Annotated in this window: 157 protein-coding genes and 1 pseudogene (1 of these 158 cut by a window edge); 75 read left to right on the forward strand and 83 right to left on the reverse strand. The window is 60.1% G+C overall.

What is annotated here, in order from left to right:
* Window positions 1–2287, reverse strand: the 5' portion of a protein-coding gene (locus HYX42_RS20150; protein WP_293406490.1) for a DNA internalization-related competence protein ComEC/Rec2. The gene continues 224 nt to the left of window position 1, outside the view; only the first 2287 of its 2511 coding nucleotides appear in the window; its start codon is at window positions 2285–2287; its stop codon lies beyond the left edge, outside the window.
* A 256-nt stretch (window positions 2288–2543) separates the two neighbouring features.
* Between HYX42_RS20150 and HYX42_RS20155 the strand changes: the two genes are divergently transcribed.
* From HYX42_RS20155 to HYX42_RS20170, 4 genes are all read left to right on the forward strand, one after another.
* Complete coding sequence (locus tag HYX42_RS20155; protein ID WP_293406492.1) at window positions 2544–6086, forward strand: DUF2126 domain-containing protein; 3543 nt, start codon at window positions 2544–2546, stop codon at window positions 6084–6086.
* Between the two features lie 171 nt (window positions 6087–6257).
* Window positions 6258–9122, forward strand: coding sequence for a circularly permuted type 2 ATP-grasp protein (locus HYX42_RS20160; RefSeq protein WP_293406494.1), 2865 nt, complete (start codon window positions 6258–6260; stop codon window positions 9120–9122).
* A gap of 15 nt (window positions 9123–9137) precedes the next feature.
* Window positions 9138–10133: a transglutaminase family protein gene (locus HYX42_RS20165; protein WP_293406496.1), complete on the forward strand. Its 996-nt coding sequence runs from the start codon at window positions 9138–9140 to the stop codon at window positions 10131–10133.
* Between the two features lie 32 nt (window positions 10134–10165).
* Window positions 10166–10627 (forward strand): RidA family protein, encoded by a 462-nt coding sequence (locus tag HYX42_RS20170; RefSeq protein WP_293406498.1) that lies wholly within the window; start codon window positions 10166–10168, stop codon window positions 10625–10627.
* Window positions 10628–10886: 259 nt separating this feature from the next.
* Here HYX42_RS20170 and parC read toward each other — a convergent pair whose 3' ends face one another.
* From parC to HYX42_RS20190, 4 genes are all read right to left on the reverse strand, one after another.
* Window positions 10887–13229, reverse strand: a complete 2343-nt coding sequence (parC, locus tag HYX42_RS20175; protein ID WP_293406500.1) for a DNA topoisomerase IV subunit A — start codon at window positions 13227–13229, stop codon at window positions 10887–10889.
* 77 nt (window positions 13230–13306) lie between these two features.
* Window positions 13307–14515, reverse strand: coding sequence for a diguanylate cyclase (locus HYX42_RS20180; RefSeq protein WP_293406502.1), 1209 nt, complete (start codon window positions 14513–14515; stop codon window positions 13307–13309).
* A gap of 21 nt (window positions 14516–14536) precedes the next feature.
* A complete protein-coding gene (locus tag HYX42_RS20185) occupies window positions 14537–15370 on the reverse strand; it encodes a transglycosylase SLT domain-containing protein (RefSeq protein ID WP_293406824.1) in 834 nt (277 codons plus the stop codon).
* 105 nt (window positions 15371–15475) lie between these two features.
* Window positions 15476–17455, reverse strand: a complete 1980-nt coding sequence (locus HYX42_RS20190) for a DNA topoisomerase IV subunit B (RefSeq protein WP_293406505.1) — start codon at window positions 17453–17455, stop codon at window positions 15476–15478.
* 126 nt (window positions 17456–17581) lie between these two features.
* On the opposite strand from HYX42_RS20190, the gene HYX42_RS20195 reads away from it, so the two are divergent.
* From HYX42_RS20195 to HYX42_RS20220, 6 genes are all read left to right on the forward strand, one after another.
* Window positions 17582–18823 carry an MFS transporter gene (locus HYX42_RS20195; RefSeq protein ID WP_293406506.1) on the forward strand — a complete coding sequence of 414 codons (1242 nt, stop codon included), beginning with the start codon at window positions 17582–17584 and terminating at the stop codon, window positions 18821–18823.
* Between the two features lies 1 nt (window position 18824).
* Window positions 18825–18956 carry a hypothetical protein gene (locus tag HYX42_RS20200; RefSeq protein ID WP_293406840.1) on the forward strand — a complete coding sequence of 44 codons (132 nt, stop codon included), beginning with the start codon at window positions 18825–18827 and terminating at the stop codon, window positions 18954–18956.
* Window positions 18957–19125: 169 nt separating this feature from the next.
* On the forward strand, window positions 19126–19710 hold the full coding sequence (locus HYX42_RS20205; protein WP_293406508.1) for a bifunctional 2-polyprenyl-6-hydroxyphenol methylase/3-demethylubiquinol 3-O-methyltransferase UbiG: 585 nt from the start codon (window positions 19126–19128) through the stop codon (window positions 19708–19710).
* Window positions 19711–19819: 109 nt separating this feature from the next.
* Window positions 19820–20704 (forward strand): 4-hydroxy-tetrahydrodipicolinate synthase, encoded by an 885-nt coding sequence (gene dapA, locus HYX42_RS20210; protein ID WP_293406510.1) that lies wholly within the window; start codon window positions 19820–19822, stop codon window positions 20702–20704.
* Between the two features lie 93 nt (window positions 20705–20797).
* Window positions 20798–21877: an outer membrane protein assembly factor BamC gene (gene bamC / locus HYX42_RS20215; protein ID WP_293406827.1), complete on the forward strand. Its 1080-nt coding sequence runs from the start codon at window positions 20798–20800 to the stop codon at window positions 21875–21877.
* Window positions 21878–21928: 51 nt separating this feature from the next.
* Complete coding sequence (locus HYX42_RS20220) at window positions 21929–22702, forward strand: MBL fold metallo-hydrolase (RefSeq protein WP_293406512.1); 774 nt, start codon at window positions 21929–21931, stop codon at window positions 22700–22702.
* 83 nt (window positions 22703–22785) lie between these two features.
* On the opposite strand, the gene HYX42_RS20225 is transcribed toward HYX42_RS20220, so the two are convergent.
* From HYX42_RS20225 to HYX42_RS20235, 3 genes are all read right to left on the reverse strand, one after another.
* Window positions 22786–23046, reverse strand: coding sequence for a hypothetical protein (locus HYX42_RS20225; protein ID WP_293406514.1), 261 nt, complete (start codon window positions 23044–23046; stop codon window positions 22786–22788).
* 231 nt (window positions 23047–23277) lie between these two features.
* Window positions 23278–23787, reverse strand: a complete 510-nt coding sequence (locus HYX42_RS20230) for a hypothetical protein (RefSeq protein ID WP_293406516.1) — start codon at window positions 23785–23787, stop codon at window positions 23278–23280.
* 32 nt (window positions 23788–23819) lie between these two features.
* Window positions 23820–25013, reverse strand: coding sequence for a cupin domain-containing protein (locus HYX42_RS20235; RefSeq protein WP_293406518.1), 1194 nt, complete (start codon window positions 25011–25013; stop codon window positions 23820–23822).
* A gap of 14 nt (window positions 25014–25027) precedes the next feature.
* Between HYX42_RS20235 and HYX42_RS20240 the strand changes: the two genes are divergently transcribed.
* Window positions 25028–25552, forward strand: coding sequence for a peptidylprolyl isomerase (locus HYX42_RS20240; RefSeq protein WP_293406520.1), 525 nt, complete (start codon window positions 25028–25030; stop codon window positions 25550–25552).
* Window positions 25553–25604: 52 nt separating this feature from the next.
* On the opposite strand, the gene HYX42_RS20245 is transcribed toward HYX42_RS20240, so the two are convergent.
* The 3 genes from HYX42_RS20245 to coaBC form a co-directional block, all read right to left on the reverse strand.
* Window positions 25605–26144: a glycine zipper 2TM domain-containing protein gene (locus HYX42_RS20245; protein WP_293406522.1), complete on the reverse strand. Its 540-nt coding sequence runs from the start codon at window positions 26142–26144 to the stop codon at window positions 25605–25607.
* Between the two features lie 167 nt (window positions 26145–26311).
* Window positions 26312–26758 carry a dUTP diphosphatase gene (gene dut, locus HYX42_RS20250; protein WP_293406524.1) on the reverse strand — a complete coding sequence of 149 codons (447 nt, stop codon included), beginning with the start codon at window positions 26756–26758 and terminating at the stop codon, window positions 26312–26314.
* A 41-nt stretch (window positions 26759–26799) separates the two neighbouring features.
* Window positions 26800–28071 carry a bifunctional phosphopantothenoylcysteine decarboxylase/phosphopantothenate--cysteine ligase CoaBC gene (gene coaBC / locus HYX42_RS20255; RefSeq protein WP_293406526.1) on the reverse strand — a complete coding sequence of 424 codons (1272 nt, stop codon included), beginning with the start codon at window positions 28069–28071 and terminating at the stop codon, window positions 26800–26802.
* A 102-nt stretch (window positions 28072–28173) separates the two neighbouring features.
* Between coaBC and HYX42_RS20260 the strand changes: the two genes are divergently transcribed.
* From HYX42_RS20260 to HYX42_RS20280, 5 genes are read left to right on the forward strand one after another with little or no spacing between them, the layout of a single operon-like run.
* Window positions 28174–29841, forward strand: a complete 1668-nt coding sequence (locus HYX42_RS20260; RefSeq protein ID WP_293406528.1) for a CTP synthase — start codon at window positions 28174–28176, stop codon at window positions 29839–29841.
* On the forward strand, window positions 29838–30695 hold the full coding sequence (gene kdsA, locus HYX42_RS20265; protein WP_293406530.1) for a 3-deoxy-8-phosphooctulonate synthase: 858 nt from the start codon (window positions 29838–29840) through the stop codon (window positions 30693–30695). Before HYX42_RS20260 ends, kdsA begins: the two co-directional genes overlap by 4 nt.
* An 11-nt stretch (window positions 30696–30706) precedes the next feature.
* Entirely contained in the window at window positions 30707–30997 is a 291-nt protein-coding gene (locus HYX42_RS20270) for a DUF1330 domain-containing protein (protein ID WP_293406532.1), read from the forward strand.
* A gap of 44 nt (window positions 30998–31041) precedes the next feature.
* Entirely contained in the window at window positions 31042–32328 is a 1287-nt protein-coding gene (gene eno / locus HYX42_RS20275) for a phosphopyruvate hydratase (protein WP_293406534.1), read from the forward strand.
* 14 nt (window positions 32329–32342) lie between these two features.
* A complete protein-coding gene (locus HYX42_RS20280; protein ID WP_293406536.1) occupies window positions 32343–32618 on the forward strand; it encodes a septum formation initiator family protein in 276 nt (91 codons plus the stop codon).
* Between the two features lie 461 nt (window positions 32619–33079).
* Here HYX42_RS20280 and HYX42_RS20285 read toward each other — a convergent pair whose 3' ends face one another.
* Both HYX42_RS20285 and HYX42_RS20290 read right to left on the reverse strand, forming a co-directional pair.
* On the reverse strand, window positions 33080–34048 hold the full coding sequence (locus HYX42_RS20285; protein WP_293406538.1) for an Hsp33 family molecular chaperone HslO: 969 nt from the start codon (window positions 34046–34048) through the stop codon (window positions 33080–33082).
* Between the two features lie 24 nt (window positions 34049–34072).
* Window positions 34073–34597: a gamma carbonic anhydrase family protein gene (locus HYX42_RS20290; RefSeq protein WP_293406540.1), complete on the reverse strand. Its 525-nt coding sequence runs from the start codon at window positions 34595–34597 to the stop codon at window positions 34073–34075.
* A 111-nt stretch (window positions 34598–34708) separates the two neighbouring features.
* Between HYX42_RS20290 and HYX42_RS20295 the strand changes: the two genes are divergently transcribed.
* Complete coding sequence (locus HYX42_RS20295; protein ID WP_293406542.1) at window positions 34709–35581, forward strand: ferritin-like domain-containing protein; 873 nt, start codon at window positions 34709–34711, stop codon at window positions 35579–35581.
* A gap of 52 nt (window positions 35582–35633) precedes the next feature.
* Window positions 35634–36905, forward strand: a complete 1272-nt coding sequence (locus tag HYX42_RS20300; protein ID WP_293406544.1) for a class I SAM-dependent methyltransferase — start codon at window positions 35634–35636, stop codon at window positions 36903–36905.
* A 99-nt stretch (window positions 36906–37004) separates the two neighbouring features.
* On the opposite strand, the gene xerD is transcribed toward HYX42_RS20300, so the two are convergent.
* Both xerD and HYX42_RS20310 read right to left on the reverse strand, forming a co-directional pair.
* On the reverse strand, window positions 37005–37907 hold the full coding sequence (xerD, locus tag HYX42_RS20305; RefSeq protein WP_293406546.1) for a site-specific tyrosine recombinase XerD: 903 nt from the start codon (window positions 37905–37907) through the stop codon (window positions 37005–37007).
* An 86-nt stretch (window positions 37908–37993) separates the two neighbouring features.
* Window positions 37994–38974, reverse strand: a complete 981-nt coding sequence (locus tag HYX42_RS20310) for a tripartite tricarboxylate transporter substrate binding protein BugE (protein WP_293406548.1) — start codon at window positions 38972–38974, stop codon at window positions 37994–37996.
* Window positions 38975–39095: 121 nt separating this feature from the next.
* On the opposite strand from HYX42_RS20310, the gene HYX42_RS20315 reads away from it, so the two are divergent.
* A complete protein-coding gene (locus HYX42_RS20315) occupies window positions 39096–40001 on the forward strand; it encodes an AEC family transporter (RefSeq protein ID WP_293406550.1) in 906 nt (301 codons plus the stop codon).
* 21 nt (window positions 40002–40022) lie between these two features.
* Here HYX42_RS20315 and HYX42_RS20320 read toward each other — a convergent pair whose 3' ends face one another.
* Together HYX42_RS20320 and queG are read right to left on the reverse strand one after the other, a co-directional pair.
* Complete coding sequence (locus tag HYX42_RS20320) at window positions 40023–40211, reverse strand: type II toxin-antitoxin system Phd/YefM family antitoxin (RefSeq protein ID WP_293406552.1); 189 nt, start codon at window positions 40209–40211, stop codon at window positions 40023–40025.
* A 193-nt stretch (window positions 40212–40404) separates the two neighbouring features.
* Complete coding sequence (queG, locus tag HYX42_RS20325; RefSeq protein ID WP_293406554.1) at window positions 40405–41544, reverse strand: tRNA epoxyqueuosine(34) reductase QueG; 1140 nt, start codon at window positions 41542–41544, stop codon at window positions 40405–40407.
* On the opposite strand from queG, the gene tsaE reads away from it, so the two are divergent.
* From tsaE to HYX42_RS20345, 4 genes are all read left to right on the forward strand, one after another.
* Window positions 41527–42021 carry a tRNA (adenosine(37)-N6)-threonylcarbamoyltransferase complex ATPase subunit type 1 TsaE gene (gene tsaE / locus HYX42_RS20330; RefSeq protein ID WP_293406556.1) on the forward strand — a complete coding sequence of 165 codons (495 nt, stop codon included), beginning with the start codon at window positions 41527–41529 and terminating at the stop codon, window positions 42019–42021. The two genes, queG and tsaE, sit on opposite strands and share 18 nt — an antisense overlap.
* Complete coding sequence (locus HYX42_RS20335; protein ID WP_293406558.1) at window positions 42018–43430, forward strand: N-acetylmuramoyl-L-alanine amidase; 1413 nt, start codon at window positions 42018–42020, stop codon at window positions 43428–43430. Before tsaE ends, HYX42_RS20335 begins: the two co-directional genes overlap by 4 nt.
* A 213-nt stretch (window positions 43431–43643) precedes the next feature.
* Window positions 43644–43862, forward strand: a complete 219-nt coding sequence (locus HYX42_RS20340; RefSeq protein WP_293406560.1) for a glycine zipper 2TM domain-containing protein — start codon at window positions 43644–43646, stop codon at window positions 43860–43862.
* A 133-nt stretch (window positions 43863–43995) separates the two neighbouring features.
* The gene (locus tag HYX42_RS20345; protein ID WP_293406562.1) at window positions 43996–44214 is read left to right on the forward strand and encodes a glycine zipper 2TM domain-containing protein; all 219 of its coding nucleotides are present in this window, start codon (window positions 43996–43998) and stop codon (window positions 44212–44214) included.
* A 97-nt stretch (window positions 44215–44311) separates the two neighbouring features.
* Here the strand turns inward: HYX42_RS20345 and HYX42_RS20350 are convergent, their stop codons facing one another.
* A complete protein-coding gene (locus HYX42_RS20350; protein ID WP_293406564.1) occupies window positions 44312–44965 on the reverse strand; it encodes a DedA family protein in 654 nt (217 codons plus the stop codon).
* Window positions 44966–45016: 51 nt separating this feature from the next.
* Between HYX42_RS20350 and mutL the strand changes: the two genes are divergently transcribed.
* From mutL to HYX42_RS20400, 10 genes are all read left to right on the forward strand, one after another.
* On the forward strand, window positions 45017–46924 hold the full coding sequence (gene mutL, locus HYX42_RS20355; protein ID WP_293406566.1) for a DNA mismatch repair endonuclease MutL: 1908 nt from the start codon (window positions 45017–45019) through the stop codon (window positions 46922–46924).
* A 181-nt stretch (window positions 46925–47105) separates the two neighbouring features.
* The gene (locus HYX42_RS20360) at window positions 47106–47975 is read left to right on the forward strand and encodes an alpha/beta fold hydrolase (protein ID WP_293406568.1); all 870 of its coding nucleotides are present in this window, start codon (window positions 47106–47108) and stop codon (window positions 47973–47975) included.
* Window positions 47976–48112: 137 nt separating this feature from the next.
* The gene (locus HYX42_RS20365) at window positions 48113–49315 is read left to right on the forward strand and encodes a multidrug effflux MFS transporter (protein ID WP_293406570.1); all 1203 of its coding nucleotides are present in this window, start codon (window positions 48113–48115) and stop codon (window positions 49313–49315) included.
* Entirely contained in the window at window positions 49296–50258 is a 963-nt protein-coding gene (miaA, locus tag HYX42_RS20370; RefSeq protein WP_293406572.1) for a tRNA (adenosine(37)-N6)-dimethylallyltransferase MiaA, read from the forward strand. Before HYX42_RS20365 ends, miaA begins: the two co-directional genes overlap by 20 nt.
* Before the next feature lie 10 nt (window positions 50259–50268).
* Window positions 50269–50916 carry an ABC transporter ATP-binding protein gene (locus HYX42_RS20375; RefSeq protein WP_293406574.1) on the forward strand — a complete coding sequence of 216 codons (648 nt, stop codon included), beginning with the start codon at window positions 50269–50271 and terminating at the stop codon, window positions 50914–50916.
* A gap of 10 nt (window positions 50917–50926) precedes the next feature.
* Window positions 50927–53494, forward strand: a complete 2568-nt coding sequence (locus HYX42_RS20380) for an ABC transporter permease (protein WP_293406576.1) — start codon at window positions 50927–50929, stop codon at window positions 53492–53494.
* A 144-nt stretch (window positions 53495–53638) separates the two neighbouring features.
* The gene (locus HYX42_RS20385; protein ID WP_293406578.1) at window positions 53639–53854 is read left to right on the forward strand and encodes a hypothetical protein; all 216 of its coding nucleotides are present in this window, start codon (window positions 53639–53641) and stop codon (window positions 53852–53854) included.
* Window positions 53855–53999: 145 nt separating this feature from the next.
* Window positions 54000–54239, forward strand: coding sequence for a hypothetical protein (locus tag HYX42_RS20390; protein ID WP_293406580.1), 240 nt, complete (start codon window positions 54000–54002; stop codon window positions 54237–54239).
* Between the two features lie 48 nt (window positions 54240–54287).
* Window positions 54288–55391, forward strand: coding sequence for a PLP-dependent cysteine synthase family protein (locus tag HYX42_RS20395; RefSeq protein ID WP_293406582.1), 1104 nt, complete (start codon window positions 54288–54290; stop codon window positions 55389–55391).
* A complete protein-coding gene (locus tag HYX42_RS20400; RefSeq protein WP_293406584.1) occupies window positions 55391–56452 on the forward strand; it encodes a carotenoid 1,2-hydratase in 1062 nt (353 codons plus the stop codon). The genes HYX42_RS20395 and HYX42_RS20400 overlap by 1 nt, the downstream gene beginning before the upstream one ends.
* A gap of 226 nt (window positions 56453–56678) precedes the next feature.
* On the opposite strand, the gene murJ is transcribed toward HYX42_RS20400, so the two are convergent.
* The gene (gene murJ / locus HYX42_RS20405; protein ID WP_293406586.1) at window positions 56679–58244 is read right to left on the reverse strand and encodes a murein biosynthesis integral membrane protein MurJ; all 1566 of its coding nucleotides are present in this window, start codon (window positions 58242–58244) and stop codon (window positions 56679–56681) included.
* Between the two features lie 295 nt (window positions 58245–58539).
* On the opposite strand from murJ, the gene rpsT reads away from it, so the two are divergent.
* On the forward strand, window positions 58540–58851 hold the full coding sequence (gene rpsT / locus HYX42_RS20410) for a 30S ribosomal protein S20 (RefSeq protein WP_007864125.1): 312 nt from the start codon (window positions 58540–58542) through the stop codon (window positions 58849–58851).
* A 137-nt stretch (window positions 58852–58988) separates the two neighbouring features.
* On the opposite strand, the gene HYX42_RS20415 is transcribed toward rpsT, so the two are convergent.
* Window positions 58989–59306 carry a DUF3579 domain-containing protein gene (locus tag HYX42_RS20415; RefSeq protein ID WP_293406590.1) on the reverse strand — a complete coding sequence of 106 codons (318 nt, stop codon included), beginning with the start codon at window positions 59304–59306 and terminating at the stop codon, window positions 58989–58991.
* Between the two features lie 237 nt (window positions 59307–59543).
* Between HYX42_RS20415 and HYX42_RS20420 the strand changes: the two genes are divergently transcribed.
* The 6 genes from HYX42_RS20420 to HYX42_RS20445 all read left to right on the forward strand — a co-directional run bounded on the left by HYX42_RS20420 (window position 59544) and on the right by HYX42_RS20445 (window position 66516).
* Window positions 59544–60758 (forward strand): aspartate aminotransferase family protein, encoded by a 1215-nt coding sequence (locus HYX42_RS20420; RefSeq protein WP_293406592.1) that lies wholly within the window; start codon window positions 59544–59546, stop codon window positions 60756–60758.
* Window positions 60755–61687 carry an ornithine carbamoyltransferase gene (argF, locus tag HYX42_RS20425; RefSeq protein ID WP_293406594.1) on the forward strand — a complete coding sequence of 311 codons (933 nt, stop codon included), beginning with the start codon at window positions 60755–60757 and terminating at the stop codon, window positions 61685–61687. Before HYX42_RS20420 ends, argF begins: the two co-directional genes overlap by 4 nt.
* A gap of 200 nt (window positions 61688–61887) precedes the next feature.
* Window positions 61888–62805 carry a LysR family transcriptional regulator gene (locus HYX42_RS20430; RefSeq protein ID WP_293406596.1) on the forward strand — a complete coding sequence of 306 codons (918 nt, stop codon included), beginning with the start codon at window positions 61888–61890 and terminating at the stop codon, window positions 62803–62805.
* Window positions 62806–62996: 191 nt separating this feature from the next.
* Window positions 62997–63920, forward strand: coding sequence for a tripartite tricarboxylate transporter substrate-binding protein (locus HYX42_RS20435; protein ID WP_293406598.1), 924 nt, complete (start codon window positions 62997–62999; stop codon window positions 63918–63920).
* A 91-nt stretch (window positions 63921–64011) separates the two neighbouring features.
* Complete coding sequence (locus HYX42_RS20440) at window positions 64012–65514, forward strand: aldehyde dehydrogenase family protein (protein WP_293406600.1); 1503 nt, start codon at window positions 64012–64014, stop codon at window positions 65512–65514.
* Between the two features lie 24 nt (window positions 65515–65538).
* Window positions 65539–66516 carry a tripartite tricarboxylate transporter substrate-binding protein gene (locus HYX42_RS20445; RefSeq protein WP_293406602.1) on the forward strand — a complete coding sequence of 326 codons (978 nt, stop codon included), beginning with the start codon at window positions 65539–65541 and terminating at the stop codon, window positions 66514–66516.
* Window positions 66517–66539: 23 nt separating this feature from the next.
* Here the strand turns inward: HYX42_RS20445 and rraA are convergent, their stop codons facing one another.
* From rraA to HYX42_RS20470, 5 genes are all read right to left on the reverse strand, one after another.
* A complete protein-coding gene (gene rraA / locus HYX42_RS20450) occupies window positions 66540–67022 on the reverse strand; it encodes a ribonuclease E activity regulator RraA (RefSeq protein ID WP_293406604.1) in 483 nt (160 codons plus the stop codon).
* A gap of 2 nt (window positions 67023–67024) precedes the next feature.
* The gene (locus HYX42_RS20455) at window positions 67025–67789 is read right to left on the reverse strand and encodes an SDR family oxidoreductase (protein ID WP_293406606.1); all 765 of its coding nucleotides are present in this window, start codon (window positions 67787–67789) and stop codon (window positions 67025–67027) included.
* 318 nt (window positions 67790–68107) lie between these two features.
* A complete protein-coding gene (locus HYX42_RS20460) occupies window positions 68108–69325 on the reverse strand; it encodes an FAD-dependent monooxygenase (protein ID WP_293406608.1) in 1218 nt (405 codons plus the stop codon).
* Between the two features lie 69 nt (window positions 69326–69394).
* Complete coding sequence (locus HYX42_RS20465; protein ID WP_293406610.1) at window positions 69395–72310, reverse strand: aconitate hydratase; 2916 nt, start codon at window positions 72308–72310, stop codon at window positions 69395–69397.
* 124 nt (window positions 72311–72434) lie between these two features.
* Window positions 72435–72848 (reverse strand): hypothetical protein, encoded by a 414-nt coding sequence (locus tag HYX42_RS20470; protein WP_293406612.1) that lies wholly within the window; start codon window positions 72846–72848, stop codon window positions 72435–72437.
* 158 nt (window positions 72849–73006) lie between these two features.
* On the opposite strand from HYX42_RS20470, the gene HYX42_RS20475 reads away from it, so the two are divergent.
* From HYX42_RS20475 to HYX42_RS20500, 6 genes are all read left to right on the forward strand, one after another.
* On the forward strand, window positions 73007–73828 hold the full coding sequence (locus HYX42_RS20475) for a helix-turn-helix transcriptional regulator (protein ID WP_293406615.1): 822 nt from the start codon (window positions 73007–73009) through the stop codon (window positions 73826–73828).
* 123 nt (window positions 73829–73951) lie between these two features.
* Window positions 73952–74452 (forward strand): pyridoxamine 5'-phosphate oxidase family protein, encoded by a 501-nt coding sequence (locus HYX42_RS20480; protein WP_293406617.1) that lies wholly within the window; start codon window positions 73952–73954, stop codon window positions 74450–74452.
* Window positions 74453–74478: 26 nt separating this feature from the next.
* Window positions 74479–74880 (forward strand): hypothetical protein, encoded by a 402-nt coding sequence (locus tag HYX42_RS20485; RefSeq protein WP_293406620.1) that lies wholly within the window; start codon window positions 74479–74481, stop codon window positions 74878–74880.
* 153 nt (window positions 74881–75033) lie between these two features.
* The gene (locus tag HYX42_RS20490) at window positions 75034–75327 is read left to right on the forward strand and encodes a type II toxin-antitoxin system HigB family toxin (RefSeq protein WP_293406622.1); all 294 of its coding nucleotides are present in this window, start codon (window positions 75034–75036) and stop codon (window positions 75325–75327) included.
* 7 nt (window positions 75328–75334) lie between these two features.
* Window positions 75335–75709 carry a transcriptional regulator gene (locus HYX42_RS20495; RefSeq protein ID WP_293406624.1) on the forward strand — a complete coding sequence of 125 codons (375 nt, stop codon included), beginning with the start codon at window positions 75335–75337 and terminating at the stop codon, window positions 75707–75709.
* A gap of 53 nt (window positions 75710–75762) precedes the next feature.
* The gene (locus tag HYX42_RS20500) at window positions 75763–76425 is read left to right on the forward strand and encodes an HNH endonuclease (RefSeq protein ID WP_293406626.1); all 663 of its coding nucleotides are present in this window, start codon (window positions 75763–75765) and stop codon (window positions 76423–76425) included.
* Between the two features lie 130 nt (window positions 76426–76555).
* Here HYX42_RS20500 and acnB read toward each other — a convergent pair whose 3' ends face one another.
* The 4 genes from acnB to HYX42_RS20520 form a co-directional block, all read right to left on the reverse strand.
* A complete protein-coding gene (acnB, locus tag HYX42_RS20505) occupies window positions 76556–79183 on the reverse strand; it encodes a bifunctional aconitate hydratase 2/2-methylisocitrate dehydratase (RefSeq protein WP_293406628.1) in 2628 nt (875 codons plus the stop codon).
* A gap of 43 nt (window positions 79184–79226) precedes the next feature.
* On the reverse strand, window positions 79227–79817 hold the full coding sequence (locus HYX42_RS20510) for a hypothetical protein (protein ID WP_293406629.1): 591 nt from the start codon (window positions 79815–79817) through the stop codon (window positions 79227–79229).
* A 47-nt stretch (window positions 79818–79864) separates the two neighbouring features.
* Window positions 79865–80839 carry an aldolase/citrate lyase family protein gene (locus HYX42_RS20515; protein ID WP_293406631.1) on the reverse strand — a complete coding sequence of 325 codons (975 nt, stop codon included), beginning with the start codon at window positions 80837–80839 and terminating at the stop codon, window positions 79865–79867.
* Between the two features lie 118 nt (window positions 80840–80957).
* Window positions 80958–81944 carry a malate dehydrogenase gene (locus tag HYX42_RS20520; protein WP_293406633.1) on the reverse strand — a complete coding sequence of 329 codons (987 nt, stop codon included), beginning with the start codon at window positions 81942–81944 and terminating at the stop codon, window positions 80958–80960.
* A 192-nt stretch (window positions 81945–82136) separates the two neighbouring features.
* Between HYX42_RS20520 and HYX42_RS20525 the strand changes: the two genes are divergently transcribed.
* The 21 genes from HYX42_RS20525 (at window position 82137) to HYX42_RS20625 (ending at window position 104876) form a co-directional block, all read left to right on the forward strand.
* The gene (locus HYX42_RS20525) at window positions 82137–82919 is read left to right on the forward strand and encodes a GntR family transcriptional regulator (RefSeq protein ID WP_293406635.1); all 783 of its coding nucleotides are present in this window, start codon (window positions 82137–82139) and stop codon (window positions 82917–82919) included.
* A 10-nt stretch (window positions 82920–82929) separates the two neighbouring features.
* Window positions 82930–83109, forward strand: coding sequence for a DUF2256 domain-containing protein (locus HYX42_RS20530; RefSeq protein WP_293406637.1), 180 nt, complete (start codon window positions 82930–82932; stop codon window positions 83107–83109).
* Between the two features lie 64 nt (window positions 83110–83173).
* Window positions 83174–84739: a cryptochrome/photolyase family protein gene (locus HYX42_RS20535; RefSeq protein ID WP_293406639.1), complete on the forward strand. Its 1566-nt coding sequence runs from the start codon at window positions 83174–83176 to the stop codon at window positions 84737–84739.
* A gap of 170 nt (window positions 84740–84909) precedes the next feature.
* Window positions 84910–85356, forward strand: coding sequence for a succinate dehydrogenase, cytochrome b556 subunit (gene sdhC / locus HYX42_RS20540; RefSeq protein WP_293406641.1), 447 nt, complete (start codon window positions 84910–84912; stop codon window positions 85354–85356).
* 21 nt (window positions 85357–85377) lie between these two features.
* Window positions 85378–85743, forward strand: coding sequence for a succinate dehydrogenase, hydrophobic membrane anchor protein (gene sdhD, locus HYX42_RS20545; RefSeq protein WP_293406642.1), 366 nt, complete (start codon window positions 85378–85380; stop codon window positions 85741–85743).
* Between the two features lie 43 nt (window positions 85744–85786).
* Complete coding sequence (gene sdhA / locus HYX42_RS20550) at window positions 85787–87580, forward strand: succinate dehydrogenase flavoprotein subunit (protein ID WP_293406643.1); 1794 nt, start codon at window positions 85787–85789, stop codon at window positions 87578–87580.
* Window positions 87581–87639: 59 nt separating this feature from the next.
* On the forward strand, window positions 87640–88344 hold the full coding sequence (locus HYX42_RS20555) for a succinate dehydrogenase iron-sulfur subunit (protein ID WP_293406645.1): 705 nt from the start codon (window positions 87640–87642) through the stop codon (window positions 88342–88344).
* A gap of 11 nt (window positions 88345–88355) precedes the next feature.
* The gene (locus tag HYX42_RS20560; RefSeq protein ID WP_293406647.1) at window positions 88356–88679 is read left to right on the forward strand and encodes a succinate dehydrogenase assembly factor 2; all 324 of its coding nucleotides are present in this window, start codon (window positions 88356–88358) and stop codon (window positions 88677–88679) included.
* Between the two features lie 22 nt (window positions 88680–88701).
* Window positions 88702–90012: a citrate synthase gene (gene gltA, locus HYX42_RS20565; RefSeq protein WP_293406649.1), complete on the forward strand. Its 1311-nt coding sequence runs from the start codon at window positions 88702–88704 to the stop codon at window positions 90010–90012.
* Between the two features lie 693 nt (window positions 90013–90705).
* Window positions 90706–91695 (forward strand): LysR family transcriptional regulator, encoded by a 990-nt coding sequence (locus tag HYX42_RS20570; RefSeq protein ID WP_293406651.1) that lies wholly within the window; start codon window positions 90706–90708, stop codon window positions 91693–91695.
* A gap of 57 nt (window positions 91696–91752) precedes the next feature.
* On the forward strand, window positions 91753–93174 hold the full coding sequence (gene leuC / locus HYX42_RS20575; RefSeq protein WP_293406653.1) for a 3-isopropylmalate dehydratase large subunit: 1422 nt from the start codon (window positions 91753–91755) through the stop codon (window positions 93172–93174).
* 9 nt (window positions 93175–93183) lie between these two features.
* Window positions 93184–93846, forward strand: a complete 663-nt coding sequence (leuD, locus tag HYX42_RS20580; protein WP_293406655.1) for a 3-isopropylmalate dehydratase small subunit — start codon at window positions 93184–93186, stop codon at window positions 93844–93846.
* Between the two features lie 60 nt (window positions 93847–93906).
* Entirely contained in the window at window positions 93907–94977 is a 1071-nt protein-coding gene (leuB, locus tag HYX42_RS20585; protein ID WP_293406657.1) for a 3-isopropylmalate dehydrogenase, read from the forward strand.
* Window positions 94978–95292: 315 nt separating this feature from the next.
* The gene (gene asd / locus HYX42_RS20590; protein WP_293406659.1) at window positions 95293–96432 is read left to right on the forward strand and encodes an aspartate-semialdehyde dehydrogenase; all 1140 of its coding nucleotides are present in this window, start codon (window positions 95293–95295) and stop codon (window positions 96430–96432) included.
* Window positions 96433–96693: 261 nt separating this feature from the next.
* Window positions 96694–99423: a FimV/HubP family polar landmark protein gene (locus tag HYX42_RS20595; RefSeq protein ID WP_293406661.1), complete on the forward strand. Its 2730-nt coding sequence runs from the start codon at window positions 96694–96696 to the stop codon at window positions 99421–99423.
* A 60-nt stretch (window positions 99424–99483) separates the two neighbouring features.
* Complete coding sequence (truA, locus tag HYX42_RS20600) at window positions 99484–100278, forward strand: tRNA pseudouridine(38-40) synthase TruA (protein WP_293406663.1); 795 nt, start codon at window positions 99484–99486, stop codon at window positions 100276–100278.
* Window positions 100279–100299: 21 nt separating this feature from the next.
* Window positions 100300–100998 carry a phosphoribosylanthranilate isomerase gene (locus HYX42_RS20605; protein ID WP_293406665.1) on the forward strand — a complete coding sequence of 233 codons (699 nt, stop codon included), beginning with the start codon at window positions 100300–100302 and terminating at the stop codon, window positions 100996–100998.
* Window positions 100976–102229, forward strand: a complete 1254-nt coding sequence (gene trpB, locus HYX42_RS20610) for a tryptophan synthase subunit beta (protein ID WP_293406667.1) — start codon at window positions 100976–100978, stop codon at window positions 102227–102229. The genes HYX42_RS20605 and trpB overlap by 23 nt, the downstream gene beginning before the upstream one ends.
* Window positions 102226–103047, forward strand: a complete 822-nt coding sequence (trpA, locus tag HYX42_RS20615; RefSeq protein WP_293406669.1) for a tryptophan synthase subunit alpha — start codon at window positions 102226–102228, stop codon at window positions 103045–103047. The genes trpB and trpA overlap by 4 nt, the downstream gene beginning before the upstream one ends.
* A 106-nt stretch (window positions 103048–103153) precedes the next feature.
* Window positions 103154–104026, forward strand: a complete 873-nt coding sequence (accD, locus tag HYX42_RS20620) for an acetyl-CoA carboxylase, carboxyltransferase subunit beta (RefSeq protein ID WP_293406671.1) — start codon at window positions 103154–103156, stop codon at window positions 104024–104026.
* A 193-nt stretch (window positions 104027–104219) separates the two neighbouring features.
* The gene (locus tag HYX42_RS20625; RefSeq protein WP_293406673.1) at window positions 104220–104876 is read left to right on the forward strand and encodes an LON peptidase substrate-binding domain-containing protein; all 657 of its coding nucleotides are present in this window, start codon (window positions 104220–104222) and stop codon (window positions 104874–104876) included.
* 33 nt (window positions 104877–104909) lie between these two features.
* Here the strand turns inward: HYX42_RS20625 and HYX42_RS20630 are convergent, their stop codons facing one another.
* The 19 genes from HYX42_RS20630 to HYX42_RS20720 form a co-directional block, all read right to left on the reverse strand.
* The gene (locus HYX42_RS20630; protein ID WP_293406675.1) at window positions 104910–106718 is read right to left on the reverse strand and encodes a nucleoside-diphosphate sugar epimerase/dehydratase; all 1809 of its coding nucleotides are present in this window, start codon (window positions 106716–106718) and stop codon (window positions 104910–104912) included.
* Window positions 106705–108210, reverse strand: coding sequence for a DegT/DnrJ/EryC1/StrS family aminotransferase (locus HYX42_RS20635; protein ID WP_293406677.1), 1506 nt, complete (start codon window positions 108208–108210; stop codon window positions 106705–106707). Before HYX42_RS20635 ends, HYX42_RS20630 begins: the two co-directional genes overlap by 14 nt.
* The gene (locus tag HYX42_RS20640) at window positions 108207–108845 is read right to left on the reverse strand and encodes an acetyltransferase (protein WP_293406679.1); all 639 of its coding nucleotides are present in this window, start codon (window positions 108843–108845) and stop codon (window positions 108207–108209) included. The genes HYX42_RS20635 and HYX42_RS20640 overlap by 4 nt, the downstream gene beginning before the upstream one ends.
* Window positions 108846–108868: 23 nt before the next feature.
* Complete coding sequence (gene neuC, locus HYX42_RS20645; RefSeq protein WP_293406681.1) at window positions 108869–110005, reverse strand: UDP-N-acetylglucosamine 2-epimerase; 1137 nt, start codon at window positions 110003–110005, stop codon at window positions 108869–108871.
* Between the two features lie 5 nt (window positions 110006–110010).
* Entirely contained in the window at window positions 110011–111045 is a 1035-nt protein-coding gene (gene neuB / locus HYX42_RS20650; RefSeq protein ID WP_293406683.1) for an N-acetylneuraminate synthase, read from the reverse strand.
* Window positions 111042–111830 (reverse strand): SDR family oxidoreductase, encoded by a 789-nt coding sequence (locus HYX42_RS20655; RefSeq protein WP_293406685.1) that lies wholly within the window; start codon window positions 111828–111830, stop codon window positions 111042–111044. Before HYX42_RS20655 ends, neuB begins: the two co-directional genes overlap by 4 nt.
* Entirely contained in the window at window positions 111827–112516 is a 690-nt protein-coding gene (locus HYX42_RS20660) for an acylneuraminate cytidylyltransferase family protein (protein ID WP_293406687.1), read from the reverse strand. Before HYX42_RS20660 ends, HYX42_RS20655 begins: the two co-directional genes overlap by 4 nt.
* Entirely contained in the window at window positions 112513–113481 is a 969-nt protein-coding gene (locus HYX42_RS20665; RefSeq protein ID WP_293406689.1) for a Gfo/Idh/MocA family oxidoreductase, read from the reverse strand. The genes HYX42_RS20660 and HYX42_RS20665 overlap by 4 nt, the downstream gene beginning before the upstream one ends.
* Before the next feature lie 5 nt (window positions 113482–113486).
* Entirely contained in the window at window positions 113487–114146 is a 660-nt protein-coding gene (gene hisH / locus HYX42_RS20670) for an imidazole glycerol phosphate synthase subunit HisH (protein ID WP_293406691.1), read from the reverse strand.
* Window positions 114143–114898, reverse strand: a complete 756-nt coding sequence (locus HYX42_RS20675) for an imidazole glycerol phosphate synthase subunit HisF (protein ID WP_293406693.1) — start codon at window positions 114896–114898, stop codon at window positions 114143–114145. Before HYX42_RS20675 ends, hisH begins: the two co-directional genes overlap by 4 nt.
* A gap of 6 nt (window positions 114899–114904) precedes the next feature.
* Complete coding sequence (locus HYX42_RS20680; RefSeq protein WP_293406695.1) at window positions 114905–116224, reverse strand: N-acetyl sugar amidotransferase; 1320 nt, start codon at window positions 116222–116224, stop codon at window positions 114905–114907.
* 57 nt (window positions 116225–116281) lie between these two features.
* Window positions 116282–117484, reverse strand: a complete 1203-nt coding sequence (locus HYX42_RS20685) for a UDP-glycosyltransferase (RefSeq protein ID WP_293406697.1) — start codon at window positions 117482–117484, stop codon at window positions 116282–116284.
* A gap of 47 nt (window positions 117485–117531) precedes the next feature.
* Window positions 117532–118836, reverse strand: a complete 1305-nt coding sequence (gene glnT / locus HYX42_RS20690) for a type III glutamate--ammonia ligase (RefSeq protein WP_293406699.1) — start codon at window positions 118834–118836, stop codon at window positions 117532–117534.
* A 17-nt stretch (window positions 118837–118853) separates the two neighbouring features.
* Entirely contained in the window at window positions 118854–120608 is a 1755-nt protein-coding gene (asnB, locus tag HYX42_RS20695; RefSeq protein ID WP_293406701.1) for an asparagine synthase (glutamine-hydrolyzing), read from the reverse strand.
* 10 nt (window positions 120609–120618) lie between these two features.
* On the reverse strand, window positions 120619–122046 hold the full coding sequence (gcvPB, locus tag HYX42_RS20700; protein ID WP_293406703.1) for an aminomethyl-transferring glycine dehydrogenase subunit GcvPB: 1428 nt from the start codon (window positions 122044–122046) through the stop codon (window positions 120619–120621).
* A 1-nt stretch (window position 122047) separates the two neighbouring features.
* On the reverse strand, window positions 122048–123448 hold the full coding sequence (gcvPA, locus tag HYX42_RS20705; RefSeq protein WP_293406705.1) for an aminomethyl-transferring glycine dehydrogenase subunit GcvPA: 1401 nt from the start codon (window positions 123446–123448) through the stop codon (window positions 122048–122050).
* Between the two features lie 100 nt (window positions 123449–123548).
* Window positions 123549–124103: a sugar transferase gene (locus HYX42_RS20710; RefSeq protein ID WP_293406707.1), complete on the reverse strand. Its 555-nt coding sequence runs from the start codon at window positions 124101–124103 to the stop codon at window positions 123549–123551.
* Window positions 124100–124918, reverse strand: a complete 819-nt coding sequence (locus HYX42_RS20715; protein ID WP_293406709.1) for an aldolase/citrate lyase family protein — start codon at window positions 124916–124918, stop codon at window positions 124100–124102. Before HYX42_RS20715 ends, HYX42_RS20710 begins: the two co-directional genes overlap by 4 nt.
* 28 nt (window positions 124919–124946) lie before the next feature.
* Window positions 124947–126446: a lipid II flippase MurJ gene (locus tag HYX42_RS20720; RefSeq protein WP_293406711.1), complete on the reverse strand. Its 1500-nt coding sequence runs from the start codon at window positions 126444–126446 to the stop codon at window positions 124947–124949.
* A 216-nt stretch (window positions 126447–126662) separates the two neighbouring features.
* Here HYX42_RS20720 and lysS point away from each other — a divergent pair, with 216 nt between their 5' ends.
* On the forward strand, window positions 126663–128216 hold the full coding sequence (gene lysS / locus HYX42_RS20725; RefSeq protein ID WP_293406713.1) for a lysine--tRNA ligase: 1554 nt from the start codon (window positions 126663–126665) through the stop codon (window positions 128214–128216).
* 109 nt (window positions 128217–128325) lie between these two features.
* A complete protein-coding gene (locus HYX42_RS20730; protein WP_293406715.1) occupies window positions 128326–128841 on the forward strand; it encodes a YgjP-like metallopeptidase domain-containing protein in 516 nt (171 codons plus the stop codon).
* Between the two features lie 263 nt (window positions 128842–129104).
* Here HYX42_RS20730 and nagZ read toward each other — a convergent pair whose 3' ends face one another.
* The 24 genes from nagZ to HYX42_RS20850 form a co-directional block, all read right to left on the reverse strand.
* Entirely contained in the window at window positions 129105–130163 is a 1059-nt protein-coding gene (gene nagZ, locus HYX42_RS20735) for a beta-N-acetylhexosaminidase (protein WP_293406717.1), read from the reverse strand.
* Between the two features lie 35 nt (window positions 130164–130198).
* Window positions 130199–130597, reverse strand: a complete 399-nt coding sequence (acpS, locus tag HYX42_RS20740; RefSeq protein WP_293406829.1) for a holo-ACP synthase — start codon at window positions 130595–130597, stop codon at window positions 130199–130201.
* Window positions 130598–130808: 211 nt separating this feature from the next.
* A complete protein-coding gene (locus HYX42_RS20745) occupies window positions 130809–131603 on the reverse strand; it encodes a pyridoxine 5'-phosphate synthase (RefSeq protein ID WP_293406719.1) in 795 nt (264 codons plus the stop codon).
* 11 nt (window positions 131604–131614) lie between these two features.
* Complete coding sequence (recO, locus tag HYX42_RS20750) at window positions 131615–132364, reverse strand: DNA repair protein RecO (protein ID WP_293406721.1); 750 nt, start codon at window positions 132362–132364, stop codon at window positions 131615–131617.
* 130 nt (window positions 132365–132494) lie between these two features.
* On the reverse strand, window positions 132495–133439 hold the full coding sequence (gene era, locus HYX42_RS20755) for a GTPase Era (protein ID WP_293406832.1): 945 nt from the start codon (window positions 133437–133439) through the stop codon (window positions 132495–132497).
* Window positions 133440–133594: 155 nt separating this feature from the next.
* Window positions 133595–134278, reverse strand: a complete 684-nt coding sequence (gene rnc, locus HYX42_RS20760) for a ribonuclease III (RefSeq protein ID WP_293406834.1) — start codon at window positions 134276–134278, stop codon at window positions 133595–133597.
* An 18-nt stretch (window positions 134279–134296) separates the two neighbouring features.
* A complete protein-coding gene (locus HYX42_RS20765) occupies window positions 134297–134641 on the reverse strand; it encodes a DUF4845 domain-containing protein (protein WP_293406723.1) in 345 nt (114 codons plus the stop codon).
* A 75-nt stretch (window positions 134642–134716) separates the two neighbouring features.
* Window positions 134717–135682, reverse strand: a complete 966-nt coding sequence (gene lepB, locus HYX42_RS20770) for a signal peptidase I (RefSeq protein WP_293406725.1) — start codon at window positions 135680–135682, stop codon at window positions 134717–134719.
* 11 nt (window positions 135683–135693) lie between these two features.
* A complete protein-coding gene (gene lepA / locus HYX42_RS20775) occupies window positions 135694–137505 on the reverse strand; it encodes a translation elongation factor 4 (RefSeq protein ID WP_293406727.1) in 1812 nt (603 codons plus the stop codon).
* A 549-nt stretch (window positions 137506–138054) separates the two neighbouring features.
* Complete coding sequence (locus HYX42_RS20780) at window positions 138055–139515, reverse strand: DegQ family serine endoprotease (protein ID WP_293406729.1); 1461 nt, start codon at window positions 139513–139515, stop codon at window positions 138055–138057.
* 120 nt (window positions 139516–139635) lie between these two features.
* On the reverse strand, window positions 139636–140715 hold the full coding sequence (locus tag HYX42_RS20785) for a MucB/RseB C-terminal domain-containing protein (RefSeq protein WP_293406731.1): 1080 nt from the start codon (window positions 140713–140715) through the stop codon (window positions 139636–139638).
* Window positions 140702–141313, reverse strand: a complete 612-nt coding sequence (locus HYX42_RS20790) for a sigma-E factor negative regulatory protein (RefSeq protein WP_293406733.1) — start codon at window positions 141311–141313, stop codon at window positions 140702–140704. The genes HYX42_RS20785 and HYX42_RS20790 overlap by 14 nt, the downstream gene beginning before the upstream one ends.
* A gap of 100 nt (window positions 141314–141413) precedes the next feature.
* Window positions 141414–142058, reverse strand: a complete 645-nt coding sequence (gene rpoE, locus HYX42_RS20795; RefSeq protein WP_293406735.1) for an RNA polymerase sigma factor RpoE — start codon at window positions 142056–142058, stop codon at window positions 141414–141416.
* The gene (locus tag HYX42_RS20800) at window positions 142055–142558 is read right to left on the reverse strand and encodes a hypothetical protein (protein ID WP_293406737.1); all 504 of its coding nucleotides are present in this window, start codon (window positions 142556–142558) and stop codon (window positions 142055–142057) included. Before HYX42_RS20800 ends, rpoE begins: the two co-directional genes overlap by 4 nt.
* A 51-nt stretch (window positions 142559–142609) precedes the next feature.
* The gene (gene fabF / locus HYX42_RS20805) at window positions 142610–143854 is read right to left on the reverse strand and encodes a beta-ketoacyl-ACP synthase II (protein ID WP_293406739.1); all 1245 of its coding nucleotides are present in this window, start codon (window positions 143852–143854) and stop codon (window positions 142610–142612) included.
* An 88-nt stretch (window positions 143855–143942) separates the two neighbouring features.
* Window positions 143943–144182 carry an acyl carrier protein gene (acpP, locus tag HYX42_RS20810; protein ID WP_007873885.1) on the reverse strand — a complete coding sequence of 80 codons (240 nt, stop codon included), beginning with the start codon at window positions 144180–144182 and terminating at the stop codon, window positions 143943–143945.
* A 158-nt stretch (window positions 144183–144340) separates the two neighbouring features.
* On the reverse strand, window positions 144341–145087 hold the full coding sequence (fabG, locus tag HYX42_RS20815) for a 3-oxoacyl-ACP reductase FabG (RefSeq protein WP_293406752.1): 747 nt from the start codon (window positions 145085–145087) through the stop codon (window positions 144341–144343).
* Window positions 145084–146034 carry an ACP S-malonyltransferase gene (fabD, locus tag HYX42_RS20820; protein ID WP_293406754.1) on the reverse strand — a complete coding sequence of 317 codons (951 nt, stop codon included), beginning with the start codon at window positions 146032–146034 and terminating at the stop codon, window positions 145084–145086. The genes fabG and fabD overlap by 4 nt, the downstream gene beginning before the upstream one ends.
* Before the next feature lie 50 nt (window positions 146035–146084).
* Window positions 146085–146729, reverse strand: a complete 645-nt coding sequence (locus tag HYX42_RS20825; RefSeq protein WP_293406756.1) for a hypothetical protein — start codon at window positions 146727–146729, stop codon at window positions 146085–146087.
* 11 nt (window positions 146730–146740) lie between these two features.
* Window positions 146741–147829, reverse strand: a complete 1089-nt coding sequence (locus HYX42_RS20830) for an exo-alpha-sialidase (RefSeq protein WP_293406758.1) — start codon at window positions 147827–147829, stop codon at window positions 146741–146743.
* A gap of 270 nt (window positions 147830–148099) precedes the next feature.
* The gene (locus tag HYX42_RS20835) at window positions 148100–149077 is read right to left on the reverse strand and encodes a beta-ketoacyl-ACP synthase III (protein ID WP_293406760.1); all 978 of its coding nucleotides are present in this window, start codon (window positions 149075–149077) and stop codon (window positions 148100–148102) included.
* Window positions 149078–149088: 11 nt separating this feature from the next.
* Window positions 149089–150201, reverse strand: coding sequence for a phosphate acyltransferase PlsX (gene plsX, locus HYX42_RS20840; protein WP_293406762.1), 1113 nt, complete (start codon window positions 150199–150201; stop codon window positions 149089–149091).
* An 87-nt stretch (window positions 150202–150288) separates the two neighbouring features.
* Window positions 150289–150471, reverse strand: coding sequence for a 50S ribosomal protein L32 (gene rpmF / locus HYX42_RS20845; RefSeq protein WP_007873878.1), 183 nt, complete (start codon window positions 150469–150471; stop codon window positions 150289–150291).
* Window positions 150472–150678: 207 nt separating this feature from the next.
* Window positions 150679–151230 (reverse strand): YceD family protein, encoded by a 552-nt coding sequence (locus HYX42_RS20850; RefSeq protein ID WP_293406767.1) that lies wholly within the window; start codon window positions 151228–151230, stop codon window positions 150679–150681.
* 26 nt (window positions 151231–151256) lie between these two features.
* Between HYX42_RS20850 and HYX42_RS20855 the strand changes: the two genes are divergently transcribed.
* Both HYX42_RS20855 and HYX42_RS20860 read left to right on the forward strand, forming a co-directional pair.
* A complete protein-coding gene (locus HYX42_RS20855; RefSeq protein WP_293406769.1) occupies window positions 151257–151892 on the forward strand; it encodes a Maf family nucleotide pyrophosphatase in 636 nt (211 codons plus the stop codon).
* On the forward strand, window positions 151889–152650 hold the full coding sequence (locus HYX42_RS20860; RefSeq protein WP_293406771.1) for an SAM-dependent methyltransferase: 762 nt from the start codon (window positions 151889–151891) through the stop codon (window positions 152648–152650). The genes HYX42_RS20855 and HYX42_RS20860 overlap by 4 nt, the downstream gene beginning before the upstream one ends.
* Before the next feature lie 174 nt (window positions 152651–152824).
* Here the strand turns inward: HYX42_RS20860 and HYX42_RS20865 are convergent, their stop codons facing one another.
* Genes HYX42_RS20865 through HYX42_RS20880 form a run of 4 tightly spaced genes read right to left on the reverse strand, consistent with a single transcriptional unit; the run spans window position 152825 to window position 156008 of the window.
* Window positions 152825–153853, reverse strand: coding sequence for a S49 family peptidase (locus HYX42_RS20865; protein WP_293406773.1), 1029 nt, complete (start codon window positions 153851–153853; stop codon window positions 152825–152827).
* 21 nt (window positions 153854–153874) lie between these two features.
* A complete protein-coding gene (locus HYX42_RS20870) occupies window positions 153875–154240 on the reverse strand; it encodes a Rieske 2Fe-2S domain-containing protein (protein WP_293406776.1) in 366 nt (121 codons plus the stop codon).
* Window positions 154241–154256: 16 nt separating this feature from the next.
* The gene (locus tag HYX42_RS20875; protein ID WP_293406778.1) at window positions 154257–154916 is read right to left on the reverse strand and encodes an HAD-IA family hydrolase; all 660 of its coding nucleotides are present in this window, start codon (window positions 154914–154916) and stop codon (window positions 154257–154259) included.
* A gap of 45 nt (window positions 154917–154961) precedes the next feature.
* On the reverse strand, window positions 154962–156008 hold the full coding sequence (locus tag HYX42_RS20880; RefSeq protein WP_293406836.1) for an RluA family pseudouridine synthase: 1047 nt from the start codon (window positions 156006–156008) through the stop codon (window positions 154962–154964).
* A gap of 764 nt (window positions 156009–156772) precedes the next feature.
* Here HYX42_RS20880 and HYX42_RS20885 point away from each other — a divergent pair.
* On the forward strand, window positions 156773–159787 hold the full coding sequence (locus HYX42_RS20885) for an Rne/Rng family ribonuclease (protein ID WP_293406780.1): 3015 nt from the start codon (window positions 156773–156775) through the stop codon (window positions 159785–159787).
* Between the two features lie 109 nt (window positions 159788–159896).
* On the opposite strand, the gene HYX42_RS20890 is transcribed toward HYX42_RS20885, so the two are convergent.
* Genes HYX42_RS20890 through hemC form a run of 4 tightly spaced genes read right to left on the reverse strand, consistent with a single transcriptional unit; the run spans window position 159897 to window position 164099 of the window.
* Window positions 159897–161186, reverse strand: coding sequence for a heme biosynthesis HemY N-terminal domain-containing protein (locus tag HYX42_RS20890; protein WP_293406782.1), 1290 nt, complete (start codon window positions 161184–161186; stop codon window positions 159897–159899).
* 9 nt (window positions 161187–161195) lie between these two features.
* Window positions 161196–162323 (reverse strand): uroporphyrinogen-III C-methyltransferase, encoded by a 1128-nt coding sequence (locus HYX42_RS20895; protein ID WP_293406784.1) that lies wholly within the window; start codon window positions 162321–162323, stop codon window positions 161196–161198.
* Window positions 162316–163131, reverse strand: coding sequence for a uroporphyrinogen-III synthase (locus HYX42_RS20900; RefSeq protein WP_293406786.1), 816 nt, complete (start codon window positions 163129–163131; stop codon window positions 162316–162318). The genes HYX42_RS20895 and HYX42_RS20900 overlap by 8 nt, the downstream gene beginning before the upstream one ends.
* Window positions 163131–164099: a hydroxymethylbilane synthase gene (gene hemC, locus HYX42_RS20905; RefSeq protein WP_293406838.1), complete on the reverse strand. Its 969-nt coding sequence runs from the start codon at window positions 164097–164099 to the stop codon at window positions 163131–163133. Before hemC ends, HYX42_RS20900 begins: the two co-directional genes overlap by 1 nt.
* 89 nt (window positions 164100–164188) lie before the next feature.
* On the opposite strand from hemC, the gene ppc reads away from it, so the two are divergent.
* The 3 genes from ppc to HYX42_RS20920 all read left to right on the forward strand — a co-directional run bounded on the left by ppc (window position 164189) and on the right by HYX42_RS20920 (window position 175789).
* The gene (ppc, locus tag HYX42_RS20910; RefSeq protein WP_293406788.1) at window positions 164189–167074 is read left to right on the forward strand and encodes a phosphoenolpyruvate carboxylase; all 2886 of its coding nucleotides are present in this window, start codon (window positions 164189–164191) and stop codon (window positions 167072–167074) included.
* A gap of 161 nt (window positions 167075–167235) precedes the next feature.
* A complete protein-coding gene (locus tag HYX42_RS20915; RefSeq protein ID WP_293406790.1) occupies window positions 167236–167475 on the forward strand; it encodes a hypothetical protein in 240 nt (79 codons plus the stop codon).
* A 4-nt stretch (window positions 167476–167479) separates the two neighbouring features.
* Window positions 167480–175789, forward strand: a complete 8310-nt coding sequence (locus HYX42_RS20920) for a glucoamylase family protein (protein WP_293406792.1) — start codon at window positions 167480–167482, stop codon at window positions 175787–175789.
* Between the two features lie 7 nt (window positions 175790–175796).
* Here HYX42_RS20920 and HYX42_RS20925 read toward each other — a convergent pair whose 3' ends face one another.
* The 3 genes and pseudogenes from HYX42_RS20925 to HYX42_RS20935 form a co-directional block, all read right to left on the reverse strand.
* On the reverse strand, window positions 175797–176993 hold the full coding sequence (locus tag HYX42_RS20925) for an amidohydrolase family protein (protein WP_293406794.1): 1197 nt from the start codon (window positions 176991–176993) through the stop codon (window positions 175797–175799).
* A 26-nt stretch (window positions 176994–177019) separates the two neighbouring features.
* Complete coding sequence (locus HYX42_RS20930) at window positions 177020–177724, reverse strand: TetR/AcrR family transcriptional regulator (RefSeq protein WP_293406796.1); 705 nt, start codon at window positions 177722–177724, stop codon at window positions 177020–177022.
* A gap of 65 nt (window positions 177725–177789) precedes the next feature.
* Window positions 177790–178225: pseudogene (locus tag HYX42_RS20935) on the reverse strand (ferredoxin--NADP reductase); the annotation flags it as partial.

A 178225-nucleotide genomic window follows, 5' to 3' on the forward strand; every position in this document is an offset into this window, starting at 1 on the left:
AGACGCCGCTTGAGGACGTTTTGCTGCCGTGGTGCGGCACCAGCAAAAAGTCAGCTTTCAGTTTGGCCTTCATGGTGTCGTCATTGACCAGCTTTAACTCCTGCGGCGCTTCAATATCACCCACCAGCAGCGCCGTTTGCCGGCCATTGGAAATCCGCAACACACAGCTCATGGCATTAGACTTGTTGACGCCTTCGTAATCGCTTGCTGCAGGTTGCAGCACTTCAAAATCAACGCCATCCCACAACCAGCGCTGCCCGGCCACGCAGCGGTTTGATTTGCGAACTGCCTGCAGTTCGTGGCTGTCTTCGATGGAACTGAGCAGTTGCGCCTGTGGCTGCATGCCCAGCACGGCCTGCGCCCCGCCAATGTGGTCGACATCGCGGTGGCTAAGCATCAAGAGGTCAATGCGTTCACCCATGGCGCGCAGCAGCGGCACCAGCACCCGATGCCCGGCATCACTTTCACGCGAGAACTTCGGTCCCGTGTCATAGACCAGCCCATGGCTGGCTGTGCGCACGATCACTGCATTGCCCTGGCCAATATCGGCACCCAGTATCTCGAACTGGCCCATTACCGGCCGAACCGGCTGCCAGAGCAGCACGGGCAATATCAGCGGCAGGCCCAAGGCACGCCAGTGCCATGGCAAACGCATGGCCAGCAGGCCGCCGCCCAGCACACCTGCGATGGCAAACCACAGGGGGGCGGCAGCGACGCTGATGGATGCGAACGACCAGCCTGAGAGCCATTGCAAAAAGACTGTCAGGACACTGACAGACAGTGCCGCAGCATCCCACACCGGCGACCAGAACACGCCCAGCATGGCCAAAGGCGTGACCAGCAGCGTCACCCAGGGAATCGCCACTGCGTTGGCCAGCAGCCCGACCAGCGACACCTGGTTGAACAGCAGCAAGGACAGCGGCGTGAGCGCGAGCGTGACGACCCATTGTTCGCGCGCGGCCTTCATCATGCCCGCAGCCGGTTTTGCCAGCCAGTGACGGGATGTTTTCTGGCCGTCCGCCACGTCCTCTTTTATCGAGCCGGAATCGGCCGCAAACAGAACGCCCACCGCCACAAAAGACAACCAGAACCCGGCCTGCATCAGGGCCCACGGGTCCAGCACCACGACAACAGCCATGGCCAGCAGCCAGACCATGGGCCAGGGCCACTGCCTGCCGCTCTGGCGCAACAGGACCACCGTTGCAAGCATCCAGATGGTTCGCTGGGCGGGCACGCCCCATCCCGAAAAAAGCGCATACAACGCGGCGAGAAGCAGGCCGCCCAGCGCGCCAGCACTAGCCGCCGGCACCCACAGGCAGAGCCGTGGCGTCAGCCTGACGGAACGCCGCCACAACCACGCCAGCACCAGCGACGCCACCCACGCAAACATGGTGATGTGAAGGCCTGAAATCGACATGAGATGCGCCACGCCCGTCGCCCTGAACACATCCCAGTCCGCGCGTTCAATCGCATTCTGGTCGCCCACAACAAGCGCCGCGATAACGCCGGCCAGCTGGCGGTTGTCCACACGCGCATAAATCGCCTCGCGCACCGCCTGCCGGGCGCGCTCCACCGGGTGCCACCAGGTATCGCCGATCTTTCGGGGTGGCTCATCACGCACACCGGTGCGCACATAGCCGGTCGCCTGCACGCCCTGCTCCCATAGCCAGAGTTCATAGTCAAAGCCATGCGGGTTGCTGTTGCCGTGCGGCGCTTTCAGGCGCACCGTCATCTGCCAGCGTTCGCCCGCACGCAGGTTTTGCGGCAGGCGCTGGTCAGGCGCAAATTCGGGCGGCTCGGTGCTGTCGTTGTCTGCGGGCTTGGGTGGCGCGGCCTTGACCGGTCTGGGGCCGAAACCGGCGTACCAGCCCAGGTAAATTTGTGGGGGCAAGACCACGGTTTGCCCTTCAAGACTGGCCGATTCAAGCTTGAAACGAAATCGGATGCCGTCTTCGCCGGTCTGCGGCATGGCCTGTATCTGGCCGATGATGGCAATATCTTTACCCTCAAGCGCCGGGCTGAGGGCGGTCTGCTGAAAAGCCACGGCCCGCAGGCCTGTCGCGCCAAACCCCGCCGCCACGGCAGTCAGCACCAGCAAAATCGCAAACAGGCTGCGCCGTGGCCTTGCACTGGCCCGTACATCAATGACCAGTGTGCAGACAGACGCAAAACCGGCGACCAGCGCGGCGTAAAACCACCCATTCCAGAGGGCGGCCTGCTGCAATTGCAGGGCTACCCCGGCAATAAACCCGGCCAGCAGGCCGGTCAGGACCGATGCCAGTGGCAACCCGCCGGCCTTACGGTCCTGATCGGCCTCGCCGGATGTTTTGAATGAAATACCGTCCCCCTGAGCTTTTTATGTTTTTTGTCATGCGGCACGCGCATGGCTGCATGTTCAACGAACAAGCAGCCAAATCAGCCGACAGGCGCCCGTTTGGCTCGTCTCTTGCTAGCATTGGGGCTGTCAGCAAATTCCGGCAAGCCCCAGAGTAAGCTAGAACCAACTGCAACCAGTGCATAACTGCAAATAAGCGAGACCGCCCTTGTCCATCCACGTTGCCCTCAGCCACATCACCCACTACAAATACGACCGGCTGGTCACCCTGGGGCCGCAAATTGTGCGCCTGCGCCCTGCCCCGCACAGCCGCACCCAGGTGCTGTCGTATTCGCTGAGGATCGAGCCCACCGAGCATTTCATCAACTGGCAGCAGGACCCGTTCGCCAATTACCAGGCGCGGCTGGTCTTTCCCAAGCCCACACGTGAATTCAAGGTCACGGTGGACATGGTGGTCGACATGGTCACGCTCAACCCGTTTGACTTTTTCCTTGAGCCTGAAGCCGAAGAGTTTCCGTTCAAATACGCCAAATCCATGGCGCACGAACTCGCGCCCTACCTGCTGGCCGAACCTGCCACGCCACTGGTGCAGGCCTACCTCGACAGGATAGACAAAACACCCAGGCGCACCAACGATTTCCTGGTCAGCGTCAACCAGCAACTGCAAAAAGACATCAAGTACGCCATCCGCATGGAGCCCGGCGTGCAAACGCCTGAAGAAACCCTCAGGCTGGCCGTAGGCTCATGCCGCGACACCGGCTGGCTGCTGGTCCAGTTGCTGCGCCACATGGGTCTCGCCGCGCGTTTTGTATCGGGTTACCTGATACAGCTCAAGGCCGACGTCAAATCGCTCGACGGCCCCAGCGGCACCGAGGTCGATTTCACCGACCTGCATGCCTGGTGTGAAGTATTTTTGCCGGGCGCGGGCTGGGTTGGGCTGGACCCCACCTCAGGCCTGATGGCAGGCGAAGGCCACATTCCACTCGCCTGCACCCCCGAACCCTCCAGCGCAGCCCCCATTGAGGGCGGCGTTGATGAATCGGAAGTCGAATTCAGCCACCACATGGGTGTGCAGCGTATTTACGAATCACCACGCGTCACCAAGCCCTACACAGAAGACCAGTGGACGCAGGTGCTGGCCCTCGGCGAAGCGGTAGACCGTGATCTCGTCAAGGGCGACGTGCGCCTGACCATGGGCGGCGAGCCGACCTTTGTCGCCACCAATGACCGCGACGCAGCCGAGTGGAACATCGACGCCCTCGGCCCGACCAAACGCGGCTACGCGACTGAACTTGTGCAAAAGCTGCGCGAGGAATACGGACAGGGCGGTTTTCTGCATTTCGGCCAGGGCAAGTGGTACCCGGGCGAGCAGTTGCCGCGCTGGGCACTGAGCATCTTCTGGCGCAAGGACGGCCAGCCGGTCTGGAAGAACCCGGCCCTGTTTGCCAATGAGAGCGAACCCTGCAACTACACGGCAGAAGACGCCGCACGTTTTACTGCCACGCTGGCCGACAAACTCGGCCTGGCGCCCGACTTCATCACGCCCGGTTTTGAAGATGTCTGGTACTACCTCTGGCGCGAACGCCGTCTGCCCGTCAACGTGGACCCGTTCGACTCAAAGCTCGACGACGCCATGGAGCGTGAGCGCCTGCGCCGCATCTTCATGCAGGGGCTTGATTCGGTGGTCGGCTATGTGCTGCCGCTGAAAGCGCGCGAAGTCATTCCCGGTTCTTCCGCACCTCTGGCCGGCCCCGCCTGGACCACTGGCCCCTGGTTCTTCCGCGACGAGCGCATGTACCTGATGCCGGGTGATTCGCCCATGGGTTACCGCCTGCCGCTGGATTCAGTGCCATGGGTGTCCAGGACCGACTATCCCTACATGATCGAGTCCGACCCGTTTGCGCCGCGCGATGCATTGCCATCAACGGCTGCCTTTGCCGGCCGTTATGCGGTCGGCGCGGGCACAGAAAGCCCGGCGCAGCGCACAGAACGCATAGAGCAATACCTCGCACGGTTCACGAAGAACGTTCCACCTCGCTACGAAGCACGCCGTGTCATGCAGAGCCCCCTGGGCGAACAGGGCATCACACCTGCCCAGGCACAAACACAGGCGCCGACGGCACGCGTCCCCAACGCTTTCGAATCGGCCGCATGGCTGACACGCACGGCGCTCTGCGTCGAGGTGCGTGACCCGCAACGCGCCAATGGCCCCAAGGCCAAAAAAGAGGCCGATGCCAAGGCATCCGGCCAGACCACTGTGGGCGGCGGTGAAAAAGGCGCGATCTACATCTTCATGCCGCCCATGGAGCGACTTGAAGACTACCTCGACCTGCTCGCGGCAGTGGAATCCACAGCGCAAACACTGAACATCAAAATCGTCATTGAAGGTTATCCACCACCACGCGACCCGCGCCTGAAGATGCTGGCCGTCACACCTGACCCCGGCGTGATCGAGGTCAACATCCACCCCGCCTACAACTGGGGCGAACTGGTCGAGCACACCGAATTCCTGTACGACGTTGCCCACAAAACCCGCCTGTCCGCAGAAAAGTTCATGACCGACGGCCGGCACACCGGCACCGGCGGCGGCAACCACTTTGTGCTGGGCGGCGCCACGCCTGCCGACAGCCCCTTCCTGCGCAAGCCGGAAGTGCTGGCCAGCCTGATTGCCTACTGGCACAACCACCCGTCGCTGAGCTACCTGTTCTCGGGCATGTTCATTGGCCCGACCAGCCAGGCGCCGCGTATCGACGAAGCGCGCAACGACCAACTCTACGAGCTTGAAATCGCCCTGCGCGAGATCGCCATCAACCGCGAAAAATACGGCCAGGACATGCCGCCGTGGATTGTTGACCGCACCTTGCGCAACATCCTGGTTGATGTCACCGGCAACACGCACCGCAGCGAGTTCTGCATCGACAAGCTGTATTCGCCCGATTCATCCACCGGCCGCCTCGGCCTGCTTGAACTGCGTGCATTCGAGATGCCGCCGCACGCGCGCATGAGCATTGCCCAGCAGCTGCTGCTGCGCGCACTGGTCGCGCGCTTCTGGACCAAGCCGTACCACGGCCGCGTCACGCGCTGGGGCACCGAGCTGCATGACCGCTTCCTGCTGCCCAGCTTTGTGCGCATGGATTTCAAGGATGTGCTGATCGAGTTGAACGAAGCGGGTTACCCCTTCGACATGGCCTGGTTCGAACCGCACTTCGAGTTCCGCTTCCCGATGATCGGCCAGGTCAAGGCCAACAGCATTGAGCTCACCCTGCGCAGCGCGCTTGAGCCCTGGCATGTGATGGGTGAAGAAGGTTCTTCAACCGGCACCGCGCGGTATGTCGACTCGTCGCTTGAGCGTATTGAAGTACGTGTGACTGGCCTGAACGACAACCGCTATGTCGTCACCGTCAATGGCCGTGCCTTGCCACTGCAAAGCACCGGCACCGTCGGTGAATACGTGGCCGGCGTGCGCTACAAGGCCTGGAATCCGCCCTCATCGCTGCACCCGTCAATTGGCGTGCATGCACCCTTGACCTTTGATGTGGTTGACACCTGGATGGAACGCTCGCTGGGCGGTTGCCAGTATCACGTCGCGCACCCGGGCGGCCTGAGTTATGCCAGCCTGCCCGTCAACTCCTATGAGGCCGAAAGCCGGCGCCTGACACGTTTCCTGCAGTTGGGCCACACACCGGGCCGCATGGTGGTGACAGCTGCACAACCCAGCCGCGAATTCCCCTTCACGCTGGATTTGCGTTAACACAACAGGCGCAGGCACATTGCCCGGCCCCAAGGCTCAAGGGCAGTCAGGCTGAGGTGTAAGCAATTAGAATCAAGGCCAGGTTCCGCAAGGGGCCCGGCTTTTTCAATTGCCCTCAATTGCCTGCAATTGACCCGCTAGTCCCAGCATATTTGCCACTCCTTGGGCCACGTGGAAAACAACAACAAGTCACTTTTTGCAGTCGATTCGCCAGAAGACCCCGCGGAACTGGCGTCGGCCCTGGCGCCTCAAGCGCCTGCAGGTCACTTTGACGAACTGCGCGGGCGCACGGTGGCAAAACCGCCGCTCATCACGTCCCAACAGGCATCGCCAGGCCAGTCGCAATCACAGTCTCAAGGGCAGTCACCAGGTGCCGGTCTTTTTCTGGCCGGTACCGAGCCTCCCGCCCTCACGGCCAGTGCGCCCAAACCTGCGCAAGGTCAGCAGGCCGATACACCCGCCGCGCCGCTGGCCCAGACCTGGACCACCTTTTTCAATTTCCTCGGCAGCGATGGCTTTCATGACCTGAGCCGCCGCACCGCCAACCTGCAGCGCCAGATTCGCGACAACGGCGTCACCTACAACGTCTATGCCGACGCCGATGGCCCGCAGCGCCCATGGTCGCTTGATCTTTTTCCGCTCATCATCTCGCCGCAGGACTGGCAGCAGATAGACACCGGCATACGCCAGCGCGCACGCCTGCTCAACCACGTGATGGCCGATGTCTATGGTCCGCAAAACCTCCTGTCAAAGGGCCTGCTGCCCTCTGCACTGGTGCAGGGCCACCCCGGTTACCTGCGCGCCATGCAGGGCATCACGCCGGCAGGCGGCACCTACCTGCACATCGCGGCCTTTGACCTTGCACGCGGTCCCGATGGTCGATGGTGGGTGGTCTCGCAGCGCACGCAGGCGCCCTCGGGCCTGGGCTACCTGCTTGAGAACCGGCTGACGATTTCGCTGCTCTTTCCCGAAGCCTTCCGCGAGATGAAAGTCCAGCGGCTGGCAGCCACCTACAAGGCGCTGGTTGACGGCATGAAGTCCGCCAGCCCGGCCAGCAACCCGCGCATCGTGCTGCTCACGCCCGGCCCCTACAACGAAACCTATTTTGAACACGCCTACCTTGCCCGCTACCTCGGCCTGACGCTGGTTGAAGGCAGTGACTTGATGGTGCGCGGCGAAAAGCTCTACCTCAAGACGCTGCAGGGCCTTGAACCCGTGCACGGTCTGCTCAAGCGCCTTGATGACGAGTTTCTTGACCCGCTCGAATTGCGTTCCGACTCCACCCTCGGTGTCCCCGGCCTGCTGCAGGTGATACGCGCCGGCAATGTGCTGGTGGCCAACGCACCGGGTTCGGCCTTTCTTGAGTCAAGTGCGCTGCTGGGCTTTTTGCCCGCACTTTCGCGGCACTTGCTGGGCGAGACATTGAGCATTCCTTCGCTGCCCACCTGGTGGTGCGGCGAGCAGGCCGTCATGCAGGAGGTCTTGCCCCAGCTCAAGGATTGCGTCATCAAACCGACCTACCCCGGCTCGCGGCTCCAATCCGTCATAGGCCAGAGCCTGTCGCGTCGCTCGCTCGATGAATGGGCGGGCCGCATTGTGCGCCAGGGTGAGGATTACACCGTTCAGGCCTACCTCCCGCTGTCGCAAACCCCCACCTGGCAGGGCGAGCGCATTGCACCGCGCTCGGCCATGCTGCGCGTGTTTGCAGTGGCCGACGGCAAGGGCGGCTGGCAGGTACTGCCTGGCGGCCTGGCACGGCTGGCAGGCAAGAACCAGAATATCGCCTCGATGCAGCACGGCGGCAGCAGCGCCGATGTCTGGGTGCTGGACGACAGTGGCAGTGACGTGACCCTGGCCGGCACCCCGGCCCGCACCTTGCGTGAAGCGCTGGCTCCCCTTGAGGCAGCCCCGAAACAGGCTGAAACCAGCGAAGAACTTGCCGAGCCGGCCACCACACTGGCGCCTGAAGAAGTGCTGGCCTCGACCTTCAGCCGCTACAAACCGCCCGTCACCAGCCGCGCTGCAGAAAACCTGTTCTGGCTGGGCCGCTACACAGAGCGCGCCGAAAACTCCATACGCCTGGCGCAACTCACACTGCACAGCCTGGGCGGTGAAGACCAGTCATCACAACCGCTGCTGCAATGGCTGACCGAGATGGCCGTCAACAACGCGCTAGTGCTCGACACCGTGCCGCCCGCCACGCAGGCACGCCGCGTGTTTGAACGATCGCTGATTGCCGGGCTGGCACAAACATCACAGCCAGCCAGCGTCGGCTTCAACCTGCGCGCGCTCAAAAGCGCGGCATCAGCCGTGCGTGAGCGCCTGTCGCAGGAGCAGTGGCACATCATCGTGCGCGCCGAAGCTGATTTTTTTACCCGCTGCGAAGCCTTCAACAAGGCCAGCCAGTTGGGCGCGCACGGGCTTGAATATTCATCTGTTGAAGCCCTGCGCACGCTTGAGCATGCCAGCGGTTTCATGGCCGCCATGACAGGCGCGCAGACCGACCGCATGATGCGTGACGACGGCTGGCGCCTGCTCAGTACAGGCCGGCACATCGAACGCCTGAGCATGCTGTCGGCAGCACTCATCGAAGGTTTCCGCACCGAAGCCGTGTTTGACGAAGGCGGCTTCGGCGCCATGATCGAACTGTTCGACAGCACCATCACCTTCCACGCCCAGTACCAGCAGCGCCGGGACATCCCCGCCCTGCTCGACCTGCTGGTGCTCGACCGCGACAACCCGCGCTCACTCGGCTGGGTGGTGCAAACGCTCAAGGGCAGGCTCGCCAAACTGGCGCAGAGTACGCGCGGTGAACTGGGTGAAGTGCCCGACCTGGCAGGCCACCTGCCCGACCCCGGCAGCTGGGTGCTGGCCGACCTGGTAGAAAAACCTTCGGCAGAACCCGAAACCAGCCACTACGAACGCCTGATCCAGCTGCTCGACGAATGCAATGACGCCGCGTTTGAACTGTCCGACAACATCAGCCGCCAGTACTTCAGCCACGCGGCCTCAGGCAATCATAGCCTGGGCGCCTGAGCCAGGCCTTTACCCATGCTGCTCCACGTCGTTCACGAAACCCATTACCTCTACACCCCTGCGGTCGAGAATGCGCACCACGTCGTTCACCTCAAACCGATTGACCACGCCAGCCAGGTGCTGCAAAGCCACAACCTGCGCATCAGCCCCGCACCCGCGCAGCAGCGCGATGTGCCCGATGTGTACGGCAACTACCGCACCTTCTTTTCACTGCAGACCAGCCACGACAGCCTGAGCGTGATCTCTGACAGCGTCGTGGCCACCAGCCCGGTGCAGCCGCCAGACTTCGGCGAAGCTGCCCCTTCATGGGAGCAGGTGCGTGACCAGTTCCGCTACAGCGCGGGCGCAGCGTACAACGCCGCATCTGAATTTTTGTTCGCCTCGCCCTATGTGCCGCGCGACGATGCTTTTGTGCAGTTTGCGCGCCCCAGCTTCACGCCGGGCCGACCGCTGCCCGAAGCCGCACACGATTTGATGGAGCGCATACACCGCGCCATGGTGTACGAAAGCAACAGCACCGAGGTCAGCACACCTGCGCTGGTCGCGCTGCGCCAGGGCAAGGGCGTGTGCCAGGACTTTGCACACATCATGGTCGCCTGCTGCAGGGCCATGGGCCTGCCTGCGCGTTATGTCAGCGGCTACATGCTGACGAAACCGCCGCCCGGCCAGCCACGCCTGATTGGCAGTGATGCATCACACGCCTGGGCATCCGTTTACTGCCCCAGCCCTGCAGGCGTCAGCACAGCCGGACAGTGGCTTGACTTTGACCCGACCAACGACAGGCCGCCCGGCGAAGACTATGTGACGCTTGCCACAGGCCGCGACTTTCTGGATGTGTCACCCATGCGCGGTGTGATTCGCGGCGGCGCACGCCACGTGCTTGACGTGGCCGTCACGGTTGAGCCGGTCGATGAACCCGCCATCATCCCGAACAGCGAACCCGTGCAAAGCCATCAAAACAACATGCAGGAACAGGGCTGGATGCCCTGGACCAACCAGCAGCAAGGCTGATTCCTTTATTTTTATTTCCGCAGGAGAAACCCATGAGCACCGGACCGATTTACGACAAGCTGAAAGCACTCAACATCACCCTGCCCCCGCTGGCCATTCCGCTGGCCGCCTATGTGCCTTTTGTGCAGACCGGCAACCTGGTGTTCCTCAGCGGCCATCTCGCCAAAAAAGACGGCAAGGTCATCGTCGGTCAGCTCGGTAAAAACATCAGCACCGAAGAAGCCAAAGCCGCCGCACGGGCCGTGGCCATCGACCTCATGGGCACGCTTGAAGCAGCTGTCGGCCTGGGCAAGGTCAAGCGCATCGTCAAGCTCATGAGCCTGGTCAACTCGACCCCCGACTTCACCGACCACCACCTGGTCACCAACGGCGCCAGCGAATTGCTGGCTGAAGTCTTTGGCGACGCCGGCAAACACGCCCGCAGCGCTTTCGGCGTGGCGCAGATCCCCATGGGCGCCTGCGTCGAGATTGAGTTGATTGCTGAAGTGGGTTGAGCCGGTTTCAATCGCATAAAACGCTATTAATTCAGTAGCTGCTCACGCGCGTATCTATTGGCCCGCAGCCGATTTAATGTCCTAAAAAGGCCATTTTTTGGTGTTTTCGAGGCATTTGGGCGACCTGAACCGGGCCAAAAACCCAAAAAGTTAATATGGAAGTTAACTTTTTATCAATTTTTGCCGTATACGTTAAATTATTAACGTGTACGGCAAAATTCCTCTGAAACTGCCCGGGCGCTTCGCTGAACGCCTGGAACTACTCAACCCGCTCCACCGAATTCGGCTTGAAGCCCAGATCAGCCGCCTTGCCCTTGCGGCCGCGTGCGGCCCTGGCGTTGTTCAGGCTGCGGATCTCCAGGGTTTCTTCACGCGCCTTGCCGCCACGGCCTATACCGCTGATCTTCACGCTGCGGGTGTAGGCGGCGGCGCCTGCGAGGGTGTCTTTGGCTTCGAGGTCTATCAGCATCAGGCCGCGGCCGCCGTTGGCCATGGGTTTGAGTTCGGCGATCTCGAAGGTCAGGATGCGGCCGCCGGTTGATGCGCAGGCGACGTGGGTAGCCGGTGCGCCTGGCGGCACGTTCGCTGGCGATGGACGGCAAACGGTTTCACCTTCGCCGCAGTTGATGAAGGCCTTGCCGGCCTTCTGGCGCGACAGCATGTTCTCTACCGTAGCCAGGAAGCCGTAACCACCCGAGCCGCTGAGCAGCAGCCAGGCGCTGGCGGCCCCGGCGAAGTAATGCAGGATCTGAGTGCCGGTTTCCAGCTCGATCATGGTGGTGATGGGCTGGCCGTCACCGCGTGCGCCGGGCAGCGCCGATACCGGGATGGAGTAGACGCGGCCATTGCTGCCGAAGGCGAGCAGGCTGTCGACTGTGCGGCATTCAAAGGTGGCGTAAAGGCCGTCGCCGGCCTTGAAGGCGAAGCTGGCCGCATCGTGGCCGTGACCGGTACGTGCGCGCAGCCAGCCCTTGCTGCTGATGACGACGGTAACGGGCTCGTCGATGACCTTGACCTCGAACACGGCTTTTTTCTCGGCCTGTATGAGGGTGCGGCGGGCGTCGGCAAACTGTTTGGCGTCGGCCTCGATCTCTTTCACCATGAGGCGCTTGAGTGCGGCCGGGCTGCCGAGGATTTCTTCCAGCCTGCCCTGCTCTTCACGCAGGTTCTTGAGCTCCTGCTCGATCTTGATGGCTTCAAGCCGTGCGAGCTGGCGCAGGCGGATTTCAAGGATGTCTTCAGCCTGGGTTTCACTGAGCCTGAAGCGCGCAATCAGCGCGGCCTTGGGCTCGTCTGACTGGCGGATGATGGCGATCACTTCATCGATGTTGAGCAGCACCAGCTGCCGGCCTTCGAGGATGTGGATGCGGGCCAGCACCTTGTCGAGCCTGTGCTGCGAGCGGCGCTGGATGACCGTCTGGCGGAACTCTATCCACTCGGCCAGCATCTGCCGCAACGACTTCTGCGCGGGCTTGCCGTCGATGCCGACCATGGTCAGATTGATGGGCGATGAGCTTTCGAGGCTGGTGTGCGCCAGCAGCGTGGTGATGAGTTCTGACTGCTCGATACGGCTGGTCTTGGGCTCGAACACCAGGCGGACTGAGGCTTCCTTGCCCGATTCGTCGCGCACCACGTCAAGCACAGACAACACGGTTTGCTTGAGCTGCACCTGGTCGGCGCTGAGCGCTTTCTTGCCGGCCTTGATCTTGGGGTTGGTGAGCTCTTCAATTTCTTCAAGCACACGCTGGGTGCTGACGCCGGGCGGCAGCTCGGTGACCACCAGTTGCCACTGACCGCGCGCGAGGTCTTCAATCTTCCAGCGCGCACGCACCTTGAGCGAGCCGCGGCCGGTGCTGTAAGCGGCAGCAATTTCAGAAGCGCTGGATATGATCTGCCCGCCGCCCGGGTAGTCAGGGCCGGGTATGAGGGCAGAGAGTTCCTCGTCCGTGAGTTTTGGCGACTTGATCAGCGCGATGCAGGCGTCTGCGATCTCGCGCAGGTTGTGGCTGGGGATCTCGGTCGCCAGGCCGACAGCAATACCGCTGGCGCCGTTGAGCAGCGTGAAGGGCAAACGCGCTGGCAACTGGCGGGGCTCTTCAAACGAGCCGTCGTAGTTGGGCACAAAGTCGACTGTGCCTTCATCGAGCTCATCGAGCAGCAGGCTGGTGATGCGGGCCAGGCGCGCCTCGGTGTAGCGCATGGCGGCAGCGCCGTCGCCGTCGCGCGAGCCGAAATTGCCCTGCCCATCGACCAGCGGGTAGCGCTGCGAAAAATCCTGCGCCATGCGCACCATGGCGTCATAGGCTGCCTGGTCGCCATGCGGGTGGTATTTACCCAGAACGTCGCCCACAACACGTGCGCTCTTGACCGGCTTGGCACCGCTGGCGCCGTTGGCCCCGCCAAAGCCCAGGCCCATGCGCGCCATGCTGTACAGAATGCGCCGCTGAACTGGTTTCTGGCCGTCACAGACATCGGGCAAGGCCCGGCCCTTGACGACGCTCAGGGCGTATTCAAGGTAGGCGCGCTGGGCATAGGCGGCAAGAGAGTCCTGGTCGGCTGGCTCGGGAGTGCTTGCTTGCGGGTCGGCGGTGAAAAGATCCATGGGTCAGTGCGAATGTGAAATAAACAATCAGATAAAGAACTGCGCCGGCGCAGGCTGCAGCGTGCACCTGGCGGGCATCAGGCCACCGTGGGTTTGCTGGCGTCGCCTTCGACGACCAGTATGCTGCGCGCACGGTGGCTGCGCGGCCAGTCTTCAAAATGCGAGGCGAGGCTGGCAAGCCAGTCCTTGACGGCGGGCATGGACATGGGTTTTGCAAACGTCAGCGGGCGCAGGATAACCCTGAACTGGAGCTCGACCCCAGGCAATTGCGGGCTGTCTATGCGCAGGCCGCTGACCACCAGCCGGGTGGCCATGGAAGATATTTCAGCGGGGTCAGTCAGGCCCTGGGCCACGACCGCAAAACGGCCACTGCTGATACGCGCCACAAGGTCGTTGTCGCCAATCGACCGGCGTAAGCGCAGGGCAGCTTCGAGCAGGAGTTTTTCGTTGAATTCAGCACCCAGCTCGTTGATGAGGCCAACCCAGTTCTGCACCTGGATGATGAAGAGCGCGCTGCTCGACTGGCCCTGTTTTGACTGGTTGGCGCGTGAGGTGATGCGCATCAGGCGCTCAACCAGAACCGGCGTGGTGGCCAGCCCGGTCAGCGGGTCGGTGACATCGGCAGCAACACTGCGCAGGCGGCTTTCATTGAGCAGCCGGCTGCGCCATACCAGAGACAGGTAAATGGCGGGCACCTGCAGCACCAGCATCAGGACCACTGGCCAGTAAGGCTTCTGGGCATCGACAAGATCGCCCAGAAACACCACGGCCACAGCAATGCCGAACACATCTCCCAAAACAAGCCACCACTTCCACGGGCCGGCGCTTTCCCAGGACTCCCTGCCCAGGTAAATGGAGGACCCCACGAGCAGCGCAAACCACACAAGCGTCAGGCCCAGCGAAACCCGGCCCGCGTCAGTGCCCGCATTGGGTGACACGCCGCCCAGCGCATAAAAAACCATCAACGCCGTGGTCGCCAGGCCGATCGCCACCATGGCAGCTTTGTCGAACATTGAGTTGTGGCGATTGCGCAGCAGCCAAATCACCAGTATGGTGACCAGCGCGGGGCCGGCAATCAGCAACTCCAGTTGCATGAGCTCACGCCCCCTGAGCCACGCTTCACCAGCAAAAACCAGCCCCACCATCACGGCGATATACGCGGCCAGGAAGAGCAGCGTGCGCTCTTCATAGGCATAGGCAATGATCAGGCTGAGCAGCAGCACCAGCCCCAGCACACCAACAGCCAGCCCCAGCGCAAAAATATCGGGATTAAAAATAAGACTCATCGGCACGGCCAGGCTGCCGGACTACTCTGAAAGGCCGTCAGCGGACTGGCGCGCATCAACCGCCTGCGCAGATGCGACCGGAGGCATGTTGGTGCGCCCTCGATTGCCACCCATCATCTCCATGCGCACCCGGCCCGGCGTGCGGCGCACATCCGCGAGTACACCGGCAGGCTTGAGGTGGCCGTAGAGCTGCATGACGGTCTTGACGTAATTTTTGGTTTCGGGGTAATTCGGGATCTTGTTGCCCGCGCGCTGCACAGCGCCCTCGCCTGCGTTGTAAGCGGCTATGGCCAGTTCCAGCTGACCCGGGAACATGGCTATCAGGTCGCGCAGGTAGCGGGAGCCGGCCTTGATGTTGGTTTGGGGGTCAGTCAGCTTTTGGGAAATGGCCGAATTTTTGTCTGCCCGCACGCCGTAACGCTCGGCCGTCGGCGGTATCAGCTGCATCAGCCCGACAGCACCTTTGGGCGACACGGCGTTGGTGTCGAAACCCGACTCGGTGGCAATCAGGGCCTGCAGCAATTCGTAGTCGATGCCGTGCGTGGCCGCAGCCTCGCGCAGCAGGTGTTTGACGGCCTTGTAATTGGGCGATACGTCGAAATACGCGAGCAGCTTCGGTGGGGCATATGCGCTTCCAGATCCGCTCCCGCTCACGGTGCGGGGTGTACTGGCTTTGTCGCCCAAGCCCTGCGCGCCTTTCTGGCCGCCGACAGAAAAACTCTCATTGCCACGAAAAAACAGCTCATAGCGCTCGTCGAGCTTTTCGGCAGAAAAATGCGCCACACCTCTGGCATCGACATAACCCCAGACATCGGCACGGGCGGGCGCTGCAAACAGGAAACCCAAGGCCAGCATGACCACCAGCTGCTTCACCGCTGTGTGCGACAGGCAGCCGCGCAACACCCTCAGGGCTTGAAGCCATCGCGTGGTCAAAACTTGTAAGGGAGCTTGCATCAATATCTAGATATCTATTTCCACGGCATCACCGTGCAGTTCCATGAGTTCACGGCGTGCCGCAGCTTCTCCCTTGCCCATCAATCTGGTGATGAGTTCTTCTGTTTGCAAGAAGCTCTGGTTGCCCAACTGGACCGGCAACAAGCGGCGGGTATCAGGATTGAGTGTCGTTTCCCACAATTGTTCCGCACTCATTTCACCCAGTCCCTTGAAGCGGCTGATGCTCCAAGAGCCCTCCTTGACGCCTTCCTTGCGTAATTTATCAAGAATTGCCGTCAATTCACCTTCATCCAGCGCATAAACCTTGGAAGCGGGCTTTTTGCCGCGTGCTGGCGCGTCGACCCGGAACAGCGGCGGCCGGGCCACATAAACATGTCCGGCTTCTATCAATTTGGGGAAATGCCTGAAAAACAGCGTCAGCAGCAGCACCTGGATATGGGAACCATCCACGTCGGCATCGCTGAGGATGCAGACCTTGCCATAGCGCAGGCCGCCAAGATCAGGCGTGTCGTCAGGCCCGTGCGGGTCGACGCCAATGGCGACGGCAATATCGTGAATCTCGGTGTTGGCAAACAGGCGGTCGCGCTCGACCTCCCAGGTATTGAGCACCTTGCCGCGCAGGGGCAGGATGGCCTGGCTTTCCTTGTCGCGACCCATCTTGGCGCTGCCGCCCGCGGAATCGCCCTCGACCAGAAACACTTCGTTATGCGCCAGGTCGCGGCTTTCACAATCAGTCAGCTTGCCGGGCAGCACGGCGACGCCCGAGCCCTTGCGTTTTTCGACCTTCTGGCCGGCCTTTTGCCGGGACTGGGCGGCGCGAATGGCCAGTTCTGCCAGCTTTTTGCCGTAATCGACATGGTGGTTGAGCCAGAGCTCCAGTGCCGGACGCACATAGCTGGACACCAGCCGCACCGCGTCGCGTGAATTGAGGCGTTCCTTGATCTGGCCCTGAAACTGCGGGTCCAGCACCTTGGCGCTGAGTACATAGCTGGCGCGGGCAAACACGTCTTCAGGCAAAAGCTTGACGCCCTTGGGCAACAGCGAATGCAGCTCGATAAAACTCTTGACCGCCGTGAACAGGCCGTCGCGCAGGCCGCTTTCATGCGTGCCGCCAGCGCTGGTGGGAATCAGGTTGACGTAGCTCTCACGGACTGGCTGGCCGTCTTCGGTGAAGGCGACGCACCATTCAGCGCCCTCGCCTTCGGCAAAGCTGTCGTGCGCGGCATCAGCATATCCATCACCCTCGAACATGGGGATGACCGGGTCGGCAGTGAGTGTCTGCATCAGATAGTCTCGCAGGCCGCCCTTGTAGAGCCAGGTCTGGGTTTCCTTTGTCTTTTCTACGGTCAGCGTGACCGTCACGCCAGGCATCAATACGGCCTTGCTGCGCAGCAGGTGCGTCAGCTCGGCCATGGGCAGGGCCGACGACTCGAAATATTTGGCGTCCGGCCAGGCGCGCACCGTGGTGCCCAGCTTGCGGTCACCCTCGCCGCTCTTGCGCAGATGAAGCTTTTCGATGACGTCGCCGCCGGAAAAGACCAGTTTGGCGACCATGCCTTCACGGTAAGAGGTGACTTCCAGGCGTTTGGACAGCGCGTTGGTCACGCTGACGCCCACGCCATGCAGGCCGCCCGAGAAGCTGTAGGCACCGCCCTTGCCCTTGTCGAACTTGCCGCCTGCATGCAGGCGCGTGAAGACAATTTCCACCACAGGCACCTTCTCTTCAGGATGCATGCCGAACGGAATGCCCCGGCCGTCGTCCTCAATGCTCACCGAGTTGTCGGTATGCAGGGTGACCTTGATCTTTTTACCGTGGCCAGCCAGCGCTTCGTCTGCCGAGTTGTCCAGCACTTCCTGAATGATGTGCAGCGGGTTGTCTGTGCGCGTGTACATACCCGGCCGCTGCTTGACGGGCTCAAGCCCCTTGAGAACACGAATGGAACTCTCGGAATATTCAGGGGGGGCGGAGGGTAATTTGACGGCCATGGATGAATCAGGATGTTGCCGGGATTGTAGACCTGCTATGAAAAATACTGTATAAATATACAGTAAACCGGTTTCACTGCCGCGGGGGTGGCGGCAGCCCAAACGTATTTTCGTTAAAGTCGCTGCATGTCATCAAGCCCCCCTGCCTCAGGCAAAAACCTCTCCACCGTGCAGGTCCTGGCCTGCGGCGCCGCCATCCTGACGCTCTCCATGGGCATACGCCACGGCTTCGGCCTGTGGCTGCAACCCATCACCCAGGCACAGGGCTGGACGCGTGAGACTTTTGCGTTCGCCATCGCCATACAGAACCTGTCCTGGGGCGTCTTCGGCATTCTGGCGGGCATGTTTTCTGACCGTTTTGGCGCCTTTCGCATTCTGGTAGCAGGCACCATCGCCTACGCGCTGGGTCTGGCCGGCATGGCCCTGTCGCCGACCGGCCTGATGTTCACGCTGACAACCGGCGTTTTGATTGGTGCGGCCCAGGCCGGCACCACCTATGCAGTGATTTACGGCGTGATCGGGCGCAACGTATCGGCTGAAAAGCGCTCCTGGGCCATGGGTGTGGCGGCTGCGGCGGGCTCGTTCGGGCAGTTCCTGATGGTGCCCACCGAAAGCTTCCTGATCAGCCACATGGGCTGGAAAGAGGCGCTGCTGCTGCTCAGCGGCGCTGTGCTGCTGATCGTGCCGCTGTCGCTGGGTCTTCGCGAAGCCGGTTTCGGTGGCGCCCATACACCGAAACGTGAACAGACCATTGGTCAGGCGCTGCGCGAGGCCTTCAAATACCCGAGCTTCCGCCTGCTGATGGCGGGCTATTTTGTGTGCGGCTTCCAGGTGGTCTTTATCGGCGTGCACATGCCGAGTTACCTGAAAGACAAGGGCCTGTCACCACAGGTCGCGGGTTATGCGCTGGCCCTGATAGGCCTCTTCAATGTGTTCGGCACCTATGCGGCCGGGGCGCTGGGCCAGAGGATGCAAAAGAAAAACATCCTGGCCGCCAACTACTTCCTGCGCGCCCTGTTTATCAGCGTCTTCCTGCTGGTGCCGCTCAGCCCCATGAGTGTGTATATCTTCGCCGCCATGATGGGTGTGTTGTGGCTGTCCACCGTACCGCCTACCAATGCCGTGGTGGCCCAGATCTTTGGCGTGCAGCATTTGTCGATGCTCGCCGGGTTCATTTTTTTCAGCCACCAGATAGGCTCATTCCTCGGCGTGTGGCTGGGCGGCTACCTGTACGACAAGACGGGCAGCTACGACGTCGTCTGGTACATCACCATCGGCTTGGGCATCTTTGCCGGGTTGATCAACCTGCCCATCAGGGAAGCGCCCATACAGCGCAAGGTGGCCGCGCCGCTGGGCCAGGGAGCCTGATTTGCCACGGCCCATGCTGCTCAAGCTGACAGCCTGGACAGGCGCTGTGCTGGCCTGCCTGGGCGTGTTTGCCCTGTACACGCAGCCGGATTTTCTTGTAACACTTGCCAACCAGGTCTGGGCCTGTTTTTAGGTCCTGCTGACTTCAAAGGTTGCACGGCCCGGCGCTGGAAGCAAGTACACGGTCAATGTCCAACACTCCAACACGCGCAAGCGCAAGCAGCTATGAAAATTAAAGTAATCACGGGCGCTTCGGACGGTATGGACGCGGAGATGGCAAACCACTTGAAGTACCTACACTGATGCAGAGCAATTTGCACGGAACAGAGCCTGCTTCACCATGGGTTCAGCGCTGGTCGCACCTGGTCAAACCGGGAGGCAGGGTTCTTGATGTCGCCTGCGGCCGTGGACGCCATGCGAAATGGTTCCACGGACGGCAACACCCTGTCACCCTTGTAGACAGGTCGCAGGAGGCGGTTGATTCGATCGCCCTGCCCACTGAGTCCTGCGAAGCGGTAGTGGCAGATATTGAAAACGGGCCGTGGCCGTTTACCGGGAGGCACTTTGAAGGCGTGATCGTCACCAACTACCTGTGGCGGCCACTGATGCCCACACTGCTGGCCAGTCTGGCAAACGGTGGCGTACTGATTTACGAAACGTTTACCCAGGGCAACGAAACTGTGGGCAAGCCTTCGAGGTCAGACTTCCTTCTCGGACACGGCGAATTGCTGGAAGTTTGTAAAGCCTTGCGCATCGTGGCATACGAAGATGGTTTTATGGCGGCCCCCAATGGAGAGTCGCCCCGTTTTATCCAGCGAATTGTGGCAGTCCGGGAGGCCGCGGGCGATGTTGCAAGGCCGGCACCCGCGCGTTATGACCTGGCTTAGAGCCTGTTACAGATCATCAACAGGCTCCTGGCTCTGGGTAGAATGCTGAATTGGCCTTCCGGCCCTTACAAGAGACCGACTGGTTGACTCCAGGACACTACCAAAAGACATGAAAACCATTACTGGCAGCATCGTTGCACTGGCTACTCCCTTGCTTGAGGACGGCAAGGTTGATTACCCCAGCCTGCGAAAGCTGGTGGACTGGCATATTGCCGAAGGCACCGATTGCGTGGGCGTGGTCGGCACGACCGGTGAGTCGCCCACAGTCAATGTTGAAGAGCACTGTGAAATCATCCGGGTTGCGGTGGAGCAGGCCAACAAGCGCGTGCCCATCATGGCGGGCTGCGGTGCCAACTCAACCGCAGAGGCTATTGAACTTGCCAGATTTGCCCGCGGCGTAGGTGCTGATTGCCAGTTGCAGGTGGTGCCTTACTACAACAAGCCCACCCAGGAAGGCCAGTACCAGCACTTCAAGGCGATTGCAGAAGCCACCGGCGACCTCCCCGTGGTGCTGTACAACGTGCCGGGCCGGACAGTGGCCGATATGGCGCATGCCACCGTGCTGCGACTGGCGCAGGTGCCCGGCATCATCGGCATCAAGGAAGCCACCGGCAATATCGAACGCGCCCAGTGGCTGATCAAGGAAGTGCCCAAGGGCTTTGCCGTGTATTCGGGTGACGATCCGACCGCCGTTGCCCTCATGCTGTGTGGCGGCCAGGGCAATATCAGCGTCACGGCCAATGTCGCGCCGCGCCTGATGCATGAACTTTGCAAGGCAGCTGTCGCCGGGGATTCGAAACGCGCCATGGAACTGCAGATGAAGCTGCTGCCCTTGCACAAGCACCTCTTCGTGGAAGCGAACCCCATACCTGTCAAATGGGCCATGGCGCGCATGGGACTGTGCGGCCCAACCCTGCGCCTGCCCATGACCCCCCTGGAAACATCGAATGAAGCAACCGTGGAAGGCGCATTGCGCCTTTGCGGCCTGATCTGAATTTTAAGGAAAACCCAAGTGAAGACTTTGCAAAAACACAGCGGCCTGCGGACAGCACAACACCTGGCAGGCCTGTCCCTGCTGGCAGCAGCCATGCTGTTGGCCGGTTGCTCCACCGTCAGCGATCTGATGGCAGGCGACAAGATTGATTACAAATCCAATGGCAAGGCCGGACCTTCTCTGGATGTACCGCCCGACCTGACACAGCTTTCGAGGGAAACCCGTTACGTCGTGCCCGGTACCACCGTCAGCGCAAATGCCTTCCAGATTGGCCAGGCGTCTTCACAAAATGCGCCAGTAGCCGCTACAACCTTGGGCGATGTGCGCATCGAACGTGCAGGCAACCAGCGCTGGCTTGTCGTCAATCGCCCGGCTGACCAGCTGTGGAGCCCGGTGCGCGACTTCTGGCTGGAAGGCGGGTTCCTGCTGGCGCTTGACCAGCAAAACATCGGGATCATGGAAACCGACTACGCCGAAAATCGCGCAAAAATTCCGCAGGATTTCATCCGGGCCACCATAGGCAAGGTTTTTGATGGCCTGTACTCCACCGGTGAGCGCGACAAGTTCCGCACCCGGCTTGAACGCAATGCAGCCGGAGGAACCGAGATTTACATCAGCCACCGCGGCATGATTGAAACAGTTCGCTCAAAGAACACCAATGCCGGGCAGTCTGGTGATAACACCGTCTGGGAGCCGCGCCCGGCCGACCCTGAACTGGAAGCAGAATTCCTGCGCCGCCTGATGGTCAAACTTGGCGTCACCCAGGAGCAGTCGAGGGCACTGGTGGCCTCTGCGGGTCCTGTACGCCCGAGTTCGCGCGTAGGGAACGTGAATGGCGTTCCTGTGGTGCAGATAGATGAGGATTTTGACCGCGCCTGGCGTCGCGTCGGCCTGGCGCTTGACCGGACCGGCTTCACCGTTGAAGACCGCGACCGCGCCCAGGGCACCTACTTTGTTCGTTATGTTGAACCGACGGCGGACAAAAAAGAGCCGGGTTTCTTCGGCAAGCTGTTCAGCAGATCCGAAGCTTCGGTTCCACCCCTGAAGTACCGTATCACCGTAAAAAGCCAGGGAAGCGCCACCATCGTTTCAGTGCTGAATGCCCAGGGTGCCGCCGAGGCATCCGCCAATGCAGAGCGCATCGTGAAAGTGATTTCAGACGATCTCAAATAAGGGGCGGGCTCTCCCGTCTCACGAAACAGGTTTACAAAGTTACTGAAACGGGTGTTGCGATTCAAAAGCCTGGGTAGTGGCAGCTCGGGCAACGCCACAGTCATCGAATCGGGCGGCTTGACACCACTCAGGCTGCTGGTTGACTGCGGACTGGGCATCAGGCAACTTCAGTACCGACTCGCAGAGGCTGGCCTGCAGGCAGAAGACATTCATGCGGTATTTATCACCCATGAACACGGTGACCATATAGGGTGCGCCAGGGCGCTGTCATTGCGCTACAGGCTTCCCGTATGGATGAGCCGGGGTACACATGCGGCCATCGGATCTCCCGATTTTGAAGGGCGCCTGCATTTCGCGCGCGACGGCGGCAGGATTGACCTCGGCGGAATGGAGGTGACGCCCTTCGCCGTTCCCCATGATGCACGCGAACCCCTGCAGATCACCTGCACAGACGGATCGGCAAAGCTTGCAGTGGTGACAGACCTGGGCCACGCGACGCCCCATGTACTTCATCATCTTTCGGCATGTGACGCGCTGGTGCTGGAGTGCAACCACGACAGCGACATGCTCGCCCGATCGGCCTATCCCTATTTCCTGAAACGCCGCGTGGGCGGAGATCTCGGGCATCTGTCCAACGAAGCCGCCGCAGTGATTGCAGCCGCTGTCTGTCACCCCAAACTCAAGCACCTGGTCGCCGCACACCTGAGCAAACAGAACAATCTTCCCGCACTGGCCCGAACATCCATGGCAACAGCTTTGGGGTGCGCTGAACGGGAGATCGTTATCGCAGACGCTGGCGGGGGCACGCCCTGGCTGCACGCCTGATGGACCGCACCGGCAGATAAAACCGGGGCATAAAAAAAGCCACCTTGCGGTGGCTTTTTCACTGCGCCTGGGCGCGGTGTGTATTACTTTGCAGCAGCTGGGCCACCGGAGGTAGCGGAAGCAGCAGCGGAAGCAGCTTGTGCAGCAACAGCAGCACCGGAAGAAGGGCTGGTAGCAGCAGAAGCGACAGCGGCAGCAGCGTCAGCAACTGGCGAGGAAGCCGCTGGTGCTGGAGCTGGAGCAGCCACAGGAGCTGGCGCTGGTGCTGGAGCTTCTTCTTTCTTGCCGCAAGCAGCGAGAGCAACAGCAGCAACCACGGCTGCCAGGATGAGGGACTTATTCATTTTTACTATCCTTGATGATTAAAGAAAACAATTTCCGGAAATTGTCAGTCCATGCCTGACACAGGCATGAATGACCGGGCAAAAGGACTCGAGCTCTTTTACCCAACTTCGGATTATAGCCAGTATTCACAGGATGAAGGACTACACCAATCCCGGTTTAAGCCCTGTAGCCGCCTTCGATGGTGCACAGCAGACCCGATTCACGGGCACGCATGCACCCCATTCAGTGCTTCAGATTCCCAGCGTCGTAGCAGGGAAGGCCGCGGAACTGCGACGCAGACACTCGTCAAGGCGCTCGCGCAGGAGCACGCGCCGGGCAGGTTCGACGCCCGAAATACCGGTACAACGGTCCAGGTCCAGACGCTGGCACACCCACGCCGGACTCCAGAGCGCGCTGGGAAAATCGTCTGCCGACATGGAGGTATTGCTGCGGCAATCAATGATGTGCGCCCATGTTCGCCGCCATGTGACGAAGCGGGCATGACGGCGTATCAGTTCGTCATAGTTTTTCGCCAGTACGGTCAACTTCCGACCTGATCGCGACCACGCATGGAGAGACTGGGACACTGCGCGCTCTCCGAGAGGCCAGTCTTCAAAACTCCGGTCACTGAGAATGATCTCCCGCCATCCCTCGCTCGCCGCGACCTCAAAAGCCCGGCGAATCAAATCTGCAAACTCCATCGGTCCATCAAAGCGGCCCAGGGGCAGTGCGGGTACACCAGAGAGATCTAACACTTCCATTTTTATCGCTCCGCGTTATCACTTCGTGCAGCTCAATTTGACTGCAGGTCAGTCCTCACCCAGCCGGCGTCATGCCAGTCGGCCAGCAGTTCCCTGGCTGGAAGGCTGGCTTTCGCCATTTCCGCCGCAGACAGGGCTCTCCGGTCAGCCAGCCGCCGCATGAGGCGGGCATCCACCCCTCCCGCACGATAACTTTCACCATTCAAAAACACATGGTGCGCGTCGTACATCATCCGGCTCTTGGCATCAAGACAAACCCCGCAACCGGAGGATGGCCAGGCCTCATCTGGCTCGTCAAACCATACCGAAGGTTTCAGTTCGGTCATGTACTCACCCAAAGCACATGCCAGCGCCAATGGGTCTTTCAGTGCGCTGCGCAAGGCATTTTCGGCGAATCCCGCGAGAGCCTGCGGTATTTCAGCCGGCGTGGAAGTGGCGGCCTGGTCAGGGTCACGGTACAAAAGCGGCATTGCGGAACGGCGTCCTGTTGCAGGGTCGCCATCTGCAGCGTCCTCAGCAAAATCAGCGATGCGGTGCAGCAATGCCGAACCCAGTTCCTGCAGCGCGGGCGCGCGAAAACCAATCGAATAGGTCATGCAGCCGCCGTCCTTATCGCCGGGGTCTGCCGACTCGGCAATACCGTCGTGGGCGTAACGCGGAGGCAGGTAGAGCATGTCCCCCGCCTCCAGGACAAACTCCTGCTCGGGCTCGAAGTTCTGCAATATCTTCAGGGGGACCCCGCTCTGCAGCGTGAAGTCCTTTTGCCGTCCGATTTTCCAGCGGCGGCGGCCACTGGCCTGCAGCAAAAATACGTCATAACTGTCAAAGTGCGGACCCACACCGCCATCAGGCGTGGCAAAGGAAATCATCAGGTCATCCAGCCGCGCATCCGGTACAAACCTGAACTGCTGCAACAGTTCGTGGGCTTTCCGCACATGGAGATCAACGCCCTGCACAAGCAAAGACCAGCCGGGCTGCTTGAGTGCCGGCAAAGCACGGGGCCCAAAAGGACCCTGTTTCATACGCCAGCCGGATTTTCCCTGCACGACAAGACGGGACTCCACGCCCTCGCGGGAAGCAAGACCAAACAGCTCGCTGCGGTCAAGGATGGGCTTGAATCCCGGGATGGCACCCCGGACCAAAAGCGGCTTTTTTTGCCAATGACGGCGCATGAATTGGGCGGGGCTGAGTCCAGCCAGAAGGGGCAATGCCTGATTTACATCCATGGGACAATTGTCCGATGAAAATCACCCCTCAATGCGTTGTTGCCCTGACGTGGACGCTGAAAGATACCTTGGGCGAAGTACTCGACGAACTCGATGAGCCGGTCGAGTTCCTGCTTGGGGGCAATGACCTGCTTGCAAAAATTGAAGAAGCGCTGCAGGGCCACGAGGCCGGCGACAAGGTCGATCTGCATCTTGAGCCCGAAGAAGCCTTCGGCGATTACGATGAAAACCTGGTATTTCTTGAGGCGCGCAAGATATTTCCGGCAGAACTGGAAGAAGGCATGACTTTCGACGGATTCGCCCTGCCGCAGGGCTCCAGCCCTGACACACCGCAAAACAATATCTATACGGTGACGGAAATCTATCCCGAACACGTGGTGCTGGATGGCAACCATCCACTCGCGGGCATTGCGTTGCGCCTGTCGTTAAAGGTGGAGTCTGTACGGGAAGCGACTGAAACCGAAATAGGTCAGGGCTCTCTGGGGACCGGATTCTTCAGGCTGGAATCCAGCCTTCCCGGAAACGGCACCCTGCACTAACTTCAACAATAAAAAAAGCGCCATGTCGGCGCTTTTTTTTGACTTCGGAGGGTCAGATCCTCTGGATCTGTCCATTCTCAATCCGCACCCGATCACCCGCACGAAGGTCGCCTGGATTGGACAGGTCGTATGCGCGATATGCGCCGCTATCCACCTGTACAGATACACGATAGACGTCAGTTACAGCACCTCCGCCATTGGCGTTACGCTGAATGGCATTTCCTGCCACCGCGCCGCCCACACCACCGGCAATAGTGGCAAGATCCCTGCCCCTGCCCTGACCAATCTGGTGACCGATAACTGCACCGGCGATACCGCCAATGATGGTACCGGCGGCGTTGCTGCCTGCAGGTGCCTGCGTACGAACAACTTCAACATTCGTGATGCGGCCATACTCCACGGAGGCTGTTGGCGCGGTTGAGGTCGGGTAGGCAGTTCCTGCGGGATAAACAGTGCCGGATGGGTACGCTGATCCGGACGGATACGCGTTTCCTACGGGATAGGTGGGGCCCGGGGGAGCGGCACAAGCTGCCAATCCGGCCACCATGACCACGGAAACAATAGCTGAACCAAAACGATGTGCTGAGCGCATGAGATTTCTCCTTTGAAAAGATATCAACACGGCCGAAACCGCTGATGTGCCTATTCAAATGGACTGTGGTCGCTATGCGCATCGGTCAATAGAGGGTGGAGGCCTAGGATAGCCCTCAGCGTGCATGTAGGCGAAAGTCCACCTCACATGGCCGGCAGGTAAAGCGTTTACCTTTTACCTGTAGAGCCGTAGCCGCCCTCACCCCTTTCGCTCGCCGGGAAGTCAGTCACTATATTGAACTGGGCCTGCACCACCGGCACGATCATCAGTTGCGCAATGCGCTCTAAAGGCTCTATGGTGAAAGGCACATCGCTGCGATTCCAGGCACTGACCATCAACTGGCCCTGGTAATCACTGTCAATAAGGCCCACAAGATTACCGAGAACGATGCCATGTTTATGCCCAAGGCCCGATCTGGGAAGGATCAGTGCAGCATAGGACGGGTCATGAAGGTAAATGGCAATGCCCGTGGGCACCAGTTGCCACGCATTTGCAGCCAGGGTTAGCGGCGCGTCCAGACAGGCGCGCAAATCAAGGCCCGCACTGCCCGGCGTGGCGTACTGCGGAAGATTGCCCTGAAGGCGAGGATCGATGATCTTGACGTCAATTTTCATGAATACCTGTGTGTTTCCAGATGGTTAAAAAGCTGTGCGGATCAGGACGGGAATGCGGCCAAGCGAGCAGCTATCTCGCGCACAAGCTGGCGTGCCAGCGCGAGTTTGGAAGCGTGTGGCAATTGCCTGCTGCCCTTTTCATCCACAAGCAACAAGGCGTTGTGGTCCTGTCCGAAAGTATCGGGGCCGATATTGCCCACAAGCAGCGGGACTTTTTTCCGCAGCCTTTTGGCCTCCGCGTTTTCAACAAGATTGTGACTCTCCGCCGCGAACCCCACACAATACAATTTGCCGGCTTGTGCCTGGGGCAAACTGGCCACCGTAGCGAGAATGTCCGTATTTTCCTCAAAGACAAGCTGCGGCGCCTGGCCCGACGCGTCCTTCTTTATTTTCTGCCCTGATGGTTTTGCCACGCGCCAGTCGGCGACAGCTGCAGCTGCGACCAGAACGGTCGCAGCTTGAACATGCGCCATCACGGCGTCAAACATGTTTTGTGCGGACTTGACATCAACCCTGTTGACCCCACGAGGGGTGGCCAGGGCAACCGGCCCGGCCACAAGGGTGACGTGCGCGCCAGCCTCGTGGGCGGCCCGCGCTAGCGCAAAACCCATCTTGCCGCTTGAGAGGTTGGTGATGCCGCGCACGGGGTCTATCGCTTCATATGTTGGTCCGGCGGTAATCAGTACATGCTGCCCAGCGAGAACCTTGGGAGCAAAAAAACTGATGACGTCCTCAAGTATCTGGTCGGGCTCCAGCATGCGCCCATCGCCCGTTTCGCCACAAGCCTGAAACCCTGTACCCACGCCCAGCACGGTTGCGCCATCCGCCTCCAGCTGCACAAAGTTGCGCTGCGTCGCGGGATGCGCATACATTTCGCGGTTCATGGCGGGTGCTACCAGCAAGGGCACCTTGTCGATAGGCCTTGCAAGACACATCAGGCTGAGCAGATCGTCAGCCCTTCCATGCAACAGCTTTGCCATGAAGTCAGCGCTCATGGGTGCAATCAGGATGGCATCCGCTTCACGCGACAGATTGATGTGAGCCATGTTGTTGGACTCCCGGCTGTCCCACTGGCTTGTATAGACAGTCCTGCCGCTTAATGCCTGCATGGTGACGGGCGTGATGAATTGCTCTGCGGCTTCGGTCATCACTATCTGCACCGTCGCGCCTGCCTTGATCAATGCCCGGCATAACTCGGCGGCCTTGTAGCAGGCGATGCCGCCTGACAGTCCCAGAAGGATGTGTCTTCCCGCCAGATCAAGGGGCTCATCCGGATTCACGCTGCCTGTGGCTGCATTTGCTTGATTCGTCATGCCCCGCAATGTATCAGTTTGTCCGCGTAAGGGTCGCGGATAAAACCGACCCTCTATAATCAGCATTTCCCACCTCTGCGAGCTTATCGGCTCGTACCTGACATGACCAAATTTGTCTTCGTCACCGGCGGTGTGGTGTCTTCCCTGGGCAAGGGAATCGCCTCAGCCTCCCTCGCTGCGCTACTCGAATCGCGAGGCCTCAAAGTCACCCTGATCAAGCTGGACCCCTACCTCAACGTAGACCCCGGCACCATGTCGCCGTTCCAGCACGGCGAAGTTTTCGTGACCGATGACGGCGCAGAGACTGATCTTGACCTCGGCCACTATGAGCGTTTTATCGAAACGCGCATGAAAAAGGCCAACAATTTCACCACCGGGCAGATCTACAAAAGCGTGCTTGAAAAAGAACGCCGAGGCGACTACCTCGGCAAGACTGTGCAGGTCATCCCGCACGTCACCAATGAAATCCAGGAGTTCGTCAAGCGCGGCGCCGGATACGAAACGCCGGACGCAGTGGATGTTGCCATTGTTGAAATCGGCGGTACGGTCGGCGATATTGAATCCCTGCCCTTCCTGGAAGCCGTGCGACAGATGAGCCTGCGACTGGGCGCAAACAATACGGCATTTGTCCATCTGAGCTATGTGCCATGGATTGCAGCTGCAGGCGAACTCAAGACCAAGCCCACGCAGCACACCGCCAAGCAACTGCGTGAAATCGGTATTCAGGCCGATGTACTGCTCTGCCGTGCGGACAGGCGCATCCCCCAGGAAGAACGCAGCAAGATCTCGTTGTTCTCCAATGTCCCTGAATGGGGCGTCATTTCAATGTGGGACGTGGACACCATCTACAAGGTACCGCGCATGCTGCATGAGCAGGGTCTTGACGGACTGATCTGCGACAAGCTGCGCCTCAATACACCGCCCGCCAACCTCAAGCGCTGGGATGACCTTGTATACGAGACCGAGCATCCCAAAAAGGAAGTCAACATCGCCATGGTGGGCAAATATGTGGACCTCAGCGACAGTTACAAGTCCCTGAACGAAGCCCTGCGCCACGCCGGCATGAAAAACCACGCCAAGGTGGTGATTGAATACGTGGACTCCGAAACCATCACGCCTGACAACGTCTCGCGGCTGGCCAAATTTGACGGCATCCTGGTGCCTGGCGGCTTTGGCGTCCGCGGTGTTGAAGGCAAGATCTGCGCGGCGCGATATGCACGTGAGAACAAGGTACCTTACCTCGGCATCTGCCTGGGCATGCAGGTGGCGACCATTGAATTTGCGCGGCATGTCGCGGGACTGAAAGACGCCAACAGCACCGAGTTCGATGCCGGCACGCCCAACCCTGTCATTGCGCTCATCACCGAATGGAAAGACCATGACGGCACGATCAAGACACGCGATGCGCAGTCGGATCTGGGCGACACCATGCGTCTGGGTGCGCAGAGTTCAGACGTTGCCAAAGGTACGCTTGCACACAGGATCTACGGTGATGTCGTGACCGAGCGTCACCGCCACCGTTATGAAGCCAATGTGAATTACCTTGACCAGCTTCGCGAGTCCGGTCTTGTCATTTCCGCGCTGACGCAACGGGAGCAACTAACGGAAATCGTGGAGTTGCCGCAAGCCACGCACCCCTGGTATGTAGGCGTGCAGTTCCACCCGGAGTTCAAATCCACACCGTGGGCGGGCCACCCCCTGTTCAATGCCTACATCAAGGCCACGCTTGACCACCAGGTAGAAGGCAAGTCGCTGAAAGTGGTGGCATGAAGCTGTGTGGCTTTGATATCGGCCTTGACAAGCCGTTCTTCCTGATTGCAGGCCCCTGCGTCATTGAGTCTGAACAGCTGCAGATGGACACCGCCGGCGCCCTGAAAGAGATCACGTCCTCGCTGGGTATTCCCTTCATTTTCAAGTCAAGTTACGACAAGGCGAATCGCTCCAGCGGCACCAGCTTTCGTGGCCCGGGCATGGTCAAAGGGCTGGACATCCTGGCCAAGGTGAAACGCGAGCTGGGCGTACCGGTACTGACGGATGTGCATTCTGAAGCAGACATAGCGACAGTAGCCAGCGTGGTCGATGTACTGCAGACACCCGCCTTTCTTTGCCGCCAGACAGATTTCATTCACGCCGTGGCGCAATCGGGCAAGCCCGTCAACATCAAGAAAGGCCAGTTCCTCGCACCGGGTGACATGAAAAACGTCATCGACAAGGCGCGTGCTGCAGCGCGTGAAAAAGGCCTTGACGAAGACAGCTTCATGGCCTGCGAACGCGGCGCCAGTTTTGGCTACAACAACCTGGTGTCCGACATGCGCAGCCTGGCCATCATGCGAGAGACCAAAGCGCCTGTAGTGTTTGATGCCACACACTCTGTGCAATTGCCGGGCGGCAATGGCACCAGTAGTGGTGGCCAACGCGAAATGGTGCCGGTTCTGGCCCGCGCCGCAGTTGCGGTCGGCGTTGCGGGCCTCTTCATGGAAACACATCCTGACCCAGCAAAAGCCATGAGCGACGGGCCCAATGCCGTTCCCCTCAAACACATGAAAGCCCTGCTTGAAACGTTGCTGGCGCTGGACCAAGTGACCAAGAAAAACGGCTTTCTTGAAAACAACTTCAACGCCTGAGACAACATTCGATGCCATCCGCCTACATCATTGCCAATGTCACGGTGAATAACGCCGAGGCGTACGAAGAATACAAAAAACTCTCTGGCATTGCCATGCAAAAGCATGGCGCGGAAGTCTGCATACGTGGCGGCAAGGTTGAGGTACTTGAAGGCGACTGGACACCCAGCAGGGTGGTGCTGCTCAAGTTCCAGGACGCCCCGCAAGCCAGGGCTTTCTACAACTCCACCGAATACGCAGCGGCCATCAAGGCCCGTAGAGACATCTCCGTGATGCGAATGGTGCTTGTTGAAGGCGTGTGATTTGTTCCAGTTTTTCCCTTTTTTGATTGAACTGAAAGAGCTAAATGAGCGCAATTGTTGATATCGTCGGCCGCGAAATTCTCGACAGCCGTGGCAACCCAACCGTCGAATGCGACGTCCTGCTGGAATCCGGCGTCATGGGCCGTGCGGCTGTGCCGTCAGGTGCATCCACCGGTTCGCGTGAAGCCATTGAGCTGCGCGATGGCGACAAGTCGCGGTACCTCGGCAAAGGTGTACTGAAGGCAGTCGAGCATATCAACACCGAAATTTCCGAAGCTGTTCTGGGCCTCGATGCGAGCGAACAGGCTTTCCTGGACCGTACCCTGATTGACCTGGACGGCACAGAAAACAAGTCCCGCCTGGGCGCCAACGCCATGCTGGCAGTCAGCATGGCCGTTGCACGCGCAGCGGCCGAAGAAGCCGGCCTGCCGCTTTACCGCTACTTCGGCGGCAGCGGCGGCATGCAGATGCCCGTACCCATGATGAATGTGGTCAACGGCGGCGCCCACGCCAACAACAACCTGGACCTGCAGGAGCTGATGATCATTCCGGTCGGCGCGCCCAGCTTTCGCGAAGCCGTGCGTTACGGTGCAGAAGTTTTCCATGCGCTCAAGAAAATCCTGCATGACAAGGGCATGAGTGTTGCCGTGGGTGATGAAGGCGGTTTTGCGCCAAATGTGCCCAGCCATGAAGCCGCCATCCAGATGATTCTGGAAGCCATCGACAAAGCCGGCTTCGTGGCTGGTGAGCAAATCGCCCTCGGCCTCGATTGCGCCGCCTCCGAGTTCTACAAGGACGGCAAGTACGTGCTGGCCGGCGAAGGCAGCCTGAGCCTGGATGCCACCCAATGGACCGACATGCTGGCCACCTGGGTCGACAAATACCCCATCATCAGCATTGAAGACGGCATGGCCGAAGGTGACTGGGATGGCTGGAAGATACTCACCGAGCGCCTGGGCAGCAAGGTGCAACTGGTCGGTGACGACCTGTTTGTGACCAACACCAAAATCCTCAAGGAAGGCATCGACAAAAAGATTGCCAACTCCATCCTGATCAAGATCAACCAGATCGGCACGCTGACCGAAACCTTTGCCGCCATCGAAATGGCCAAACGCGCCGGCTACACCGCCGTGATTTCGCATCGTTCAGGTGAAACCGAAGACACCACCATTGCAGACATCGCTGTCGGCACGAACGCAGGGCAGATCAAGACCGGGTCCCTGTCGCGCTCTGACCGCATGGCCAAGTACAACCAGCTTCTGCGCATAGAAGAAGATCTGGGCGATGTGGCGTCGTATCCCGGCCGTGCTGCCTTTTATAACCTGCGCTGACTGAAAAGGCAGCCTTGGGAAACCGCTTCGTCCCTGCCATCCTGATTGCGCTGCTGGCCCTGTTCCATGCGCAACTGTGGCTGGGCCGGGGCAGCATACCCACTGTTCGCAGCATGCAGCAGCGCCTTGATGAGCAAAATGCGAAGAACGTCAAGGCCCAGGCAGCCAATGAGCAGCTCGCAGCCGAGGTACGGGACCTCAAGGAAGGGCTTGAAATGGTCGAGGAAAAAGCGCGCAGCGAACTGGGCATGGTCAAGCCCAACGAGATTTTTGTCCAGGTCAACAAATAGCGCCACGCCCGCCCTGCGGGTGACGCTTCTCGGCGGCTCAACCCTGAGCAGGACAAAGCTGTCTGGGCAACTGCTATCCCAGGATCAAACCCTTGAGATTTTCACCCCACAAACCGCAGTAGAAGCGGCCGGAAACGAAGGTCTGACATTCCTCCTGGGCCCGGACAGTTCGCATGCCCATGATGTCCAGACAGACCGGCTGTTGAGGTCAGACCTTGAACGTCACAACATTTCATACCAGGTGCTTTACGGCACAAGCGAAGAATGCCTGGCCCAGGCCCTGCAGGCCATTCAGCGCAGACTGCCAGCGCAAACTATTCCTGCAGCTTCAGCGCAGAAAGCATTTGCAGACCAAACCAGTTTGCAAAGCCCCCGGTGGGTCTGGACATGCGACAAATGCAGCGACCCGGCATGCGAGCATCAGTTGTTGACTGGTCTGCTCGCCAGTCGCAAAAATCGGACTACTGAACCGTTGCCGTAGGCGGTTGCTGCCTGTCGGGGTTGGTAAACAGCTGCGCAGCATCCACCGGATCAAAGTCGTATTGCGCACCGCAAAACTCGCAGGTGACCCCCACATTGCCGCGTTCTGCAATCACGCTTTCGATTTCTTCCGCACCCAGCGTGCGCAGCATGTTGCTCACACGCTCACGCGAGCAGCTGCACGAAAAACTCGGCTGCAGAACCTCAAATCGGGTAATGGGTTCTTCCCAGAACAGCCGGCGCAAAATCGTGTCGGCATCCAGCGTCAACAACTCTTCACGCTTGAGGGTGGCCGCCAGCATGGCAATGCGGTTGTAGTCTTCGTTGATGCCGATCTGGTCCTCGTTGGCATCCCGGTCAACCTGCCCCTCAAGGTTGCCCTCACCCTTCACGGGCAAACGCTGGATCAGCAAGCCGGCCGCGATGTTGCCATCCGCAGCCAGAATGAGTTTGGTGTCCAGCTGCTCACTTTGCAGCATGTAGTGCTCCAGCACCTCGCCCAGATTTTCAATTTTTTCGTGCTGGTCGCCAAACAGTGGCACCACGCCTTGATAGGCCTGCTGGCCGGGCATCTTGTCTTTGGGGTCGAGCGTGATGGCACATCGCCCTTCGTTATTGACATTCACCAGATCGCTCAGCGTGGCTCCGGCATCCACTGTGCCGGTGATGGTCGCCGTGGCACGCACCGTCAGGTCCGGCTGAACTTCAGCGACTGCAATCTTGACCGGCCCGTCGCCAAATATCTGCAGGATCAGCGCACCATTGAACTTGATGTTGCCCTGCATCAGGGTGGCTGCCGCAGTCATTTCGCCCAGCAGGTGCATCACCTCCACAGGGTAGCCACCGGCAGCCTTGCGGCGCCGAAGTATTTCCTGCCATGAGTCCGTAAGGCGCACCAGCATGCCGCGTACCGGCAGTCCGTCGAAAATGAATTTGTGGAGTTCTGACATAAGTATTAAAAAGATTCGGGCAGCTCAATCGAGCTTCTTCAGTCCCGATTTGTATCGCGCCGCATTCTCTACATAGTGCTCCGCGCTCTGTTTTAAACCCTCAATCTGCTCCGGGCTCAATTGCCGGACCACCTTGGCTGGCGTGCCCATGATCATGGACCCATCCGGGAACTCCTTGCCTTCCGTCACCAGGGACCCTGCACCCACGAGGCTGTTTTTGCCAATCTTTGCCCCATTGAGCACGATGGCGCCTATGCCGATCAGCGAGTTGTCGCCAATCGTGCAGCCATGCAGCATGACCTGGTGGCCGACCGTCACGTTCTCACCCACCGTCAGGGGCTTGCCTTCGTCGGCATGCATGACGCTGTTGTCCTGGATGTTCGATCCCTTGCCGACACTGATGGTCGATGTATCGCCACGAATCACGACTCCGAACCAGACGCTGACATCCTGTCCGAGGGTCACATGACCCATGACCTGTGCATTCCCGGCAACCCACGCTGAGGGGTGAACGGACGGAACGAGATTTTCAAGTTGGTAGATGGCCATGTCTGTTTTCGCTGTAGGGGTGTGGGAGTGATGCCGAACCATTGTAAAGACCGCACCCGGGGCCTGCCTGTTCCGGACTGTGCAACAAGGGGTTTAAAGCACAATTGAGCCATGACAGACCAGTCGCCAGCAATGGAGTTGCGCCAGATGGCGATGCAGGCCCTCATCGAAAAGGATCCCGACGCGAAGGTGCGCCTGACCCAATCCCTGCAGACCCAACTCAGCACACTTTTAATCGCCCCCGATACCATACTGGAGGAGCCCCGGGGCGTGCCTGGCTGCCCCGACAGCCCGGAGCTCAGGTCCCATCTGGACGTACCCAAACGCTCACCTTTCACAGCTGAGGGTCTGGCAGCCCTGCTTCACTCTGTCACGCATATTGAATTCAACGCCATCAACCTCGCACTCGATGCGATCTGGCGATTTGATGGCATGCCCCAAGCCTACTACCGGGACTGGCTAAAGGTAGCCTCGGAAGAAGCCCTGCATTTCAGCCTGCTGCGCACGCATCTGCAAGGCATGGGGCATGACTATGGCGACTTCCCGGCACATACCGGTCTTTGGGACATGACGGAGAAGACCAGCGGCGACATCCTCGCGCGCATGGCGCTGGTGCCCCGTACCCTTGAAGCCCGGGGGCTGGATGCCACGCCCCCCATGCAGGCCAAATTGCGCAGGGTCGGCACACCACAGGCGCTTCGCGCCGTGGACATCCTCGACATCATCCTGCGCGATGAAATTGGGCATGTTGCCATAGGCAACCACTGGTACCGCTACCTTTGCCAGAAACGCGGCATGGACCCTTTAACCACCTATGCAAAACTGGCCGGCCAATATGGCGCGCCGAGCATGAAAGGCCCTCTCAATCTGGAGGCCCGCCGCTACGCGGGTTTCAGCGAAGAAGAGTTGATGCTTTTGACTACACAGGGCCAGGCAGGCCCGACAGCTGATCCTGAATGCGCCAATCTACCCAAAATTCGATAAACTTTTGGAAATCCAAATGACTGGCTGTTGAAGCCCTGACAAGGAATTACCCATGTTCCAGCGCCTGATTCCCGAGATCGAATCCCGTTTGACCCGACTCTCCCCTCCTGTAGCCCTGCAATTGCCTGAGGGCAATGTGGTGGGGGCAACGGATGCCCCGGTCAAACTGGACTTTTCAAGCTGGACCAGCCTGGCACGACTCAAGGCCGGTGAAATTGGCGCCCTTGGTGAAGAGTATGTCGAGGGCAAGCTCAATATCCACGGACGCATGCGTGATGTCATGAGTGTCGTGTCGCACCTGCTTCCCGGCAACCCGGTTGAAAGCGATATGGGGTGGTTCTCGCAATTGCTGCGCAGGGCCAGATCCCTTGCGGCGCATACCCAGGCCAGGGACGCCGCCCAGATCCAGTTTCACTATGACGTGTCGGATGCGTTTTATGAACTGTGGCTGGATGCACGCCGGGTCTACTCCTGCGCCTACTATCGGGATGCAGACATGACCCTGGCGCAAGCGCAGGAGGCCAAGCTCGACCATATCTGCCGCAAGCTGATGCTCAAGCCGGGCGAGCGCTACCTGGACATCGGCTCAGGCTGGGGCGCACTCCTCATGTGGGCAGCCGAGCACTACGGCGTTGATGCCACCGGCATCACGCTTTCAAAAAACCAGCACGCGCATGTGCAAAAGCTTATAGACGAGAAAGGCCTGGGCGGCCGTGTCCGTGTTGAGTTGCGCGACTATCGCGACCTGCAGGAGGAGCAGCCTTTTGAGAAGATTTCTTCAGTGGGCATGTTTGAACACGTGGGTCACGCCAACATGACGGCCTACTTCTCGAAAATTTTCAGGCTGCTTGTTCCCGGAGGTCTGGTGATGAACCACGGCATCACGGCCGGTGGGCTGGAGAACAGCCAGCTGGGTGCCGGCATGGGGGAGTTCATCGAGAAGTACATATTTCCCGGTGGCGAGTTGATGCACGTCAGCGCGGTGCTTGAACACATGGCACGCGCGGGGCTGGAGATGGTGGACACGGAAAACCTGCGGCCGCACTATGCCCGAACGCTCTGGGACTGGTCAGACACGCTTGAGACAAAACTGGATGTGGCGCGCGAGGTGCTGGCCAGGGATGGCGGCGATGACCGCGCCGAAAAAACGCTGCGCGCCTATCGCCTGTACCTTGCAGGCAGCGCCATGAGTTTTGAGCAGGGCTGGATTTCACTCCACCAGATGCTGGCGACGCGGCCATCAGGCGACCTGGCTGGCGGCAGGCTCAAGGGTGCGCAGTCGGTTTATCCTTTCAGCCGCGACTATATATATCGCCAGCCATAAACTTTCTGTCATCCCGGACCCGATCCGGGATCCATCCCCGCTTCGTCTGGCATGGATTGCGGATCAAGTCCGCAACGACAGAGGGCAGCGCTTCATTCTTCAACCCCTGGGGTGATGTTGTGCGTGCAGGTTTTTCAGCCGCTCACGCGCTACGTGCGTGTAGATGGTAGTGGTTGAAATATCGGCGTGACCCAACAACATCTGCACCGCGCGCAGGTCTGCACCGTGGTTCAGCAAATGGGTGGCAAATGCATGGCGCAGGGTGTGCGGCGACAGCGGTGAATGGATGCCCGCCAGCTGCGCGTATTTTTTAACCAGCATCCAGAACATCACGCGGGTCATGCCGCTGCCGCGTGCGGTGACGAACAGGTCGTCTGTCTGCTGGCCGCCAAGAATGGCCGGCCGCCCTTGCGCCATGTAAAGCACCACAGCATCGCGCGCAACCTGGCCGAAAGGTACGAGCCTTTCCTTGTTCCCCTTGCCCATCACACGCAACACGCCTTCATTCAGGCCGAGATGAAAGGTCTTGAGGCCGACGAGTTCACTGACGCGCAGGCCGCTGGCGTACATCAATTCCAGCATGGCCCGATCACGCAGGCCCAGTGGCGTGTCTTCCGACGGTGCAGCGAGCAGCGCCTCCACCTGCGACTCACTCATGACCTTGGGCACGCGCAGGGCCTGTTTGGCGGACTGAAGTTTCAGGGTCGGGTCGGCACTGAGCAGCCGCTCACGCAATGCCCAGCGGAAGTAGCGTTTGAACACAGTCAGGCGGCGATTGGCCGAGGTCGCTTTTGTCGCGGCATGCCTGGCAGCGAAATAGCGGTTCAGGTCGATTTCTACCGTGTCGTCAATCCTGCGCCCTCGCTGCTCTTTCGCACCCAGCCAGTCCGCATACAGCGACAGGTCCCGCCTGTAAGCCGCCAGTGTGTTCTTCGACAAACCGTCCTCCAGCCACAGGGCATCTATGAAGGCGTCAATGCTGGACTGGCTGGCGGAATGCATGCTGCCGACCTTACCAAAAATCCGGGCGAAAAAAAGCCGCCGGGCAAAACCTGCTCGGCGGCTTATCGAGATGAATGGTCTGGCGGTCAGTCGAGCTTGAGCTTGGCGGAGTCCACCACCTTTTTGTAGACCTCAAACTCGGCCTTGATCTGCGCCGTGAACTGCTCTGGCGTGTTGGCGACGATGAGCGAACCGGTGTCCTCGATGCGCTTGCGCACTGTCGGATCTTCCAGTGACTTCTTCACGCCTGCGCTGACCTTGTCAACGACTTCTTTCGGCAGGCCCTTGGGTCCAAGAATGCCGTAATAAGCCATGCGGTTCACCGGCTCCAGGCCCAACTCCTTAAAGGTCGGCACATCAGGCAGCACCGCAAGGCGCTGGGGCGCGGCTACCACAATGGGGATCAGGCGCTTTTGCTGGATGAAGGGCAAGGCCGACGGCAGGTTGTCAAAAATCATGTTGACCTGTCCCGCAACGGTGTCGTTCAGCGCAGGGCCCGCGCCACGGTAGGGAATGTGCGTTACGAATGCACCGCTCAGGCTTTTATACAGTTCCATCTGCAGGTGGCCGATGCCGCCCGTGCCGGACGACGAATAGGAATACTTGCCGGGGTTCTTCTTGATCTCGGCGATGAACTCCTTGTAGTTCTTCGCCGGAAAGCTCGGGTGCACCGCAATGATGTTGGGCGTCGCAGCAATGTTGATGATGGGCGTGAAGTCAGTCAACGTGTTGTAGGTGATCTTGGGGTTGATGGCCGGGTTGGCCGCCGTGGTGGAGACGGTCGCCACACCCAGCGTGTAGCCGTCCGGCGCAGAACGTGCGATTTCTGTCGCGCCGATCACGCCGCCGCCGCCAGCCTTGTTTTCAACGATGACGTTCTGGCCAAGCACCTTGCCCAGCGGGTCAGCGATGACGCGGGCCACGATGTCGGTAGTGCCACCGGGTGCAAAAGGCACCTGCAGCTTGATGACCTTGTTGGGGTAGCTCTGGGCCAGCACGGAAGCAGCGGATGTCGCCAGCACAAGGGCGGAGAGGGTTGACAGGGCGAATAGGCGGCGACGTTGCATGATCTGGTCCTTCAAGTAAAAACAGCCTGCATGTTACGTGCAAGAAGTACGCCCCGCAGTTGTGGATTACGCATAAGGGCAAACCCCGATTCGCCAGATTTTTCAAGGTTATTCTTCAGCAGTGAATTACGCGCAACTCCTCTTTCCCGACTTCTCGCTCATCATCTGCGGCTACCTGGTCTGCAGGTACACCGCGCTCAATCGTTCGGTCTGGGAGAAGGTCGAAAGCCTGGTGTACTTCTTCCTGTTTCCCGTGCTGCTGTTCCAGTCCATCGTCAAAAGCCCGCTGGACCTTCGCGCCACCTCCGGCCTGATCAGCGCAGGCCTTTTGCTGGGCCTGTGCGGCATCGCGCTGGCCTACAGCCTGCCCCACCTGCCCTGGCTGGGCAAACACATGGACAGGCGGGAACATGCGGCCAGCGCGCAGATTGCGTTTCGTTTCAACTCGTTCATCGCGCTGGCGCTGGCCGACAAGCTCGCCGGCAGCCAGGGCCTGCAACTGATTGCCGTTCTGATCGGCGTATGCGTGCCGCTGTTCAACGTCGCTGCGGTATGGCCCATGGCCCGACATGCGCAGCGCAACCTTGCGGCTGAACTGCTGCGCAACCCGCTCATCATCGCCACCGTGTCGGGGCTGGCAGCCAACCTGCTGGGCTTTACGATTCCGTTCTGGCTGGAGCCCACCATCACGCGAATTGGCGCTGCATCCCTTGCACTTGGCCTGATGGCTGCTGGCGCGGGCCTGCAGTTCGCCCATCTCGCCCAATCAAGAACCCTGACGGTGGCGCTGCTGTCCATCAAGCACCTGATGTTGCCGCTGCTGGCGTGGGGACTGTCACGGCTGTTCGGGCTGTCGCCGGTGCAAACCACCATGCTGCTGGCTTTCTCTGCGCTGCCCACGTCGTCAAGCGCCTATGTGCTGGCAGCGCGCATGGGCTACAACGGCGCCTATGTGGCGGGCCTGGTCACACTGTCGACCATGCTGGGCGTGGTCAGCCTGCCGTTTGCGCTGGGAATTCTTCGCTAGCAGCGGCGCAGGTTTTTTGCGTCAAAGCGCGGGCGGCTTCTGCAAACGAAGGAATGTCGAGGTCCCAGCCAGCAAGGCCTCGTATTCCTGAACTGCCAGCACCACAACCGCCGGCCGGCCATGGCGGGTGATGGTGACGGGCTCGCGCTGGGCAGTGTCAATGATCTGGCCCAGACGATTTTTGGCTTCGAGTGCAGAGAAAGTGCTCATGAGTTGCCCCTGGTTAAAACGGCTATTTTAGCTATTTTAGCTATTTTAGCTATTACAGCTGTTTTCAGCCATCAACAGGTCATTCAAATCGATTGCTGGAGGCTCAAAAAGCCCGAAAAATGCCACTTTTAAGTATCAAAAATGGCTGCAAGCCAATGAATACGCACGTGAGAAGCTATTAAAAACGTAGCATTTATCGAATCACGGCATCCAGGGAAACCGGTTCAAGCGCCCATTCGATGTGCTCACGCACCAGTGCGGTTGCTCCATCCAGCCGCGCCAAGAGGGCTGTGCGAATGGACGCGAGTTCTTTCTCATTCGCGTCAGCCTGCGCATCAGCGCGCCGCAAGGCGTTACCCATAGCGACTGCGATGTTGCGCAGCCATCGCTCGTGGCCTATGCGGCGTATGGCGCTGCCTTCGGTAAAACCCAGGAACTCCGCTTCGGTCCAGGCAAACAGCGTCACCAGTTGCTGGCCGGTGAGCCCCTGCCGCTCGTCAAAGTCGGGCAAGGCGCTGCGCTGCGCGAACTTGTTCCACGGGCACACCAGTTGGCAATCGTCACAGCCGTAAATGCGGTTGCCCATGAGCGGGCGCAACTCCAGCGGAATCGGGCCATCGTGCTCTATGGTCAGGTAAGAGATGCATCGCCGGGCATCCAGCTTGTGTGGCGCGATGATGGCCTGCGTGGGGCAGACATCGATGCACGACGTGCAACTGCCGCAGTGCGGCGTGACCGGCTCGCTGTGCGGCAGCGCGAGGTCTACATAAATCTCGCCCAGAAAAAACATGGACCCGGCTTCGCGGTTCAGTAGCAGCGTGTGTTTGCCGCGCCAGCCCTGGCCGGATCGCGCGGCCAGTTCGGCTTCGAGCACCGGCGCCGAATCGGTGAAGGCGCGGTGCCCGAAGCTGCCGACATGGGCGGAGATGCGCTCACCCAGCTTTTGCAGCCGGTTGCGCATGACCTTGTGGTAATCGCGCCCCCTGGCGTACACCGATACAACAGCTTCGGTCGGCCGGCCAAGCCGGCTGAACTCAAGCGCCTGCCATTGCCCGGACTCCACCGGTGTAGCCGCCGGCAGATAGTCCATGCGCGCGGTGATGACACTGACGGTGCCCGGAATCAGCTCTGCAGGTCTTGCCCGCTTCAGCCCGTGCGAGGCCATGTAATGCATGTCACCATGAAAGCCGGCTGCGAGCCAGGCTGATAATCCAGGTTCGGCAGACGAGAGATCAACGTCTGCAATGCCGATTTGCGAGAATCCAAGCTCGCGCGCCCAGCCCCCAATCTGATTGACGAGTTCCTGACTACCCTGATGACTGTTGACACTCACTTGCCGATTGTAAAAAGGATCGCCTGGCCGGATGAAACGGCCACGCAGGCGTTCGCATCGGCACTGGCAAAGCAGCCTGCCATCGCCAATGCGCTGATCGAGCTGCATGGCGACCTGGGTGCAGGCAAAACCACCTTTGCGCGCCACCTGCTGGCCGCCCTGGGGGTGCAGGGTCGCATCAAGAGCCCGACCTACGCTGTGGTGGAGTCCTACGCGCTCGAAACCTCACCGCTGAATCAGCCTCTGGACATCTGGCACTTTGACTTCTACCGCTTCAACGACCCTGACGAATGGGAAGAAGCCGGTTTTCGCGACATCTTTGGCGCACCCGGCCTCAAGCTGGTCGAGTGGCCCGAGAAAGCCGCCGGGCACCTGCCCAGGCCAGACCTGCTGCTCGCCATCGAACTGCAGGCAGACGATTCGCGCACAGTGACGATGACGGCAAATACCCCCAGAGGTGCGGAGCTGATCACATGAACAAGCCCCAGCCCGCCCCCATCACCCGCCGCAAGGCGCTGCAACTCGGCAGCGTGGTGCTGGCGCTGGGCGCGCATCACATTGCACGCGGCGCATCGATTGTGGCGGTGCGTGTCTGGCCGTCCAAAGACTACACGCGCCTGACGATTGAATCGGATGGCGAGATCAAGACGAAGCAGTTTTTTGTGTCAGAGCCGCCACGCCTGGCCGTGGATATTGAAGGCATAGACCTGATACCGGCCCTGCGCGAACTGGTGGCCAAGGTCAAGTCGGATGACCCCAACATCCAGGGCATACGGGTTGGGCAGAACGCACCGGGCGTGGTGCGCCTGGTGATTGACCTGAAGCAGCCCATACTGCCGCAGGTCTTCACCCTGGCACCCGTGGCCGCCTACAAATACCGGCTGGTGCTGGACCTTTACCCCACCCAGACGGCCGACCCGCTGGAAGCACTGATTGCCGAAAAGCTGGCCGATAGAAATGCGCCGCCCGCGCGAACTGCAGGCAATGAAGGCACCGCGCCAGCCGCACCGGCACATGACCCGCTGGGTGACCTGATTGCACAACAGGCTGGCAGGCCTGCACCACCACCACGATCGTCAGGCTCTGCCGCCGCACGGCCGGCAGACAGGGCAACGCCCCCCGCCGCGGCCAGCATTCCCCCTGCAGCCGTGGCGGCAACCCCTGGTGCAAAAACTGACCGCCTCGTCATCGTGGCGCTGGACCCCGGCCACGGCGGCGAAGACCCCGGCGCCATCGGCCCCGGCGGCACGCGGGAGAAAGACGTGGTGCTGCAGATTGCACATCGCCTGCGTGACCGCATCAACCAGCAGCCCAATATGCGCGCTTACCTCACGCGCGATGCAGATTTTTTTGTGCCGCTGCATATACGCGTGCAAAAGGCGCGGCGTGTACAGGCCGACCTGTTCATCAGCATTCATGCCGACGCCTTCTTCACGCCGCGGCCGCAGGGCGCGAGTGTGTTTGCGCTCAGCGACAAGGGCGCTTCAAGCAGCGCCGCACGCTGGATGGCCGACAAGGAAAATTCAGCCGACCTGGTGGGTGGCGTCAATGTGAAGGCCAAAGACGCGCAGGTGCAGAAGGCACTGCTCGACATGAGCACAACCGCGCAGATCAACGACAGCCTCAAGCTCGGTACCGCCATGCTCGGCGAGATAGGCGCCGTCGGCAAACTGCACAAGGCCAGGGTTGAGCAGGCAGGGTTTGCAGTGCTCAAGGCACCCGACATTCCCAGCGTGCTGGTTGAAACCGCCTTCATCAGCAATCCCGATGAAGAAGCCAAACTGCGCAGCGACGAATACCAGGTGCAACTGGCCGATGCGCTGATGCGCGGCATTGGCCGCTACTTTGCACGCAACCCACCCCTCGCACGTAACCGCCAGATATAGCGCGCTGCATCTTCCGCACCTCAAGGTGTGACAGAGCGCACAGGATGTTGCACTTCAACACACGGGACCGACAGTTTGCGGCGGTATTCTCCTACAGGTCAGGGCCTGCTCCACATCTACAGTGGATTCACAGGCAGAGCCCACACATCAACGCGTCACTGGACCTGATGTCAGCAGTGAAAGAGCCTGAAACTCTTAACAAAGGTGAACCAAATGAAATCGAAAATCATCATGTCAGCAGCAGCCTCCGCACTTGCACTCGCCCTGGTGGGTTGCGGAACCAATCCAACCAATGCACAGATCGGTACCGGCGTAGGCGCCGTGGTCGGTGGTGTCGCAGGTAGCGCATTGACCGGTGGTAGCGCCATCGGTACCGTAGGCGGTGCAGCCGCTGGCGCCCTGATTGGTAACGAAGTCGGTAAAAAACGCTAAATGACTAAACGGTTGTTGGCATCGTGGCTCAGGCCATGACGCCAGCAGCCTGATAGACAGGTCATCGGTTTGAGGGTGATCGTGAACAGTTAAAAGCAACGAGCCGAAAGCTCATATAAAGAGGAACCACACAATGAACACGAAACTTTTGATGGCAACCGCCGCTTCCGTCCTTGCCCTGACCAGCATGGTCGGCTGTGCGAGCAACCCCACCAACGCACAGATCGGTACCGCTGTCGGCGCTGTGGCTGGTGGTGTGGCCGGTAACGTCCTGCTGGGCGGCCCGCTGGCCACCATTGGCGGCGCCGCTGTAGGTGCGGTCGTCGGCAATGAAGTCGGCAAAAAACGCTGACACCCTGCGCAACCATCAAGGTTAAAAATTAAAAAAAGCGGCTCCTGATTCAGGAGCCGCTTTTTTGTTTGCGCTGCAGATTGAACGCGCTTGTGTATCAGGCTACCGGCGGCGAAACCTTACGCCCTGCTTTCCAGGCACCATAAATCACCAATAGCCCCGGGATCAGAATCATCGCCCAGATGATCTTGTCGAGGTTGGCCTTGACCCAGGGCACGTTGCCGAAGAAATATCCTGCCGTCACGATGCCGCCCACCCACAACACCGCGCCCATGACGTTGTAGGCCGTGAATTTGCTGCGTGTCATTTCAGACACCCCGCCCACGAAGGGAGCGAAGGTACGCAGGAAAGGCATGAAGCGCGCAGCGATGATGGTGATGCCGCCGTAACGCTCATAAAAAGCATGGGCCTGGTTAAAGGCCTTTTTGTTGAAGTAGCGCGACTGCTCCCACTGGAATACCCTGGGGCCGAAATAACGGCCAATGCTGTAATTGCACTGGTCGCCCAATACAGCCGCCACAAACAGCAGCCCGACGGCCAGCGGATAGCTCATCAACCCGATGCCGCACATGGCACCCACCACAAAGAGCAGTGAGTCGCCTGGCAGGAAGGGCATGACGACCACGCCGGTCTCCACAAAGATGATCAGAAACAGCAGGGCATAAACCCATGCGCCGTAGCTGGTGACAAAGGTTTCCAGGTGCTTGTCGACGTGGAGGATGAAGTCAATGAGGTAGGTCACAATTTCCATGGCCGTGATTTTGACAGGTCATTCACGCTCCCGGCCTAAAATCCCTTTCCAATGACAGCCCTTCTTGCGGCACGCCGCCCGATTCTTGAACTCCCTGACGAACTGATCAGCCAGATTGCGGCCGGTGAAGTCGTTGAGCGCCCCGCATCGGTGGTGCGCGAGCTGGTCGACAACGCGCTGGATGCTGGCGCGCGCAGCGTCACGGTGCGGCTGATGGCCGGCGGTGTGCGGCTGATACTGGTTGAAGACGATGGCCAGGGCATACCGCGCGAGGAGTTGCCGATAGCCCTCAGGCGCCATGCCACCAGCAAGATCGCCTCGCTGCAGGACCTTGAAGCCGTAGGCACCATGGGTTTCAGGGGCGAAGCGCTGGCCGCCATCAATTCGATTGCCGACATGAGCCTGCTCTCGCGCACTGAAGATGCAGAGCACGCCTGGCAACTCGACGGCCGTACCGGCGAGATCAAACCCGCCGCGCGCAGCCGCGGCACCAGCGTTGAAGTGCGCGAGCTGTTCTACGCCACGCCGGCCCGCCGCAAGTTCCTCAAAACCGACGCCACCGAATTAGCCCACTGTGTGGAGGCCGTGCGCCGCCACGCGCTGGTCAGGCCTGACGTGGCCTTTGCCATCTGGCATGAGGGCAAGCTGGTCGAGCAGTGGCGTGCCTGCACAGGTGAGACGGCCCATGAACAACGCCTGGCCGATGTGCTGGGCAGCGACTTTGTAGAGCAGTCTGTCGCCGTCAACTATGAAAGCAGCGCACGACGCCCCGACGGGCAGCCCGCAGTACGCATCTGGGGCCGCGCTGGCATTCCCGATGCCGCACGCTCCCGTGCCGACCAGCAGTTTGCGTACGTCAATGGCCGCTATGTACGTGACAAGGTGCTTACGCATGCCGCACGCAGCGCCTATGAAGACGTGCTGCACGGCCACCGCCAGCCCGTGTATGCCCTTTACGTCGAGATGGACCCCGCCAAAGTGGATGTGAATGTGCACCCGACCAAGATAGAAGTGCGCTTTCGGGACAGCCGCGAGGTGCACCAGGCCGTACGTCACGGCACCGAGAACGCACTGGCTATACCCCGCTCTGGTACGCAGGCAATGACTGATGGCGCAACGGGAGCAACATCAGCCGCCTTTGGCGCACCCGCATCACCGGCTTCATATTCATGGGCACAACCCACCATGAATTTCTCGTCACCAGCCGTGTACGGCAACGGAAATGGAAACCGGAATGGAGGCGTTTCGGATTTCGAAGCCATGTGGCCCGCCGCGACACCAGCCCAGTCCAACGGCATTGCCAGCCAGGTCTACGCTCCGCAAGTAGTGACGCAGCAGGAATCCACCCTGCCCCCCGGCGAGTGGCCGCTGGGCCGCGCGATAGCCCAGTTGCAGGGCATCTACGTGCTGGCCGAAAACACCCAGGGCCTGGTGATTGTGGACATGCATGCTGCCCATGAACGCATTGTTTATGAGCGCCTGAAATCCCAGATGGATGGCGTTGGCGGCGCGGGCGCAGGCATCGCCAGCCAGCCGCTGCTGATTCCGGCCACCTTTGCCGCCAGTCCTCAGGAAGTCGCCGCTGCCGAGGCCAGCCATGAAGTGCTGGCCACACTGGGGCTGGAGATCACGCCCTTTTCACCCAAAACCCTGGCCGTACGCGCCGTACCGACCAGCCTTGCGCAGGGTGATGCGGTCGAGCTTGCCCGCAGTGTGCTGGCAGAACTGGCCCAGCACGACGCCAGCACGGTCATACAGCGGGCGCAGAACGAGCTGCTGTCAACCATGGCCTGCCACGGTGCCGTGCGCGCCAACCGAAAGCTGACGATTGACGAGATGAACGCCCTGCTGCGCCAGATGGAAGCCACCGAGCGCTCCGACCAGTGCAACCATGGCAGGCCGACCTGGCGCCAGGTCAGCATTCGCGAGCTGGATGCGCTCTTCATGCGCGGGCGCTGAAGCAGACAGCTCTCAGGGTTTTCCGCCAATTTGTAACGGCGGCCATCCGGTTTGTCTGCCGGTGCGGTTCATGCTTCGTTGATTTCAGAGGACACAGTCAGGGGTGCGACTTTTCAAAACTTCACACGCCACCTAACCGCCGCCGCGAACTTTTTGGACCCGCTCCAGTCTGTTACACAGCATGAAAAAATTGCACCTCCGTATTTTTCTGGCATTTCTCGTCACATTCGCACTGCTGACCGGCTGCGCCACACTCGATGAAAAACAGCGCGCCTGGATATTCCAGCCCAGCGACCGCACCTGGAGCGGCGGCCTGATGGCAGCTGAGGGCATGGAGGATGTCTGGATTGACTACAAAGCCAAAAAAGGCGCGCTGACGGGCGGCGATGACTACCCTGTTCGCCTGCACGGCCTGTGGCTGGAGGCCGACAAGCCGCAGGCCTCCAAGGCCCCCGTGATGCTCTACCTGCATGGCGCGCGCTACAACGTGACAGGTTCCGCCCCACGCATACGCCGCATGCAGGAGCTCGGTTTTTCGGTACTCGCGATCGACTACCGCGGTTTTGGCAAAAGCACAAACGAGCTGCCTTCTGAAGCATCAGCCTATGAAGATGCCCGCGCTGCATGGAGCTGGCTGGCACAGAAATACCCAGACCGCCCCCGCTACATCTTCGGCCACTCGCTGGGCGGCCCGATTGCCATCGACCTGGCAACTGAGGTCAAGGACGAAAGCGGCACCATTGTTGAAGGCACATTCACCTCCATTGCCGATGTGGTGGCCAGCTCACGCTGGGGCTGGATGCCAGTCTCACTTCTGATCACGCAGCGTTTTGAGGCCGTTAACAAGGTAGGCAAGATAGGCTCGCCATTGCTGGTGGTGCACGGCGGCCAAGACCAGCTCATATTGCCCGACCTGGGGCGCAAGCTCTATGAAGCAGCAGTTGAACCCAAGCTGTTTGTCCTGGTTGAAGGCGGCTCCCACCACAATACCAACCAGATCGGACAGCCGCAGTACCGCGAGGCGCTGGCGCGGCTTTTCGCACTGAAGTAAATCCGTTCCGGCACGGCAGGGCTTGGCGCCCGCCGGCTTTACCGCACTGTCAATCTGCTAACCTCAGGCAGATGCCTGCGACGCGACCGGAAAACACTGCTGAAAACACCGTCAATTTCCCACTGACACAGGCGCCGATGTCGCCTGCCCTGATCGCACTGCTGCTGTCCATGATGCTGGGCATACAGCCCATCACCACCGATCTTTACCTGCCAGCCCTGCCCGCCCTGACAGAAAGTTTTGCGGCACCCATGTCGCAGGCGCAGCTCACGCTCAGCGCGCTGCTGCTGGCCTTTGGCATCTCTCAACTGGTCTGGGGCCCGCTGTCAGACCGCTTTGGCCGGCGCCCGATTCTTTTGTGGGGGCTGTCCGCCTATACGCTGGCGTCCATCGCCAGCACCTTCACCCCCACCATGAGCCAGCTCATCAGCTGGCGTATCGTGCAGGGCGCAGCCATGGGTGCGGTGGTGATGTGCGCACGGGCCATTGTGCGCGACCTCTACAAACCTACCGAAGGCGCGCGCATCATGTCCAGGGCGCTCACGGGGCTGGGCATCATTGCAGGCATCTGCGCGCCGCTGGGCGGGGTACTGGCCGGGCTACTGGGCTGGCGCACAGCCCTGGCGTCCATGGCGGTTTTCAGTGCTGGCAGCCTGCTGCTGATCACCCTTCGTTTTCAGGAGTCGCTGACAAATAAAAATCCGCAAGCGCTCAACCCACCGGGCCTGGTGCGTAACTGGCTCATGATTGTGCGCAACCCGGTCTTCCTCACTTGGTCTGCCCTGTCGATTGCATCCTATGGCGCAATGTTCACATTTCTCGCAGGTTCTTCCTTCGTATTCATCAAGGTTCTGGGCCTGAGTACCACCCAGTATGGGCTTCTGCTGTTCGTGGCTTCGATGTTTTACATCCTGGGCACCATGCTGTGCAGGCGGCTGCTCGTACGTTTTGGCATACGCAAGGCCATTGCCATTGCAGGCAGCATGAGCATCACTGCGGGCACTTCGATGGGACTGCTGGCGTGGGCCGGCGTCAGCAATGTATGGGCTGTCGCCATACCCCATTTCATTTTCATGATCGGCCACGGCATACACCAGCCCTGCAGCCAGAGCGGGGTCGTCGGCCCCTTTCCTCAAGCAGCTGGCACTGCATCGGCCCTCAATGGGTTCATGATGATGGCGATGGCCTTCATCATGGGCGGGTGGATGGGCAGGCACATGGATGGCACCGTTTTGCCCATGACCAACGGCATGTGGTTCTGGAGCGTGCTGATCGCCGGCATGGCATGGACTGCCGTACAGAAATATGGTGAACCCGCGCATGAAACTGCAAAGCCCTGAAAAACTGCCCGCGTACATCGCGCTGGCCGGGCCCACCGCCTCTGGCAAGACGGCTGCTGCACTGGCCATTGCACTTCAGTACCCGGTTGAAATCATCAGCGTCGATTCAGCCCTGGTGTACCGGGGCATGGACATAGGCACAGCCAAACCCACCGCAGCTGAACTTGCCGCCGTACCCCACCACCTCATCAACATACGCGACCCGCTTTATGCCTACAGTGCCGCAGAATTTGTGGCCGATGCCCGGCAGCTGGTTGTCGACATCACTGCGCGCGGCAAACTGCCCCTGCTGGTCGGCGGCACCATGCTTTATTTCAAGGCCCTGTTTGACGGCCTGGATGACATGCCCAAGGCCGACCCCGGTGTGCGCGCCGCCATCGCAGCAGAAGCACTGGCGAAAGGCTGGCCGGCACTGCACGCAGAACTGGCCACCGTTGACCCTGTTACGGCGGCGCGGCTGGCGCCGCAGGACTCGCAACGCATCTCGCGCGCGCTGGAGGTGTGGCGCGTGTCAGGCCAGTCGCTGTCCTTCTTTCATCAGCGGACTGCAAACGCCCCGGCGCCCGCATCAAGGCACCCCGCATCAACGCTTATCTCGCTGGAACCACAAGACCGCAGCTGGCTGCATGAACGTATTGCCCAGCGCTTCGACACCATGCTGGCCGCTGGTTTTCTCGATGAAGTCAAAGCCTTGCGCGCACGCGGCGACCTGCACGCAGACCTGCCCTCCATGCGTTGCGTCGGCTACCGCCAGGCCTGGGAAGCGCTGGACGGCACTTCGCCCATGAATGAGTTGCGCGACAAGGGTATTTTTGCAACGCGCCAGCTCGCCAAACGGCAGATCACATGGCTACGCTCGATGCCGGGGCGCCAGGTCATTGCCTGCGATGCGCCTGATGCGCTGGCGCAGGTACTGGCGACCGTCAAGGCCCTTTACCCATAAGCACGACCCCATGACACTCGCCATACGCAATCTCGGCAAACGTTACGGCGAAGCCACGGTCTTCAGCCACGTCTCGCTCGATGTGGCGCCCGGCGAGTTCGTCGCCATCGTCGGCGATTCAGGCGTGGGCAAATCCACCCTGCTCAACTGCATGGCCGGGCTGGACACATGGGACGAAGGGGGTGTGACGCTGCAGGGCACAGACCTGGCAACACTGACAGACGACCAGCGCGCCTTGCTGCGGCGCAGGCATGTGGGTTTTGTGTTCCAGGCCTTTCATGTGTTGCCGCATCTGGACGTCGCACAAAACGTGGCGCTGCCACTGTTGCTGCTGGGCCAGCCCGATGAAGACCGTGTACAGGCCATGCTTGATGCGGTAGGCCTCGCCGGCCTGGGTACAAGATTGCCCCAGCAACTCAGCGGCGGGCAATTACAGCGCGTGGCGATTGCGCGTGCGCTGGTACACCGCCCTTCGCTGCTGCTGGCCGATGAACCCACCGGCAACCTTGATCCGGCCACGGCAGGCAAAGTCATGGACGCATTGATGCTTCAAACCCGTGAGCACGGCGCATCGCTGGTGCTGGTCACGCATTCGGAAGCGGCAGCGGCGCGTGCAGACCGCGTTCTTTATTTGCGCAGCGATGGCATCAGCAGCTAAAGCCAGCGGGATGCCGCAAGATGCCGGCACACTGACCGCCCTGTTGCGCAGCTTCTCGTGGCGCGAACTGCTGCACCACCCGTGGCGCACAGTGGCCGCCGCTGCAGCTGTCATGCTGGGTGTAGCGCTGGCGTTTTCTGTGCACCTGATCAATGCCTCTGCACTCAGCGAGTTCTCACAGGCGGTGCGTTCGGTCAATGGCCAGCCTGATCTTGAGCTGCGCGCGGTGCAGGGCAGTTTTGACGAAGCGATTTTCGGGAAGGTAGCCACTCACCCGCAGGTTGAAGTCGCCAGCCCGGTGCTGGAGCTTGCCAGCTACGCAAGAGCCGGCACCGACAGGCGCATCGCCCTGCGCGTGCTTGGGCTTGACGCACTGGTGGTGGCGCGGCTGGCGCCTGCCCTCATGCCTGTGCCTTCTGCCGATGCAGACAGGTTTGCCCTCTTCACCCCGGGCTCGGTTTTCCTCAATCCTGCTGCGCGACAAAGCCTGCCAGCAGACACCTTCCAGCTGCAAAGCGGCCTGCAATTGATCAGGGTCAGCGTGGCGGGCAGCGTCAGCGCACGCGGTGCTGCCATGGCGGTGATGGATATTGCGGCCGCGCAGGAGCTGTTTGGCAAACAGGGGCAGTTGTCGCGCATTGATATCCAGCTCAAACCCGGTACAGACCGCGCGTCTTTTCTGGCATCACTGCAATTGCCGTCCAACATCAAGGGTGCAGAACCTGGCGATGCCGCACAACGCGTCAGCAACCTGTCACGGGCGTACCGCGTCAACCTCACAGTGCTGGCGCTGGTGGCGTTGTTCACAGGCGCATTTCTGGTGTTCTCTGTGCTCTCACTCAGCGTAGCCAAGCGGGCGCAGCAGTTTGCACTCCTTGGCGTGTTGGGCCTCACCGGCCGGCAGCGCTTGGCGCTGGTACTGGCTGAATCCGGTTTGCTCGGCCTGGTCGGCAGTGCAGCCGGCGTTGCACTGGGCACAGGCCTGGCTGCGCTGGCGTTGCGCCTATTGGGTGGCGATCTGGGCGGCGGTTATTTTTCAGGCGTTGCGCCGCCTCTGCAGTGGAGCGGCCAGGCCGCCGTGGCCTATGGCTTGCTGGGCACAGCAGCGGCATTGGTCGGTGGCTGGTGGCCGGCCCGCGCGGCGCAAAAACTGCCGCCCGCGCAAACACTCAAGGGCCTGGGCTCGGCCGCAAGCGAGGGGCGCGGCCACTGGCTGAGCCTGCTGCTGATTGCGCTGGGCGCAGGCGTGGCCTTGCTGCCGCCTGTGCTGGGCATTCCGCTGGGCGCGTATGTCTCAGTGGCCCTGCTGCTCATAGGTGGTATCACCGCCCTGCCCTGGCTGATTGCGCTGCTGTACAACCGGCTCAGCCCCTGGGTGGCAAACCGCTTGCTGCCCATGCTGGCGGTGGAGCGAGCGCGCCGGGTTCGTGAAAGTGCGGCTGTTGCCGTGAGCGGCGTGGTCGCGTCACTAAGCCTTGCAGTGGCGCTGACGGTCATGGTTGCCAGCTTCAGGGACTCGGTCACGCACTGGCTGGACACCGTATTGCCTGCAGACCTCTATGTACGTACCGCGCCGCCCTCATCCACATCGGGTGCCGGTGACACGGTGTACTTCACGCCGGAATTCACCACCGCCGTTGCCGGCATCAAGGGCGTGAACCGCATCAGCACGCTGCGCACCACCGCGCTGTCACTTGATGCAGCACAACCGAATGTCGCGCTGATTGCGCGTGAAATCGGCGATGCCGCGCAAACCCTGCCCCTGGTCGGCAACCCGCTGAAAGCCGCAGAAGGTCAGGTGCCGGTCTATATCAGTGAGGCCATGGTGGACCTCTATGGGGCGCGACCTGGCACTGTCTTCAAGCCGCTGTCGGCATCTTTTCCGGGTGTCTCCGGTGCCCCTACGCCGCCGGTATTTTTTGTGGCCGGCGTGTGGCGTGATTACGCGCGGCAGTTCGGCGCAGTTGCGATAGAGCGCCGCGACTTCGAGCGCCTGACAGGTGATACCCGCGTGAACGACCTCGCCATCTGGCTTGAGCCGAACGCAGTTGCAGCGGACGTTGAGCAGGCCGTGCGCGCATTGGCCGACCGCCAGTCAAACGCCGGTGGGCTGATCGAATTTGCATCGACACAGCAGATACGCGCGATCTCACTGAAAATTTTTGACCGCAGTTTTGCCGTCACCTACTGGCTGCAGGGGGTGGCGATTGCGATTGGCCTATTTGGCGTGGCGGCGAGCTTCAGCGCACAGGTGCTGGCGCGGCGCAAGGAGTTCGGCCTGCTGGCGCACCTGGGATTGAGAAGGAGTCAGATCCTGGCCGTGGTGGCCGGCGAAGGCGCAGCGTGGACGCTGATCGGCTCCATCGCAGGCCTGGCGCTGGGCCTGGCGGTTGCCGTGGTGCTGGTGTACGTGGTCAACCCGCAGAGCTTTCACTGGACCATGGACCTGGTGCTGCCCTGGCTGCGGCTCCTGGGCCTGTGCGCGGCTGTGGTGCTGGCCGGTACCGTGACGGCCTGGCTGGCGGGCCGCGCTGCAGCTGGCAAGGATGCGGTGCTCGCGGTCAAGGAAGACTGGTAAGGCCAAAGCAAACGCTATCGCAGCGGCAGGGCCGATGGCCGTTTTCGTTTGCTTACCAAAAATGGCCGGGCGTGCAACGGCTTTGTCATGACAGGGGGGCGGCTCATCACTACGATGAACATTCACCACAAAGGAGTCGCAATCATGGCATCCCCTCAGTACCGCATCGAGAGTCGTGACCCGTTGCAGGCCAGCAGGTTGCCACCGACTGATTTCAACCACCTGTTTGCAGACTGCTCGCTGGCCGTTGCAGTCGCCGTCAAAAGCGTGACAGACCCGACAAGGCAGCAGGTGCGTGTGGTGCACATCCCCAGCGGCGAAGTGATGTTTGAAACTTCTGCGCCCGCACCGCTCAACTAGCAGCTTTTGCCGCTTGATTGCCGCTTGTGGCGAACGCAAGCATCCTTTCGTTTTATTACCTCGTTCACCGGGCTTTTGCAGCTTGATACGGTCAGCCCGCCCTCATGCGCCTACGATAAAAGCTCACATCAACAAGGAGCTCTTCATGGCATTTCCCGGCGATCCGCCACATGACTTCCGCATTGAAAGCAGTGCGTCAACAGACGACAGCCTGCTGCCGGAATCCGACATCAAGCATCTCTACGCCGACGCATCACTCGCAGTGGCGGTGGCCGTCAAGATGGTGGCCGACCCCAGCTGCGAGGAAGTGCGCGTGGTGCACGTACCGACGGGTGAGGTGGTTTTCAAAACACCCGCAGTTGACGGTGAAGCGTCCACAGACTGAGCGCGCGGACATTTCCCATGCAGCAACCTTGCTGCGAGAATCGTGCGCATGGCATTTAACCGCACCCCCGCGCAGGAAGGCAGCACTGAAGTCAATTGGCTCACCACGGCCATCGCTCGCATAGAGGCCGACTTCCAGCGCAGCGCAGACACCCACCTGATCGCGCTGCCGCTGCCCGGGTTTGCGGCGCATGGCATTGACTTCTACCTCAAGGACGAATCAACCCACCCCACCGGCAGCCTCAAGCACCGGCTGGCGCGTTCGCTCTTTTTGTATGCGCTCTGCAACGGGCTGATTGGCGAAGGCTCTACCGTCGTCGAGGCATCGAGCGGCTCCACTGCCGTCAGCGAGGCCTACTTTGCACGGCTGCTGGGCCTGCCCTTCATTGCAGTGATGCCGAGATCCACCTCGCCTGAAAAGATTGCGCAGATCGAGCATTACGGCGGCCGCTGCCACTGGGTTGACAGTGCCGCCCAGGTCTACGACGAGGCGCGCAGGCTGGCGCTTGAAACCGGTGGCCACTATATGGACCAGTTCACCTATGCCGAGCGCGCGACCGACTGGCGCGGGAACAACAACATTGCCGAAAGCATGTTCAGCCAGATGGCGCGTGAACGCCACCCCGTTCCGCGCTGGATCGTCGTCGGTGCAGGCACAGGCGGCACCAGCGCCACGATAGGCCGCTATATGCGTTACCAGCGCCATCACGGTGATGATTGCCAGCTGTGTGTGGCCGACCCTGCAGGTTCGGTGTTCAGTGCCTACCACCGGAGCGGCGATGCCAGCCTGACTGCATCAGGCTCACGCATAGAGGGCATAGGCCGGCCGCGCGTTGAGGCGAGCTTTATACGCACAGTCATAGACCGCATGATCGAAGCGGCTGATACAGAATCCATCGCCGCCATGCAGGCGCTCTCAAGCGTGCTGGGCCGCAAGGTCGGGCCATCCACCGGCACCAATTTCGTGGCCATGCTGACCCTTGCACACGAAATGCTGGCGCGCGGCGAAAGCGGTGCCATCCTGTCGCTGCTTTGTGATTCGGGCGAGCGTTATCTGCCGACTTACTACGATACGGCCTGGGTTCAGGAACGCTTCGGTGACTGCACAGCAGCGCGGCAACGCATGGCAGAGGCCATGAAGGCCGAAGCCTGATGCTAAGGCGCCGGCTCCTGCTGGGCAGTGCGGCTTCACTGCCGCTGTCTGCATTGATGCAGCAGGCGCATGCCCTGCCCCTGAAAACCCTCGCCTTCCCGCGCGACCGCGGCGCACACCCCGACTTTCGCACCGAGTGGTGGTACATCACCGGGCAGGCGACATCGGGCAAGCGGGTGTTCGGTTTTCAGCTGACGTTTTTCAGATCGCGCGTGGACAGCACACAGGCCATGACATCAAAATTCGCCGCGAAACAGCTGCTGTTCGCGCATGCGGCGGTGACCGATGTAGACGGCAAAAAGCTCTGGCACGACCAGCGCATCTCACGCGATGGTTTTGGTGTCGCATCAAGCAGTGAGGCCGACATGAACATCAGGCTGCGCGACTGGTCGCTCGAGAGCAAAGGCAGCCGCTACACCGCCAGCCTGGCGTCCAGTGACTTCGCCATACGGCTGCAGTTCTCTGAAACCCAGCCGGTGCTGCTGCAGGGCAGGCAGGGCCTGTCGCGCAAGGGGCCGGAAGAAAAACAGGCCAGCTATTACTACAGCCAGCCGCAACTCGCCACCTCCGGCACGTTGCAGGTCAAGGGCCAGAATTTTGAAGTCACCGGCAAGGCCTGGCTTGACCATGAATGGAGCCAGGAGTTGCTGCACCCTGCCGCCACCGGCTGGGACTGGATAGGCATGAACCTGGATGACGGCAGCGCCCTCACCGCCTTCCGCCTGCGCGACAAGGCCGGCGACGCGCTGTGGGATGGCGGCTCATTCCGAGCCGCCAAAGGCGATGTGTATGTGTTCACGCGCGGCGAGGTGATCTTCAAACCCACCCGCCTCTGGAAAAGCCCGTTGACCCAGACGACCTACCCGGTCGAATGGATGGTGCGTACCCCGGCAGACTTCTACACCGTCAGGGCCGTCATAGACAACCAGGAACTCGACAGCCGCCAGTCCACAGGCTCCATCTACTGGGAAGGCCTGAGCGAACTGATTGACAGCAACGGCAGGTGCGTGGGCAGCGGCTACCTGGAGATGACGGGCTATGCGGCGCCGCTGCGGATGTGATTCAGCCGGACATCGAAGATTTGACGTATACAGCAAATTTTTAACGTAAACGTTAAAATAAAGGCAAATGTTAACTTGCAACTTAACATTTGATTGCTTGCGGGCCGGGGAAACGGAAAATCATGCCAAAAATGGTTTTTAAATGGTCATTTTCAGGCATAAAAACGGCTGCAGGCCAATAAATACGCACGTGAGCAGCTATTAATAAAATAGCAAAAAAGTGCGCTCAGCGCTTCAGCAGCTTGCGCACCTTGAGCCCCGCAATCCACAGGGCTGAAAAATACAGCACCGCTGAACACACCAGCACCGCTGCCAGCAGGCCTATGCGCTGCAGGGCGGCGCTTTTCAGGCCCGTCCAGTTCACATAGCCGGCAGACCAGACCAAAAACACGGCCAGCAAGGCACTGGCAGCGACTACCTGCAGCACAAACTTCACCCAGCCCGGCGCAGGGGTGTAGCTGCCCCGGCGGATCAGACCGACCAGCAGCAGCAGCGCATTGATCAGCGCGCCAATGCCTATGGCCAGCGCCAGCCCGGCGTGGGCAAACAGCGGCACAAAGGCCATATTCAGCAACTGCGTGATGACCAGCACCAGCACGGCAATCTTCACCGGCGTGCGGATGTCCTGGCTGGCGTAAAAGCCCGGTGCCAGCACCTTGATGGCGACCAGCCCCAGCAGGCCGGCACCGTAGCCCATCAGGGCCGTCGTCGTCTGCTGCACGTCGCGGTCGCTGAAGGCGCCATAGTGATACAGCGTGGCGACCAGCGGCTGCGAAAACGTCAGCAGCGCCACGGCGCAGGGCACGGCCAGCAGCACGACGATGCGCAGGCCCCAGTCGAGCATGGCCGAGTAGCGTTCGGCATCGTTGGCCGCCTTGGCGGCAGCCAGTTGCGGCATCAGCACCACGCCTATGGCCACGCCCAGCATGGCAGTCGGGAACTCCATCAGCCGGTCAGCATAGGTCAGCCAGCTCACGCTGCCGGGTGTCAGGTGCGATGCAATCTGGGTGTTGATGAGCAGTGAGATCTGCGCCACGCTGACGCCCAACAGGGCCGGCACCATCAGGCGGGCGATGCTTCGTGTGGCCGGGTCGGCCCAGGCGGCGCGCATCACCGCCCAGCTGAACGAGATTTTCGGCAACAGCCCGAGGCGCAGCAGCGCCGGCACCTGCACCGCCAGCTGCAGCACGCCGCCCAACATCACCCCGGCGCCCAGCGCGTAAACCGGCTCCATGCCATGGGCCTTGAACCAGGGCGCGCCCAGCCAGGCGGCCACGATCATCGACAAATTAAGCAGCACAGGCGTCGCCGCCGGCACCGCAAACCGCCGCCAGGTGTTGAGCACGCCCGACGACAGCGCCACCAGCGACATGAAGCCGATGTAGGGGAACATCCAGCGTGTCATGAACACGGCCGCCTCAAAACCGCGCGGGTCCTGCTTGAGGCCGCTGGCCATGGCCCAGACCAGTACCGGGGCGGCGGCAACACCTGCCACACAGGTCAGCAACAAGGCCCAGGTCAGCAAGGTGGCAACCCGGTCAATCAGCAGTTTGGTCGCTTCTTCCCCGTTTTGCGCCTTGCTGGCCGCCAGAACCGGCACAAACGCCTGGCTGAACGCCCCTTCGGCAAACAGCCGCCGGAATAGGTTGGGGATGCGAAAAGCCACATTGAAGGCGTCGGTCATGGCGCTGGCGCCAAAAGCCGAGGCAATCAGCAGTTCGCGCATCAACCCCGTAATGCGTGAAACCAGGGTCAGGAGGGAAACTGTGGAGGCGGCTTTGAATAAGGACACCGGGGGAGTTTAGCGGGGGGCGGCTTCCTCGCCGGAGTGAACCTCAAACGAAGCCGGGTTTTCGCAAGCTCGAGCCGTGGAACCGGCTTTGCCGGGCCGCAGGCGGACGGCCCCCTCGGGGGGGAGGGGTTATTGGGGTCAGACACCAATTTCGCTGCGGTGCGCGCACCGCCCTCGAAGGGCAGCCGGAGGCTGGCGAATTTGGGCTCTGACCCCAAAAACCCCGGGGCGCTATAATCATGGGCTTCGCTTTTATTCATCCACAGACTCCTCCCAGGATCAAAGGAAACTATTTATGGCAACCGCCAAACCCAAGAAAAAGAACCCGCGCCTTGCGTCGGGCCGCAAACGCGTCCGCCAGGACGTCAAACTCAACGCCGCGAACACCTCGCTGCGCTCCAAATACCGCACCGCTGTGAAGAACGTTGAAAAAGCCGTTGCAGCCGGTGACAAGGACAAGGCCAAAGACCTGTTCGCCAAGGCCCAGAGCATTGTGGACACCGTTGCCGACAAGGGCATCTTCCACAAGAACAAGGCAGCGCGCGACAAGTCCCGCCTGTCGGCCAAGGTGAAAGCCCTGGCACTGGCCCCAGCAAAGGCCGCCTAAGCAATTAGGCAAAACAGCCCGGAAGGCTTCTCTTAAAAAGAATCTTCCGCCGTTTTGTAGGGTGCGCTGAAAGCGAAGTCAAAAAAGCCGTCGAAAGACGGCTTTTTTGTTTTCGCTTCCAAGTGATGGATAGCGGCTCAGGCCTTAGGTACGTCTGGGATGAGGCAAGCCTCGGCCACCTGCAACTCATTGTCTTTGGCAAAGTTGATGACAAAGTCCCAGGCCATGGGCTCGGCATCGCGCAGTTCGGCATTAACGACCACGCACTTCACGCCATTGACGACTGTGGGCACGCACCATGGCGAGTAAGTGAGGTGACTGCCCGGCTGGGGGCCGCCGGGGCGGAAATGGCTCATCACGCCACACAACCTGTCGGCCCAGTCGCTGGGCCTGAAGGTTTTGCCGTCTAGGGTAACGCCCTGGATAAAGACTTCTTTGGCGGAGTTGGAGACCATCTGATGGAGGGTTTTTGCGTGCCGTGGGGGTGGGATACCGCCCCTTGTTGCAGCGCACAACGATTGTATCTTATATAAGACTGACTACTGGTTTATGCAAGCGGTACCGACCAATGTTCGCTTCATTGCTGTGATGAGTAATCGTCACAAATGCACTGTATCTATGCGCCTAAAATCAAAGCCAGCCCGCGCTTTGTTGCGGGTTTGCTTTTTCACCGAACAGCACCGGAGTTTTGAATGACCGCAGCACCGTCCAAGCACATAGAAGCCGCCTCCCCCCACGTGATGAACACCTATGGCCGCCTGCCCATCGCGTTGTCGCACGGCCAGGGCTGCCGCGTCTGGGACGTCAACGGCAAGGAATACATCGATGCGCTGGGCGGCATTGCCGTCAACACCGTGGGCCACAACCATCCCAGGCTGGTGCCGGCGCTGCAGGACCAGATCGGCAAGCTCATACACACCTCCAACTACTACCACGTGCCCCTGCAGGAAGCACTGGCCAAAAAGCTGGTCGAGCTCTCAGGCATGGAGAACGTGTTTTTCTGCTCCACCGGGCTGGAGGCCAATGAAGCCGCCCTGAAGCTGGCGCGCAAGTTCGGCCATGACAAGGGCATAGACCGGCCTGAAGTGGTCGTCTATGAAAAAGCCTTTCATGGCCGCAGCATCGCCACACTGAGCGCCACCGGCAACCCAAAAGTACAGGCCGGCTTCGGCCCGCTGGTTGAGGGTTTTATCCGCGTGCCGCTCAACGATGTGGATGCGCTCAAGAAGGCGACAGCTGGCAACAGGAATGTCGTGGCCGTGTTTTTTGAAGCCATCCAGGGCGAAGGCGGCATCCACAGCATGACCGACGACTACCTGCGCGATGTACGCAAGCTGTGCGACGAGAACGACTGGCTGCTGATGATCGATGAAGTGCAATGCGGCATGGGCCGCACCGGCAAATGGTTTGCGCACCAGTGGGCCGGCATCAAGCCCGATGTCATGCCGCTGGCCAAGGGCCTGGGCTCCGGCGTGCCGGTGGGCGCGGTGGTCGCAGGCCCCAAGGCCGCCAAAATTTTCCAGCCCGGCAATCATGGCTCCACCTTCGGCGGCAACCCGCTGGCCATGCGCGCCGGGCTTGAAACGATTGCCATCATGGAAGAAGAAGGCCTGCTGGCCAATGCGGTCAAGGTCGGTGAGCACATGCGCGCCACACTGGGCCATGCACTCGAAGGCGAAACGGGCCTGAAGGAAATCCGCGGCCGCGGCCTGATGCTGGGGATTGAACTCAAGGTGCCCTGCGGCGAGATCCTGTCACGCGCGGCAGAAAAAGGCCTGCTACTCAGCGTGACTGCAGACACCGTGATCCGCATGGTGCCGTCGCTGACCATGACAACCGCCGAGGCCGATGAGGTCGTGGCCATCCTGGTGCCGCTGATCAAGCAGTTTTTGAAAGAAAAAGCATGAACGCGCCTGCAAAACCCATCAAGCATTACCTTCAGTTCAGCGACCTGACTGCGGACGAATACGCTTACCTGTTCGAACGCGCCGCGCTGATCAAGAAAAAATTCAAGGCCTACGAAAAACACCAGCCGCTGGTGGATCGCACCATGGTCATGATTTTCGAGAAGGCGTCCACGCGCACCCGCGTGAGTTTTGAAGCCGGCATGTACCAGCTCGGCGGCACCGTGGTCAACCTGACCACGGAAGGCAGCCAGCTGGGCCGTGCCGAACCGATTGAAGACAGCGCCAGGGTCATCAGCCGCATGGTCGACATCGTGATGATCCGCACCTACGAGCAGGACAAGATAGACCGCTTTGCCGAGCATTCGCGGGTGCCCGTCATCAACGGCCTGACCAACGAGTTTCACCCCTGCCAGATCCTGGCCGACATCTTCACCTACATCGAGCACCGTGGATCCATCAAGGGCAAGACGGTCGCGTGGATAGGCGACGGCAACAACATGGCCAACACCTGGCTGCAGGCCAGCGAAATCCTGGGCTTCAAGGTGCACCTGAGCACGCCGGGAGGCTATGAAGTCGACCAGTCGCTGGCGGGCATACGCTCGGCGGAAAGCTACAAGGTCTTCAAGGACCCCATGGAAGCCTGCGCCGGCGCCGACCTTGTCACCACCGATGTCTGGACCAGCATGGGTTACGAGGCTGAAAACGAAGCGCGCAAGAAGGCTTTTGAAGACTGGTGTGTGGACACCGAGATGATGAAGGCCGCCAAACCGGATGCGCTCTTCATGCACTGCCTGCCCGCGCATCGCGGCGAAGAAGTGGAGGCTGACGTCATTGACGGACCGCAGTCTGTGGTGTGGGATGAGGCTGAAAACAGGATGCACGTGCAAAAGGCACTCATGGAGTACCTTTTGCTCGGGCGGCTCGCATGAAATGCGGGACGACGGCGCGCCAGCGCCGGCATCATGTTTCGGTGCGGGCTCATGTGCGCAACGCGCACGTTAAGCAGCCAACGGCTGCGTGCCGGAACCAAAATCGCATGCACGTGCAGAAGGCACTGATGGAGTATTTGCTGCCGGGCAAGCTTGCCTGAACACTGCGTTCAAATGACGGTCCAGGCAGCGGCGCACCCATGAACTTCAACACCCTGGACCTCAACCTGCTGCAGGTGTTTGACGCCTTGATGCGCACGCGCAGCGTGACGCTGGCGGGTGAAAAAATCGGGCTGTCGCAATCGGCTACCAGCAACTCGCTGCAGCGCCTGCGCGATGCCCTGGGCGACCCGCTTTTCGTACGTACGCCCAAAGGCATGGAGCCCTCGCCCCTGGCCATGGAACTCGAGATCCCCATCCGCAACACGCTGGACCAGTTGCGCGACACCCTGCAGCGCACCCGCGTTTTTGAACCTTCAACGGCCACACACACCTTCAGGCTGCTCCTCAGCGACATCGCGCAGCAGCAGCACATGCCGCTGATGGTGTCTGAAATGCGCAGGCAGGCGCCGGGGGTCACGCTGGAGACCATGGCGCTGCCCCTGCGCGAAGCCAAACAGGCGATGGTGGACGGTGAACTGGACCTGGCCATGGGCTTCCTGCCGGACCTGGGGGCGGACTTTCACCGCCAGTCCCTGTTTGCAGAAACCTGGACCTGCGTGGTCAGCAAGGACCACCCTACCATAGGCGAGACGCTGACCGAGGCCGAATACATCGCCGCGTCGCACATCTCCTATCACCCCGCGGTGTCCATTCATTCGGTGCTGGACCAGTTGCTGGTAGCCCAGTTCTCGTCCAAAGGCATCAAGCGCAAGATCGGGCTGTCCGTGCCCTACTGGATAGGCCTGGCATCGACCATCGCCGCCTGCGACCTGATATTGACGGCGCCGGTCGGTCCCGCGCTGTCCATGACCCGGCTGGCCAACGTGCGCATCGTCCCCCTGCCCTTCGACCTGCCGAAGATCGATCTCTGCATGCAGTGGCACGCGCGCATGCACCGCGACCCGGCCAACCAGTGGTTTCGCAACCTCTGCTCTACAAGCTACCGCGTTCGCTAGCCGCCACCTTCCCTTTGCCGCCACCGCCTCGCTGGCGTCTGTCACAGCCGCAAATCGGGCGCGTCGATTTGTACTATGGACCCAATCCATTTGATTCCGTGGCTCGCCCATCCTACGATCACGCCTCGACACGTCAGGCTGGTCCATCAGCCGCGGCACGATCAATACAACAAGCGGACTGGAGACAAAACATGCGACCGAATTTTTACGGACTGGCGTTGGCAATGCTTGCAGGCCTTGCCAGCACCCTTGCAGCCCCGGTGCTTGCGCAACAAGCGGCCTATCCCGCCAGGCCGATAAAACTGGTCGTCGCTTTCGCCGCGGGCGGCATCGCCGATTCAGTGGCGCGGCAGATCGGCGTCAAGCTCAGCGCCCGGCTGGGCCAGCCTGTGGTAGTTGAAAACCGCGGCGGCGCAGGCGGCAATATCGGCGCAAAGACGGTGTCAGGCGCCGAGCCCGATGGCCATACGCTGCTGGTGACCACAGCCGCGCTTGCCGTCAATGCCAGCCTTTACAAAAGCCCGGGGTACACCGTGACGGACTTTGTGCCCATCGCGCTGGCTGCCTCGACCCCTAACCTCTTCGCCACCAATGCAGCCAACCCGGCCACCAGCCTGAAAGACCTGGCGCGTGATTACAAGGGTCGCCAGTTCACGTACTCGACGGCAGGGATTGGCAGTTCATCGCACCTGACGGCCCACTACGTCTTCAGGAACCTGCTGGGCATGGATGCCGTGCATGTGCCCTACCAGGGCGGTGCACCTGCGGTCAATGCAGCCGTCGCTGGCCATGTCGATCTGGTGAGCGTCTCCATGCCGACGGCGATGACCAACGTCAAGGCCGGCCGCCTCAAGGGCATTGCAGTTGCCAGCCTCAAGCGCGTCGACGCATTGCCCGGTGTTGCCACCGTCGCTGAATCAGGCTTTCGTGACTTTGAAGACAGGTCCTGGGTGGGCGTGCTGGCACCGGCAAAAACCAGTCCCGACATCGCGCGCCGCCTGAATGCAGAAATCAACGACATCATCCGCCAGCCCGACATGCGCGAGCAACTCGCCGCCGTCGGCTTTGAGCCCTCAACCGGATCGACCACCGAATTTGCGGACTACCTGAAATAGGAAGTCGCGAAATGGTCAGACATCGTCAAGACCACCGGCTTCACCATCAACGACTGAATCCCCTCATCCCAACTACTGACTGAAAGCACGCATGCAGGAACTCCAGGAACGGCAAGCCGCCGCCACAACCCCCACACTTACACCGGCCACACCGGCAGCCTTGCCCCAGCACCGTGACCTCTACTACGCAGGCGCATGGCACAAGCCCCGGGGCGGTTACCTCGATACATTGAACCCCGGCACCGGCGAATCGCTGGGCCCCTGCGCAGAAGCCAACACCGCCGACATCAACGCGGCCGTGGCTGCAGCGCACAAGGCCTTCCCCCAGTGGAGCCGTACCAAACCCGCCGACAGAGCCGTCATGCTGCGCAAGGTCGCTGCCATCCTGCGCGACAACGCGACAGAGCTGGCCATGCTGGACGCCGTCAACTGTGGCAACCCGGTAGCCGAGATGACGCGTGATGTGCTCAATGCCGCTGCACAGTTCGATTTTTTTGCCGGCCTAGTCACCGAACTGAAAGGCGACACCATGCCCATGGGCGAAGGCGTCGTGAACCTGTCGGTGCGTGAACCCTTCGGCGTCGTCGGCCGCATCGTGGCCTACAACCACCCGCTGATGTTCACCGCAGCCAAGAGCGCCGCGCCGCTGGCTGCCGGCAACACCGTCATCATGAAGCCGCCCTACCAGGCGCCCCTTTCGGCCTACCGCTTCATGGAGCTGATAGACGGCATATTCCCGCCCGGCGTGATCAGCATCATGAGCGGCGGCACCGAGTGCGGCAGCGCACTGACGGCGCACCCCGATGTGCCCTATGTGTCACTGATCGGCAGCGTGCCGACCGGCCGCGCAGTGGCCAGATCCGCCGCTGAAAAACTCAAGCATGTCTCACTGGAACTGGGCGGCAAGAACCCCTGCATCGTTTATGGCGATGCGGACATCGAGCGCGCCATCAAGGGCGCGATTGCGGGCATGAACTTCACCTGGTGCGGCCAGTCATGCGGTTCGACCTCGCGGCTCTTTCTGCACGAATCCATTCATGACGAAGTGGTGGCGGGCATCCTTAAAAAGATAGGCCACTACAAACCCGGCATCCCGACCGATCACGCCACCACCATGGGCGCCATCGTCTCGCGCGCGCAGCAGCAAAAAATCATGGGTTACATCGAGCTCGCCCAGAAGGAAGGCGCGACGCTGGCCTATGGCGGAAAAATACCTTCAGCCCCGGAACTGCAGGGCGGCTTTTACGTCGAGCCCACTGTTTTCACCGGCGTGTCGCAGGATATGAGAATTGCCAATGAAGAGGTTTTTGGCCCGGTACTGTCGGTGATTAAATGGAGCGATGAAGAAGCCATGTTCGAGCAGGTCAACCGTGTCGAGTACGGCCTGACCGCCGCCATCTTCACCAAAGACCTGGCAAAAGCGCACCGCACCGCATCACGCGTGCAGTCGGGTTTTATCTGGGTCAACAACGCAGGACCACATTTTCTCGGCACCGGTTATGGCGGCTACAAACAGTCGGGCATAGGCCGTGAAGAATCGATTGAAGAACTGCTGTCGTTCACGCAAAGCAAGAACATCAACATCACGCTGTAATTTTTTAAACAAGAAGGAGACACCATGAAACATTTCATCAAGCACGTCATTGCCATCGCTGCTGTGGCCCTGCTGCCCGTGGCGGCATCGGCACAGGCCTGGGCGCCGACCAAAGCCATCACCTTTGTGGTGCCGGTTGCACCCGGCTCCAGCAATGACCTGATCGCCCGCATGCTGTCCGAAAAGCTGCCAGCGCGGCTCGGCCAGCCTGTGATTGTGGACAACCGCCCGGGCGCCAGCGGGCTGGTGGGTGCGTCCAGCGTGGCGCGCTCGCCTGCTGACGGTCACACCATCGTCATCGTGCCAAGTGACGTGTACATGGCGCCCATCCTGTCGCCCAGGGCAGGCGGCGCCAATTTTGATGTGATCAAGGATTTCACGCCCATACTCACCGCGGGCAGCGCGCCGGTGCTCATCGTGGCGAGCCCGTCCATCAACGTCAAGACGCCGCAGGAGCTGGTCGCCTACCTGAAGAAAAACGGCGCCACCAGCTATGGCAGCCCCGGCACCGGCTCACCAATGAACATCGCCGGTGAAATGCTCAAGCGTTCTACCGGCACACAACTCAACCATGTGCCTTACCGCGGTGTGTTGCCGGCCGTCAATGCCGTGCTGGCCGGCGAACTGCCGATCTCCATTGTGGCGCTGGCAGGTGCCGCACCACACATCGCGGCGGGCAAGCTGGTGCCTGTCGGTCTGGTGGAAAACAAACGGTCAGAGCTGATCCCCACGCTGCCGACCATGACGGAATCCGGTGTGCCCGGCGTCGAGACCGCAGTGTTCTTCCAGATCCTCGCACCTTCCGGTACACCAGCACCTGTCATCCAGCGCCTGAACACTGAAATCAATGCCATCCTGGCGACACCGGACTTCAAGGACAAGCTGCGCGGCATGGGCGTGCAGATCGCCGGTGGCAGCTCTGCCGATGCGGCAAAGCTGGCACGCGACACCTACGCACGCAACCAGCAGTTGGTCAGGGAACTGAAGATCACGGCCGAGTAAGGCCTGGCCCGGCAAGCGACCGCTTAGCCGGTTTTCAGGTCCAGCCTGACCTTGCTGACCAGGACGGCATCCTGGTCGCAGTAGACCCAGTCACCGGCCTCAAAGCGCACGTCGCCAAACTCAAGCGGTTCGCCTTTCACTGATGGTCTGGGCTCGCGGCTCCTGAGCGCCGTGACGCCCAGCGCCTTCACACCCAGGTCCAGTTCCCTGAGCTTGACGGTGTCGCGGACGGCACCGTTGACAATCACACCGGCCCAGCCATTGCGCACCGCAATCGCAGCCAGCCTGTCGCCGAAGACGCCGATGCGCAACGAGCCACTGCAGTCCACGACAAGCACGCGGCCTTCACCGGCCGTGCTGACAACTTCGTCTATGGGCCTGTGGTCCTCGGCCTGCAGTGGATAACACGGGCCAAAGAAACAATCACGCCCGCCGAAGTTGCGCCACTGCAGGTTGACGACCTGCGCGTCGAGGTTGGCGTCTGAGAGATTGGCAGTAGAAAACACGTTTAGCCGCGCCCCACAAACGGCATCTTCGTCGCCATGATGGTCATGAACTGAACATTGGTCGACAGTGGCAGCGAGGCCATGTGCACCACGGCATCGGCCACTTCGGTGGCGTCCATCATGGGTTCGATGGCAATCTCGCCATTGGCCTGCGGCACGCCCTTGGCCATGCGTGCAGACAGCTCCGTCAGCGCGTTGCCGATGTCGATCTGCCCGCAGGCGATGTTGTACTTGCGGCCGTCAAGAGAGATTGATTTGGTCAGCCCCGTGATGGCATGTTTGGTGGAGGTGTAGGGGGCAGAGTTGGGCCGGGGCGCATGCGCCGAGATGGAGCCGTTGTTGATGATGCGCCCACCTTGGGGCTGCTGGTCTTTCATCATTTTGAAAGCGCCCTGCGCACAGAGGAACGAGCCGGTCAGGTTGACATTGACGATGTTCTGCCAGTGCTCGAAGTCAATGTCTTCAAAACCCTTGCCTATACCGCTGACGCCGGCGTTGTTGAACAGCACGTCGATGCGGCCAAACTTTTCGCCAATCCGGGCGAACAGCGCGTTTACCGATTCCGGATTGCCCACATCGGTGGCAACGGCCAGTGCGCGGGCCGAACCCGACTCTTTGGCAACCGATTCCAGCAACTCCATGCGCCGGCCTGCCAGCACTACGCTGTAGCCTTCGCGTAAAAAGGCCAGCGCCACCGCCCTGCCTATGCCGGTGCCGGCACCCGTGACGAGTGCGACCTTGTTGCTGTTCCTGTCTGGTGAAGCCATTGCAACCTTGTCTTTTTGGGGATGACGAATTGTGCCCCAGCGCTGTTTCCCACTGGCCCGGCCCGCTACCTTCCCTGCACACCTGAAAGGTGCACACCAGTTTGCCGAATCGGCAGAACCGGAATTTGAGGATTGCTACAACCAATTTGCTATAAATTCAATAGCTGCTCACGTGCGTATTTATTGGCCTGGAGGCCGATTTGATGCCTGAAAACAGGTATTTTTGGCTGTTTTTCAGCTTCCAGCGAGCGAAATCCAGGCCAAAAAGGCAAAAAGTTAATACAGGAGTTAACTTTTTGATATTTTTTAACGTATACGTTAAAAATTGCCCGCCTTAGGCGCCGCGCCGTACAGCCAGGGCATGTCCAGCAGCTTTTCACCCAGCAGCTTCATCGACAGGTCACGCCCCCAGCGCAGCAGGCCGCTGGCGTGAAAGATGCGCGCGTTGCGCAGGGCTCTGGCCTGCACCAGGCGGTTGCGCTGCCAGCGGTTGAGTGCGTAGCGCTGCAGCATGGTCGGCACTTCAAAAGCCGGGTCGCGCGCGACGGCAAGCACATGGCCCAGTTCGGCCGCATCTTCAATTGCCATGCCTGCGCCCTGGGCCAGGTAGGGCAGCATGGGGTGCGCGGCATCACCGAGCAGCGCCACACGGCCCAGCGCCTGTTGCCAGGCGCCCTGCATGGGCTGGCGGTCGCAAAGCTGCCAGACGCGCCAGCCCTGCAGGGTGGCTACCAGGTCCTGCAGCGGGGCGCAGGCACCTGCGGTGGCGGCGCTGACGTCGGCGGCGTTGGCTTCATGGTCCCAGGGGTCGGTGCCGTCGGTGACTTCACCTTCAAGCAGCGCCACCACATTGAGCCAGTCGCCGCCGCGCACCGGGTACTGCACTATGTGCATGCGCGGGCCCAGCCAGGCAGTGACGTTGTTTGATCGCAGAGCTTCGGGCAGATCGGACTGCTTCATCAGCGTGCGGTAGGCCAGGTGGCCGGTACGGCGCGGCGCGCCATCGCCCAGCAATTGCTGCCGCACCGCACTCCACAAGCCATCGGCGCCTATCAACACATCGCCTTCCACATCCAGCGCGTCAGCGGTTTGTGCAGACACGGCCTGCGGCGTCTGGCTGAAGCCCTGCAACGCACGGTCGGTGTGCAGGCGGGTATCGGTCTGGTGGACAGCATCGAGCAGCACGCCGTGCAGGTCGGCGCGGTGCACGGTGGCGTAGGGCGCGCCGTAGCGGGCAGCGATGGTCTGGCCGAGGGGCAGTTCACCCAGCAGTTCGCCGGTGATGGCACTGCAGACCTGCAGTTTCTCCGGAAAGGCGGCGACTTCAGCCAACGCAGAAGCGAGGCCCCAGCCATGCAGCACTTTCGTCACGTTCGGCCCCAGCTGAATGCCCGCGCCGACCTCGCTGAATTCAGGCGCTTTTTCAAACAGGCGAACGTCCCAGCCGCCGGCACGCGATATTGCCAATGCCGAAGCCAGCCCCCCGATGCCGCCGCCGGCAATCAGGGCTGACTGATGACCCCCACGGTCACGCACTGCGTGTCGCTCCCTGCCCCCCAAGGGGGCTAATTTTTCTCGGGGCGGCCCAGCGAAAAATGGACCCTCTCATGCCGCCAGAAGCTGGCGCAGGACGTAAGGCAGGATGCCGCCGTTGCGGTAATAGTCGACCTCGATGGGTGTGTCGATACGCAGCGTCACCACCACCTCCTGGCGTGAGCCGTCGGCGCGGGTGATGATGACTTTTGCGTCGCTCTGCGGCGTGAGCTTCTGGTCGGGAATGACGTCAATCGTTTCAGTGCCGTCCAGCTTGAGGTGCTGCCACGATTCGCCATGCTTGAACTGCAGCGGCAGCACGCCCATGCCGACCAGGTTGCTGCGGTGTATGCGCTCAAAGCTGCGCGCCACCACAGCCTTGATGCCGAGCAGCTGCGTGCCTTTGGCAGCCCAGTCGCGTGACGAACCGGTGCCGTATTCTTCGCCCGCAAAAATCACGGTGGGTGTGCCTTCGGCGATGTACTTCATGGCCGCGTCATAGATGAACATTTTTTCACCCGACGGCTGGAACAGCGTCACGCCGCCCTCTTCACGCGAACCGCTGGCATCCGGCGGGATCATCAGGTTCTTGATGCGCACATTGGCGAAGGTGCCGCGCATCATCACGTCGTGGTTGCCGCGCCTTGCGCCATAGCTGTTGAAGTCGGCTTTCATAACGCCGTGCGCCTGCAGCCACTGGCCTGCAGGCGACGACGCCTTGATGGAGCCGGCCGGCGAAATGTGGTCGGTGGTGATGGAATCGCCAAACAGCGCCATCACGCGCGCGCCATTGACGGCCACGCTGCTTTCCGCACCCACAGCCATGGTGAAGTCTGCAAAAAACGGCGGCTCGGCGATGTAAGTGCTTTTTGGCCAGGTGTAGGCATTGCCCTTGACGCCCTTGATCTTTTCCCAGAGCTTGCCCGGCTCGGACTTGACCTTGGCGTAATTCTCGCGGAAGGCCTTGCCGTTCATGGCGAACTTCAGCAGCTTCTGGATTTCTTCAGTGGTCGGCCAGATGTCGCCAAGGTAAACATCCTTGCCGCCTTTGCCCTTGCCAACTGGCTCGGTCATCAGGTCGCGCATCACCGTGCCGGCAATCGCATAAGCCACCACCAGCGGAGGGCTGGCCAGAAAGTTGGCCTTCAGGTTGGGATGGATGCGCGCCTCGAAATTGCGGTTACCCGACAGCACGGCCGCGCACACCAGGTCGCTCTTGGTGATGGCTTCATTCAGTTCGGGCGTCAGGTCGCCGGCATTGCCTATGCAGGTGGTGCAGCCGTACCCCGCCAGCGCAAAGCCCAGCTTTTCAAGGTAAGGCAACAGGCCGGTTTCGGTCAGGTATTCGGTCACGATGCGTGAGCCGGGCGCCAGCGAAGTCTTGATGTGCGGCTGCACCTTGAGCCCCGCCTCGACCGCCTTCTTGGCCAGCAGGCCGGCCGCCAGCAGCACGCTGGGGTTGGAGGTGTTGGTGCAACTGGTGATGGCGGCGATCAGCACATCGCCATTGCCCACGGTGATGCCTTCTGCCGATTGCGACGCCGGTGCTGCGGGTGCGACCGCAGTCGCGTTGCTCGTGGAGTGTGCATGCGCCATGGTCGGCCGGTTGCCCTCCATCTCGACCACTGTTCTTGCCGCGCCCACGGGCGTGGGCGGCGCGGAAGGCAGCGTGTCAAGCCGTCCATCGTCGCTGTGGCGCACCTGATGGCGAGTCTTGAGCATGCCTTCAGGCTGGTTGAAACCGTTTTCCGAAATGGGCTTGCTGTAGAGCGACGAGAACTGCGTGGCCACGTTGCCCAGTTCAATGCGGTCCTGCGGGCGCTTGGGGCCGGCCAGGCTGGGCGTCACATCACCGAGGTTGAGCCTGACCACCTGCGAGTAGTCGATGTCGCCGGCCTTGGCCACACCAAACAGGCCCTGCGCCTTGAAGTAGGCCTCGAAGGCCTCGATCTCGGCCTTGGTGCGGCCGGTGCCGACAAAGTAGTCGATGGTTTTTTCATCGACGGGGAAGAAGCCCATGGTGGCGCCGTACTCGGGCGCCATGTTGCCAATCGTGGCGCGGTCGGGTAGTGACAGCGTACGTGTGCCTTCGCCAAAAAACTCGACAAACTTGCCGACCACTTTTTCCTTGCGCAACTGCTCGGTCACGCGCAGCACCAGGTCAGTGGCCGTCACGCCTTCGCGCAGGCGGCCGGTCAGCTCAAAGCCGACCACGTCAGGCGTGAGGAAATAAACCGGCTGGCCCAGCATGGCGGCTTCGGCCTCAATGCCGCCGCAACCCCAGGCCACGACACCAATGCCGTTGATCATGGTGGTATGGCTGTCGGTGCCGACCAGTGAGTCGGGGTAATAGACGTTGTCTGCCGTCCTGTGCACGCCGCGCGCCAGGTACTCAAGATTGACCTGGTGCACGATGCCAAAGCCCGGCGGCACGACGCCAAAGGTGTCGAAGGCCTGCATGCCCCATTTCATGAATTCGTAACGCTCGTTGTTGCGCTGGAACTCCAGCTTCATGTTCAGGTCAAGCGAATTCTTTTTGCCGTAGTAGTCGACCATGATGGAATGGTCCACCACCAGGTCGACCGGCACCAGCGGCTCGATCTGCTTGGGGTTCTTGCCCAGCTTGACAGCCACGCTGCGCATGGCCGCCAGGTCAGCCAGCAGCGGCACGCCGGTGAAATCCTGCAGCACGACACGCGAGACGACAAAGGGGATCTCCTGGGTGCGGGCGGCGTTGGGCTTCCAGTTGGCGAGCTCGGCCACATGCTCTGCCGTCACGCGTTTGCCGTCGCAATTGCGCAGCACCGACTCCAGCACGATGCGCATGGACACCGGCAGGCGGGACACGTTGGGAAACTGTTTGGCCAGCGCCGGCAGCGAGAAAAGGTTGCCGGTCTTGCCGGATGCCGTCTTGAAGGACTTGAAGGTCGATTTGAAAGCGTGACCGGCGGGGGCGGAGGATTTGGGTGGGGTGGGGGACTTGGCCAAGGCAGACTCCTTTTTATTGAACCACAACCCCCATTCTGTCATTGGGCGCCCATCAGGGCGATATCAACCGCGCTTAACCCAACCACCACGTGCGTTATTCGCTTTCACAGGTAGCCCTGGGGACCTACCAGGCAGGCTGCAAGGCGGTGCGCCTGAGGCCGAAATACTGCAGTTCTGCCAGCACGGCCACCGTCAGCGCCTGCATGATCACATAGGCCGCACCAAACACTGTGGGCTGCACACTGCTGCTGACCAACAGCAATACACCGGCAGCGGCCCAGCCCACATTGCCAGCCACCAGCAACCAGACCACATTGCGCGGCGTGGGCTTGCGGGTGGACACAAAGGCCACAGCGGCCGCATAGACCAGCAAAAACTCGCCGGTCCAGGCCAGCAGCGATGCAGGCAGGCGAAGCAATTCCGCCATCTGCGCCGGAAATGCCACCTGCAGCAGGCCGCAGGCGACGCAAGACAGCGCATCAACCCGCAAGACATTGCGCATGAAGTTGGGATGTGAAAAGACAGAGCTGGAAGACATTTAAAACTCCTTGAAATGATGACAGCCGGTGGGAGGAGGTGTGGCGCATCGGGCCGTCAGGCGCTGCGTCATGGCGCAAATCATGGATGCCATGCACGCCAAAAGCCATGACGCGGGAGGTAATGGAAGGCATGCCGAAGCGGCCTTACCATGTCGGTATGAGTGCATCCACCCACCACAGCCGCCCTGCCGCGCGCAGCACACCACAGGCCTTTGGCGACCACCTGCGTCACTGGCGGCAGCACCGGCGCCTGAGCCAGCTTGACCTGGCGCAGGAGGCCGATATCTCTACCCGCCACCTGAGCTTTGTAGAGACCGGCAGGTCGGTGCCCAGCCGCGAGATGGTGATGCGCCTGACAGAGCGCCTGGACATTCCGCTGCGCGAGCGTAATGCGCTGCTGGTGGCTGCAGGCTATGCGCCCATGTACCGCGAACGCCCGCTGGCCGACCCGGCGCTGGACGCAGCACGGCAGGCGGTGGAACTCATACTCAAAAGCCACGAGCCCTACCCTGCTCTGGCAGTTGACCGGCACTGGAACCTCATCGCCGCCAACCGCATGGTGGCACCATTGATGGCAGGTGCCGACGCATCACTTCTGCAGGCGCCCATGAACGTGCTGCGGATGAGCCTGCACCCCAAAGGCATTGCAGGCAACATCGTCAACATCGTGCAGTGGCGCACCCATCTTTTCGAGCGCCCGCGGCAGCAGATTGCCGCAACGGCAGACCCAGTGCTGATTGAACTTCTGGCAGAACTCAAGGCTTACCCTGTGCCAGCAAGCGCCAGCGCTGATACGCTGGATGGCGAACACGCGGGCGTGGTGATGCCTTTGAGATTCCGCACACCGCATGGCGTGCTGTCACTGATCAGCACCACCACCATCTTCGGCTCACCCGTTGACGTGACCCTGCAGGAACTGGCGCTGGAAACCTTTTTTCCAGCCGACGATTTCACACGGCAGGTTTTGCAGTCGCTGTGAGGACTATGTGAGTGATGCCGCTGTCGGTCATGACTGACAGCCTGCGCCGTCCACCGCTGATGCAGGGGCACTGGAGCGCATCCTAGAGTGAAACATCAACCACTCAATCAATGGAGCAAACCAATGAGCAGCAAGACCGACCAGCACACCCTGTGGGACCTCATCAAGGACATCAAGTTCGGGATGCTGACGCACCGCCACGCCAACGGCGAACTGCACAGCCACCCGCTGACGACGCAAAACAAGTCGGACGACGAAGGTGCGAACCTCTACTTTTTCATTTCCCGCAAGAGCGAGCTGGGCCAGCGCATCCTGCAGGACGGCAATGTCAATGTCTCTTATGCAGACCCCGGTGACGACAGCTATGTGTCGGTTTCAGGCACGGCCACGATTCTGGAAGACCAGGCCAAGAAGGAAGCTCTTTTCAACGCGATAGCGAAAGCATGGTTTCCAGGCGGCGCGACCGACCCTGATCTGGCACTGTTGCAGGTAGCCATAGGCCATGCCGAGTACTGGGACGTCAGCGACAGCAAGATGGTGCAACTGGCCAAAATGGCCAAGGCGGCCATCACGGGCGAGCCGCCGAAAAAACTCGGTGAACACAAGGAACTCAGTGTTTCCTGAAACCCTGAAGTAAGAGAAAACAGTCCATGACTTTTCTCACCTTCAACAAGGCAACTGACCCCACAGCCCCGGACGATCTGCGCATCAACCCGGAGGCTGTGCTGTTTGTGGAAGCTTCCCGCGCCGACCTGCTCGGCCAAACCACCATTCAACTGCTGGGTCAGGGTACTGTGGTCAATGCGGTCACCGAATCTGTGGGTACGGTAGTGAGTTCAATTGCCGCTGGGTTGAAAAGCCCAGGTTTGGTAGGTGCGATGCGGCACTACCTTGCAACGACACCCGAGGATGGGGCCAGCACTGTCTATATCGCGCCGGGCAACGTGAGTTATGTGCGCCCGAATGTGCCCGAGACGCACGACTTCTGGTATGTACGTTTTGTAGACGGGTCGGAATTGCGGATTGTCGATCCGTTGCCTGCGGGTTTGTAGCCCACGCCGGCCGAAAAAAGGCCTTGCGACAATCGCGAGGCCTTTTTTGCATCTGTGATTCGCGCTCTGAAACTGAAGTTGGCCCGAGTGCGCGAATGACGCATTAGAACTACAACTATTGATCCCCAAATGGGAACATGATAGAGTTCACCGATGCGGGTTATTGCTTTAAGCACACTTCGTGACTTCTGGGTAAAACATCCAGACGCATTGGAGCCACTGAGTGCGTGGTACGCCATTGTCAGCCGCGTCCATTGGGCATCACCCTCAGAGGTGAAAGCAGCCTATCGCAACGCCAGTTTTGTAGCAGGGAATCGCGTAGTTTTTAACATCAAGGGGAACGACTATCGGCTGGTGGTGGCGATGCACTACAACCGCCAGATCGCTTACATCCGCTTTGTAGGAACCCATCGTCAATATGACCAGATCAACGCCGTTACCGTGTGAGGACATCATGAATATTCACCCCATCCGTACCAAAGCAGATTACCGCGCCGCCATGCAACGCATAGATGCAGTGTGGGACGCAAAACCAAAATCGCCTGAAGCTGACGAGTTGGAGGTACTCAGCCTGCTGGTCGAAGAGTATGAAAAAAAGCACATCACAGTCCCGAAAGTAGATCCGGTCAGCCTGTTGCTGCATGTAATGGAAGCGCGCCAACTAAGCCGCAAAGACCTGGAGCCCTACATAGGCTCACGCGCCCGCGTCGCCGAAGTTCTTAACCGTGTGCGTCCCTTGTCACTGGAAATGATTCGGCGTTTGTCAGCGGGGCTTGGTTTGCCTGCAGATTTGTTGATTGCTGGGTATGAGTTACGGCAGGTGGCTTGAAACTGCTCAGTATTGCGACAGCCATCCATTGAAGCCTCACTCTTTCTATACGTATGCAATTCGAACTAGAGCCACATCATCGGGATTTAACAAACGAACAACTACTCGACGAGTTAAGGCGTGTGGCCGTGTTCTTGAAACGAAGCACCGTAACGATTGACCAATTCAACGAACATGCAAAATTTCACAGTACAACGCTCGCCCGACGCTTTGGATCTTGGTTCAAGGCTCTTGAAGCGGCAGGTCTAGAGAAGTCCCGGAATTTACACCTAACAAATGAGCAGTTGTTCGAAAATCTCGTTACGGTCTGGCTTAAGCTTGGCCGTCAGCCCAAATATCAAGACCTTACAAAGAACACTTCGTCGTTCTCCGCTGGAACTTACGAGAAACGATTTGCTACTTGGCGAAGAGCGCTAGAGGCATTTGTTGCGTGGGCCAATGAAGGAGCTTCTCCTGAGATGGCCTCGAAAAGCGTCATCCAATCGCAGAATCACCGTACCCCACGAAATATCAACTGGCGGTTACGCGCCTTAGTGCTGATGCGAGATGGTGCACGATGCCAGCTATGCGGTGTTGAGGCGCGAAATGGTGCCACGCTTCACGTGGATCACATAAGGCCATGGAGTGAGGGCGGTGAAACGGTTTGTGAAAATCTACAAATTCTTTGTCACGTTTGCAATATCGGGAAAAGCAATCTTTTTCCTTCAAAAACTTAACTCCGATATAAAAATGAGTATCGAACACGTCTGTGTCGCGTGACAGATAGCGTACGAATTTTCTAAATCGTTAGTAATGAAAAAGCGGCCCGAAGGCCGCATTTTCATTTGTGTGGTGTTGATATAAAAATCAAGCCGCCACACCATCCTTGACTGTATCTGCCATATCGGTGTAATCCTTGACCTGGTCGAAGTTCAGGTACTGATAGATCTGGTCGCTGGATGCGGTCAGCACGCCCATGTCGCTCATGTACTCGGCCTTGGTCGGGATGCGGCCAAGCTTGGAGCAGATCGCAGCCAGTTCGGCAGAACCGAGATACACATTGGAGTTTTTGCCAAGGCGGTTGGGGAAGTTGCGGGTCGAGGTAGAGAACACCGTGGCGCCCTCTTTCACCTGCGCCTGGTTGCCCATGCACAGGCTGCAGCCCGGCATTTCCATACGCGCACCGGCAGAACCCAGAACGCCGTAATGGCCTTCCTCGGTCAGCTGCCTGGCATCCATCTTGGTGGGCGGCGCCATCCAGAGCTTGACGGGAATGTCGCGCTTGTTTTCGAGCAGCTTGGACGCTGCGCGGAAATGGCCGATATTGGTCATGCAGCTGCCGATGAACACTTCGTCGATCACGGCGCCGGCGACATCGGACAGCGTCTTCACGTCATCAGGGTCGTTCGGGCAGGCCACGATGGGTTCGTGGATGTCGGCGAGGTCGATCTCGATGACGGCTGCGTATTCGGCATCTGCGTCGCCCTTGAGCAACTTCGGGTCTGCCAGCCAGGCTTCCATGGCGGCGATGCGGCGGTTGATGGTGCGAACATCGGAGTAACCCGAAGCAATCATCCACTTGAGCATGGTGATGTTGCTGGTGATGTACTCAATGATGGGTTCCTTGTTCAGGTGAACCGTGCAGCCGCCGGCAGAGCGTTCTGCGGATGCATCGCTGAGTTCAAACGCCTGCTCGACCTTGAGGTCTGGCAAGCCTTCGATTTCAAGAATGCGGCCCGAGAAGATGTTCTTCTTGCCCTGTTTGGCCACCGTCAGCAGGCCTGCCTTGATGGCGTAGAGCGGAATGGCGTTGACGAGGTCACGCAGGGTGATGCCGGGCTGCATTTCGCCCTTGAAGCGCACCAGCACCGATTCTGGCATGTCCAGCGGCATGACGCCGGTGGCTGCGCCAAAAGCCACCAGGCCGGAGCCCGCAGGAAAGCTAATGCCGATGGGGAAACGTGTGTGGCTGTCGCCGCCGGTGCCGACGGTGTCGGGCAGCAGCATGCGGTTAAGCCAGCTGTGGATGATGCCGTCACCCGGGCGCAGCGGAATGCCGCCACGGTCGCTCATGAACTCGGGCAGTTCGTGGTGCATCTTCACGTCGACAGGCTTGGGGTAAGCCGCCGTGTGGCAGAAGGACTGCATAACGAGGTCTGCGCTGAAACCGAGACAGGCCAGGTCTTTCAACTCGTCGCGCGTCATCGGGCCAGTGGTATCTTGCGAACCCACAGACGTCATTTTTGGTTCGCAATAGGTACCGGGGCGAACGCCCTGGCCTTCTGGCAGGCCAACAGCACGGCCAACCATCTTCTGCGCCAGCGTGAAGCCGCGGCCGTTGTCTTCCGGTGCCACAGGCAAACGGAACTGTGTGGACACAGGCAGGCCCAGCGCAAAACGCGCCTTGGCGGTCAGGCCACGGCCAACGATCAGGGGAATACGACCGCCAGCACGCACTTCATCAAGCAGCACGTCGCTTTTCAGCTTGAACTCGGCAATCACCTTACCGTCTTTCAGGGCCTTGCCCTCGTAGGGGCGCAGCTCGATCACGTCACCCATGGCCATCTGGCTCACGTCGAGCTCGATGGGCAGTGCGCCGGAGTCTTCCATGGTGTTGTAGAAAATCGGGGCGATTTTCGAACCCAGGCAGACGCCACCGAAACGCTTGTTAGGCACAAAAGGAATGTCTTCGCCGGTGAACCACAACACGGAGTTGGTGGCTGACTTGCGTGAAGACCCGGTACCGACCACATCGCCCACATAGGCGACAAGATTGCCCTTGGCCTTGAGTTCTTCAATGAACTTGACCGGGCCGCGTTTGCCGTCTTCCTCAGGCGTGATACCGGGGCGGGCATTCTTGTGCATGGCCAGTGCGTGCAGCGGGATGTCGGGGCGGCTCCAGGCATCAGGTGCGGGCGAGAGGTCATCGGTGTTGATCTCGCCGGCGACCTTGAAGACCGTCAGCTTGATGGATTCAGGCACCTCAGGGCGGCTGGTAAACCACTCGGCATCGGCCCAGCTTTGCAGCACGGCCTTGGCGTATTTGTTGCCCTTGGCGGCTTTTTCCTGCACATCATGGAACTGGTCGAACATCAGCAGGGTGTTCTTCAGGCCGCTGGCGGCCTGCGTGGCCACACTGTCTTCAGCGTCGTCAAGCAATTCGATCATCGGGCTGATGTTGTAGCCGCCCAGCATGGTGCCCAGCAGCTGCGTGGCTTTTTCACGCGAGATCAGCGCGCACTTTTCAGTGCCGTGCGCCACCGCAGCCAGGTAGCTGGCCTTGACCTTGGCAGCCGCATCAACACCGGCAGGCACGCGGTGCGTGATCAGTTCAACCAGAAATGCTTCTTCACCCTTGGGCGGGTTCTTGAGCAGTTCGATGACTTCACCGGTCTGCTTTGCGGACAGTGGCAACGGCGGGATGCCGAGCACCGAACGTTCGGCGACGTGGTTGCGGTAGGTTTGCAGAAAACTGCTGGTTGTTTCGGCTGACATGCGGGCTTCTCCTGTAATCAAAATCGTGAGGGCAATGCTTTTTTTATTTGGCGGCAGTGGCAGTGGCAGCAGAAGCGGGCTTCACCGGCCAATCGAGCAGGCCTGGAACCGGGTTTTTCCTGAGGTCTTCCGCCATCGTCATCTGGACCGGGCTCATGCATTCGTCAGCAAGACGCGTGCCGAGTTTCTGGCTCATCAGCATGGACTTGTTGCCCAGCTGGATCCAGAGCGCGCCGCGACGCGGGTCTTCAAGACGGACGGCACCGGTACGGGCTTCAACCGGGTGCATGCTGAAACGCGCGCCCTTGGTCTGCACGACGAAAAAGCCGGGACGCTTTTCGCTTGCGGTGATGGTGACGCTGGCGCCCAGTTCACAGGGGATGACACCCACATACACGCGCTTGGCAATTTCCAGGTCGGCTTCGGTGAGCTTGACGTTCGGGTCATCGTCAATCGGCGTCACCTCTTCAACCGCCTTCAAGGCGGAGCGCCTGACTTCGGCGGGGCTTTTCTTTGCGGCTGGCTTGGCAGCCGGTTTGGCGGCGGCTTTGGCAGGAGCGGCAGGTGCCGCAGTTTGCGCCAGAACCACGGCAGGGGCAGCAAGAATCATTGCAGCGGTGAGAAAATTTTTCATGGGTGTCCTTGAAATGATCGGCATGTGTGGAAAGGTTGGTGAATGCCTCAGGCGAAATATGCCTGAGCCTCCTCCGGTAATGCCCGGCCCGTCTGGTGTGCACGTTCAAGCACCTGCCAGAAAAAACGGTAGCTGGCACGGTCGTGCAGCGTTCCGTCAAAACTGGTGGGCGCCCAATCGGCACGTACGGCAGCAGCTATTATTTTTGTAGCGGTATCAATCTCGCCTTCGCCCGGGGCAAAGGCTTCGAGAATCGGTCGGATCTGGTCCGGATGGATGCTCCACATGCGGGTGTACCCCAGTTCACGCGACGCACGGCGGGCGGCGCTGGCCATGGCGGCAGTGTCCTTGAACTCGGTGACAACACAATGTGACGGCACCTTGCCGTAAGCATGACAGGCAGACGCAATTTCAAGCTTGGCGCGTACCACCAGCGGATGTGTGAACTGGCCCTGCCCGCTCATCCCGTCCGCAGGAATCGCGCCGCCGTGGCTGGAAACAAAATCCATCAGCCCAAAGCTGATGGACTGCACACGCGGATGCGCGGCAATGTCAAACGCATTGCGCACTGCCAGGGGGGACTCGACCAGCACGTGAAGCGGAAGGTCTGGCGCCGAAGCCGCCAGAAGCGCTTTTTCAGCCCTCACCACGTCATCCACCGACTCGACCTTGGGCACCATGATGTGGCACAGGTGGCGCGACAGCTTGCCCGCAATCACCGCGATGTCGGATTCAAATGCCGGGTGATCTACCGCATGCACGCGCACAGCCACGCGCGCCTTGTCTGCAGCCAGTGCCGCCAGCGCCACCACCATGGCCGCGTGCTCGGCCTCGCCGCCAACAGGCGCGCCGTCTTCGCAATCGAGCGTGACGTCAAAAACGCAGGCGCCGAACTCTTCCATCATTTCTGCCTGCAACTGCAGGCTCTTGCGCATGCGCGCCTCAACACCGCTGTAGTGGTCGCAGACCGGCAGCATGGTCGAGGCGGCCTGCGCACCAAGAAGTACCTGGCGCGGATTCATTGCGACAGGCCCTTCAGGCAGAGGCAGCAGAAACAGCTGTAGAGCGATGGATGCCAGCCGCTCATGAGCACAGTGGGTACAAGTTCTAGGCTCAGGTCAGGTCTGTTGCCGGGGCTTATCAGAGCAGGTGCTTGACGCCGTCCTGTTCGCCCTTGAGCTCGTCCAGGGTCTTGTTGATGCGTTCACGGCTGAAAGCGTCGATCTCGAGGCCTTCGACCAGCTTGTATTCGCCACCTTCACAGGTCACGGGGAAACCGAACATGACGTCCTTGGGAATGTCGTACTGGCCATCCGAAGGAATGCCCATGGTGACCCACTTGCCGTTGGTACCCAGCGCCCAGTCACGCATGTGGTCAATGGCGGCGTTGGCAGCAGAAGCAGCTGAAGACAGGCCACGCGCTTCAATGATGGCAGCGCCGCGCTTGCCCACGGTCGGCAGGAAGGTGTTGGCGTTCCATTCCTGGTCGTTGATCATCTTGGCAACGCTCTCGCCATTGATGGTGGCGAAGCGGTAGTCGGCGTACATCGTGGGCGAATGGTTGCCCCAGACGGTGAGTTTTTCGATATCGGCCACGGCCTTGCCGGTCTTGGCAGCGATCTGGCTGGCCGCACGGTTGTGGTCCAGGCGCAGCATGGCGGTGAAGTTCTTGCGTGGCAGGTCAGGCGCGCTCTTCATGGCGATGTAGGCATTGGTGTTGGCGGGGTTGCCGACGACCAGCACCTTGACATTGCGGCTGGCAACCGCGTTGAGGGCCTTGCCCTGCGCCGTAAAGATGGCACCGTTGACGGCGAGCAGCTCTGCGCGCTCCATGCCCGGGCCGCGGGGACGCGAACCGACCAGCAGTGCGTAATCAGCGTCCTTGAATGCGGTCATCGGGTCGCTGTGGGCTTCCATGCCGACCAGCAGCGGGAAAGCGCAGTCGTCGAGTTCCATCATGACGCCCTTGAGCGCTTTTTGCGGGCCTTCAACCGGCACTTCGAGCAATTGAAGGATCACGGGCTGGTCCTTGCCCAGCATTTCGCCGGATGCAATGCGGAACAGCAGTGCGTAACCGATTTGGCCAGCTGCACCGGTAACTGCAACGCGGACGGGTTTCTTGCTCATGATTGAAGGACTTTCAAGTTGGTTAGATTGGAAATCTGGAAGATCGGGATGTGAAATGCGGCGTTTGGCATGTAGCAACACGCCAGCCGGAGCGCTGGTTCAGCCGAAGATTTTACGCCCGAAAAAGGGTAAACGTCAATTTGTCTTATGTCTTATATAAGATATGATTGACAAACATTTTCATACAAAACCATGGCCGCCGTTCCACCCTTCCCGACCGCGCCTTCTGCTGATGATTTTGCAGGGGCAACGCCTGCTTTCAGCCCGCTGTACCAGCAGATCAAGGGCCTGATATTGCAAAGCCTGCAGTCCGGCGAGTGGAAGCCCGGCGAAGCCATCCCCTCGGAGATGGATCTCGCTGCGCGCTACCGCGTCAGCCAGGGCACGGTGCGCAAGGCGATTGATGAACTTGCCACCGACAACCTTGTGGTGCGCCGCCAGGGCAAGGGCACGTTTGTCGCCACACATGCCGAGCAGACCGTCCAGTTCCGTTTTCTCAAGCTGGTGCCCGACAGCGGGTCACCCGGCAGTGAAGGCCCTGCGCAGCGGGAGATTATTGACTGCCGCCGCCTGCGTGCCCCTGCCGACATTGCGCGCGCACTGGCCCTGCGCAGCGGTGACTCTGTTCTTCAGGCACGCCGCGTCCTCAGCTTTGCGGGAACGCCCACCATTCTTGAAGACATCTGGCTGCCGGCTGCACCGTTCAAGGGTTTGACTGCAGAGCGCCTGGCCAACTACCACGGCCCCATGTATGCACTCTTTGAAACCGAGTTCAACGTACGCATGGTCAGGGCTGAGGAAAAAATTCGCGCAGAACCCGCAATTGACGGTCGTGAGTTGCTGCTCAAAGTACCGCACGGCGCGCCGCTTCTCAGCGTTGAGCGCATTGCCTACACCTATCAGGATGTACCGATGGAACTGCGCCGCGGTTACTACCGCACCGATACGCACCACTATCACAACACGCTGAACTGAGCGCCGGTCCATGGCAGGCTTCAAGGGCAACAAGGCAGCCTTGCCCAGCAAGACCTGCATCGCCTGCGGGCGGGAGATGGTGTGGCGCAAGAGCTGGGCCAAAAACTGGGATGACGTCAAATACTGCTCGGACGCGTGCCGTGCGGGCAAACACAGACCCTCCAGACCGGTAAATCCGCTGGCATCCTGAAAGCCCGCCTTGACGACCCGGTCAACCTGAAACCCGGATAAATACCAACAAGTCACAAATTAGAATGATCGGTATGAAGCTGGAGTCATGTCGTAACCTCGTCTTTGTTCTGGGCGACCAGCTGGATGAGGAATCGTCGGCCTTTGACGGCATTGATACAGATCAGGACGTCGTGCTGATGGTTGAAGCCGCTGAAGAATCGACTCATGTCTGGTCGCACAAGGCACGCACCACCCTGTTTCTTTCAGCCATGCGCCACTTTGCGCAGGACCTCGCGCAGCGGCCGGCCCCATTACGGGTTGAATACCGCTCGCTGCACGTCGAACGGGATGCGACGCTTGCCGAGGGCCTGGGCGCAGCCCTCCTGAAGTACCACCCACAACGCCTCATCTGCGTGGAGCCCGGAGACCTTCGGGTCAGGCAGATGATTGAAGCAGAGATGGCCTCTGCTTCTACAACAAAGCTGGAATGGCGCGAAGACAGACATTTTTTATGCAGCGTTTCGCAGTTTCGGGCCTGGGCAGGCCAATCCGCCAGCCTTCGCATGGAGTTTTTCTACCGCACCATGCGCAAACAATACCGGGTGTTGATGGACGGCGACAAACCCGTCGGTGGCAAGTGGAACTACGACGCTGAAAATCGCAAGGGCTTTGGCCGCGCCGGCCCTCAGGATGTCCCACGGCTTCCAGTATTTGAACCTGACACCGTGACCCGCGAGGTGATGGCGCTGGTTGAAAAGGACTTTGCCGATCACCCGGGCAAGCTGGAACACTTCAACTGGCCGGTAACGCGCAAGGATGCCTTGCTCGCCCTGGATGATTTCATTGAGCACCGATTGCCCCTCTTTGGCGCGCATCAGGACGCCATGTGGACGCATCTTGATTTCGGTTGGCATTCGTTGTTGTCGAGTTCGCTCAACCTGAAGCTGCTCAATCCGCTGGAGGTGGTACTCGCTGCCGGGAAGGCATGGCGTGAGCGGGATCTGGACCTGGCCAGCGTCGAGGGCTTCATTCGCCAGATACTGGGCTGGCGTGAATTCATCCGGGGTGTGTACTTTCTCGACATGCCCGGGCTGAAGACCGCCAACCACTTTGGCCATAAAAATGCCCTGCCCGCCTGGTACTGGACCGGCGATACGCATATGAACTGCATGCGCCAGTGCATTGGCCAGACCCTGGAAAATGGCTATTCACACCATATACAGCGGCTGATGGTGACCGGCATGTTCGGGGTGATGGCCCAAATCACGCCACAACAACTGTGCGACTGGTATCTTGCCGTCTATGTGGATGCGGTCGAATGGGTGGAACTGCCCAACACGGCCGGCATGGCCCTCTTCGCAAATGGCGGGCGCTTTACGTCCAAGCCCTACATCGCAAGCGGCGCGTACGTGAAACGCATGAGTAACTATTGCAGCAGTTGTAAGTACGACCCCGAAACCCGGACCGGACCCGCGGCCTGCCCCATGACCACGCTGTACTGGAATTTCCTTGACACGCGTGAGGCAGCGCTGGCAAATAACCAGCGCACTGCCCTGATGGTCAAAAACCTGCAGCGCATGACAACAGCGCAACGCGAGGAAGTTGGCCTGCGCGCATCTGAAATGCTCGGAAACCTCGACTCACTCTAGGCCCGGATCAAGGCAAGCTGCATGCAAACAATAGTAAAACTACCTAACCCGACCAAAAATTCAAGTCATGCGCGCCATGCACATAAGCTCATGCTGCATTGCAATAGAATCCTGAGTTGAGCAAATCTTGCCGGTTACCAAGCAGTTACTCAAAATATAGAAAGCCACGTATGTCCGAATCAGCGACAACCGCAGTGAAGAAGCGGCCCGAGTTCCGCAACATCAACGCCATCACCGATCTCCCCACCTACCGCTTGCCCGCTGCCGGCATCGTCTCCATCCTCCACCGCATCAGCGGGGCCATCATGTTTTTGCTGATGCCCTTCATCATCTGGATGTTTGACACCTCGATTTCTTCTGAAATCTCCTTCGCACGATTTACCTCCGCTTTCAACGTCGGCATGCTGTATTTGCCAGGCTTTATCTGGAAGCTGGTGGCACTGGCCCTGATCTGGGCCTACTTGCATCATTTCATCGCCGGCCTGCGCCACCTCTGGATGGACACCAGCCACGATGCCGTGAGCAAGGAATTCGGCAAGACTTCAGCTGTGGTGACGCTGGTCCTGAGCATCGGCCTCACGCTGGTGCTGGGCGCCAAGCTGTTCGGCCTGTACTAATACAACAAGGAGCATCAGAAAATGGCAGTTAATTACGGCTCCAAGCGCATCGTTGTCGGCGCCCATTACGGTCTGCGCGACTGGCTGGCACAGCGTGTCACCGCCGCCCTGATGGCCCTGTTCACCCTCATCGTCCTGGCGCAGGTCATCTTCAGCAAAGGCCCTATCGGTTACGACAAGTGGTCCGGCATCTTCTCGTCACAATGGATGAAGACCCTCACCTTTGTGGTCATCATTGCCCTGCTGTATCACGTCTGGGTCGGCATGCGCGACATCTGGATGGACTACATAAAGCCGGTCTGGCTCAAGCTGGTCCTCAATGTCTTCACGATTGCATGGCTGGTGGGTTGCGCCGGCTGGGCGATCCAGGTTCTGTGGCGCGTCTGACCAGATACCGCCCGCAAGACAATAAATACCCCACATAAAAATCATGACCGCAACTTCCAAACTCCCCAAGCGCAAATTTGACGTCGTCATCGTCGGTGCCGGCGGCTCCGGCATGCGCGCATCCCTGCAGCTGGCGCGTGCCGGCCTCAATGTCGCAGTGCTTTCCAAAGTTTTCCCGACCCGCTCGCACACTGTCGCGGCCCAGGGCGGCATTGGTGCCTCCCTCGGCAACATGAGTGAAGACAACTGGCACTACCATTTCTATGACACCGTCAAGGGTTCCGACTGGCTCGGCGACCAGGACGCGATCGAATTCATGTGCCGTGAAGCACCCAAGGTCGTCTATGACCTCGAACACATGGGCATGCCGTTTGACCGCAATCCCGATGGCACGATTTACCAGCGCCCCTTCGGCGGCCACACCGCCAACTACGGTGAAAAGCCTGTTCAGCGCGCCTGCGCGGCGGCCGACCGTACGGGCCACGCCATGCTGCACACGCTGTACCAGCAGAACGTCAAGGAAAAAACCAGTTTCTTCGTCGAGTGGATGGCACTGGACCTGATTCGTGACGAGGCTGGCGACGTGGTCGGCGTGACCGCGATTGAAATGGAAACTGGCGACGTTCACATCTTCGAAGCCAAGACCACCATGCTGGCCACCGGCGGCGCAGGCCGCATCTTTGCCGCATCGACCAATGCCTTCATCAACACCGGCGACGGCCTGGGCATGGCGGCACGTGCCGGTATTCCGCTGGAAGACATGGAGTTCTGGCAGTTCCACCCCACCGGCGTGGCCGGTGCAGGCGTGCTGCTGACCGAAGGCTGCCGCGGTGAAGGCGCGATTCTTCGCAACAGCGAAGGCGAGCGCTTCATGGAACGTTACGCCCCGACGCTGAAAGACCTGGCACCGCGTGATTTCGTGTCGCGCTCCATGGACCAGGAAATCAAGGAAGGCCGTGGCTGCGGCCCCAACAAGGACTACATCCTGCTGGACATGACCCACCTGGGCGTGGACGCCATCATGAAGCGCCTGCCGTCGGTGTTCGAGATTGGCCACAACTTTGCCAACGTCGACATCACGAAAGAACCGATTCCCGTCGTCCCGACCATCCACTACCAGATGGGCGGCATTCCGACCAACATCCATGGCCAGGTCGTCACGCAGGATGCGAACAACCAGAGCCAGGTCGTCAACGGCCTGTACGCGGTGGGTGAATGCTCATGTGTCAGCGTGCACGGCGCCAATCGCCTGGGCACCAACTCGCTGCTCGACCTGCTGGTCTTCGGCAAGGCAGCCGGCAATCACATCGTCGAATACGCGAAGACCACCACGCACAAACCCCTGCCTGCAGATGCGGCCGACAAGACCCTGGCCCGTATCGCGCGCCTGGACAACGCCACAGGCGGCGAATACGCACAGGACGTTGCCAACGACCTGCGCAACGCCATGCAGCAGCACGCCGGTGTGTTCCGCACCCAGGCCATCCTGGACGAAGGTGTGGCAAAGATTGCAGCCATGCGCGAGCGCGTGGCCAACATCGGCCTGAAAGACAAGTCAAAAATCTTCAACACCGCACGCATCGAGGCGCTGGAAGTTGAAAACCTGATCGAAGCGGCGCAGGCGACCATCGTTTCCGCCGCAGCCCGCAAGGAAAGCCGCGGCGCGCACTCGGTCGATGACTACGGCGATACGCCAGAGCATCCAAACGGCCGCAACGACACCGACTGGCACAAACACACGCTCTGGTACAGCGAAGGCAGCCGCCTGGCTTACAAGCCCGTGCAGATGAAGCCACTCACCGTCGAGTCCGTGCCCCTCAAGACCCGAACGTTCTAAGCGTCCGTTCAAGAAGCAAAAACAGTCGGCCCCGCGATCCATAAAAATCGAGAACCCACATGACCAAACGTACCTTTCAGATTTACCGCTACGACCCGGATACCGATGCCAAGCCTTACATGCAGACCATCGAGGTCGAGCTGGACGGCCACGAGCGCATGCTGCTGGACGCGCTGATGAAGCTCAAGGCGCAGGACCCGAGCATCAGCTTTCGCCGTTCATGCCGCGAAGGCGTCTGCGGCTCCGATGCGATGAACATCAATGGCAAGAATGGCCTGGCCTGCCTGACCAACATGAACACGCTCAAGGGCACCATCGTGCTCAAGCCGCTGCCCGGCCTGCCCGTGGTGCGCGACCTGATCGTCGACATGACGCAGTTCTTCAAGCAGTACAACTCGATCAAGCCCTACCTGATCAACGACAACCTGCCGCCCGAGAAAGAGCGCCTGCAAAGCCCCGAAGAGCGCGACGAGCTCAATGGCCTGTACGAGTGCATCCTGTGCGCCAGCTGCTCGACAAGCTGCCCCAGCTTCTGGTGGAACCCGGACAAGTTTGTCGGCCCGGCCGGTTTGCTGCAGGCCTACCGCTTCATCGCCGACAGCCGTGACGAAGCCACGGGTGAGCGCCTCGACAACCTCGAAGACCCTTACCGCCTGTTCCGCTGCCACACCATCATGAACTGCGTCGACGTTTGCCCGAAGGGCCTGAACCCCACAAAAGCAATCGGCAAGATCAAGGAAATGATGGTGTTGCGGGCCCTGTAATTACTCGATTCATGCAAGTCATTGACGCCCTCCTCGACGAACGCGCCCTGAGCAAGCTCAGGTGGCGCTGCCGTCGGGGCCTGCTCGAAAACGACCTCCTCATCGAACGCTTTTTTGCCCGGCACGAAGCCACTTTGACCGTCCGGCAGGCCAAAGGCATGAATGATTTAATGGAGTTGTCCGACAATGACCTCCTGGACCTTTTGCTAAAAAGAAAAGAAGCCTCACAGCTCTCAGAGCCTGATTCACAGGCCACTGCATCCACTCCCGAAGCTCTCGAAGTTCTCTACCTGTTACGTCCAGCCGCAAGCCCGGCCGTGACTGCCCCTGTTTGACCTGACCAGAAAGAAGCATGAAATGAAGCTAGCTGACAATAAAGCCACCCTGTCCTTCAGCAACGGCAGCCCGAGCATTGATTTGCCGGTTTACAAGGGCAATGTCGGCCCTGACGTGGTCGACATCCGCAAGCTGTACGCGCAGACCGGCATGTTCACGTATGACCCGGGCTTCCTGTCCACCGCGTCCTGCCAGTCGGCCATCACCTACATCGACGGCGACAAGGGTGAGCTGCTGTACCGCGGCTACCCCATCGAGCAGCTGGCCACCAACTGCGATTACATGGAAACCTGCCACCTGCTGCTGTACGGAGAGCTGCCGAACGCCAAGGGCAAGGCCGACTTCACACGCACCGTGACCATGCACACCATGGTCAACGAGCAGATGCAGTTCTTCCTGCGCGGGTTCCGCCGTGATGCGCACCCGATGGCCATCATGACCGGCCTGGTTGGCGCGCTGTCGGCCTTCTACCACGACAGCACGGACATCAACAATCCCGAGCACCGCGAGATCGCCGCGATCCGCCTGATCGCCAAGATGCCAACGCTGGTCGCCATGGCATACAAGTACACCGTGGGCCAGCCCTACATGTACCCCAAGAACGACCTGAGCTACGCCGGCAACTTCCTGCACATGATGTTTGCAACTCCGTGCGAAGACTACAAGGTCAACCCTGTGCTCGAACGTGCGCTGGACCGCATCTTCATCCTGCACGCAGACCACGAACAAAACGCCTCGACCTCTACCGTGCGCCTGTGCGGTTCGTCCGGCACCAACCCGTTTGCCGCGATTGCAGCCGGTGTGGCCTGCCTCTGGGGTCCCGCACACGGCGGCGCCAACGAAGCAGCCCTGAACATGCTGGGCGACATCCAGAAAAACGGCGGCATCGAGAAAATAGGTGACTTCATCAAGCAGGTGAAGGACAAGAACTCCGGCGTCAAGCTGATGGGCTTTGGCCACCGCGTCTACAAGAACTATGACCCGCGCGCCAAGCTCATGCAGGAAACCTGCAAGGAAGTGCTGAAGGAAATGGGCCTTGAAAACGACCCGCTGTTCAAGCTGGCCATGGCCCTGGAAAAAATTGCCCTGGAAGACGACTACTTTGTCTCGCGCAAGCTCTACCCCAATGTCGACTTCTACTCTGGCATTGTGCAAAAAGCCATCGGCATCCCCGTGCCGCTGTTCACCGCCGTCTTCGCGCTGGCCCGTACCGTCGGCTGGATTGCCCAGCTGAACGAAATGATCAGCGACCCTGAATACAAGATTGGCCGTCCACGCCAGTTGTTCACCGGCTCCGAAACCCGCCAGGTCAAGCCCATCGCCCAGCGCTAGGCTGCGTCACAGGCACACAGCAGCACGAGTTGCCAGCCAGGCCCGCCAGATGGCAACGTCGGCGGGCTTTTTTACGCCTGCGTGAAGCTACTTCGCCCCACACTCCTTCAAAAACAAAGTTTCAGAGCGGCAGTCAGCTTCTGCTTACTATCAAATTTATAGCTGCTCACGTACGTATTTATTGGCCTGCAGCCGTTTTTATGCCTCAAAACAGGCCTTTTTTGATCCAAAAAAGCGGATTTGAAGCATCACCGACAGCTGGAAAGTCAGATTTTTAACGTGTACGGCAAAAAATTAACATCTACGTTAAAAATTGGCTGGCGAACTGAATCGCTCACGGCAAGTCGGCCATCGTGGATTGCGATGACAAACACCATCCGGTCAAGGCAAAATATCACCCATCGTCTCAAAAGGCGATGCTCAGTGTCTGTTCACACTATTTTCAGGAGATGCGTTGTGAGTCAAAAGGGCTGTGCGCAAGGCGCAAAACGCAGATGGGGTAGACCCCATCAAGGCTTTGCAACGCCGCGCACGGCCTTTTTGATCACAACCCGCAGGGAACGGGGTGAAAACAGCGCCACTCTGCGTTGCACTCCTGGGTCAGGCAGGTGCCTGAACGTCGTCGCGCGCCTTGATTGGCGCTGTTTTCACCGCGTTCGCACTCCTGAAAATAGTGTGAACAGACCCTGACCCATGTCCACCAAAAGCTCAGAACGCAACTTCGCGCGCCGCATAGACCTGACCTCGCTTCAGCTCTTTGTGGCCGTGTGCGAGCTGGGCAGCATTGGCAAGGCGGCAGAGCGTGAGTTCATTGCCGCCTCAGCCGTCAGCAAGCGTTTAAGCGACCTTGAAGCGACACTCGACACCCCCCTGCTCTACCGCCACACACGCGGTGTCGGCCTGACGCCTGCCGGCGAGAGCCTGCTGCACCATGCGCGCTCTGTGCTTTTCAGCCTTGAAAAAATGCAGGGCGAGCTCAGCGAATATGCCGACGGCGTGCGCGGCCATGTGCGGGTGCATGCCAGCATCTCGGCCATCGTGCAGTTTTTGCCCGAGGACCTGGGTGCCTTCATCGCCGGGCATCCGCAGATCAAGATCGACCTTGAGGAACACCTGAGCACCGAGGTCATGCGCGCCGTGCAGGAAGGCGCCGCCGACCTCGGCATCTGCAACACCGGGGTCGGGGCTGGCGAGTTGCAGACCATGCCCTACCGCAGCGACAAGCTGGTGCTAATCGTTCCCCGGGGTCATGCCCTTGCAGCGCTGGGCCCGATCCAGTTTGAAGCTGCGCTCGACTACGACCAGGTCGGCCTGCATTCGAACAGCTCGATTTACCTGGCCATGCGCCAGGCCGCTGCCGACGTGGGCCGAACCATCAAGCTGCGCATCCACGTCACCGGACTGGACGCCATGTGCCGCATGATCCAGAACGGCCTGGGCGTCGGCGTGATGCCGCATCGCGCGTTCGAGCTGATGCACGGCATGGGCGAACTGGCCGCCGTGCCGCTGCTTGACGAGTGGGCGACGCGCGACATCCAGCTGGTCGCGCGCGATTTTTCAACCCTGCCCGTGACGGCCCGCCTGCTGGTCGAACACCTGACGCAGCCGGCGAAAGATGCAGCGCCGGCGAAAAACAAATCTGCAGTGCGCGCCGCCGCCAGACCCGCCGCGGCGACCGCCTGAAAAGACAACACGAATCACCACAACAATTACCACGACCGAAAGCAAAAGGAAATCACCATGGGACGCACCCTCTACGACAAGATCTGGGACGAACACGTCGTTCATACCGAAGAAGACGGCACCTCGATTCTGTACATCGACCGCCATCTGGTCCACGAAGTCACCAGCCCGCAGGCATTTGAAGGCCTGCGCGAAGCCGGCCGCAAGGTCTGGCGCATCAGCTCCATCGTCGCCACCGCCGACCACAACACGCCCACCACAGGCTGGGAGCTGGGCTACGACGGCATCACCGACCTGGTCAGCAAGGAACAGATCACCACGCTGGATGCCAACATCAAGGAATCAGGCGCTGCAGCCTTCTTCCCGTTTCTCTCCAAACGCCAGGGTATCGTGCATGTTATGGGGCCTGAAAACGGCGCCACGCTGCCCGGCATGACGGTTGTTTGCGGCGACTCGCACACCTCCACCCACGGCGCTTTCGGCGCGCTGGCGCATGGCATTGGCACCAGCGAAGTCGAGCACGTGATGGCGACCCAGACGTTGCTGGCAAAAAAAGCCAAAAACATGCTGATCAAGGTCGAAGGCAAACTCGCCCCCGGCCTGACGGGCAAGGACATCGTGCTGGCCATCATCGGCAAGATTGGCACGGCGGGCGGTACCGGCTACGCCATTGAATTTGGCGGCTCGGCCATACGCGCGCTCAGCATGGAAGGCCGCATGACGGTCTGCAACATGGCGATTGAGGCCGGCGCTCGGTCCGGCCTCGTTGCGGTAGACCAGAAGACCATCGACTACGTCAAGGGCCGCCTGCTCTCGCCCACCGGCGTCGAGTGGGACATGGCTGTGAAGTACTGGAACACACTGCAGTCGGATGCCGATGCGAAGTTTGACGCTGTTGTCGAACTCGACGCCAGCCAGATCCAGCCGCAGGTCACCTGGGGCACCTCGCCCGAGATGGTGCTGCCCGTGACCGGCAAGACGCCAGACCCGGACAAGGAAAAAGACGCCAACAAGCGCGATGCCATCGAACGTGCGCTGAAATATATGGGCCTGGAGCCCGGCAAGGCCCTTGACGACATTTACGTCGACAAGGTCTTCATTGGCTCGTGCACCAACAGCCGCATTGAAGACATGCGCGAAGCCGCCGCCGTGATCAAGAAGATTGGCCAGAAAGTCGCCAAGAACGTCAAGCTGGCGATGGTTGTGCCCGGTTCAGGCCTGGTCAAGGAACAGGCAGAACGCGAAGGCCTGGACAAGATTTTTGTCGCCGCAGGTTTTGAATGGCGCGAGCCCGGCTGCTCGATGTGCCTGGCCATGAACGCCGACCGGCTGGAGCCGGGCGAGCGCTGCGCCTCGACCAGCAACCGCAACTTCGAAGGCCGGCAGGGCGCCGGCGGCCGCACCCACCTGGTCAGTCCGGCCATGGCAGCTGCTGCAGCCGTACACGGTCACTTCGTCGATATCAGAAAGTTTGCGTAAGGAACCATCATGCAGAAATTCACCGTACACAAAGGCCTGGTCGCTCCCATGGACCGCGAGAACGTCGACACCGACGCCATCATTCCCAAGCAGTTTCTGAAGTCCATCCGCAAGACGGGTTTTGGCCCCAACCTGTTTGACGCCTGGCGTTACCTCGACGAAGGTTTCCCGGGCCAGGACCCGGCCAGCCGCAAGCCCAACCCCGACTTCGTGCTGAACCAGCCGCGCTACAAGGGCGCGTCGGTGTTGCTGGCGCGCAAAAACTTTGGCTGCGGCTCCTCGCGTGAGCACGCGCCCTGGGCCCTGGACCAGTTTGGCTTTCGCGCCATCATTGCGCCCAGCTACGCCGACATCTTTTTCAACAACAGCTTCAAGAACGGCCTGCTTCCCATCGTGTTGCCGGAGGCACAAGTGGCAGCCCTGTTTGATGAAGCGCTGGCCTTTCCAGGCTATGAACTGACGATTGACCTTGAGCGCCAGGTCATCGTCAAGCCCGACGGCAAGGAACTGCCGTTTGATGTGCAGGCCTTCCGCAAATACTGCCTGCTCAACGGACTGGACGATATTGGACTGACCTTGCGCCAGAGCGACAAGATCAAGGCCTATGAGGCCGAACGCCTGGCCACCAAGCCCTGGCTCAACCACATGGCCACGCCAGGTTTTACCGGCTGAAAATCCGGGTTCGCGACAACTATCGCCATTTAAAACAATCGCTACAAGAAGACAGTAAAAATGAAAATCGCAATCCTGCCGGGTGACGGCATTGGCACAGAAATCGTCGCCGAGGCCGTCAAGGTCCTCAAGGTCCTGGACCTGAAGTTTGAAATGGAATCGGTACTGGTCGGCGGCGCCGCGTATGAAGCGCATGGCCACCCGCTGCCTGAAGCCACGCTCAAACTTGCAAAAGAATCGGATGCGATTCTGTTTGGCGCTGTCGGCGACTGGAAATACGACAAGCTGGACCGCCCGCTGCGCCCCGAGCAGGCCATTCTGGGCCTGCGCAAGAACCTGGGCCTGTTCGCAAACTTCCGCCCCGCCATCTGCTACCCGCAATTGGTGGACGCCTCCAGCCTGAAACGCGAACTGGTCGCCGGCCTGGACATCCTCATCATCCGCGAACTCACCGGCGACATCTACTTCGGCCAGCCACGCGGACGCCGTGTTTCACCTGACGGCCACTTCCTCGGCAGCGAGGAAGCCTTCGACACCATGCGCTATTCGCGCCCTGAGATCGAGCGCATCGCCCGTGTCGCCTTTGACGCCGCCCGCAAGCGCGGCAAGCGCGTCACCAGTGTGGACAAGGCCAACGTGCTGGAAACCTTTCAGCTCTGGAAAGACGTGGTCACCGAAATCGGCAAGGAGTACCCCGATGTCGCGCTCGACCACATGTACGTCGACAACGCCGCCATGCAGCTGGTCAAGGCGCCCAAGAAGTTCGACGTGGTGGTGACCGGCAATATGTTCGGCGACATCCTGTCTGACGCCGCCGCCATGCTCACCGGCTCCATCGGCATGCTGCCCTCGGCCAGCCTGAACGACAAAAACCAGGGCCTGTACGAGCCCAGCCACGGCAGCGCCCCCGACATCGCCGGCAAGGGCGTGGCCAATCCGCTGGCCACCATCCTCAGCGCCGCCATGATGCTGCGCTTCAGCCTGAACCAGCCGGAAGCGGCAGAACGCATTGAAAAAGCCGTGGATGCCGTGTTGACCCAGGGACTGCGCACACCCGATATCTACAGCGAAGGCACGACCAAGGTCGGCACGGTGGAGATGGGCAATGCGGTGGTCAAGGCGTTGAAATAGCCCCCACGGTTGCGCACAACGCGCAAGCGCCCTGCCCCCCGAGGGGGCCGCTGCGCCTGCGGTCTGGCAAAGCCAGTCCCGCGGCCCCTGCTTGCAAAGAGGAGCGCCGTCGATTCGCTACAATAGAGCCATGTTTAAAAACCCCGCACCCGTGAGCTTTGTCGCCGCTTCGCGCGCGACCAGCGCTGCGCCGGTTTTTAGCCAGATCACCAAAACGACCACCATTAAGGGCTAGCAAGCCTGGTTCGTCGTGCCCTGCCGGCTCGATGAGCCGGGCCAAAAAGCCTTATTTTTGACTTTTTGAAGGGCAACATCATGAAACTCAAGGGAAATCTCACGGGACTCGTCGGCTGGCGGGGCATGGTCGGCTCGGTGCTGATCGACCGCATGCAGGCCGAAGGCGACTTCGACCTGATCGAGCCAGTCTTCTTTTCGACTTCCAATGCCGGCGGCAAGGCCCCTGCGCAGGCGAAGAACGAAAAGACCCTGAAGGATGCCTACGACATCGACGCCCTGAAGAAATGCGACGTGATCATCACCGCCCAGGGCGGCGACTACACCTCTGAGGTCTTCCCCAAGCTGCGCGCCGCCGGCTGGGACGGCCACTGGATTGACGCCGCATCGACCTTGCGCATGAACAGCGATGCCATCATCGTGCTGGACCCGGTCAACCTGCCCGTCATCCAGAACGCCATGAGCAAGGGCGGCAAGAACTGGATTGGCGGCAACTGCACCGTCAGCTGCATGCTCATGGGCGTGGGCGCACTCTACAAGGCCGGTCTGGTCGAGTGGATGACCAGCATGACCTATCAGGCCGCTTCAGGCGGCGGCGCGCAGCACATGCGTGAACTGCTGACCCAGTACGGCACGCTCAACAGTGAAGTGCGCGCCCTGCTGGACGACCCGAAGTCCGCCATCCTTGAAATCGACCGCCGCGTGCTGGCCAAACAGCAGTCGCTGACTGCCGACGAAACCGCCAACTTCGGCGTGCCACTGGGCGGCTCGCTGATCCCCTGGATCGACAAGGATCTGGGCGACGGCATGAGCAAGGAAGAATGGAAAGGTGGCGCAGAAACCAACAAGATCCTGGGCCAGGGCGCTGGCTTTGGCACGGCGGCCACGCCGGTCGACGGCTTCTGCGTGCGCATAGGCGCCATGCGTTGCCACAGCCAGGCATTGACCTTCAAACTGAAGAAGGACGTACCGCTGGCAGATATCGAGGCCATGATCGCCGCTGACAACCAGTGGGTCAAAGTGGTGCCCAACACGCGCGAAGCATCGATCAGGGACCTCACACCGGTGTCCGTCACGGGCACCATGCAGATTCCTGTCGGCCGCCTGCGCAAGCTGGCCATGGGCCCTGACTACCTGGGCGCATTTACGGTCGGCGATCAGCTTTTGTGGGGTGCGGCAGAACCGCTGCGCCGCATGCTGCGCATCCTGCTACAGGCCTGAGGCCCGGAAATTGCTCAAAGTGAGGCGAGTGACCGATCCATCGCCAACAGGTAAGCACTTGTGAATGGGCGTTGTCGTCAGACAACAATTAAAAGTTGTAAGTGCCGCCTGACCAACTGTGTCAAAACTTAAGTGGTGTCTTAGCTTGTCAGCGTAATGCCTTGATGTTAAGGTTGTTTTTCGAAAATACGCATCGAGGTTTTTGTGCGCTTAAGCAGAATAAAGTTACATGCAGACCGAGCACAGGAGGCTCAAAACCCCATGAATAATCCCGGTCATTTGCGCATGGGGGCACTTGCAAGCGCAGTCGCATTGCTGGCCGGTCTGGCAAGTTTTGACGCAGCGGCCCTGGGTCTGGGCCGCATCACGGTTCAATCTGCACTCGGTGAGCCCCTGCGGGCAGAGATCGATATTTCCGAAATCAACGCCGATGAGGCGAACAGCCTGCGCGCCGGCGTCGCCAGCCCGGACGCATTCAAGCAGGCAGGTCTTGAATACACCCCTGCCGTTGTGGGCCTGCAGGTCAGCCTGCAAAAACGCGCCGACGGCCGGGCCTTCCTGCGCCTGAGCAGCACAAGGCCTGTCACCGAACCTTTTGTAGACCTCGTTCTGGAGGCCAACTGGTCGTCAGGCCGCATCGTGCGTGACTACACCATGCTGTTTGACCCGCCCAACCTGCGGCAGGCGGCAGCGCCGGTCTCACCCACAGCCCCGATATTTTTCCGACCGGCAGCGCCTCTCCCCCCACCTCCGGCAGCAGGCATCGCCAGCACTCCGTATTACCCCACCAGCCCGCCGCCTGCCAGGGTCGCGCCAGCGCCAGCTGCAGTCGCGCCCGTGCAAAGACCTGCGCCACCTCCCCGGCAACCTGCTGTCGCGCGGGCTCCAGCCAGCGGCCAGCAAGTTACCGTCAAGGCCGGCGACACGGCTGGCAAAATCGCCGCCCAGAACAAGCCTGCCAGCATTTCGCTGGACCAGATGCTGGTGGCATTGCTCAGAAGCAACCCGGACGCATTCATAGGCGGCAACATCAACCGCCTGAAATCCGGCGCGGTGCTGGATCTTCCCTCGGCTGACGATGCCGGGGCAATGACGCCAGGCGAGGCTTCCCGGACCATAGTCGCCCAATCCAAAGATTTCAATGACTTCCGCCGCAAGCTGGCCGATGGTGTTCCCGCCACACAGGCTGACAGTTCCACCCGTCAGGCCAGTGGCAGGGTGCAGGCCCGTGTCGAAGACAAGGCACCGGCGACGACAGCCCCCGACAAGCTGACCTTGTCAAAGGGCGCAGTCCAGGGCAAAGCGGCAGCAGAAGACAAGATCGCCAAGGAACGCGAGTCCAAAGCGGCTTCTGATCGCGTTGCCGAACTCTCAAAAAACATCAGCGACCTGAGCAAACTGACCGCCGGGCCAGCCGCAACTGCCAGCGCAGCCAAAGGCGTCGGTGTCCCGGTGGCAAACCCGGGCGCTCCCGCCTCTTCTCCGACTGCGGCAGGCACCGCAGCATCCGCGCCCGCAAGTGCACCTCGACCAGTTGCCAGTGCAGCCGTCGCGGTTGCCAGTGCGCCGGCATCGGCATCCCTGGCTGCAGCCTCTTCACCGCTTGCAAGCGCGAGCGTAGCGGCAAGCCCGGCATCCCAGGCTGCCGCCGTGGCCGCAGTTGCCAGTCCGCCTGCAGCGCCAGTGGTCAAAAAACCGGTAGCGCCTCCTCCCCCTCCGCCGCCTGAGCCCAGCCTCATGGATGAGTTGCAGGACAACCCGTTTGTCCTGCCGGGCATTGCTGCCCTGCTGCTGTTGCTGGCCGGTTTTGGCTTCTACCGCTACAAGAAGCGGAACAACGCCGTTCAGGTAGACAGTTCATTCCTCGAAAGCCGACTGCAGCCGGACTCATTCTTTGGCGCAAGCGGAGGCCAGCGTATCGACACCAGCGAAGGCGGTGCCACAGGCTCGTCCCTCGTCTACTCACCCAGCCAGCTCGACGCGGCAGGCGATGTGGATCCCGTCGCAGAAGCAGACGTTTACCTCGCCTATGGGCGCGATCTGCAGGCCGAGGAAATCCTCAAGGAAGCCATGCGCACGACCCCGACGCGTGTGGCAATTCACTCCAAGCTCATGGAAATCTACGCCAAACGCCGCGATACCAAGGCTTTTGAGGTGGTGGCCATTGAAGCTTACAACCTGACGCGTGGCGAGGGCCCCGAGTGGGCTTACATCGCTGAAATGGGACGGGATCTTGATGGATACAACCCGCTCTACCAGCCTGGTGGCCAGCCACTCACGTCTGACGGGGGCGGTTCCGTTGATTCGACCAGCAGCGCGCCTGCGTTTGGCTCAAGCACGATTCCGCAAATGATTGAGGCACAGCCAGAAGAACCGGCAGGTTCCGTGGACTTCGATCTGGACCTGGACTTTTCCCTGGGTGATGAGCCCCCGGCAGTAGCCGCCCTGCCGCCAGCCGCCGCACCCGTTGAGCCAGCATCGAGCTACCAGCCTGAACCCACAGTCGCAATGCAGGCCCCGCCCGCAGACCCTATCTTCGACGGTCTCGAGATGGACTTTTCAACCGGCACGGTCGCGCTGCACCCAACACCGGAACCCGCCCCGATTGCCCTCGCCGAGGACAATCCGGCAGAGATGACCCTTTCGTCAAGCGGCCTGACATTTACAACCGAAGAACCAGCCCCTGCGTCTGCAAAAGCGGTTCCTGCGCCCGCCCCGCTGGCTGCCGCGCCCGACAACGGTATGCTGGAGTTCGACCTGGGCTCCCTGTCTCTGGACCTGGGTGGCCCCAGTACAGAAAGCCCAACCCTGTCACTGGCTGAAGAGTCCTCTATCGGTGACGACCCACTGGCCACCAAGCTTGCGCTCGCTGAAGAATTCCAGGCGCTGGGCGACTCCGATGGTGCGCGTTCGCTGGCAGAGGAAGTTGCGTCCCAGTCCACCGGACCGCTCAAGAGCAGGGCGCAGGCGTTTCTTAACGGCCTGTCGTGACGGCCAGTTGAACGCTGTATCGCGTTCGCTGGTTACTGCGCACCAGGCCGCCGCATCACCGTGAGAATAGCTCTTGGCGTAAGCTACGGCGGAAGCGGGTATGAGGGCTGGCAAAGCCAGCTATCGGGTAACACCGTACAGGACAAGCTGGAGCTGGCACTTGGCAAATTTGCAGCCCAGCCGATACGCACCCTTTGCGCTGGACGCACCGATGCAGGTGTACACGGGCTGATGCAGGTCGTTCACTTTGACACTGGATTGAAGCGTGAAACAGCATCATGGGTGCGCGGCACCAATGCTTTCCTGCCCCGGGATATTGCCGTGCAATGGGCACGGGAAGTGCCGGACGAATTCCACTGCCGGGGAAGCGCAATTGCACGCCGTTATGCCTATGTGGTGCTGGAGTCCCCGGTCCGCCCCAGCGTGGAAGCTGGTCGGGTGGGCTGGGTTTACAGGCCCCTGGACGGCAATGCCATGAAAGAGGCGGCAGCATACCTGGTCGGGGAGCATGATTTCAGCTCGTTCCGGGCAGCGCAGTGCCAGGCGAAATCTCCCGTAAAAACCGTCAACAGGATTGACATCAGCAAGCGGGCGGGTGAGGGTGCCAGTTATTGGCGTTTTGAATTTGAAGCCAACGCATTCCTGCACCACATGATCAGGAACGTCATGGGATGCCTGGTTGCGATTGGCCAGGGCGAGTATCCGCCGCAATGGCTAGGCGAGGTCATACAAGCGCGCCGGCGGGACGCCGCAGCGCCCACCTTTTCCCCGGATGGCCTGTATTTCCTGGGACCGGTCTATGAAGACCACTATGGCCTGCCCAAACGCACAGCGGCCTATGATTGGCTTCCCTGATCAAGACCCTATTTTAAAACCATGAATATCCGTACCCGCATCAAGATCTGCGGCCTCACCCGTGAAGAAGACGTCGATGCTGCAGCGGCAGCAGGCGCAGACGCGGTCGGATTTGTGATGTACGGGCCGAGCCCGCGTCACGTTACGGTTGAGCGCGCCTCCCGACTGGCCAGCAGGCTGCCACCCTTCGTCACGCCGGTACTTCTTTTTGTAAATGCAGAGCTGGCTGACATTCAGGCGGCATGCGAAAAAATACCCAATGTCCTGGTTCAATTTCACGGCGATGAAACGCCGGAGCAATGCATTCGGGCTGCACGCCCTTTCCTGCGCGCCGCACGCATTCCCCTTGATGAAGCAGACCAGGGCTTCAATCTCGTAAAATACGCAGAAGACTTCAAGGCAGCCCAGGCCATCCTCCTCGACGCTCATGTTCAGGGATATGGCGGAGGCGGCAAAACATTCAATTGGTCACTTCTTCCTCCAAACGTCAGCGCTCACCTCGTTTTGTCTGGTGGACTCACACCTGCAAATGTGGGCGATGGCATTTTGCAAGTCAGGCCGCGTTGTAAAACGCTGGCCGTTGATGTCAGCTCGGGCGTCGAGATTTCAAAAGGAATCAAAAGCGCCGACAAGATCAACCAGTTCGTGGCTGCCGTGCGCGCAGCCGACGAGCAATTTGCAAAGAATCCCGACCACTATGTACGACTATCAACAACCTGATGTCTCAGGACATTTTGGTATTTACGGCGGCAGTTTTGTTTCAGAAACGCTGACCCATGCCATCACCGAGCTGAAAGAGGCTTACGCCAGATACCAGCATGACCCCGGGTTCCGGGCGGAGTTCAATTCGGAACTCAAGCACTTCGTGGGACGGCCCTCCCCCATCTATCATGCTGCGCGCATGAGCCGTGAACAGGGCGGCGCCCAGATTTACCTCAAACGCGAAGACCTCAACCATACCGGCGCGCACAAGATCAACAACACCATAGGCCAGGCCATGCTGGCCAGGCGGATGGGCAAGCCGCGCGTCATTGCAGAAACAGGTGCCGGACAACACGGTGTAGCCACCGCGACCATCTGTGCACGCTACGGGCTGGAATGCGTCGTTTACATGGGCAGCGAAGACGTCAAGCGGCAAAGCCCCAATGTCTACCGGATGAAGCTGCTGGGGGCAACTGTGGTGCCGGTTGAAAGCGGCAGCAAAACACTGAAAGATGCCCTGAACGAGGCCATGCGCGACTGGGTCGCCAACGTTGACAACACCTTCTACATCATTGGCACGGTCGCAGGTCCGCACCCCTACCCGATGATGGTGCGGGACTTCCAGAGTGTGATCGGCACCGAATGCATTACACAAATGCCCGAGTTCACAGGCGGCCAGCCTGACGCCGTCATCGCATGTGTTGGTGGCGGCAGCAATGCCATGGGTATCTTTCACCCTTACATCCCATACACGAACACGCGCCTCATCGGCGTCGAGGCTGCAGGCGAAGGCATGGACAGCGGCAAACATTCCGCTTCGCTCCAACGCGGCGTAGCGGGCGTGCTTCACGGCAACCGGACCTATGTACTGCAGAACGAAGATGGCCAGGTGACCGAAACGCACAGCATCAGCGCCGGTCTGGACTACCCTGGCGTCGGACCTGAGCACGCCTTCCTCAAGGATATCGGCCGTGCCGAGTACGTGGGCATCACTGACGAGGAAGCACTTCAGGCTTTTCACTACCTCTGCAGGACAGAAGGCATCATTCCCGCCCTCGAATCCAGCCATGCAGTGGCATATGCCATGAAGCTGGCAAAGACCATGCGCACAGACCAGAGCATTCTGGTAAACCTCTCCGGCAGGGGTGACAAGGACATAGGCACAGTGGCAGATTTGTCCGGTGCCGATTTTTATGATCGGCCCTCAATGCGTGGACTTTCAGTCAAGGGCGGCGGTGCCAAATCATGAGCCGTATTGCACCCGTTTTTGCCAGACTCAAGAGTGAAGGCCGCAAGGCCCTTATTCCTTTCGTGACAGCAGGGTTTCCTTTTGCAGATGTCACGCCCGAACTGATGCATGGCATGGTGGCCGGTGGTGCTGACGTCATTGAACTGGGCGTTCCCTTTTCGGATCCGAGCGCCGACGGACCTGTGATCCAGAAGGCGGGTGACAAGGCCCTGGCCAGCGGCATCGGCCTGCTCCAGGTACTGGAGATGGTTCGCACCTTCCGTACACAGGACAAAACCACACCCGTAGTACTGATGGGATATGCCAATCCGATAGAGGCCTACGACATCAGGCACGGCGGTGGAAACTCCGAAGACAGCGCCTTCATACGCGACGCCTCAAACGCAGGTGTCGACGGCGTGCTTGTCGTTGACTACCCGCCTGAAGAATGCGTGGAATTCGCTGCCCGCCTTCGCGCCAGGGACATGGACCTGATCTTCCTGCTGGCTCCGACCAGCACAGACCAGCGCATGCAGCAGGTGGCCCAGGTCGCCAGCGGATACGTCTACTATGTGTCCCTCAAAGGCGTGACCGGGTCAGGCGCGCTGGACGTGGATGCCGTAGGCGCCATGCTGCCACGCATCCGACGGCATGTCAGCGTCCCGGTAGGCGTCGGCTTCGGCATCCGGGATGCCGCGGCCGCCAAAGCCATAAGCCAGGTGGCCGATGCCGTAGTCATAGGCAGCAAAATCATTCAGCTGATTGAACATCAGCCACGTGAAAAAGTAGCTGCTGTGGCGCAGGATTTCCTCAGGGAAATCCGTCTCGCCCTGGACTGATGGCCAGCGGGTTCAATACCATACGCCACCAGAGCATAATTGCACCTTCGCAGAAAACTGTCACCGTACAGTCCATCCGGATGCCTTTTAACAGGGACCTGAATCCATGTCTTGGCTAGAAAAACTACTTCCACCGAAAATCACCCCTACTGACCCTACCGAGCGCCGGAGCGTGCCCGAGGGCCTGTGGATCAAATGCCCAAGTTGCGAGGCAGTTCTCTACAAGACGGATCTGGAAAAAAACCAGAATGTTTGCCCACAGTGCAGCCATCATCACCGCATCGGTGCACGCGCCAGACTTGACGCGTTTCTTGATCCGGAAGGCCGCTATGAGCTGGGACAGGAGGTCCTGCCCGTTGATGCGCTCAAGTTCAAGGACAGCCGGAAATATCCCGAACGCCTGAAAGAAGCGCTGGAAACCACGGGGGAGACCGATGCACTGGTCGTCATGGGTGGCGCAGTTCACAGCATCGGTGTGGTCGCCTGCTGTTTTGAATTCGACTTCATGGGTGGCAGCATGGGCAGCGTCGTCGGGGAACGATTTGTGCGAGGCGTCCATGCAGCCATTGAACAGAAGGTGCCCTTCATCTGCTTTACGGCCACCGGGGGGGCCCGCATGCAGGAGGGCCTGCTCAGTCTCATGCAAATGGCCAAGACCAACTCGGCGCTGACGCGACTCGCGAAAAAGGGCCTGCCCTACGTCAGCGTGTTGACCGACCCTACCATGGGCGGCGTGAGTGCCGGGTTTGCCTTTGTCGGTGACATCGTCGTCGCAGAACCCAAGGCATTGATCGGTTTTGCTGGCCCGCGCGTGATCGAATCGACGGTGAGGGTCACCCTGCCAGAAGGCTTTCAGCGAGCCGAGTTCCTGCAGACAAAAGGCGCAGTCGACTTTATATGTGACCGCCGTGAACTGCGCAAAACCATCGCGAGTTCTTTGGCCATGCTGTTGAAGCAACCGGCAGACGCTGTGGAGTGACCTGCGAGGCTGACATGGCCAGATTCCGGTTTTTTACGCGTCCCGCAAATGTGCTTGCCGCAGTTGCGGGCTTTTCCTTTTCAGAGCTTCGGTTTTCAGGTACCTCCCAGACCTGCATGCTGAAAATCATCGGCAAGCAACAAGAAGCGTCTTCGTGGGATGATGTTGGCATATTCATCCAAGGCATGCACCAATGTCTGAAGCCCTGACCCTGTTTTCGCTTCCACTATTCCCGCTGGGTACCGTTCTTTATCCGGGCGGCCTGCTTCCCCTGAGGATTTTTGAGGTTCGTTACCTGGACATGATCGGCAAGTGCCACAAGATCGGCGCGCCTTTTGGGGTTGTGTCACTGATTCAGGGTTCCGAGGTACGCAAGGTTGACGGGAAACATTCAGGCGGCAGGTTTGCTCAGGAGGAATTCAATACAGTTGGAACCCTGGCCACCATCACGGAATTTTCCGTGCCACAGCCCGGCTTGATGATGATCCGCTGCGAGGGTGCCCAGCGTTTCGAAATATCAAATCGTGAGCGGCTGAAACACGGCCTGTGGATTGCAGATGTCACGCGCCTTGACGACGATCAGACGGTCAGGATTCCAGAAGATCTTCAGGGCACCGCCAATGCCCTGGGCAAGGTGATCAAAAGCCTGCAGGAGCGAAGTGCTCCCAACGATCAGATGCCCCTTGTAGCGCCCTACCGGCTGGATGATTGCGGATGGGTTGCCAATCGCTGGTGTGAGTTGCTGCCCATACCGGTTGAGCTAAAACAACGATTGATGGAACTGGACAATCCGCTGGTCAGGCTTGAATTGGTGAGCGATATCCTTGAGCGAACCGGCATAACACTGTAGGGCCGACCCGCGTAGCCGGTACGCGAACACACATCAGGCTTGCGATTTATATTCGGGCAAATGCCCCTTCAGCCAGGCCCTGATATCGCTACTGGAGGGCGCCGGACCAGCCGATTCAATCCAGTCCTGAACACTCCCGATGTGAACAGCCTGTTCGCCAGATGTCTTGGCCACCCTCAGTTTTGGATGAGGCGTAGGCTCGGTTGTCTCATCGTCGGCAAGCAGCTCTTCAAAAAGCTTCTCGCCGGGCCGCAAACCTGTGAAGGCGAGCGGAACTTCCTGTTCGGTCTTGCCCGACAGCTGGATCATTATGCGAGCCAGATCTGCGATTTTCACGGGGTCGCCCATGTCGAGAACAAAAATCTGGCCGCTCTTGCCCATCAACCCTGCCTGCAAGACAAGCTTTGCTGCCTCCGGAATGGTCATGAAGTAACGCACGATATCCGGATGCGTGACCGTGATGGGCCCACCTTTCGCGATCTGGTCAGTGAAGAGGGGAACCACTGAACCGCTGGAACCCAGGACGTTACCGAAACGCACCGAGACAAACTCCGTGCCGGTGTATTCAAGCGCAACACTCTGTACAACAAGTTCGGCCATACGCTTGGTGGCGCCCATGATGTTTGTCGGGTTGACCGCCTTGTCCGTGGATATCTGGACAAACTTGTGCGCACCGCATTCGCCGGCAACTCTTGCCGCATGAAGGGTACCAAGAATGTTGGTGCGAATGGCTTCAATCTCGTTATGCGACTCCATCAGGGGCACATGTTTGTACGCCGCCGCATGAAAGAAAACCGAAGGTTTGTAGTGCATCGCAATGGCTCGCAAACGGTCTTCTTCGCGGATATTGGCCGTGTAATACAGGCCCTTCATCTGCGGATGGGTCTCGCGCAACTCCTGCTCAAGCTTGTAAATGGCAATTTCCGATGCATCCACGCACACCAGCCGGGAGACGCCGAGACGCGCGATTTGACGGCACAACTCGGAACCGATGGAGCCCCCTGCCCCCGACACCAGCACCGTCTGTCCGGAAAAGAGTTCTGCGAGCCCGCGCATGTCCAGCTCGACCGCTTGCCGCCCCAACAGATCTTCCAGCTCAATCCTGCGGGGACTGCTACTGTCGGACTTGAGCCATTCATCCGGCCTCGGCATGGTCATCAGCGTCAAACCAGCCTGGCTGGATTGCGACAGGACTTCACGCCGCTCGTCGGATCCTGGGGGGCTTGCAATCAGGGCCGTAGAAGCGCCCGTGGCCTGCGCAATGGAAACAACAGATGCGGGGGACCCCAATACAGGTACCTGGTTGAGATAAGTGCCCAACTCTCCCGGCAAGGGAGAGACGATACCCACACAATGCCATTGCCTGGAGCCCTTGATGGCGCGCAAGGCATCGGTTGCCTCCCTCAGGGAGCCCACAATCAAAAGAGGCTTTGAGCCGTCTGCGGGCGCACTGTGCTCGGTCAGCGTCCTCCACCCTGCACGCACTGCGCTCAGCAGGACCAGAGCAATCAAGGGATGAAGCAAAAGCACAGAACGGGGGAAGAACTGATACCGCATCATCAGCACAATCGCTGCGGAAAGCAGGCTGGCGAGAAGGACACCGCCCGTGAGTTGCCTCAATTCAGGCAACCCGATATACCGCCAGACCTGCCTGTAAACCCTGGCAATGCCCAGGCCGACCGTATAACAAACCAGTATCCAGGGCAGACTCAAGGCGATCAGCGTCTCGAATGTGTCTGGAATCTCAAAATTAAACCGGAGCCAGAACGCAGCCCACCAGGCTGCGCCTACAAGCAGCATATCTATGCCCCACAGCGGCAGAACCTCTTTACGCAGACGCACGGTGATCCTCCAGCGTGTTGATGACATTCCTCAAATGATCAATAACCCTGTCCTGCTCAGGCTCGCTCATATTGGAACCTGAAGGAAGGCAAATACCGGAATGAAACAGTTTTTGGGAAATGTCATTGTTGGGCTGATGAGGAAAATACGGTGCATTGTCAAAGAGTTTTTGCAGGTGCATGGGCTTCCAGACAGGCCTGGCTTCTATCAGATGCCGCTCCAGAGAGTTCATGACCTGGCGGCATTTCGTGCTGGCATTTTCTCCTGCAAGTGTGAAGCAGGTCAGCCAGCGCGTTGAGCGGTACCCCTCGGGTTCTGGCATCCAGTTTATTTGAGGAAAATCGGCGAACGCCTCCACGTAACGTTCAAATACCCGGCGGCGCTGTTCCACGCGCTGATCAAGCACCCTTAACTGACCGCGGCCAATCCCGGCAAGAACATTGCTCATGCGGTAGTTGAATCCCACTTCAACATGCTCGTAGTGCGGCGCAGGCTCCCTGGCCTGAGTAGACAGCTTGCGCGCACGCACCACAAGATCGGAATCGTCTGCCACGAGCATGCCGCCGCCGGAAGTCGTGATGATCTTGTTGCCATTAAAAGAATACACCGCCACGCGACCAAATGCCCCACTGGACCGTCCCTTGTAATGCGCCCCAAGCGATTCCGCAGCATCTTCCAGAACCGGGACCCCATACTTTTCGCAGATGGGGATCAAGGCGTCCATGTCGGCGCTTTGACCATAAAGATTGACCAGAATCACACAGGCAGGCAGGCAATTCTCGCGTTTGGCCCATTCAAATGCACGCTCAAGCGCATCGGGTGACATATTCCAGGTAGCGGGCTCGGAGTCGATGAATACCGGCCTTGCACCACAATAGAGTATTGGATTGCAGCTTCCGACAAAGGTCAGGGATGAACAAAAAACGGTGTCGCCCGGCTTCACGCCCAGCAGAAGCAGTCCAAGGTGAATTGCTGCCGTACCCGAACTGACTGCGGCGGCATGGCCTACGCCTACATGTGCAGCGAGTTCAGCTTCAAATGCGTTGACATGCGGCCCGAGCGGTGCAATCCAGTTGGTTTTAAACGCATCCTCCACAAATGCGGTTTCTTCATCGCCCAGATGGGGAGATGAAAGCCAGATACGCTGGGACAATTCCCGCCGGAAGATCATGTCAATCGGACGTCCGCGTGGATCGAGCACAGGCACGTGATCAATCTGGTGGTGGTCCATCAAATGCAGAACACGCGCAGCATCCGCATCCTCGTTGACGGTGACGGACCGCACCGACGGCAGCTGCCCAAGAGGAAAATCATCGCCAGCATGGTTGATGATGGCGCGGCGCAGATCCCCGTCGGTGAGCGTCCGCGTCAAGGTGCCGTCACTATCCACAACCAGTAAAATCCCGCGTCCGGCCTGGTCCATGCGGAGCAAGGCATCTCTCAGTGTCAGTTCAGGCGGGACACACAAGAGGCCGAGATCGGCTGAACTCATTGAATTTTCCTCACGGGAATTCCGGCATAAACACCTGGCTCCAGCAAATCCTGATTGACCACGGTGCCCGCGCCAATCGTGACATCGTCGCCTATAACCTTTAGCGGCATCACCACGGCGCCAGCGCCAACAAGTACACGCTGACCGGTTTTGACGTGGCCGCCCAAAGCTGCGTTGGGCGCTATATGGGAAAACGCCCCCACCTCGACGTCATGATCGACAACTGCGCCATGGTTGATGATCACACCGTCCCCAACGCGCGCCGCCGGCCCAAGGATTGCACCCGCCGCGAGAAAACACCCCTTGCCGATATCACTGAAGGGAGACACGGTGGCAGCAGGATGAATCACAGTTACCAATCGGTCAAGGCCGCATTTAGCAGCTTCCTGCTGCCTCGCAACGTTGTTTCCAATGGCGATGTGCACACCGACATTCGCCGGACCGGATGCGTCCAACTGCCGCAGTTGGACCCCTGGCAAAAGCTCGCCCCGGCAAGACGAAGCATTCCTGTCAGACGCAAATATTTCTGCCCAGCTACCTTCAAGCAATGCCGCGTCAGCAACAACACGCCCATGACCACCTGCGCCAAAAATCATCAACGAATCAAAAGCAGAAGATATGGAAGATGCACTCATGGGTTAAATATGCAGTCGCCTGATCAATAGGTGTTGGTCTTCTCGAGCACAGACCTGTCCAGCGACAGTGCCGTCAGGTATTGAGATATCCGTTTGCCAGCAAGGCCATCGCCAAATCTATTGTTACATGGCCACCTTCCATGGTGGAACGCTTCTTCAACGGCGGCCTGGATAGCGTCCGCCGCAGGATTGACGTCCCGGACATTGCTGTTCCTTTCCCGGGACCTCTGGCGATCGCCGACATTAACCACCGGCGTGCCAAAAGAAGCGGCCTCAATGATGCCCGCAGAAGAATTGCCCACCATCACGGTGCAATGTTTCATGGCTGAACAGAACAAGGGCCTCGGAATGTGCCGCAAACGACTGGAGCCCTCAGGCAAGGCCACCAGCGCCAAAGCCCGGTGGATTTCATGCGATCCGGCGTCCGAATTGGGCTCCAGCCAGACAACAGGCAAGCCAACGCGCTTGAGGGCCATGAGGATCGCTTCTGTCTGTGCAAAGGCATCACCAGCCTGCTGGACTACCGGATGAAACACCCCCAGCACAAAACGCGAAGCGAAAGGAAGCCCGAGCGCCTGCGTACACTCTTCCAGGGACAGGTTGGCGTCCTCGACGATGCCATCCAGCCCGGGAGCGCCTGTGACCTCTATGCGCGATGGCATCTCTCCCATGCGGACCAGGCGCTCACGGGACTCTTGCGTTGCGACCAGATGGTAGTGGCTGAGTTTGCTGATCGCATGCCTGACAGGCTCATCCACCGTACCGGAGCGTTCGCCCCCGTGTATGTGCACGCAGACAATTCCCAGATGCATTGCAGCAATGGCGCCCGCAAGCATCTCGCCACGGTCACCGAGCAGCAGCAGGATGTCCGGCTTTTCCGCACTCAACAAGCTGGTCATGCCCAAAATACATTGCCCCACGCCTGCCGACATGCCCTCAGGTGTACGACTCGCGGTATCTATCGGTACCTCACCGCAAATACGCAACGATGTCGCACGGATTTCCTCAACCGTATTCCCAAAGTCGGCATGAAGATGCATGCCGGTCACCGCCACGCTCAAGTCGGCGACGGATGCCAGTTGCTTCAGGGTGGACTTCATGAGGCCAAAATCCGCGCGCGTACCGCTCAGGTAGATGATCTTGCGCCTGGCTTTGCTCATGATGGTCAATGTGCGGAAGCTTCAACCAGCAGGTTCCACTGCAATACGGTACCAGCTGCAATATCCACAGCCGCGAGGCGGCCAGGCAACTCCGGCAGATGGCGGGGTTCGATGCCGGTGGCTGGCCTGCGACAAAGGAGTTTTTCCGCTGTGATGACTTCTCCGGCCGCAATATTCACCGCTGCAACGACGCTGCGTCGTGCAACCCTGGCGGTATCCAGCTCCTCGGGCAACGGAGCCTTCACGCCATCGCCCAGCATGGCGCTTATACGGCGTATACCACCGACCATCTGGGCAAACTCATCTGGTTCAAGGGAAGCACTGTGATCAGGCCCTGGCATGTCCCGATCAAGCGTCAGATGTTTTTCGATCACCCGGGCGCCGAGCGCTACAGCAGCCAGGGGGGCTTCGATGCCCAGGCTGTGGTCCGAATAACCTGTCAACACACCCAGATCGCCAGCCATGCTCACCATGGCCCGCAGGTTAAGCGTCTCATCAGGCGCGGGATAAGCCGATGTGCAATGAAGGATGACAACGTCATGCAAGTCGCCACGCGCAGCCTGAATCCATCCAATGGCCTCGCTGACTTCTTCCATCGTGCCCATACCGGTAGACATCAGAAGCGGCAACCGGGTGGCAGCCGCATGCTCCACCAGTGCACGATGCGTCAGCTCCCCTGAAGACAGTTTGAGCCGCCGCACCCCGAGGCCGACCAGCATGTCGACTGCAGCCACAGAAAACGGCGTGGAGAAAAATTCAATCCCGATGACATCGCAGTGCGCCTTGATCAGCTCATGCTGCTGCTGCGATAACTCCAGTTTCTCGAGCATCAGGAACTGGTCCTGGGCACCCGTCTGGCGCTCCTGGTATTTCGCCGTGGGGGCACCACGCACTACCAGGTCTTTTGCGCGGAAGGTCTGGAACTTCACGGCATCTGCGCCTGCATTTTTGGCAGCGTCGCATAGCTGCAATGCCAGCGAAATATCTCCGTTGTGGTTAACGCCCGCTTCTGCAATCACGAAGACATGCTGACCGTTCACCACGCTGTCCACCCGCCATCAACAACCAGGTTGTGTCCCGTCACATATTTGGCTGCGTCGCTGGTCAGGTACCGCATGGCCTGAACCATATCGTCAGCTTCAGCCATGCGGCCCAAGGGTGTCCGGCGGGAATAATTTTCCACGAAGGTGTCGTTCTGGCCACTGAAAACACCGCCCGGAGTAATGGCATTCACACGCACACCGCGATGCCCCCAATACGCCGCAAGATATTTTGTAAGGCCCCACAAGCCTGCCTTGCTTGCCGCGTAGATGGCAGGCGTGTTGATTGCACGCCCCATATATTCGGAGCCTTCGTAAATCCGCTGGTCCGGCGCCACGATACCGTAGATGGAGAGCGTATTCACAATGCTTCCGGAGCCCCGCTTCGCCATCGGGCTGCCAAAAACCTGGGCACACAGCATGGCGCCAGTCAGATTCACCGACATCACCTCATTCCACTCGTTGACAGGGAAGGTCTCAAATGGTTCGAAAAAATTGTTGGATTTCGTTGCCGCATTGTTAAGCAGCCCGTCCGCAAGTCCCCAACGAGATTCCAGCAACGCGTGGGCCTTGATCAGCGAATCGCGGCTGGCAACGTCGGCAACGCAGGTGATCATGGCATCGTGGGATTTACCCAGGCGCTCCTCAAGCAAGCCGGGATCACGATCCAGCGCAAACACGCGCGCACCGGCTTCAACAAAAGCATTGACCACCTGGGAACCAATGATGCCCGCAGCCCCGCTCAGCACGACGACCTTGCCGTCCAATGAAAACGCATCCTTCATGCAAGCCCTCTTTTTTTCATCAGCAACTCGACCAGGTCAAAGTCAATGGGGTGATCGATGTCAATGGATCGCTCCCTTGGCATCACGTGCAACCTGATTTTTTGCGCATCCCACAATGAAGAAGACAGTGTATGGCGATGCCATGCATAAATCGACGCGTTCATGGCATACACGGTCGGCGCCGACTGCCTGCCAAGCACTTCCGTCGCAGGGGGGCAAACACGTTCGAAGAACCCGTTGGGTTTGCACTCCACCATGTTGAAGTACGGGTTTTTGTCTGCCTCATAACCCGTGATCACCACATCAGTCTCGGCATCAAGCATTTTGAAGCAGGTCTGTATGTCGATGACATCGCGCAGGGGGGATGTAGGGTCAAGGTCAACAATAGACCTTACCGGTCCGCGATTTGCCTCCACCCACTCAACCAGATGCTGGATGACCGGCAACTTCCCGGCAGTGGCGGTAGCCAGCTCTGCGGGGCGCAAAAAAGGCACCTGGGCACCTGCTGCCGCTGCCGCCACCGCAATGTCCTGACTGTCAGTGGAAACAAAAATATGGTCGGCGATACCGGCTTCCAGGGCCTGGCCAATGGTCCACGCGATCAGCGGTTTGCCGCAAAGCATGCGGATATTCTTTCCCGGTACCCCCGCAGAGCCACCCCGGGCACAAATGGTGATGATGTTCACGCGGCGGCCTCGTGTATGGCCAGCATGAGACCGGCTGTCTTCAGCCCGTCAGCCAGTGGAGAGACCAGCTTGTGCCCCTGACTTCCTGCAGCTGCAAGCCAGTCCATTATTTGAAGTTGATAGGTTTGCGCGATGTCAAAATCCTGGAGCCTGTCATTGATGACACGACTGCCTTCGCGTGTCTCAAGCGTGATATTTTTCTTCATCAGATCAACAATAAACGTTCCTGCCGCCGTCACCAGCACATACCTCCTGACGGGCAGCTGGGAGACATAGTCAAGGCTGACCACCACAGGTGCCCCCTGCGCTGTTTTGAGCAAGGCCACATGAACATCATTCGATTCAATCGGCAATGAACTCAAATGCCCAGCAACAGAGGCCCCCACCGACAGCGGCCCCAGCAGCCACTGGGCCATGTCAATTTCATGCACCAGATCAAACAGGACACCGCCACCTTGCGAAGCGAAAGCGCTGTAACTGTCTTTCAGTTCCCTGCCCGGCCTCCACTGGGTCAATTCCTGCCCCACCTCCAGGTGCGCCCTCAGTACCCCGCATGGGGCATCACGCTCAAGCTCGATACGAAGCTTTGCAAGTGCGGGGAGGTAGCGGAGATTGCATCCGACCACAACAGCTGGTGAAGCAGTGCTTCTTTCTGCAAGCGCGCACAACTGGTCAAATTGCACCCGGTCTGTGACAAGGGGCTTCTCGACCAGACACGGGATTCCGCTCTCAAGGCACAGGGCGAGTTCTGATGAATGTCTCGAAGAGATGCTGGCAATCACTACGGCGTCTGGCTGCCAGGCAAAGCCGTCATCAATTCCGCCCAGCACCTTGCAAGGGCCGAAAACAGGGTCAATCTCACCGGTACCGGAGATAACGGCGATCTCCACATCGGGAATCAACTCTCGCAGATGACGCACATGCCTTTTGGCGATGGAGCCGCGTCCGGTGACAAGGACACGCATGGGGTCTAAAGCTCCAGGAAACCGGAAAGGATGGTCAGGCCGTGCGCGGCACTCCGCTCCGGGTGAAACTGGCAACCATAAATGGAACCACGCGCGACTGCAGCACAAATACGGACACCGTCGTAAAAAGTGTCGGCCAGCCTGTGCTCCTCGTTTTCAGGGACGGGCGCGAATGAATGCACAAAGTACATCGGTTCGCCGGGGTTCACATGGGCCAATACAGTCTTGTCCCATGATGCACGGGCAACAGGCAAGGCCAGCGCACTCCAGCCGATATGCGGAATACGATGCGCTTTGCCATCCACACCCGCAGCAGCCACAGGCATGACACGGCCCGGTATCAAACCAAGGCCGGCATGTTCCCCAAACTCTTCACCCACATCAAAAAGCATCTGGGCGCCCACGCAGATTCCCAAAAACGGCCGCTCGGTCAGGGCGTATCTTTTGACGAGGTCGTCAAAACCCCGGCTCTTCAACTCCGTCATGCCATCGGCAAAGGCGCCAACCCCGGGAAGCACCAGCCTGTCGGGCATCACCGTCACCTGCGACGCATGGTCAACGACGGTCACCTCTGCACCGCAATGTCGAAGCGCCCTCACGACATTGAGCAGATTGCCGATGCCGTAGTCAATCACAGTCACAGGCTTGCCTGATGCTGCGCTCACAGCCGGACCTCCAGGCCATACTGCCTTGCCTGCTGCTTGATTTCACCAACCGTGGTCCGTTGCCAGTGCAAGGCGTCGGCAATTGCAATCGCCGAGGTACCCACATCGCTGGCCCGCTTCAAATCGGCGGGGTCACCAAAACCGCCACTGGCGATCACAGGCACGTTCACCCGTGCGTTCACAGCACGCATCAACTCGATATCAAGCCCCTTGCGGGTGCCTTCCTGGTCGACGGCTGTGACCAGTATTTCGCCTGCCCCCAGGCTGACAGCGCGGGCAATCCAGTCCACAACATCAAGACCGGTATGTTCCCGCCCGTTGTCTGTATAGGCCTCCCACTTTCCCGGTCCGGTACGCTTGGCTTCCACCGATAGAACCATGCACTGCGAGCCGTAGCGGTTTGAAACCTCGGAAATCAGTTCGGGACGGGCAATGGCAGCGGTATTGATGGCGACCTTGTCGGCCCCGGAGCGCAGCATGGTATGCACATCATCAATCGACCGTATGCCGCCGCCCACCGTGATGGGGATGTAAATCTGGTCGGCAGCGCGCTGGATGATGTCGGTCAGGTTGTTGCGCTGATAAAGGCTGGCAACAATGTCCATGAAGATGATCTCGTCTGCCCCTTGCGCATAGTATTTCAGCGCGAACTCATGGGGGTCGCCCACCACGCGCAGACCTTCGAGACGTATACCCTTGATAAGGTTGGCGCCCTTGACATCCAGACGCGGAATAATGCGCAGGCCTGCCATCTTCGATCAGGCCGGCGTGTTGAATACGGAGTGCCGCAGCTTCCACTGACCGTTTTCATGCTTCCACAGATGAGGCGACCTGAAGTTGTCGGTGAGTCGGCTGAAGTAATCCCGATCCAGAATCGGGCTTTCAAACATCTTGTGTGCTTTCGGGAATTCCTTCGCGGGGATGCTGAGGTAGCGGAATATCTCGTCAGCAAAACGCTCAGGAAACTCGCCGTCGTAACGCTTGACCAGCGCCACGCCTTCATCGCGATTGATGTCCCTGGAACGGATTTCCTGCGCGGCATCGTAGGTTGCACGCCCAATGCCAAACTTGGTGAAAGTCGTGTAGTAATGAAAGTCGTCTATGCGGTCATCAATGCTGTTGTACTTGCTGTACGTACCCGGCGTGCGCTCAGGCGATGCTTCAAAGCCGCCATGTTCAACCGCATAGTAATAGCAGCTCTGTGGGTGCCATTTCAGGTAATAGCCCAGGTAATGCACTTCGATTTGTTTTTTCTCTATCTGCACCGGGTCGGCAGGCAGATAGGGAAGAAGATCCTGCTCTTCAACACCGAAATCGTCGTACAGGCTCTGGATTGGCGTTCCGCCCAGATGAATCTTCGACTTGTCGTTTGAGGTGAAATAAGACCAGTCGCGTTTTGCGCTGTTGGTATCGCCGATGGGGTTGCCGTATTCAGCCTCGTTTTCGCCGTAAATGACAAATGGAATGTCATGCAGTATGGCCATCTTGGGGGCCAGCGACTTCTGGCCGAACATGAAGGCCTGAAAGGGGTGAAACAGGTTATCGACCGCAAGCCTTGTCAGCAAGCGATGCACACGCCCATTCGGCGTCATCAGGTAGTTGTCGAAACCGGCATGCAGCCAGGACTCAAAGTTCTTCCATCCCCATTCGGTGTACACATGGGGTGCCCACGTCACCGTAAGCGGGTGCATGTTGAAGCGCGTCTTGAGAATGTGTGAGGCGTAAAAACTGTCCTTGCCGCCGGAGCCCGGCACCAGGCAGTCGTAACCGGACTTGCTGCGGAACTTGTCGCACAGGGCTGCGAGCTGGTCTTCGCGGGTCTTCCAGTCAATGGTGTTGTGCTTTTGCTCCGCAAACAGGCAGGCATCACAAATGCCGTCTTCATTAAAGGCGATGGTCGCCTTTTTGCTGTCTTTGGTGTGCTGGTATTCAACCGCTGAATTTGGGCGCTGGTTTGAAATCACGCAGTGCCTGCAGAAGTGCACATAACGGGGCAAACCATATTTGACCTGTGCATCATCATCACTTGCTGAAAAAATGCTTAGGTCAACGGGCGAGGGATTCTTGATGAGTGACATGAACGTCCGGAAGGTTTTGCTGGCGTGCTACGGCCCCGCCGCAACTGCATGCCCTGATTATAGGAATCCACGAAGGACATCCAGCACTCTGGCAGTCGCATTCGCGTGAACTTGTTCCGGCTGGCGGCGCGGCCGGTGAACACAACGATCAAGCGCCGCGCAGATATCCGCCTCCCGCACGGCCTCATCGGCAATGCCGTAAGCTTTCAGGGGCATGGCATCGTCAAATACCGACCCCAGCACCTGTACCAGCACCGTACCGGCCAGATGGCCTTCAAGCCCCACCGTCGAATTGAGCGTCACCACGAGATCGACAGCTTGCAGCAAGGCAGGCAGGCCCGTCTCCTGACCTGTAAATACGATGCGCGGATCATCAGGTACTGCGGGCAAAGCCTCACCGGCACGCGGCCGGATGCAGAGCACGCAGTCATCACGCGACAAAACCCAGCGAATCACGCCTGCCAGCGCGCGCCCGGGAAGATCGACGTCGCCCGGCAGGCCGTTGAAGGGGTGATAGGCCGGCTCGACCTGTGTGGGCCACAGAAGCACATATTTGCCGTTCCATTGCTTCTCAGACCTTAAACGAAGGCCTTCCTGCACATGTGCAGGGTCACCCAGGGTGTCGAATGCCGGGTTACCCGTGACGACGATCTGTTCATTCCCCCTGCCCGCCGCGACAAGAAACTTTTTGACCGATTCATTCAGCACGCACACGCGATCGGCGTAAGAGACATCACCTATCCACTTGACCTCATCCAGGCAAAAAAGGTCCACCATACACACCGACGGCAGGCCGAGGCGCCTGGCCGCCGTGATGGCAGCACGTTCAGAGCGGGGAGAGTTGGTTCCTACAACGAGTGCAGGAGCCACTTTTGCCACCATTCTCTCCAGGGTTTGCAGGGGAAGAAAGGCCTGGCGGCCCTCCCTTAAATACAGCCGCTCCGCTTCTACGGGGCCAACATCCCGCACCAGCTCCGCGTAACACAGACCCAGATAAGCCACGCTTTCCTCAGGGTCAGCTACGGGACCCTTGAGGTCAGCCAGCAAGCGCCTGCCATACACAAGTGCAGGCTCATCGTCAGCAGTCAGGAAATCCCTGAATTGCAACAGCTCGAGGCCCGCAGCCCTGACAACAGACGCAGCAGTTGTCAAAGCCAGCACCACAGGGCGCGCCACCCCGCTGTCTGCCAGCGCCCGTGCCACAGGCACCACCATGCGTACATGACCACTGCCGTAGGTGACAAACAGGACAGTTTTCATGGGCACCAAATCAGGTCTTGTGCGCGGCTGCCCGGCATGCAAGGCGCCTAGAAAAAGTCAACGTAACGGCGGAATTCCGCTGGCGACACGCTGAGTAGCAACTCATCGCTTTCCGCACGCTTGACCTGTGCAAATTCCTGCACAAAGGCCTGCCCCAAGCCTTTGCACAAGGCCTCGTCGGACTCGAGCGAATCGAGGGCGTCCGCCAGCGACGAAGGCAGGCGCTTGATGCCCCGCTTGTCCAGCTCATCGCGGCTCAGGGTGTAGAGGTTTTCGTTGCAGGGCTCACCCGGGTCCAGCTTGCGGCGTATGCCATCCAGCCCGGCATGGATGATGGCCGCCGTCAGAAGATAGGGGTTGGCGGCTGCATCAGGCACCCGCAACTCAAGCCGGCCGCCGGGGCCGCGCACGAACGCCGTACGGTTGTTGTTACCGTAAGCGATGTTGACGGGCGCCCAGGTGGCGCCCGAACGCGAACCGCGTGAAACAAGTCGCTTGTAGGAGTTGACGCAAGGCGCCGCGATAGCCGTCAATCCACGCGCGTGTGCCATCAGGCCACCCAGAAAGTGATAAGCCATGGGGCTCAGACCCAAACCGCGCTTGTCCGAAGCATCTTCAAATGCGTTGTCACCAAATTTCTTGCCAGCCGACATGTGCATGTGCAGGCCGCTTCCTGATCTCTCGATAAAAGGCTTGGGCATGAAGGAACACAACATGCCATGCTTTTTTGCAATGGCCTGGGCTGCCATCTTGAAATAGGTCAGGTTGTCAGCGGTGCGCAGGCCATCCGCGTAGGTGAAGTTCATCTCGAACTGGCCGTTGGCATCTTCGTGGTCAATCTGGTAGACATCAATGCCGGCCGCGTCCAGTGTCTCGCGCAGTTCCATCAAAAAAGCTGAGATGGAAGACAGGTGGCGAAAGTCGTAGCAGGGCTTGTCCAGCGATTCGGACTCTGTGGCAACCACATAGCCGCCTGAATCATCCTTGCGCAGCAGGAAGAACTCTGGCTCCAGCCCAGAGAAGAATTCCAGGCCCGTCACTTCGCGGAAATCAGCCAATGCTTTTTTGGCAATGACGCGTGAATCCAGTCCATGCGGCTTGCCCATCACGTGGCCGTCGCAGGTGACAACGGCAGTACCCGGCATCCAGGGCACCGGGCGCACATCCTTGGGGTCGCCTATGGCCATGAACTCCTGGCCATGCGGGCCCATGCCCATGCCGGCAATTGCAAAACCGGCAAAACCGGCGCCTGCGCCAAAAATCATGTCCTTGTGCTTGGCCGGCACGAGCTTGGCCTTGGGCCTGCCGTGAATATCGACGAACTGGGCCAGGTAGTAATCAAAGTCAGCCATGGTGCGGTCTCTGCCTGTTATTGCTGTTGTGGGAAGAATTCCTGCAGCCAGAGCTTGGTCATCAGCAATGTACGCAGTTGTTTGGTGTGGTTGTGCAGGCCGCTGCGGTGCTCTTCCAGCATGACCTGGAGTTCATTCTGGTCAAACCGCCCGCCGTCGGGCAAGGCCAGCGTCTCACGCGCCCACTGGTGAAGCGGCCCCTTGATCCATTCGCCAATCGGCAAGGTCGGCATGGTCTTGGGGCGAAATACGAAGTCGTGGTCGAAATAACGTTCAGCCGCCTGCTTCAGGAAATACTTGCCGATGCCATCGCGGAATTTGGAAGTGATGGGCAGGCGCGCAAACATCTCGCTGACGCGGTGGTCAAGAAAGGGTGCACGGCCTTCAATAGACCAGCAAGCGCCCATGCGGTCACCCTTGACGCAGTTGTTTCCTGGCATCAATGAGTTGAGCTCATAGGCCGCCACCTGCTCTGCCGGCTCCAGGTCACCGAAGGGCTCAATGATTTCCATGAATTTTTCGAGTGCGCCCTGGGTATGCGGGAAGAACTCTGGGCTCATCATGCGTTGGCGGTCTTTTTCGGTGCTGTAGCTGATCAGGTCGAAATAGTTGCGCATTGGAAAGTTGGTACGCGTCATTTCCGAGAAAAACTGCTCGTTGTGGCGGAAGCCCAGCATGACTTCGTCCGGGCCGTCGCCGGTGAACATCACGATCTTGCCCTGCTTGTGCGCTTCTCGCGAGAGCAGGAAGAACAGGAAAAAGGAGAAGTCGCCGTGAGGCTGTTCTGCATGGCGAACAACGGTTTGTGCGATTTCGGGAATATCACCGGGCTTGATATCCAGCGGTTTGAGCTTGATGTTGAGGTCACCGGCCACACGCTCCGCATACGAGTATTCTGAAAAGCCCTTGTCCTCTATGCGCAGGCCAATCGCGTCAAGTTGAGGACGGTTCCATTGCGGCACCAGGCGGTTTGCGATGACGGATGAGTCAACACCCCCCGACAAAAACAGGCCGCCATCCACATCAAAACGCATCTGCAGCTTGACGGCTTCATTGAGGACATCTTCGAGTTCCTGCTGGCTGGCCTCCACACGCGGGCCGTCCAGCGGCCAGCTCCAGTAACGCACGGGCTCCGAGAACTTGCCTGCGCCATAACGCATGAAAGTTCCTGGCGGAAGGTGGCGAATCCCTTCAAAACAGGTTTCAGGCGGCGGGCAGTAGTTAAAGGTGAAGACATTGCCCAGCGCAGACTCGTTGACCTTGCGCTCGAATTTCGGCAGGGCCAGAATGGCCTTCATTTCGCTCGCGAATGCCAGGCCGCCTTCATAGGGCGCGTAAAAACAGGGTTTGATGCCCTGGCGGTCACGCGCCAGCATGCCGGTTTCGGTGCGTTGGTCCCAGATGAAAAAAGCAAACATGCCGACCAGGTCGTCGAGCATTTTTTCACCCTTCTCACACCACAGGTGCACCAGCACCTCGGTGTCGCAACGCGACTTGAACTTGTAGCCCTTGGCCTTGAGCTGCTCGCGCAGTTCAATGAAATTGAAAATTTCGCCGTTGAACACAACCCAGACCTTGCCGTCGGTGCTGGACATCGGCTGCATGCCGTTTTCGGGGTCCACCACGGCCAGACGGGCGTGACCCAACACTGCGCGCCCCAGTTCTTCGACGCCCTGCTCATCAACCCCACGGTACTTGATGCAGTCGATCATCTTCCAGACATCGTCTTTGGTCGTGCCCGCAGCGTTGACCACACCCACTATTCCACACATGGCAAATCCTTCAATTATCCAAAACGATGCGTGCCGTCTTGCGGCTGACCGGGGCGCTTTCAACCAGCGCCTGATCATTGGTGTCCTCATTGAAGACACGCTGGAATATCTCAACCTGGTAATCCAGGCTGGCCTTGGTTTCGGTTTCCGTCGGCTCGATCAGCATGGCCGACTTCAGGTCGCCCGGAAAGTAAACACAGCCCGCCCCCACCAGGGTGGGCGGGTGTATGCCGTAGTCGATCAGGCGCTTGGCAAACTGGCGCGCAGAGGTGTTGAGCTTTTCACCCGACAGCAGGGTCTCGTGTTTACAGAACTGGTCATACACCGGCGGCAGCATGGGCGCGAGCTGGTGCTGCAGGTAGTTGGCATTGAGCACCGCGTTTTCAGACGCCTGGCGCAGGCCAGCGGCACCCATGGTGCGCAGATAGCCATAGGCACGCAGCAGCACCGCGACATGGCCGTGAAAACTCTTCATGCGGCCAATCGAAAGCGGCCTGTCATCGTCACGCTGCGCCACACCGTTGCGCCTGATCGCCACCGGGCTGGGCAGGTAGGCTGCAAGCGAGGCCTTGACCGCCACAGGGCCTGCACCCGGGCCGCCGCCGCCGTGCGGCGTTGAAAAAGTCTTGTGAACATTGACATGCACCACGTCAAAACCCATGTCTCCGGGGCGAACGATGCCCATCAAAGCATTGAGATTGGCGCCGTCGTAATACAGCAGCGAGCCATTGGCATGCACGGCATCCGCAATCTCGACGATCTGGTCTTCGAACAGGCCCAGCGTGGACGGGTTGGTGAGCATGAAGGCCGCCACATCGGGGGTCAGCATCTCGCGCAGGGCAACGATATCAACACGCCCTTTCAGGTCAGACGGCACGATGCGACAGTCAAACCCGGCCATGGACGCAGAGGCCGGGTTGGTCCCGTGCGCCGAGTCCGGCACCAGCACGATGGGACGCCTGTCGTCAAGTTTGGCAAAGTGCGCACGTATGACCAGCAGGCCTGCAAGTTCACCATGCGCGCCAGCCGCCGGTGCGAGGCAGCAGGCATCCATGCCCGTGACCTCACAGATCATGGCCTGCAGCCGTTCGTACATCTCCCAGACGCCGCCCAGCGTGTCGGCGTCCTGCATCGGGTGGGCGTGTGCAAAGCCGGGCAAGGCTGCCAGAGCATCGTTGCGCTTGGGGTTGTACTTCATGGTGCAGGAGCCCAGCGGATAAGGCCCGTTGTCCACACCATGAGATTCCTGGCTCAGGCGCGTGAAGTGGCGCACCACATCAACCTCACTGACCTCGGGCAGGCCCGTCGTCATGCGCCTGCGTGCGAACGCCGGTATGGCAGGCGGCGCAGCAAGGCGCGCAGCACCTGCAAACACATCGCTCGCTGCACCTGCGCGATGCAGGTCGGTGATCATGGGTGATGGAGATGTCGCAGCCATATCAGCGCACCTCCAGGCTGATGCCAGCCTGTTTTGCGTAGGCTTCCAGATCGCTGCGGTTTTTGGTTTCGGTGACGGCAATCAGGAGACCGCGTTCGTGTCCGGCCAGATCCGCAGCAATCGGTACACCCGCAAAAAAGCCAGCGTCACGCATCTTCGCGCAGAACTGCGCTGCAGTGACGGGCAGTTCGATGGCGAATTCGTTGAAATGCACGCCGCTGCGCAGCAATTTCACACCCGGAATCGCCACCAGCAACTCGCGCAGCATCACGGCGTTGGCGGCATTGGCTTCGGCAATACGCATGAAGTTGCTCTCGCCCAGGCATGACAGGTGAATGGCCGCGCGGATGGCGTTCAGCGCCTGGTTGGAACAGATATGGCTGGTCGCCTTGTCGCGGGCCACATGTTGCTCCCGGTCTTCCTTGATGAGCGCATAACCCAGCTTGCCATTGAGGTCATGTACGCGCCCCACCAGTCGCCCCGGAAGATAACGCTCCAGCGGTTTGGCGCAGGCGATGATGCCGACATAGGGGCCGCCAGCGTTCAATGGCAAGCCCAGGGGCTGGCCTTCGCACACGACGATATCGGCGCCCAGCTTGCCGGGCGCTTCAAGCCAGCCGCACAGCAGCGGGTTGACGCAGACAGCCAGCAGCGTTTTATTTTGTTTGCAGACCTGTGACAGCGCAGCCACATCCTCGATCACACCCAGTGCATTCGGGCTTTGCAGTACCACACCAGCGACATCGCCAGTTGCGACCAGCGCCGCCATGGCCGCCACATCGGCGAGGCCAGTAACAGCATCCTGCGCCACATGGTCAATCGTGACACCGCGCGGCGTGAGGTAGGTGGCCAGCACCTCCCGGTATTCTGGCCAGATCGCCTGCGCCACGACCACACGGCGTTTGCCTGATGCAGAGCACAGCATCCAGCAGGACTCGGCGAGCGCCGTAGCGCCGTCATAGACGGAGCAGTTCACCGACTCCTGGCCCAGTAAACGGCCAACAAGAACCTGGAATTCAAACAAGGCCTGCAGCAGGCCCTGGCTCATTTCAGGCTGGTAAGGGGTATAGGCCGTCAAAAATTCGCCGCGCGATACGATGGCATCCACCACTGCAGGAATGTAATGTTCGTAGGCACCACCACCCAGAAAACTCGCGTGCGTCAGCGTGGTACTGTTTTTGTCGGCCATGGCGCGAACATCGCGCATGAGTTCCCATTCGCTCAGGGCGGGGGGCAGGTCAAGCTCGCGGCGCAAACGCACCTGCGAAGGGATATCGGCGAACAACTGCTCTATCGACGACAGCCCCATGACTTCAAGCATGGCCTGTACATCAGAGCCCGTGTGGACGTTGTAGCCCACCGGCTTTTGCTCCAGCACTGAGTCGTGTTGTCGTTGGTTCACGTAATTTTCAGCTTGTTGGGGACCAGTCTGGCAGGGCTCGAAAGACTCTGGATTATAGGGTGAGCCCCCTCTGCCGACAGGGGTAGAACAGTGCGACCCCTCAATTGGAATGCCGGCCGCCAAGCTGGCAAATCGTCCACCAGAAAACGCGCAGATCCAGGCCTACAGAGGCGTTTTTGACGTACTCCAGGTCATAGGCCAGCCGCTGCTCAAAAGAAGCCTGAGAGCGTCCCCGGACCTGCGCCAGCCCGGTAATGCCGGGCCGCACGCTGCAGCGCAAAACCCAGTCATCAGGCGCATAGAGAGATTGCTGCGCGGGCACATCGGGCCGCGGGCCGACCAGGCTCATGTCGCCCCACAGCACATTCAGAAGTTGCGGCAGCTCGTCAATGCTGGTTCGGCGTATGAAGCGGCCCACGCCCGTGATGCGCGGGTCATTGGCCTGCGTGAAATACGGCCCGGTCGCGGCCGCGTCAATGCGCATGCTGCGGAATTTCAGGATGCCGAAAGGCTGGCCGCCGCGCCCCACGCGCGTTTGCCTGAAAAATACCGGCCGGCCGCTGTCGAGCACTATCCACAAGGTCACAAGCACAAGAACAGGCGACAGCAACACCAGCGCTGCCAGCGACAGCACGATGTCCATCAGGCGCTTCATGCAGGCACTTTCAACCCATGTGACAGCTGACGAATCAGGCCCGCGACGCGAACCCTGTCCTGCTCGGTTTCGCCGGGCGTGCGCAAGGTGAGTTCAGCCTCTGCAGCGCGAATGGCTGATACAGCGTCTTCAAAAGATGTTTCACCGCCGAGGCGGTTGAAGGTTCTCGACAAAATGACAGCCTGCGACCCCAGCCGTATGTGTTCGCCCAGCACATCGCGCCCCGGCAACACGCCTTCATCCACACGTGCAATGCCGCCAAAGCCCATGCGCAGGCCTTGCCGCTTTGCAGCGGCCGCCACGCGGTCCACATGACCCATCAGCAGGGGTTCAAACATGAATTTGCAGCCCAGCGACAGGTGCAGATCGTTAAGACCCACAAGCACCTCACAAATACCGGGTGTGCCCAGCCATTCGTCAAGCGATTCCAGCGCACCCGCCGTCTCCAGCAGGGCCACGATGGGCGCACGCCCCGCAACGATGCCTGCAAACGCCTGTACCTCGCGCGCGCCGGTGAACATGGGCAGCATGAGCAGGTCCGCGCCCTGGGCAAGAACGGCATCCACCTCTGCCCTGGTCAGCTCGGGCTTGTCGAGCTGCAGGGGATTCACGCGCACCATCAGCTTTGTCTTTTTCAGCACGGCCTTGATACGTCCCACGTCTTCCACATGATGTGTGCTGATGAAGGTGTCCAGGCCCTTCTGCCGCTCGGCCTTGCCGTCGCGTTCAAGGTCAACAAAAACCCGCATGCCCTCAAGCTGGTCGCAGCGCGCCGCCAGTACAGGGTCATTGGTGATGGTCAGTAAATCAATCATTGGGGGAATTCGGCAAATCTTCTGGGACTCACGGCGCTGCTTCGCGCTGTAGCCGGGCAAAAAGCAGCCTGCGCAGTTGCGGGCTCGCCAGAACGGCGCCTCCCACAACCAGCAGGCCATACACACAGGAAACAATCATAGTGAACTGGATGCTGCGGCCAGCCCACATCGGCTTGAGGCTGACCAGCAGCGCAGCGACGGCCAGCGACACCAGGCAGGGCAGCCACGGGAAGGCACGGGCTACGGTCTGCCGCTCAGCAGACATCAGCACAATGGCGACACCTGCCAGCACGCCGTTGAGCAGCCACATCACCGCAGCACCCTTCTCCAGGCCCCAGTCAGGCATCAGGCCAAGGATGAGCAGCACTGCCAGAGCGGCGACATAGGCCCACACCGCCACATGCATGCGCTGCGAGATCGCCGTGACGGTCAGCATGACGGCGATCAGGGCCTGCGGCAGCAGCGACCAGATACCGATGGCGCTCCAGCGCGCAATCACCTGCAGGTGCTCTTCACCCATGCGCCCCCAGCCAAACAGCAGGCCGGCCAGCGGCAACGAGAAGGTGGCGATGATGGCGGCCGCAGCACAGGCCAGCGCCCATGCGAGTGCGAATGCCACACGCAAGGCAGCTGCGCGCTCGGGCGTGCCCTCCCCGGTTCGTGTGATCGCCGGAAAAGCCAGGGTGGCCACCAGCTGCACCGCCAGTACCAGCGGCAGTTCCACCAGTTTCCATGCGTAGTTGAAGCTGGCCAGCGCGCCCTCGCCGCCCTGCGAGGCAATGCTGCGGCCCGCCAGCGGCAACAGCAACAGGAGACCTGAGGACAGCCCGGCCCATATCCAGATACTGGCCCGAGGCAGGGTTAAAGAACTTGCCTTCACGACCAAAGCGTCTGCGGCGGCGAGTCCCGCGCGGGCAAACCGCAAACGCCAGCCCAGCCAGGCCATGCGTAGAAGCATCGCAAACACCAGAAACAGACCCAGGGCGGCAACAGCGCCCGCCTGTCCCACCCAGGCGACCTCCAGCAGACCTGCAATCAGCACGGCGTTGATGACCAGATTTCCAGCATACATGCCAACAAAGTCACGTTCGTGTTGCAGGCGCGTGGTCCACAGCGCCGCGAGCATGGCCATGGGCAGGACCAGCGCACTCCAGGCCAGCGATGCCGCACTCAGGGTTTTCATTTCTCCGGCAAGACCGGGCGCCAGCGCCTGCGCCAGCACATCGCGCAGCAGCCAGATGCCCAGACCCACCACCGCACCCGCCAACAGCAGGAAGGCCGTCACCTTTTTCTGGCTGGCGTTCTGCCCAGCTGCGTCCTGCTGCGCCCAGTGCGGCAACAGCACATAAGCCAGAGCGCCGCTGATGAAAATGCCGACCAGCAAATCAGGCAAGGTGAACATCACAATGATCACGTCGCCCAGGCCGGTAGCGCCAAACGCCGCTGCCTGCACCGACTCCCGGGCCAGACCCAGCACCCGGCTGAGCAGGAGCAATCCCAGGGAAAACACACCGGCGCGAAGATACATGGCAGGGATTATCCGGCCTGAAAACACCGTTCTCGACCCATAAAAGCCAAACCCGTCCTGTAAAAAACTAAAATCAGTGGTTTGAATGAGATTGGTCACATTCCGGCGGGCTCCGCAAGCTGCCGGGAAATCGGCCCGCAGTTCAGGCAAACGCCCCGCATGACCCTGTCGTGCAGCCTTGCCAGCCACCTTCCCCAGCACCAAAAGCCCAAGTCCATGACAACGAATGCGCCCGCCAACAACCCTGCCCAAGCCACCGCACCTGCACCGCAGGACGAAAACCAGCTGATCATCGAGCGTCGCGAAAAGCTCAAGGCCCTGCGCAGCGCAGGCATCGCCTTCCCCAACGACATCAAGCCCGAACACAAGGCCGAAGCGCTGTTCGCCGCCTACAGCGACAAAACCAATGAAGAGCTGGAGGCCCTGAACATCCAGGTGCACGTCGCCGGCCGCATGATGCTCAAGCGCGTGATGGGCAAGGCCAGCTTTGCGACGCTGCAGGATTCATCGTTCGGCCCCTCGGGCGGCCGCATCCAGCTCTATATCAAGAACGACGATGTGGGCGAGGCCGTGCATTCGGCCTTCAAGCACTGGGACCTGGGCGACATCATCTCGGCCACCGGCAAACTGTTTCGCACCAAGACCGGCGAACTGTCGGTGCATGCCACCACCCTGCGCCTGGTGACCAAAAGCCTGCGCCCCCTGCCCGACAAGTTTCACGGCATGGCCGACCAGGAGGTCAAGTACCGCCAGCGTTATGTCGACCTCATCATGGACGAGGCAGCGCGCAAGCGTTTCATGTCGCGCAGCAAGGCGGTCACCAGCATCCGCGAGTTCATGGTCGCCAACGACTTTCTTGAAGTCGAAACGCCCATGCTGCACCCGATTCCTGGCGGCGCCAATGCCAAGCCTTTCAAGACGCACCACAACGCGCTCGACCAGGAGATGTTTCTGCGCATCGCGCCCGAGCTGTACCTCAAGCGCCTGATCGTCGGTGGCTTTGATCGCGTGTTCGAGATCAACCGCAGCTACCGCAACGAGGGCATCAGCGTGCGCCACAACCCCGAGTTCACCATGATGGAGTTCTACGCGGCGTGGTGGAACTACTCCGATTTGATGAGCTACACCGAGTCGCTGATACGCGATGTGGCGCAGAAGGTCTGCGGCTCGCTGCAGCTGACCTACGGCGAAAAACCCGTGGACCTGGCGCAGCCCTTCGAGCGACTGACCATACGCGAAGCCATCCTCAAGCACACCGAAGCCGGTGACAACGTCGACAACGCCGCGTGGCTCACCAACGCCCTGCGCAAGCTGGGCATGACGGAAGAAAAAGACCGGCTCTCGACCCGCTCGCTGGCCAGCCTGCAGGTGCTGTACTTCGAGGAACTGGTGGAAGAAAAGCTCTGGCAGCCGACCTTCATCATGGAACACCCGACCGAAATATCCCCACTGGCGCGCGCCAACGACAGCCGCCCTGAAGTCACCGAGCGTTTTGAGCTCTACATCACCGGCCGCGAGTTCGGCAACGGCTTCAGCGAACTGAACGATGCAGAAGAGCAAGCCGCACGTTTCAATGCCCAGGTGGCCGCCAAGGACAGCGGCGACGACGAAGCCATGTTCTACGACCACGACTTCATACGCGCGCTCGAATACGGCATGCCGCCGACCGGCGGCTGCGGTGTGGGCATTGACCGTTTGATGATGCTGTTGACCGATAGCCCGAGCATTCGGGATGTGATCCTGTTCCCGGCCCTGCGAAGAGAAAGTTAGCTCCCACGGTCGTGCACTTCGTGTCACTCCCTGCCCCCCGAGGGGGCCGCCAGCCTGCGGCCCGGCAAAGCCGGTTCCGCGGCTCGGACTTGCTTTAGGGCTTCGTTGGATGACTGTTCTCAAATACCTCACCGCCTACCCCGCCAGCCTGCAGCAACAGGTGCAGCAACTGCTGGACCAGGGCAGGCTGGGCGAGATGCTGCTCAAAAAGTACCCGCAAGCGCATGGCGTGCGCACGGACAAGGCGCTCTACGACTACGTGATGGCGCTGAAAAGCGACTACCTGCGCAGCTCGGAGCCGCTGTCGAAAGTGGCTTTTGACAGCAAGCTGCATGTGATCGCCCATGCGCTGGGCACGCACACCACCGTCTCGCGGGTGCAGGGGAACAAGCTCAAGGCCAAGCGTGAGATCCGGGTGGCGACGCTGTTCCGGGAAGGGCCGGAAGAGTTCTTGCGGATGATTGCGGTGCATGAACTGGCCCACATCAAGGAGAGGGCCCACGACAAGGCTTTCTACCAGCTGTGCGCGCACATGGAGCCCAACTACCACCAGTACGAGTTCGACCTGCGTGTTTACCTGACGCACCTGGATGTGGCGGGCAAGCTGGCCTGGCCGTCGCCCTGAACGCACTCAGGAAGCACCTAAAGGGTTAAAAAAGGTCGAAAGTTAATATACAAGTTAACAATTTAACCCAAAGTTAACTTCCATATTAACTTTTCAGGATTTTGGCGTGTTCAAGGCTCAAAAATCCGCCCAAAATAGCCAAAAAAGGCTATTTTCAGGCATAAAATCGGCTGCAAGCCAATAAATACGCACGTGAGCAGCTACTGAATTAATAGCAGATTGGACCCATAAACGTCAACCAACCCACCCCAGTTCAGCCCAATTCACGGCAGCAAACCCATCGCGTGCATATAGGCGGGCTGCAGCATCAGGCTGTCCCAATCCTGGCCGGGCGTGGTGGGCAGCAGGTCAAGGCGGCGCATTTCACTGGACTCCAGCGCCTCCCAGTGGCCCTTGAGCAGTGATTCGGCCATGCCGTCCAGCAGTTCATCCACCGCTTTCCCATCACCTACGGACTGGTTGCAGAGCAGCACCATGTCGCAGCCGGCGTTGAGCGCGGTCACTGCCGCCTGGGTGTAGCTGACTTCCTTGCCGTCGATGATGCGGGCGCCGGCCATGCTGAGGTCGTCGCTGAAAATCGCGCCGCCAAAACCCAGCTGGCCGCGCAGGATAAAGGTCAACCACTGCTCGGAGAAACCGGCCGGGCGGCTGTCGACCTTGGGGTAGATCACGTGTGCGGGCATCACGCTGGTCAGCGTGGTGTTCAGCCACTCATACGGCGCGGCATCGTCGGCCAGGATGGCTTTCAGGCTGCGTTTGTCAACCGGGATGTCGGTGTGTGAGTCGGCCTTCACAAAACCGTGGCCAGGGAAGTGTTTGCCGCAGTTGGTCATGCCCGCCTGCAGCAGGCCGTGCATGAGGCTTTTGGCGAGGATGCTGACAACGCGCGGGTCGCGGCCAAAGGCGCGGTCGCCTATGACTGAGCTTTCGCCGTAGTCCAGATCAAGCACGGGCGTGAAGCTGAAATCGACACCGCAAGAGCGGAGCTCGGCCGCCAGCACATAACCACAAGCGGTCGCCGCATTGGTGGCGGCCATCTGGTCTTTCATCCACAGCTCGCCTAAAGCGCGCATGGGCGGCAGATGCGTGAAGCCGTCATTGCGAAAGCGCTGCACGCGGCCCCCTTCGTGGTCAACACAGATGAGCAGGTCCTTGCGTATGCCCTTGATCTCGGCGCACAGCGCGGTGAGCTGGCGGCGGTTTTCCCAGTTGCGGCCAAACAAAATGATGCCGCCGGTGAGCGGGTTCTTCAGGCGCTTGCGGTCGGTCTTGCTGAGTTCAAGGCCGGCGATGTCGATAATGAGGGGGGCGTGCTGGGTCATGGGTGTTTGCGAATGTCCGGGTACAAAGGTAAAAGTCAGGGAACGTTTTTCTCTACTACAACAAAGCTGGCGGCGTAATCGGTCTCGTCGGTCACGCTCACATGGGCGCTGAGCCGGCGCTCTTCAAACCAGGCCTTGAGCGCACCGTGCAACACAATTTCGGGCTTGCCGCTGGGCGCCTTGGCGATCTCGCAGGTGCGCCAGGTCATGGGCATGCGCATGCCGGTGCCTATGGCCTTGCTGAAGGCTTCCTTGGCTGAAAAGCGCGTGGCCAGGTAGCTGACACCCCGATCCGGCCAGCGCGCGCTGCGGGCCTTCCAGGTGGCGAGTTCGCCGTCACTCAATATTTTTTTGGCAAAGCGTTCGCCATGGCGGTTCAGGCTGTCGCGGATGCGGCGTATGTCGCAAATGTCCGTGCCTATCCCGTAAATCACTTGGATATGGCCCCCACGCAGGTTTTTGGGGTCAGAGCCCAAATTCGCCAAACCTGTGGCAAGCCACAGTAGCAGTGCAAGCACTGCTGCGAAATTGGTGTCTGACCCCAATAACCTGCTGCCCCCCGAGGGGGCCGCTGCGCCTGCGGCCTGGCAAAGCCAGTTCCGCGGCCCCTGCTTGCAAAGAAAATTTTTATCTTTGTAAAAGTCATCAAGTTGAAAACGCCTGGTTGATGCAGCGCAGATAGTCTTTCACTGTGGCCTCGTAACCCAACTCCAGCGCATCGGCAATCAGCGCGTGGCCGATGGAGACTTCCTGCACCTGCGGCACCGCGCGCAAAAAATCGGTCAGGTTGTCGCGGTTCAGGTCATGGCCGGCATTGACGTCCAAACCGGCGGCGGCAGCAGCCTTGCCTGCTTCGGTAAACAGCGCCAGCACCTTCGCCTGGTCCGGCGTGCCCCAGGCGCGGGCGTAACTCTCGGTGTAAAACTCGACGCGGTCAGCGCCAACGGCCCTGGCGGCCGCCATGGCGCCGGCGTCCGGGTCCATGAACAGGCTGACGCGCACGCCACGCGACTGCACCTCCCTGATCAGCGGCTTCAGGCGTTCGGCATCTAGAGGAAAGCTCCAGCCGTGGTCGCTGGTGAACTGGTCTTCACTGTCGGGCACAAAAGTGACCTGGTGCAGCGGCAGGCCGCGCGCCGACAGGTCATGCGCAATCCTCATCAGGTTCTGCAACGGATTACCCTCGACATTGAACTCGCGGCCGGGCCACTCTTTCATCATGGCGGCAATCTCGAATACGTCGTCGTCGCGGATATGGCGCTGGTCGGGCCGGGGGTGAACGGTGATGCCGCTCGCACCAGCCTCAAGGCAGAGGCGCGCCGCACGCACGACATCGGGAACGCCCAGGTGCCGGGTGTTGCGCAGCAGCGCAACCTTGTTGACGTTGACGGAGAGCGCGGTCTTGCCGCTGGGGTGAAAGGGGTGCTGGTCTGCGGTCATGGCCTGGGGGTTTAGAAAGCCTGCAATTCGCGCATCATCTGGCGGGTTTTCAGTATCTTCACATCGCAATGGTAGTGCAGCAGGCTTCGCAACTGGCTCTTGAGCTCGGGCAGGTGGTTGACGCAGGCGTGCATGGTGTCGGCAAAGGGCGCATCGCCGTCCAGCGCCTGCTGCAGCGCCAGCCATTGCGCACCTTTGAGCGAGGCGCGGTCATCGTCATGTGCCTCACGCAGTCCGGCCTCCGCCAGCAGCACGTAGGGCGCATCGGGGTCCAGCTCCGACAGCGTGGCCGTCTGCGCATCGAGTGATGGCAGCAGCCCGATGTCGCGCAGCAGGCGCAACTCAAACGCCCGCAACGCCACCTGCAGCGTGTCATTGCTCTGGCTGGCGATCAGTTGAACCGTGGCCGCATAGGCATCAAACAGTACCGGGTGCGCATCTTCACGCGCCAGCAGCCGCATCAGCAACTCGTTGAGGTAATAACCCGACAGCAGGGCATCGCCGGTGGGCATGACATGACCGCCCTGCCACTCGGCGCTTTTGAGGGTACGGATTTCGGCATCGCCACCAAAGGAAACATGCAGCGGCTGCAGCGGCAGGAGGATGGGCCGGAAACTGGAACTGGGCTTTTTCGCACCGCGCGCCACCAGCGCCACCCGCCCGTGCGTGCGGGTGAAGACTTCCAGGATCAGGCTGGACTCGCTCCAGTCGTAGCGGTGCAATACGTAAGCAGGTTCGTCAGAAATACGTTTGGTGGCCATAAGGTTCACCGTCACCCAACGAAGCGGGGCTTTCGCAAGCCAGGGCCGCGGAACTGGCTTTGCCAGGCCGCAGGCGCAGCGGCCCCCTCGGGGGGCAGGGAGCTACACGCAGTGAGCGACCGTGGGGGCACTATTCGTAGCCGAATGTCTTCACTCTGGCTTCATCATCAGCCCAGCCAGACCTGACCTTGACCCAGATTTCCAGGAACACCTTGCCGCCGGTGAGCGTTTCGAGTTCATGCCGAGCCTCCGTGCCTATGCGTTTAAGCTTTTCACCCTTCTCGCCAATGATCATGCCCTTGTGGCCGTCGCGCTCGACGACGATGGTGGCAGCCACCTTGCGAAGGTTGCCCTCTTCCTCGTACTTGTCGATGATGACGGTCGAGGTGTAGGGCAGCTCGTCGCCGGTCAGGCGGAACAGCTTTTCGCGGATGATCTCGGCCGCCATGAAGCGGTCGCTGCGGTCGGTCAGCTCCTCTGCGCCGTACATCCAAGGCTGCATGGGCAGGTATTTCTCGCAGATGCCGAACAGCCGGTCCACGTCTTTCGCGTTGTTGGCCGACATCGGCACGAACTCGGCAAAATTGTGGCGCTCCTGCATGTCGCGCAGCCAGGGGGCGATTTCGGCGCGGCGGTGTATCAGGTCAAACTTGTTGGCCAGCAGGATGGCCGGTGTTTTTTCGGGCAGCAGGGCCAGGACCTTGGCATCGGCCAGGTTGAACTGCCCGGCCTCGACGACAAACACAATCAGGTCCACGTCATTGACGGTGCCGACGACCGTGCGGTTCAGCGAGCGGTTCAGGGCATTGCCGTGGCGGGTCTGGAAGCCCGGGGTGTCGACAAATACAAACTGGGTCTCCTTCACCGTCCGCATGCCGGTGATGCGGTGGCGCGTCGTCTGCGCCTTGCGTGAGGTGATGCTGATCTTCTGGCCGACCAGCGCGTTGAGCAGCGTGGATTTACCGACGTTGGGCTTGCCGACAATGGCGATCAGGCCGCAGCGCTGGGACTCAACAGGCGGCGCATCGGCGGCCGGGGTGGTGCTGGTGCGCACTGAAAACGCCTTGGCCAGCATCTCGTCAAGCGACTGCTCCTGCACGGGCGGACTTTCAGCCGGCTCGTTGGGTGTCTGATCGGCTGAAGGTTTTTTGGGTGCGCTGGTCATGGTCTCAAAGGTCCGGCTAAGTCTGGTGATGGCTGGGCGACTGCCTGGTGTGGGCTGTCGCCAGATCAGGCATCAAGGGTTTTAACAAAAGCCAGCATGGCTGCCGCAGCCGCCTGCTCACCCGCGCGGCGCGAACCGCCTATGCCGCGCTCTGCACGGCGGTATTCGACAATTTCGCACTCAACGTCAAAGGTCTGCTTGTGCGCCGCACCCTGGGTGCCGACCACTCTATATATAGGCAGGTTCATCTTGCGCCCCTGCAGCCATTCCTGCAACTCGGTCTTGGGGTCCTTGCCTATGGCCTGCATCTGCGCGTTGATCTCGACATCCTTGAACAGGCGGCGAACCAGCTGTGACGCCACTTCAAACCCTGCGTCCAGATAAATGGCACCCAGTACGGCCTCCAGCGCATCGGCCAGTATCGATGGCCGCTTCTGGCCGCCTGATTTGGCTTCACCCTCACCCAGGCGCAGCAGGTCGGGCAGGCCCAGTTCTACAGCCACTTTGTGCAGCGTGTCCTGCTTGACGAGGTTGGCGCGCACCCGGGACAGGTCGCCCTCGGGCAGCTCGCTCAGGCCTTCGTACAGCAGGGCCGCCACCGCAAGATTGAGGACAGAATCGCCCAGAAACTCCAGGCGTTCGTTGTGGTCGGACGAAAAGCTGCGATGCGTCAGCGCCTGCACCAGCAGCCGTGGATTCGAGAAATCATGCTGAAGCCGTTTTTGCAACGACTGCAGATGGGGACTCAGTGACGCACTACCTTGCACTTATTTGGACTTGCCGGCGTACTTGATCAGCAGGTAGGCGGGGCCGCCAATGTGGATTTCCTTGTTGTACGCAAAAGACGCGATGATCTTGTCGCCGTCCTTGGTCACTTCAAGGTCCTTGCCGCTGATGGATTTGATGTCATCGATCTGCGCAATCTTGTCGAAAATGGTGCGCACTTCGGCCACGGACTTTCCGTCAGCCGCAGCCTTGCTGGCGGCTTTGGTGATGGTCTGGAACTCCGTCATGGTCGGGAAGGCCTGGGCAGCAATGACGCCGATAAAGGCAAACACGCCCACCACGAACAGCACACCGATGAATGAAATACCAAGTTGTTTGTTTTTCATGTATTTCTCCTGCTTAAGCCCCAACCCCAAACTGCAGCAGGCCCCAGCCACCGACCGGCCGCAGGCCTGAATGCATCAATTAAAAGCGCCTATGCGCTTGAGGTTACCGAAATTCATCCAGACAAAAAAGGCTTTGCCTACGATGTTTTTCTCCGGCACAAACCCCCAGTAGCGCGAATCAAGCGAATTATCGCGGTTGTCGCCCATCATGAAGTAGTGCCCTTCGGGAACTTTGCAAACCACGCCCTCGCTACTGTAACGGCAATTCTGCTTGAACGGAAAGTCCTCGGCACCCGGAATAAAGGCAGGACGGTCGTCATCATTGAGAATGCGGTAGGGCTTGCCGCCGTTGACTTCCTGGAACTGCCTGGCGTAGCGCATGGAGTCTTCGTCAAAAAAATCCGGCAGCGCAGTCTTGGCCAAAGGCTTGCCATTGACAGTCAGTTTCTTATTGAGATAGGCCACCTCGTCACCAGGCACACCCACCACACGCTTGATGTAGTCGAGGCTGGGTTTGGGCGGGTAACGGAACACCATGACATCCCCGCGCTGCGGGCTGTTGTTGTCCAGTATCTTGGTATTGATCACCGGCAGGCGCACACCGTAATGGAATTTATTGACCAGTATCAGGTCATTGATAAGCAGCGTCGGGATCATGGAGCCCGAAGGAATCTTGAAGGGCTCGAACAAAAACGAGCGCAGCAGGAAAACCACCACGATCACCGGAAACAGGCCGGCGGTCCAGTCCAGCCACCAAGGTTGCATGATGAGGCGGGTGCGTGCCTCGCTGGTGTTGTCGTCAACCTGCGTAATGCCCTTGCTGGCGAGCTCCGCGCGCCGCGTTGCAGCATTTTCGTCCAGCACCGCGACCGCCTTGCGGCGCTGGGGCAGGAAGTAAAAACGTTCGGCTACCCAATAGAGGCCGGTGACGACCGTGGCGACGAACAGCAGGAGCGAGAAGTTGCCCTCCACCACACCAAAATACCAGAGCGCACCGTAGCCGACAAACATGGCCAGCACGACGGCTGTGATTGAACCCATCAGATTACGCATTAGTCTTCTACCTGCAAGATGGCGAGGAAGGCCTCCTGGGGCACTTCAACCGAGCCGATTTGTTTCATGCGCTTTTTACCCGCTTTTTGTTTTTCAAGGAGCTTGCGCTTGCGGGAAATATCACCGCCGTAACACTTGGCAATCACGTTCTTGCGCAGTGCCTTGATTGTCTCACGCGCAATGATGTTGGCACCGATGGCCGCCTGTATGGCCACGTCGAACTGCTGGCGGGAAATGATCTCGCGCATTTTGGCAACGACTGCACGGCCGCGATAGGCGGACTGGCTGCGGTGGACGATGATTGAGAGCGCGTCAACCTTCTCACCATTGAGCAGGATGTCCACCTTGACCACGTCGGACGCCCGGAACTCCTTGAAGGTGTAGTCCATCGAGGCATAGCCGCGAGACACTGATTTCAGCTTGTCGAAGAAATCGAGCACGATCTCGCCCAGCGGCATCTCATAGGTGAGCATGACCTGCTTGCCGTGATAAGCCATGTTGAGTTGCACGCCGCGCTTCTGGTTGGCCAGCGTCATCACGGCACCCACATAGTCCTGAGGCATGTAAAGGTGCACGGTCACGATGGGCTCACGGATCTCACTGACTTTACCGGCGTCGGGAATCTTGGACGGGTTTTCGACCATGATGGTCTCGCCGTCGGACCTGAGGACTTCATACACCACGCTCGGGGCCGTGGTAATCAGGTCCTGGTCGAATTCGCGTTCCAGCCGCTCCTGCACGATTTCCATGTGCAGCAGGCCCAGGAAACCGCAGCGGAAGCCAAAGCCCAGCGCCTCGCTGACCTCGGGTTCGTAGTGCAGGGAAGCATCGTTGAGCTTGAGCTTTTCAAGTGCATCACGAAGCGACTCGTATTCGCTGGCCTCTGATGGATACAGACCGGCAAAAACCGCAGGCTGGATTTCCTTGAAGCCGGGAAGCGCCTCGGTCGCGGTGAAGGATGCGCCACCAGTGCCCGGCTTGATCAGGGTGATGGTGTCGCCAACGCGTGCGGCCTGGAGTTCCTTGATGCCGGCGATCACAAAACCGACTTCGCCGGTTTCGAGTGCAGGACGCGGCTCGGTATGCGGCGTGAATACGCCCAATTGCTCGGCGTTGTACATCGCCTCGCTCGCCATCAGCTTGATGCGGTCACCCTTGGCGAGCCGCCCGTCCACCACACGCACCAGCATGACCACCCCAACGTAGGCGTCATACCAGCTGTCGATGATCATCGCCCGCAGCGCACCTGAAGGATTGCCTTTGGGAGGCGGAATCCTGGCGACCACCGCCTCCAGAATTTCATCGATCCCCATGCCGGTCTTCGCGCTGCAGGGAATCGCGTCCGTAGCGTCAATGCCGATGACTTCTTCTATTTCCTGTTTGGCGTTCTCGGGATCAGCCTGCGGCAAATCCATCTTGTTGAGCACCGGTACGACCTCGACGCCGAGATCGAGCGCGGTGTAGCAATTGGCAACTGTCTGCGCTTCAACGCCCTGGCTCGCATCGACAACCAGCAGCGCACCTTCACATGCAGACAACGAGCGGCTGACTTCATACGAAAAGTCAACGTGGCCCGGCGTGTCGATGAGATTGAGGTTGTAAACCTGTCCATCAAGTGCCTTGTATTTGAGCGCAGCGGTCTGCGCCTTGATGGTTATCCCACGCTCTTTTTCAATATCCATCGAGTCGAGCACCTGCGCGCTCATCTCGCGATCCTGCAATCCACCGCATCGTTGTATGAGTCGATCTGCGAGCGTCGACTTGCCGTGATCAATGTGCGCAATGATCGAAAAGTTTCTGATGTGATTCATCAACGAGAACGCCTAAGTACTTGAAAGTATTGCGAAGAAACAGGAGGCCATTCGAGATGGCCATAAAAAAGGGCGCGTCGATTGCGACGCGCCCTGAACCAACAATCTATGGCAACTGCGATAGTTGGAAACTTCATTGTAGGCAAAAAGCCGGAAGCCAACAGTCCCAAAATGCCCATATTTTTGTCGTTGCAGCCTAGCAACAAGAAACTTATGCACAACTTATTCACAATTTTAGCCTGCTTGGCTCTGGACAACATGTGGGTGATCTGTGAATCAAGCCTGAATAACCTGATTTGAGTGAAGAATGCATTGGGAAGCGACTTTTATATATGCAAAAGCCTCGCCAAAGCCCGCCTATTCTAACCAAACCCGCCATTCACGGAGAACAAAAGTCAGCGATTACTAACAAAATAGATTGAAATCAGGCTGAAAAATCTTTTTCAAAAATTTATTTTGGCGTGCAGTGAAAGCACGTTCGGACGAGAAAAACCCCCAATTCCTGCAGGTTATGGGGGCCTGGTTGAAGCGCAGGAGAGGGAGTGACATTCAGCGCGCAGGACGAATCAGGGCGTATTGCGCCCATTCCCCACGACGGAACAACACATTGACGGCCTTGCTTTTATCAACCTTGGCAACAGCCGCGTCAAACTCCTTCACCGTGGCAACTTCGGTGTTGGCCACGGCAAGAATCACATCACCCTCGCGCAGCCCTGCGCGTGCGGCAGAACCTTCGGCACTGTCCACCTTCACACCGCCTTTGACCTTCAGGTCTTTTTTCTGGGCGTCAGGCAGTTCGCTCACCACAAGGCCAAGCGCCTGGGCTGCACCGGCAACTGCCGCCCTGGGCTCGGAGGCTGCCGCCCGGCGTGCTGGTTTCTCGGGCTCGACTTCTGCAATAACCACAGTCAGGTCTTTTGATGCTCCGCGCCTGAATACCGTGACGACAGCGCGAGTGCCGGGTTTGACGTTGCCAACCAGCCGCGGGAGGTCACTGGATTTTTCAATCTGCTTGCCGTCAAATTTGGTGATGATGTCGCCCGCCTCAATGCCGGCCTTCTCCGCCGGCGCGCCGCTTTCAACGCCCCTGATCAGCGCGCCCTGGGGTTTGCCGAGGCCGATGGACTCGGCGACTTCCTTGCTCACCTGCTCAATCTGAACGCCAATGCGCCCACGAGTCACGCGACCAGCGCTGCGCAACTGGTCTGACACGCGTGCGGCCTCGTCAATCGGTATCGCAAAGGAAATGCCCTGAAAACCGCCGGAGCGGGAGTAGATCTGGCTGTTGATGCCTATCACCTCGCCGCGCATGTTCAGCAGCGGTCCGCCAGAGTTGCCGGGGTTGATGGCGACATCGGTCTGTATGAACGGCAGGTAGTCGCCGGTATCACGCTGCTTGGCGCTGACAATGCCTGCGGTAACGGTGTTTTCAAGACCAAAGGGCGAACCGATAGCCATCACCCATTCGCCGACCTTCAGCCGGTTGACATCACCAATTTTGACGGCCGGCAATCCGGTGGCCTCAATCTTCACCACGGCGACATCACTGCGCTTGTCCGCCCCAATAATCCTGGCCTTGAACTCACGTTTGTCAGTCAGCGTCACGATCACCTCGTCGGCGCCTTCGACCACGTGGGCATTCGTCATGACAAAACCGTCGGTCGTGAGAATGAAACCCGAGCCGACACCGCGCGGCTGGTCTTCGTCAGGCTGCGGCTGGCGCTCCGGACGGGGTGAACGCGGGGTAGTAGGCGGCACAGGGATGCCAAAACGGCGGAAGAACTCCAGCATCTGCTCGTCGATGCCACTGGTGGCGCCGACCTTGACCTTTTCGGATGTCCGGATGTTCACAACCGAAGGCCCGACCTGCTCCACCAGGTCGGTGAAGTCGGGCAGGGTACGGTTTTGTGCCCACACCGGCTGGGCAGGCAGGGCAACAGCTGCGGCCGCCAGGGCAAGCATGCCTGCAGCCAGATAGGAACGCACGGGTTTCAGGGTCAATTCATTCATCGTCGGCCTCTTCAATAAATATGGGTGCAGTGGGATGCCAGTGGAATCCGCCCAAGACGATTTAAGGACGAACACGCATAACGCAATACCCGGGACGCTGGCCTTGCAGGCCCGCCCCGCCTATTTCTTCCGTTCAAGCCCACCGGCAAACATCTTGATGGTTTTCATGGGAACTTCCCCCATGACAGTCAGCCAGTAAGAGCCCACCTGCTTCGTCATGGTCTGGGTCGCCCCCAGGGACATGCTGGCTTCCTTCTCGTGACGCTGCCTGTCATAAGGCTCGACAAAGAGGGAGACCGAAGCCAGTCCATCGGAAAAAATCCATTGCAGGGGCTCGTCAGCACCGGGGGCGGCAGAGGCCACGGCCGGGCGCTTGTAGCAACTCATGGGCGCAAAGCCGGCAACGGGGGTCTTCAGCACCCAGCCTTCGGCGCTGGCAGTCGTCTTGACCAGAACAGGTTTTTCGATCTTGTAGCCGTCGACCTTGCCCATCATGGACAGCAGCTTGTCCATCTTGACCGGGGCATCCAGCTGCAACTCGGAGAAAGCCGCCTGCTCAAGCACCTTGCCGTCCGCATCAAGCGTCTGCAATTTCACAACCATGCCGTTTTTCTGCTCCGTCCAGACGCGGTATCCGAAACGCATGGCATCTTTGGGCACGAGCACCACGATATCCGCTTCCAGCCCCGCCACACGTTCGACACCTTCCTGTCTGACCTTGTAAAACTCGGCAATACGGTTGTCTGTGGACTGCAGCAATTCAGGGAAAAGGCCCAGTGACTCGCGTTTTTCCGTTCGCACCACCTTGTGTTCGGGCATAAAGGTGACGACGCGATCGTTGTGCCTGAAAATCGAGCGCGGGGCGCCCGTCAGCGTCTCTACACGCTCGACCTGCTGGTTGCCTTCACAGACATGCCATATCTTGCCGCTGGAAATGCTCCCGCCGGAAGACACCACATACGTGCCAATGTAGGCCTGCTTTTTGGAAGCCTCGTGCATGCGCATCAACCAGTCGTTGATGCCTCTCGCTTCGGCAGAAGACGGGGCCGGCAAAGGAGCAGGACCAGCAGGTGGCGTTTGTGCAGCCACAAAATTCATGGCCAGCAGGGCCACCCCGGCGCAAGGCCAGATGCGCCATGTCCGGCGCTTCACACGCCCGGCACTTCCAGGCAGATCAAAACCTGCTTTAACGGCCTGCATTTTGCGGGGTTTCAAACGCTGCATTAAGGAAGCCGGATGGTGCCTGCAGCACAGAAGCGCCGCCCAGTTGCCTGTGCGCAGCAAGAAGTTCTTCAAGCCTTGCATCGCGCACCATGGGGCCTTGCGGGGAAGCCACGACGAGTACCGCAGGCGTGGATTGATTGACGGCAGGCGCCTGCGCCAGCTGCGCACCAGATGGCGAAGAAATCATGGCCACGCTGCTCCACGCAATCGCGGCCACGGCGGTCAGGGATGCAAAGCCTGCGGCAAGTTTCCACCTGAAAATACCGTCATTTGCCGCCGGCTCGCGGCGCGCGACCTTAAGCGGGGCGGGAACAGGATCCGGCACAGTCCAGGTGCGCTCCTTTTCAAGACGCTCGTTCAGGCGCTGCAGAAAAGCCGGTGAAGACCCGCCCGCAGCAAGTGAAGGAGAACGCAGTACGTCGCCAATCATGTGATACATGCCCCAACTGCCGGCAGCGGCGTCATCGTCCTTGCAGGCTTGCAGCAACAGCAACAGCTCGTCCTTGTCCAGCTCTCCATCTGCCAGGGCGGAGAGGCGTTCGCAGGTTGTCGGTGGGAATTTAGTGATCTTCATGACTGTCTCTCGCTGCCGGCTTTCGCCGTATTTGTGTGAGGTGGCGCGCTTTTCCTGCCAATGCAACTGTCCGTTTTATCCTGAAAGAAATCCGAGTGGCTTACCAACGCTTGCCGGACTGATTTTCAAGCAAGGGTTTTACTTTTTCCGATATCGCTTCACGTGCCCGGAAAATCCGGGACCGCACTGTCCCTATCGGACAATTCATGGCTTCCGATATTTCCTCGTAGCTCAATCCTTCGATTTCCCGCAAGGTAATTGCCTGCCTCAACTCTTCCGGCAATGCCTCCATGGCGGCATTGACCATCTCCGCAATTTCCTTGCTGGCGAGCACGGCGTCAGGCGTTTCCGAGCTGGTTAGTTCGTTTTCCAGCGGGGAAGTTTCATCACTTTCGTCGCTTTGTCCGGATTTGAACGAATTTTCAGACACCGTGGGGTCCCGCTTGAGGTCCATCAGGGCCTTTTTGGCCGTATTTACTGCAATACGGTACAGCCAGGTATAAAACTGGGCTTCGCCGCGGAACTGGGCCATCGCCCGGTACGCGCGAATAAAGGTTTCCTGCGCGATGTCCTCGACCAGGTCCACATCGCGCACCATACGCCCTATCAGACGCTGAATGCGCCTTTCGTACTTGATCACCAGCAGTTCAAACGCCTTCTGGTCACCCGCCACCGTGCGCTCGACCAGCATGGCATCGCTGTCCACGGCTTTGACCGGCTCTGCCGGGGTGACGTCTTCAGTCATTGTTTTGTCTGTATGGAAGCGGCATCTGCATGGCCCGATACTGCCACAGCGCGGGAGCTACCCGCATACCTGCCCGGAGAAAAAAGCGCACGCCGAAAGTCCAGCCAACGCTCGGGGAAAGCGCTACGCTCACACCAGACACACGCACTCCTTTGAGTGTCGCACTGCATTCTGAGCAGCAGCAGGTCCTGAAAATCAGCGATCACCGAGATACGCTGTTCGGCGATCCCCGACTGATAACCCACGCCTTCCCGGCGCCAGGATTGCCCATCCCAGACTATTTGCCCGACTTCCGTTTTTTTCCATCCGGCGAGAGCAGCAAGTCCAGCGCCTGCAAGTGCCACGACAGACAGGACAACATGCCAACGTGCTTGCTGGCCAGAATACAGCCAGCACAAGGTTGCCAGGGCGCCAGCACACCACAAACCGGCAAGCAGCAAGGCCTGGAAACGCGAACGCCCCAGCGGATACACAACCGGCGGGGCGCTATGTGCAATCAAGGCAGCTTGCGTGTGGATGATCAGGCAATCTGTATCTTTGACACACGTCCGTCAGACGCGCTTGAAGACCAGTGTGCCGTTGGTACCGCCGAAGCCGAAGTTGTTCTTGACCGCGAATTCAAGCTTCGCGTCACGCGCCGTGTTCGCACAGTAATCAAGATCGCACTCGGGATCCTGGTTAAAGATGTTGATGGTGGGCGGGATCTTCTGGTGATGCAGGGAGAGCACCGTGAATACCGACTCGATACCTCCTGCGCCGCCCAAAAGGTGCCCGGTCATGGACTTTGTGGAACTGACCACGAGATTTTTCGAATGGTCGCCGAAAGCGGCCTTGATGGCATTCGTCTCATTGAGGTCGCCCAGTGGCGTCGATGTACCGTGCGCGTTGAGATACTGGACCTCGTCCGCATTCACACCAGCATTTTTCAGGGCCATGGCCATGGAGCGGCGGGGGCCGTCAATGTCAGGTGCCGTCATGTGGAAAGCATCTGCACTCATGCCGAAGCCGGTGAGCTCTGCATAGATTTTTGCCCCACGCGCTTTGGCGTGCTCGTACTCTTCGAGCACCATCACGCCGCCACCCTCGCCAAGTACAAACCCATCGCGATCCTTGTCCCATGGGCGCGATGCTGTTTTTGGATCGTCGTTGCGCGTTGACAGCGCGCGTGCCGCAGCGAAACCGCCGATTCCGAGCGGCGACACAGTGGCTTCGGCACCGCCGGCAACCATCACGTCGCAATCGCCGTATTCGATCATGCGGGCCGACAGGCCAATGGAGTGCAGGCCGGTGGTACAGGCCGTGACCACCGCCACATTGGGACCCCTGAAGCCAAATTTGATGGACACATGACCCGAAATCATGTTGATGATGGACGCCGGCACAAAAAACGGGGAAATACGGCGTGGACCCCGATTCACCAGTTCCCCGTGCATTTCCTCGATCAGCGGCAGGCCGCCTATGCCAGAGCCGATGTTGCAGCCAATACGCGTAGCCATTTCGCCGTCAAGCGCCTCGCCGGTCGGCAACCCGCTGTCAGCTACGGCCTGGAAAGCAGCCGCCAGTCCCAGGTGAATGAAGCGGTCCATGTGGCGCGCTTCTTTCTCAGGGATGTAATCGGCAATATTGAAGCCTTTGACTTCACCGGCAAATTTGCAGGCGAAGGCGCTGGCGTCAAACCGGGTAATCAGGTCAATGCCGGAATTCCCGGCCAGAAGATTGGACCAGGATTCAGCAACCGTATTGCCTACGGGGCTGACACAGCCCAGACCTGTCACAACGACACGACGACGACTCATTCAGTGATCCTGAAAAATACCCGGAAACCGTTTGAAAGGCGTTCCGGGTTTTGTGGCGGAGTGTTCCGGGGGCAAAAAGCCCCGGACATCAGGCCTTTTGATGGGTGTTGGCGTAATCAATCGCGTTCTGGACGGTCGTGATCTTCTCTGCGTCTTCGTCCGGGATCTCGATGCCGAACTCGTCTTCCAGAGCCATAACCAGTTCTACGGTGTCAAGCGAGTCAGCGCCCAGATCAGCCACGAAGGCTTTCTCATTGGTGACTTGACCTTCTTCCACGCCGAGTTGTTCGGCAATGATTTTCTTAACACGTGCTTCGATATCGCTCATAGTTCCCTCTGAGGGTTGTAAATTAATCCGTGATTTTACCGCGTTAGAGTCTCATCTCTAAGCATCTGGCCGGACGGAGACAAACCGGCGTCGATTTCCTGTGTTTTACCACCGCCGACTTACTGCAAGTACGGCGTTTGCTCAAACGGCATGTCGGCTTACATGTACATGCCACCGTTGACGTGAATTTCCTGGCCCGTGATGTAAGCCGCCTGCGGGCTGCCCACAAAAGCGACGGCATGCGCAATATCCTGGGGCTTCCCAAGATGACCCAGCGGTATCTGGCCCAGCAGGGCTTTTTGCTGCTCTTCCGGCAGTTTGGCTGTCATGTCGGTCTCGATGAATCCTGGCGCAATGCAGTTCACCGTGATGTTGCGTGACCCAAGCTCCCTGGCAAGCGCCCGCGTCATGCCAGCGACTCCAGCCTTGGCCGCAGCGTAATTCGATTGCCCCGCGTTGCCCGAAGCGCCAACCACCGAGGTAATGCTGATGATGCGGCCATAACGTTGCTTCATCATGGTGCGCATCACGGCACGGCTCATGCGGAAGACAGCCTTGAGGTTCGTGTCCATCACCGCGTCCCAATCGTCATCCTTCAGGCGCATGGCCAGCATGTCACGAGTAATGCCCGCATTGTTGACCAGAACCTGCAGACCGCCATGCTCCTTGACGATGGCATCAATCAGCGCTTCAGCAGCCACGGCATCGTTCACGTTGAGGTTTTTGCCCGAGCAACCCGGAAATGCAGCCAGCGCCTGGCTTATTTTTGCAGCGCCTTCATCGCTGGTTGCGGTACCGATCACTTTCAGACCCTTTTGGGCCAGTTCAAGCGCAATCGCCGCACCTATCCCCCGCGAAGCACCCGTGACAAGTGCGACTTGCCCCTCAAACTTTATTTCACTCATGCCAGCATTCCTTTCACTTCGGCCAGGGAGGCCGGATCAAACAGCGGCGCACCGGTCAATTCAGGATCAATACGTTTTACCAGCCCTGCCAGCACCTTGCCGGGGCCACATTCAACAATCGTGGTCACGCCGCGGGCCTTGATGGCCTGGACGCATTCAACCCAGCGCACCGGGCCAAACGCCTGGCGATAGAGGGCTTCACGGATTCCGTCTGCATCGGCGGCTACTGCAACGTCGATGTTATTGACCAGCGGAATTTGTGGCGCGGCAAAAGCCACGCCCTTCAGCTTTTCCTTCAGCTTCTCTGCCGCCGGCTTCATGAGGGTGGAGTGAAAAGGCGCAGAAACCGGTAGAGGCAAGGCGCGTTTTGCGCCGTTTGCCTTGAGGATTTCACAGGCCTTTTCAACTGCAGCCTTGCTGCCGGCAATCACGGTCTGACCGGGGTCGTTGAAATTGACGGCTTCGACAATCTCCGATGTGCCTGCGCCAAAAACAGCGGTAGCTTCCGCGCAACCCGCAATGACTCTGGCGGCATCCATGCCCAGTATGGCGGCCATTGCACCGGTACCGACAGGCACGGCATCCTGCATGGCCTGGGCGCGAAAACGAACCAGTGGTGCAGCCTGCGCCAAAGTCAGCACACCAGAGGCTACCAGTGCTGAATATTCGCCAAGGGAGTGGCCAGCGACGACCGATGGTGCAGAACCTGTCTCGGCCATCCAGACACGATAGGCGGCAACAGCAGAAACCAGCATCACGGGCTGCGTGTTCGTGGTCAGCGCGAGGGCTTCTTTCGGGCCCTCCCTGATCAGCAGGGCAACATCTTCGCCAAGGGCATCAGATGCTTCGGCCAGGGTTTGGGTCACCACAGGATGGTCACTCCATGCATCGAGCATGCCTACCGACTGGGAACCCTGCCCGGGAAAAACAAAAGCAAACGGTTTCAAATATTTTCTCCAATGATCAGTGCGCCGCAAGGCCGCGCTGAATTTTATCGTTACCCATTCAGTGCAAGCGCCTTGCCGGGTACTGGTTTTCCGCGCTGGCGCAGCCTGGTGACGCCAGCCCGCAGACACTCCACAAAGGCGCTTGCCGCCAGCCAGGGGTCCATCAGGTAATCCCACAGGTTGGTGGACTCCATCAACCCTGCGGCCCATGCCAGCAGGGCCGCTGAAACAAGCAAGGGCAGCAGCTTCAGCCCCTGCAACCAGAAGGCGGCGCAGAGAACAAACAGGACCAGCAGCATTGCAGCCGATCCAAAACCCGGTCTGTAAGTATCAAGGTCGCCCCAACCCAGCGCGGCCGGATAGAGCAGCAACGCTGCGGCTGCAACAGCCACAAAAACGGATGTACTTTCAGATCGGGCCAGCATGGGTAAACCCCGCAGACGCCGTACCAGCGCCACGCATGCCAACAGCACCAGGGTCACACTCAAATCGGAGCTTACACCGCGTATATAGGCAAGAGCCGGAATATGTGCCGGCCCGACCGGCAGGCACAAGGCTATAAAAATAACCGCAAGCACCCAGCGCATCCATACCTTAAACACCTGACCACGACACAACAGGCGCGCGCACGCGGCGCACAACACAAGGTTGATGCCCAGCATTGCGACAAGATCAGTCATGGGTGGCAGTTGCATCAATTTCCTCTTCAATTGGCGACAAGCGCCGCCTGCGAAGGATCAAGGCGCACATGCTTGATGCGTGTGCGGTGCCACGTGTAAACCAGATGAAGGTAGCCATCCCGGGTCTGCAACAGATAGGGGTATGAATATTCCTGCGCGCAATTTTCGGCGCCGCACAACTGGCGGCGTGCGCTGGCGACGTACGCACTTGTTTGCGTTTCATTGGTACCCGCAGCTTTCAGCTCATCACCCAGGAGTCGTTCATAAGCTGCCATGGACGGCGCCGCCTGCTGTAGCAATCCCCCTTCCACAAGGCGGGGAGCGACGCCGTCAAAACTGCCGCCCTTGTCAGCCCCCAGCAAGGCCAGGGATTGCCTTCCTGTAGCCGACGGATTCAGCGCCAGCCACTGACGCCCATCCTGACCGGCCAATCCGGCCAGCGCGGAATCGGGGTTGGGCAGGCTGGTGGCGCGCGCGGCCGACCATGTCCTGCCTGCATCCGCAGTAACAGATGTCATGACCTTGCCGCCCTGCCCTGCCCGCATATACGCAGTCGCATGCACAGCATCCGTCGCCAGCAGGACCGGTTGAAGGCTGGTGTGGCTTGCGGGAATTCTGGTTTTATCAAGCACCTCGCCCTGGAGGCCCATACGAAGCACCTCGCCAAACTTGGTCACAAACTCGTGATAGACAGGCAGGCTCAACTGGCCGTCAGACATCAGCACAGGCGCACCCTTGACCAGCGTGCTGACATTGAGAAAAGGCGAGGTCACCAGACGTTTCGGCGGGCTCCAGGTTATGCCTTCGTCGGTAGACCGTGACCAAGTAATGGCGCTGCCGGCCCAGCCGCCAAGCGACACATTGACCATCCAGAGCGATAGCGAGCCATCGGGCGCACGCGCAATCACAGGGTTGCCCAGCTTTTTCACGTAGCGCCAGAGCCCCGCCTGGATTTGCTGACGGTTGAACACAGTGCTTTCCGGTAACCAGCGCTGGCTTGCAGAGTCCATGACCGCGGTCTGGATCGTGACATCGCCCGCACCTTCGCGCGACCCGGCAAACCAGACCGCGCGCAAGTCACCATTTTTCAGTTCGACCAGGGAAGCTGCATGCACAGCCTGCCCCGGTTGCGAGGAAACAAACTGCGCGTCATATTTGAGATTTCCGCCTGCTATCGGGGCAGACAAAACTGGCGCAGCAACCGCCGCCGGCCTGGAAGCGACAGCAAAATCAGCAGCAGGTACGCGCCTCCAGATTTTCCATCCGGCCGCCCCAAAAGCCAGCACGATAAAAAGTATAAAAAGTGCTTGATAACGCCCCGAAACTGGAAAATTCAGGCGGCCGTTTGTCATGTTCGGCCCAACTGATGGGGAGAGGCGGCCATCTCAAAAATTGAGAAGCACCGCACCCCAGGTGAAGCCACCGCCTACGCCTTCCAGCATGAGAGTGTCCCCTTTTTTGATCTTGCCGCTGCGCACCGAAGCGTCCAGTGCCAACGGTATGGACGCCGCAGAGGTGTTGCCATGCTGGTCCACAGTGACGATGAGTTTTTCAGGCGGCAACTTCAGCTTTTTGGCCGTGCTTTGCATGATGCGGATGTTGGCCTGATGGGGAATCAGCCAGTCAATATCGGCGTCGGTCATGTTGGCCTTGGCCAGCGTGGCGCGGGCAGCACTCTCGAGCACACCCACAGCCAGCTTGAACACGGCCTGGCCGTCCATCTTGAGCAGTGCGTCGCCCACAACCTTGCCGCCCGACACATTGCCCGGTACGCAAAGAATGCCGACATGCCTGCCGTCGGCGTGGAGGTCGCTGGCGAGAATGCCAGGGGTGTCGGAGGCTTCAAGCACGACTGCACCGGCGCCATCACCAAACAGCACGCAGGTGGTGCGATCTGAGAAATCAAGGATGCGCGAGAACACTTCGGCGCCTATGACCAGCGCCTTGCTGGCGGAGCCGGTTTTGATCATGGCATCGGCAATCGTCAGCGCATAGACAAACCCGCTGCAAACGGCCTGTACGTCAAATGCGGCGCAACCGGCTATGCCCAGCTTGTTCTGCAAGATACAGGCTGCTGACGGAAACACCATGTCAGGCGTGGACGTGGCGACGATGATGAGGTCAATGTCGGATGGCTGCAAGCCGGCTGCATCAATGGCGCGCTTTGCCGCCTCGACGCCGAGATCGCTGCTGGACACATCGGGCGCGGCGAAATGGCGTGCATGGATGCCGGTGCGCTCCACTATCCATTCGTCAGAAGTTTCAACGCCTTTGGCGGCCAGTTCGGCTGCAAGGTCTGCATTGCTCAGGCGCCTCGGCGGGAGAAAGCTGCCGGTGCCAGTGATGCGTGAATATTGGGCCATTAATTTTTATGTCAGTGCGTCAAGGTTGAGGCGACCAGCTCCGGCATGGGGCTGGACCCTGGCGTCAACGCATCATCTGCAAGCGGAGCCCTGGCTGCAGAGAGCAGGGGCTCGGCTCTGGCGATGCGCTCACGAACCCGCTCAAGCAGGTTGTTACGAGCCGCATCATAAGCGCGATTGAGCGCCCGCTCAAAAGCGAAAGCATCGGCAGAACCATGACTCTTGAACACCAGGCCCTGCAGACCGAGCAATGCTGCGCCGTTGTAACGCCTGTGATCTACGCGATTTTTAAATGCAGTTAGCACGGGATAAGCAACGATGGCTGCAATTTTCGTGAAGATATTGCGTGAAAACTCGGCCTTGATAAAACCGCCAATCATGCTTGCCAGCCCTTCGCTGGCTTTCAGGGCGACATTGCCAACGAACCCGTCACATACCACGATATCGGTCGTCCCCTTGAAAATGTCATTGCCCTCGACATTTCCGTAAAAATTCAAATCGCCGGAGTTCGCCGCAGATCGCAGCAATTCACCTGCTTTTTTAATGACTTCACTGCCTTTTATGGCCTCTTCGCCAATATTGAGAAGGCCGACACGGGGTGTGGGGTTGCTGGTGATGGCCGCGACCAGGGCCGAACCCATGACTGCAAACTGCAGCAGGTGATCTTCGGTGCAGTCAACATTGGCGCCAAGGTCCAGCACGGTCGTGGCGCCACCCAGGGCATTTGGCAGCTGCGTGGCAATGGCCGGACGGTCGATGCCATCCATTGTTTTGAGCACGTAGCGCGCAATTGCCATCAATGCGCCGGTGTTGCCGGCAGATACCGCCGCCTGTGCGGCACCGTCCTTGACCTGATTGATCGCCAGGCGCATGGATGAATTCTTCTTGCGGCGGAGGGCGATTTCAATCGGGTCGTCCATGGTGACGACCTCGCTGGCCGTAACAACCTGGCAGCGCGGGTTGGCTTGCAGTGCGGCAAATTGCGGGTGTGCGGCCAGCACTTCAGGCTGGCCAACGACGATCACCGCCGCGTCGGGGTGTCCATCAAGAAACGCCAGGCTGGCAGGAATGGTCACCGACGGACCGATATCCCCACCCATGGCATCAACAGCAATCCTGATCATGAAAAGACCGGTGCCAGCGAAAAGTTAGCGCCTGGAGAAAAAGAAAGGCCCGCAGGATGAGTGCGGGCCAGTACGTGAAGCGATGACTTACGCTTCAGATTTGGTTTTCAGCACCTTGCGGCCACGGTAGAAACCGGTGGGGCTGATGTGGTGGCGCAGGTGGGTTTCGCCGGTGGTGGATTCCACTGCGATGCCTGGCACGGTCAGTGCATTGTGCGAGCGGTGCATGCCGCGCTTGGAAGGTGACTTTTTGTTCTGTTGGACGGCCATGATCCGCTCCTGAGGGGGTATAGGGTTGGTAAAAAGCGAACCAGATATCCGATCATGAGTGGGCGGGGTTGTATGGACCACCTGCCAGTCATCACGAGACCAGTACGCGAAGCCTTTGATTATAGCCTGAGAAGCGCTGTCTGGCCAATGCCCTTGATCCGGACACGAGCGGCAAACCCCTGGAGCTCAAAAATCCAAACAAAAGTATTACTTTTTTCCTTTTGAATTTTTCAGCTGGGCCAGCACGGCAAACGGGTTGGGCTTTTCATCGAGCGCCTCGTCCACCTCATCTGCACCTGCGCTGAGCTTTGGTGCGACCGGGCATTGCTCATGCATGGGCACCAGCGGCAGGGCCATCAGCAGCTCATCTTCCAGCACGGCGGTCAGGTCAAACTGCGGCTCCAGCACCAGCAGGTCTTCTTCGGATTCATCGTCCTCAGCCATGGCGATGTCTTCGGTCGCCACAAAGCGGTACCACTGGTCCACATCGAGCGGCATCTGCATGGCAGCCATGCAGCGCTGACAGGTCAGGGTCACTGCGGTTTTGGCCTGCAGGTGCAGCCAGATGTCTTCCCCGCCGCCAGAGCCGCTGCGCAGCTCGGCATCGGCCTGCCAGCTCACGGATGAACCAGGCTCTGGTTCCCTGAGCTCTGCGGCCAGGCGTTCGAATTTGCCAAGCGGCGTGATGGCGATGAGGGGTTCGCCTTCTTTGGCAAAGGCCTGGATGTTCAGGCGGCTGGCTTGTAGCTGTCGGGTCATGGCTGGCAGTGTAAGAGAATCGGGAGATGACTTCTGCGCCGCCCTCTACAACCCCTGACACCATTTCCCGGGCACTGGTGCTCGGCTCGACCTCGCGCTACCGCCGCGAATTGCTGGCCCGCCTGCACATCCCGTTTGAGGTGGCGGCACCCGATGTGGACGAAACCCCCAGCGCCGGCGAAGCGCCCCGCGCACTGGCTGAGCGCCTGGCGCTGGCCAAGGCCCATGCTGTGGCAAAAAAATTTCCCGAAGCCGTGGTGATCGGCTCCGACCAGGTCGCCGATCTCAATGGCCAGCCGCTGGGTAAACCCGGCACGCATGAAAAGGCGGTCGCACAACTGCGCCAGATGCGCGGTCAGACGGTGATCTTCCAGACCGCGCTGGCTGTGGTCTGCCAGGCCACCGGCTTTGAAGCGCGTGACATCGCCGCAGTGAAAGTGACCTTTCGCGACCTGAGCGACGACGAGATTGAAAACTACCTGCGCATCGAGCAGCCCTACGACTGCGCCGGCAGCGCCAAAAGTGAAGGCCTGGGCATTGCCCTGCTCTCATCCATCGACAGCGATGACCCGACGGCACTGGTCGGCCTGCCGCTGATACGTACCTGCCAGATGATTCGTGCTGCCGGCATTTCCCTTCTCACACCGAAAGCCAGCGCATGACCAGCAAAGGAAAGCTCTATCTCGTCCCTGCACCGCTGGATTTCGGCTGTGAAGTTCAGGCCCCGCTGGCCGATGTGATGCCACTGGAAACCATTCGGGTCGCATCACAACTGCCCTGCTGGATTTGCGAGAACGCCAAGAGCACACGCGCCTACCTCAAACGTGTGAATGAACTGCAACCGTTGGCGCAGCCTGTGCAGGCATTGCAGATCCAGGAGTTGCCGCGCGAGGTACACAAAAAAGGCGACCACAGCGGCAACTTTGATGCGCGGCCGCTGCTGATCGCGGCGATTGAGGGTCGCGACATGGGCCTGGTCAGCGAGGCCGGCATGCCGGCGATTGCCGACCCGGGTTCATCCGTCGTGCGCGCTGCCCATGACCTGGGAATTCAAGTCGTGCCACTCACCGGACCCATGTCGCTGATGCTCGCCCTGGCTGCAAGCGGCCTGAACGGCCAGAATTTTGCATTTGTCGGCTACCTGCCGCAGGACGGCAGTGAACGCGCTCAGCGCATTCGCGAGCTGGAGTCACTGGCGCTTAAAACCGGCCAGACACAAATCTTTATAGAAACACCCTACCGCAATGCCGCGCTGCTGCAGGCGCTATTGCAATCGCTGCAGGCCAATACGCGGCTGGCGCTGAGCTGCGGCCTGACCATGAGCAACAGCTGGTCGCGCAGTTCGCAGGTCAGCCAGTGGAAAAAAGACAAGCCGCAAGTGCCTCTGGATTTACCCGGCGTGTTCTGCATAGGCCGGTAAACAATTCAGCATATGTCGAGGCATATGCTGAAATCAAACATCACAGAAAAGCAAAAAGCCCCGAAAACGGGGCTAAAAATGCCTTTTTTTAGGGCCAAATTGGCCTCCAGACCAATAAACACGTGCGTGAGCAGCTACGAAAATAATAGCAAACTCAAGCAACAGTGAAATTGGCTAGCGAATTGCCGGAATCGACTTCAGCGCTTTCATGGCGCCCTCACCCATCGCCGCACCAAACTTCTTGGCCAGGCGCTCGGCGACGTTGTCGCGGCGGGTGTAGTCGATGATTTCTTCGGTCTTGACGATTTCGCGGGCAACGTATTCCACCGTCCCCAGATGGTCGGCCAGGCCCAGTTCAATTGCCTGCTGGCCGGTCCAGAACAGGCCGCTGAAGGTTTCTGGCGTTTCTTTCAGGCGTTTGCCACGGCCGGTCTTCACCACGGTGATGAACTGCTGGTGAATCTGGTTCAGCATGGTCTGTGCAAAAGCGCGCTGCTTTTCGGACTGCGGGCTGAACGGGTCCAGGAAGCCCTTGTTTTCGCCGGCGGTCAGCAGGCGGCGTTCGACACCAAAGCGCTCCATCAGCCCGGTAAACCCAAAACCGTCCATCAGCACACCAATGCTGCCGATGATGCTGGCCTTGTCGACAAAAATCTGGTCGGCCGCCACGGCGATGTAATAGGCCGCTGAGGCGCAGCTTTCTTCCACCACGGCATAAACCGGTTTTTTGTACCTGGCTTTGAGGCGCATGATTTCGTCGTTCATCATGCCGGCCTGCACCGGACTGCCGCCCGGGGAATTGATCAGCAACACCACGGCCCTGGCGCCCTCGTCCTCAAAGGCGGCGCGCAGGGCTGCATTGACAAATTCAGCACTGGCGTCAGCGCCAGCGGCGATTTCCCCCTTGATTTCGACGACCGCCGTATGCGGCACGCTGGCGTCGCTGGCAGGCGTGCCGCGATGCAGCGCCATCCAGAGCAAAAAGACAAAAAAGCCCAGCCAGGACAGGCGCACAAAGGTCTTCCAGCGGCGCGTGGCTTTTTGCTCGTTGAGGGAGGCAAAAGCCAGCTTTTCAAGCGTGGCGCGCTCCCAGCCTGGGGCGCTGGTCGGGTCCGATTTTGTCACCGGCTTTTCCGCAGTCGGCTGGCTGCCTGGCGATTCGAAAAACGGGTCTGAGGGATCGGGGCGGTTTGAGTCGTTCATGTCATGTAGTTTAGAGGGCGATCAGAAGGCGAGTGGTTTGAGGTTGTAAGCAGGGTGCCAGTGCACAACGCCATCTTTTTCCGACAGCGTGATCTTGACTAATCCGCCGTGACACGGCCCGCCGGCGCATTGCCCGGTGTCGGGCAGGTAGGCCGCACCATGGCTGGCGCACAGCAGCCACTGGCCGCTGTCGTCAAAAATGCGGTTGGGCTGCCAGTCCAGTTCCATCGCCACGTGGGTGCAGCGGTTGAGGTAGGCATGGGGCTGGCCCTTGTAACGAATGGCGAAGGCGCGGCAGGTCTGGCCGGCATAAATCACGTCAAAGGGCACGGCCTGGCCGCCATCGGCAAGGTCGCGGCTGTTGCAGAGCGGCTGAAGGTCGTCCATGGCCGCGTTTTAGCTGTTATGCGCTTACGGCAAGCCAGTCGCGCAAATCCTGCACCGAGTGGGCAATATGCAGCGGCCTGAGTACCGCAAATGTGTCTGGCTCGTGCGCGCCGTAACTCACGCCAACGCTGGGGCACGCGGCGTTCATCGCCATCTGAAGATCGTGCGTCGTATCGCCCACCATCAGCATACGCGCCGCGGGAATGTTGAACTCGTCCATCAGCTCATGCAACATGCGCGGGTCAGGCTTGCCGGCTGTCTCATCAGCCGTGCGCGAGCTGTGAAACAGGCCGCGCAGCTCATCGCTCTTCAGTGCTTCATCCAGACCACGGCGTGACTTGCCTGTCGCAACGGCCAGCAAGTGTCCGCGCGCCCTGAGCTCCGCCAGCAGGGGCAGCACACCTTCAAACAGGCTGAGGTCGTTGTAATGCGCACTGTAGTGGTGGCGGTAACGCTCACCCAGCGCAGGGTATTTCTCGGGGGGGACGTCAGGCGCGGCATGGGCCAGTGCCTGCATCAGGCCAAGGCCAATGACATAACCGGCATCCTTGTCGCTGGGCACAGTGCCGCCCACATCTTTCACCGCCGCCTGTATGCAGCGAATGATGATCCGGGTGGAGTCAAACAGCGTGCCGTCCCAGTCAAAGGCGATCAGGTCGAAATTTTTCGCTTTCATGCCGCTATTGTCGCCGGGACACATGACAGCAAGCTGTCTGCAGGGTCAATCGGGAGACACAGCTTCGATGACCGGCGCAGGCAAAAACTGCTGCAACTCGGGCGGCAGCGGCGCGTGCAGGTGCACAACCTTGCGCAGTTTGGGGTGGTTGAACTTCAGGCTCCAGGCATGCAAAAACATGCGCTTGAGTGACGGCGCACCAGCCACGGTCTTCTGCAGCGCCTTGTTGAGCTCAAAGTCGCCGTATTTATCGTCCCCGGCAATCGGGTGTCCCTCATTGGCCAGGTGCACACGTATCTGGTGTGTGCGGCCGGTCTTGATGGTGACTTCAAGCAGGGTAAAAGGCGTGGACGGTGCGGCCGGGCTGGCCGGAATTGCCGCTTTCACCTTCACCAGCGTGACAGAACGCATGCCGTCCGGGTGTTCGTTGGCCACCACTTTTACACGGCGCTCGCCGTTTTCAAGCAGGTATTTGTGCAATGCCTTGTCAATCACACGCTTGTTGGGCGCCCAGTCGCCACCCACCAGCGCCAGATAAATCTTGTCGGTTTCACGCTCACGGAACTGCTCTTGCAAGAGTTTGAGCGCCATGCGCTTTTTGGCGATCAGCAGAACGCCGCTGGTTTCACGGTCCAGCCTGTGCACGAGTTCGAGAAAGTCTGACTCGGGCCTGGCCATGCGGAGTTGCTCAATCACGCCAAAACTCACGCCGCTGCCGCCATGCACGGCCACACCTGCCGGTTTGTCTATGGCCAGCACAAAGTCGTCTTCAAACAGTATGGGAAATTCGGCCGCCGGGGCGTAACCGCCTACCGTCGAACTGGCGCCGTGGCGGGCAACCTCCTGCGCCATGGCCTGTGCTTTCTGCTCTGCCCGCTCCGACGTGCGGACCGGCGGCAGGCGGACCACATCGCCAGCCTCAACCCGGGTATCGGCCTGCGCCCTGCCCTTGTTTACCCGCACCTCGCCACTGCGGATGATGCGGTAGACATGGGTTTTGGGCACGCCCTTGAGCTGGCGGATCAAAAAGTTGTCCAGACGCTGGCCGGCGTAATCCTCATCGACGGTTACAAATGTGGCCTGGGCAGCCATGGCGGGTATGGCTGCTGCGGCGGGCGAAGGCGGGGCCACGGGCCGGGGGACCGGCTGGGCAAAGGCGGGCAGCGGCCGTTTGGCGCCCGCCGCCAGCCGCTTGCCGGAAGCTGTGGTTTTGCGCGAAGCTGCCCCTATAATGTGTTTCACTAGCGATGCGCTGTAAGTGGTTGATTTGTCTGGAGTTTAGTCCACACAGGTCTGGAAGCGGCCCCAAGGCCCCAATCCCGAACCACAAACAGCCGTGCTGGAAGGTCGATGCCCATGCCGGTCATTGCCCGCAGGCGACGAGTGCCAGGCACCTCGCGGCGAGCGTATGACATGGCAGACAAGTCGACGTTTTGCGAATACAACTTACGGAATACCAAGCGTGCAGCCCAGGTCAAAACCAAAGGCTGCATGCGGATCCAGCCGAGAACAAGTCCTTTAACAGGTAGCTCCTTGACAACAACTCTGGTCAGTCTGATTTTTATGTGCCTGCGGCGCTTCATCACAGCGATGAGCCCTGCATCCCGCACAAATCAGCCGCCGGTTTATGGTCAACGGGCGCAAGCAGCCTTCAATTTGACGGCAATCACCTGTTTGACCCCTGCTCGCTCCATCCACGCGCCTACGCCCAGACCACTTGGTTGACTGAGACATCTCGGTCGGCCCGGTAGCGTCGCAAGCTCTCCGGCAATTCCCCACGTTCGCACAGCGTCCTCTTCGGCATCGTTGGCCCATTTTTGGGTTTGAGAGACGATAACGAAAAAGGAAGAGCAACCATGAAACGGATGCTGATCAACGCCACGCAGGCTGAAGAACGCCGCCTGGCTATTGTCGATGGACAAAAACTCCTCGACTACGAAATTGAAATTGAAGGGCGCGAACAGCGCAAGGGCAACATCTACAAGGCCGTCGTCACCCGCGTCGAGCCCTCGCTTGAAGCCTGTTTTGTCGACTACGGCGAAGACCGCCACGGTTTCCTGCCCTTCAAGGAAATCTCCAAGAACTACTTCACACCCGGCGTGCCGGTCAGCCAGGCGCGTATCAACGATGTGATCCGCGAAGGCCAGGAACTGATGGTCCAGGTCGAGAAGGAAGAGCGCGGCAACAAGGGCGCAGCCCTCACGACCTTTGTGTCGCTGGCAGGCCGCTACGTGGTGCTGATGCCGAACAACCCGCGTGGTGGTGGCGTCAGCCGCCGCATCGAGGGTGAAGACCGCGCAGAGCTTAAAGAGAACATGGACCAGCTGGAATACCCGCAAGGCTCCAGCATCATTGCCCGCACCGCCGGCATAGGCCGCAGCGCCCCTGAACTGCAGTGGGACCTGAACTACCTGATCAAGCTCTGGACCGCGATTGAAGGCGCCGGCAAGGGCGGCAAGGGCGCATTCCTGATTTACCAGGAATCCAGCCTCGTCATTCGCGCCATCCGCGACTACTTCAACAGCGACATCGGCGACATCCTGTTCGACACCGACGATGTCTATGAGCAGGCCAAACAGTTCATGGCTCACGTGATGCCTGAGCATGAGCACCGCGTCAAACGCTATCGCGACGACGCACCGCTGTTCTCGCGCTTCCAGATCGAACACCAGATCGAATCGGCCTACGCACGCACCGTGCAACTGCCATCCGGCGGTGCCATCGTCATCGACCACACAGAAGCACTTGTTTCGGTTGACGTCAACTCGGCCCGCGCCATCAAGGGCGGCGACATCGAAGAAACCGCCACCCGCACGAACCTCGAAGCGGCTGACGAAGTCGCCCGCCAGATGCGCTTGCGCGACCTGGGCGGCCTGATCGTCATTGACTTTATCGACATGGAAGAGTCGCGCAACCGCCGCGATGTTGAAAATCGCTTGCGCGATGCGCTGCGCCAGGACCGTGCACGCGTGCAGTTCGGCACCATCAGCAAGTTCGGCCTGATGGAAATGAGCCGCCAGCGCCTGCGCCCTGCGCTGAGCGAAGGTGCGTCCATCCCCTGCCCGCGTTGCGGTGGCTCCGGCCACATCCGCGACACCGAAAGCTCGGCACTGCAGATTCTGCGGATCATCCAGGAAGAGTCGCTCAAGGACAGCACGGCCTCGGTGCTGTGCCAGGTGCCTGTCGATGTCGCGTCTTTCCTGCTGAACGAAAAGCGGTCGGAAATCAGCAAGATCGAGATGAAGCAGCGCATCAACGTGCTGCTGGTGCCCAACAAGACGCTGGAGACGCCCAACTACCGCCTTGAGCGCCTGAAGCACGATGACCCGCGCCTGGACAACATCGAAGCAAGCTACAAGATGGCTGAAGAGATCGAAGACCCAACGCTGGTCACGCGTCGCAGCCAGGAAAAGCACAACAAGCAGGAGCCCGTCATCAAGGGCGTGCTGCCTGATGTGCCGGCCCCTATTGCACCGCCGAAGGCCGAAGTTGCCGCACCTGTCGCAGCGAAAACCCCACAACGTGCGGCAGTGCCAACACCACCTGCAGAAAAAGGCTTCTTTGGCTGGATCAAGGGCCTGTTCGGCGGTACGGAAACGCCTGCTGCTGCGCCTGTGGCCACCGAAGTGAAGAAAGATGCACGTAGCGGCGAAGGCCGTCGTGACGGACGCCCTGAGGGCCGTAACGGTGAGCGCTCCGAGCGTGGTGGCGAACGCGGAGGCCGTGATGGCCGCCGTGGTGGCCGCAACCGCGGTGAGCGTGGCGAAGGTCGCGGCGAACCGCGCGGAGATCGTCCTGAAGGCCGTGAACCGCGCGAAGGTCGTGCCGAGGGTCGCCCGGAAGGACGTCCTGAAGGCGGACGTGGCGGCGAACGCCGTGAACGCAGCCCTGAGGGCCCACGCCAGGAACGCCCTGCTGGCGAGAACCGCGAAGGCCGCGAACCGCGTGAACCACGCCCTGAAGGCAGCCGCAGCGAGCGCCCGCGCCGCGAACGCGGTGACCGTGCAGAGCGCGGTGAGCGCATTCCGCGCGATGCGGCCGAGCAGGACCTTGCACTGGCCAACCAGGCAGCCATGGCTGCAGCGATGAACGGTGAAGCCGGTGAGCCACGCCAGGAGCGCGCAGCACCGGAAGGCCGCGAACAGCGTGAACCACGTGAGCCACGCGAAGGTGGACGCCGTGACCGCAATGGCCGCCGCAACGATAGACGCGGTGAACGCACAGAAGGCGGCGCACCTGAAGGCGCACCATCCGAAGACGGTGCTTTCAATCCTGAAGCGGCACCACTGCTGTCAGCAGAAGGCCAGCCACAGGCAGGCCCCGCTGGCGAGCCGGGTGAAGAACAGCGCCAGCCACGCGAACGCCGCAGCCGCGACCGTTACGGCCGCGACCGCCGCGAACGCAGTGAAGGTGGGGAGCGCGCTGAACGCACCGATGGTGGCGAGCAGCCACAATTGGTCGACGCCCCTGCGCACATTGCTGAAGCAGCACCCGCCGCAACACACGAAGAACGCACGCAGCCAGTCGCTGAAATAGCAGCAGTTCCTGTACAGACCGCGGCACCTGCCCTGGCGCCACGTGCACCTGAAGCGGTCCCGGCTATGGCCAAGGCGTTGCCAAAGGTTCAGTCCTATGCGCTGCCCATGCAGGACCTGGTTCAGGTCGCAGAAACTTCCGGCCTGCAGTGGGTGAACTCTGACGCTTCAAAAATTGCAGAAGCACAAGCCGCAATTGCGGCGGAACCCAAGCCCATACACGTGCCGCGCGAACGTGCACCCGTCGTGGTGTCGGATGACGGTCCGCTGGTTCTGGTGGAAACAAAACGTGACCTCGGCAACATGAAACTGCCGTTTGAAAATCCCGCAGCCTGAGGGTTTCTAGCACCATTAAAAAAGGCCCTGTGAAGGGCCTTTTTTTTGATACCTGCAATTCTGCCGGGTTGCGGCGAACGGACCAGGAACCCGGCAACAACCCCGGGGCTTAAAGTTGCGCGGCCTGCTTGTAGGCGTGGGCGGCAGCTTCTGCATCGTCACGCTGTTCTGCCAGCACAGCCAGTGCACGCCAGGCGTTGCGGTGCAGCCCGGCATCCTGCAGGCCCAGCGCCGCCTGCGACAGTAATTGCCTGGCCTTGCCCCAGAGCTGGCGGTTCAGGCAGGCCATGCCGGCCAGGTACTGCAGGTTCGCATCCCGCGGGCGGCCATTTTGTGCGGCCTCAATACGCGCCAGCCAGGTAGCGTCCATGGAAGCCAGGTCTGACTCGAGCACACCAATCAGCTTGATGCGCAGGCTGTCATTGATTTCGGATCGTGGCTGCATGGCACTGTCCCAGACCTGCAGCAGCCAGCCCCGTGCAATATTGACATCTCCATGCAGTGCCATCAAACGCGAAGCCGCATGAATGACCAGCTCGGGCATGGCGCGTTCGCTTTCGTCAAGCGACATCCACGCTTGCTGGAGCTGCGACGGGTCATGAGCATCATTGAGAAGCTCCAGCGCCAGCCCGCGCACAATGCTTTGTGCCGCTGACGGAGAAAAAGCCCGGTGTTTGGCCAGCAGACGCGCTGTTTCAAGCGCCTGCAGCGGCTGCCTCAACTGGCGTGTGGCGCGCAGCTTCATGCGCAGGGCCAGAGTACGTCGCGCCGCACCCTGCGGGAGCTGCGTCAGCAAATCAAGTGCGGCCCCCGCGTCCCTGTCATCCAGCGCCCAGCGCGCAGCCCGAAACTGCACGCCCTCACGCACCTCCTGTGCATGGCGTGGCATGGAACTTTGCAAGGCTGCCTGAAGGTGCTGGTCACGCAGCGGTTTGTTCTGCAGTGATTGCGCGCTCTCGGCCACCAGCAGATGGGCCAGCGACTGCAACTGGCTTGAACGCGCCGCACTGTGGCTGGTCACCTGCCCGGAGTGCTCAGTCAGCAAGCCAAGGCTTTGTTCCTGCGCCAGCGCGTTTTGCGCAGAGCGGGTGGCGCGTATGTAGCGGCCTGCAAGTTGATGGGCCAGTGCATCCATCAACGCGCCATACATGGCGCGCTCCTTTTGCTGCGCACGCCAGCGCTTGGCTTCGAGCGGCAGCGAAAACACGGCAAAAAAAGCCCGCAGGGCCACATACAGCAGTGTGAACAGCGCCACCAGCACCAACACCATCAGGTTGAAGGAGACATCGACGCGATGCGGCGGCCAGAAGATGGTGACCACTGCCTGGTTGTTGCCGGCGAAAAGGGCACTCGCAGCCGCGACTGCGAAAAGTGCCAGTAGCCAGAGTGCAGCGCGCATGGTCTGCCCTCAACGACCCGCAGCTGCGGTGGCAAGCGCAGCCATGGTTTCGTCAAGCCTTGGCAATTCACTGCTCTTGAGCTGGCCCTGAACCTGTTGCAGCAATTGCGTGGCAGCCTGCGTTTTGCGCGATGCCGGGTCAAAATATTTGCCCAGCCAGGTGCTGGCAGTGACCAGGTCTGCGCGTGCAGCGTCTGTCTGGCGGGACAGCAGGGCGAGCCGTGCATTGAGCAGTCGCAGCTTGAGGTTCTCGCGCATGAAAAAAGCCTGCTCGGGGGCCAGCAACGCGGCTTCGGGCTGATCAATGCGACTGACGCGCAGCAATCGGCGCGCTTCGTCACGCACGCTGTCCAGCAGGCGTTGAGACCAGGCCTGCAAGGTCTGCCTGTCAAACAGGGCGGGCATGGACCGTTCATCTTTTGCGCCAGCGGCATGCGGGCTTGAAGCGGCGGGGACGGGAGCAGCCACTCTCGGAGGGTTGCCTGCCGCCATGGCATTGGCCACAGGCAGATCGTCTACAAGGCGGCTCAATTCGTCCAGCTTGATGAGCAGCACGGGCACATCAGTCAGGCTTGCCGACCGGATGCGGTCCATGTCCCTGGCAATCGCGCGCTGCAGCGGGTTCAGTCTGGGTTGTGCAGCCCGCGCCAGGCGCAGGTCGGCAGACTTGAGCGTGGCGATCAGGGGCTCGGCGCTGCCGGTCAGCTGTGCCTGTTGCTGCGCGAGGCGAAGTGCAGACTCGACATCCACCACCAGATTTTCGTCACGCGAGCGCGACAGGCTCTGCATCAGTTCTTCAAGCTGGGTGCGCTGAAGGGAGACCTCGCCGACACGCGTTTCCTGAATGGCAAGGCGGGCAGACAACTCGCGCATGCCGTCCTGCGCCGCCTTGGCCAGCGCGCGGGCTTCAATCGCCTGGGCACCCGAATCAGTGCTGCGGCGGGCGAGTTCTTCCTGGATATTGCCGAGCTTTTGCCACAGCAGGCCGCTCGTCAGCAGGCCGGCAGCGGCCAAGCCAGCCACAAGCCATGCCCATTTCACGGGCAATTGCACAAAATCAGGGGATGCCGCAGGCGGCTGCGTCTGGGAAACGATCAGGGCCGGCGGGGTTGGCGGAGCGGAGGAGCTGTCACTCATGTATGCCTGATTCTATCGAGCGCAGCGCGGTCACGATGTCGGCCAGCGCCGGGCGTGACTCCACAACAACACCCCATCCGGCGGCCCTGACGGTTTCAGCAATGCGCGGGTGTGTGGCGATGGCCAGCGCCCTGCTCCAGTCGCACCCCGGCATGCCCTTTGACCCCGTCAGGTTAAGCACCGCCTCGGAACTGCTGAAAAGCCAGACGGAAGAATCGACCGCGGCCTTCCCGACCAGTTCGAGCTGTGTGCGGGTCAGAGCAGGCGCACGCCGTTCATAGACACTTGTAAATTCAACTTCCGCGCCAGCCTCGCGCAGCTTTTGTGCAAACCAGTCACGGCCAGCACCCTCGGTGCTGCCGCTGGCAGCGGCATCACCATGATTGGCACCGCGCACGATCAGAACCCGCAAACCAGACCATTGCCGATGGCCTACAAGCTGCCAAAGCGCTTCGGAGTCAAACTGCGAGGCATGTACAGGCGGCACATCGATCTGCCCGGCCGCAATGCCATGCGCCCCCAACACAGCCGCAGTACCAGGGCCGGGCGCCATAAAGCGCTTTCCGCTCCATTCCCCGGGAGGTACTGCGCGCAGAAAGTGCTCAACCGCATTGCCGCTGACAAACATGAATGCATCAAATTTGTCCGCCTTGACCACGGCGAACCCCACCGGCAATGGGGCAATCTCAATCAGGGGCAGGGCTTGTGCATCGAACCCGTTTTGCCGAAGCTGCTCGACCCAGGACCTGGCGTCCCGCTCAGGCCGCGTCACCATGACGCGCAGGGCGCGGGCCTGGCTGGCTGGCATCACGCTGCAGGCGTCGCGCCGGAGTTGGCGGTCCAGACGGCCCCGCCTTCGCGCAACTCTGCAGCAACGGCCTCGCCCAGGACTTCCGCATCTTCAAATGTGGCGACCTCTGCAGTCTTTTGCGCATGAACCAGCGGCTTGCCGACAACCGCCGCAGAGCCTGTTCCTGCATCGGCGGGGTCACCCCAGACCGCTTTCAGCACCATGCCATCTTGCGCAGGACCGCTGGTGAAAGCCGCCAGCGGCATGGAGCAACTGCCGCCCATGGCGCGCGACACCGTGCGTTCAGCCGTTACAGCAAGCCAGGTAGGCCGGTGTGCCAATGTGGCCAATGCAGTTATCAGGTCATCGCGGTCAGAGCGCACTTCAATGCCGAGAGCCCCCTGCCCCGCTGCGGGCAGCATGTCACGTGTGGCAAAAGTTTCACGTATACGGCCACCCAGCCCCAGCCGCTTGAGGCCAGCTGCTGCCAGCACGATGCCGTGGTACTGGCCTTCATCAAGCTTGCGTAAACGCGTGTCGAGGTTGCCGCGCAGGGGTTCTATTTTCAGGTCGGGCCGCAAGGCCCGGAGCAGTACCAGCCGGCGCAGGCTGGAGGTACCAACCACAGCCCCCGGAGGCAAATCCGCCAGCGAAGGGAAATCATTCGAAACAAAGGCGTCGTGCGGGTCCTCGCGCTCCAAAACGCAGGCCAGGGCAAAGCCCGTGGGCAAATCCATGGGCACATCCTTGAGCGAGTGCACGGCCAGGTCTGCACGGCCTTCGCTGAGGGCGACTTCAAGTTCCTTGACAAACAGGCCCTTGCCACCAACCTTGCTCAATGAACGGTCCAGTATCTGGTCGCCCTGGGTCGTCATGCCCAGAAGTTCTACCTGCCAGCCCAAATGCGACTCAAGCAAGGCCTTGACGTGTTCTGCCTGCCATAGCGCCAGTCGGCTCTCGCGCGTGGCGATTACCACTTTTTTTATTGCTTTCGGGGCTGCTGTCACTGGTAACCTGCCTGTAATCCTGAGGGGAAGGTAATGCTAGCATGCGAGCTTCTGAATCAGAGGGACACATGGTTACTTCCGCACGCACTAAAAAGAACAACGAAGCCGTCAAAACGGGGGCTGAAAAGAACAAAACGGCCGGCCGTTCAAGAGACAACGAAAGGCCCCTGGTCGAAGACATACGACTGTTGGGTCGCATCCTGGGTGATGTCATCCGTGAACAGGAGGGCGTAGCCGCCTATGAGCTGATTGAGCAGGTGCGCAAGCTGTCAGTCGCCTTTCGCCGCGATGCCGACCAGGATGCCGACCGCGCGCTCAAGAAGCTGCTCAAGAGCCTGTCCGGCGACCAGACAGTCAGCGTCATTCGCGCCTTCACCTATTTCAGCCACCTCGCCAATCTGGCCGAAGACCGCCACCACATCCGCCGCCGCGCCATTCACGAACGTGCCGGCGACACCCAGGAAGGCAGCATTGAAGTCGCACTGGCCCGCCTGCGCTGGGCGGGCATTGCGCCCAAGACCATAGCCAACACCCTTGCCCACAGCTTTGTATCACCCGTGCTCACGGCCCACCCGACAGAAGTGCAGCGCAAAAGCATTCTTGATGCAGAACGCGACATCGCCCAGCTGTTGACCGCACGCGACGATATCAAGGCACTGGCCCTGGCCGTCACCGCTGTCAGCCCGGCACGCGCTGCCCGGGATGCGCTGACACCACGCGAACTGGCCGCCAATGAGGCACAGCTGCGCGCGCGCGTGATGCAACTCTGGCAGACACGCTTATTGCGTTTCTCGAAGCTCACGGTGGCAGACGAAATCGAAAATGCCCTGAGCTACTACGAAGCGACCTTTCTGCGCGAGATCCCCAAGCTGTACGCAAACCTGGAGCGCGAGCTGGGCAACCGCACCGTGCACAGCTTTTTACGCATGGGCCAGTGGATAGGCGGCGACCGTGACGGCAACCCTAATGTGAGCGCCGCCACCTTGAATTACGCCCTGGGGCGGCAGGCCGAAGTAGCCCTGCGTCACTACCTGACGGAAGTCCACTTCCTGGGCGGAGAACTGTCCCTGTCAGCCATGCTGATCGATGTCAGTCCCGACATGAAGGCACTGGCGGAAAGCTCCCCCGACACCAGCGAACACCGCAAGGACGAACCATACCGCCGTGCATTGACCGGCGTTTATGCCCGGCTGGCGGCGACGTTAAAAATGCTGACCGGCGGCGACGCTGCACGTCATGCGGTTGCGCCACAAAATCCGTACCTCAAATCGGAGGACTTTCTTGCCGACCTGCGCACCATCGATGCATCGCTGCGCGCCAATCACGGCGAAGCGCTGATAGCGCAGCGCCTGCACCCATTGATACGAGCAGTAGACGTATTTGGTTTTCACCTGGCCACCGTCGATTTGCGCCAGAGTTCAGACAAACACGAAGAAGTGATTGCCGAGCTGTTGGCAGTAGCGCGGATTGAGCCCAAATACTCGGATCTGCAGGAGACCGCCAAACGGGCGCTGCTGATCAGGTTGCTCAATGACGCCAGGCCCTTGCGCGTTATAGGCACCAGCTATTCCGCGCACGCACAGGGCGAACTCGCCATTTTTGAAGCAGCACTGGCAGCCCGCGCGCGCTTCGGCAAAGAGGCGATACGCCACTACATCATCAGTCACACCGAAACCGTGAGCGACCTGCTGGAAGTGCTGCTGTTGCAAAAGGAAGTCGGCCTGATGCACGGCACGCTGGACCACCATGCCACCAACGATCTCATCGTTGTCCCGCTGTTCGAAACCATTGAAGACCTGCGCAACGCCGCACCCATCATGCGCGAGTTCTATGCCCTGCCCGGCATTGCCCAGCTTGTGCAACGCAGCGGAGCCGAACAGGACATCATGCTGGGCTATTCGGACAGCAACAAGGACGGGGGCATTTTTACCAGCAACTGGGAACTCTACCGTGCAGAAATTGCGCTGGTGGAACTGTTCGACCAGCTGGCCAATACGAACAACATCCAGCTCCGCATGTTCCACGGGCGCGGCGGCACGGTGGGCCGTGGCGGTGGTCCCAGCTACCAGGCCATCCTTGCCCAGCCGCCCGGCACAGTGCGCGGGCAGATACGACTGACCGAGCAGGGTGAAGTCATCGGCTCCAAGTATGCCAACCCCGAAATCGGCCGACGCAACCTTGAGACGCTTGTCGCCGCCACGCTTGAGGCCACCCTGCTGCAACCCACCAAGCCCGCCACCAGGGATTTTCTTGAGGCGGCAGCGACACTCTCAAGCGCCAGCATGGCGGCCTATCGCGCGCTGGTCTACGAGACGCCCGGTTTTACTGAATACTTTTTTTCATCGACACCGATACGCGAGATCGCGCAACTCAACATCGGTTCGCGCCCTGCCTCCCGCAAGGCAACCCAAAAAATTGAAGACCTGCGCGCCATACCATGGGGTTTCAGCTGGGGACAATGCCGACTGACCTTGCCAGGCTGGTACGGCTTTGGCTCTGCCATCGAAGGCCTGCTTGACCAGGGCGGCACGCCGGCAGCCCGAAAAGAGGCATTGGCCCTGCTGCAAAAGATGTACAAGCAGTGGCCCTTCTTCCGCACGCTGCTCAGCAATATGGACATGGTGCTGGCCAAAAGCGACCTGGCGCTGGCCTCTCGTTATGCCGAACTGGTCGGCGATGCAAAACTGCGCAAGCGGATTTTTACCGCAATAGAAGCTGAATGGCATCGCACTGTGGGCGCACTGGCACTTATCACTGGCGAAAAAACCCTGCTGGCCGGGAATGCAGCGCTGCAGCGCTCCATCCGCCACCGCTTCCCCTATATTGATCCCCTGCACCACCTGCAGGTAGAACTGGTCCGGCGCTATCGCGAAGGCCAGGCTGATGAACGCGTGCAGCGCGGCATTCATATCTCCATCAACGGCATTGCGGCTGGCCTGCGCAACACCGGATGAGATATTCATTTCCGGCCTGTCTGTAGGTCGGGTCCTATACAAAGTGCGGCGTCTTCCGATGCCTGCACCAAGGGTTTGCCCGTAGGATGGTTTTCGGGGCAATTGCCTGTGGCAACACAGCTGACGCCTCCCTAGAACCCATCAGCCTGCGGAGCACTTTCATGTCAGCGACCCTAGACAATCCTGCACCTTTTTCCATCACACCTTCGACGTCCACGCCGGACTTTGTTTCCAGCGATATTGCTGCACTGGCGTCGCACATGGACCGTTGCGCCAGCACACGCAGCCGCATGTTTGGTTTGCATGTCGCACTTGAATCCGTTCATTCGTTCATATTTCCGCGCATGGTGACCGCCGCAGTGATTGCGGTGGTCCTTCTGGGTCTGGTCAGCACCGTCTGAGGGTGTGGCAAACAGCACCCTTGACCGGCTTTCCACCTTAAGCCCCTATGCCCGGAAGATCCTTGGTACCGGAAATCGCGAATCAGAACCGCTGATACGCGCCGAACTGTTCGGTGCGCAACGGTTTGAGCAGCATGGCCGCAGCCTGGCAAAAGCACAGGCAGTCAAACAAAAGTCCGGCTGGAGGGGAAGCACCTCGTTCTTTCCACGGGTCCATGAAAACATAGCCGCGCTTCGCCTGGCTTATGACTACATTGCCACCATCTCGCACAGCGGCCAGTACGTCACGCCCGCTGCAGAGTGGCTGCTGGACAACTTTCACCTTGTAGAGGCACAGCTTCAGCAGATTCACGAAGGCGTGCCCAGGCGCTATTACGCGCACCTGCCCAAACTTGCCGAAAAACCTCTGGAAGGATTGCCGCGCGTTTACGGCATTGCATGGGCATATGTCGCCCACACCGACAGCGTGCTGGACCCGGTGCTTTTCACCGCGTTTCTCGATGCCTATCAGGAGGTCAGCGAACTGAACCTTGGCGAGCTGTGGGCGATGCCGACCACCCTGCGCGTTGTTCTGCTGGAAAACCTGCGCCGTGTGGCAGACCAGATTGCAGACGGCAAGGCGGCCAGGGAGGCCGCACATGCGGTATGGGACACCGGCACGCACCTGAGCGAAGCGCAACTCGACGAACTGCTGGAGTCCATGCGCCAGCGCGGCCTTGAACGGAATTTCCTCACACAGCTCTGGCAACGCATGCCCGACCAGCCGTCGGACACATCGGCGCGCCTGGCGCACTGGACTGCCAGCCACTGCGCCAATGGCCTGTCGCTGGTAGCCGAAAGCCAGACAGCACAGGTGGCTGCCAATCTGACCATCAGCAACATCATCAACAGCCTGCGCCTGATCGGCCAGGTGGAATGGATAGACCTGATAGAACCGGTCAGCCGTTCGCTGCGAGTGCTCAACCAGTTGCCCAGCTTTGAGATGGAGAGTGAAGGCACCCGCCAACAGATCACGCAGTCCATGGAAAAGATTGCACGGGACACTGGCGAATCCGAGCTCGCCGTTGCTCAAGCCGTTGTGAGCCGGGCCCGACTCGCAGATGCCGAATCGTCCGGCGGGGAGGAAACCGCAGGCTACCACCTCATTGGCCCCGGCCTTGAAGCCCTTGTCAATACGTTTGGGACACACAAGCCTTCAAGAATTACGCGCCCTGCCGCAAAACCCTCAGGCACACACGCCTGGAGGCTGGCGATTTACCTGACCGTATTGCTGACAGGCACACTGCTGGTGCTACTCGCCATTGCCCGCTATCCGCATGGTGCAGCGGACATACATCTGATGGGGCCTGGAAGCTGGAAAACCTGGCTTGCCCTGCTGCTGATGACCATTCCCGCGTCGGAAGCCGTGGCAGCCCTCATACACCGCATCGTCGCGGAATCGACCCGCGTCAGGTCCATGCCAAGGCTTGATTTCTCTGCGGGCATTCCTGCGGAACATGGCGCCCTGGTCGTCATTCCATGCATGTTGACGTCCGTTACAGCCATCCGCGAACTCACAGACCGCCTGCGCCTGCACTGGCTGGCCAACCTCGAAGACAACGCCCAGTTCGCATTGCTCAGCGATTGGCCAGATGCCCCGCAGGCGGGTATGCCCGGCGACAGCGCGCTGTTAAAGGAAGCCCTGATGCAAATCAGGACGCTGAATGATATTTACCCGGTCCCTGAGGGCAATGCCCCACGCTTCATCGTTATTCACCGGACCCGCGTATGGTGCAGCACTGAAGGCCGCTGGATAGGCTGGGAGCGCAAACGCGGCAAGCTCGAATCCCTTGTACGGTTCATCGCCACGGGCGAAGGCTCCGGGCATGCAGCAGCACTCGATGCGGCCACGCCGCCGCGCAAGGTGGCAGCGGGTGATTTTTATTTTGCCGAAGGCATGCGTCTGGCGACTGGCATTCGCTACATCCTCACGCTCGACAGCGATACCGGCCTGCCGCCCGCAGCGCTGCGGGAACTCGTCTCGATCGCGGCGCACCCCCTGAATGCGCCTCACATCGACAGGACCAGCCGTCGCGTCACCGGTGGCTACGGGATATTGCAGCCGCGCGTTGTCACGCCGCTGCCAGAAGACGAGGAGCGTTCTGCCTTCCACGCGATGTTTGCGGGCCAGTGCGGCATAGATCCCTACAGCAGCGGCACCTCTGACCTGTATCAGGATCTTTTCGGGCTCGGCACGTTCACAGGCAAGGGGCTGCTCCATGTCGAAGCAATACACGCCGTCCTCGACCGGCGCTTTGCGTCCGAGTCAGTCCTCAGCCACGATTTGCTGGAAGGGACGATTGCACGCTGCGCCTATGTCAGCGACGTGGTGCTGGCAGAAGACCATCCCCATCATGCGGGGGTGGACGCCTCACGACTGCACCGGTGGACCCGCGGCGACTGGCAACTGCTGCCACTGATGTTCAACGCCAGCGCTTACGGCATAGACCGGCTTGGCATCTGGAAGATGCTGGACAACCTGCGCCGCTCCCTCGTCGTACCGACATCCCTGGCCCTGCTGGCCTGGGTGATTTTTACCGGTGCGCTCCCCATGTCAAAAACCATTGCCGTGGTGCTGGCGACCTTTCTGGCCGGCCCGCTGCTGGGTGCCCTGGCAGGCTTGATACCTACACGACGGGGAATTGTGCTGAGGCACTTCTTCCACGTCGGCATGACTGATCTCTGGCGCTCGTTCGCAGCAACTGCATGGCTGTTCACGCAGCTTTTCACGCGTGCAACGCTCATGCTCGATGCGGTTTTACGCTCGTTATGGCGCCTGGCCATCAGCCGCAAACATCTGCTGCAATGGACCACAGCGGCACAGGCCCAGGCGTCCGCGAAGTACGCCCTCAAGTCCTTTCTCCGCGAACATGCCCTTTCCATGATTCTTTGTCTGGTTCTGGCCGGCCTGGCACTGCGCAGTCCTCATCCCCTGGTGGGCGCGGCGCTATTCCTGATCTGGGCTTCGGGCCCCATTGCGGCCTGGTGGGCGAGCCTGCCCATGCGTACAGCAAAAGGCAGGCGCATCGGGACAGAAGACCGCGCCTACCTGCTGGAACTGGCGCGCGACACCTGGCGCTTCTTCGAACGGGCGGTAACCGCACAGGACAACCATCTGCCGCCTGACAACCTGCAGGTAGACCATGAGCCCACCATCGCGCACCGCACCTCGCCCACGAATATAGGGCTCTACCTTCTGTCCGTGGCGTGTGCGAGGCAGTTCGGATGGCTGACCACCGCGCAGCTCATCAAGCGCCTGCAGGCCACACTGGCAACCATCGACCGCATGCCGAAACAGGATGGCCACCTGCTGAACTGGTACCAGACCGAGACGCTGGAGGTTCTTCAACCCGCTTACGTATCTGCAGTAGACAGCGGCAACCTCGCCGGCCACCTGATCGCCGTGGCGGGCGCCTGCTACAGCCTGGCACGCAAGGCAGATTCGACGGCAGACGAAAAGAAGACGCTGAACCTGATTGCCGAACAGTGTGAACGCGTTGCCATGGCCATGGATTTTCGGGGCCTTTACAACCGCAAGCGCCACCTGTTTCACATCGGCCTGCGGGTGCATGAGCATGCGCTGGATGCCAGTTACTACGACCTGCTGGCCTCCGAGTCACGCCTGGGCAGTTTTCTGGCGATTGCCAAAGGTGACGTGCCGCGCCGCCACTGGATGGCGCTGGGTCGGGCCTTCCTGTCGGTCGGCGTTACGCCCGGCCTCAAGTCCTGGTCGGGCTCCATGTTCGAATACCTCATGCCCTCGCTGGTCATGCAGGAACCAGACCAGGGCCTGCTTCGCATGTCGGGCCTGGCGGCTGTCGCCGAACAACAGGTTTACGGCCGCGACCATGACCTGCCCTGGGGGGTGTCCGAGTCGGCCTATTTTGCGCAGGACCATTCGCTGGCCTATCAGTACTCGCCTTTCGGCGTACCCCGCCTTGCGCTCAGGCGCACGCCGCTGTCAGAGCATGTGGTGGCACCCTATGCCACCGTCATGGCCACCATGTTCATGCCACGTGAAGCCGTTGCCAACCTGCACAGACTTGAAAAACTCAAGGCCAGGGGTGAATACGGCTTCATGGATGCGGTGGACTTCACGGCCTCACGCCAGCCGCATGCAGAACCCTTCAGCGTGGTGCAGAACTACATGGCGCACCACCAGGGCATGTCGCTGGTGGCCCTGTGCAATGTGCTGTGTGGCCACGCGCCGCAGCGCTGGTTCTCGCGGATGCCGCTGGTACGTGCCTACGAGACCCTGCTGCATGAACGCTGCCCGCGCCAGATCATCAGCAGCGCCAACCCGCGCAGCCTTCCCGAGTACGCAGAAGATACCCCGCTCAACCCCTTCCAGTCGCGCAAGGTCAATCCGGTTGATGGCCAGTGGCAACCCACGCACCTGCTGTCGAACGGTCGTTACAGCGTGACACTGCGCGCCAATGGCGCGGGCCTGAGCCGCTGGAGCCAGCATCCCATCAGGCACAACATCAGCCGCTGGCGTGATGATTTGCTGCGCGACCAGTACGGCACCTTCATCTATGTACGGCCGGACGGCGCTGCCAGCCTGCATTCGCTGACGGCCCACCCGGCGCCACATCCACAATGGCAGTACAAGGCACGCTTCCTGGCCGACAGGGTGCAATTCAACACACGTGGCAAGGATCTTGAAACCTCGACTACCGTGCTCGTCAGCCCCGAAGATGACACCGAGATCCGCTCTGTAGTACTGCAGAACATGACGGATGAGCCCGTCATTCATGAAGTCATTTCATATTTTGAAGTGGTGCTGGCAGATGCGCGCGCCGACGAAGCACACCCCGCATTCTCAAACCTGTTTATTGAAAGCGCGTGGCACCCCGAATGGCGCGCCATGGTCATGTCGCGCCGCCCGCGTCTGCATGGTGAACCCGTTCTGTCAGCGGCGCATTTTCTTGCAGAAGCTGACGCGGACATCCTGTCCGTGGACTGCATCGCAGACCGCCGCACTTTTCTGGGTCGCAACCAGGAGCGCTCGCAACCCCAACCGGGCACCCAGCTCTGGAAGGGCGAGCACACCCCTGTCAATGGCCTTGACCCCGTGGCCTGCCTTCGGATACGCGTACGCATACCGGCTCGGGGCGTGGCACGCCTGGGTTTTGCCACTGCAGCCGCACAGGACAGGGATGACCTCGTCGCCCGTATCGACAAATACCTCCAGCCCATGCACGTGGAGCGCGCCACCCGCATGGCTGCAACGCTCGCGCAGGTCAGGCTGCGTGACCTCGGCATCAATGTGGAAGAAAACGCAGCGCTTCAGGATCTGACGACTGCCCTCCTTTACAGCAGCGCGCGCACGGCGCGTCACGCTGCGGCCCCCACACGACCTGACGCCGCACCGGTAGACCAGCGTCAGCTCTGGCGTTTCGGCATCTCCGGCGACAAGCCCATCGTGCTGGTACGCATACATTCCAGCGAAGGCCTGGCGCTGGTGCAGTCACTGTTACGCGCCCAGCCCTGGTGGAGCTTCGGTGGGCTGCCGACGGATGTCGTCGTTCTCAACAGCGAGGCAAACTCCTATCTCTCCCCACTGCAGCGGGAAATACTCGCCCGGCGCGACCGGCTGAACCAGAAGGTGCAGTACAGCTTTCCACCCAGCGACGCGGCCGGCTTCTATCTGCTGCGCGACCATGAGGTCACCGACTCGGAGAAGGCAGCGCTGGCGGCACATGCGCGTGTGATTTTTACTGCGGACGGCAGGCCTCTCGAAACCCAGGTGCAATCTCTACGCACTGTCTGGGGACGGCAGGCCAGCATTGCAGAGTCCTTCCCCGACGCAACCAGACCCGCAACCGGGGGGCCACTTCCTGCTGCTCCCCGCAACACACCCCGGGGGCTGTTTGATGCGGCAACCGGTGAGTTCCGTTTTGACATTCACGCAGGGCAACGGCCACCGCGTCCCTGGGTCAATGTGATTGCCAATTCGTCATTTGGCTTCCAGGTGTCCGAAGCCGGCAACGGCTATACATGGGCCACCAACAGCCGCCTGCACCAGGTCACGCCATGGAGCAACGACCCTGTCCAGGACCAGACGCATGAACACTTCCTGTTGCAGGACGTCGACTCCGGCCACCTGCTGCAACTGGTGCCTGTGTCCGATGTCTACACACCCGGCAGTTCCGGCACAGGCCACCGCGTTCGTCATGGCCAGGGCTATACGGTCTTTGAGTGCGAGCACGAACACTTGAGCATGCAGACCACTTTTTTCGCCGACCGGACAGATGCCGTCAAACTGGTGCATGTACAGCTGCGCAACGGCGGAACTGAGGCACGCTCCTTGCGCGCACTGGCCATGGCTGAATGGCAGATGGGCGCTGTCCATGCAGAACGCCGCACGCTGCAGACCTGGAGCCCCGCTGGCCTGCCAGTGGTCATGGCGCAGCAGCGCGAAAGCCGGGCAGGATTTGGGGGTTCAACGGCCTTTCTTGCCCTGGCCGGCATGCGGGGCCTGGTGCAATGGACCTGCGATCGGGGCGAATTTTTTGACCAGGCCGGAAGGCTGAGCCTGCCCAACACGCTGGGTCAACGCCACGGTGGCGGCCTCGATCCCTGCGGCGCTGTTGCCAGCAACTTCACCGTATCCGCAGGAGATGTCGTCAGCTTCAGCTTCATCCTGGGTCACGCGCCAGATGCCGCCCGGGCGGAAAAGCTCGCCACTGCCTGGCTCAGGCGCGACATGCCCGAAGCGCTGGCGCACGCCAAAGGTTTCTGGAACGACCTGCTTGGCAACGTTCAGGTGCGTACGCCAGACCCGTTGTTTGATGCACTGGTCAACCGCTGGCTGCTCTACCAGACGCTGACATCACGGCTCTGGTCAAAGGCCGGCTTCTATCAGGCCGGTGGCGCGTTTGGCTTTCGCGACCAGTTGCAGGACAGTATGGCTTTCGCCGTCGTGGCGCCCCAACGCCTGCGCGACCAGATTGTGCTCAACGCTTCGCGGCAGTTTGCCGAGGGCGATGTGCAGCACTGGTGGCATGCACCGGGCGGCGAAGGCGTGCGCACGCACTTCAGCGATGATTTGCTATGGCTACCGTTCGCCTGCGCGCACTATGTCGATGTGACCGGCGATATCGCCATCCTTGATGAATCAGTGCCCTTTCTCGATGGTGCAACCATCCCGGAGGGCGCCGAAGACGCCTACTATGCACCGGCTATCAGCGACCAGTGGGCTTCGGTGTACGAACATTGCGCCAGAACCATAGACCGCAGCCTGCCTGTCGGCCAACACGGCCTGCCACTCATGGGAACCGGCGACTGGAATGACGGCATGAACCGCGTGGGCCACGAAGGGCGCGGCGAATCCGTCTGGCTGGCCTGGTTCTTGTGCAGCGTGGTTCAGGGCTTCGCGCCCATAGCCGCAGCCCGGGGCGAGAACGAACGTGCACAGAAATGGCTGGCTGCGCGCGAAGGCTGGATCAAAGCATTGCACAGCCATGGCTGGGACGGCGAATGGTTTCGCCGTGCCTTCTTCGACAACGGCGCGGCACTCGGATCATCTGCGAATGAAGAGTGCCAGATCGACCTGATCGCGCAAGCCTGGTCCGTGCTGTCTGGCGCATCAACCGACACATTCATCCAGCCGGCCATGCAGGCCATGAGCCGGCAGCTGATTGACGACAAAGCAGGCCTGCTGCATTTGCTGGCCCCGCCGCTCGAGAAATCTGCCAACAACCCCGGTTACATCCAGGCCTACCCGCCCGGCGTACGGGAGAACGGCGGCCAATACTCCCACGCCGCCGTCTGGGCCATGATGGCGCAGGCACAAACCGGTGATGCCGACGCCGCATGGGAAAGCTTCAAGGCATTGAGCCCTGCCCACCGCACTGAGCACCCCGCCCGCGGCGCGGTGTATGAACTGGAGCCCTATGTCATGGCCGGAGACGTCTACGGTTCGGCACCGTATGTGGGGCGTGGCGGCTGGAGCTGGTACACCGGATCGGCAGCCTGGCTTTATCGCGCCGCACTGGAGAGCATCCTGGGCCTGCGCATGCGGCAAGGTGTGCTAACGCTTGCGCCGTGCGTGCCTTCCGGCTGGCCGTCGTTTGAAATAACGATCCGGCTGGAAGGCCGCGAAACCCTTGTCCGCTGGGAGCGTGAAGACAGCCAGGCGCCTGAAAGCTTCAAGCCGCATACGGTCATCGCTCCGGGTCAGACCCTCACACTGTCAGAACTGCCGGACAAGGCATCTGTGCTGGTCACAGGAGTCGCTACGACGTCTTCCAAGGCAGGCGCAGGCACCTGAGCACAGTTCATGCGTGGGCGAGAACTTCAGGAATAGCTGTAGCAGGCGGCGTGTTGCGGCTTCGGCCGCTGCGCACCAGACCGTCAATCATGACCATGCCAACACCGGGAATATCACCGCGCTGAACGCTGTCCAGAAGGTCCATGCCAGCCGTGTGCTGGGCTTTATCCAAAAATACAAAGTCTGCATCACGCCCGACTTCAATCAACCCGCAATTGAGCTTGCGAATCTTCGCCGTGTTGCCGGTTGCGAAACAGAAAACCAGCTCGGCAGGAATGTTGCCAAGGCTGGACAGCAAAGCGATCAGGCGCAGTATGCCCAGCGGCTGAACACCCGACCCTGCCGGGCCATCGGTACCCAAAATCACGCGGTGCGGGCACTTCAGTTGCAGCGCCGCCTGCGCAGCAGCAATCGCCACCTTTTCATTGCCGTTGTGCACGATTTCAATCGCACGTGATGATTTTTCACACAGCTCGCACACATGCTGCTCGGACAGCGAGGTGTGGCCACCATTGATGTGGCCTATGACATCAGCATCGGCCTCCAGCACCACGTCCTTGTCGATCAGGCCAGAGCCCGGAATCGACGGGCCGCCCGTATGTATGGTGCTCTGTATGCCGTACTTGCGTGCCCAGGCCACCATCTCTTTCGCCTCATAACCCGCCTTGACCGACCCAAGACCAACCTCACCGAGCAGGCCAACCCCGGCTTCAGCGAGTTCCCTGAAATCCTGCTCGACCATACCTTTTTCAATCACTGGCGCACCCGCCAGAACCTTCACCCCGCCCGGCCTGAAGTTGTCAAACGCACGCTGGGCAGTGATGGCCAGGGCTTTCAGTCCGACGATGTCCTTGGGACGGCCTGGCAGGTGAACTTCGCCTGCAGAAATCATGGTCGTCACACCGCCATGCATGGTCGAATCGATCCAGCCGATCTGGTTCTGGCGCGGGGACCAGTCACCAAACACCGGGTGCACATGGCTGTCAATCAACCCCGGGCAGACGCAGGTCTGATGTGCGTCGATCACCGTTTGTGCATGTTCGACATCGCAGTCCTTGAGCTTGCCCACCGCCACAATCAGCCCGTCATTCACGACGATGGTGTCGGCATCGAGTATCGGTTTGTCGATATCGCCGGACAGCAACAGGCCGATGTTCCTGATCACGACTTTTCCGGACTTTCCGGTGGCTGTAGCTTCTGCCATGGGCTGGTCTTTCTGTGGGTTGGTATTTATGAGGGTTTCAGCATCACAGTGCGCTGCACCGTCATGATGATGAAGTCCTGCCAGTCGGCCATGGCCTGCGGCGCCTGCAGATCTTCACCCAGGAAGGCCGTGAGGGTGTGGCGGTTGGAGATATAAAAATAACCTGTCGCAGCAATGAGCAGATACACGTTGCGCGCCGAAACGTCATTGCGAAACACACCTTTTTTAACACCACTTTCCAGCAGCTGGCTGATGATGGCGATAGCCGGGGACGAGTATTCACGCGCCCGCAGCGACTTTGAAATATGTTTGCCGCGATGCAGGTTTTCGGTATTGAGCAGCGTGATGAATTCAGGATTTTTCGCGTAATACGACACCACGAAGCGGATCACGTCCTTGAGAGATTCCACGGGCTTTTCTATGTCCAGCGACAGTTTGAGCTCTGCATCGTTCATTCGGCGGTACATGTCTTCCAGCACCTCGATGAACAGGCCTTCCTTGCTGCCAAAGTAGTAATAAATCATCCGGTCGAACGATTTCGCCGATTTTGATATCTTTTCAACGCTGCCGCCGTCGTAACCGTAACGCGCAAAAACCCTGGTGGCGGCACGCAGGATGTTGTCGCGCGTGGTTTGTGCCGCCTGTTCACGCACGCCGGGCGCTTTGGCTGATTTGACCGTTGCGCGCCTGGGTGTAGCCGCTCGGGGCCTGGTCGTCTTTGCTGCGGTCATGGTGCCTGTTGGTGTATCCGGTGACAACATCCTACTTGAGGCCTGCTGTGTGGCGCATCAATCTTCTACTTCTCTGCAAAAGCACGCTCGACCACAAAGTCGCCAGGCTTGGACGTGGTGCCTTCCGTGAAGCCCCGCGTCTCCAGCATGTGCTTGAGGTCTTTGAGCATGTGCGGGCTGCCGCAAATCATCACGCGGTCATTGGCGACATCAAGGTTGGGCAGCTTGAGGTCTTCAAACATCTTGCCGGACTCCATCAGGTCGGTCACCCGACCCATGTTACGGTAGGACTCGCGCGTCACCGTCGGGTAATACAGCAGCTGCTTCTGGATCATCTCGCCCAGGAACTCATGCTTGGGCAGGTGGTCCAGCACCAGGTCGTGATAGGCCAGCTCGTCTGCCTGGCGCACGCCGTGGACCAGGATGACCTGCTCGAAGGCTTCATAGGTGGCCGGATCGCGGATCACGCTCATGAAGGGTGCCAGGCCCGTGCCGGTCGAC

The organism is Polaromonas sp., assembly GCF_016185115.1.
In the GTDB taxonomy this organism is placed as follows: domain Bacteria; phylum Pseudomonadota; class Gammaproteobacteria; order Burkholderiales; family Burkholderiaceae_C; genus Polaromonas.

Excerpts from the sequence above, each read along its gene's own strand:
- HYX42_RS20480 (WP_293406617.1), top strand. The coding sequence starts at position 73,952 with ATGAGCAGCAAGACCGACCAGCACACCCTGTGGGACCTCATCAAGGAC.
- HYX42_RS20245 (WP_293406522.1), bottom strand. The coding sequence starts at position 26,144 with ATGCGCTCAGCACATCGTTTTGGTTCAGCTATTGTTTCCGTGGTCATG.
- HYX42_RS20165 (WP_293406496.1), top strand. The coding sequence starts at position 9,138 with ATGCTGCTCCACGTCGTTCACGAAACCCATTACCTCTACACCCCTGCG.
- tsaE (WP_293406556.1), top strand. The coding sequence starts at position 41,527 with ATGACTGTTGACACTCACTTGCCGATTGTAAAAAGGATCGCCTGGCCG.
- HYX42_RS20850 (WP_293406767.1), bottom strand. The coding sequence starts at position 151,230 with ATGACCCGACAGCTACAAGCCAGCCGCCTGAACATCCAGGCCTTTGCC.
- ppc (WP_293406788.1), top strand. The coding sequence starts at position 164,189 with ATGGTTACTTCCGCACGCACTAAAAAGAACAACGAAGCCGTCAAAACG.
- HYX42_RS20455 (WP_293406606.1), bottom strand. The coding sequence starts at position 67,789 with ATGGCTTCACCAGACAGGAACAGCAACAAGGTCGCACTCGTCACGGGT.
- HYX42_RS20500 (WP_293406626.1), top strand. The coding sequence starts at position 75,763 with ATGCAATTCGAACTAGAGCCACATCATCGGGATTTAACAAACGAACAA.
- leuB (WP_293406657.1), top strand. The coding sequence starts at position 93,907 with ATGAAAATCGCAATCCTGCCGGGTGACGGCATTGGCACAGAAATCGTC.
- sdhC (WP_293406641.1), top strand. The coding sequence starts at position 84,910 with ATGTCCGAATCAGCGACAACCGCAGTGAAGAAGCGGCCCGAGTTCCGC.
- HYX42_RS20595 (WP_293406661.1), top strand. The coding sequence starts at position 96,694 with ATGAATAATCCCGGTCATTTGCGCATGGGGGCACTTGCAAGCGCAGTC.
- xerD (WP_293406546.1), bottom strand. The coding sequence starts at position 37,907 with ATGCATTCCGCCAGCCAGTCCAGCATTGACGCCTTCATAGATGCCCTG.
- HYX42_RS20605 (WP_293406665.1), top strand. The coding sequence starts at position 100,300 with ATGAATATCCGTACCCGCATCAAGATCTGCGGCCTCACCCGTGAAGAA.
- HYX42_RS20885 (WP_293406780.1), top strand. The coding sequence starts at position 156,773 with ATGAAACGGATGCTGATCAACGCCACGCAGGCTGAAGAACGCCGCCTG.
- HYX42_RS20170 (WP_293406498.1), top strand. The coding sequence starts at position 10,166 with ATGAGCACCGGACCGATTTACGACAAGCTGAAAGCACTCAACATCACC.
- HYX42_RS20785 (WP_293406731.1), bottom strand. The coding sequence starts at position 140,715 with ATGCAGGCCGTTAAAGCAGGTTTTGATCTGCCTGGAAGTGCCGGGCGT.
- HYX42_RS20855 (WP_293406769.1), top strand. The coding sequence starts at position 151,257 with ATGACTTCTGCGCCGCCCTCTACAACCCCTGACACCATTTCCCGGGCA.
- HYX42_RS20890 (WP_293406782.1), bottom strand. The coding sequence starts at position 161,186 with ATGCGCGCTGCACTCTGGCTACTGGCACTTTTCGCAGTCGCGGCTGCG.
- eno (WP_293406534.1), top strand. The coding sequence starts at position 31,042 with ATGAGCGCAATTGTTGATATCGTCGGCCGCGAAATTCTCGACAGCCGT.
- HYX42_RS20525 (WP_293406635.1), top strand. The coding sequence starts at position 82,137 with ATGGCCGCCGTTCCACCCTTCCCGACCGCGCCTTCTGCTGATGATTTT.
- HYX42_RS20520 (WP_293406633.1), bottom strand. The coding sequence starts at position 81,944 with ATGAGCAAGAAACCCGTCCGCGTTGCAGTTACCGGTGCAGCTGGCCAA.
- HYX42_RS20895 (WP_293406784.1), bottom strand. The coding sequence starts at position 162,323 with ATGAGTGACAGCTCCTCCGCTCCGCCAACCCCGCCGGCCCTGATCGTT.
- plsX (WP_293406762.1), bottom strand. The coding sequence starts at position 150,201 with ATGATCAGGATTGCTGTTGATGCCATGGGTGGGGATATCGGTCCGTCG.
- accD (WP_293406671.1), top strand. The coding sequence starts at position 103,154 with ATGTCTTGGCTAGAAAAACTACTTCCACCGAAAATCACCCCTACTGAC.
- HYX42_RS20495 (WP_293406624.1), top strand. The coding sequence starts at position 75,335 with ATGAATATTCACCCCATCCGTACCAAAGCAGATTACCGCGCCGCCATG.
- HYX42_RS20880 (WP_293406836.1), bottom strand. The coding sequence starts at position 156,008 with ATGGCTGCCCAGGCCACATTTGTAACCGTCGATGAGGATTACGCCGGC.
- HYX42_RS20485 (WP_293406620.1), top strand. The coding sequence starts at position 74,479 with ATGACTTTTCTCACCTTCAACAAGGCAACTGACCCCACAGCCCCGGAC.
- HYX42_RS20930 (WP_293406796.1), bottom strand. The coding sequence starts at position 177,724 with ATGACCGCAGCAAAGACGACCAGGCCCCGAGCGGCTACACCCAGGCGC.
- HYX42_RS20235 (WP_293406518.1), bottom strand. The coding sequence starts at position 25,013 with ATGGATGTAAATCAGGCATTGCCCCTTCTGGCTGGACTCAGCCCCGCC.
- HYX42_RS20710 (WP_293406707.1), bottom strand. The coding sequence starts at position 124,103 with ATGAAGCGCCTGATGGACATCGTGCTGTCGCTGGCAGCGCTGGTGTTG.
- HYX42_RS20345 (WP_293406562.1), top strand. The coding sequence starts at position 43,996 with ATGAACACGAAACTTTTGATGGCAACCGCCGCTTCCGTCCTTGCCCTG.
- HYX42_RS20555 (WP_293406645.1), top strand. The coding sequence starts at position 87,640 with ATGACCAAACGTACCTTTCAGATTTACCGCTACGACCCGGATACCGAT.
- lysS (WP_293406713.1), top strand. The coding sequence starts at position 126,663 with ATGACAACGAATGCGCCCGCCAACAACCCTGCCCAAGCCACCGCACCT.
- lepB (WP_293406725.1), bottom strand. The coding sequence starts at position 135,682 with ATGGGTTCAATCACAGCCGTCGTGCTGGCCATGTTTGTCGGCTACGGT.
- dut (WP_293406524.1), bottom strand. The coding sequence starts at position 26,758 with ATGAAAATTGACGTCAAGATCATCGATCCTCGCCTTCAGGGCAATCTT.
- rpmF (WP_007873878.1), bottom strand. The coding sequence starts at position 150,471 with ATGGCCGTCCAACAGAACAAAAAGTCACCTTCCAAGCGCGGCATGCAC.
- HYX42_RS20335 (WP_293406558.1), top strand. The coding sequence starts at position 42,018 with ATGAACAAGCCCCAGCCCGCCCCCATCACCCGCCGCAAGGCGCTGCAA.
- HYX42_RS20490 (WP_293406622.1), top strand. The coding sequence starts at position 75,034 with ATGCGGGTTATTGCTTTAAGCACACTTCGTGACTTCTGGGTAAAACAT.
- miaA (WP_293406572.1), top strand. The coding sequence starts at position 49,296 with ATGAAACTGCAAAGCCCTGAAAAACTGCCCGCGTACATCGCGCTGGCC.
- HYX42_RS20875 (WP_293406778.1), bottom strand. The coding sequence starts at position 154,916 with ATGAAAGCGAAAAATTTCGACCTGATCGCCTTTGACTGGGACGGCACG.
- HYX42_RS20475 (WP_293406615.1), top strand. The coding sequence starts at position 73,007 with ATGAGTGCATCCACCCACCACAGCCGCCCTGCCGCGCGCAGCACACCA.
- HYX42_RS20440 (WP_293406600.1), top strand. The coding sequence starts at position 64,012 with ATGCAGGAACTCCAGGAACGGCAAGCCGCCGCCACAACCCCCACACTT.
- gltA (WP_293406649.1), top strand. The coding sequence starts at position 88,702 with ATGAAGCTAGCTGACAATAAAGCCACCCTGTCCTTCAGCAACGGCAGC.
- trpA (WP_293406669.1), top strand. The coding sequence starts at position 102,226 with ATGAGCCGTATTGCACCCGTTTTTGCCAGACTCAAGAGTGAAGGCCGC.
- HYX42_RS20570 (WP_293406651.1), top strand. The coding sequence starts at position 90,706 with ATGTCCACCAAAAGCTCAGAACGCAACTTCGCGCGCCGCATAGACCTG.
- HYX42_RS20420 (WP_293406592.1), top strand. The coding sequence starts at position 59,544 with ATGACCGCAGCACCGTCCAAGCACATAGAAGCCGCCTCCCCCCACGTG.
- HYX42_RS20780 (WP_293406729.1), bottom strand. The coding sequence starts at position 139,515 with ATGAATGAATTGACCCTGAAACCCGTGCGTTCCTATCTGGCTGCAGGC.
- recO (WP_293406721.1), bottom strand. The coding sequence starts at position 132,364 with ATGGCCACCAAACGTATTTCTGACGAACCTGCTTACGTATTGCACCGC.
- acnB (WP_293406628.1), bottom strand. The coding sequence starts at position 79,183 with ATGTCAGCCGAAACAACCAGCAGTTTTCTGCAAACCTACCGCAACCAC.
- HYX42_RS20185 (WP_293406824.1), bottom strand. The coding sequence starts at position 15,370 with ATGCTGGCCTTGGGTTTCCTGTTTGCAGCGCCCGCCCGTGCCGATGTC.
- HYX42_RS20435 (WP_293406598.1), top strand. The coding sequence starts at position 62,997 with ATGCGACCGAATTTTTACGGACTGGCGTTGGCAATGCTTGCAGGCCTT.
- HYX42_RS20535 (WP_293406639.1), top strand. The coding sequence starts at position 83,174 with ATGATCGGTATGAAGCTGGAGTCATGTCGTAACCTCGTCTTTGTTCTG.
- HYX42_RS20915 (WP_293406790.1), top strand. The coding sequence starts at position 167,236 with ATGTCAGCGACCCTAGACAATCCTGCACCTTTTTCCATCACACCTTCG.
- sdhA (WP_293406643.1), top strand. The coding sequence starts at position 85,787 with ATGACCGCAACTTCCAAACTCCCCAAGCGCAAATTTGACGTCGTCATC.
- HYX42_RS20270 (WP_293406532.1), top strand. The coding sequence starts at position 30,707 with ATGCCATCCGCCTACATCATTGCCAATGTCACGGTGAATAACGCCGAG.
- coaBC (WP_293406526.1), bottom strand. The coding sequence starts at position 28,071 with ATGACGAATCAAGCAAATGCAGCCACAGGCAGCGTGAATCCGGATGAG.
- HYX42_RS20860 (WP_293406771.1), top strand. The coding sequence starts at position 151,889 with ATGACCAGCAAAGGAAAGCTCTATCTCGTCCCTGCACCGCTGGATTTC.
- HYX42_RS20225 (WP_293406514.1), bottom strand. The coding sequence starts at position 23,046 with ATGAATAAGTCCCTCATCCTGGCAGCCGTGGTTGCTGCTGTTGCTCTC.
- dapA (WP_293406510.1), top strand. The coding sequence starts at position 19,820 with ATGAAAACCATTACTGGCAGCATCGTTGCACTGGCTACTCCCTTGCTT.
- HYX42_RS20240 (WP_293406520.1), top strand. The coding sequence starts at position 25,028 with ATGAAAATCACCCCTCAATGCGTTGTTGCCCTGACGTGGACGCTGAAA.
- HYX42_RS20260 (WP_293406528.1), top strand. The coding sequence starts at position 28,174 with ATGACCAAATTTGTCTTCGTCACCGGCGGTGTGGTGTCTTCCCTGGGC.
- trpB (WP_293406667.1), top strand. The coding sequence starts at position 100,976 with ATGTACGACTATCAACAACCTGATGTCTCAGGACATTTTGGTATTTAC.
- leuD (WP_293406655.1), top strand. The coding sequence starts at position 93,184 with ATGCAGAAATTCACCGTACACAAAGGCCTGGTCGCTCCCATGGACCGC.
- HYX42_RS20300 (WP_293406544.1), top strand. The coding sequence starts at position 35,634 with ATGTTCCAGCGCCTGATTCCCGAGATCGAATCCCGTTTGACCCGACTC.
- HYX42_RS20925 (WP_293406794.1), bottom strand. The coding sequence starts at position 176,993 with ATGGCAGAAGCTACAGCCACCGGAAAGTCCGGAAAAGTCGTGATCAGG.
- HYX42_RS20515 (WP_293406631.1), bottom strand. The coding sequence starts at position 80,839 with ATGAATCCGCGCCAGGTACTTCTTGGTGCGCAGGCCGCCTCGACCATG.
- HYX42_RS20230 (WP_293406516.1), bottom strand. The coding sequence starts at position 23,787 with ATGGAAGTGTTAGATCTCTCTGGTGTACCCGCACTGCCCCTGGGCCGC.
- asnB (WP_293406701.1), bottom strand. The coding sequence starts at position 120,608 with ATGTGTGGAATAGTGGGTGTGGTCAACGCTGCGGGCACGACCAAAGAC.
- HYX42_RS20320 (WP_293406552.1), bottom strand. The coding sequence starts at position 40,211 with ATGAGCACTTTCTCTGCACTCGAAGCCAAAAATCGTCTGGGCCAGATC.
- HYX42_RS20385 (WP_293406578.1), top strand. The coding sequence starts at position 53,639 with ATGGCATCCCCTCAGTACCGCATCGAGAGTCGTGACCCGTTGCAGGCC.
- HYX42_RS20350 (WP_293406564.1), bottom strand. The coding sequence starts at position 44,965 with ATGGAAATTGTGACCTACCTCATTGACTTCATCCTCCACGTCGACAAG.
- HYX42_RS20720 (WP_293406711.1), bottom strand. The coding sequence starts at position 126,446 with ATGTATCTTCGCGCCGGTGTGTTTTCCCTGGGATTGCTCCTGCTCAGC.
- HYX42_RS20190 (WP_293406505.1), bottom strand. The coding sequence starts at position 17,455 with ATGGCCGTCAAATTACCCTCCGCCCCCCCTGAATATTCCGAGAGTTCC.
- HYX42_RS20625 (WP_293406673.1), top strand. The coding sequence starts at position 104,220 with ATGTCTGAAGCCCTGACCCTGTTTTCGCTTCCACTATTCCCGCTGGGT.
- rpsT (WP_007864125.1), top strand. The coding sequence starts at position 58,540 with ATGGCAACCGCCAAACCCAAGAAAAAGAACCCGCGCCTTGCGTCGGGC.
- lepA (WP_293406727.1), bottom strand. The coding sequence starts at position 137,505 with ATGAATCACATCAGAAACTTTTCGATCATTGCGCACATTGATCACGGC.
- HYX42_RS20835 (WP_293406760.1), bottom strand. The coding sequence starts at position 149,077 with ATGGCCCAATATTCACGCATCACTGGCACCGGCAGCTTTCTCCCGCCG.
- nagZ (WP_293406717.1), bottom strand. The coding sequence starts at position 130,163 with ATGACCCAGCACGCCCCCCTCATTATCGACATCGCCGGCCTTGAACTC.
- HYX42_RS20380 (WP_293406576.1), top strand. The coding sequence starts at position 50,927 with ATGCCGCAAGATGCCGGCACACTGACCGCCCTGTTGCGCAGCTTCTCG.
- HYX42_RS20530 (WP_293406637.1), top strand. The coding sequence starts at position 82,930 with ATGGCAGGCTTCAAGGGCAACAAGGCAGCCTTGCCCAGCAAGACCTGC.
- HYX42_RS20900 (WP_293406786.1), bottom strand. The coding sequence starts at position 163,131 with ATGCCAGCCAGCCAGGCCCGCGCCCTGCGCGTCATGGTGACGCGGCCT.
- HYX42_RS20390 (WP_293406580.1), top strand. The coding sequence starts at position 54,000 with ATGGCATTTCCCGGCGATCCGCCACATGACTTCCGCATTGAAAGCAGT.
- HYX42_RS20510 (WP_293406629.1), bottom strand. The coding sequence starts at position 79,817 with ATGAAAAATTTTCTCACCGCTGCAATGATTCTTGCTGCCCCTGCCGTG.
- HYX42_RS20395 (WP_293406582.1), top strand. The coding sequence starts at position 54,288 with ATGGCATTTAACCGCACCCCCGCGCAGGAAGGCAGCACTGAAGTCAAT.
- HYX42_RS20635 (WP_293406677.1), bottom strand. The coding sequence starts at position 108,210 with ATGAGTTCAGCCGATCTCGGCCTCTTGTGTGTCCCGCCTGAACTGACA.
- HYX42_RS20430 (WP_293406596.1), top strand. The coding sequence starts at position 61,888 with ATGAACTTCAACACCCTGGACCTCAACCTGCTGCAGGTGTTTGACGCC.
- HYX42_RS20470 (WP_293406612.1), bottom strand. The coding sequence starts at position 72,848 with ATGTCTTCCAGCTCTGTCTTTTCACATCCCAACTTCATGCGCAATGTC.
- HYX42_RS20560 (WP_293406647.1), top strand. The coding sequence starts at position 88,356 with ATGCAAGTCATTGACGCCCTCCTCGACGAACGCGCCCTGAGCAAGCTC.
- bamC (WP_293406827.1), top strand. The coding sequence starts at position 20,798 with ATGCTGTTGGCCGGTTGCTCCACCGTCAGCGATCTGATGGCAGGCGAC.
- HYX42_RS20640 (WP_293406679.1), bottom strand. The coding sequence starts at position 108,845 with ATGAGTGCATCTTCCATATCTTCTGCTTTTGATTCGTTGATGATTTTT.
- HYX42_RS20360 (WP_293406568.1), top strand. The coding sequence starts at position 47,106 with ATGAAAAAATTGCACCTCCGTATTTTTCTGGCATTTCTCGTCACATTC.
- argF (WP_293406594.1), top strand. The coding sequence starts at position 60,755 with ATGAACGCGCCTGCAAAACCCATCAAGCATTACCTTCAGTTCAGCGAC.
- HYX42_RS20310 (WP_293406548.1), bottom strand. The coding sequence starts at position 38,974 with ATGCAACGTCGCCGCCTATTCGCCCTGTCAACCCTCTCCGCCCTTGTG.
- fabG (WP_293406752.1), bottom strand. The coding sequence starts at position 145,087 with ATGAGTGAAATAAAGTTTGAGGGGCAAGTCGCACTTGTCACGGGTGCT.
- HYX42_RS20655 (WP_293406685.1), bottom strand. The coding sequence starts at position 111,830 with ATGAAGGATGCGTTTTCATTGGACGGCAAGGTCGTCGTGCTGAGCGGG.
- HYX42_RS20285 (WP_293406538.1), bottom strand. The coding sequence starts at position 34,048 with ATGTCAGAACTCCACAAATTCATTTTCGACGGACTGCCGGTACGCGGC.
- HYX42_RS20730 (WP_293406715.1), top strand. The coding sequence starts at position 128,326 with ATGACTGTTCTCAAATACCTCACCGCCTACCCCGCCAGCCTGCAGCAA.
- HYX42_RS20790 (WP_293406733.1), bottom strand. The coding sequence starts at position 141,313 with ATGAAGATCACTAAATTCCCACCGACAACCTGCGAACGCCTCTCCGCC.
- HYX42_RS20765 (WP_293406723.1), bottom strand. The coding sequence starts at position 134,641 with ATGAAAAACAAACAACTTGGTATTTCATTCATCGGTGTGCTGTTCGTG.
- HYX42_RS20745 (WP_293406719.1), bottom strand. The coding sequence starts at position 131,603 with ATGACCGCAGACCAGCACCCCTTTCACCCCAGCGGCAAGACCGCGCTC.
- glnT (WP_293406699.1), bottom strand. The coding sequence starts at position 118,836 with ATGGCTGACTTTGATTACTACCTGGCCCAGTTCGTCGATATTCACGGC.
- kdsA (WP_293406530.1), top strand. The coding sequence starts at position 29,838 with ATGAAGCTGTGTGGCTTTGATATCGGCCTTGACAAGCCGTTCTTCCTG.
- HYX42_RS20415 (WP_293406590.1), bottom strand. The coding sequence starts at position 59,306 with ATGGTCTCCAACTCCGCCAAAGAAGTCTTTATCCAGGGCGTTACCCTA.
- HYX42_RS20825 (WP_293406756.1), bottom strand. The coding sequence starts at position 146,729 with ATGCAACTGCCACCCATGACTGATCTTGTCGCAATGCTGGGCATCAAC.
- HYX42_RS20340 (WP_293406560.1), top strand. The coding sequence starts at position 43,644 with ATGAAATCGAAAATCATCATGTCAGCAGCAGCCTCCGCACTTGCACTC.
- leuC (WP_293406653.1), top strand. The coding sequence starts at position 91,753 with ATGGGACGCACCCTCTACGACAAGATCTGGGACGAACACGTCGTTCAT.
- parC (WP_293406500.1), bottom strand. The coding sequence starts at position 13,229 with ATGGATCTTTTCACCGCCGACCCGCAAGCAAGCACTCCCGAGCCAGCC.
- HYX42_RS20205 (WP_293406508.1), top strand. The coding sequence starts at position 19,126 with ATGCAGAGCAATTTGCACGGAACAGAGCCTGCTTCACCATGGGTTCAG.
- sdhD (WP_293406642.1), top strand. The coding sequence starts at position 85,378 with ATGGCAGTTAATTACGGCTCCAAGCGCATCGTTGTCGGCGCCCATTAC.
- HYX42_RS20715 (WP_293406709.1), bottom strand. The coding sequence starts at position 124,918 with ATGATTGATTTACTGACCATCACCAATGACCCTGTACTGGCGGCGCGC.
- HYX42_RS20195 (WP_293406506.1), top strand. The coding sequence starts at position 17,582 with ATGTCATCAAGCCCCCCTGCCTCAGGCAAAAACCTCTCCACCGTGCAG.
- HYX42_RS20865 (WP_293406773.1), bottom strand. The coding sequence starts at position 153,853 with ATGAACGACTCAAACCGCCCCGATCCCTCAGACCCGTTTTTCGAATCG.
- rpoE (WP_293406735.1), bottom strand. The coding sequence starts at position 142,058 with ATGACTGAAGACGTCACCCCGGCAGAGCCGGTCAAAGCCGTGGACAGC.
- HYX42_RS20180 (WP_293406502.1), bottom strand. The coding sequence starts at position 14,515 with ATGAGTCTTATTTTTAATCCCGATATTTTTGCGCTGGGGCTGGCTGTT.
- HYX42_RS20870 (WP_293406776.1), bottom strand. The coding sequence starts at position 154,240 with ATGGACGACCTTCAGCCGCTCTGCAACAGCCGCGACCTTGCCGATGGC.
- mutL (WP_293406566.1), top strand. The coding sequence starts at position 45,017 with ATGACAGCCCTTCTTGCGGCACGCCGCCCGATTCTTGAACTCCCTGAC.
- gcvPB (WP_293406703.1), bottom strand. The coding sequence starts at position 122,046 with ATGGCTGCGACATCTCCATCACCCATGATCACCGACCTGCATCGCGCA.
- era (WP_293406832.1), bottom strand. The coding sequence starts at position 133,439 with ATGCTGGCCAAGGCGTTTTCAGTGCGCACCAGCACCACCCCGGCCGCC.
- HYX42_RS20290 (WP_293406540.1), bottom strand. The coding sequence starts at position 34,597 with ATGGCCATCTACCAACTTGAAAATCTCGTTCCGTCCGTTCACCCCTCA.
- HYX42_RS20295 (WP_293406542.1), top strand. The coding sequence starts at position 34,709 with ATGACAGACCAGTCGCCAGCAATGGAGTTGCGCCAGATGGCGATGCAG.
- acpP (WP_007873885.1), bottom strand. The coding sequence starts at position 144,182 with ATGAGCGATATCGAAGCACGTGTTAAGAAAATCATTGCCGAACAACTC.
- neuC (WP_293406681.1), bottom strand. The coding sequence starts at position 110,005 with ATGAGCAAAGCCAGGCGCAAGATCATCTACCTGAGCGGTACGCGCGCG.
- HYX42_RS20665 (WP_293406689.1), bottom strand. The coding sequence starts at position 113,481 with ATGCGTGTCCTTGTCACCGGACGCGGCTCCATCGCCAAAAGGCATGTG.
- HYX42_RS20675 (WP_293406693.1), bottom strand. The coding sequence starts at position 114,898 with ATGGCAGGCCTGCGCATTATTCCGCGTCTGGATGTCAAGGGCGCCAAC.
- HYX42_RS20375 (WP_293406574.1), top strand. The coding sequence starts at position 50,269 with ATGACACTCGCCATACGCAATCTCGGCAAACGTTACGGCGAAGCCACG.
- HYX42_RS20685 (WP_293406697.1), bottom strand. The coding sequence starts at position 117,484 with ATGAAAACTGTCCTGTTTGTCACCTACGGCAGTGGTCATGTACGCATG.
- HYX42_RS20365 (WP_293406570.1), top strand. The coding sequence starts at position 48,113 with ATGTCGCCTGCCCTGATCGCACTGCTGCTGTCCATGATGCTGGGCATA.
- HYX42_RS20680 (WP_293406695.1), bottom strand. The coding sequence starts at position 116,224 with ATGTCACTCATCAAGAATCCCTCGCCCGTTGACCTAAGCATTTTTTCA.
- fabF (WP_293406739.1), bottom strand. The coding sequence starts at position 143,854 with ATGAGTCGTCGTCGTGTCGTTGTGACAGGTCTGGGCTGTGTCAGCCCC.
- HYX42_RS20445 (WP_293406602.1), top strand. The coding sequence starts at position 65,539 with ATGAAACATTTCATCAAGCACGTCATTGCCATCGCTGCTGTGGCCCTG.
- HYX42_RS20400 (WP_293406584.1), top strand. The coding sequence starts at position 55,391 with ATGCTAAGGCGCCGGCTCCTGCTGGGCAGTGCGGCTTCACTGCCGCTG.
- asd (WP_293406659.1), top strand. The coding sequence starts at position 95,293 with ATGAAACTCAAGGGAAATCTCACGGGACTCGTCGGCTGGCGGGGCATG.